This is a genomic window from Ideonella alba, from assembly GCF_018069875.1.
Classification (GTDB): Bacteria; Pseudomonadota; Gammaproteobacteria; order Burkholderiales; family Burkholderiaceae_C; genus Ideonella; species Ideonella alba.
Genome location: NZ_JAGQDF010000007.1, coordinates 56930 through 267150, shown reverse-complemented (window position 1 = coordinate 267150; position 210221 = coordinate 56930). Strand labels below are relative to the sequence as shown.

At 69.8% G+C, this 210221-nt stretch carries 203 protein-coding genes, 4 tRNA genes, 1 pseudogene and 1 riboswitch; of the genes and pseudogenes, 96 read left to right on the top strand and 112 right to left on the bottom strand.

The features are described from left to right. Positions 1-244 precede the first annotated feature (244 nt). Genes KAK07_RS14390 through KAK07_RS14380 form a run of 3 tightly spaced genes read right to left on the bottom strand, consistent with a single transcriptional unit; the run spans position 245 to position 1685 of the window. The gene (locus KAK07_RS14390; protein WP_210861477.1) at positions 245-934 is read right to left on the bottom strand and encodes a glutathione S-transferase family protein; all 690 of its coding nucleotides are present in this window, start codon (positions 932-934) and stop codon (positions 245-247) included. A 1-nt stretch (position 935) separates the two neighbouring features. Continuing rightward, positions 936-1238, bottom strand: a complete 303-nt coding sequence (locus tag KAK07_RS14385) for a Rieske (2Fe-2S) protein (RefSeq protein ID WP_210855914.1) — start codon at positions 1236-1238, stop codon at positions 936-938. 18 nt (positions 1239-1256) lie between these two features. Then, entirely contained in the window at positions 1257-1685 is a 429-nt protein-coding gene (locus tag KAK07_RS14380; RefSeq protein ID WP_210855912.1) for a DoxX family protein, read from the bottom strand. A 77-nt stretch (positions 1686-1762) separates the two neighbouring features. Between KAK07_RS14380 and KAK07_RS14375 the strand changes: the two genes are divergently transcribed. Next, positions 1763-2647: a LysR family transcriptional regulator gene (locus tag KAK07_RS14375; protein ID WP_210855911.1), complete on the top strand. Its 885-nt coding sequence runs from the start codon at positions 1763-1765 to the stop codon at positions 2645-2647. A 294-nt stretch (positions 2648-2941) separates the two neighbouring features. Here KAK07_RS14375 and KAK07_RS14370 read toward each other — a convergent pair whose 3' ends face one another. The 9 genes from KAK07_RS14370 to KAK07_RS14330 all read right to left on the bottom strand — a co-directional run bounded on the left by KAK07_RS14370 (position 2942) and on the right by KAK07_RS14330 (position 11539). Then, positions 2942-3292 (bottom strand): copper-binding protein, encoded by a 351-nt coding sequence (locus KAK07_RS14370; RefSeq protein WP_210861475.1) that lies wholly within the window; start codon positions 3290-3292, stop codon positions 2942-2944. 11 nt (positions 3293-3303) lie between these two features. Then, complete coding sequence (locus tag KAK07_RS14365) at positions 3304-3744, bottom strand: DUF411 domain-containing protein (protein ID WP_210861473.1); 441 nt, start codon at positions 3742-3744, stop codon at positions 3304-3306. A 14-nt stretch (positions 3745-3758) separates the two neighbouring features. Further along, the gene (locus KAK07_RS14360) at positions 3759-4253 is read right to left on the bottom strand and encodes a cupredoxin domain-containing protein (RefSeq protein WP_210861471.1); all 495 of its coding nucleotides are present in this window, start codon (positions 4251-4253) and stop codon (positions 3759-3761) included. A gap of 9 nt (positions 4254-4262) precedes the next feature. After that, positions 4263-5639 carry a multicopper oxidase family protein gene (locus KAK07_RS14355; RefSeq protein ID WP_210861469.1) on the bottom strand — a complete coding sequence of 459 codons (1377 nt, stop codon included), beginning with the start codon at positions 5637-5639 and terminating at the stop codon, positions 4263-4265. A gap of 14 nt (positions 5640-5653) precedes the next feature. After that, on the bottom strand, positions 5654-7054 hold the full coding sequence (locus tag KAK07_RS14350) for a TolC family protein (RefSeq protein ID WP_210861468.1): 1401 nt from the start codon (positions 7052-7054) through the stop codon (positions 5654-5656). Continuing rightward, positions 7051-7395, bottom strand: coding sequence for a hypothetical protein (locus KAK07_RS14345; protein WP_210861466.1), 345 nt, complete (start codon positions 7393-7395; stop codon positions 7051-7053). Before KAK07_RS14345 ends, KAK07_RS14350 begins: the two co-directional genes overlap by 4 nt. A gap of 101 nt (positions 7396-7496) precedes the next feature. Beyond that, the gene (locus KAK07_RS14340; protein ID WP_210861464.1) at positions 7497-7931 is read right to left on the bottom strand and encodes a hypothetical protein; all 435 of its coding nucleotides are present in this window, start codon (positions 7929-7931) and stop codon (positions 7497-7499) included. A 237-nt stretch (positions 7932-8168) separates the two neighbouring features. Next, positions 8169-9863 carry a methyl-accepting chemotaxis protein gene (locus KAK07_RS25795; protein WP_210861462.1) on the bottom strand — a complete coding sequence of 565 codons (1695 nt, stop codon included), beginning with the start codon at positions 9861-9863 and terminating at the stop codon, positions 8169-8171. A gap of 404 nt (positions 9864-10267) precedes the next feature. Next, entirely contained in the window at positions 10268-11539 is a 1272-nt protein-coding gene (locus tag KAK07_RS14330) for an esterase-like activity of phytase family protein (protein ID WP_210861460.1), read from the bottom strand. Between the two features lie 248 nt (positions 11540-11787). On the opposite strand from KAK07_RS14330, the gene KAK07_RS14325 reads away from it, so the two are divergent. After that, a complete protein-coding gene (locus tag KAK07_RS14325) occupies positions 11788-12900 on the top strand; it encodes a serine hydrolase domain-containing protein (RefSeq protein ID WP_210855891.1) in 1113 nt (370 codons plus the stop codon). Positions 12901-12928: 28 nt separating this feature from the next. Here the strand turns inward: KAK07_RS14325 and KAK07_RS14320 are convergent, their stop codons facing one another. The 3 genes from KAK07_RS14320 to KAK07_RS14310 are packed head-to-tail and all read right to left on the bottom strand — an operon-like array spanning position 12929 to position 16730. Beyond that, positions 12929-15331, bottom strand: coding sequence for a penicillin acylase family protein (locus tag KAK07_RS14320; RefSeq protein WP_210861458.1), 2403 nt, complete (start codon positions 15329-15331; stop codon positions 12929-12931). Beyond that, a complete protein-coding gene (locus KAK07_RS14315; protein ID WP_210855887.1) occupies positions 15328-15897 on the bottom strand; it encodes a DUF1415 domain-containing protein in 570 nt (189 codons plus the stop codon). The genes KAK07_RS14320 and KAK07_RS14315 overlap by 4 nt, the downstream gene beginning before the upstream one ends. Next, a complete protein-coding gene (locus tag KAK07_RS14310; protein WP_210855885.1) occupies positions 15897-16730 on the bottom strand; it encodes a Rossmann-like domain-containing protein in 834 nt (277 codons plus the stop codon). The genes KAK07_RS14315 and KAK07_RS14310 overlap by 1 nt, the downstream gene beginning before the upstream one ends. 103 nt (positions 16731-16833) lie before the next feature. Here KAK07_RS14310 and htpG point away from each other — a divergent pair, with 103 nt between their 5' ends. Then, positions 16834-18720, top strand: coding sequence for a molecular chaperone HtpG (gene htpG, locus KAK07_RS14305; protein WP_210855883.1), 1887 nt, complete (start codon positions 16834-16836; stop codon positions 18718-18720). A 48-nt stretch (positions 18721-18768) separates the two neighbouring features. On the opposite strand, the gene KAK07_RS14300 is transcribed toward htpG, so the two are convergent. The 3 genes from KAK07_RS14300 to KAK07_RS14290 all read right to left on the bottom strand — a co-directional run bounded on the left by KAK07_RS14300 (position 18769) and on the right by KAK07_RS14290 (position 21024). Further along, positions 18769-19167 (bottom strand): hypothetical protein, encoded by a 399-nt coding sequence (locus tag KAK07_RS14300; RefSeq protein WP_210861456.1) that lies wholly within the window; start codon positions 19165-19167, stop codon positions 18769-18771. A 99-nt stretch (positions 19168-19266) separates the two neighbouring features. Continuing rightward, positions 19267-20301, bottom strand: a complete 1035-nt coding sequence (locus KAK07_RS14295) for a serine/threonine protein kinase (protein WP_210855879.1) — start codon at positions 20299-20301, stop codon at positions 19267-19269. A gap of 30 nt (positions 20302-20331) precedes the next feature. Next, positions 20332-21024: a GNAT family N-acetyltransferase gene (locus tag KAK07_RS14290; protein ID WP_210855877.1), complete on the bottom strand. Its 693-nt coding sequence runs from the start codon at positions 21022-21024 to the stop codon at positions 20332-20334. A 303-nt stretch (positions 21025-21327) separates the two neighbouring features. Here KAK07_RS14290 and rplM point away from each other — a divergent pair, with 303 nt between their 5' ends. The 5 genes from rplM to erpA all read left to right on the top strand — a co-directional run bounded on the left by rplM (position 21328) and on the right by erpA (position 23794). Next, positions 21328-21756 carry a 50S ribosomal protein L13 gene (rplM, locus tag KAK07_RS14285; RefSeq protein ID WP_210800381.1) on the top strand — a complete coding sequence of 143 codons (429 nt, stop codon included), beginning with the start codon at positions 21328-21330 and terminating at the stop codon, positions 21754-21756. Positions 21757-21767: 11 nt separating this feature from the next. Beyond that, positions 21768-22160 carry a 30S ribosomal protein S9 gene (gene rpsI / locus KAK07_RS14280; protein WP_210855875.1) on the top strand — a complete coding sequence of 131 codons (393 nt, stop codon included), beginning with the start codon at positions 21768-21770 and terminating at the stop codon, positions 22158-22160. Positions 22161-22240: 80 nt separating this feature from the next. Next, entirely contained in the window at positions 22241-22957 is a 717-nt protein-coding gene (locus KAK07_RS14275; protein WP_210855873.1) for a DUF6776 family protein, read from the top strand. Positions 22958-22988: 31 nt separating this feature from the next. Next, positions 22989-23390, top strand: a complete 402-nt coding sequence (locus tag KAK07_RS14270; RefSeq protein WP_210855872.1) for a bactofilin family protein — start codon at positions 22989-22991, stop codon at positions 23388-23390. Positions 23391-23419: 29 nt separating this feature from the next. Further along, positions 23420-23794 (top strand): iron-sulfur cluster insertion protein ErpA, encoded by a 375-nt coding sequence (gene erpA / locus KAK07_RS14265; protein ID WP_210855869.1) that lies wholly within the window; start codon positions 23420-23422, stop codon positions 23792-23794. A 126-nt stretch (positions 23795-23920) separates the two neighbouring features. On the opposite strand, the gene KAK07_RS14260 is transcribed toward erpA, so the two are convergent. Further along, a complete protein-coding gene (locus KAK07_RS14260) occupies positions 23921-25024 on the bottom strand; it encodes an anhydro-N-acetylmuramic acid kinase (protein WP_210855867.1) in 1104 nt (367 codons plus the stop codon). Between the two features lie 12 nt (positions 25025-25036). Further along, positions 25037-26416, bottom strand: a complete 1380-nt coding sequence (locus KAK07_RS14255) for a M23 family metallopeptidase (RefSeq protein ID WP_210855865.1) — start codon at positions 26414-26416, stop codon at positions 25037-25039. A 201-nt stretch (positions 26417-26617) separates the two neighbouring features. On the opposite strand from KAK07_RS14255, the gene tyrS reads away from it, so the two are divergent. Together tyrS and KAK07_RS14245 are read left to right on the top strand one after the other, a co-directional pair. Beyond that, a complete protein-coding gene (gene tyrS, locus KAK07_RS14250; protein WP_210855863.1) occupies positions 26618-27844 on the top strand; it encodes a tyrosine--tRNA ligase in 1227 nt (408 codons plus the stop codon). A 23-nt stretch (positions 27845-27867) separates the two neighbouring features. Further along, the gene (locus tag KAK07_RS14245) at positions 27868-28308 is read left to right on the top strand and encodes an FKBP-type peptidyl-prolyl cis-trans isomerase (RefSeq protein WP_210855861.1); all 441 of its coding nucleotides are present in this window, start codon (positions 27868-27870) and stop codon (positions 28306-28308) included. Here the strand turns inward: KAK07_RS14245 and KAK07_RS14240 are convergent, their stop codons facing one another. Continuing rightward, positions 28309-29268: a PA2778 family cysteine peptidase gene (locus tag KAK07_RS14240; RefSeq protein WP_210855860.1), complete on the bottom strand. Its 960-nt coding sequence runs from the start codon at positions 29266-29268 to the stop codon at positions 28309-28311. It abuts the gene before it with no gap. Between the two features lie 13 nt (positions 29269-29281). Next, complete coding sequence (locus KAK07_RS14235) at positions 29282-29689, bottom strand: PA2779 family protein (RefSeq protein WP_210855858.1); 408 nt, start codon at positions 29687-29689, stop codon at positions 29282-29284. An 86-nt stretch (positions 29690-29775) separates the two neighbouring features. On the opposite strand from KAK07_RS14235, the gene KAK07_RS14230 reads away from it, so the two are divergent. Continuing rightward, complete coding sequence (locus tag KAK07_RS14230; protein WP_210855856.1) at positions 29776-30666, top strand: cation diffusion facilitator family transporter; 891 nt, start codon at positions 29776-29778, stop codon at positions 30664-30666. After that, entirely contained in the window at positions 30663-31121 is a 459-nt protein-coding gene (dtd, locus tag KAK07_RS14225) for a D-aminoacyl-tRNA deacylase (protein WP_210855854.1), read from the top strand. Before KAK07_RS14230 ends, dtd begins: the two co-directional genes overlap by 4 nt. A 72-nt stretch (positions 31122-31193) precedes the next feature. On the opposite strand, the gene KAK07_RS14220 is transcribed toward dtd, so the two are convergent. Then, on the bottom strand, positions 31194-32171 hold the full coding sequence (locus tag KAK07_RS14220) for a tripartite tricarboxylate transporter substrate-binding protein (protein WP_210855852.1): 978 nt from the start codon (positions 32169-32171) through the stop codon (positions 31194-31196). Between the two features lie 109 nt (positions 32172-32280). Here KAK07_RS14220 and KAK07_RS14215 point away from each other — a divergent pair, with 109 nt between their 5' ends. From KAK07_RS14215 to KAK07_RS14205, 3 genes are read left to right on the top strand one after another with little or no spacing between them, the layout of a single operon-like run. Then, a complete protein-coding gene (locus KAK07_RS14215; protein ID WP_210855850.1) occupies positions 32281-32643 on the top strand; it encodes a cupin domain-containing protein in 363 nt (120 codons plus the stop codon). Positions 32644-32695: 52 nt separating this feature from the next. Beyond that, entirely contained in the window at positions 32696-34438 is a 1743-nt protein-coding gene (locus tag KAK07_RS14210; protein WP_210855847.1) for a tetratricopeptide repeat protein, read from the top strand. Positions 34439-34472: 34 nt separating this feature from the next. After that, complete coding sequence (locus KAK07_RS14205) at positions 34473-36152, top strand: toll/interleukin-1 receptor domain-containing protein (protein WP_210855845.1); 1680 nt, start codon at positions 34473-34475, stop codon at positions 36150-36152. Positions 36153-36155: 3 nt separating this feature from the next. On the opposite strand, the gene KAK07_RS14200 is transcribed toward KAK07_RS14205, so the two are convergent. The 8 genes from KAK07_RS14200 to KAK07_RS14165 form a co-directional block, all read right to left on the bottom strand. Next, positions 36156-37430: a phenylacetate--CoA ligase family protein gene (locus tag KAK07_RS14200; protein WP_210855843.1), complete on the bottom strand. Its 1275-nt coding sequence runs from the start codon at positions 37428-37430 to the stop codon at positions 36156-36158. Further along, the gene (locus KAK07_RS14195; RefSeq protein WP_210855841.1) at positions 37423-37725 is read right to left on the bottom strand and encodes a hypothetical protein; all 303 of its coding nucleotides are present in this window, start codon (positions 37723-37725) and stop codon (positions 37423-37425) included. Before KAK07_RS14195 ends, KAK07_RS14200 begins: the two co-directional genes overlap by 8 nt. Positions 37726-37749: 24 nt before the next feature. Then, positions 37750-38556, bottom strand: coding sequence for an ABC transporter ATP-binding protein (locus KAK07_RS14190; protein ID WP_210855839.1), 807 nt, complete (start codon positions 38554-38556; stop codon positions 37750-37752). A 105-nt stretch (positions 38557-38661) separates the two neighbouring features. Then, positions 38662-39990 (bottom strand): ABC transporter substrate-binding protein, encoded by a 1329-nt coding sequence (locus tag KAK07_RS14185; protein WP_210855927.1) that lies wholly within the window; start codon positions 39988-39990, stop codon positions 38662-38664. Between the two features lie 96 nt (positions 39991-40086). Beyond that, the gene (locus KAK07_RS14180; protein ID WP_210855837.1) at positions 40087-41145 is read right to left on the bottom strand and encodes a branched-chain amino acid ABC transporter permease; all 1059 of its coding nucleotides are present in this window, start codon (positions 41143-41145) and stop codon (positions 40087-40089) included. Between the two features lie 25 nt (positions 41146-41170). Further along, a complete protein-coding gene (locus KAK07_RS14175) occupies positions 41171-42100 on the bottom strand; it encodes a branched-chain amino acid ABC transporter permease (RefSeq protein WP_210855835.1) in 930 nt (309 codons plus the stop codon). Between the two features lie 20 nt (positions 42101-42120). Continuing rightward, complete coding sequence (locus KAK07_RS14170) at positions 42121-42906, bottom strand: ABC transporter ATP-binding protein (RefSeq protein WP_210855833.1); 786 nt, start codon at positions 42904-42906, stop codon at positions 42121-42123. A 1-nt stretch (position 42907) separates the two neighbouring features. Next, the gene (locus KAK07_RS14165) at positions 42908-44857 is read right to left on the bottom strand and encodes an AMP-dependent synthetase/ligase (RefSeq protein WP_210855831.1); all 1950 of its coding nucleotides are present in this window, start codon (positions 44855-44857) and stop codon (positions 42908-42910) included. A 183-nt stretch (positions 44858-45040) separates the two neighbouring features. Here KAK07_RS14165 and KAK07_RS14160 point away from each other — a divergent pair, with 183 nt between their 5' ends. Further along, positions 45041-45760 carry a Crp/Fnr family transcriptional regulator gene (locus tag KAK07_RS14160; protein WP_310738651.1) on the top strand — a complete coding sequence of 240 codons (720 nt, stop codon included), beginning with the start codon at positions 45041-45043 and terminating at the stop codon, positions 45758-45760. A 61-nt stretch (positions 45761-45821) separates the two neighbouring features. Then, positions 45822-46580, top strand: a complete 759-nt coding sequence (locus KAK07_RS14155; RefSeq protein WP_210855827.1) for an MgtC/SapB family protein — start codon at positions 45822-45824, stop codon at positions 46578-46580. Positions 46581-46604: 24 nt separating this feature from the next. On the opposite strand, the gene msrQ is transcribed toward KAK07_RS14155, so the two are convergent. Together msrQ and msrP are read right to left on the bottom strand one after the other, a co-directional pair. Further along, positions 46605-47192, bottom strand: a complete 588-nt coding sequence (gene msrQ / locus KAK07_RS14150; RefSeq protein WP_210855824.1) for a protein-methionine-sulfoxide reductase heme-binding subunit MsrQ — start codon at positions 47190-47192, stop codon at positions 46605-46607. After that, entirely contained in the window at positions 47192-48166 is a 975-nt protein-coding gene (gene msrP / locus KAK07_RS14145) for a protein-methionine-sulfoxide reductase catalytic subunit MsrP (protein WP_210861454.1), read from the bottom strand. Before msrP ends, msrQ begins: the two co-directional genes overlap by 1 nt. 272 nt (positions 48167-48438) lie before the next feature. Here msrP and KAK07_RS14140 point away from each other — a divergent pair, with 272 nt between their 5' ends. Both KAK07_RS14140 and KAK07_RS14135 read left to right on the top strand, forming a co-directional pair. Beyond that, a complete protein-coding gene (locus KAK07_RS14140; protein WP_210855821.1) occupies positions 48439-50748 on the top strand; it encodes a S8 family serine peptidase in 2310 nt (769 codons plus the stop codon). A gap of 84 nt (positions 50749-50832) precedes the next feature. After that, positions 50833-53346 carry a putative bifunctional diguanylate cyclase/phosphodiesterase gene (locus KAK07_RS14135; RefSeq protein ID WP_210855820.1) on the top strand — a complete coding sequence of 838 codons (2514 nt, stop codon included), beginning with the start codon at positions 50833-50835 and terminating at the stop codon, positions 53344-53346. 6 nt (positions 53347-53352) lie between these two features. Here the strand turns inward: KAK07_RS14135 and KAK07_RS14130 are convergent, their stop codons facing one another. The 4 genes from KAK07_RS14130 to KAK07_RS14115 all read right to left on the bottom strand — a co-directional run bounded on the left by KAK07_RS14130 (position 53353) and on the right by KAK07_RS14115 (position 57903). Continuing rightward, the gene (locus KAK07_RS14130; RefSeq protein ID WP_247661242.1) at positions 53353-53673 is read right to left on the bottom strand and encodes a hypothetical protein; all 321 of its coding nucleotides are present in this window, start codon (positions 53671-53673) and stop codon (positions 53353-53355) included. A 45-nt stretch (positions 53674-53718) separates the two neighbouring features. Next, complete coding sequence (ccsB, locus tag KAK07_RS14125) at positions 53719-55059, bottom strand: c-type cytochrome biogenesis protein CcsB (RefSeq protein WP_210855818.1); 1341 nt, start codon at positions 55057-55059, stop codon at positions 53719-53721. After that, complete coding sequence (locus tag KAK07_RS14120; protein ID WP_210861452.1) at positions 55056-57176, bottom strand: cytochrome c biogenesis protein ResB; 2121 nt, start codon at positions 57174-57176, stop codon at positions 55056-55058. Before KAK07_RS14120 ends, ccsB begins: the two co-directional genes overlap by 4 nt. 100 nt (positions 57177-57276) lie before the next feature. Next, positions 57277-57903 (bottom strand): c-type cytochrome, encoded by a 627-nt coding sequence (locus tag KAK07_RS14115; protein WP_210855814.1) that lies wholly within the window; start codon positions 57901-57903, stop codon positions 57277-57279. Positions 57904-58049: 146 nt separating this feature from the next. Here KAK07_RS14115 and yihA point away from each other — a divergent pair, with 146 nt between their 5' ends. After that, positions 58050-58760 (top strand): ribosome biogenesis GTP-binding protein YihA/YsxC, encoded by a 711-nt coding sequence (gene yihA / locus KAK07_RS14110; RefSeq protein WP_210861450.1) that lies wholly within the window; start codon positions 58050-58052, stop codon positions 58758-58760. Next, positions 58753-59631 (top strand): alpha/beta fold hydrolase, encoded by an 879-nt coding sequence (locus KAK07_RS14105; protein WP_210855810.1) that lies wholly within the window; start codon positions 58753-58755, stop codon positions 59629-59631. Before yihA ends, KAK07_RS14105 begins: the two co-directional genes overlap by 8 nt. Before the next feature lie 157 nt (positions 59632-59788). Here KAK07_RS14105 and KAK07_RS14100 read toward each other — a convergent pair whose 3' ends face one another. The 12 genes from KAK07_RS14100 to ispB form a co-directional block, all read right to left on the bottom strand. Beyond that, positions 59789-62032, bottom strand: coding sequence for a patatin-like phospholipase family protein (locus tag KAK07_RS14100; protein WP_310738650.1), 2244 nt, complete (start codon positions 62030-62032; stop codon positions 59789-59791). Next, on the bottom strand, positions 62029-63405 hold the full coding sequence (locus tag KAK07_RS14095) for a cytochrome P450 (protein ID WP_210861448.1): 1377 nt from the start codon (positions 63403-63405) through the stop codon (positions 62029-62031). Before KAK07_RS14095 ends, KAK07_RS14100 begins: the two co-directional genes overlap by 4 nt. A 164-nt stretch (positions 63406-63569) precedes the next feature. Then, complete coding sequence (gene groL / locus KAK07_RS14090) at positions 63570-65213, bottom strand: chaperonin GroEL (protein WP_210861441.1); 1644 nt, start codon at positions 65211-65213, stop codon at positions 63570-63572. Between the two features lie 53 nt (positions 65214-65266). Beyond that, positions 65267-65557, bottom strand: coding sequence for a co-chaperone GroES (groES, locus tag KAK07_RS14085; RefSeq protein WP_210800418.1), 291 nt, complete (start codon positions 65555-65557; stop codon positions 65267-65269). A gap of 202 nt (positions 65558-65759) precedes the next feature. Then, positions 65760-65957: a DNA gyrase inhibitor YacG gene (locus KAK07_RS14080; protein WP_210855802.1), complete on the bottom strand. Its 198-nt coding sequence runs from the start codon at positions 65955-65957 to the stop codon at positions 65760-65762. A 7-nt stretch (positions 65958-65964) separates the two neighbouring features. Further along, complete coding sequence (zapD, locus tag KAK07_RS14075; RefSeq protein ID WP_210861439.1) at positions 65965-66720, bottom strand: cell division protein ZapD; 756 nt, start codon at positions 66718-66720, stop codon at positions 65965-65967. A gap of 40 nt (positions 66721-66760) precedes the next feature. Then, complete coding sequence (gene coaE / locus KAK07_RS14070) at positions 66761-67384, bottom strand: dephospho-CoA kinase (RefSeq protein WP_210861436.1); 624 nt, start codon at positions 67382-67384, stop codon at positions 66761-66763. Further along, entirely contained in the window at positions 67384-68310 is a 927-nt protein-coding gene (locus KAK07_RS14065; RefSeq protein ID WP_210861434.1) for a prepilin peptidase, read from the bottom strand. The genes coaE and KAK07_RS14065 overlap by 1 nt, the downstream gene beginning before the upstream one ends. Before the next feature lie 6 nt (positions 68311-68316). Next, positions 68317-69540 carry a type II secretion system F family protein gene (locus KAK07_RS14060; RefSeq protein WP_210855795.1) on the bottom strand — a complete coding sequence of 408 codons (1224 nt, stop codon included), beginning with the start codon at positions 69538-69540 and terminating at the stop codon, positions 68317-68319. 32 nt (positions 69541-69572) lie between these two features. Then, positions 69573-71291 (bottom strand): type IV-A pilus assembly ATPase PilB, encoded by a 1719-nt coding sequence (gene pilB / locus KAK07_RS14055; RefSeq protein WP_210861433.1) that lies wholly within the window; start codon positions 71289-71291, stop codon positions 69573-69575. Between the two features lie 228 nt (positions 71292-71519). Further along, a tRNA-Pro gene (locus tag KAK07_RS14050) sits at positions 71520-71596 on the bottom strand. A gap of 24 nt (positions 71597-71620) precedes the next feature. Beyond that, complete coding sequence (ispB, locus tag KAK07_RS14045; protein ID WP_210861497.1) at positions 71621-72562, bottom strand: octaprenyl diphosphate synthase; 942 nt, start codon at positions 72560-72562, stop codon at positions 71621-71623. A 337-nt stretch (positions 72563-72899) separates the two neighbouring features. Between ispB and rplU the strand changes: the two genes are divergently transcribed. The 4 genes from rplU to proB all read left to right on the top strand — a co-directional run bounded on the left by rplU (position 72900) and on the right by proB (position 76089). After that, positions 72900-73211, top strand: a complete 312-nt coding sequence (rplU, locus tag KAK07_RS14040; RefSeq protein WP_210800427.1) for a 50S ribosomal protein L21 — start codon at positions 72900-72902, stop codon at positions 73209-73211. A 26-nt stretch (positions 73212-73237) separates the two neighbouring features. Next, entirely contained in the window at positions 73238-73495 is a 258-nt protein-coding gene (rpmA, locus tag KAK07_RS14035; RefSeq protein WP_210800428.1) for a 50S ribosomal protein L27, read from the top strand. A 106-nt stretch (positions 73496-73601) separates the two neighbouring features. Further along, positions 73602-74960 carry an Obg family GTPase CgtA gene (gene cgtA / locus KAK07_RS25350; protein ID WP_247661241.1) on the top strand — a complete coding sequence of 453 codons (1359 nt, stop codon included), beginning with the start codon at positions 73602-73604 and terminating at the stop codon, positions 74958-74960. Between the two features lie 7 nt (positions 74961-74967). Further along, positions 74968-76089, top strand: coding sequence for a glutamate 5-kinase (proB, locus tag KAK07_RS14020; protein ID WP_210855789.1), 1122 nt, complete (start codon positions 74968-74970; stop codon positions 76087-76089). A 175-nt stretch (positions 76090-76264) separates the two neighbouring features. On the opposite strand, the gene KAK07_RS14015 is transcribed toward proB, so the two are convergent. After that, positions 76265-76861, bottom strand: coding sequence for an RNA pyrophosphohydrolase (locus tag KAK07_RS14015; RefSeq protein WP_210855787.1), 597 nt, complete (start codon positions 76859-76861; stop codon positions 76265-76267). Between the two features lie 100 nt (positions 76862-76961). On the opposite strand from KAK07_RS14015, the gene KAK07_RS14010 reads away from it, so the two are divergent. Together KAK07_RS14010 and KAK07_RS14005 are read left to right on the top strand one after the other, a co-directional pair. After that, positions 76962-78707 (top strand): proline--tRNA ligase, encoded by a 1746-nt coding sequence (locus KAK07_RS14010; RefSeq protein WP_210855785.1) that lies wholly within the window; start codon positions 76962-76964, stop codon positions 78705-78707. Further along, positions 78704-79333 (top strand): lytic transglycosylase domain-containing protein, encoded by a 630-nt coding sequence (locus KAK07_RS14005; RefSeq protein ID WP_210855783.1) that lies wholly within the window; start codon positions 78704-78706, stop codon positions 79331-79333. The genes KAK07_RS14010 and KAK07_RS14005 overlap by 4 nt, the downstream gene beginning before the upstream one ends. Here KAK07_RS14005 and KAK07_RS14000 read toward each other — a convergent pair whose 3' ends face one another. The 6 genes from KAK07_RS14000 to hemA form a co-directional block, all read right to left on the bottom strand. Continuing rightward, positions 79334-79915, bottom strand: a complete 582-nt coding sequence (locus tag KAK07_RS14000; RefSeq protein WP_210855781.1) for a UbiX family flavin prenyltransferase — start codon at positions 79913-79915, stop codon at positions 79334-79336. 4 nt (positions 79916-79919) lie between these two features. Next, complete coding sequence (gene grxD / locus KAK07_RS13995) at positions 79920-80231, bottom strand: Grx4 family monothiol glutaredoxin (protein WP_210855779.1); 312 nt, start codon at positions 80229-80231, stop codon at positions 79920-79922. Between the two features lie 137 nt (positions 80232-80368). Further along, a complete protein-coding gene (locus tag KAK07_RS13990) occupies positions 80369-80932 on the bottom strand; it encodes a hypothetical protein (RefSeq protein ID WP_210855777.1) in 564 nt (187 codons plus the stop codon). A 106-nt stretch (positions 80933-81038) separates the two neighbouring features. Beyond that, positions 81039-81872: a peptide chain release factor N(5)-glutamine methyltransferase gene (gene prmC, locus KAK07_RS13985; protein WP_210855775.1), complete on the bottom strand. Its 834-nt coding sequence runs from the start codon at positions 81870-81872 to the stop codon at positions 81039-81041. After that, a complete protein-coding gene (gene prfA / locus KAK07_RS13980) occupies positions 81869-82951 on the bottom strand; it encodes a peptide chain release factor 1 (RefSeq protein ID WP_210861431.1) in 1083 nt (360 codons plus the stop codon). The genes prmC and prfA overlap by 4 nt, the downstream gene beginning before the upstream one ends. A 66-nt stretch (positions 82952-83017) precedes the next feature. After that, positions 83018-84319: a glutamyl-tRNA reductase gene (hemA, locus tag KAK07_RS13975; RefSeq protein ID WP_210855772.1), complete on the bottom strand. Its 1302-nt coding sequence runs from the start codon at positions 84317-84319 to the stop codon at positions 83018-83020. Positions 84320-84442: 123 nt separating this feature from the next. On the opposite strand from hemA, the gene KAK07_RS13970 reads away from it, so the two are divergent. Continuing rightward, positions 84443-84721, top strand: a complete 279-nt coding sequence (locus KAK07_RS13970) for a hypothetical protein (RefSeq protein WP_210855770.1) — start codon at positions 84443-84445, stop codon at positions 84719-84721. Here the strand turns inward: KAK07_RS13970 and miaB are convergent. The 9 genes from miaB to KAK07_RS13925 form a co-directional block, all read right to left on the bottom strand. Further along, entirely contained in the window at positions 84711-86054 is a 1344-nt protein-coding gene (gene miaB / locus KAK07_RS13965; protein ID WP_210855768.1) for a tRNA (N6-isopentenyl adenosine(37)-C2)-methylthiotransferase MiaB, read from the bottom strand. The genes KAK07_RS13970 and miaB overlap by 11 nt on opposite strands. Further along, positions 86051-86434 (bottom strand): hypothetical protein, encoded by a 384-nt coding sequence (locus tag KAK07_RS13960; RefSeq protein ID WP_210855766.1) that lies wholly within the window; start codon positions 86432-86434, stop codon positions 86051-86053. Before KAK07_RS13960 ends, miaB begins: the two co-directional genes overlap by 4 nt. Before the next feature lie 66 nt (positions 86435-86500). Next, positions 86501-86577 (bottom strand) — tRNA-Met (locus KAK07_RS13955). 60 nt (positions 86578-86637) lie between these two features. After that, the gene (locus KAK07_RS13950) at positions 86638-87645 is read right to left on the bottom strand and encodes a transketolase family protein (protein ID WP_210855764.1); all 1008 of its coding nucleotides are present in this window, start codon (positions 87643-87645) and stop codon (positions 86638-86640) included. Then, the gene (locus tag KAK07_RS13945) at positions 87642-88493 is read right to left on the bottom strand and encodes a transketolase (RefSeq protein ID WP_210855762.1); all 852 of its coding nucleotides are present in this window, start codon (positions 88491-88493) and stop codon (positions 87642-87644) included. The genes KAK07_RS13950 and KAK07_RS13945 overlap by 4 nt, the downstream gene beginning before the upstream one ends. 20 nt (positions 88494-88513) lie before the next feature. Continuing rightward, positions 88514-89773, bottom strand: a complete 1260-nt coding sequence (locus KAK07_RS13940) for a TRAP transporter large permease (RefSeq protein WP_210855759.1) — start codon at positions 89771-89773, stop codon at positions 88514-88516. Between the two features lie 21 nt (positions 89774-89794). Continuing rightward, positions 89795-90322, bottom strand: a complete 528-nt coding sequence (locus KAK07_RS13935; protein WP_210855757.1) for a TRAP transporter small permease — start codon at positions 90320-90322, stop codon at positions 89795-89797. A 58-nt stretch (positions 90323-90380) separates the two neighbouring features. Continuing rightward, entirely contained in the window at positions 90381-91361 is a 981-nt protein-coding gene (locus tag KAK07_RS13930; RefSeq protein WP_210855756.1) for a TRAP transporter substrate-binding protein, read from the bottom strand. A gap of 36 nt (positions 91362-91397) precedes the next feature. After that, positions 91398-92147, bottom strand: coding sequence for an SDR family NAD(P)-dependent oxidoreductase (locus KAK07_RS13925; protein WP_210861429.1), 750 nt, complete (start codon positions 92145-92147; stop codon positions 91398-91400). Positions 92148-92268: 121 nt separating this feature from the next. Between KAK07_RS13925 and KAK07_RS13920 the strand changes: the two genes are divergently transcribed. After that, the gene (locus KAK07_RS13920; protein WP_210855752.1) at positions 92269-93153 is read left to right on the top strand and encodes a LysR substrate-binding domain-containing protein; all 885 of its coding nucleotides are present in this window, start codon (positions 92269-92271) and stop codon (positions 93151-93153) included. Between the two features lie 13 nt (positions 93154-93166). On the opposite strand, the gene KAK07_RS13915 is transcribed toward KAK07_RS13920, so the two are convergent. Further along, on the bottom strand, positions 93167-94414 hold the full coding sequence (locus tag KAK07_RS13915; protein WP_210855750.1) for a thiolase family protein: 1248 nt from the start codon (positions 94412-94414) through the stop codon (positions 93167-93169). A 12-nt stretch (positions 94415-94426) separates the two neighbouring features. Then, positions 94427-96238, bottom strand: coding sequence for a feruloyl-CoA synthase (locus tag KAK07_RS13910; RefSeq protein ID WP_210855748.1), 1812 nt, complete (start codon positions 96236-96238; stop codon positions 94427-94429). A gap of 176 nt (positions 96239-96414) precedes the next feature. Here KAK07_RS13910 and boxB (KAK07_RS13905) point away from each other — a divergent pair, with 176 nt between their 5' ends. Further along, positions 96415-97905, top strand: a complete 1491-nt coding sequence (gene boxB, locus KAK07_RS13905; protein ID WP_247661246.1) for a benzoyl-CoA 2,3-epoxidase subunit BoxB — start codon at positions 96415-96417, stop codon at positions 97903-97905. A gap of 63 nt (positions 97906-97968) precedes the next feature. Here boxB (KAK07_RS13905) and KAK07_RS13900 read toward each other — a convergent pair whose 3' ends face one another. From KAK07_RS13900 to KAK07_RS13890, 3 genes are read right to left on the bottom strand one after another with little or no spacing between them, the layout of a single operon-like run. Further along, positions 97969-98949: a Bug family tripartite tricarboxylate transporter substrate binding protein gene (locus KAK07_RS13900; RefSeq protein WP_210861427.1), complete on the bottom strand. Its 981-nt coding sequence runs from the start codon at positions 98947-98949 to the stop codon at positions 97969-97971. Between the two features lie 39 nt (positions 98950-98988). Then, positions 98989-99804: a beta-keto acid cleavage family enzyme gene (locus tag KAK07_RS13895; protein ID WP_210861426.1), complete on the bottom strand. Its 816-nt coding sequence runs from the start codon at positions 99802-99804 to the stop codon at positions 98989-98991. Beyond that, positions 99801-100751 carry a 3-hydroxyacyl-CoA dehydrogenase family protein gene (locus tag KAK07_RS13890; protein WP_210855742.1) on the bottom strand — a complete coding sequence of 317 codons (951 nt, stop codon included), beginning with the start codon at positions 100749-100751 and terminating at the stop codon, positions 99801-99803. Before KAK07_RS13890 ends, KAK07_RS13895 begins: the two co-directional genes overlap by 4 nt. A 64-nt stretch (positions 100752-100815) precedes the next feature. On the opposite strand from KAK07_RS13890, the gene KAK07_RS13885 reads away from it, so the two are divergent. Next, positions 100816-101754, top strand: a complete 939-nt coding sequence (locus KAK07_RS13885) for a LysR family transcriptional regulator (RefSeq protein WP_210855920.1) — start codon at positions 100816-100818, stop codon at positions 101752-101754. Positions 101755-101812: 58 nt separating this feature from the next. Here KAK07_RS13885 and KAK07_RS13880 read toward each other — a convergent pair whose 3' ends face one another. From KAK07_RS13880 to KAK07_RS13870, 3 genes are all read right to left on the bottom strand, one after another. Then, positions 101813-103096 (bottom strand): D-amino acid dehydrogenase, encoded by a 1284-nt coding sequence (locus KAK07_RS13880; protein ID WP_210855740.1) that lies wholly within the window; start codon positions 103094-103096, stop codon positions 101813-101815. Between the two features lie 61 nt (positions 103097-103157). Next, positions 103158-103278, bottom strand: a riboswitch (glycine riboswitch). 94 nt (positions 103279-103372) lie between these two features. Next, positions 103373-104542 carry a M20 aminoacylase family protein gene (locus tag KAK07_RS13875; RefSeq protein ID WP_210855738.1) on the bottom strand — a complete coding sequence of 390 codons (1170 nt, stop codon included), beginning with the start codon at positions 104540-104542 and terminating at the stop codon, positions 103373-103375. Next, positions 104539-105543, bottom strand: coding sequence for a tripartite tricarboxylate transporter substrate binding protein (locus KAK07_RS13870; RefSeq protein ID WP_210861418.1), 1005 nt, complete (start codon positions 105541-105543; stop codon positions 104539-104541). Before KAK07_RS13870 ends, KAK07_RS13875 begins: the two co-directional genes overlap by 4 nt. Positions 105544-105651: 108 nt before the next feature. Between KAK07_RS13870 and KAK07_RS13865 the strand changes: the two genes are divergently transcribed. After that, positions 105652-106533, top strand: coding sequence for a LysR family transcriptional regulator (locus tag KAK07_RS13865; RefSeq protein ID WP_210855918.1), 882 nt, complete (start codon positions 105652-105654; stop codon positions 106531-106533). Here KAK07_RS13865 and mnmH read toward each other — a convergent pair whose 3' ends face one another. Continuing rightward, positions 106534-107580, bottom strand: a complete 1047-nt coding sequence (mnmH, locus tag KAK07_RS13860) for a tRNA 2-selenouridine(34) synthase MnmH (RefSeq protein ID WP_210861416.1) — start codon at positions 107578-107580, stop codon at positions 106534-106536. Between the two features lie 111 nt (positions 107581-107691). On the opposite strand from mnmH, the gene KAK07_RS13855 reads away from it, so the two are divergent. Both KAK07_RS13855 and KAK07_RS13850 read left to right on the top strand, forming a co-directional pair. After that, positions 107692-108594: a hypothetical protein gene (locus KAK07_RS13855; protein WP_210861414.1), complete on the top strand. Its 903-nt coding sequence runs from the start codon at positions 107692-107694 to the stop codon at positions 108592-108594. Between the two features lie 130 nt (positions 108595-108724). Next, on the top strand, positions 108725-109486 hold the full coding sequence (locus KAK07_RS13850; RefSeq protein ID WP_210861412.1) for a hypothetical protein: 762 nt from the start codon (positions 108725-108727) through the stop codon (positions 109484-109486). A 6-nt stretch (positions 109487-109492) separates the two neighbouring features. Here KAK07_RS13850 and KAK07_RS13845 read toward each other — a convergent pair whose 3' ends face one another. The 7 genes from KAK07_RS13845 to KAK07_RS13815 form a co-directional block, all read right to left on the bottom strand. Continuing rightward, positions 109493-109927 (bottom strand): MaoC family dehydratase, encoded by a 435-nt coding sequence (locus tag KAK07_RS13845; RefSeq protein WP_210861410.1) that lies wholly within the window; start codon positions 109925-109927, stop codon positions 109493-109495. Between the two features lie 10 nt (positions 109928-109937). Then, complete coding sequence (locus KAK07_RS13840) at positions 109938-111449, bottom strand: 3-hydroxyacyl-CoA dehydrogenase (protein ID WP_210861409.1); 1512 nt, start codon at positions 111447-111449, stop codon at positions 109938-109940. Beyond that, entirely contained in the window at positions 111442-112236 is a 795-nt protein-coding gene (locus tag KAK07_RS13835) for an enoyl-CoA hydratase-related protein (protein WP_210861407.1), read from the bottom strand. The genes KAK07_RS13840 and KAK07_RS13835 overlap by 8 nt, the downstream gene beginning before the upstream one ends. 5 nt (positions 112237-112241) lie before the next feature. Then, positions 112242-113528: a benzoyl-CoA 2,3-epoxidase subunit BoxA gene (gene boxA, locus KAK07_RS13830; protein WP_210861405.1), complete on the bottom strand. Its 1287-nt coding sequence runs from the start codon at positions 113526-113528 to the stop codon at positions 112242-112244. Positions 113529-113652: 124 nt separating this feature from the next. Further along, positions 113653-115080, bottom strand: coding sequence for a benzoyl-CoA 2,3-epoxidase subunit BoxB (boxB, locus tag KAK07_RS13825; RefSeq protein WP_210861403.1), 1428 nt, complete (start codon positions 115078-115080; stop codon positions 113653-113655). Between the two features lie 97 nt (positions 115081-115177). After that, positions 115178-116848: a 2,3-epoxybenzoyl-CoA dihydrolase gene (gene boxC / locus KAK07_RS13820; protein ID WP_210861401.1), complete on the bottom strand. Its 1671-nt coding sequence runs from the start codon at positions 116846-116848 to the stop codon at positions 115178-115180. 109 nt (positions 116849-116957) lie between these two features. Next, the gene (locus KAK07_RS13815) at positions 116958-117890 is read right to left on the bottom strand and encodes a helix-turn-helix transcriptional regulator (protein ID WP_210861399.1); all 933 of its coding nucleotides are present in this window, start codon (positions 117888-117890) and stop codon (positions 116958-116960) included. Positions 117891-118021: 131 nt separating this feature from the next. Here KAK07_RS13815 and KAK07_RS13810 point away from each other — a divergent pair, with 131 nt between their 5' ends. The 10 genes from KAK07_RS13810 (at position 118022) to pcaF (ending at position 128381) form a co-directional block, all read left to right on the top strand. Then, positions 118022-118492 carry a 4-hydroxylaminobenzoate lyase gene (locus KAK07_RS13810; protein WP_210861397.1) on the top strand — a complete coding sequence of 157 codons (471 nt, stop codon included), beginning with the start codon at positions 118022-118024 and terminating at the stop codon, positions 118490-118492. Between the two features lies 1 nt (position 118493). After that, positions 118494-120047, top strand: coding sequence for a 3,4-dehydroadipyl-CoA semialdehyde dehydrogenase (locus KAK07_RS13805; protein ID WP_210861395.1), 1554 nt, complete (start codon positions 118494-118496; stop codon positions 120045-120047). 35 nt (positions 120048-120082) lie between these two features. Then, the gene (locus tag KAK07_RS13800; RefSeq protein WP_210861393.1) at positions 120083-121687 is read left to right on the top strand and encodes a benzoate-CoA ligase family protein; all 1605 of its coding nucleotides are present in this window, start codon (positions 120083-120085) and stop codon (positions 121685-121687) included. Beyond that, positions 121684-122487, top strand: coding sequence for an alpha/beta fold hydrolase (locus KAK07_RS13795; RefSeq protein ID WP_210861391.1), 804 nt, complete (start codon positions 121684-121686; stop codon positions 122485-122487). The genes KAK07_RS13800 and KAK07_RS13795 overlap by 4 nt, the downstream gene beginning before the upstream one ends. Then, the gene (locus KAK07_RS13790) at positions 122484-123650 is read left to right on the top strand and encodes an ABC transporter substrate-binding protein (RefSeq protein WP_210861389.1); all 1167 of its coding nucleotides are present in this window, start codon (positions 122484-122486) and stop codon (positions 123648-123650) included. Before KAK07_RS13795 ends, KAK07_RS13790 begins: the two co-directional genes overlap by 4 nt. A gap of 146 nt (positions 123651-123796) precedes the next feature. Then, positions 123797-124678: a branched-chain amino acid ABC transporter permease gene (locus KAK07_RS13785; RefSeq protein WP_210855705.1), complete on the top strand. Its 882-nt coding sequence runs from the start codon at positions 123797-123799 to the stop codon at positions 124676-124678. Then, positions 124678-125649: a branched-chain amino acid ABC transporter permease gene (locus KAK07_RS13780; RefSeq protein WP_210855703.1), complete on the top strand. Its 972-nt coding sequence runs from the start codon at positions 124678-124680 to the stop codon at positions 125647-125649. Before KAK07_RS13785 ends, KAK07_RS13780 begins: the two co-directional genes overlap by 1 nt. After that, positions 125646-126401 carry an ABC transporter ATP-binding protein gene (locus tag KAK07_RS13775; RefSeq protein ID WP_210861387.1) on the top strand — a complete coding sequence of 252 codons (756 nt, stop codon included), beginning with the start codon at positions 125646-125648 and terminating at the stop codon, positions 126399-126401. Before KAK07_RS13780 ends, KAK07_RS13775 begins: the two co-directional genes overlap by 4 nt. Next, a complete protein-coding gene (locus tag KAK07_RS13770; RefSeq protein ID WP_210861385.1) occupies positions 126401-127117 on the top strand; it encodes an ABC transporter ATP-binding protein in 717 nt (238 codons plus the stop codon). The genes KAK07_RS13775 and KAK07_RS13770 overlap by 1 nt, the downstream gene beginning before the upstream one ends. 55 nt (positions 127118-127172) lie before the next feature. Continuing rightward, entirely contained in the window at positions 127173-128381 is a 1209-nt protein-coding gene (gene pcaF, locus KAK07_RS13765; protein ID WP_210855697.1) for a 3-oxoadipyl-CoA thiolase, read from the top strand. A gap of 668 nt (positions 128382-129049) precedes the next feature. On the opposite strand, the gene KAK07_RS13760 is transcribed toward pcaF, so the two are convergent. After that, the gene (locus KAK07_RS13760; RefSeq protein WP_210861382.1) at positions 129050-130081 is read right to left on the bottom strand and encodes a zinc-binding dehydrogenase; all 1032 of its coding nucleotides are present in this window, start codon (positions 130079-130081) and stop codon (positions 129050-129052) included. A gap of 88 nt (positions 130082-130169) precedes the next feature. On the opposite strand from KAK07_RS13760, the gene ftsY reads away from it, so the two are divergent. Further along, complete coding sequence (gene ftsY, locus KAK07_RS13755; RefSeq protein ID WP_210854224.1) at positions 130170-131207, top strand: signal recognition particle-docking protein FtsY; 1038 nt, start codon at positions 130170-130172, stop codon at positions 131205-131207. Between the two features lie 50 nt (positions 131208-131257). Here ftsY and KAK07_RS13750 read toward each other — a convergent pair whose 3' ends face one another. Both KAK07_RS13750 and ilvA read right to left on the bottom strand, forming a co-directional pair. Beyond that, a complete protein-coding gene (locus KAK07_RS13750) occupies positions 131258-131653 on the bottom strand; it encodes a carboxymuconolactone decarboxylase family protein (RefSeq protein WP_210854223.1) in 396 nt (131 codons plus the stop codon). Then, entirely contained in the window at positions 131650-133221 is a 1572-nt protein-coding gene (gene ilvA / locus KAK07_RS13745; RefSeq protein ID WP_210854222.1) for a threonine ammonia-lyase, biosynthetic, read from the bottom strand. The genes KAK07_RS13750 and ilvA overlap by 4 nt, the downstream gene beginning before the upstream one ends. A gap of 316 nt (positions 133222-133537) precedes the next feature. Between ilvA and KAK07_RS13740 the strand changes: the two genes are divergently transcribed. Together KAK07_RS13740 and KAK07_RS13735 are read left to right on the top strand one after the other, a co-directional pair. Next, a complete protein-coding gene (locus tag KAK07_RS13740; RefSeq protein ID WP_210854221.1) occupies positions 133538-133960 on the top strand; it encodes an OsmC family protein in 423 nt (140 codons plus the stop codon). A 238-nt stretch (positions 133961-134198) separates the two neighbouring features. Then, positions 134199-135152, top strand: a complete 954-nt coding sequence (locus tag KAK07_RS13735; RefSeq protein WP_210861380.1) for a porin — start codon at positions 134199-134201, stop codon at positions 135150-135152. Positions 135153-135235: 83 nt separating this feature from the next. Here KAK07_RS13735 and lptM read toward each other — a convergent pair whose 3' ends face one another. Further along, entirely contained in the window at positions 135236-135370 is a 135-nt protein-coding gene (lptM, locus tag KAK07_RS13730; protein WP_210854219.1) for an LPS translocon maturation chaperone LptM, read from the bottom strand. Between the two features lie 96 nt (positions 135371-135466). Between lptM and cyaY the strand changes: the two genes are divergently transcribed. Further along, on the top strand, positions 135467-135823 hold the full coding sequence (cyaY, locus tag KAK07_RS13725; RefSeq protein WP_210861377.1) for an iron donor protein CyaY: 357 nt from the start codon (positions 135467-135469) through the stop codon (positions 135821-135823). Between the two features lie 35 nt (positions 135824-135858). Here cyaY and KAK07_RS13720 read toward each other — a convergent pair whose 3' ends face one another. Further along, on the bottom strand, positions 135859-138225 hold the full coding sequence (locus tag KAK07_RS13720; RefSeq protein WP_210861375.1) for a penicillin-binding protein 1A: 2367 nt from the start codon (positions 138223-138225) through the stop codon (positions 135859-135861). A 251-nt stretch (positions 138226-138476) separates the two neighbouring features. On the opposite strand from KAK07_RS13720, the gene KAK07_RS13715 reads away from it, so the two are divergent. From KAK07_RS13715 to KAK07_RS13630, 18 genes are all read left to right on the top strand, one after another. Then, on the top strand, positions 138477-139556 hold the full coding sequence (locus KAK07_RS13715) for a pilus assembly protein PilM (protein ID WP_375140980.1): 1080 nt from the start codon (positions 138477-138479) through the stop codon (positions 139554-139556). Further along, positions 139553-140164 carry a PilN domain-containing protein gene (locus KAK07_RS13710; RefSeq protein ID WP_210854216.1) on the top strand — a complete coding sequence of 204 codons (612 nt, stop codon included), beginning with the start codon at positions 139553-139555 and terminating at the stop codon, positions 140162-140164. Before KAK07_RS13715 ends, KAK07_RS13710 begins: the two co-directional genes overlap by 4 nt. Beyond that, the gene (locus KAK07_RS13705; RefSeq protein ID WP_210854215.1) at positions 140164-140862 is read left to right on the top strand and encodes a type IV pilus inner membrane component PilO; all 699 of its coding nucleotides are present in this window, start codon (positions 140164-140166) and stop codon (positions 140860-140862) included. Before KAK07_RS13710 ends, KAK07_RS13705 begins: the two co-directional genes overlap by 1 nt. Beyond that, positions 140859-141392 carry a pilus assembly protein PilP gene (locus tag KAK07_RS13700; RefSeq protein ID WP_210861374.1) on the top strand — a complete coding sequence of 178 codons (534 nt, stop codon included), beginning with the start codon at positions 140859-140861 and terminating at the stop codon, positions 141390-141392. The genes KAK07_RS13705 and KAK07_RS13700 overlap by 4 nt, the downstream gene beginning before the upstream one ends. Positions 141393-141415: 23 nt before the next feature. After that, entirely contained in the window at positions 141416-143584 is a 2169-nt protein-coding gene (locus tag KAK07_RS13695) for a type IV pilus secretin PilQ (RefSeq protein WP_247664363.1), read from the top strand. A 95-nt stretch (positions 143585-143679) separates the two neighbouring features. Then, positions 143680-145569 carry an autotransporter outer membrane beta-barrel domain-containing protein gene (locus tag KAK07_RS13690; protein ID WP_210861369.1) on the top strand — a complete coding sequence of 630 codons (1890 nt, stop codon included), beginning with the start codon at positions 143680-143682 and terminating at the stop codon, positions 145567-145569. A gap of 67 nt (positions 145570-145636) precedes the next feature. Continuing rightward, on the top strand, positions 145637-146185 hold the full coding sequence (locus KAK07_RS13685) for a shikimate kinase (RefSeq protein ID WP_210854211.1): 549 nt from the start codon (positions 145637-145639) through the stop codon (positions 146183-146185). Positions 146186-146253: 68 nt separating this feature from the next. Further along, on the top strand, positions 146254-147333 hold the full coding sequence (gene aroB / locus KAK07_RS13680) for a 3-dehydroquinate synthase (RefSeq protein WP_247664362.1): 1080 nt from the start codon (positions 146254-146256) through the stop codon (positions 147331-147333). Next, positions 147308-148486 carry a deoxyguanosinetriphosphate triphosphohydrolase gene (locus tag KAK07_RS13675; protein WP_210861367.1) on the top strand — a complete coding sequence of 393 codons (1179 nt, stop codon included), beginning with the start codon at positions 147308-147310 and terminating at the stop codon, positions 148484-148486. Before aroB ends, KAK07_RS13675 begins: the two co-directional genes overlap by 26 nt. 1 nt (position 148487) lies before the next feature. Beyond that, positions 148488-149186, top strand: coding sequence for a transposase (locus KAK07_RS13670; protein WP_210861365.1), 699 nt, complete (start codon positions 148488-148490; stop codon positions 149184-149186). A 159-nt stretch (positions 149187-149345) separates the two neighbouring features. Beyond that, on the top strand, positions 149346-154097 hold the full coding sequence (locus tag KAK07_RS13665) for a glutamate synthase-related protein (RefSeq protein WP_210861362.1): 4752 nt from the start codon (positions 149346-149348) through the stop codon (positions 154095-154097). Between the two features lie 27 nt (positions 154098-154124). After that, positions 154125-155591 carry a glutamate synthase subunit beta gene (locus KAK07_RS13660; protein WP_210854207.1) on the top strand — a complete coding sequence of 489 codons (1467 nt, stop codon included), beginning with the start codon at positions 154125-154127 and terminating at the stop codon, positions 155589-155591. Positions 155592-155741: 150 nt separating this feature from the next. Next, on the top strand, positions 155742-156557 hold the full coding sequence (locus KAK07_RS13655) for an ABC transporter ATP-binding protein (RefSeq protein WP_210861361.1): 816 nt from the start codon (positions 155742-155744) through the stop codon (positions 156555-156557). Then, entirely contained in the window at positions 156554-157333 is a 780-nt protein-coding gene (gene mlaE / locus KAK07_RS13650) for a lipid asymmetry maintenance ABC transporter permease subunit MlaE (protein ID WP_210800557.1), read from the top strand. Before KAK07_RS13655 ends, mlaE begins: the two co-directional genes overlap by 4 nt. Before the next feature lie 21 nt (positions 157334-157354). Then, positions 157355-157834, top strand: coding sequence for an outer membrane lipid asymmetry maintenance protein MlaD (gene mlaD, locus KAK07_RS13645; RefSeq protein ID WP_210854205.1), 480 nt, complete (start codon positions 157355-157357; stop codon positions 157832-157834). Beyond that, on the top strand, positions 157831-158586 hold the full coding sequence (locus tag KAK07_RS13640) for an MlaA family lipoprotein (RefSeq protein ID WP_210861359.1): 756 nt from the start codon (positions 157831-157833) through the stop codon (positions 158584-158586). Before mlaD ends, KAK07_RS13640 begins: the two co-directional genes overlap by 4 nt. Positions 158587-158689: 103 nt before the next feature. Then, positions 158690-159328: an MlaC/ttg2D family ABC transporter substrate-binding protein gene (locus KAK07_RS13635; protein ID WP_210800562.1), complete on the top strand. Its 639-nt coding sequence runs from the start codon at positions 158690-158692 to the stop codon at positions 159326-159328. Then, positions 159328-159594, top strand: a complete 267-nt coding sequence (locus tag KAK07_RS13630) for an STAS domain-containing protein (protein WP_210854202.1) — start codon at positions 159328-159330, stop codon at positions 159592-159594. Before KAK07_RS13635 ends, KAK07_RS13630 begins: the two co-directional genes overlap by 1 nt. 2 nt (positions 159595-159596) lie before the next feature. Here KAK07_RS13630 and KAK07_RS13625 read toward each other — a convergent pair whose 3' ends face one another. Next, positions 159597-160463, bottom strand: a complete 867-nt coding sequence (locus KAK07_RS13625; protein ID WP_210861494.1) for a MurR/RpiR family transcriptional regulator — start codon at positions 160461-160463, stop codon at positions 159597-159599. 178 nt (positions 160464-160641) lie between these two features. Continuing rightward, positions 160642-162087 (bottom strand): glucose-6-phosphate dehydrogenase, encoded by a 1446-nt coding sequence (gene zwf, locus KAK07_RS13620; RefSeq protein WP_210854201.1) that lies wholly within the window; start codon positions 162085-162087, stop codon positions 160642-160644. Positions 162088-162259: 172 nt separating this feature from the next. Between zwf and tal the strand changes: the two genes are divergently transcribed. The 3 genes from tal to KAK07_RS13605 are packed head-to-tail and all read left to right on the top strand — an operon-like array spanning position 162260 to position 165449. Then, the gene (gene tal, locus KAK07_RS13615; protein ID WP_210854200.1) at positions 162260-163207 is read left to right on the top strand and encodes a transaldolase; all 948 of its coding nucleotides are present in this window, start codon (positions 162260-162262) and stop codon (positions 163205-163207) included. A gap of 1 nt (position 163208) precedes the next feature. Beyond that, entirely contained in the window at positions 163209-164804 is a 1596-nt protein-coding gene (gene pgi / locus KAK07_RS13610) for a glucose-6-phosphate isomerase (protein WP_210861358.1), read from the top strand. 18 nt (positions 164805-164822) lie between these two features. Then, complete coding sequence (locus KAK07_RS13605; protein ID WP_210861356.1) at positions 164823-165449, top strand: HAD family hydrolase; 627 nt, start codon at positions 164823-164825, stop codon at positions 165447-165449. On the opposite strand, the gene KAK07_RS13600 is transcribed toward KAK07_RS13605, so the two are convergent. The 5 genes from KAK07_RS13600 to KAK07_RS13580 form a co-directional block, all read right to left on the bottom strand. Next, positions 165429-166436 (bottom strand): GlxA family transcriptional regulator, encoded by a 1008-nt coding sequence (locus KAK07_RS13600; RefSeq protein WP_210854197.1) that lies wholly within the window; start codon positions 166434-166436, stop codon positions 165429-165431. The genes KAK07_RS13605 and KAK07_RS13600 overlap by 21 nt on opposite strands. Next, a complete protein-coding gene (locus tag KAK07_RS13595) occupies positions 166418-167029 on the bottom strand; it encodes a DJ-1/PfpI family protein (protein WP_210861355.1) in 612 nt (203 codons plus the stop codon). The genes KAK07_RS13600 and KAK07_RS13595 overlap by 19 nt, the downstream gene beginning before the upstream one ends. Next, on the bottom strand, positions 167026-167586 hold the full coding sequence (locus KAK07_RS13590; protein ID WP_210861353.1) for a cysteine hydrolase family protein: 561 nt from the start codon (positions 167584-167586) through the stop codon (positions 167026-167028). Before KAK07_RS13590 ends, KAK07_RS13595 begins: the two co-directional genes overlap by 4 nt. 114 nt (positions 167587-167700) lie before the next feature. Beyond that, on the bottom strand, positions 167701-168903 hold the full coding sequence (locus KAK07_RS13585) for a M20 aminoacylase family protein (protein WP_210861351.1): 1203 nt from the start codon (positions 168901-168903) through the stop codon (positions 167701-167703). 45 nt (positions 168904-168948) lie between these two features. Further along, positions 168949-170079, bottom strand: coding sequence for an ABC transporter substrate-binding protein (locus KAK07_RS13580; RefSeq protein ID WP_210861349.1), 1131 nt, complete (start codon positions 170077-170079; stop codon positions 168949-168951). Positions 170080-170198: 119 nt separating this feature from the next. On the opposite strand from KAK07_RS13580, the pseudogene KAK07_RS25945 reads away from it, so the two are divergent. The 4 genes and pseudogenes from KAK07_RS25945 to KAK07_RS13565 form a co-directional block, all read left to right on the top strand. Next, positions 170199-170312: pseudogene (locus KAK07_RS25945) on the top strand (hypothetical protein); the annotation flags it as partial. Between the two features lie 36 nt (positions 170313-170348). Next, positions 170349-172226, top strand: coding sequence for a molybdopterin-containing oxidoreductase family protein (locus tag KAK07_RS13575; RefSeq protein ID WP_445663769.1), 1878 nt, complete (start codon positions 170349-170351; stop codon positions 172224-172226). 13 nt (positions 172227-172239) lie between these two features. Further along, positions 172240-173334, top strand: coding sequence for an aminopeptidase (locus tag KAK07_RS13570; RefSeq protein ID WP_210861345.1), 1095 nt, complete (start codon positions 172240-172242; stop codon positions 173332-173334). 14 nt (positions 173335-173348) lie between these two features. Continuing rightward, on the top strand, positions 173349-173654 hold the full coding sequence (locus KAK07_RS13565) for a polyhydroxyalkanoic acid system family protein (protein ID WP_210854191.1): 306 nt from the start codon (positions 173349-173351) through the stop codon (positions 173652-173654). A gap of 27 nt (positions 173655-173681) precedes the next feature. Here KAK07_RS13565 and KAK07_RS13560 read toward each other — a convergent pair whose 3' ends face one another. Continuing rightward, a complete protein-coding gene (locus KAK07_RS13560; RefSeq protein WP_210854190.1) occupies positions 173682-173936 on the bottom strand; it encodes an acyl-CoA-binding protein in 255 nt (84 codons plus the stop codon). Between the two features lie 106 nt (positions 173937-174042). Here KAK07_RS13560 and KAK07_RS13555 point away from each other — a divergent pair, with 106 nt between their 5' ends. After that, positions 174043-175488, top strand: a complete 1446-nt coding sequence (locus KAK07_RS13555) for a wax ester/triacylglycerol synthase family O-acyltransferase (protein ID WP_210861343.1) — start codon at positions 174043-174045, stop codon at positions 175486-175488. A 22-nt stretch (positions 175489-175510) separates the two neighbouring features. Here the strand turns inward: KAK07_RS13555 and KAK07_RS13550 are convergent, their stop codons facing one another. Further along, complete coding sequence (locus KAK07_RS13550; protein WP_210861341.1) at positions 175511-176284, bottom strand: tetratricopeptide repeat protein; 774 nt, start codon at positions 176282-176284, stop codon at positions 175511-175513. Between the two features lie 35 nt (positions 176285-176319). Then, on the bottom strand, positions 176320-176988 hold the full coding sequence (locus tag KAK07_RS13545; RefSeq protein WP_210854187.1) for a TetR/AcrR family transcriptional regulator: 669 nt from the start codon (positions 176986-176988) through the stop codon (positions 176320-176322). 75 nt (positions 176989-177063) lie between these two features. Between KAK07_RS13545 and KAK07_RS13540 the strand changes: the two genes are divergently transcribed. The 6 genes from KAK07_RS13540 (at position 177064) to hisD (ending at position 182443) form a co-directional block, all read left to right on the top strand. After that, on the top strand, positions 177064-177972 hold the full coding sequence (locus KAK07_RS13540; protein ID WP_210861339.1) for an ABC transporter ATP-binding protein: 909 nt from the start codon (positions 177064-177066) through the stop codon (positions 177970-177972). Between the two features lie 101 nt (positions 177973-178073). Beyond that, positions 178074-178832 carry an ABC transporter permease gene (locus KAK07_RS13535; RefSeq protein ID WP_247661105.1) on the top strand — a complete coding sequence of 253 codons (759 nt, stop codon included), beginning with the start codon at positions 178074-178076 and terminating at the stop codon, positions 178830-178832. A 48-nt stretch (positions 178833-178880) separates the two neighbouring features. After that, positions 178881-179159, top strand: a complete 279-nt coding sequence (locus tag KAK07_RS13530; RefSeq protein ID WP_210800604.1) for a BolA family protein — start codon at positions 178881-178883, stop codon at positions 179157-179159. Positions 179160-179217: 58 nt separating this feature from the next. Then, the gene (gene murA / locus KAK07_RS13525) at positions 179218-180483 is read left to right on the top strand and encodes a UDP-N-acetylglucosamine 1-carboxyvinyltransferase (protein WP_210854184.1); all 1266 of its coding nucleotides are present in this window, start codon (positions 179218-179220) and stop codon (positions 180481-180483) included. Further along, the gene (gene hisG / locus KAK07_RS13520; RefSeq protein WP_210800608.1) at positions 180483-181121 is read left to right on the top strand and encodes an ATP phosphoribosyltransferase; all 639 of its coding nucleotides are present in this window, start codon (positions 180483-180485) and stop codon (positions 181119-181121) included. The genes murA and hisG overlap by 1 nt, the downstream gene beginning before the upstream one ends. A gap of 5 nt (positions 181122-181126) precedes the next feature. Next, positions 181127-182443 carry a histidinol dehydrogenase gene (gene hisD, locus KAK07_RS13515; RefSeq protein WP_210861337.1) on the top strand — a complete coding sequence of 439 codons (1317 nt, stop codon included), beginning with the start codon at positions 181127-181129 and terminating at the stop codon, positions 182441-182443. On the opposite strand, the gene KAK07_RS13510 is transcribed toward hisD, so the two are convergent. Next, positions 182433-183296: a hypothetical protein gene (locus tag KAK07_RS13510; protein WP_210854181.1), complete on the bottom strand. Its 864-nt coding sequence runs from the start codon at positions 183294-183296 to the stop codon at positions 182433-182435. The genes hisD and KAK07_RS13510 overlap by 11 nt on opposite strands. 149 nt (positions 183297-183445) lie before the next feature. Between KAK07_RS13510 and KAK07_RS13505 the strand changes: the two genes are divergently transcribed. The 10 genes from KAK07_RS13505 (at position 183446) to KAK07_RS13460 (ending at position 189623) form a co-directional block, all read left to right on the top strand. Beyond that, positions 183446-183679, top strand: a complete 234-nt coding sequence (locus tag KAK07_RS13505) for a CopG family transcriptional regulator (protein WP_210854180.1) — start codon at positions 183446-183448, stop codon at positions 183677-183679. Then, on the top strand, positions 183676-184134 hold the full coding sequence (locus KAK07_RS13500) for a PIN domain-containing protein (protein WP_310738577.1): 459 nt from the start codon (positions 183676-183678) through the stop codon (positions 184132-184134). Before KAK07_RS13505 ends, KAK07_RS13500 begins: the two co-directional genes overlap by 4 nt. 4 nt (positions 184135-184138) lie before the next feature. Continuing rightward, positions 184139-185233 (top strand): histidinol-phosphate transaminase, encoded by a 1095-nt coding sequence (gene hisC, locus KAK07_RS13495; protein ID WP_247664361.1) that lies wholly within the window; start codon positions 184139-184141, stop codon positions 185231-185233. Next, positions 185230-185826 carry an imidazoleglycerol-phosphate dehydratase HisB gene (gene hisB, locus KAK07_RS13490; protein ID WP_210861335.1) on the top strand — a complete coding sequence of 199 codons (597 nt, stop codon included), beginning with the start codon at positions 185230-185232 and terminating at the stop codon, positions 185824-185826. Before hisC ends, hisB begins: the two co-directional genes overlap by 4 nt. 91 nt (positions 185827-185917) lie before the next feature. Next, positions 185918-186568 carry an imidazole glycerol phosphate synthase subunit HisH gene (gene hisH, locus KAK07_RS13485; RefSeq protein ID WP_210861333.1) on the top strand — a complete coding sequence of 217 codons (651 nt, stop codon included), beginning with the start codon at positions 185918-185920 and terminating at the stop codon, positions 186566-186568. Between the two features lie 93 nt (positions 186569-186661). Then, the gene (hisA, locus tag KAK07_RS13480; protein WP_210854177.1) at positions 186662-187402 is read left to right on the top strand and encodes a 1-(5-phosphoribosyl)-5-[(5-phosphoribosylamino)methylideneamino]imidazole-4-carboxamide isomerase; all 741 of its coding nucleotides are present in this window, start codon (positions 186662-186664) and stop codon (positions 187400-187402) included. Positions 187403-187463: 61 nt separating this feature from the next. Beyond that, the gene (gene hisF / locus KAK07_RS13475) at positions 187464-188243 is read left to right on the top strand and encodes an imidazole glycerol phosphate synthase subunit HisF (protein ID WP_210854176.1); all 780 of its coding nucleotides are present in this window, start codon (positions 187464-187466) and stop codon (positions 188241-188243) included. Beyond that, the gene (rsmD, locus tag KAK07_RS13470) at positions 188240-188851 is read left to right on the top strand and encodes a 16S rRNA (guanine(966)-N(2))-methyltransferase RsmD (RefSeq protein WP_310740735.1); all 612 of its coding nucleotides are present in this window, start codon (positions 188240-188242) and stop codon (positions 188849-188851) included. Before hisF ends, rsmD begins: the two co-directional genes overlap by 4 nt. After that, positions 188848-189354 (top strand): pantetheine-phosphate adenylyltransferase, encoded by a 507-nt coding sequence (coaD, locus tag KAK07_RS13465; RefSeq protein WP_210854175.1) that lies wholly within the window; start codon positions 188848-188850, stop codon positions 189352-189354. The genes rsmD and coaD overlap by 4 nt, the downstream gene beginning before the upstream one ends. Next, positions 189354-189623, top strand: coding sequence for a YfhL family 4Fe-4S dicluster ferredoxin (locus KAK07_RS13460; RefSeq protein ID WP_210854174.1), 270 nt, complete (start codon positions 189354-189356; stop codon positions 189621-189623). Before coaD ends, KAK07_RS13460 begins: the two co-directional genes overlap by 1 nt. Before the next feature lie 12 nt (positions 189624-189635). On the opposite strand, the gene KAK07_RS13455 is transcribed toward KAK07_RS13460, so the two are convergent. From KAK07_RS13455 to KAK07_RS13445, 3 genes are read right to left on the bottom strand one after another with little or no spacing between them, the layout of a single operon-like run. Then, complete coding sequence (locus KAK07_RS13455) at positions 189636-190094, bottom strand: hypothetical protein (protein WP_210861331.1); 459 nt, start codon at positions 190092-190094, stop codon at positions 189636-189638. A 2-nt stretch (positions 190095-190096) separates the two neighbouring features. Further along, on the bottom strand, positions 190097-190762 hold the full coding sequence (pth, locus tag KAK07_RS13450; RefSeq protein ID WP_210861329.1) for an aminoacyl-tRNA hydrolase: 666 nt from the start codon (positions 190760-190762) through the stop codon (positions 190097-190099). A 7-nt stretch (positions 190763-190769) separates the two neighbouring features. After that, the gene (locus KAK07_RS13445) at positions 190770-191756 is read right to left on the bottom strand and encodes a LysR family transcriptional regulator ArgP (protein ID WP_210854171.1); all 987 of its coding nucleotides are present in this window, start codon (positions 191754-191756) and stop codon (positions 190770-190772) included. A gap of 129 nt (positions 191757-191885) precedes the next feature. Here KAK07_RS13445 and ald point away from each other — a divergent pair, with 129 nt between their 5' ends. Beyond that, entirely contained in the window at positions 191886-192998 is a 1113-nt protein-coding gene (gene ald / locus KAK07_RS13440; RefSeq protein WP_210854170.1) for an alanine dehydrogenase, read from the top strand. Positions 192999-193064: 66 nt separating this feature from the next. Here the strand turns inward: ald and KAK07_RS13435 are convergent, their stop codons facing one another. From KAK07_RS13435 to KAK07_RS13410, 6 genes are all read right to left on the bottom strand, one after another. Beyond that, positions 193065-193691, bottom strand: coding sequence for a 50S ribosomal protein L25/general stress protein Ctc (locus KAK07_RS13435; protein ID WP_210861327.1), 627 nt, complete (start codon positions 193689-193691; stop codon positions 193065-193067). Between the two features lie 92 nt (positions 193692-193783). Then, positions 193784-194746: a ribose-phosphate pyrophosphokinase gene (locus KAK07_RS13430; protein WP_310740734.1), complete on the bottom strand. Its 963-nt coding sequence runs from the start codon at positions 194744-194746 to the stop codon at positions 193784-193786. Between the two features lie 101 nt (positions 194747-194847). Next, a tRNA-Gln gene (locus KAK07_RS13425) sits at positions 194848-194924 on the bottom strand. Between the two features lie 45 nt (positions 194925-194969). Continuing rightward, complete coding sequence (ispE, locus tag KAK07_RS13420; protein WP_210861325.1) at positions 194970-195881, bottom strand: 4-(cytidine 5'-diphospho)-2-C-methyl-D-erythritol kinase; 912 nt, start codon at positions 195879-195881, stop codon at positions 194970-194972. 6 nt (positions 195882-195887) lie between these two features. Then, a complete protein-coding gene (locus KAK07_RS25790) occupies positions 195888-196424 on the bottom strand; it encodes a lipoprotein insertase outer membrane protein LolB (RefSeq protein ID WP_210861323.1) in 537 nt (178 codons plus the stop codon). After that, the gene (locus KAK07_RS13410) at positions 196421-198238 is read right to left on the bottom strand and encodes a tetratricopeptide repeat protein (protein WP_210854166.1); all 1818 of its coding nucleotides are present in this window, start codon (positions 198236-198238) and stop codon (positions 196421-196423) included. Before KAK07_RS13410 ends, KAK07_RS25790 begins: the two co-directional genes overlap by 4 nt. A gap of 69 nt (positions 198239-198307) precedes the next feature. On the opposite strand from KAK07_RS13410, the gene mutM reads away from it, so the two are divergent. The 3 genes from mutM to mutY are packed head-to-tail and all read left to right on the top strand — an operon-like array spanning position 198308 to position 202260. Then, entirely contained in the window at positions 198308-199147 is an 840-nt protein-coding gene (gene mutM, locus KAK07_RS13405) for a bifunctional DNA-formamidopyrimidine glycosylase/DNA-(apurinic or apyrimidinic site) lyase (RefSeq protein WP_210861321.1), read from the top strand. 18 nt (positions 199148-199165) lie between these two features. Beyond that, entirely contained in the window at positions 199166-201211 is a 2046-nt protein-coding gene (locus tag KAK07_RS13400) for a dynamin family protein (protein ID WP_310740733.1), read from the top strand. Continuing rightward, the gene (gene mutY / locus KAK07_RS13395; protein ID WP_310740732.1) at positions 201208-202260 is read left to right on the top strand and encodes an A/G-specific adenine glycosylase; all 1053 of its coding nucleotides are present in this window, start codon (positions 201208-201210) and stop codon (positions 202258-202260) included. Before KAK07_RS13400 ends, mutY begins: the two co-directional genes overlap by 4 nt. Here the strand turns inward: mutY and KAK07_RS13390 are convergent, their stop codons facing one another. Genes KAK07_RS13390 through KAK07_RS13375 form a run of 4 tightly spaced genes read right to left on the bottom strand, consistent with a single transcriptional unit; the run spans position 202261 to position 206353 of the window. After that, complete coding sequence (locus KAK07_RS13390) at positions 202261-202887, bottom strand: LON peptidase substrate-binding domain-containing protein (protein ID WP_310740731.1); 627 nt, start codon at positions 202885-202887, stop codon at positions 202261-202263. After that, positions 202884-203795, bottom strand: a complete 912-nt coding sequence (rapZ, locus tag KAK07_RS13385; protein WP_310740730.1) for an RNase adapter RapZ — start codon at positions 203793-203795, stop codon at positions 202884-202886. Before rapZ ends, KAK07_RS13390 begins: the two co-directional genes overlap by 4 nt. Continuing rightward, positions 203792-205456 carry a DNA repair protein RecN gene (gene recN, locus KAK07_RS13380; RefSeq protein ID WP_210861319.1) on the bottom strand — a complete coding sequence of 555 codons (1665 nt, stop codon included), beginning with the start codon at positions 205454-205456 and terminating at the stop codon, positions 203792-203794. Before recN ends, rapZ begins: the two co-directional genes overlap by 4 nt. Before the next feature lie 21 nt (positions 205457-205477). Beyond that, entirely contained in the window at positions 205478-206353 is an 876-nt protein-coding gene (locus KAK07_RS13375) for an NAD kinase (protein WP_210861317.1), read from the bottom strand. A 72-nt stretch (positions 206354-206425) separates the two neighbouring features. Here KAK07_RS13375 and hrcA point away from each other — a divergent pair, with 72 nt between their 5' ends. Continuing rightward, a complete protein-coding gene (gene hrcA / locus KAK07_RS13370) occupies positions 206426-207457 on the top strand; it encodes a heat-inducible transcriptional repressor HrcA (protein WP_210861315.1) in 1032 nt (343 codons plus the stop codon). A 45-nt stretch (positions 207458-207502) separates the two neighbouring features. Further along, positions 207503-207579 (top strand) — tRNA-Ile (locus KAK07_RS13365). A gap of 160 nt (positions 207580-207739) precedes the next feature. Here the strand turns inward: KAK07_RS13365 and KAK07_RS13360 are convergent. Continuing rightward, positions 207740-208738 carry a hypothetical protein gene (locus tag KAK07_RS13360; RefSeq protein ID WP_210861313.1) on the bottom strand — a complete coding sequence of 333 codons (999 nt, stop codon included), beginning with the start codon at positions 208736-208738 and terminating at the stop codon, positions 207740-207742. Next, positions 208738-210141 (bottom strand): YgdI/YgdR family lipoprotein, encoded by a 1404-nt coding sequence (locus KAK07_RS13355; protein ID WP_210861311.1) that lies wholly within the window; start codon positions 210139-210141, stop codon positions 208738-208740. The genes KAK07_RS13360 and KAK07_RS13355 overlap by 1 nt, the downstream gene beginning before the upstream one ends. Positions 210142-210221 lie beyond the last annotated feature (80 nt).

The following is a 210221-nucleotide window of genomic DNA, read 5'->3' as shown; positions in this document are numbered from 1 at the left end:
AAGAACGGCGCGCTGACGCTGTACACCTACAAGGGTGGCAACCGCGACCAGATCGCCGTGGTGCGCTGATCCTTCGGATCACCATAACGACACGAGGGGCGCCGTGGGGCGCCCCTTTTTTGCTTGGTGGCGCGGCGGCGGTCAAGCAGCGGTGGCGGTCGATCGATGCTGCGGCGCTCATCGCCTGCTATCGGCCAGGAGCGGTCTTGGTTCTATCGGCCCGGCAGTAGTCGCACGCGAGAGTTCAAGTTGACGAGGTCGCGGCCCCTTCGCGACACATTGCGCTGAGAGCCGAGCCTCGCTTGACCACGAACGCCATGAGCAAGGCTGGATATTGCGGACTCGCGGCCTTCTGAATCGATGGCCGTCGTGCAAGCGCTTCACGCCACCGACGCACCTTTGGCAGGTCGTCCCAGAACCCGAAGTCGGCGATGGTGTCGAACACGTCGAAGTACCGGAACACCGGCCCGAAGACCGCGTCGACGATGCTGAACGATGCGCCCGCGAAGAACGGCCCCGAGCCGAGCGCGGCCTCCAGTTGCTGAAGCCTCTCCCGGATGTCCGCTGCCCGTACCTGCAGCGTCTGCTCGTCGGGGGCGTTGTAGAAGGCCCCGATGAGGTTCAGCACGTTGGAGCCGAACTCCATCCACGAGCGGTGACGGGCTCGCTCGAGCGCATTGGCAGGGTGCAGCCGAGGCAGCGTCGTGTCGTCCAGGAATTCGCAGATGACGGCCGACTCGAAGATGGCCTCGTCGCCGACGAGCAGCACGGGCGTCTTGCCCAGCGGCGACACACGCAGGAACCAGTCGGGCTTGCGGGCCAGGTCGATATCCCGCCGCTCGAATGGCACCTCCTTCTCGGCCAGCACGATGGCCGCGCGCTGCACGTACGGACACAGCGCGTGGCTGACCAAGGTCAGTCCGGCGACGCTCATTTCATTCGCCCCAGACATAGTGCAAGACGCCGTCTTCGACGCGTGTGGGAAGCCGCATGGCCTGCTGCCCAGGAGCCGGACCACGCAGGCAGGCACCTGTGGATGCGTCGTGGCGCTGACCGTGCCAGCCGCAGACGAGTTCACCGTCCTTCCACTCCAGCGGACCACCCAGGTGAGGGCAGATTGCCAGGGTGGCACAGACTTGTCCCTCCGCCCGGTACGCAAGTGCCGGGCGGCCGAAGAAGTCCACTGTGACTGCTCCGGACTCCGGAATCTGCTCGATGGCGATCAATGCTTGCTTCATCAAAGTCTCCGATGTGGGTCAGGCAAAGCGAGGGGTGAACTTTGACGAACGCTTTAGAGCAACAGCCCCGTCACCCAGCAGCCACAGCGCAATGGAGGCGACGATCAGGAACACCGGGTATTCCCAGCCGCCGCCGGCACTGGTGTGAACCCAGCCGTTGGGCACATGCACCCAGGCAGCCACTGCCATGACGGGGACGAGGGCCAGCGCGGCCTGGCGCGCATAGATTCCCAGCAGGAGTGCGAGGCCGCCAACCAGTTCGACTGCAAAGACGGGGTACGCCAGGAAGCCGGGGAACCCGATGCTGGTGAAGAACTGTGCGGTGCCCGGCAGGGTGAAGACGAACAGCTTCAGCAGCGCGTGGGCGATCCACATGACACCGAGGCTCACGCGCAGCAGCGCGATGCCCCAGGCAGCGGAGGAGGAGGTGGCGGGAACGGAATTCATGGGACAGGGATGGAAGTGAATGACGAAGCCAATGTAGGATTGCCCCAAGGCAAACGCCATAGGCCGAAAGGAAATTGATGATTGCTCGAACGCAATACAGAATTGGGCCAGGCGACCTGGAGATGACCTTGGCCATGACGCGCACAGGGACCTTGGCGGCCGCGGGAGAGCGGCTGGGGGTCGACGCCTCGACGGTGTTTCGGGCCTTGCAGCGCATCGAACGCGGCCTGGGTCGACCGCTGTTCGAGCGAACGCGTACGGGCTACGTGCCGACTGAACTCGCCCAGGAGCTGGCCGTTCAGGCGGAATCCATCGAGAGTGCGCTTGAGGCGGCGCGCGCCACGGTGGAGTCGGCGCCGTCCCACATCTCGGGCACAGTTCGTATTACGACAACCGACACCGTCCTGCATGGTCTGGTCGCGCCAGCGCTGGCTTCCTTGCGAGAGGAGCACCCCCACCTGGCCTTCGAGCTGCACACTGGCAATGAACTGGCGAGCCTCACGCGGCGCGATGCGGACATCGCGGTTCGGGCGACAAAGCGCCCACCCGCTCACCTCGTCGGCAAGCAGATCGGGCCGATCCGCGTGGCGCTGTATGCGGCGCGCCGGGCTCGGCTTCGGAGCTTCGAGCCGGCCCAGGCGGGGAGCCTGGACTGGGTGGCGCCCGACGAAGCCCTACCCGAGCATCCTTCGGTCGTGTGGCGCAAGCGCCACTTTCCAAAGGTGGCTCCTCGATATCAGGTCGGCAGCATCCTGTCCGTGTTGGAGCTCGTAGCCTTGGGCCTGGGTGTCGGCGTGGTTCCCTTGTTCCTTGCGGAAGGTCGAAAAGATCTCGTGCGCTTGACCGACCCGCTGCCGGAGTGCGAGACGGAGCTGTGGCTGCTTACGCATCCGGATGCACGACATCTGCGCAGAGTGGGCGCCGTTTACGCGCACCTCTCCAAGGCCATTCAGCTTCCCTGATTGCTAGCTGAGCCGCAATGGTGAGGTGAGCGACCGGTCTCGATGGCCGTCTTGGATCGCTGAGGGTCGAGAACAGGCGGCCAGAGGCGCAAGGCAACCGTCTGAGTTCAGTCTCGAGTCGCCGTCCACGTCCTGGGAGCCTGCCCGGTCGAGGCGACACACGGTCGCCGCCAGCGGGTCACGATGCGTCGTTAGACGAGCCTTCGCTCATGCGAACTTGGCGACAGGGCCGCGCCACGGCCTGGCCAGATGGAGCCAGCACGGGCTTCAACGCCAGACGGCCGCCGGCTCGCGCTACTTGAGCACCTGCACGGCGGTCACCGTCATCGCACCGTTCAGGTTGTCGGCCGCGAACCTGATCTTGTCGCCCGGGTTCAGGCCCTCGAGCAGCTGGGGGTCACTGACCTTGAAGACCATGGTCATCGGGGGCATGTCCAGGTTCTTGATCGGGCCGTGCTTGAGCGTGAGCTTGCCCTGGGCCTTGTCCACCTTGCGGACTTCGCCGTCACTGGTGGGCTCCGGGGCTGCCGAGACCGCTGGCGCGGGGCGGGTTGAGGGGTCGGTGGGCGTCTGGGCCTGGGCCGGTGCCGCGGTGACAGCCAGCGTGGCGAACAGCGTGGCAGCGAGGGTGGGAACGAATGTCATGGGGATCTCCTTCAGGCCTTGGGGTAGGCCGCGAACACGGTGTCGCGCCCGCGCTTGTCGATGAGCAGCACCTGGTAGGGATCCTTCCGGGTTCCCACCTCCATGCCGGGTGAGCCCGCGGGCATGCCGGGAACGGCCAGGCCGATGGCGTCCGGCCGCTGGGCGAGCAGGCGCTTGACCTCGTTGGCCGGCACATGGCCCTCCAGCACATAGCCACCGACCAGCGCCGTGTGGCAGCTCCCGAACCGATCGGGCAGGCCGACACGGCGGCGCATGACGGCGGTGTCGTCCACCAGGGTCACCTTCACGGGAAACCCGGCGGCCTGCATGTGGTCGACCCAGGCGCCGCAGCAGCCACAGTTGGGGTTCTTGTAGACCTCGACCCGGGGCAGTGCCTGGAGCGCGCTTGCGGGCCGGGTCCAGGTTGCCGCCGCGCCGATGGCCAGCGCCATGAATGAACGTCGTTTCACTGGACCACCACCTTTCCGACCATGCCGGCCTCGAAATGACCCGGGATGAGGCAGGCAAACTGGTACTCGCCCGCCTGGGTGAACTGCCAGACGATGCCGCCGCTGGCGCCGGGTTTCACATGCGCCATGTTCGCGTCGGCGTGCTCCATGGTCGGGAACTTCTTCATCAGCTCGGCGTGCTCCTTCAATTCCTGCGGCGTGCCCAGCACCATTTCGTGCAGCTGCCGGCCCTTGTTGGTGACGATGAACTTCACCGTCTGTCCGCGCTGGACGACGACCTCCGAGGGCGTGAAGCGCATCGCATCGCTCATCTCAAGCCGGACCGTGCGCGACACCTTGCCCGGGTCGCCTTCCCTGCCGAAGGCGCGCTCCTCGACCTGGCGGGGGTCATAGCGGTGCGTCTTCATCGGGTGGGTCTCGTCGCCGTGCGCCTGCGCACCCAGGCAGGCCAGCACCAGGCTGGCCGTGGTCAGTGTGTGGAGGGTCTTCATCGCTGTCCTTCAATGGTGGTCATGGCCGCTGGGCTTGCGGACCTGCAAGGTGCTCGCGTCTGACGGTGGCGCCGAGGCCCGCGGCGCGGCGGGCAGGGCGGGGGCCTCGCTGGTGTATTCGGAGGCGAGGGTTCCCGCGGGGTGCCGGTACCAGCCCGGGTCCTTGTAGTCGCCGCGCGCCACGTCGTCGCGCACCTTCACCACGCTGAACATGCCGCCCATGCCCACCGGGCCGAACGGCCCGGTGCCGGTCATCATCGGCAGGGTGTTGTCGGGAATCGGCATCTCCATCTCGGCCATGTCGTGCATGCCGCGCTCGCCCATCACCATGTAGTCGGGCACCAGGCTGGAGATCTTTCTGGCGATGTCGCGATGGTCCACGCCGATCATGGTGGGCACGCCGTGGCCCATCGCGTTCATCGTGTGGTGGCTCTTGTGGCAGTGGATGGCCCAGTCGCCGGCCAGCGCGTTGAACTCGATGGCGCGCATCTGGCCGACGGCAATGTCGGTCGTCACCTCGGGCCAGCGGGCCGACTTGGGCACCCAGCCGCCATCGGTGCCGGTGACCTCGAAATGCGGGCCATGCATGTGGATGGGGTGGTTGGTCATCGTCAGGTTGCCCACGCGGATGCGCACACGGTCGCCGGTGCGGGCCACGAACGGATCGATGCCGGGGAAGGCGCGGCTGTTCCAGGTCCAGAGGTTGAAGTCGAGCATCGTGTTGACCTGGGGGGTCGCACTGCCGGGCGCGATGTCGTAGGCGTTCAGGATGAAGCCGAAATCACGGTCGACCTTGAACTGGCGCGGGTCCTTGGGGTGCACGATGAACAGGCCCATCATGCCCATGGCCATCTGCACCATCTCGTCAGCGTGGGGGTGGTACATGAAGGTGCCGGCGCGCTGCAGCACGAACTCGTACACGAAGGTCTTGCCGACCTGGATGGGCGGCTGGGTCAGGCCGGACACCCCGTCCATGCCCGAGGGCAGCAGGATGCCGTGCCAGTGCACCGAGGTGACCTCCGGCAGCTTGTTGGTGACGAAGATGCGGATGCGGTCGCCCTCCACGGCTTCGATGGTCGGACCGGGGCTGGAGCCGTTGTAGCCCCAGAGATTGGCCGTCATGCCGGGGGCGATCTCGCGCACCACCGGCTCGGCCACCAGGTGGAACTCCTTGACGCCGTCCTTTACGCGCCACGGCAGCGACCAGCCGTTGAGCGTGACGATGGGCTGGTAGGGACGACCGTTGGGCGGCGGCGGCGGCAATTGGGTGGCGGCCGAGGTCTGGACGACCGCCTCGGGCAGCAACGCCGCCCCGGCGCGGCTGACGGCGGCGGCACCCAGGAAGGTGGCACCAGCGGCCTTGAAGAAGGTTCTGCGGTTGCTCATGGTGGTTTCGGGGGTCAGTGGCCGCCAGCCGGGCTGGCTGCGGCTGTGCGGGCGGCGCCCGGCGCGCTGGGCGTGCCGGGCGAGCCGCTGGTCAGGGCGGTCTGCAGGTGGGTCTGGGCCACCCAGAAGTCGCGCAGCGACTCCACGGCGCCCACCACGCCGGCGATCTGATCCTTGGCGTCGGCCAGCAGATCGAAGACGCTGGTCAGCATGCCGTTGTAGCGCAGCAGGTTCTCCTCGGAGATGCGCTTGCGCAGGGGCACCACCTCGTCCCGGTAGTGCCTGGCCAGGTCGTAGGCCGTGCGGTAGGCCGAATAGGACTCGCGCACTTCGGACTGGGCCTGCACCGCGATGGCCGCCGTGCGGTTCAGCGCCTGCAGGTAGATCGCCTCGGCGCGGGCCACGCGGGCCGAACCGAAGTCGAACAGCGGCAGCGCCAGCTCGATCTCGTAGCCGTTGGTGCGCCGCTCACCCGTGGCGCTGGCGTTGGCGTAGCCGGCATGCAGCACATTGACGAAGCGCGTGGCCTGAGACAGGCCCAGCGAACGGGCGGTGGCCTCGGCCGAGCGTTTGGCCAGCCGCACGTCGAGCCGCTGGTCCATCGCCGTCTGCTCGGCGTCTCGCGGCTCGAGCGGCACCGCCGGCAGGTCCGGCAGGCGCTCCGGCAACTGGATGCCCAGCTGGTCGCGGGTCAGGCCCAGGGCGCGGACCAGGCGTTCCTTCGCGGCCACGGCCTGGTGCTGCGTGCGTGCCAGGTTGGCGGTGGCGTCGGCGTAGAACGACTGTTCGCGCATCTGGGCCAGCCGGCTGAAGTTGCCCGCGGCCACCATGCGACGGGCCAGTTCGTTCGAGGTCTCCGCGGCCTCCTTGACCTGGCCGAAGTAGCCCACCAGCTGCTGCGCCGCGACGGCTTCGAAGTAGGCCTGGCGAGCCGCCTGGGCCACGGCCACGGTGTCGAGCGCCGCCTGTATCTGGGCCTGCTCGAAGCGCCGCTGTTCGACCTGGCGTGCCACGGGCATCGTGAAGAGTCCCAGCACATCGAACAGCACCGCCCGGTCGATGTCGACCGACCCACGGCCGCTCTGGCGCCCGAAGCTGAACGAGGGATTGGCCCATCGGCCTGCCCGGACCAGGTCGGCCTCGGCCACGCCCAGCTCCGCATAGCTGGCCTGCAGCGCGGCGTTGTTCAGCAGTGCCAGCTCGACGGCGCTGTCGGCTGTCAGCGGCTGCTTGACCAACTGGGCCACGCGTGCCGCGGCGGCCGATTGCGCGTCGGCGCTGCGTTGCAGCGACGGCGACTGCCCGATGCGCTCCCTGGTCAGTGCGTCGACCTCGTTGAACCCACCGTCCGGCGAGAACGATGCGCAGCCGGCCAGCAGCAGGCTGGCGGCAGCCACCGCGGTGAGGCGCATCATGGCCGGCCTCCGTGCATCTGGTCGTGACCGCCGCGGTGCATGTGGTGCGGCATGGCCTTGGAGGCCGCAGAGGGCATGGGCATCGCCGGTCTGGCTGGCGAGGCCATGCTGGAAGCGGGCGCGGCGGCCGGCGGGGCGGCGGACTTCAGGGCGGCCGTGCCCACGGTCTCGTTCAGGCGGCGCCAGTCACCCGGCTCGATGTCGCGGTAGGCCTGGTAGTTCGTGAACGCGGTGGGGGTGGGCAGGGTGCCCGGTTCGGTGCGCTGGAGCGCCTGCCCGATGGCCAGCATCGGCATGCTGGCGAGCAGGGGCGCCACCCAGCGGGTGACGGATGTCTTCATGGCGTGAACGCATCTGGCGGCCGGGGCATGGCGCCCGGCCAGACAACCCGTCCGGCAGGCGGACGAGTCCCGACGGGCCTGCTGGCGCAGGCCGGGTGGGGTCAGAGGGTTCGGGGTGGCCGGTCCTGGCCGTCAAGCTGGAAATCCAGCGCGGGCAAGGACAGGCTGGGGAACAGGGTCCGCGCCACCGGCGTGGCGACCCAGGGGGACGGGAAGGCCGTCAGCAGCGCCGCCACGCCACAGCCACTGGCGCAGATGTGGCAGGTGTCGCTCGTGGTGCTGTCAGTTGCATCGGTCGCTGCGTGCTCCGGTGCACCGTGGGCGTGATGGTCGGCATGGGCCTGCGCATCGCCGTGGTGATGACCGACCACGGTGTCTGCGTCATCCAGGTGAAGGGCCTGATGCACGTGCGCGGTCGAGGCAGGCCGTTGGCCCGCCCCGCCCATCTCCGCGCACACCATGGTGACCGCCACCGCACCCCGGATGGGGAGCAGCAAGGCCACCAGCAGCAGCACGAGGACGCGAATCGACTTCACAAGGACACGGGCCAGAGCAAAACAGGGGAACGGCGCAGAACCTCAAGCATAAACCCTCCTGCATTGGGACGGTCAAGTCGACCCGATGGGGTACCGATGGCCGCCATGGTCAAGGCCGGCGCGCTGCCGCTGTACACCGACAGCGCTGGCAAGCGCGACAAGATCGCGGTGGTGCGCTGATCCTTCGCGTCATCACATTGACACCAGGGGCGCCGCGAGGCGCCCCTTCTTGGGTGGTCAGAACGTGGCCCAGTCCTTGTCCGCCGAGGCGACCGCGGCCGGTTCGGCCGGCTTGGCCGGCGGGATCCGGGCGGCTGTGGCGCGAAGCGCAGCCGGGCGAGTCACCGGCGCGCGCGTGGCGCTCGAGTTGACCGCGGGCGGCGCCACGTCGTGCGCCAGCTTGAACACCGACACCGTCTCCACGAGCTGCTGCGCCTGCGTCTTCAGGCTCTCCGCGGCGGCGGCGCTTTCCTCGACCAGCGCGGCGTTCTGCTGCGTGGCCTGGTCCATCTGGCCCACGGCATTGCCCACCTGGGCGATGCCCGAGCTCTGCTCCACGCTGGCCGACGAGATCTCGGCCACGATGTCGCTGACACGGCGGATCGAGCCGACGATCTCGTCCATCGTCTTGCCGGCCCGGTCCACCAGCACCGTGCCCTGCTCGACCTGCTCGACGCTGCGGCCGATCAGGCTCTTGATCTCCTTGGCCGCCTCGGCGCTGCGCTGGGCCAGCGAGCGCACCTCGCTGGCCACCACCGCGAAGCCGCGGCCCTCCTCGCCGGCGCGGGCGGCTTCCACCGCGGCGTTCAGCGCCAGGATATTGGTCTGGAAGGCGATGCCGTCGATCACACCGATGATGTCGCCGATCTTGCGGCTGCTGTCGCTGATGCCCTGCATCGTGGTGACCACCCGGCCGACCACCTCGCCCCCCTGGGCGGCGATGCCGGAGGCGCCCTGCGCCAGCTGGTTGGCCTGCCTGGCGCTCTCGGCGTTGTTGCGCACCGTGGAGCTGAGCTCTTCCATCGTGGCCGCGGTCTGCTGCAGCGCGCTGGCCTGCTCCTCGGTGCGCTGGCTCAGGTCGGCATTGCCCTGGGCGATCTGCGCGCTGGCGGTGGCCACGCTCTCGGCGTTGGCGCGCACGCCGGACACCACCGTCGACAGGTTGCCCTGCATGCGCGCCAGGGCTTTCAGCACCTGCGCAGCCTCGTCATGGCCGTCAGCCTGGATCGGCTGGCTGAAGTCGCCTGCCGCCACGCGATCGGCCGCCTGGACGGCATGCGCCAGCGGAGCGGCGATCGAACGCACCAGCCACAGGCCGGACACCGCCGCCGCGCCCAACGCCATCAGCACCCCCAGCGCCAGCGACAAGCGGGCCTCGGCATAGGCCTTCTCAGCCCTGGCGCTTTCGTCGGCAGCGCCCTGGTTGTTCAGTTCGACCAGCTTCATCAGCGTGTCGCCGGAACGGTCAAAGATCTGTTGACTGTCGGTCTCGAGCATCCGGCGGGCGGCGTCGGTCTCGTTCCGGCGTGAGGTGGCGATCAGCGTCTCGTGCATCGCCTGGTAGGCCTTCCAGTCGGCAGCGAAGCTGTCGTAGAGCTTCTGCTCCTCGGCGCTGCTGATCAGTGGCACATAGGCGTCGCGGTTCTTGTCGAAGTCGGCCTTGATGGCGGCGATCTCCTTCTCGATGCGGGCCATCTCGGCGTCGTCGGTGCTCAGCACATGCCGGACCTCGGCCAGGCGGAAGTCCGAGGTGAGGGTGTTCATCGCATTCACCCGCTTGACACTGGGCAGCCAGTTGTCGGTGATCTCGTGGGTGGAGGCGCGCATCGCGCTCATCTGCCACAGCGCCAGGCCCGACAGTGCCATGACGAGGACCACCAGCAGCGCAAAGGCCGCGGTCAGGCGCGTCGTGATCTTCAGCTTGTTCAACATTCGTGTCTCCAGCGCCTGGCGTTGCCCACGGCGAATCACCCCGCCCGCGGCAAAACGGGCGAGGAGGGGCTTTGTCCGATGATCCCGGTCTTATCGGCCGCCGGAGGCCGGAGTTGAGGCCCTGGTACCGGGCCTTCTTCACGGTTCGCCGCGCCGATGCTTTGGGTGCCAGCGGTGGCGCCGCTGATCGCGCCCCGCAGCTGCTCCAGCGCCTGCACCACGCGCGCCGCGGCATCGTGGTGCAGGTCGTGGCCGGCGCGCGGCAGCGTCTCAGTCGGCACGGCCAAAGGGGTCCGGCCCATCCCTGCGCAGGCGTGACAACACCCGCCGATGGTCGGCCGACTCCACCGTGTTGAAACGGCCGGAGAACAGCAGCCGAGCCGACAGCCCGGCCGTCGGTGCGCTCAGTGCCCGGTCAGCGACACCGGCAACCGGATCCGCAGGAACTCGGTGTCGTCGGCCGTCAGCGCGCGGCCACCGCCGTAGGGGAAGTTGTTGTCGTTGGCCACCAGCAGCGTGCGCTCGTCGATCACCGTGACGTTCTCGATCGTCACGTAGGGCAGCGTGAAGACCTGGCTGCCGTCGCCGTTCAGGTCATGCGGGTCGGCCAGGTTCATCAGGTCGACCAGCTCGGTCTTCTGGACAACACCGCCCGGCGCCACGCCCGCCAGGTCCACCAGGAAGAGCTTCTTGAACGGCGTGCCGCCGCTGGTGGCGGTGGCGCCGTTGCGCTCGATGACGATGAAGCGCTGGTCATCGATGGCCACCATGTCGCCGATGTTGGTGCCCGCGGCTTCCAGCACGTAGTGGTAGCGCACGCCGGTGTAGGCCTCGGTGGCCAGATCGAACTGGTCGATGCGCAGCGTCTTGGCCGCATCGCCCGCCACGGTCTTCTCCAGCAGCGTGTACAGCTGCGTGCCGCTGGCGTTCAGCGCCAGGCCCTCAAAGCCGCCGCTGGCCGGCAGGTTGGCGCTGGCGTGGCCGCTGAGCACGTCGTTGTTCTCAGGTGCGTAAACACCCGGCAGCGGAATGGGCGCGCGCAGCAGCGTGCCCTGCGCGTCGGTCTTCAGCAGGTAGGGGCCGAACTCGTCGCCCAGCCAGTAGTTGCCGTGGCTGTCGCGGCGGATCGACTCAATGTCAAAGTCGGCACCGGTCAGCAGCCGACGCTCGCGCACCGTGGCATCCACCGCTGGCTTGGCCGGGTCGTTGTAGTAGTGCTCGAAGTCGGCCTGGATGGCCCAGGGCACCTGGTGCTGGGCGTCATTGAATGACAGGCGGGTGCTGGCATCAAAGGCATCGCGCGGGCGGCCCGACGCCAGGTCGGCTGGGCTGACGCTGCCGCTGCCGCCGCGCGCCGTCTTCCAGTCGATCTTCAGCGTGTAGGCCCGCAGCACCGCATCGGCCGAGTTGGCCCTGGCGCCAAAGCCGTTGTCCACCAGGAACAGGAAGCTGTTGCGGCGCGGTCCCGGCAACACGCCCGAGAAGCCCTGCACCGGCTGCTGCCCCAGATAGGGCGGCAGGTACGTGCCATAGGGGTTGGGCGCCGCAAACTGGCCCGACGTGGGGCCATCGGCAAAGGTGGCGGCGGGCATCAGCGCCCAGCCCGTCAAGGTCTGCGCCTGCGCGCCGCAGGCCAGCAGCATCGCGGCGGCCCATGCACATGTCCTGATCTTCATGTCCTGCTCCTCAAGGCGTTGGTGACGACGCTGGGCATCGTCGCGGGGGAGCGTGTCGGGGGCGTGACGGCCGGGGTCAGCCGCTGGGTGGGCTGTTGGCGCCGGGATCCGCCGAGCGCGCAGGCTGTGTCCACCCTGGTCGTGCGGACGCCTGCACGCGCTGCCCGTGCGCTGCGTACACTCGGTCCGCTTGCTGTCCTGCAAGCGCCTTGAAACAGGAACCGCTGATGACCCCAGGTGGCCGTGTCATGTTGTTGTCGGCATGCATCACCGCCTGGGCGGGGGCGGTGCAGGCGCAGGCTTCGTCCACGGCGCCGCCGATCACCCGGGCCCGCCTGTGGCAGGTGGTGAACACGGCCCAGGCCCAAGGCTTCGCGGGCGAGGTGCTGGTGGCCGATGCCGACAGCGTGTGGTTCGAGCAGGCTGTGGGACTGGCCCGGCGCCAACCCGACGTGGCGCACCAGCCTGGCGCGGTGTGGCGCTGGGGGTCGGTGAGCAAGCAGGTGACGGTGACCCTGGCCATGCAACAGGTGGATGCCGGTCGGCTGGCGCTGGACGACACGCTCGCCAGGCGCTGGCCGGCGTTCCAGGCGCCGGGGGCCGCGCAGATCACCGTGCGGCACCTGATGCAGCACACCTCCGGCCTGGCGCACACCGACGACAGCCCCCGGGACGCCGATGGCGTCTGGTCCTTCTACCGCCGCAAGGGCCCACCCTGGCAGCCCGAAGCGCTGCGCTTCTGCGCCGGGCCGGCGAAGGCCGTGCCGGGCGAGCGCTTCCTCTACGGCGACTGCGACACGCTGGTGTTGGCCGGTCTGCTCGAACAGGTCACCGGGCAGCCCCTGCGTCAGCTCCTCCAGCAGCGCCTGGCCAAGCCCCTGGGCCTGGCCAGCCTTCGGCTGAACGAGGGCCGGACGCGGGCGATGGCGGTGGCCATGGATGCCAAGGGCCAACCAGTACCGCAACCGGTGATGGCCACCTACGGCGCCGCCGGCGCAATGGAAGGCACGGCGCGCGACCTGCTGACCTTCAACCGCGCCCTGTTGGCCGGGCGCCTGGTCAGCGCGTCATCGCGCCAGGCGATGTGGACCGGTGAGCCGAAGTGGGGCTATGCCGGCCTGGGGGTGTGGGCCTTCGCCGCGCCGATCGCCGGCTGTGCCGAGCCGCTGGACCTGGTGGAGCGCCGCGGCTATGTCGGGGGCATCCAGGCGCGCAACATCATCGTGCCGGCGCGCGGCATCTCGGTCGTGGTGTTCAGCAACCAGGCCGACTTCGACTTCGGCGAGATCTGGCAGGGCAAGGGCCTGTCGCATGACGTGCTGGCCGCGGCGCTGTGTGCGTCCGCGCAGGGCGCCGGGTGACGCGCCAGGCCCCAGCCCCCTGATCAGGCTAGGGCGTCAGCCTGAGCGCCTGCTTCACATGTGCCGCGACATCCTCTTCGCTGAGGTACTCCGTTCGCACATCCCCCCGCAACCACATCTCCGCCTGATCGCGGTAATGCGGGTCGCCCCACACGCCGCTCTGGCCCACGGGGTTGCTGCCCTGGGCCTGGTCGGGGTGGGCGAAGTCGATGACGCGGCGGGTGCTGGGGCCGTAGGTCACGGCCCAGGGGGCCGGGCCGAAGGGCTGGGCCAGGTTGTTGGGGACCTCGCGGCTGCCGGGGGCGGGCCAGGGGCCGATGTTGAAAACCTTGTCCAGCGGGGCCTGGCGGCCCAACGGGTGCACATGCGTGATGGTGTGGGCGCGGCCCCAGGTCCAGGTGGCGGGGTCGGCGCCGTACAGGCCGCGCAGGTGCTGCAGCGCGGCCTGCCAGGCGGCGGCCACGATGGTGGCGCGGGTCTCTTTCTTGTCGGCGGTGTCGCGCCGGTCCCACCAGGGTGAGGCGGGGTCGGCCAGCAGGCGGGGCAGGGCCTGTTCGATGGCGCGGGTGCGGCGCAAGGCCTCCACGCCGCTGCTGCCCGGTTCATCGCCCAGCTCGTCGCCCATCGCCTGGCGGGTCAGCTCGTTGAGCCATTGCCAGAACAGCGTGGGCTCGATCTGGTCGATGCGGTGGTCGCCCTTCCAGGCGGCGAGTTGGTCGATCAGGCGGCGTTCCTCATCGTTGGTGGCAGCGGCGCGCAGCTCGGCCAGCACCGGCGCCAGGGTGCGCGGGCCGAAGTTCGTCTGCACGTCCAGCTGCAGCGCACGGGCGCGCTCCACGGTCCAGCCGCTGGGGGTGGCCTGCAGCTGCTGCTGCAGGCGCAGTGCGCGGTCCCAGGGGTTGTAGTAGCCGGGCACGGGCTCGGCGCTGGCGGGCTGGTGGTTGGCCGACATGATCCAGCCGCGTGCGGGGTTCTCCTCCTGCGGGTTGCGCTCGAAGGGCAGCCAGCCGGGCTTGTCGGCCTCCGCCGTGCGGCCGTCCAGCAGGAAGCTGGGGTGTACGCCGGCGGGGCGCTGCGGCAGGCGGGCGGCGGCCCACCAGGCGATGTCGCCGCTGGCGTTGGCCCACAGCACGTTCAGGCCGGGGGCGTGGATGCCCTTCACCGCGTTGCGCGCGGCGGCCAGGGTGTCGGCGCGGTTCAGTTGGTAGAAGGCTTCCAGCACCGGGTTGTCGCTGTCCATCAGCGTCCACCACATCGCGATGGGGGTGGGACCGGCGTCGGGGCCCAGCACGGTGTTGATGATGGCGCCGTGGGGCGAGCGCTGCAGCACGATGCGCTCGGCCGGCGCGCCCTTCACGGCGATGGCTTCTTCGCGCTGGGTCAGCGGCACCCACTGGCCCTTGATCAGCACCTGGCCGGGGTGGTCGGCGTCGGTGTGCTCGGCCACCAGGTCGATGTCGTCGTTCTGGAACATCGTCAGGCTCCAGCCGAAGCGCTGGTTGTGGCCCAGCAGCGCGGCGGGGCTGAGCGCCTGGAAGTGGCCGTAGAGCTCGAAGCCCGGCGCCTTCAGGTGCGCCTCGTACCAGACGGCCGGCGCGGCGAAGCTGATGTGCGGATCACCGGCCAGCAGCGGCTTGCCGCTGGCGGTGCGTGCGCCCGACAGCACCCAGGCGTTGCTGCCTTCCAGCAGCGGCAGCGCGGCCTGCTGCACGGCGTCCTGGCTCAGCAGGGCCAGCTTGGTCAGGCCCTGCCAGTCGGCCTGGGTGAGGCGCGCGCCGTGGTCGGCCGCGCCTTCGGGGTGCCAGTCCAGATCAAAGATCTTCAGGTAGTCGGGGCCCAGCTGGTCGCGGATGCGGCTGAGGATGGGCTCGGTGCGGAACGCGGCGGCAAAGCTGTAGGCCATGTAGCCGGCCACCGCGTAGGTGTCGGCGGGGGTGAAGTCGCGCCGCGGGATGCCCAGCAGCACGAACTCCAGCGGCAGCGGCCGCGTGGCCTGGTACTGGTTGATGCCGTCCAGGTAGGCGCGCAGCGCCTGGTTGGCGGGGCGGCTCATGTCCAGCGCGGCGGTCTGCTCGTCGGCGCGCTGGCGCAGGCCCAGGGTGCGGAACAGGCGGTCGGTGGGCAGCAGCTTGGGGCCCAGGATCTCGGCCAGCTCGCCACGCGCCAGGCGGCGCATCATCTCCATCTGGAACAGCCGGTCCTGGGCGTGCACCCAGCCCAGCGCGCGGTACAGGTCGGCCTCGTTGGCGGCCTGGAGGTGGGGCACGCCCCACTCGTCGTAGCGCACCGTGACCTCGGCGCTCAGGCCGCTCAGCGGCAGCGTGCCCTCGCGCTGCGGCAGGCGCTGCAGCATGAACCACACGGCAAACGCCACGGCCAGCACGATCAGGAACAGCAGGCCCAGCAGGCCGCGCCACAGCAACTTCTTCATGGCTTGTCGGGGGTGGGGAAGTCGGGGAAGAGCTGACGCCAGCCGTCCAGGCCCAGGCGCTCCAGCGTCTCGATGTTGCGCTCGTAGATGGCCTCGGCCTCGGGGAAGGCGGCCACGGCGCGGTCGATGCTGCTCTCGCGGATCAGGTGCAGCATCGGCCAGGGCGAGCGGTTGGTGTAGTTGGTGATGTCGTCGGCGTCGGTGCCGGCGAACTGGAACCGCGGGTGGAAGCTGGCGATCTGCAGCGTGCCCTCCAGGCCCAGCTGGCGCAGCGCCATGTCGGCCACATCCAGGAAGTCGTTGAAGTCCAGGAAATCGCTCAGCACGCGCGGATGCACCAGCAGCGTGGTGTCGGTCTGCTCGGGGTCCACCGTGGCCAGGTGCTGCAGCTCGGCCAGCAGCTCGGTCAGCAGGGTGTCGGTGTCTGTCGCGTCGGAGATCACGGTGCGCACCTGGCCCTTGACGCGCACGCTCTTGGCGAAGGGGCACAGGTTCAGGCCGATCACGGCCTGGTCCAGCCAGTCCAGGGTCTGGGTACGCACCAGTTCAGGGTCAGGCGGGGTCATCAGGCGGATGGTACGTTCGTCCAGCGGGCCCAGGTGGTGGCGTCCAGCAGCGTCTTGCGGGCGTGGCTGCCCCAGGGCTCGCCACGGCGCAGTGCAGCGGCGAATCCCGGGCCATCAACGATCCAGCTGCCGCCCAGTGCGGTCACGCCGGCGGCGAACAGCGGCGCCGGCCACAGGCCCGCGCCGGGGCCGATCAGCGCCACCTGCTGCGCGCCGTGGCAGGCGGCCAGCACGCCCTCCAGGCTGTGGTTGAGCAGCGTGGTGCTGGTGGCCAGCACCTTGGTGCAGCCGGCCAGCTCGGCGGGGTCCAGCGTCACGCGCACGCCGTCGGCCTCGCCCACCAGGTCGGCGCGCAGCTCCAGCACGGTCAGCCGCGCGCCGCGGGCGGTCACCTGTTTCAGCAGCGGCGGGAAGTAACCCACCATGCCGATGGACTCGCCGGGCTGCGGGTCCAGGCCGGCGATGGAGTCGGGGGCCTCGGGTGGCACCCAGCCGTGGCGGTCGAACAGGTGGCGGGTGAGGGCGTTGACGGCGGCAAAGCCCAGCGTGCGGGCGGCGCCGCCGCGTTCCACCCACCAGTGGGCGATGGTGAGCGGATCGGCCCCGGCCAGGCCCTCGCCGGCCTCACCGCCGGCCAGCCGGGCCAGCGCATCGTCCAGCAGCAGGTAGGCCAGGCCCAGCGAGCCGTCGACCAGCTCCAGCGCGCCGAATTCGCCATCCTTGCTGCCGCTCCAGGGGGTGGGCGGCAGGTGCAGGGCGCGCACCGGCGGACGGGGGCCGGGGCCCAGGGCCTGCGCCAGGGCGTCGACAATGCGGTGGGCCAGGGTGTTCATGGCGGCACATCGTAGTCCCTCTTGAAACCCGGCCAGGCGGCCCCACATGCGCCCCGCACGGCGCGTCAGGCGCCCGCCCCACCTTCTCTCCACAGCAAGAACCATGAGCAAGCAGACCCATTCGTTCCAGGCCGAAGTCAAGCAGATCCTGCACCTCGTCACCCACTCGCTGTACTCCAACAAGGAGATCTTCCTGCGCGAGCTGGTCTCCAACGCGTCGGACGCCTGCGACAAGCTGCGCTTCGAGGCGCTGGACAACGCCGCGCTGTACGAGGACGCGCCCACGCTGGAAGTGCGCGTGTTCTTCGACAAGGAGGCCAAGACCCTGACCATCCGCGACAACGGCATCGGCCTGTCGGCGGAAGAGGCCGCCTCGCACCTGGGCACGATCGCCCGCAGCGGCACGCGCGAGTTCATGGCCAAGCTCGAAGGCGAGCAGAAGAAGGACGCCAACCTGATCGGCCAGTTCGGCGTGGGCTTCTACTCGGGCTTCATCGTCGCCGACCGCATCACCGTGGAAAGCCGCCGCGCGGGCCTCCCGGCCGACCAGGCGGTGCGCTGGAGCAGCGAGGGCACCGGCGAGTTCGAGCTGGAAACCATCGAGCGCGCCGCGCGCGGCACCGACGTGATCCTGCACCTGCGCGACGAGGACGCCGCCGAGTTCCTGTCGGTCTGGAAGCTCAAGTCGATCATCGGCAAGTACAGCGACCACATCTCGCTGCCCATCCTGATGAAGAAGGAAACCTGGGACGCCGAGAAGGGCGAGCAGGTGGTCAGCGACGACTGGGAAACGGTCAACAAGGCCGCTGCGCTGTGGACCCGCGCCAAGAGCGACATCACCGACGCCGAGTACCAGGACTTCTACAAGCAGATCAGCTACGACAGCGAAGCGCCGCTGGCCTACACCCACAACCGCGTGGAGGGCCGCAGCGAGTACACCCAGCTGCTGTACGTGCCGAAGAAGGCGCCGTTCGACCTGTGGAACCGCGACAAGCGCGGCGGCGTCAAGCTCTACGTCAAGCGCGTCTTCATCATGGACGACGCCGAGGCGCTGATGCCCACCTACCTGCGTTTCGTCAAGGGCGTGATCGACTCGGCCGACCTGCCGCTGAACGTCAGCCGCGAGCTGCTGCAGGAAAGCCGCGATGTGAAGGCCATCCGCGAGGGCAGCACCAAGCGCGTGCTGGGCATGCTGGAGTCGCTGGCCGACAGCGACAGCGCCGACGACAAGGCCCGCTACGCCGACTTCTGGAAGGAATTCGGCGCGGTGCTGAAGGAGGGCGTGGGCGAGGACTTCGCCAACCAGGAGCGCTTGGCCAAGCTGCTGCGCTTCGCCTCCACCCACGCCGATGAAGGCGTGTCGTTTGCCGACTACGTGGGCCGCATGAAGGAGGGCCAGAAGGCGATCTACGTGATCACCGCCGACAGCCTGGCCGCGGCCAAGAGCAGCCCGCAGCTGGAGGTCTTCCGCAAGAAGGGCATCGAGGTGCTGCTGCTGACCGACCGCGTGGACGAGTGGCTGCTGAGCCACCTCTACGAGTTCGACGGCCACCCGATCCAGAGCGTGGCCAAGGGCGCGGTGGACCTGGGCGAACTGCAGGACGAGGAAGAAAAGAAGCAGGTCGAGGCCGCCACCGAAGCCTTCAAGCCCACGCTGGAGCGCCTGCAGGCCGCGCTGAAGGACCGGGCCAAGGAGGTGCGTGTCAGCTCGCGCCTGGTGGATTCACCGGCCTGCGTGGTGGCCGACGAGGGCGGCATGAGCGCCCACCTGGCGCGCATGCTCAAGCAGGCGGGCCAGGCGGCGCCGGCCTCGCTGCCCATCCTTGAGGTCAACCCCGAGCATGCGCTGGTCAAGCAGCTGGCCACCGATCCGCGCTTTGACGACCTGGCGCAGATCCTGTTCGACCAGGCGGTGCTGGCCGATGGCGGCCAGCTGGACGATCCTGCGGCCTATGTGAAGCGCGTGACGGCGCTGCTGGCCGCGGCGTGACCGGGCGGCCCGGCGCCCGCGTCCAGGGTGCCGGGCCTCAGGCCAGGATCACAGGTTCGCCGGACAGGCGCCCGGCTGAGTGCTGAAGGTGACCATGTAGAGCAGATCCAACTGCTTGCCATAACCCTTGATCGTCTTGCCATTCTTGCCAGCCAGGCCGTACAGGCTCATTGGCTCGACGCCGAACAATGGGAACCGCACATCGGTCATGCCGGCGCCGTAGCAGGTATAGCGGCCACCGGTCGTGTCCGAGCCATCGGCCAGCGTGAAGGCGCCATTGGGACCGAAGGTGGCGGTGTAGCTGACACTGCTCCAGCCATTGCTGAAATTCAAGGTCAGGCACTGGGTCCGGCCGGCCAGGGCTTGGCAGGTGTCGGTTTGTGCCTGGACGGCGATGGTCGTCAGCGCGAAGAACGCCGTGGCGAAGAGTCGGGTGCAGCTGTGCATGTTCTGGATCCCTGAGTGATCGTGGTGTGACAGACGCCGCGCAGTACGGGCGCCGCTGTTCAATATACCGAAACAAGCGGGCCCGCCCGTGCCAGTTGCTCAGCCACCCTGCATGCGCTCGATCTGCTCGTCCAGCTCGGTGGCCTGCTGGGCCCAGTAGCTGGGCGAGGCGAACCAGGGGAAGGCGGCCGGGAAGGCCGGGTCGTTCCAGCGCTCGGCGATCCAGGCGCTGTGGTGGACCATGCGCAGCGTGCGCAGCGGCTCGATCAGCCGCAGCTCGCGGTCGTCGAAGTCAGCGAAGTCGGCGTAGGCGTCCAGCAGCGCCCACTGGGCCGCCTGCACCGCGTCGCGCTCGCCGGGCAGCAGCATCCACAGGTCCTGGATCGCCGGGCCGGTGCAGCAGTCGTCGAAGTCGACGAAGTTGGGGCCGGCGAACGCGCCCTCGTCGCGCCACAGCACGTTGCCCGGGTGGCAGTCGCCATGCAGGCGCAGCGTGGCCAGCGGGCCGTGGCGCGCGAAGGCGGCGTCCACCAGGGCCAGCGCGCGCTCGCTGCTGTGGATCCAGCGGCCGGCGGTCTCGGGGCTGACCAGGCCGCTGTCGATCAGGCGCTGGCGCGGCGCGTGGCCGAAGGTCTGCACATCCAGCCGGCGCCGGTGCTCGAAGTGCCCGCGCCGGCCCACGGTGTGCAGCCGGCCCATCAGCCGGCCCAGCCAGGCCAGGGTGTCGGGGTGTTCCAGCTCGGGGGCGCGGCCCACGCGGCGCTCGGTCACGGCCAGGCGGAACTCGCCGCCCTCGGGGCAGCGCCAGTGGGCCAGCGTGGGGGTCAGGGCGGACAGGCGCAGCTCGTCGGCCACGCCGTCGCGCGGCTGCAAGGGCAGCGGCGCCACCACCGGCAGGTCGGCCTCGGCCAGTTCGGCACAGAAGGCATGCTCCTCGGCGATCTGGGCATCGCTCCAGCGGCCGGGGCGGTAGAACTTGGCGACCACGACGCGGCCGTCGTCCAGATGGGCCTGGACGACGCGGTTTTCGTAGGAATTGAGCTGCAGCAGCCGGCCGTCGGGCTCCAGGCCGGCCAGGAACAGGGCCTGCAGGATCCCTGCGGGATCGAGCGTCGCATAGGGGGCGTCGGTCATCGGGGCATGGTACGCCCCGTGTCCGCAGCGCTACTCGATCGTGCTGCGGCGCACGCGGGCGATGCCGTCCTTGACGTCCTGGATCAGGCCCAGCAGCGCATCCACCGTGCGAGCACCCTGCTTCAGGCCGTAGTTCAGCTCGGCCGCCTGCTCCTCGATCAGTTCCTCGAAGTGCGAACCCACGGTCTCGGAGGGCAGCTTCAGGCGCGCCTCGGCCTCGCCGCCCTCGCGCTCCAGCGTGGCGCCGGCATTGCGGGCGATGCGCAGCATGGCGGTGTTCTCGCTCAGCGCGTGGATGATCAGGGTGTCGATGTGGCGGTTGCGGGCGTGCAGCACCGCGTGGTCAAAGAGGCGCGCGCCGAAGCCGCGGCCGCGGGCCTGGGGCGAGACCGAGACGCCGAACTCCGCCATCGGCCGCTCGCCCGGCACGTCGGGCAGGTAGGCCAGGTGGGCCATCGCGATCAACTCGAGGCGGCGGTTGAAGACGCCGAAGACCTCGTCGCGGCGGAAATCCAGCAGGTCGACATAGCGGCCGATCTGGGCGTCGTTGGCGGCGTAGCCGAAGCGCAGGTAGCGGTCGTGTCCCTCCAGGCCCAGCAGGTGGGTCAGCACGCGCGGCCGCTGCCGCTCGGACAGCGAGCGGATCGGCACCCAGCGGAAGGCCGGGGCGTGGGCCTCGGGCCGGGTGGCCGGCTCGGGCGGGGGAAACACGGGGTCGCTCATGGAGGGGCGCTCCGGTGACTAAGGGATAACCCGCACTGTACACAGATCCATCCCGTCACGGTGAGGAGGAGACCCTGTATTTCCGGTCAGATGACCGCCTGGTGTGGTTCCGGTGCCTGTGTTATGATCCGCGGCTTCGCCCGTTTTCGGCTGGGGTGAGGTTCACAACTGCGGTGCCTTTTTGGGCGGTTGCAGGCGTGAATGCCGGTGCCACACCGGGGGGCCTGAGAGGCTGCAGCAAGCAGCACCGATGGTGCCCGGAGCCCGGTTCACAGCCGTTTCTTCTCACTCAAGAGATCCCTCATGAAGACCTTCAGCGCCAAGCCGGCCGAGGTGACGCACGAGTGGTTTGTGATTGACGCCACCGATAAGGTGCTCGGACGTGTCGCCAGCGAAGTGGCACTCCGTCTGCGCGGCAAGCACAAGGCCATCTACACGCCTCACGTCGATACCGGTGACTTCATCGTCATCGTCAACGCCGACAAGCTCCGTGTCACCGGCAACAAGGCCAACGACAAGATCTACTACCGTCACTCGGGCTTCCCCGGCGGCATCTACGCCACGAAGTTCAAGGACATGCAAGCCAAGCACCCCGGCCGCGCGCTGGAGAAGGCCGTCAAGGGCATGCTGCCCAAGGGTCCGCTTGGCTACGCCATGATCAAGAAGCTGAAGGTGTACGCCGGTGCCGAGCACCCGCACGCCGCCCAGGCCCCCAAGGCCCTGGAAATCTGAGGAGCGGTTGAATGATCGGTAACTGGAACTATGGCACCGGCCGTCGCAAGTCGTCGGTCGCCCGGGTCTTCCTGAAGAAGGGCACCGGCCAGATCGTCGTCAACGGCAAGCCCGTCGACAAGTACTTCGGCCGCCAGACCTCCATCATGGTGGTCCGTCAGCCCCTGGTGCTGACCGAGAACAACGAAGCCTTCGACGTGCAGGTCAACGTGCACGGCGGCGGCGAGTCCGGCCAGGCCGGTGCGGTCCGCCACGGCATCACCCGCGCCCTGATCGACTACGACGCGGCCCTCAAGCCCGCCCTGAGCAGCGCCGGCTACGTCACCCGTGACGCCCGCGAAGTCGAGCGCAAGAAGGTCGGTCTGCACGGCGCCCGTCGTCGGAAGCAGTTCAGCAAGCGCTGATCGATCACCCGGTTTTTGCGGGTATCCACGGAAGGCCGCCGCAAGCGGCCTTTCGCGTCTTCGGGCCACACTGCCGCACCATGCGCTGGAAGCTCCTTCGCCGCCGCTTCTCGATCTCCGCCCCGCGGATGATCGTGCGCAGCCACCTGCCCTGGCCGCTGCGCTGGGCGGTGGCGGCGCTGGCGCTGGGCTTCTCGGCGGCGATCGCGCTGTGGGCCTTCGAATTCGGCAAGGACCTGGCGGGCCTGGACAAGGACGCCAAGGTCGAGCTCGAGCAGCTGCGCGCCGAGGTGCGCACGCTGCGTGACGACAAGGACAAGGCGCAGTCCATCGCCAACACGGCCGAGAGCCTGCTCAAGGCCGAGAAGGTCGCGCAGGAGCGGCTGGCGGTGCAGTTGCGCCAGGTCGAGGCCGACAACCTGCAGCTCAAGGCCGACCTGGGCTTCTTCGAGCGCCTGCTCCCAGCCGCCGGCCAGAATGGCGACGCGCCCCAGGTGCGCGCCTTCCAGGTCGAGGCCGACGGCCCGGGCAAGCTGCACTACCAGGTGCTGGTGATGAGTCCGGCGCGCGTGGCCGCGCCCAGCGAGGGGCGCTACGAGCTGACGCTGTCGGGCACGCAGGACGGCAAGCCCTGGACGCAGCCCATGCCCGGCGGGCCGCAGCCCTTCCAGCTGCGCCAGTACCTGCGCCTGGAGGGCCATCTGGACCATCCGCCTGCGGCGGTGGTAAAACTCGTGCAGTTGCGGGTGCTGGACGCCCGCGGCGCCGTGCTGGCCAGCCAGACGGCTCGCCTGTGACAACAACGTTGGGAACCTGGAGACGATCACCATGTGGTTCAGCCGCAAGAAGCAACCCCCGATCCGCAGCCTGATCGGCGAGGGCACCGCCGTGCATGGCGAGCTGCGTTTCAGCGAAGGCCTGCGCGTGGATGGCGAGGTCATCGGCGACGTCATCGCCGCCGGTGACGGCGCCAGCCTGGTGGTGATCTCCGAGAATGCCCGCATCATGGGCAAGGTGATCGCCGGCCATGTGATCATCAACGGCGAAGTGCACGGCCCGGTGGCCTCGAGCGAGCTGCTGGAGCTGCAGCCCAAGGCGCGCATCGTCGGCGACGTGCACTACCACGCCCTGGAAATGCACCAGGGCGCCAAGATCGACGGCGAACTGCGCCACGCCAGCGCCACTGACGACAAGCCGACGCTCAAGCTGGCGGCGTCGAACGACCACTGACCCCTTCCATTGCCTCAAAGGACCGATCCATGAACGCCGTGACCGAGAACCTGGCCCCCGCCGCCGGCGAGATGCCCGCACCGCTGGTCTTCACAGACAGCGCCGCCGCCAAGGTGGCCGATCTGGTCGCCGAGGAGGGCAATCCCGAGCTGAAGCTGCGCGTCTTCGTGCAGGGCGGCGGCTGCTCGGGCTTCCAGTACGGCTTCACCTTCGACGAAGTCGTCAACGAAGACGACACGCAGATGAGCAAGAACGGCGTGACGCTGCTGATCGACGCGATGAGCCTGCAGTACCTGGTCGGCGCCGAGATCGACTACAAGGAAGACCTGCAGGGCGCGCAGTTCGTGATCCGCAACCCGAACGCCACCACCACCTGCGGCTGCGGCTCGAGCTTCTCGGTGTAAGTGTCTGCACCCGGCTGCGGGCTCCGCAGCCACCCTTCAGGAGAGGGTGCGCCGGCCGCTGCGGAGCGGCCGACACCGACCAGCCGCCCACGGGCGGCTTTTTCACGCCTGCAGCGACCGGACCGATCAGGCCGGGTAGAGCGCGCCCAGCACGCGCGGTCCGCGCGCCCCGGTGACCGCCGGCAGGTTGGCGGGCTGGCGCATCAGGTGCGCCCCGGCCAGCCAGGCAAAGGCGGTGGCTTCGACCTGCATCGGCGGCAGGCCCTCGGCCGCGGTGCTGCGCACGCGCACGCCAGGCAGCAGCCGCGTCAGGCGCTGCATCAGGTCGGCGTTGAGCGCGCCACCACCGCAGACCAGCAGATCGGTGGTCTGCGGGGCGTGGCGATGCAGCGCCTCGGTGGCGGCCCGGGCGGTGAACTCGGCCAGCGTGGCCTGCACATCCTGGGGCGACACGCCCGCGCAGCGCTGCAACTGCGCTACCAGCCAATCGGCGTGGAACAGGTCGCGCCCAGTGCTCTTGGGCGGCGCCTCGGCCAGATAGGGCTCGGCCATCAGCCCGCCCAGCAGCGCCCCGTGCACCTGACCACTCGCGGCCCACTGGCCATCGGCATCGAAATCCTGGCCGAGGTGCTGCTGCACCCACAGGTCCAGCAGGGCATTGCCCGGGCCGCAATCGAATCCCGAGACCGGCGCCCCACCCGCCGGCAGCAGCGTCAGGTTGCCGATGCCGCCGAGGTTCAGCACCGCGCGGGCCTGGTCCGTCCGCCCGAAGACCTGGGCATGGAAGGCGGGCACCAGCGGCGCCCCCTGGCCGCCGGCGGCCACGTCGCGGCTGCGGAAGTCCGCCACCACGTCAATGCCGCAGCGCTCGGCCAGCAGCGCGGGCTGGTTGAGCTGCCAGGTGTAGCCGGTGCCGTCGACCGCGCCGGGCCGGTGGCGCACGGTCTGGCCATGCGAGCCCACCGCGCGCACGTCGGCGGCGCTCAGACCGCTGTGCGCCAGCAGGGCCTGCACCACCTCGGCCTGCGCCTCGGCCAGGGCATTGGCCGCCAGGGCGGCGCGGTGCAGTTCGTCGGGGCCGGACGTGTTCAACGCCAGCAGCTCGGCCCGCAATGCGGGCGGCATCGGCCGGTGCACATGGGCCTCGACCTGCAGCTGCGGTGACAGCCGGGCCAGCACACCATCGATGCCGTCGAGCGAGGTGCCCGACATCAAGCCGATGCAGCGCATCGGTTCAGCCGATCACTCGAACTGGCCAGGGTGGCCGTCGATGCGGGTGGCCAGCGCCAGCTGGCTGGACACGGTCTGCGCTAGGCTGGCGAAACGGCCGCGCTGCGCAGGGTCGAGCTCGATCACCTCGGAGGCCTTGGCGATGACCTGCGGGTCCTGGTGCTGACCGCCCACCAGGAACTCGAAGTGCAGGTGCGGGCCGGTGGCCCAGCCGGTGGCGCCCACGGCACCCAGGCGATCACCCTGGCCGACCCGCTGGCCCTTGCGCACATCGATGCGGCTGAGGTGGGCGTAGACCGTTTCGCGGCCGCCGCTGTGCTGGATGCGCACCACGTTGCCATAGCCGTTCTGCCAGCCGCTGAAGACCACGCTGCCGTCGCCGACGCTGCGCACTGGCGTGCCGGTCGGGGCGCCATAGTCGGTGCCCAGGTGGGCGCGCCAGGTCTTGTGGATCGGGTGGAAGCGCATCGCGAAGCCCGAGGTCACGCGCGAGAACGCCAGCGGGCTGGACAGGAAGGCGCGCCGCTTGCTCTGGCCTTTGAGGTCGTAGTAGCCACCGCGGCCTTCGCCGAACCAGGCGGCCTGGTAGGTCTTGCCGTTGTTGACGAACTCGGCGGCCAGCAGCCGGCCATTGCCCCAGGGCACGGGCTCGCCGTCGGCGCTGAGCGATTCGTAGATCAGGCTGAAGCGGTCGCCCTTGCGCAGCTCGCGGCGGAAGTCGATGTCGGTGGAGAAGACCTCGGCCAGCTGCACCGCGACGCCGTCGGGGATGTTGGCCTCGTCGGTGGCGGCGAACAGCGAGCTGTCGATGCGGCCGCTGGCCAGGCGCGGCAGGCGTTCCAGCGGGCGCTGCTCGGCGCGGCTGCTGAAGTGCTCGCCCTGGCGGGTGATCTCGAAGCGGTGAAAGAACTGCGGCACCGGCGAATCGGCCTCGTCCACCGGGAAGCGCGCGACCAGGGACAGCAGGCGGCCCTGGGCATCGACCTGGGCCTGCACCAGCTTGCCGGGGCGGCCTTCGATGAGGCGGCGGGCCAGCGCGTCGCTGCGCATCCACTGCGCCGCGGCGGCGTCTTCCACGCCCAGGCGGCGCAGCAGGCTGTCGGCGGTGTCGCTGGCGCGGGTGACGTCGCCGCGCGTGAGCTGCAAGCGCAGGCCGGCCAGGGCCTCGAGCTGACCGTCCAGGCTGGGCGGCACGATGGGTTCGAGCAGCAGGCGCTGCGGCAGCTGCGCGGCGTCAGGGGCCAGCGGCGCGATGCCGAAGGCGGTGACACCGAAACCGGCCAGGCCCAGCAGGGTGCTCAGGGCCAGGCCGCGGTGGTGGGCGCGCGTCCAGCGGCCCACGCGGGCCAGCAGGTCTGCGGCGAATTCAGGCAAAGCGGTTCCCAGCGGCATCGATCAGGTCGTTGTGTGAGGTGCCGCCGGGGCGGCAGGGTCGGCGCAGGCCGGCCCTTAGAATCACGGCGCTGCTCGGGAAGCAGCAGCCTGCGCGGTGGCAGGTGCTTGCCACGGGTCTGACCCGCTGGCCCGGCAGAGTTCCCCGATTCTACCGACCCCCACGATCGTGGGGATTGTCGTGATCCCTTGGTGCCCCCGATGTCCCAGCCCGATTCCCAGAACCCCAGCGAGCGCGTGCTCGAAGCGCTGGCCGTCAGCCGCCGCGGCTGCGCCGAACTGCTGCCCGAGGCCGACTGGCTGAAGAAGCTGCAACGGTCGGAGGCCAGCGGCCAGCCGCTGCGCATCAAGCTGGGCCTGGACCCCACCGCGCCCGACATCCACCTGGGCCACACGGTGGTGCTCAACAAGATGCGCCAGCTGCAGGACCTGGGTCACCAGGTGATCTTCCTGATCGGCGACTTCACCTCGATGATCGGCGATCCGTCGGGCCGCAACGCCACCCGCCCGCCGCTGACGCGCGAGCAGATCGAGGCCAACGCCCAGACCTACTACGCCCAGGCCAGCCTGGTGCTGGACCCGGCCAGGACCGAGATCCGCTACAACAGCGAATGGAGCGACCCGCTGGGCGCGCGCGGCATGATCGAGCTGGCCGCCAAGTACACCGTGGCGCGCATGCTCGAGCGCGACGACTTCACCAAGCGCTTCCAGAGCAACACGCCGATCTCGGTGCACGAGCTGCTCTACCCGCTGATGCAGGGCTACGACTCGGTGGCGCTCAAGAGCGACCTGGAGCTGGGCGGCACCGACCAGAAGTTCAACCTGCTGGTGGGCCGTGCGCTGCAGAGCGAGTACGGCCAGGAGCCGCAGTGCATCCTGACGATGCCGCTGCTCGAAGGCCTGGACGGCATCGAGAAGATGTCCAAGTCCAAGAACAACTACGTGGGCATCACCGAGCCGGCGAACACCATGTTCGCCAAGATCCTGTCGATCAGCGACGAGCAGATGTGGAAGTGGTTCACGCTGCTGTCCTTCCGCCTCGAGCGCGAGATCGAGGCGCTGAAGGCCGAGGTCGCCGCGGGCCGCAACCCCAAGGACGCCAAGGTGATGCTGGCCAAGGAGATCACCGCGCGCTTCCACAGCGCCGCGGCGGCCGACGCGGCCGAGCAGGACTTCAACAACCGCGCCAAGGGCGGCATTCCCGACGAGATCCCCGAGCTGGCGCTCAGCGGCGCCCCGATGGCGATCGGCGCGCTGCTCAAGGCCGCCAACCTGGTGCCCAGCACCAGCGAGGGCCTGCGCATGGTCGAGCAGGGCGGTGTGCGCATCGACGGCGCGGTTGTCTCGGACAAGGGCCTGAAGCTCGACGCCGGCACCATGGTGCTGCAGGTCGGCAAGCGCAAGTTCGCCCGTGTGACACTGTCGTGATCCGTTTGACCAGGAGCCCCTTGATGAAGTCCCTTGCCGCCGCCCTGCTGGCCCTCACCCTGTTCGGCGCCGCCCAGGCCCAGGACGCCAACCCGGCGCTGGCCGCGGCGGCCAAGGAACCCGGCGCCAAGACCACCGCCAGTGGCCTGGTGTTCCGCAGCCTGAAGGACGGCACCGGCGGCAGCCCGGTGGCGGCCGACACCGTGCGCGTGCACTACCGCGGCACGCTGACCGACGGCAAGGAGTTCGACAGCTCCTACAGCCGCGGCCAGCCCGCCGAGTTCCCGCTGGGCCGCGTGATCCCCTGCTGGACCGAAGGCCTGCAGCTGATGAAGACCGGCGGCAAGGCCAAGCTGACCTGCCCCTCGGCGATCGCCTATGGCGGCCGGGCGATTGGCGACCTGATCCCGCCGAACTCGACCCTGGTCTTCGACGTCGAGCTGCTGGGCATCGTCAAGCGCTGATCACGGGTCGGGCGTGGCGGCGCGCAGCGTCGCCTGTGCCTGGGCCAGCCATTGCGGCTCGGCCGCCCGGGCGCGCGCCACGGCGCGCTCAGCCGCGTCATGCGCCGCACCCATGTCGCCGCGCATCAGCCGCAACTGGGCCAGGTTGTTCCAGGCCACCGCGCTGTCGCCCTGGGCCAGCCAGGCCTGCAGCACGGCCTCGGCCTCGGGGCCGCGGCCGGCATCGGCCAGGGCCTGCGCCCAACCCACGCTGATCGACAGCCGCTGCGGCCAGCGCGCCGCGGCCGAGGCCCAGGCGCGAGCCCGCTCCCGGGCCGGGGCCTGGGCGCGGTCCAGGCCCAGCAGCGCGGCCACGGCCGGCGCCTCGTCCACCTGCGGGGGCCAATGGCCCGGTGGCAGCACCGCCAGGGCCCAGTGGCCGCTGCGCGCCCAGGTGGCCTCCAGCGGCGACAGGTCCCACAGCGCCTGCGCCCGGGTGCCGGTGTGCAGGCGCACGGTGCCGGCGTCCAGGTCGTAGCCGGTCAGCAGCACATAGTGCCAGCGCGGCCAGATCGGCAGCGACAGGTTCAGCAGCAGCGCGGCCGGGTGGCCCTGGGCCACCAGCGCCAGCAGCGCGTCCAGCCGCGGCGGCAACTCGACCGACAGCATGGCGTGGCGGCGGGGTGCGGCCAGCATCTCGGCCTGCAGCGTGCCGCCGCGGCCAGGCAGGTAGACCTGCGCGCGCAGGGTCTCGAGCGGCACCGGCCGACCGGCAGCCGCCAGCGCGGCCGACAGCACGGCGGGCCCGCACAGCTCGTCGTCGTCGGCCACGAAGGGGGCGTCCGCCAGCCAGTGGCGGCGCGGCAGGCCCGGCGGCGACTGCGCCCGCAGCGCCGCGCCCATCGGCGCAGGCGCCAGCGTCGCGCAGCCGCTCAGCGCCGGCGCCAGCAGGCCAGCGGCCAGCGCGTCACGCCGGCGCATCGGGCCTGGCGACTCAGCGCACCGAGCGGGTGAACGGGAAGACCTTGGTCAGGCCCAGGATGTCAGTGACCAGCAGCAGCACGAAGATGAAGACCAGCACGCCGACCAGGTCGCTGGCGCCGGCCGGGGCGCTGTCGATCGTGCGGGCCAGTTGCTGGGCCTCGGCGTCGCTCAGCGCGGCCACGCGGGCGCGGGCCTGGTCGAGGTCGACGCCGCGGGCCTGCAGGCCGGCCTGCACATCGGCGCGGGCCAGCGAGGCGTCGATCAGCGCGCGGGCGTCGGCGGCCGGGCGCAGCGCCAGGCCTTCGTCGACGGCCACGGCCTCGGCCGCAATGCCAGCCGCCTGGGCGGGTTGCATGAAACCGGCGAAGCTGAGGCTGGAGGCCAGCAGCAGGGTGAAGGTGCGGTGAGCGAGGCGCATGGTGTGTATCAGAGTCAGTGGACCGCTCAATGTTACGAATTTCGCCAAGCCCCTTGTGACGACCTGTTGCGGGCGACAATCGCGGCATGCAAGTGAGTTCTTACCTGCGCCTGTCGGTCGTGGCGGCGCTGGCCACCATTGCGCTGAAGGCCGGCGCCTGGTGGCTGACCGGCTCGGTCAGCCTGTTGTCGGATGCGCTGGAGTCGCTGGTCAACCTGGCCGGCGCCACCTTTGCGCTGGCCATGGTGACGATCGCCGCGCAGCCGGCCGATGAAGACCACCCCTATGGCCACCACAAGGCCGAGTACTTCTCCAGTGGCTTCGAGGGCGTGCTGATCCTGGGCGCCGCGGCCGGCATCATGCTGGCCGCGCTGGACCGCTGGCTGCACCCGCAGCCGCTGGAGCGGCTGGACTGGGGCCTGGCGCTGTCGGTGGCCAGCTCGGCCATCAATGGTGCGCTGGCCTGGAGCATGCTGCGCGCCGCCCGCGAACACCACTCGATCGCGCTGGAAGGCGATGCGCGGCACCTGATCACCGACGTCTGGACCTCCGTGGGCGTGGTGATCGGCCTGATCGCGGTGCAACTGACCGGCTGGCTGTGGCTGGACCCGCTGGCCGCGATGCTGGTGGCGCTGAACATCATCCGCGAGGGCGTCTCGCTGGTGCACCGCTCGGCCGATGGCCTGATGGACCGCGCGCTGGAGCCCGAGCACCAGGCCGCCATTCACGCGGTGCTGAAGGACTTCGACCACGCCACCATCCGCTTCGACCACCTGACCACGCGCCGCGCCGGCGCGCGCCGCTTTGCCGACATGCACATGCACATGCCGGCCAGCTGGACGCTGCAGCGCGCGGCGGCGCTGCGCGCATCGGTGGAGCAGGCGCTGATGAGCGCGGTGCCGGGCCTGCGGGCCACGATCCAGCTGCTGCCGATGGACGTCGAAGCCCACTTCGACGACCCCAAGGACCTGCTGTGATCGCCGTGCTGCAGCGCGTGCGCGAAGCGCGCGTGGAGGTGGCCGCCCAGGTGGTGGGCGCGATCGGGCCGGGCCTGCTGGCCCTGGTCTGCGCCGAGCCGGCCGACACGCCGGCCACCGCCGCGAAGATGCTGGACAAGTGGCTCAAGCTGCGCATCTTCAGCGACGAGGCCGGCAAGATGAACCGCAGCCTGCAGGACCTGGATGGCGCGGGCACGCCGGGTGGCCTGCTGATCGTCTCGCAGTTCACGCTGGCCGCCGACACGGCGGGCGGCAACCGCCCCAGCTTCAGCGCCGCCGCGCCCGCCGCGCAGGGGCGCGCGCTCTACGACGCGCTGCTGGCCCTGGCCCGCGAACGCCATGCCGGCCCGGTGGCCTGTGGCGAGTTCGGTGCCGACATGCAGGTGCACCTGGTCAACGACGGCCCGGTGACGATCCCGATGCGCCTGCCCTGAAACGCAACGGGCGCCCGAAGGCGCCCGTGTGGGGTGTCCGTGGCCGGCGATCAGCCGGCGGTCAGGCGCCCATCAGTCCGCATACTGACCGGCCGCCTTGATCGCGGTGCCGAGCTTGTTGATCTCGGACTCGACGAACTTCTTGTGCTCGGCGGGGTTGACGCGCGCATCGGTCACGACCACCGCGCCCAGCGCCTCTTCACGCTTGAGGAACTCGGGGTCCTTCAGTGCGGCCTTCAGCGCCGCATTGAGCTTGTCCAGCACCGGCTTGGGCGTGCCCTTGGGGGCGTACATGCCGTGCCAGATCGTGACGTTGAAGCCCTTCAGGCCCGACTCGTCCAGCGTCGGCAGCTTGGCCAGCGCCGGTGCGGTCAGGTGCTTGAGCGTGCTGACCGCGAAGGCCTTGACCTTGCCGCTCTCGATCTGGCCGGTGGTGTTGGTGGTCTGGTCGCACATCAGGTCGACCTGGCCGCCCAGCAGGTCGGTCATCGCCGGGGCGGTGCCCTTGTAGGGCACGGTCGTCATGTCCACCTTGATGGCCTGCTGGAACATCAGGCCGCACAGGTGCGAGGCCGAGCCCAGGCCGGCGTTGGCCAGGTTGATCTTGCCCTTGTTGGCCTCGATCCACTTGGCCAGCTCGGCGTAGTTGGCGGCCGGCAGCGTGGGGCGGCCGATCAGGGTCATCGGCACCTCGTTGATCATGCCCAGGTACTCGAAGTCGTCCAGGGTCTTGTACTGCAGCTGGCGGTACAGCGAGGGCGAGGTGGCCATGCCCACGTGGTGCAGCAGCAGGGTGTAGCCGTCCGGGGCGGCCTTGGCCACCTTGGTGGCGCCCAGCGTGCCGCCGGCACCGCCGACGTTCTCGATCACGATGGTGCCGCCCAGCGGCTTGCGCAGCGCTTCGGCCAGGTCGCGCGCCACCTTGTCGGTCGGGCCGCCGGCCGCGAAGGGTACGACGATGGTGACCGGCTTCTCGGGGTACTCGGCCAGGGCCGGCAGGGCCAGCGCGGTCAGCGCGATGGCGGCAAGGGTCTTCAGGCGCAGTTGCATGCGATGTCTCCTGGGTACATGACAAGGGGTGGCCGGATGGTAGGGGTGCGGCAGGGACCCGCCATGTGGGGAACTACGTAATCCCTGCCGCTGGCATCACAATCGGCGCATGAGCCGCATCATCCGATTCGACCTGCCCGCCACCGCCCCGGAGCTTGACCACCCGCGCGAGGAGCGCCGGGAACAGGGCAACCCCGAACGCCACACCTGGACGCTGTATGAGCCGCCCGGCCAGGGTCTGGCCGCCGGCATCTGGGACTGCGAGCCCGGGCGCTGGCGCATCGTCTTCGGCCCGAACGAGCATGAGTACTTCGTGGTCCTCAGCGGCCGGGTGCGGGTGCATGATGCGCAGGGCGGCTTCACCGAGGCCGGCCCGGGCGAGGCCATCGTCATTCCACCGGGTTTCGAGGGCAGTTTCGAGGTGCTGGAGAAGGTCCGCAAGCACTTCGTGATCGTCGACCGCTTGTCCTGATCGCTTGACTTTGCCGGCGGCCGGTCGCAGCCTGCGGGTGGGAGGATTGCAGATGATGCGCCATGCGTTCGCGTGCGTTGCGCTGGCCGGCACGGCGGGTCTGGCGCTGGCTCAGGACTGGAGCGTGACCCGGCTGCGTCTGGGCCGCACGGCACCGGCGGAGGTCGAGGTCGGGCTGGCACTGGCTGGGCAGGCCGAGCCGGCCGCCAGCCGCCTGCGCCGTGGCCAGGTGCTGCGCGAGGGCACGCGGCTGGTGGCCCCGGCCGAGGTCGAGATCAGCGTGGCCGACGAGGTCGGCACCGAGGAACTGGTCAAGCGCCAGGGCAAGCCGGGCGAGTTGCTGCTGCGCCGGCGCAATGGCGCCGCCGACTACCAGGTCGTGCGTGGCGGCTTCAGCCTCAAGTCCGCGGTGCGCCAGTTCGAAGGTGCGTTGGCACCCACCGCCAGCGCCGGTCCGGTGCGCTTCAGCCCGATGGGCACGCAGTTCGAGATCGAGGTCTCCGACGCCGGCGATTCGGTCAGCCTGACGGTGCAGACCGGCGCCGTGCAGGTCGACCGCCGCCAGCAGGTGCAGGTGGCCGGCGCCGCGCGGACGGGCGTGGTGGATGCGCCGCGCCAGGTGGTCAAGGCCGGCGAGCCCACCGCGCGCTGGAGCCTGGTGCCCGAGGCGCACCTGCTGCGCTACGGCAGCTTCGACGAGGCTGAGAGCGCCTTCCAGGCCCAGGTGCGCCGGGCCGAGGCGCAGGGCGAACCCGGCCCGTTGTTCGACAGCCTGCTCGCGCTGGGCGACGTCTACCAGCTGATCGGCCGGCCCGCCGAGGCGCTGGCGTCCTACGAGCGCGCGGCCGGCCTGCTGAAGCTGCCCGCCGACACCTATTGGCAGGCGGTGCTGCTGGGCCGGCGCGGCGATGCGCTGCTGGATGCCCGGCGCCTGGGCGAGGCGCTGCAGGCCTACCAGGGCAGCATTGCACTGCACCGCCGCCTGCCGCCGCGCGAAGGCGAGGCGCCGGTGCTGGAGCAGACGGTCAACGTGGTGCGCGCGCTGGAGCAGCAGGGCGTGCTGACCTGCGCCGACCGCTGGGCCGCACGCCTGCTGGGCGAGCTCGACGCCGGCGGGCGCCGCTGGCGTTTCATGAACCATGTGCGCGTGCCATTGCTGCTGACCCGTGCGCATGTGCTGCAGGCCGCCGGCCAGGGCGCCGCCGCGCTGGGCCTGGGCGAGCAGGCACTGGACCTGCAGCGGCAGGTCAGCGACATCTACCCGCACGGCAACGAAGACCGCCTGCAGGTCTTGCTGACGCTGGCCCAGGCGCAGTTCGATACCCAGCAGGCGGACCTGGCGAGCACCACGCTGTCACAGGCCGAACGCGATGCCCAGGCGCTGTTCCCGATGCGCCATCCGGTCAAGGCGGAGCTGGCGCTGGCGCGGGCCTGGCAGGCCCAGGTGCGGGGCCAGTCCGACGCCTCCCTGGCGTCGATCGCACAGGCCCTGGCGCAGCTCGACCCGCAGCAGCCCGACCGCCTGCTGCGCGGCCAGGCCCTGCTGCAGCGGGCTACGCTGGCGCAGGCGCGCGGCGATGCGGCCAGTGCGCTGGCGGACTTCCGCGCCGCGCGCGAGGACTGGCTGGCGCTGGACCCCTCCGAAGCCGCGCCGCGCCACCAGCAGGTGCTGGACGGCCTGGCCTGGGCACTGGGCGCCACCGGCGCGCCGGCCGACGAACTGGCGGCCGTGCGCGAGGCCGGCCGCCGCCGCGCGCAGGCCTTGCAGGCACTGGAGCAGGCCTGTCCGGCCTGAATGACCTGGCTTGGCCGGCGCGCGGGAACCGTCGATGAGCCTGGCACCGCCTGTCGGCTCCGGCGCTGCGGCCTGGCGCGGCCTGCGAAGCTGGCTGCGCCGCGGCCTGCAGGTGCTGCTGTTCTGCGCGCTGATGGTGGTGCTGGCCTTCTTCATCCAGCCGCTCAAGCGCTTCGACTGGTGGGTGGCCGAGCGCCTGGCGCCGCCGCCACGGGCCTGGCCCGCCCAGGTCGAGCTGATCGACCTGAACGGCACGCTCGATCCGCTGTTCGCGGTGCGGGAGCGCACGGCGCTGCGCACGCTGCTGTGCCAGGTCGCGGCGCTGCCCGACCGGCCGGCGGCGGTGCTGCTGAGCTTCGCGCTGCCGCCCTGGCCGGGTGAGGCGCAATCGGCGCTGACCGGACCCTGCGACGGCCGCCCGGGCGAGTCGGCATTCCAGGCCCTGGCCGCTCGTGGCGTGGCATTGATGGTGCCTCCCGACGAGGCCCAGCGCGGCTGGGTTCTCGGGGCCGACGACTGGCGCGAACGCAGCGGCGATGCCGAGGTCTTCGGCGGCGTCGCGCAGTTCGGCCATGGCGCGCTGACGCTGCAAGGCCGCTACTACTGGTACAGCCACTGCGGCTGCCTGGGCGCGAGCTGCGACTTCCCGGCCCTGGCAGTGCTGGCGCGGCGCGCACTGCTGGGCCTGGAGCCGCCGGCCGCCGGCACCTGCGACGACCCGTCGCAGACCACGGCACTGAGCGGCGACCGCCAGAGCGTGGCCGCGCACCGCTGGCGCTTTGATGGCCGCACGCTGCAGCCCGAGCAGGCCGGTCGCAGCCCCGCCGAATGGTCCGGCCGGGTGCTGGTGCTGGGCCACCTGAAACGCGACCGCATCGGCACGCTGCCGCGGGCCGAGCTGCTCGGCTGGGCGATCGGCGACGGTCTGCCCGCCAACGCCGTGGGCGAGGGCCACCTGCGGCCGCTGGACAACGCCTGGTGGGCCGTGGCCTTCGCGCTGGCCTTCAGTGCGCTGGCCGCTGCCAGCTTCGAGCTGCTCTCGGCGCGCCTGCATCCGCTGCACCGCTGGCTCCACGTCGCGGCCGTCGGTGCCGCACTGACCGCGGTGGGCGCGCTGGCACTGACGATCCTGCTGCTCGACCAGTTGCTGCACCTGCTGTACTTCCAGGTCATCTACGTGCTGATCGGCATTGCGCTGGCCACCTGGCTGAGCTGGCGCCAGATGGCCAGCCGGCTGCGCGACCAGGCGCTCTACACCGACGTCAGCCGGCTCGCGCCCGGCGACGGCCACGACTACGACGTGTTCGTCAGCTACTCACACACCCCGCGCGCCAACATCGACTGGGTGCGCGAGCAGGTGGTGGCGCCGCTGCAGGCGCAGGGCCTGCGCGTGTTCTTCGACGAGCGCTCGATCCGGGTGGGCACCGCCTGGTACTTCGAGCTGGCCTCGGGCATCCAGCGCAGCCGCTGCATGGTGGCGATCTGCAGCGACGACTACTTCGCCAAGGGCTTCTGCCGCTTCGAGCTGAGCAAGGCGATGGTGCGCGAGATCGGTGGTGCCAGCAGCGGCTTCAAGGTGCTGCCCTACCTGAGCCACCCGGGGGTGAACTTCCCGGTGGAGTTCAACCACGTGCAGTACGCCAGCTGGGTGGACAGCCGGGCCATGCTGGTGCGCGTGCTGGAGGTGCTGGACGCCGCGCGCGCCCAGCCCTGAGGCTCAGCGGTAGCTGCGCGCGTCCTCGATGACCTTGCCGTCGTTGGGCAGGCTGCCGGGCGCCAGCAGCTGCACCTCGCTGCGCAGCTTGGTGATGTCGCGCACCGTGTCGGCGATCGCGGCGGCCAGGCCCTCGGGCGTGCCGGCCACCTCGACCTTCAGCGTCATGCGGTCGCTGGCCATTTCGCCCTCGACCACCAGGCGGGCGCGCAGCACCTCGGGGTGGCGGCGCAGCACCTGCGCCACCTGGCTGGGGTGGACGAACATGCCACGTACCTTGGCGGTCTGGTCGGCCCGGCCCATCCAGCCCTTGATGCGGCCGTTGGTGCGGCCGCTGGGGCAGGGGCCCGGCAGCATGGCCGACAGATCGCCAGTGCCGAAGCGCACCAGCGGGTAGTCGGGGTTCAGCGTGGTCACCACCAGCTCGCCCACCTCGCCCTCGGGCACCGGGTCGCCGGTGCCGGGGCGCACGATCTCGACGATCACGCCCTCGTCGATCACCAGGCCTTCGCGGGCCGGGGTTTCATAGGCGATCAGGCCCAGGTCGGCGGTGGCGTAGCACTGGTAACCGGTGATGCCGCGCTCGGCCAGCCAGTCGCGCAGCGAGGGCGGGAAGGCCTCGCCCGAGACCATGGCCTTGGTGATCGACGAGATGTCCACGCCGCTCTCGGCCGCCTTCTCGACCAGGATCTTCAGGAAGCTGGGCGTGCCGATGTAGCCATGGGGTTTCAACTCGGCCACCGCCTGCAGCTGCAGCTCGGTGTTGCCCACGCCGCCGGCGAAGGTGGTGCAGCCGATCGCGTGGGCGCCGGTCTCCATCATCGAGCCCGCGGGCGTCAGGTGGTAGCTGAAGCTGCAGTGCGCCAGATCGCCGGCCCGAAACCCGGCGGCCCAGATCGCGCGGGCCATGCGCCAGTAGTCGGCAGCCGTGCCCTCGGGTTCATAGATGGGGCCGGGCGACTGGAACACCCGGCGTGCGCCCTGGGCGGCGCGCAGGCCGCGCCAGCCGATCGCCGAGAAGCCGCCGAACGGGTCCCACTGCGCCGCGTCGGCGCGACGGGCCTGCTGCTTCTCAAGCAGCTCGTGCTTGCGTGTCACGGGCAGCGCGGCCAGGGCGGCGCGGCTGTTCACCGCCGTGGCGTCCACGCCGGCCAGCAGCTCACCCATGGTCTGGCTGCCCTCGCGGGCGCGGGTCACCACGCGCGGCAGCGCGGCCATCAGCGCGGCCTCGCGCTCGGCCGGGTCGCGTGCCTCCAGGGCATCGTAGAAATCACTCATCGCTGTCGCTCCAGCCGGCAAGGTTCTTCTTCACCAGCGCGACGAAGTCGCGCACCTGGGCGCTCTCCTTCAGCGCCTTGGTCATCCATTCGGGGCTGGTGCGCGATGGCCGCTTGACAATCGCCACCGTCAGCACCGCGCCGTCCACCGCCGCCCGGGCGATCGCGCTGCCGCGTCGCTCGAAGCGGCCCTCGCGCTCGGTCAGCCCCAGCGCGCGCAGGTCGCGGCGCAGCCGCTGCAGCGCGTCCTCCGGCTTGAAGGCCGGCAGCGCAAAGCCCCAGTCCTCGTCACTCACGGTCCGCTCCTGCGTGGCCCGCTGTCAGGCCAACCAGCGCTTGCGGCGCTTGTAGCTCTTGACGTCCTTGAAGCTCTTGCGGTCGCCGCCGCCCATGCCCAGGTAGAACTCCTTGACGTCCTCGTTCTCGCGCAGGGCCTTGGCCTCGCCATCCATCACCACGCGGCCGTTCTCCAGGATGTAGCCGTAGTCGGCGTAACGCAGCGCGATGTTGGTGTTCTGCTCGGCCAGCAGGAAGGTGACCTTCTCCTTGGTGTTCAGGTCCTTGACGATCTCGAACACCTCTTCGACGATCTGCGGCGCCAGGCCCATGCTGGGCTCGTCCAGCAGCACCATCTTCGGGTTGGCCATCAGCGCGCGGCCGATCGCGCACATCTGCTGCTCGCCGCCCGAGGTGTAGGCGGCCTGGCTGGTGCGGCGCGTCTTCAGGCGCGGGAAATAGGCGTAGACCTTCTCCAGCGTCTGCGCCACGGCGGCCTTGCCGTCCTGGCGGGTGTAGGCGCCGGTCATCAGGTTCTCTTCGATGGTCAGGTGGGCGAAGCAGTGCCGGCCCTCCATCACCTGGATCACGCCGCGGTCGACCATCTGGGCGGGCGAGAGCTTCTCGATGCGCTCGCCGCGCAGCTCGATGCTGCCCTTGGTGACCTCGCCTCGCTCGCCCGCCAGCAGGTTGCTGACCGCCCGCAGCGTGGTGGTCTTGCCGGCGCCATTGCCGCCCAGCAGGGCCACCACCTGCCCCTCGGGCACCTGCAGGCTCACGCCCTTGAGCACCAGGATCACATGGTTGTAGATGACCTCGATGCCGTTGACGTTCAGAAGGATGTTGCTCATCGCGGTGTCCTTGTTGACTCATTCAAGCGCCGCGCGCGGCGCTTGAATCAGGCCCCCGGCCGAAGTCGGGGGGAGGGAGGCGGCGCCAGCCGCCTCGGGGGTGGGTCAGGACTGGCAGTCCGCGGCGTCGCGGCGCGAGATCTTCTTCTCGGCGGCGTACTTGTCGGCGGCCTGCTTGACCATGGGCTTGAGCACCTGCTCGTCGGCCTGCAGCCAGTCGGAGCTGAACTTCCAGGCCTTGCCGTCCCAGGTGTGCATGCGCGCCCAGTTGGCGCCCATGTGGTCGGCGCAGGAGGTGGAGATCGGGCGCAGCACGCCAGCGAAGCCCAGCGCGTCGAGCTTCTTCTGGTCCAGCGCCAGGTTCTCCAGACCCCAACGGGTCTGGTCGCCGCTCATGACCTTGCCCTTGCCGAAGCGCTCCTGGGCGCGACGCACGCCCTCGACCGCCAGCATCGCGTGGACCATGCCGCGCATGTACAGCACCTGGCCGACTTCTTCCTTCGGGCCCGTGCCCTGGCCCTTGCCGTGCACTTCCTTCAGGATGTCCTGCACGATCTTGGACTGCGGCTCGGCGCCGTGCTGCATGGTCACGGCGTTGTAGCCCTTGGCGCCCTCACCGACGTCCTTGACATCGGGTTCGGCACCGGCCCACCACACGCCGTACATCTTCTCGCGCGGGTAGCCGGTGGCCACGGCTTCCTTCAGCGCGGCCGAGTTCATCACGCCCCAGCCCCACAGCAGCACGTAGTCGGGACGGCTCTGGCGCACCTGCAGCCAGGTGGCCTTCTGCTCCACGCCCGGCGCGGTCACCGGCAGCAGCTGCAGCTCGTAGCCCAGCATCTTGGCGCGCTCCTGCAGCAGCGGGATCGGCTCCTTGCCGTAGGGGCTGTCGTGGTAGACCAGGGCGATCTTCTTGCCCTTGAGCTTGTCCAGGCCGCCGTTGGCCTTGCCGATGTGCTGCAGGATGGCGTCAGCCGCCACCCAGTAGGTGCCCAGCAGCGGGAAGTTCCACTTGAACACGTTGCCGTCGGCCGATTCGCTGCGGCCATAGCCGGCGGTGATCAGCGGGATCTTGTCGGCCGGGGCCTTCTCGGTCAGCGCGAAGGTGATGCCGGTGGACAGCGGCTGGAACACCGTGGCGCCCTTGCCCTTGAGGCGCTCGTAGCACTCCACGCCCTTGTCGGTGGCGTAGCCGGTTTCGCATTCCTCGTAGGTGATCTTGACGCCGTTGATGCCACCCTTGGCATTGGTGTACTTCAGGTAGTCGACGTAGCCGTTGGCCCAGGGCACGCCATTGGGCGCATAGGCACCGGTGCGGTAGACCAGCACCGGGAAGAACTGCTCCTTGGCCTGGGCGAACGCCGGCGAGGTGGCGATGGCGGCGAATCCGGCCGACGCGATCAGCGCGGCCTGGGCCAGGGTCTTGAACTTCAACATGTTGTCTGCCTCCAGAGGAAGGTGAGGAAACGCACTCGTCAGTGCAAGGTCAGCCGGTCCGGGTTCATCGCCCGGGCCATGCGGATTCGGGGGTCAATGCGGGAAGGGCCACAGCCGCAGCTTTTCCTTGGCGGTGGACCACAGGCGCGCCAGGCCGTGCGGCTCGACGATCAGGAAGAACACGATCAGCGCGCCGAAGATCATGTAGGTCAGGTGCGAGGCGGTGGCGGTGGACAGACCCACCATCACCGTCAGGTTGTCCAGCACGATCGGCAGCACGACGATGAAGGCGGCGCCGAAGAAGCTGCCCATGATCGAGCCCAGGCCGCCGATGATCACCATGAACAGCAGGTCGAAGGAGCGGTTGATGTTGAAGGCCGCCGGCTCCCAGGAACCCAGGTAGACGAAGCCCCACAGCGCACCGGCCATGCCGACGAAGAAGGAGCTGACCGCGAAGGCGGTGAGCTTGGCGTAGACCGGACGGATGCCGATCACCGCCGCGGCCACATCCATGTCGCGCATCGCCATCCATTCGCGGCCGATGTGGCTGCGCACCAGGTTCTTGGCCAGCCACGCGCAGACCACCACGAAGCCCAGGCAGAACAGGTACTTCTCGGTGGGCGAGTCGATCACCCAGCCCAGCAGGTTGAGTTCCGCCACGCTGACCGAGCCCGAGGCCGAGTCGTTGGTGAACCACTTGATGCGCAGGAAGGCCCAGTCGGTGAAGAACTGCGCGGCCAGCGTGGCCACCGCCAGGTACAGGCCGCGGATGCGCAGTGACGGGATGCCGAACAGCACACCCACCACCGTGGCGCACAGGCCGCCCATGATGATCGCCAGCAGCATCGGCATGCCGTCGATGCGGATCATGAAGTTGTAGGCCGCATAGGCGCCCACCGCCATGAAGCCGCCGGTGCCCAACGAGATCTGGCCGCAGTAGCCCACCAGGATGTTCAGGCCGATGGCCGCCAGCGACAGGATCAGGAAGGGGATCAGGATCGCGCGGAACAGGTACTCGCTGGCCAGGAAGGGCACGGCGAGGAAGGCGAAGGCCACCAGCGCGCCGATGACCGCCTTGTCCTGCGCGATCGGAAAGATCTGCTGGTCGGCCCGGTAGCTGGTCTTGAACTGGCCATTCTCACGGTAGAGCATGTTGTTCTCCTTGTGCGCTCAGGCGTTAGACGCGGTCAATGATCTTCTCGCCGAACAGGCCTTGCGGCCGCACCAGCAGGAAGCCCAGCGCCATCACGTACGCAAACCAGATCTCGATGCCGCCGCCCAGCATCGGGCCGATGTAGACCTCGGAGAGCTTTTCGCCCACGCCGATCAGCAGGCCGCCGATGATGGCGCCCGGCACGCTGGTCAGGCCGCCCAGGATCACCACCGGCAGCGCCTTCAGCGCGACCTGCGACAGCGAGAACTGCACCCCCAGCTTGGAGCCCCAGATCATCCCGGCCACCAGGGCCGAGAAGCCGGCCACCGACCAGACGATGACCCAGATGCGGTTGAGCGGAATGCCGATCGACTGCGCCGCCTGGTGGTCGTCGGCCACCGCGCGCAGCGCGCGGCCGGTGGAGGTGTACTGGAAGAACGCTGCCAGCACGGCCACCAGTGCGGCGGCGATCACCGCGGCGAACAGGTCCTCCTGGCTGACCAGCACGCCGCCCTGGAAGGTGCTCTCGAACAGGAACATCGGGTCCTTGGGCATGCCCACGTCGATCTTGTAGATGTCCGAGCCGAACACCGTCTGGCCGAAGCCGTCGAGGAAGTAGGTGATGCCCAGCGTGGCCATCAGCAGCGTGATGCCCTCCTGGTTGACCAGCTTGCCCAGCACGAAGCGCTCGATCACCCAGGCCAGCGCCACCATGCAGGCCATGGCCAGCACGAAGCCGATGATGTTGGCCAGCAGCTTGGAGTCGGAGCCGGTCCAGCCCGGCGCCCATTCCGAGAAGCGCGCCATCGCCAGCGCGGCGAACAGCACCATCGCGCCCTGCGCGAAGTTGAAGACGCCGGAGGCCTTGAAAATCAGCACGAAGCCCAGCGCGATCAGCGAATACAGCATGCCGGCCATCAGGCCGCCGATGAAGGTCTCGAGGAAGAATCCCATGGTCTGTGGTCTCCGGGCGCTCAGTGGGAAGTGCCGAGGTACGCGCGGATCACGTCCTCGTTGCTGCGCACCTCGCTGGGGGTGCCGTCGCCGATCTTCTTGCCGTAGTCGAGCACGACCACGCGGTCGGAGATGTCCATCACCACGCCCATGTCGTGCTCGATCAGCACGATGGTGGTGCCGAACTCGTCGTTGACGTCCAGGATGAAGCGGCTCATGTCCTGCTTCTCCTCGACGTTCATGCCGGCCATTGGCTCGTCCAGCAGCAGCACCTGCGGCTCCATCGCCAGCGCGCGGCCCAGATCGACCCGCTTTTGCAGGCCGTAGGGCAGGCGGCCCACCGGGGTCTTGCGCCAGGCCTGGATTTCGAGGAAGTCGATGATGCGCTCGACGAAGGCGCGGTGCTCGCTCTCCTCGCGCTCGGCCGCCCCCCAGCGGATGGCCTGCTGGAAGAGGTTGGTCTTCATCTTCAGGTTGCGCCCCGACATGATGTTGTCGATGACGCTCATGCCCTTGAACAGCGCCAGGTTCTGGAAGGTGCGCGCCACCCCCATCTCGGCCACCTGGCGGCTGTTCATGTGGCTGAAGGTCTGGCCGCGGAAGGTGATCTTGCCCTCCTGCGGCGTGTAGACGCCGTTGATGCAGTTGAGCATCGAGCTCTTGCCGGCGCCGTTGGGGCCGATGATGGCGCGGATCTCGTGCTCGCGCACATTGAAGCTGATGTCGGTCAGCGCCTTCACGCCGCCGAAGCGCAGGCTGATGTTCTGGACGTCGAGGATGACGTCACCGATCTTTCTTTCGGCCATCTCAAGCCACCTTCCTGGTTTGCGCCGGGAACGTCTTCACGTCCGTGATCTTCAGCGTGGCCGACACGCTGCCGCTGCGACCGTCCTCGAACTTCACCACCGTCTCGATGAACTGCTCGGACTTGCCGGCGTACATCGCGTCGACCAGCACCTGGTACTTGTCGTTGATGAAGCCGCGCTTGACCTTGCGGGTGCGGGTCATCTCGCCGTCGTCGGCGTCGAGTTCCTTGTGCAGCACGATGAAGCGGGCGATCTGGCTGCCCGCCAGCAGTTCGTCGCGCGCCAGGTCGGCGTTGACCTTCTCGACGTTCTCGCGGATGAGCTCCAGCACCTCGGGCTTGGCCGCCAGGTCGGTGTAGCCGGCATAGGGCAGGTTGCGCCGCTCGGCCCAGTTGCCCACCGCCTCGAAGTCGATGTTGACGAAGGCGCAGACCTTCTCGCGCTGGTTGCCGAAGGCCACCGCCTCCTTGATGTGCGGGAAGAACTTCAGCTTGTTCTCGACGTACTTGGGCGCGAACATCGCGCCGTCGTTGGCACCGCCCTTGATGCGGCCGACGTCCTTGACGCGGTCGATGATCTTCAGGTGACCGTTGGCGTCGATGAAGCCGGCGTCGCTGGTGTGGTACCAGCCGTCGGGGGTCAGCACCTCGGCGGTGGCCTCGGGGTTCTTGTAGTACTCCTTGAGCAGGCCGGCGGACTTGACCAGCACCTCGCCGCTGTCGCTGAGCTTGATCTCCACGCCATCGCAGGGCACGCCCACGGTGTCGGCGCGCACCTCGTGGTCGGGCTGCAGGCAGACGAACACCGCGGTCTCGGTGGAGCCGTAGAGCTGCTTGAGGTTGATGCCGATCGCGCGGTAGAAGGTGAACAGGTCGGGGCCGATCGCCTCGCCGGCGGTGTAGGCCACGCGCACCCGGCTCATGCCCAGCGTGTTGCGCAGCGGGCCGTAGACCATCAGGTTGCCCAGAGCGTAGTGCAGCTTGTCGAGCAGGCCCACCGGCTTGCCGTCCATCAGGGCGGGGCCGACGCGGCGTGCCACGTTCATGAAGTGGTGGAACATCCCGCGCTTGATCGTGCTGGCGTCCTCCATGCGGATCATCACCGTGGTCAGCAGGCCTTCGAAGATCCGCGGCGGCGCGAAGTAGTAGCTCGGGCCGATCTCCTTCATGTCGATCGACACGGTGGCGCCCGACTCCGGGCAGTTGACCACGTAGCCGCAGGCCAGCCACTGCGCGTAGCTGAAGATGTTCTGGCCGATCCAGGCCGGCGGCAGGTAGGCCAGCACCTCTTCCCGGTCGGTCAGGCGGTCGAACTTCTGGCCGGCGGCGGCGCGGTCGAGCAGCGACAGGTGGGTGTGGACCACGCCCTTGGGGTTGCCGGTGGTGCCTGAGGTGAAGAACATCGCCGCCACGTCGGTGGGCTTGGCCTGGGCGACCTCGGCCTCGAAGAAGCCGGGGTGGGCGGCCAGCCAGGCGTCGCCGGCCTCGGCCAGCGCGTCCAGCGAGGCCAGGCCCGGCTCGTCGTAGTTGCGCAGGCCGCGCGGGTCGTCGTACCAGACATGGGCCAGCGCGGGGCACTGCTCGCGCACCTCCATCATCTTGTCGACCTGCTCCTGGTCCTCGACCACGGCGAAGGCCACCTCGGCATTGCTGACCGGGAAGACGAACTCGGCCGCCACCGCGTCCTGGTACAGCGGCACCGGCACCGCACCCAGCGCCTGCGCGGCCAGCATGCTGGCGTTCAGGCGCGGGCGGTTGTCGCCCACCACGATCAGGTGCTGGCCCCGGCGCAGGCCGGCCGCGGCCAGGCCGCCGGCCAGGCGCTTGACCAGCGTGGCCAGGTCGGCCCAGGTGGTGGTCTGCCAGATGCCGTATTCCTTCTCGCGCAGCGCCGGGGCCTGGGGCCGGCGGCTGGCGTGTTCAAGCAGGAGCTGGACGAAGGTGGTCTGCACGCGTTTCTCCAAGAAGGCGGCGTGGCCGGACAGGCCGGCCCCGGAATGGACGCGATCCTAGGGCGACCTTTGACGTCATGTTGTCCGTTGGACGACAATCTACGGGTGAGCCCTGAGCGGACTTTCCCGGGTCCGTGCGGGGCCAGCACCGGTGTCGCCGATTGCCGGAGAAGGAGCCTTGCGGTGAGTCAACGTTCCCATGCCTTGCGCGAACGCGCCCGCGCACTGACCGAGGCCGAGCTGGCCAACGTGCCCTGGCTGCGGGTGCTGGATGCCGAAGACCAGCGCCGCGCGCGGGCCGCCATCGTCATTGCCGAGGCCGAGCCCGGCGACCTGATCTGTCGCATCGGCCGCCCCGCCACCTACTGGTTCGGCGTGGTCGATGGCCTGCTGAAGATGAGCAACGATCCCAGCCAGGGCCCGGCGATCACCTTCACCGGCGTGCCGCCCGGCGCCTGGTTCGGCGAGGGCACGCTGCTCAAGCGCGAGCCCTACCGCTACAACATCGAGGTGCTGCGGCGCAGCGCCGTGGCGGGCCTGCCGGTGGACAGCTTCCATGAGCTGCTGGACCGCAGCATCCCCTTCAACCGCTTCGTGCTGAACCAGCTCAACGAGCGCCTGGGCCAGTTCATCGCCGCCCGCGAAACCGACCGCCAGGGTGACCCCGACACCCGTGTGGCGCGCAACCTGGCCTCGTTGTTTCACCCGGTGCTTTACCCGGGCGTGGGCCAGTTGCTGCGCATCACCCAGCAGGAGCTGGGCTACCTGGTCGGCCTGTCGCGCCAGCGCGTGAACGAGGCGCTGCGCACGCTGCAGCAGCGCCAGCTGATCCGCATCGAGTACGGCGGCGTGCGGGTGCTGGACCTGCAGGGCCTGCGCAGCTACCGCCACCGCGACGAGTAGGGCGGGCTTCGCCGCGCTTATCGGCGCTTGGCCGTGCGCAGGCGCGAGGGATGCTCGCGCGATGAGTTCGGACGCCTTTGTCCGTCAGCTCGCCGCCTACTGGAGCGGCGATGCGCTGGCGGTGAACCTGCTGATCTTCCTGAACCTGGCCGGTGCGCTGCTGCTGGGTTCGCTGGTGGGCTATGAGCGCGCCTACCGCGGCCGCGCCGCGGGCATGCGCACCTACGGCCTGGTGTGCATGGCCTCGACCGCGCTGACGGTGTTCGCCGGCTACCCGGCGCTGTGGTACGGCGGCCAGGCCAGCTTCACCGCCGCGCTGGCGCACGACCCGACGCGGGTGATCCAGGGCATCGTCACCGGCATCGGTTTCCTGGGCGCCGGCGTGATCATGAAGGACGGGCTGAACATCAGCGGCCTGACCACCGCCGCATCGATCTGGTCGGCCTCGGCGATCGGCGTGCTGATCGGCGTGGGTTTCTATGGCGCCGCCATCCTGCTGGCCGCACTGTCGGCCTCGGCGATGATGTGGGGCAGCCGCATTGAGGCTTGGCTGCCCTCGCACCAGGCGGTGGGCATCGAGCTGCGCCTGCGCCCGGGCGTGTCCAGCGACGCCGCGACGATCGACCGCTTCCTGCGCCAGCAGGGCTTCATGCTGGCCACCGGCTCGCTGGCGATCTGCCACGACGACGGCCAGTCCACCTGGAAGTTCGTCGCGGTGGTGCAGGACCGCCGCCAGGCCACGCCGCTGGACCGCCTGGCGGCGGCGCTGCAGGGTTGGAGCGACGTGGTGAAGTTCAGCCTGGCCCACGCCAGGAACTGAACGGCCCCGCCGGCGCTGCGCCGCTCAGGCGCGCCAGCGCCGCGCCGCCAGCAGCCCACCGATCACCAGCGCATAGATCGCCGGCTCCAGCAGGTTGTTCTTGCCCGCGCGCATCCACCAGAAATGCAGCAGCGCCACCGGGCCGATCACATAGGTCAGCTTGTGCAGGTCGCGCCAGGCCCGGCCACCCATCCAGCGCACCGCGGCGTTGAACGAGGTGGCGGCCAGCGGCAGCAGGGCCAGCCAGGCGGCGGTGCCCACCAGGATGAAGGGGCGCTTGCCGATGTCCTTGAGCAGTGCGTCGAGTGCCCATTCCATGTCCAGCCAGGCGTAGGCCGACCAGTGCAGCGTGGCATAGACGAAGGTGGCCACGCCCACATTGCGCCGAAAGCGCGCCAGGCCGCTCCAGCCGGTCAGCTGGCGCAGCGGCGTGATCGCCAGCGTCAGGCACAGGCCGCGCAGCGTCCAGTCGCCCAGGCTGCGGATCAGCGCCTCGGCGGGGTTGGGGCCCAGGCCGCCGTACAGCGCGGCCCAGACCAGCGAGGCCGCCGGCAGGCCGAGCAGCAGCCAGACCACCGGCTTGGCCAGTGGGTGAAGCAGCCAGCGGTTCATCAGTAGTGCTTGCGCAGGTCCAGGCCGGCGTAGAGCTGGCCCACCTGGGCCTCGTAGCCGTTGAACATCAGCGTCGGGCGCTTCTTGGCGAACAGGCCCTGGGCCTCGCCGATGCGGCGCTCGCTGGCCTGGCTCCAGCGCGGGTGGTCAACCTGCGGGTTGACGTTGCTGTAGAAGCCGTATTCCTGCGGCGCCGCCTGCTCCCAGCTGCTCAGCGGCTGCTTCTCGACCAGCCGGATGCGCACGATGGACTTGGCGCTCTTGAAGCCGTACTTCCAGGGCACGACCAGGCGCAGCGGCGCGCCATTCTGGTTGGGCAGCACCTCGCCATACAGGCCGAAGGCCAGCAGCGTCAGCGGGTGCATGGCCTCATCCAGGCGCAGGCCCTCGCGGTAGGGCCAGTCCAGCACGCCCGAGCGCAGGCCCGGCATCTGGGCGCGGTCGGCCAGCGTGGTGAACTCGACGAACTTGGCGTTGCCGGTGGGCTCGACCTTCTTCAGCAGCTCGGCCAGCGACCAGCCCACCCAGGGGATGACCATCGACCAGCCCTCGACGCAGCGCAGGCGGTAGACACGCTCCTCCATCGGCGCGAGCTTGAGCAGCTCGTCCAGGTCGAAGCGCCGGGGCTGGCGCACCTCGCCATCGACCATCACCGTCCAGGGGCGGGGCTTGAGCGAGCCGGCGGTGCGGGCGGGGTCGGACTTGTCGGTGCCGAACTCGTAGAAGTTGTTGTAGCTGGTGACGTCGGCGTAGGCGGTGGCCTGCTCCATCAGCATGGCGCCGGCCAGGTTGGAGCGCGCGCCCGGCAGCGGCGCCAGGCGGCCCGGGCCGCGGGTCTGGGCCTGGGCGCCGTGCACGCCGGCACCGGCCAGCGCGGCGGCGGCCAGCCAGTCGCGTCGGCGCAGCCAGGTCTCGCGCGGGGTGATCTCGGAGGGGCGGGGCTGGTCGAAGCCGGGGCGGGGCAGTAGGGGCATGGTCGGCCTGAAGGTCGTGGAGGATGAACCTGAGTCGTGCAACGCAGGCCAGACCTTACGCGCAAGCCGGAGGTCCGGTCGGGCGCAGGGGCTCAGCGGTGTACGACCGCGGCCCGCCAGGGCTTCCCTGGGGCCGGCACAGCCCCGATTGTCGTGACGGTCGTCACGGGGGCGGCGGACCCGATGCCGCCCAGGCTCAACCCCTGGCCGGGCCGGCCGACACCCCGTACGACGAACCGGGGAACCCGGTCCGCCTTGATGGAGTGCCTGCCTTGATCCTGACCGCCCTGTTCCGCCGCCTGTGCGCCGCCACCCTGCTGGCCTGTCTGCTGGCTGCGCCAGCTGCCGCCCAAACCACCAAGCTGGCCGCCGAGCTGCAGCCCTACGCCGCTGGCCGCGCGTCGGGCCTGCCGGCCGTCACCTGGGCCCAGGCGAAATCCAATGGCCCGCTGGTCAAGGTCCTGATCGTGGCGAGCAGCACCGACAGCAGCCTGGCCGCCCTGCGTGCCGAGGTGCTGGCGCGCGGCGGCTCGGTCCACCACAATTTCCTGTCCACCCGCGCACTGGCGGCCATGGTGCCGGCCGCGGCCCTGTCGCGTCTGGCTGCGCGGTCCGACGTGGTGAGCATCGTGCCCAACCGTGCCGTGTCGCGCCAGGCCAGCCTGCTGGAGACCGCCGCCGGTGACGGCGCGGCCCTGGCCGCCCTGCCCAACGGCACCGGCTATGACGGACGCGGTGTCGGCATCGCGGTGCTCGACTCGGGCATCGACTTCCGCCACCGCCACTTCAGCGACGGCGCCGGCGGCTCGCGGGTCAAGCTGGCGGTCGATATCGTCGCCACCTCTCGGCGGCTGCTGGGCGAAGGCTGGAGCGCCGGCCTCGACTACTCGGCGGTGTCGCGCGCCGGCATCGACGGCACCAAGTACCGCCAGCTGTTCGCCAAGCTGGCGCCGGTGGCCCCGGACCCCGATCCCTACGGCCACGGCACGATCGTCGCCGCCGCGGCGGCTGGCCAGGGCCGCTACCAGTCGCCCGATGCCAGCGGCGTGGCCACCGGCGCCACGCTGGTCGATGTGCGCGTCCTGGATGCGCAGGGCAACGGCAACCTGGCCGACGTGCTGCTGGGCATGGACTGGGTGCTGCAGAACGCCCGGCTGGCCGGCATCCGGGTGGTCAACCTGAGCCTGGGCGGCTCGTCGGCCGACAGCTTTCTCAATGACCCGCTGGCGCGGGCGGCGCGCAGCGCGTCGGCGGCCGGTCTGGTGGTGGTGGCCTCGGCGGGCAATGCGGGTCGCAACAACTCGGGGCAGGAGGTCTTCGGCGCGATCTCGTCGCCGGGCAGCGACCCGTCGGTGATCACCGTCGGCGCGTCCAACCCCTTTGGCACCGGACCGCGAAGCGACGACGCGGTCACCGGATTCAGCTCTCGCGGCCCCACCCGGGGCAGTGTGCTGTACGCCAGCGGCCGGCGCTGGAGCGACCACCTGCCCAAACCCGACCTGGTGGCGCCGGGCAACCGCATCCTGGGCGCGCTGGGCGCCGACCGCGACGGCCGCTGGAACCTGCTGGCGCGCAGCCACCCCGAGCTGACGCAGGTCAGCGGCGCCTCCCAGGCCAAGGGGCAGGCGCTGATGTCGCTCTCGGGCACCTCGCTGGCCGCGCCGGTGGTGGCCGGTGCGGCAGCGGTGGTGCTGCAGGCCAACCCCGGCCTGACGCCGCCGCTGGTCAAGGCCATCCTGCAATACACCGCCACCCCCTTGGCGCAGGGCAACCTGCTGCAGCAGGGGGCCGGCCAGATCAACGTGGCCGGCGCGGTACGGCTGGCAACCGCCCTGCGCACCGACATCAGCGCTGCCGCCGACGCCGGTCAGCTGCTGCCCGGTGCCAGCCTGCTGGCCGTGGGCCGCACGATGCCGATGCCGTTGACCGTCCTGGACGGCGTGGCACGTCCCTGGAGCCAGATCCTCACCGTCGGCGGCACCCATCTGGCCACCGGCGCCGAGGCCATCGCGCGCTGGCAGCCGATTTTTGATGGCCGGCTGACCTGGGCGCGGCAATGGGTGCTGCGGCGCGATGTGAGCTGGCAACCCATGTCACTCAAGGACGGCGTGCCGCCGCTGACCGTGCCGCGCGCCATCGTCGAGCGCAATGCCGGTGCACAAGGCTTGCTGAGCGCGGGCGTGCGTCTGCTCGATGCGCTGGCCCCGTCTGCCGCAGACGGCACCGCGGCGCTGCTGACGCCGGTGGCCCGCCTCTCTGCGCTGGCGGCCAGCGGCCAGGGCCTGAGACTGCGCCGGGGCTTTGGCTTTGACAGCCTGGGCCTGCGCGGCGAGGGTTTCCTGCTCAGCCAGGGCTTCCTGTTGTCCGAAGGCTTCCTGCTCAGCGAAGGCTTCCTGCTGTCCGAGGGTTTCCTGCTCAGCGAAGGCTTCCTGCTGAGCGAGGGCTTTCTGCTCAGCGAAGGCTTCCTGCTGTCCGAAGGCTTTCTGCTCAGCGAGGGTTTCCTGCTGAGCGAGGGCTTCCTGCTGTCCGAGTCGGTCGGCGACGTGGCTGGCGGCCAGGACCGGAGCTGGGCCGGCGATTGAACCCCGGCGCCGCCCGGCGTCCGGCCGGGTTCAAGTTGGCGCCCGACCTGGCCGATGTTGGAAGGACATCCCGGGCCCGCCGCCATGACCACCTCCTCCCCCGCCCCACGCCCGCCGGCCGACCCCGGCGGCTGGCTGGCGCGGTTCCACGCGCAGCACCTGCCCGACTACAGCCCGGCTTCCACCCGGCTGTGGTGGGCGATTGCACTGTCCGGCGCGCTGGCGCTGGGCATCGCGCTGGACGCCTTCCTGGGTTGGCCGGCCGAGCGGCAGATGCAGGTGGTGGGCGCACTGGCCCTGGTGGTCACGGCCGCGCTGCTCTCGCTGCAACTGCCGCGAACCAGCTTCTCGTTCAGCATTGCTGACGCCTTCAATTTCACGCTGCTGGTGATGTACGGCCCGGCCGCCGCGGTGCTGGGTGCCGGCGCCGAGGGCCTAGTGGGCACGATGCGGACCTCGCGCCGGCTCTCCAGCCGTGTCGCCAGCCCGGCCGCGGCGATGGCCAGCTGGTCACTGGCCGGCGCTGCCCATGCGGGCCTGGCGGCCCTGCTGGTGGTCTCGAACCTGCCGCCGGCGGTGGCCGAGGTGCTGGCGCTGCTGCTGGCCTCGCTCGTGACCTACGTCGGCACCACGCTGCCGCTGATGGCCATGATGACGCTCAAGCGCCAACAGTGGCCCGCGCCCAGGAGCTGGCTCAACGGCACGGCCTGGGTCGGCGGGGTCTACATCGGCTCGGCGCTGCTGGCGGCGATGGCCTGGCTGCTGGCACGTCAGCACGGTGCCGGCCTGATGGCTCTGCTGGGTGTGGCGGTGCTGGGCGTGCTGGCACTGGTGCGCGTCACGCTGGCCCATCAGGAGGCCGAGCATGCCCGCCAGGAGCAGTGCATCGACGAGGCGCGCCGCGAGGCCGAGCTGAACCAGCAGCGCTTCAGCGCCGCCTTCACCCATGCCGCAGTGGGCATGGCCATCGCCGATGCACAGGGGCGCCTGCTGCGCGTCAACCAGGCCCTGGCGACGCTGGTGCAGGCGCCGGAGGGCACCCTGCCTGGCCGCACGATGCTCGACCTGCTGCACCCCGCCGACCACGCGGTCTTCGAGCGCAAGACCCTGGAGATGAAGGCCCATGCACGCAACGATTTCGCGCTGGAGCTGCGCTGCCGCACGCCGACGGGTGGCGACACCTGGGTGATGATGCATTGCGGCCGCTTCGCCGACCCCGGCGGCGAGGGCAACGCGCTGATCTACCAGCTGCACGATGTCAGCGCGCGGCGCGCCGCCGAGGCACGGCTGCAGCACATCGCCTACCACGACAACCTCACCGGCCTGGCCAACCGCGCGCGCTTTCACGAACAGCTCGAGGGCGCCGTGGAGCGCAGCCTGGTCGACCCGCAGGTCTACTTCGCGGTGATGTTCCTGGACCTGGACCGCTTCAAGATCGTCAACGACAGCCTGGGCCACGAGGCCGGCAACCTGATGCTGCGCGAAGTGGCCAGACGCCTGCAGTCCTGCGTGCGGCCCAGCGACCTGGTGGCGCGCCTGGGCGGCGACGAATTCGCGGTGATGCTGCTGGGCCTGCAGGACAGCGCGGACGGACTGCGTCTGGCGCGGCGCATGCTGGCCGAGCTGATGCAGCCGATGCCGGTGTGCGGCACCGAGCTGGTTCCGGGCGCCAGTCTGGGCATCACCTTCAGCGACCTGGGCTACCGCACCGTCGACGAGTTGCTGCGCGACGCCGACGTGGCGATGTACGAGGCCAAGGCCGGCGGCCGCGGCCGGGTGGCGATCTTTGACCGGACGATGCACGAGCGCATCGCCTACCGGCTGGCCCTGGAGGCCGACCTGCGCCGCGCACTGGCCGAGCAGCAGCTGTCGCTGGTCTACCAGCCCCTCTACGAGATCGAGGGCGGTCGCCTCACGGGCTTCGAGGCGCTGGCGCGCTGGCACCACCCGGTGCGTGGCGCGGTCAGCCCGGCCGAGTTCATCGCGCTGGCCGAGGAGTCAGGCCACATCGAGACGCTGACCACCTGGCTGATCGGCCAGGCGGTGGCGCAGATGGCCCAGTGGCACCGGCTGGCGCCGCACCTGGCGCAGGCGTCGATGCACCTGAACCTCTCGGGACGCGACCTGGTGCGCAGCGACATCGTCGACACCGTGCGCGATGCCCTCCAGCGGCATGGGCTGCCGCCGGCCCGGCTCACGCTGGAGATCACCGAAACCGTGCTGATGGAGCGCCTGGACCTGGCGCTGGAGACGGTCCGCCGCCTGCGCGAGCTGGGCGTGCGCCTGTCGATCGACGACTTCGGCACCGGCTACTCGTCCCTGAGCTACCTGGGCACGCTGCCCATCGACAGCCTGAAGATCGACCGCTCCTTCGTGATGCGCATGGAGCAGCAGCCCGAGAGCATCGAGATCGTGCGCGCTGTCGTCACGCTGGGCCACGCGCTGGGCAAGCGCGTGATCGCCGAGGGGGTGGAAACCGCGGCTCAACTCGAGCAGTTGCGTCAGCTGGGCGCCGATGAGGCGCAGGGTTATCTGCTGTCGCGGCCGGTGACGGCGGCCGAGGTGCCCCGCCTGCTGTACGCGCCGGCGCTGGCCTGAGGCCGCTCAGGCCGGGAAATCGCCGTCGCCGAACAGCGTCAGGGCCTGCGTGCCGCGGCGCTCGCGGTAGGACTTGCGCGAGAACAGCTTGGTCTGCGCCTCGGGCGGCAGGTCGGTGATGGTGATCACGTGGCGGGCGATCAGGGCGTCGATCACGTCTTCCAGCACGCGCACGAAATCGGCGTCCAGGCGCTGGAAATCGCCGCCGGCGCCGACGAAGGCCTGCACCTCGGGGTGGTCGTCGGGCAGGAGTTCGGCGCCCTCGGTGGGCGCGTCCCGGTGCAGGCTGGCCAGGCGGCCGTGGTCGTCGCGGATGACGTAGGGCATGGGCCGACTATAGCGACGCCCTGCCGGGGCGAGAAGCGACCTTCGTCACAGCGTGCCGTAGCTGTGCAGGCCGCTGAGGAACATGTTGACACCCAGGAAGGCGAAGGTGGTGACCACCAGGCCGCCGAGCGACCACCAGGCCGCGGCGTGACCGCGCAGGCCCTTCATCAGGCGCATGTGCAGCCAGGCGGCGTAGTTCAGCCAGACGATCAGCGCCCAGGTCTCCTTCGGGTCCCAGCTCCAGTAGCCGCCCCAGGCCTCGGCGGCCCAGAAGGCGCCCAGCACGGTGGCGATCGTGAAGAAGGCGAAGCCCACGGCGATCGCCTTGTACATCACGTCGTCCATCAGCTCCAGCGAGGGCGTGCGCGCGTTGACCGTGCCGCGCACCGCCACCATCAGGCCGAAGAGCGCCATCAGGCCGCCCAGCAGCGTGGCGCTCTTCTTCAGCGCCGGGGCCAGCTCGGCCGGGCCCAGTGCCAGGCCCGCCAGCACCGCCAGCAGCACGCCGCCGGGCACCCAGACCAGGCCGGTCCACAGCGCGCGCGGCGTGGCGGTCTTCAGCAGATAGGCCAGCGACACCATGGCCGCCAGCGCGAAGGTGCCGTAGCCGATGAAATTGGCCGGCACATGCAGCTTCATCCACCAGCTCTGCAGCGCCGGCACCAGCGGCTGGATCTCGTGCGCCTCGCGCGCCACCGTGTACCAGAGCAGGAAGGCCACCGAGGCGCTGATCACCAGCATCACGAAGCCGCCCAGCGTGCGCACCTGGTAGTGCGCCTCGTAGTACAGGTAGAACAGCGCGGTCAGCCAGGCGAACAGCACGAAGACCTCGTAGAGGTTGCTGACCGGGATGTGGCCGATGTCCGGGGCGATCTGGTGGCTCTCGAACCAGCGCACGAAGGTGCCCACCAGGGCCATGAACACCGCGGCCCAGGTCAGGCGCGAGCCGATGCGCAGCGCGGCGTTGTCGTCGCCCCGGGCGAAGAAGCCGATCCAGTAGAACAGCGTGGCCATGAAGAACAGCGTGCTCATCCACAGGATCGCGCTCTGGCTGGACAGCAGGTACTTCAGCCAGAAGACCTGCTCGGCGGCGGCCAGGTCGGCGCCGAAGGCGTCGGTCTGGCGCAGGTACAGCGAGATCGCCAGCAGCACCGTGGCGCCCACCGCCAGGCTGAGCCCGCGCAGCGGCCGCCAGAACCAGCCCAGCGCCACCAGCGCCGGCACGCTGCCGACCAGGATGCCGCGCTCATAGCCGTCCATCGACGCGCCATAGCGCTGCCAGGCGTAACCGGCGCCCAGCAGCAGCAGCGCGGCAAACAGCCAGTCGAAGGCGCTGCGGCCGGACAGCAGGCCGGGCTTGCCGAGGTCGAGGGTGGTGGTGGTCATGCGGTGGTGCCTCCGGGGCCGGCGAGCAGGCTGCTGCGCAGGCGGTCGAAATCCTGGTCAATGTCGAGGGTGCGACGCGGCGTGGACATGGCCAGCTGCACCCGCGTGGCGCCTGGGCGCTCGGGGTCGTCGGACAGCCAGATCCACAGCCGACGCTCACGGATGTAGAGCATGGCGAAGACGCCGACGATCAGCAACACGGCCCCCAGGTAGACCAGGGTCTTGCCAGGGGCACGCGCCACCTGGAACACGCTGGCCTGCACCTGCTCGAAGCTGTCAAGCTGCAGCATCACCGGCGCCGGGTAGAACGAGGCGTCGGACATCGACAGCACGGCCTGGGTCAGGAAGCGTTCGGTTTCGGGGCCGGGCGGCAGCGGCGGCTGGGCGGCGCGGCCACGCGAGATCTGCGCCAGCTCGTAGAAGGCGCCGTTGAGGATGCGCAGCAGCACCTCGGCCACCTTCTGGCGCTCGGCCTCGGGCACGCTGTGCTCGACAAAGCGGCTGAAGGCGTCCAGGCCGCCGGTCACCGGCTGGCCGTCGCCGGGGCTTTCGGCGCCGGCAAACAGCGCCAGCGCGCGCTCGGCGGTGATGCGCAGCTGCTCGGCCATCTCGGGGCGGCCGTCGGGCGTGGCGGCCTTGGCGTACAGGCGGGCGGCGCTGCTGCGCGCGGCGGGATCACGCAGGGCGTCACGCAGGCGCAGCCAGCCGCCCATCGAGCCCTCGCTGTCGGCCGGGATGCGCAGGTAGCGGAAGTTCTCGGACAGCGCCTCGCGCATGCCGACCAGGAAGACGCGCTGGCCCTCCAGCTCGACCGGCACCATGTAGTTGTGGAACTCGCGCCGCTGGCCGCTGGCGTCGACCAGCTTGTAGGTGATGGCTGGGCCGATGTTGTGCAGCGTCTTGGCGCGGCCGTCGGGCTTGGCGCCGCTGCCCAGGTGCTTGGACAGCGTGGCGCCCAGGTCGACGCGGCGCACGTCGGTGCCGGCCTCGCCCTCGCGGTCGCTGCCCAGGTTCTCGACATTGATGACCTTCAGGCCGGTCAGCTCCACCGTGAGCTTGTCGTTGCCATTGGTCAGTTGCAGCGTGTCGCCCACGCGGCCCTGCACGTCGAAGGCGGGGCCGCTGCGGGCCATCGGCACGGCCTTGAGCTTGAGCAGCGAGCCGCCGTCCTCGAAGCTGCTCTGGTAGATCGCCACGCCCTGGTGGATCGCCGGCTCGTTGACCTTGACAGTGGCTTCGGTGGCCTGCCCGGTGGCGTTGTCGTGGATGACGATCTGGCTGGCGAACAGCTTGGGCATGCCGGTGTCGTAGTACTCGACGATGAACTTCTTGAGCTCGACGTCGAAGGGCAGGTCCTGCAGCACGATGCCGTCGGGCATGCTCAGCACCGCCACGCCGGCGCGGGTGCCCTCGGTGACCAGCAGGTTGCCGCGGAAGGTGGGGTTGGTGGCCGGCAGGCGGTGCTCGGGCGGCACGTCCTTGATCAGGCCGCCGCCTTCAAACGTGCTCTTGCCGCCCAGGGCCATCTGCAGGCGCACCACCAGGTCGCCGTCGGACAGGCCGCCCAGACAGATCAGCACCACAGCCGAGTGGGCCGCCAGGTAGCCCAGCTTGTTGGCGCGACCGGCGCGGGCGGCCACCATCGTGCCGCCCTCGCGCAACTGGGCGCGGGCCTGCCAGCCGCGGCCGGCCAGCACCGCCGAGGCATGCTGCATCGCCGCCTCGCGCGACAGCGCCAGCGTGCCTTCGCCCTTGTGGTGGAAGGCCTTGAGCGCGCCTTCGCGGATGTCTTCCTTGAAGCTGCGCAGGTCGGCGACGATCTTCGGCGCGTTGCGGGCGATGCACAGGCTGGTGGACAGCACCAGAAAGCCCAGGATCGCCAGGAACCAGCCGGCGCTGTACACCGTGAACAGGCTGAAGCGGCCCAGCACCTCGGTCCAGAAGGGCCCGAACTGGTTGATGTAGTTGTTCAGCGGCTCGTTCTGCTTGACGACCGTGCCGATCACCGAGGCGATGCAGATCACCGCCAGCAGCGTGATCGCGAAGCGCATCGACGACAGCAGCTCGTAGGCGGTGCGCAGCGGCGAGGGTCGGCGCAGGAGAGCGGAATCGGACATGGGGCGCGATTATCCGGGTGGCGAAAGCCCCCAAAAAAAAGGGCCGGTCAAGGACCGGCCCGGGTTTGCGTGCGAGCGGCTGTGCCAGCGGCAGTGCGGCTCAGCGCAGGCCGGTGGCGTAGTCGGTGACGGCCTTGATTTCCTTGTCGCTCATCTTGGCGGCGATGGCCGTCATCTGGGCGCTGTTGGCGCGCTCGCCCGAGCGGAAGGCGTTCATCTGGGCTTCCAGGTACTCGGTGTGCTGGCCGCCCAGGCGCGGGTACTGCGCCGGGATGCCGGCACCGGCCGGGCCGTGGCAGCCGGCGCAGGCGGGCACCTGCTTGTCGGCGATGCCACCGCGCCAGATCTTCTCGCCCAGGGCCAGCGTGTCCTTGTTCTTGGCAGCGCCAGGCACCGGCTTCTTGCTGCCGTAGAAGGCGGCGACGTTCTTCATGTCGGCCTCGGTCAGCGGGGCGGCCATGCCGTTCATCACCGCGTTCTTGCGCTTGCCGGCCTTGAATTCGGTCAGCTGCTTGACGATGTAGTCGGGGTGCTGGCCCTGCAGGATCGGGTTGGCGGTGATGCCACGCGAGCCGTCGGCGGTGTGGCAGGCGCTGCAGATCGCAGCGGTCTGCTCGCCCTTGGCCAGGTCGGCCTTGGCCGGCGCCGGGGCGGCCTCGTTGGCGAAGGCGGGCGCCGCCACAAGGGCGGCAAGCACGGTGGCGGTGAGCGCGACGAAAGGCTTCATGGAGAAGGGCCTGCTGTGGTTCGAAGTGGGTGCAAGGGGGGAATTCACCACGGTATCCCGCGGGCCTGACGGCATGCCGACAAGGCGACAAACCAGCTCGCGCACGGTTTGCTGGGAAACCAAACCGGCGGATTTTACAATGCTCCATGCCCCCGCCCTTGCGACCCGTCACACCGCCGCCATCCGACGCCGAGCGCGCCGCCCTGGCCTGGGCCCACAGCGCCCGCTTCCTCACCACCGCCAGCCAGCTCGACCAGCTGCCGCCGGGCGACCTGCCGGAGATCGCCTTTGTCGGCCGCAGCAATGCCGGCAAGTCCACCGCCATCAACACCCTGGCGCAGCGCCGGCAACTGGCCTTCGCCTCGAAGACGCCCGGCCGCACCCAGCACATCAACCTCTTCGCGCTGGGCCCCAAGGACCAGCCCGACGCCTACCTGGCCGACCTTCCCGGCTACGGCTATGCCACGGTGGCGCGCACCGCCAAGCTGCGCTGGCAGAAGGTGATGGCCGACTACCTGGAGGTGCGCCGCAACCTGCATGGCGTGGTGCTGCTGGTCGACAGCCGCCACGGCCTGACGCCGCTGGACCAGCGGCTGCTGGAGTTCATCGCGCCGCGCGTGGTCAATGGTGAGGTGCGGCTGCTGGTGCTGCTGACCAAGGCCGACAAGCTCAGCCGCAAGGAACAGGACGCCGCGCTGCGCGCCGGCCAGGACGCGCTGGCCGAGCTGGCCACCGAGGAGGCCGATGTCGGCCTGCTGCTGTTTTCTGGCCTGAACCGCACCGGCCTGGCCGATCTGGCCAGCACCGTTCACGACTGGACCCACAGCGGCCGGCCTGTCCCGGGCCCCGATGCGTGAAGCCATGGTCGCGCTGGCCGCCACCGGCCAGCGCCTGCACACCTGGCGGGCCGGCGAGCAGGGTCCGCGGGTGCTGCTGCTGCACGGCTTTCCCGAGGCCGGCTTCATCTGGCAGCCGGTGATGCAGCGGCTGCAGGGCCAGGCCCGGCTGCTGGCCCCCACCCAGCGCGGCTATGCGCCCTCCAGCTGTCCGGCCGGCGATGCGGCCTACCGGCCGCGGGCGCTGGTGGCCGACCTGGTGGCGCTGATCGAGCAGGAGGGCGCGCCTGTCGATCTGGTCGTGGCCCACGACTGGGGCGGTGCGCTGGCCTGGAACCTGGCCGCCCAGCGGCCGGACCTGCTGCGCCGGCTGCTGATCGTCAACGCCACCCACCCGGTGCCCTTTCTGCGCGCGCTGCGCGAGGACCCGGCGCAGCAGGCCGCCAGCGCCTACATGAACACGCTGTGCGCGCCAGGCGCCGCCGAGCGGCTGGCGGCCGATGATTTCCGGGCGCTGTGGCCCTTCTTCGAGCACTTCGGCCCGGGCAGCGCCCAGTGGCTGGATGTGCCGCTGCGCGCGCGCTACCGCGCGCTGTGGGGCGCCTCGCTGGACAGCATGCTGGCCTGGTACCGGATGTCGCCGCTGCGCCCGCCGCTGAGCCCCCAGGACCCGGTGATGACCCTGCAGCTGCCGGCCGAGGCGGTGACGGTGCGCGTGCCCACCCGCGTGCTGTGGGGCGAGGCCGATCGCGCGCTGCCGCCCGCGCTGCTCGACGGCCTGGAGGCCTTCGTGCCCGACCTGACGGTGGAGCGGGTGCCTGGCGCCAGCCACTGGATCATCCACGAGCAGCCCGAGCGCGTGGCGCAGGCGATCATCGACGCCCTGACCTGAGCCTGCAGGCCAGCGCACGGCCGCGCCACGGGCTCGCAGCGCTCGCCCGGCTCCTCAGGCGAGGCGACGTCCTCAGGACCTCGCCTCGTCCGGACTCGCCCAACGCGGCCTGCGCATCCTCTCGGAGGGTGGCTGCGGTACCCCGCAGCCGGGTGCACTACGGCCTGCCAATGAAGAAAGCCAGCCCGGCCTCGCCGCGCGGCGCCCAGGTCAGGCCCAGGTACATCGGGCCCAGGCCGGTGTCGGCGCCCAGGTAGAGGCTGGCGCCACCGCGCAGGCCGCCCAGCGCGATCGCGTGGCGGTCGGCCCAGGTGTTGCCCAGCTCCAGCGAGGCGCCGACGAACAGCGCCCGTGCGAACACCGGCGGCTCGGCCAGGCGACGGTACCAGCCGCCGCGCAGCAGCAGCAGCGCGTTGCCGCTGAGCTGGCCGGCGCGGTAGCCCGACAGGTTCTGGAAGCCGCCCAGGGTGTACTGGCCGGCCAGCGCGCCCTGGCGCGAGTCGGCCGCCTTCAGCACCGCATACAGGTTCAGGGTGTCGCTGCCGTCGGTCCAGGCGCCGCTGGCGTCGGCCTCCACGCGCACCAGGTTCTGGCCCTCCTGGCCCTGCTGCGAGCGGCGGCCGAACTGCAGCTCGCCGGTGAGCCGGTAGCCCGAGAGCGGGAAGTTGGCGTAGTCCAGCTGGTCGATCACCATGCGCGTGCGGGCGGCGGTCTCGCGCCAGATCTGCGGCGCAGCGATCAGGCCGTCGGCCAGCAGCAGCGGCTCGTCGCGGCCCAGCACATGGCGCAGGCCCAGGCGCAGCTCGCCCAGGCGGCCCCAGGGCTGGCCCAGGTCCAGGCCCACCGCGGCCAGGTTCTGCCGCACCTGGGCACGCTCCAGCCCGCTGCCGCTGTCGTAGACCGAGACGATGCGCCGCTGCACACCGCCCCAGGCGGCGACGAACCAGTCGTCCCACAGACCCAGGCGCCATCCCAGCGGGTGGTAGAGCTCGCTGAACAGCGAGGGCACCTCGCCCAGCTGCAGCCGGTTGCGCCATTCGGTGCCCGAGGGCGTCAGCCAGTGGCGGTTGTGGCTGATCTTGATGTTGAAGGCGCTGCGGCCGCTGAAATCGGTCCACAGGTCTAGGCCGACGTGCAGGTAGTTGGGCCCCCAGGGCTTGTCCTCGACCTCGAAGACCAGCAGCGCGTCGCGGCCGGGCTCGCCGTCGACCAGGTGGTAGTCGGTGCGCACGTAGTCGCCGCTGGCGGCCAGGAAGCGGGCGTCGGCGGCGGCGCGTTCGGGGTCGAAGGCCTGGCCGGGGCGGGACTGCAGCTGCGGCAGCAGGCGCTGCGGGTTGGTGACGCTGCTGCCCTCGAAGGCCACCGCGCCGACCACCGGGCTGGGCGGGGCGTCGGCGCGGCGCGCGGCGCGCCACTGGCGGTAGCCGTCCTCGTCCAGCGCCAGCGCGCGCAGCTGCGGCAGCGCGGCGCGGGCGGCGGCCTCGCCCAGCGCGATCAGCTCCTGGGCCTTGTCGAAATCGCCCGAGCTGAGCCGGCCCAGGTCGGGCGCGATCAGCAGGTCCTGCGGCCCCAGCGTGGCCAGGCTGCGGCGCACGTTCTGCTCGGTCAGGATGTTGATCATCTGCGCCGTCAGGCCGATCGCCGAGTTCAGCGTCTCGCGCGGCGCCAGCGGGGTGCCGATGTTGACCACCAGCAGGCGCTGGGCGCCCATGGCGCGGGCGATGTCGACGGGCACGTTGTTGACCAGGCCGCCGTCGCCCAGCACCCGGCCGTCGATCTCGGTGGACGGGAAGACACCCGGCACGCTCATGCTGGAGCGCAGCGCCATCGCCAGGTCGCCGCTGTCCATCACCACCATGTCGCCGGTTTCCATGTCGGTGGCGACGGCGCGGAAGGGAATGGGCAGCTCGTCGAAGTGGCTGATGCGGCGCACCGGCAGCGTGTAGCGGCGCAGCAGGGTCTCCAGGCCGCGGCTGGAGACGGCGCCCTGCGGCGCGTGGAAGCTTCCTTCGCGCCAGCCCAGCTCGATCGCCGCCGGGATCTCGAAGTCCTCTTCCTTGCGCCGCTGCGACAGCATCTGCCGGCTCACCCGCGTGGCGAAGAGCTTGTTCCAGTCGACCTGCAGCAGGTCGGCCTCCAGCGCCGCGGCACTCATGCCGCTGGCATAGAGGCCACCGATGATCGCGCCCATCGAGGTGCCGGCGACCAGGTCCACGGGAATCCGCTCCTGCTCCAGCACCTTCAGCACACCGACATGGGTCAGGCCGCGTGCGCCACCGCCGGACAGCACCAGGCCCAGCCGCGGTCGCGCCGTGGCGCTGCTGGCGGGCGGCTCCTCGGCCGCGGCGGGGCGCGGTGCCAGGGCCAGGGCGAGCAGGCAGGCGCCCAGCAGGGCCCTCACGTCCGGCGCTCCAGGCGCACCCATACGCCGTGCTGCGAGCGCAGGCTCAGCCGCGCGATCGGCTCCGGCGGCGGCTTGTCGGCCGGCAGCACGCGGTAGGCGCGCAGCACCAGGGCCAGCACCAGTACCGCCTCCTGCATCGCGAAGTTGGCGCCGACGCAGACGCGCGGCCCCATGCTGAAGGGCAGGTAGGCCTGGGCCATGGCCTGGCGGCCGGCGGGTTCCAGGAAGCGATCGGGGTCGAACTCGTCCGGGCGCTCCCAGAAGCGCTGGTGGCGGTGGATCAGCCAGGGCGAGACGATGACGGTCTCACCCGGCTCGGTGGGCACCTCGCGCAGGCAGCCCGGGGCCGCGGCCTCACGCACCAGGAAGCCCAGCGGCGGGTACAGGCGCATGGTCTCGCGGAAGATGCGGCGCAGCAGGTCCAGCTCGCGCAGCTGCTCCAGCCGGGGGGGCCCGTCGCCGATGACGCGCTGGATCTCGTCCACCGCGCGCTGCTGCACGTCCAGGTCCAGCGTCAGCAGGTACAGCGCCCAGGCCAGTGCGCTGGCCGAGGTCTCGTGGCCGGCCAGGAAGAGCACGGCGATCTCGTTGACCAGTTCCTCCACGCCCATCGCGGCGCCGGTCTCGGCGTCGCGGGCTTCCAGCAGCGCGCCCAGGATGTCCTGCGGGGCGCCGGTCTGTCCGGCGTGGAAGGCGGCATGGCGGGGCGCGATGTGCCGGCGCAGCAGCGCGCGGATGTCCTGGCCCGCCTGCTGCGCGCGCGTGGCCGAACCGCGGCGCGGCCACCAGGCGCGGCGGTAGCGCGGCATGGTGGCATCAGGCGCCTCGCGCTGGTAGTGCGCGAAGGCCTCGAAGATGGCCTGCGAGTCCCCACGCTCCAGCGGCAGGCTGAGGATGGTGCGCAGGATCACGTCGGCGGTGACGTGGGTGGTCTCGTGTTCGATGTTCAGCGGGCGGCCATCGGCCAGCGGCGCCAGGCGCTCCACCAGGGCCTGCACCGCGGCCGTCATCGGCGCGAACGCGTGCGTCATGCGGGTGCGCTCGAAGGCCGGCTCCAGCAGGCGGCGCTGGCGCGCCCAGGTCTCGCCGTTGGAGGTGAAGATGCTGACGCCCAGCAGCGGCTCCAGCAGGTCGTGCATGAAGCGGTGCTTGGGGTAGTTCGGCGCCTCGTCGACCAGCACCTGGCGCACCGCCGCGGGGTCGTTGACGATGCGCACCGCATGGCCGGCCACGCGGCGGCGGCCCATCAGCATGCGGTAGGAGCCCTCGGTCAGTTGCGACAGCAGGTTGCTGCGCTGGGTCAGCCAGCGCCACCAGCGCGTCCAGGGGTGGCGCACCGGGGCCGGGTAGTGGGGGCAGGGGTGGGGCACGGGGAGGACTTCTGGCGGCGCCGGGTGCCCGGCGACCGGGCGGGCGCATGGGCGTGCGCGATTCTGCCAGCCCGCCCCATGAAAAACGGCGCACGGCCGTGAGGCTCGTGCGCCGTGGGGGATGCGACGCAGGCGGCCAGCCGCCTGCGGGCATGGCCCGGGACTTACATGCCCATGTCCATGCCGCCCATGCCGCCCATGCCACCGCCGGCGGGCATCGGGGCCTCGTCCTTCGGGGCTTCGGCGACCATGCACTCGGTGGTCAGCATCAGCGAGGCAACCGAGGCGGCGTTCTGCAGCGCGGTGCGGGTGACCTTGGTCGGGTCCAGGATGCCCATCTCGATCATGTCGCCGTAGGTGTCGTTGGCGGCATTGAAGCCATGGTTGCCGGTGCCGGCCAGCACGGCATTGACCACCACGCTCGGCTCGCCACCGGCGTTGGCGACGATCTCGCGCAGCGGGGCTTCGATGGCCTTCAGGACCAGCTTGATGCCGGCGTCCTGGTCGGCGTTGTCGCCGTGGATCGCACCGGCGGCCTGACGGGCACGCAGCAGGGCCACGCCGCCACCGGCGACGATGCCTTCCTCGACGGCGGCACGGGTGGCGTGCAGCGCGTCTTCCACGCGGGCCTTCTTCTCCTTCATCTCGACTTCGGTGGCGGCACCAACCTTGATGACGGCCACACCGCCGGCCAGCTTGGCCACGCGCTCTTGCAGCTTCTCGCGGTCGTAGTCGGAGGTGGCTTCCTCGATCTGGATGCGGATCTGCTTGACGCGGGCTTCGATGTCGCCAGCGGCACCGGCGCCGTCGATGATGGTGGTGTTTTCCTTGGCCACTTCGACGCGCTTGGCCTGACCCAGGTCGGTCAGCTGCACCTTCTCGAGCGACAGGCCCACTTCCTCGGCGATCACCTTGCCGCCGGTCAGGATGGCGATGTCTTCCAGCATGGCCTTGCGGCGGTCGCCGAAGCCCGGGGCCTTGACGGCGACGACCTTCAGGATGCCGCGGATGGTGTTGACCACCAGGGTGGCCAGCGCTTCGCCATCGACTTCTTCAGCGATGATCAGCAGCGGACGGCCGGCCTTGGCGACGGCTTCCAGCGTCGGCAGCAGGTCACGGATGTTGCTGATCTTCTTGTCGTACAGCAGCACGAACGGGTTGTCGAGGATCGCGGCCTGCTTCTCGGGGTTGTTGATGAAGTAGGGCGACAGGTAGCCGCGGTCGAACTGCATGCCTTCGACGACGTCCAGCTCGTTGTTCAGCGACTTGCCGTCTTCGACGGTGATCACGCCTTCCTTGCCGACCTTGTCCATCGCCTCGGCGATGATGCCGCCGACGTCAGCGTCGGAGTTCGCCGAGATCGTGCCGACCTGGGCGATTTCCTTCGAGGTGGTGGTGGCCTTCGAGGCCTTCTTCAGCTCGGCGACCAGGGCGGTGACCGCCTTGTCGATGCCGCGCTTCAGGTCCATCGGGTTCATGCCGGCGGCCACGTACTTCATGCCTTCGCGCACGATGGCCTGGGCCAGCACGGTGGCGGTGGTGGTGCCGTCACCGGCGTTGTCAGAGGTCTTGGAAGCGACCTCCTTGACCATCTGGGCGCCCATGTTCATGAGCTTGTCCTTGAGCTCGATCTCCTTGGCGACCGAGACACCGTCCTTGGTGACGGTGGGGGCGCCGAACGAGCGCTCGAGCACCACGTTGCGGCCCTTGGGGCCCAGCGTGACCTTGACGGCGTTGGCGAGGATGTTCACGCCCTCGACCATGCGATGACGGGCGTCAGCGCCGAAGACAACGTCTTTTGCAGCCATGTGTGTAACTCCGGAAATTCAGTGTTCTGTGGGGGGATGACCAGGCGGGTGGATTACTTTTCCACCACGGCGAACAGGTCGTCTTCCTTCATGACCAGCAGCTCTTCGCCATCGACCTTGACGGTCTGGCCCGAGTACTTGCCGAACAGCACGCGGTCACCGACCTTGACGTTCAGGGCGACGAAATCACCCTTGTCGTTGCGCTTGCCCATACCGACGGCCAGCACCTCGCCCTGGTCGGGCTTCTCGGCGGCGCTGTCGGGGATGACGATGCCCGAGGCGGTCTTGGTTTCGTTCTCCAGGCGCTTGACGATCACGCGATCGTGCAACGGACGAAGCTTCATTGCATCTCCTAAATGCGTTGGCAATGTGGACAATTGGAGTGCTCAGTAAAAGTGAGCACTCAATCACTTCAGGCGGTCCGGCGAGGCGCAAGGCCTGTCTGCCGGTGCTAGCACTCGGCTTGCCTGAGTGCTAACAGCCATTATAGGGTGGGGGACCGGGCTTTCAAGAGGGTCGGGATGACCCCGAGCCGGCGCCGGTTACTCAGCGCTCGGCCTCGTCCTGGTCTTCGGTGGTGGGCGGGGCCTCGACGCGGTAGGCCTCGTTGGCCCAGGCGCCGAAGTCCTGACCCTGGCAGCGGGCGCTGCAGAAGGGGCGGAAGGGGTTGCTGGCGGCGTAGAGCGTGGTCTCGCCGCAGGTGGGGCAGGCGACCTCGATCGGCCGCGGGGCGGGCGTGGTCATCGCGGGCTCAGGTGCACAGCGCCAGGTCGAAATCGACATCCTGCGCCAGCGGGCGCAGCCGGCCGTCGGCGTCGGCGCGCATCAGGCGCACCGAGACCATCAGCCGGTGACCGGTGATCTCGGGGACGACGTCCACCTCGGTGTCCAGGCGCAGGCGCAGCAGCTGGTAGGTGCGGCCCTGCGGCAGGCTTTGCTGGTACTGGCCGGCCTGGGCCGCCACGCGGTGCGGCACGCCGCTGTCGCGCAGCAGGCCCAGCAGCAGGCGCAGCGCATCGGCCAGCGGTTGCAGGGTGTCCAGCCAGCGGCCCAGGTCGGCCTGGCGGCGCGCGGCCGGGTGCTGCTGCCAGGCGTAATAGCCGGGCAGGTCGAAGCTGCAGGTGCCGCCGGGGATGCTGATGCGGCTGCGCACGCTGGTCAGCCAATCGTTGCCCGACAGGGCCTGGCCGGCCTTGCCGGCCACCGCATTGAGCGCCTGGAAGGCCTGGTCGATGCGGCCCACCACCTCGTCCAGCGCGGCTTCGGAGACATGGGGGTTGCCGCGGTAGCTCTGGAACTGTGCCTTGTGGCGCTCGAGCTCCTTGAGCAGGTCGGACTTCAGGTCGGCGCGCGCGGCGACGTCCATGATCTCGAACATCGTCGCCAGCGCGAAGTGGTGGTCGATCGCCTCGGTGCGTGCGGCGAGCACGTCGAGCCGCCCGAACAGCTGTTCGAGCCGCAACATGGTGCGGATGCCTTCGTTGAACGGGTATTCGTACAGGACCAAGATGGCAGTTCCGGTGCGGCAAGGCAATCGCCGGATTGTTTCACACCTGCGCCGAGGGCCAGGCCCACAGCCGCCACAGCGCGGCCACCTCGGCCTGCAGCGCCTCCAGGCTCAGGTCCTGGTTGACGATCACCGCGTCGGCGATCGCGCGGCGCTGTTCGCGGCGCGCCTGCTGGGCGATGACGGCGCGCACCTGCGCCTCGGGCCAGCCGTTGCGGGCCTGCACGCGCTGCACCTGGGTGGCTTCGTCGCAGTCCACCACCAGCACACGGTCGACCTGGCGGCGCCAGTGCGCGCCCCGTTCGGTCAGCAGCGGGACATCGAAGACCACCGGCTGGGCGGCGGCCGCTGCCGCCGCCTCAGCCCAGGTGCGCTCGCCGATCATCGGATGCAGGATGGCTTCCAGGCGCTCGCGCTGGGCCGGATCGGCAAACACGCGCTCGCGCATCCAGGCGCGGTCCAGCGCGCCGTCGGCCCCGATGGCCGACGCGCCGAAGGCCTGGGCGATCGCCGGCAGCGCAGCACCGCCGGGAGCGGTGAGGGCCCGCGCGATCGCGTCGGTGTCGACGATGCAGGCGCCGTGCGCCGCCAGCGCGCGCGCCACCGTGCTCTTGCCGCTACCGATGCCGCCGGTCAGGCCGAGCGTCGGTCCGGCGCGGTGCATCACTGGCCGATCCAGCCGAGCACGCGCTGCGTGCCGAGCAGGATGACGGCGATGCCACCGCCGGCCAGGAAGGGCCCGAAGGGCATCGGCCGGCCGCTGCCCAGCCGGCCGCTGAGCTTCAGCGCGATGCCCACCGTGGCGCCGATCACCGAGGACATCAGCACGATCGGCAGGATGGCCTGCCAACCCAGCCAGGCGCCCAACGCGGCCAGCAGCTTGAAGTCGCCATGCCCCATGCCTTCCTTGCCGGTGACCAGCTTGAACAGCCAGTAGACCGACCACAGCGACAGGTAGCCCACCACCGCGCCCACCACCGCGGTGGGCAGCGGCAGGGTCCAGCCTGCCAGTGCGGCCAGCAGGCCGGCCCACAGCAGCGGCAGGGTCAGGCTGTCGGGCAGCAGCATGGTGTCCAGGTCGATCGCGGTCAGCGCCACCAGCGTGGCCAGCACCGCGCACCAGGCCAGGCTGACCGGCGCCGGTCCGAAGCGCCAGGCGGCCAGCGCGAACAGCACGGCGGTCAGCAGCTCGACCAACGGGTAGCGCACCGGGATGCCGGTGCCGCAGGCCGAGCAGCGGCCGCGCAGCGCCAGCCAGGACAGCAGCGGCAGGTTCTCGTACCAGCGGATGCGGTGGCCGCAGGCCGGACAGGCCGAGGCCGGGCGCGCCAGGCTGTAGGGCGGCAGCGCCTCCAGCGTGCGCGCCATCTGCGTGGCCAGCGGCGCCGCGGCCGGGGGCAGGGCCTGGCCGGCCGTGCGCTGCCAGGACTCGGCATCACCCAGCTGGGCGACGCCGTCGTGCCACCACTGCCGCTCCATCATGCGCGGCAGGCGGTGGATCACGACGTTGAGGAAGCTGCCGATGCACAGACCGAGCAGACCCAGCACCCATGGCGACAGCCAGAGTGCGTCAATGGCCGGGAACCCCATCGGTGATCAGACCACCTGGCCGAGCTTGAAGATCGGCAGGTACATCGCCACGACGATGCCGCCGATCAGCGTGCCCAGGAAGACGATGATGATCGGCTCGAGCAGCGTGGACAGGCCCTTGACCATCTCGTCGACCTCTTCCTCATAGAAGTCGGCGGCCTTGGACAGCATGGCATCGAGCGAGCCGGATTCCTCGCCGATGGCAGCCATCTGCAGCACCAGGCTCGGGAACACGCCGGTGGTGGACATCGAGGTGGTCAGGCCCGAGCCGGCGGCCACATCGCGCTGGATCTGCTCGGTGGCGCGGGCGTAGATGATGTTGCCGGCGGTGCCGCCCACCGAATCGAGCGCCTCCACCAGCGGCACGCCGGCGGCGAACATCGTGGCCAGCGTGCGGGTCCAGCGGGCCAGCACCGACTTGCGGACCAGCTCGCCAAAGACAGGCAGGCGCAGCAGCAGCCGGTCCATGATGAACTGCAGGTTCTCGGAGCGCTTCCAGGTGCGGTAGAACATGTAGCCGCCACCGAAGATCACGCCGAAGATCACCCACCAGTAGCTCACGAAGAACTTGCTCATCGCGATCACCAGCATCGTCGGCGCCGGCAGTTCGGCCCCGAAGGACTTGAACACCGACTCGAAGGACGGGATCACGAAAATCATGATGATGGTGACCACGATGAAGGCCACCACCAGCACCGCGATCGGGTACATCAGCGCGGACTTGACCTTCTGCTTGATCGCCAGGATCTTTTCCTGGTACTGCGCCAGGCGCGACAGCAGCTCTTCCAGGATACCGCCCGCCTCGCCCGCCTCGACCAGGTTGCAGTAGAGGGCATCGAAGTACTTGGGGTGGCGGCGGAAGGCCGAGGACAGGCTGGTGCCGGTCTCGACATCGGCGCGGATGTCCAGCAGCAGGCGCGTCAGCCGCGGGTTCGGGCTGCCTCGGCCGACGATGTCGAAGGCCTGCAGCAGTGGCACGCCGGCCTTCATCATCGTCGCCAGCTGACGCGTGAAGGTGGCGATGTCGCGCTGGCCGATCGAGCGGCCGCCGCTGGCGCGCCGCTTCTTGATCTTGGTGACCAGGATGCCCTGGCGCCGCAGGCTGGCGCTGACCGCGGCTTCACCGGCCGAGCGCAGCTCGCCCCGCACGACCTTGCCGGCGCGGTCCTTGCCTTCCCACTCGAAGATGAACTCCTGAACCCTGGCTGTCGCTGCTGCTGCTGTGGCCATTGCGCCTCCGGCGGTCTCGTATGTCGGTCGGATTATTCGTTGGTCGAGGCGATCACTTCCTCGAGGGTCGTGACGCCCAGCTTCACCTTGACCAGGCCTGATTGGCGCAGGTCGCGCACGCCCTCGCGGCGGGCCTGGTTGGCCAGGTCGGTGGACGAGCCCTGGTTCAGGATCAGCTGCTGGATCTCATCGGAGATCGGCATCGCCTGGTAGATGCCCACCCGGCCGCGGTAGCCGTTGTTGCAGCTGCTGCAGCCCACCGCGCGGTAGGGGCGCCAGCCGCCTTCCAGGTCGGCGTCGGTGAAGCCGGCGTCGAGCATGGCGTCGCGTGGATATTCGGCCGGCACCTTGCAGTTCTCGCACAGGCGGCGCACCAGGCGCTGCGCGGTGATCAGCAGCACGCTGGCGGCGATGTTGAACGGCGCGACGCCCATGTTGAGCAGTCGGGTCAGCGTGGACGGGGCGTCGTTGGTGTGCAGCGTGGACAGCACCAGGTGGCCGGTCTGGGCGGCCTTGATCGCGATGTCGGCGGTCTCCAGGTCGCGGATTTCGCCAACCATGATGATGTCCGGATCCTGGCGCAGGAAGGCCTTCAGCGCGGTGGCGAAGTTCAGCCCGGCCTTGTCGTTGACGTTGACCTGGTTGATGCCCGGCAGGTTGATTTCGGCCGGGTCTTCCACGGTGGAGATGTTGACGCCCGGCTGGTTCAGCAGGTTCAGGCAGGTGTAGAGCGACACCGTCTTGCCCGAGTCGGTGGGGCCGGTGACCAGCACCATGCCGTAGGGGCGCTTGATCGCCTCGAGCAGCCGGCTTTTCTCGTCGGGCTCATAGCCCAGCGCCTCGATGCCCAGCTTGGCGCTGGACGAGTCGAGGATACGGATCACGATCTTCTCGCCGAACAGCGTGGGCAGGGTGCTGACGCGGAAATCGATCGAGCGGTTGCCGAAGCGCAGCTTCATGCGACCGTCCTGCGGCACCCGCTTCTCGGCGATGTCCAGCCGCGAGATGACCTTGATGCGCGAGGCCAGCTTGTCCTTGATCGCGATCGGCGGCTGGGTGATCTCGCGCAGCTCGCCATCGATGCGGAAGCGCACCCGGTAGTTGTACTCGTAGGGCTCGAAGTGCAGGTCGGAGGCGCGCATGTTGATCGCGTCGATCAGCATCTTCTGCAGGAAGCGCACGACCGGCGCGTCCTCGACCTCGGCCACCACCTCCTGGTTGCTGGCCTGCTGCGGCTCTTCGTCGTTGACCTCGAAATCGAAGTCGCCGCCGGCCATGCTCTCGATGACCTGGGACGCACTGGCCGACTGCGCATCGACGATGCGCGCCAGCTTGTCATGCTCGACCAGCACCCACTCGGGCGTCAGCTGGGTGGCGAACTTGATGCGCTCGCCGGCCTCCTGGTCGGTGGGGTCGGAGCAGGCCAGGAACAGCCGGCTGGCGCGGCGCCCCAGCGGCAGCACCTTGTACTGGGTGACCAGCTTGGCGTCGATCAGGTTGGCCGGCAGGCGCTGGATGTCCACCGCGTCCAGATCGAGCAGCGGCACCGACAGCGCCGACGACAGCGAATGGGCCAGGGCCTGGGCCGACATCGCGCCCGAGCTGACCAGGGCCTCGACGAAACTCTGCCGCTTCTCCCGCGCCGCGAGCACCAGGTCCTCGGCCGCCTTGGCCGACAGCTTGCCGCCGTGCACCAGCACGCGGGCAACGCCCGAAAGGGCTGGGGACGGGGCTTCGGCGATGGTGTCCACGGACGCTGGGCTGCTGGAAAGAGGTGCCGGGCCGCGCCATGGGATACACGGCAAGGCCCAGCCGGGCTTGCAAACGCTTGATCGTACCGCGGTCCGTGACCGCTGCCGCCACAGGCGGCGCCCCGGCATGCCTTTTGCCCGCCGCCCCGGGGTCCAGGGTGGGGCAGAAACGACGAAGCCCCGAAAACGACGAAGCCCCGGCGGGGGCCGAGGCTTCGAAGAAGATCCTGGTCGGGGTGAGAGGATTCGAACCTCCGGCCTCTACGTCCCGAACGTAGCGCTCTACCAGGCTAAGCTACACCCCGATGTCGAACTGGTCTTGGTGCGGCTCAGGAAGAGCGCTCAACCGATCGAGCCGCTAATTCTAGCAGAAAAATTTTCGCTTCTGACGCCGGCAGGGCCGACAAGCAGGCGCGGGCCCGTTCGGCCTCGTCGCGGGCGGCCTGGCGGGTGGCCTCGATCGCGCCGGTGGCGCGCACGATGGCGATGATCTCCGGCAGGCGCTCGACCTCGCCGTGCTCGATGGCGTGGCGGATCAGCTGGCGCTGCTCGTCGGTGCCGTGGTCCATCGCGAACAGCAGCGGCAGCGTGGGCTTGCCCTCGCGCAGATCGTCGCCGACGTTCTTGCCCAGCGCCTCGCGGTCGCCCTCGTAATCAAGCAGGTCGTCGACCAGCTGGAAGGCGGTGCCCAGCGCGCGGCCGTAATCGGCGCAGGCTTCCTCGATGGTCGGATCGGCGTCGGCCACCACCGCGCCCAAGCGGGCGCTGGCCTCGAAGAGCTTGGCGGTCTTGAAGCGGATGACGCGCAGGTAGTCCTCGACCGTGGTGTCGGGGTCGTGCATGTTCATCAGCTGCAGCACCTCGCCCTCGGCGATCACGTTGGTGGCGTCGGCCAGCACCTCCAGCACCCGCATGCGGTTGACCGAGACCATCATCTGGAAGGCGCGCGAGTACAGGAAGTCGCCCACCAGCACGCTGGCGGCGTTGCCGAACATCGCGTTGGCGGTCTGGCGGCCGCGGCGCAGCGAGGACTCGTCGACCACGTCATCGTGCAGCAGCGTGGCGGTGTGGATGAACTCCACCGTCGCCGCCAGCTCGTCGGCCTGCGGCCCTTCGTAACCCAGGCCCTGGGCGAACAGCAGCACCAGGCGCGGCCGGATGCGCTTGCCGCCGGCGCCGATGATGTAGTGCGAGATCTGCTCGATCAGCGCCACGTCCGACGACAGGCGCTGGCGGATCACCTCGTCCACGCGCGCCATGGCCGCGGCCATCGGGTCGGCCGGGGCGGACGCCGAGGCGTTGGCCGCGCGGGCGTCGGTGTCGGGCAACGGGGGGCTGGCGGTCACGGTACGGCGTCGGCGAGACAAAAGTCGCAGATTATAGGAACGCGCGGAGGCAGCCGCAGGGCGTGGCGCAGCCGCCGCCCGGCGGATCCCCGCAGGGGCTCTGGCACGCGATGGCCTGACGTGCTAGAATGCCCGGCTTCGCCCGAATGGTTCGGGTGAATCCGCAAGAACGTTGGAAACTGCTTGTGGCGCAGGGCGCGGTTTGTGCTGGCGCGGTGAGCGGTGCGCAAAGGTTTCAGCGGGCATTTTGCAAAGGGTCCTTATGTACGCGGTCGTAAAAACCGGTGGCAAGCAATACAAAGTTGCCGTCGGCGAGAAGATCAAGGTAGAACAGATTGCTGCGGACGTTGGCCAGGAAGTGGTGATCGATCAGGTGCTGGCCGTGGGCAACGGCGCGGATCTGACGGTCGGTGCTCCTCTGGTGAGCGGTGCCAGCGTGAAGGCCACCGTCGTGGCGCACGGTCGTCATGACAAGGTCCGCATCTTCAAGATGCGTCGCCGCAAGCACTACCAGAAGCACGGCGGTCACCGCCAGAACTTCACCGAGCTGTCGATCACCGGCATCACCGCCTGATCGGCATCATCCAGGAGCACTGAACCATGGCACAGAAAAAAGGCGGCGGTTCCACCCGGAACGGCCGTGACTCCCAGCCGAAGATGCTCGGCGTGAAGGCCTACGGTGGCCAGGCCATCTCGGCCGGTTCCATCATCGTGCGCCAGCGCGGCACCAAGTTCCACGCCGGCACCAATGTCGGCATGGGCCGTGACCACACGCTGTTCGCGCTGGTCGATGGCACCGTGTCGTTCGCCGTCAAGGGCGAGCGCAACCGCCACACCGTCAGCGTCACCCCGCTGTAAGCAGCCCCCCGCCGCCTTCGGGCGGCCGCTGCCAAGCCCCGGCTCGCCGGGGCTTCGTCGTTTTCGGGCCCGCCCCAGGCGCCGCCCGGTACCATCTGCATCCACCATGAAATTCGTCGACGAAGCCACCATCGATATCGCCGCCGGCAACGGCGGCGCCGGCTGCGTGAGCTTCCGGCGCGAGAAGTTCATTCCCTTCGGCGGCCCGGACGGCGGCGACGGCGGCAAGGGCGGCAGCGTCTATGCCGTGGCCGACCGCAACCTCAATACGCTGATCGACTACCGCTACGCCCGCCGCCATGAGGCGAAGAACGGCGAATCCGGCCGCGGCGCCGACTGCTTCGGCGCCGCCGCCCAGGACGTGGTGCTGCGCATGCCGGTGGGCACGATCATCACCGACACCGCCACCGGCCAGGTGCTGGCCGAGCTGATCGAGCCCGACGTGCCGGTGCTGCTGGCCAAGGGCGGCGACGGCGGCTTCGGCAACCTGCACTACAAGAGCAGCACCAACCGCGCGCCGCGCCAGTCCACGCCGGGCTGGCCGGGCGAGCGCTTCAACCTGAAGCTCGAGCTGCGTGTGCTGGCCGACGTGGGCCTGCTGGGCATGCCCAACGCCGGCAAGTCCACGCTGATCGCCGGCGTGTCCAACGCCCGCCCGAAGATCGCCGACTACCCCTTCACCACGCTGCACCCCAACCTGGGTGTGGTGCGGGTGGGGCCCGAGAAGAGCTTCGTCATCGCCGACATCCCCGGCCTGATCGAGGGCGCTTCGGAAGGCGCCGGCCTGGGCCACCTGTTCCTGCGCCACCTGCAGCGCACCCGGCTGCTGCTGCACGTGGTGGACATGGCGCCCTTCGACGATGCGGTGGATCCGGTGGCCCAGGCCAAGGCCATCGTCGAGGAACTGCGCAAGTACGACGAGGAAGGTCCGAAGCGCCCGCGCCGCCGCGCCCAGGCGCCGATGCCTGATCCGGACGACGAGGACTGGGACGAGGCTGACGAGGCGCTGCCCGAGGACGCCGTCGAGGCCGACGAGCCCGCCCCGCTGCCGCACCATGGCGTGCCGCTGATGTCCAAGCCGCGCTGGCTGGTGCTCAACAAGCTCGACATGGTCCCCGAGGCCGAGCGCGCCGCCAAGGTCAAGGACTTCGTCAAGCGCTTCAAGTGGAAGGGGCCGGTGTTCCAGATCTCGGCACTGACCCGCGACGGCCTGCAGCCGCTGATCCACGCGATCTGGGACGAGGTGGCCAAGGACCAGCAGAAGATCGTCGAGGCGCCGGACCCGCGCTTTGCCACGCGCGATGACGACGCGCCCAGCCCCGCCCAGCGCACCCGCAAGGTCACTGCCGGCGTGCGCACGGGTGGCAGCCTGACCAAGCCCGGTCCCAAGGGCCGTGGCAAGACCGAGAAGGTCATTCCCGCGCCCGAGCGCGATCCCCGCTTCGATCCTCCGACCGACGAGTGATGCGCCGATGAGCGAAGGTCCCCTGAAGAACGCCCGGCGCATCGTCGTCAAGGTCGGCTCCAGCCTGGTCACCAACGAGGGCAAGGGCGTCGATGCCGAGGCCATCGGCAACTGGTGCCGCCAGCTCGCCGCGCTGGCCCACCAGGGCCGTGAGGTGGTGATGGTCTCCTCCGGCGCGATCGCCGAGGGCATGAAGCGCCTGGGCTGGCGCACCCGGCCCAAGGAACTGCATGAGCTGCAGGCCGCGGCCGCAGTGGGCCAGATGGGCCTGGTGCAGATGTACGAGCGCCTGCTCAGCGAGCATGGCATGGGCAGCGCCCAGGTGCTGCTCACCCACGCCGACCTGGCCGACCGTGAGCGCTACCTGAACGCCCGCTCGACGCTGCTGACGCTGCTGGGCCTGAAGGTCATCCCGGTCATCAACGAGAACGACACCGTCGTCAACGACGAGATCAAGTTCGGCGACAACGACACCCTCGGCGCGCTGGTGGCCAACCTGGTCGAGGCCGACGCGCTGGTGATCCTGACCGACCAGCGCGGCCTGTACACCGCCGACCCGCGCAGCAACCCCGACGCCCGCTTTGTCGACGTCGCCCAGGCCGGCGACCCGGCGCTCGAGCAGATGGCCGGCGGCGCCGGCTCGCGCGTGGGCACCGGCGGGATGATCACCAAGATCCTGGCCGCCAAGCGCGCCGCCGGCAGCGGCGCCAGCACCGTGATCGCCTGGGGCCGCGAGCCCGACGCGCTGCTGCGCCTGGCTGCTGGCGAGCCGATCGGCACCGCGCTGCTGGCCGGCACACCCAAGCTGGCGGCGCGCAAGCAGTGGATGGCCGATCACCTGCAGTTGCGCGGCGCGGTGCGGGTGGACGATGGCGCCGTCATCAAGCTGCGCGAGGAAGGCAAGAGCCTGCTGCCGATCGGCGTGGTCGAGGTGGAGGGCGAATTCCACCGCGGCGACGTCATCGCCGTGCGCAACGCCGCCGGCGCCGAGATCGCCCGCGGGCTGTCGAACTACGCCAGCACCGAGGCCCGCCTCATCGCCCGCAAACCTTCCTCACAGATCGAGGGACTGCTGGGCTTTGCCAACGAACCGGAACTGATCCACCGGGACAACCTGGTCCTGGCCTGAGGCCAGGACCAGGTTGCGGCGCAGGCTCATGTCCGCGCAGCGGACGTGAAGGCCCGCAGGGCCGGGCCGCAGCCACAACCCAGCGCGGCGCGGCCAGGGTTGCGGCGCAGGCTCATGTCTGCGGAGCAGACGTGAAGGCCCGCAGGGCCGGGCCGCAGCCACAACCGAGCGCGGCTCAGGCCGCCTGCTCCGGCGGCGGCTCCAGCGTGGCGCCCGGCGGCAGCTCGGGCTCGTTCTCGGCGCGGGGGCGCTGGCCCTGGTGGCGCATGCCGCCGCGCAGGTAGCGGTTGTGGTGGTTCACGCGTGGCAGGTAGCGGGCCAGTTCGGTCAGCGCCATCTGGTAGACGTCGCGCTTGAACTCGATCACCACGTCCAGCGGCACCCAGTACTCGTTCCAGCGCCAGGCGTCGAACTCGGGGTGGTCGGTGGCGCGCAGGTTCATGTCGCTGTCGCGGCCCATCAGGCGCAGCAGGAACCAGATCTGCTTCTGGCCCTTGTAGTGGCCGCGTGCATCCTTGCGGATGAAGTGGTCGGGCACGTTGTAGCGCAGCCAGTCGCGGGTGCGCGCCAGGATCTGCACGTGCTCAGGCAGCAAGCCCACTTCCTCGTGCAGCTCGCGGAACATCGCCTGCTCAGGCGACTCGCCATACTTGATGCCCCCTTGCGGGAACTGCCAGGAGTGGGTGCGCAGGCGCTTGCCCCAGAACACCTGGTTGCGGGCGTTGAGCAGGATGATGCCGACGTTGGGCCTGTAGCCTTCCCGGTCGAGCATAATCGAACCCCAATTCTTGAATTGAAATCAATATAGCACTGGCGGCCGCGCGGGCACAGGTTCTCGCTTTCCCGAGGGGCCGGTCATTGCGCCGACGCCCATGAAAGCCTCCCAGTTCTTCATCTCCACGCTCAAGGAAGCCCCCGCCGACGCCGAGGTCGTCAGCCACCAGCTGATGATGCGTGCCGGCATGATCAAGCGCCTGGGCGCCGGCATCTACAACTACATGCCGATGGGCCTGCGGGTGATCCGCAAGGTCGAGGCCATCATCCGCGACGAGATGAACCGCGCCGGCGCGGTGGAACTGCTGATGCCGGTGGTGCAGCCGGCCGAGCTGTGGCAGGAGACCGGCCGCTTCGACAAGATGGGCCCCGAGCTGATGCGGGTGAAGGACCGGCACGACCGCGACTTCATCATCCAGCCCACCAGCGAAGAGGTGGTGACCGACATCGCCCGCCAGGAGCTGCGCAGCTACAAGCAGCTGCCGAAAAATTTCTACCACATCCAGACCAAGTTCCGTGACGAGCGCCGGCCGCGCTTCGGCATCATGCGCGGCCGCGAGTTCACGATGAAGGACGCCTACTCCTTCGACCGCGACGCGGCCGGCGCCGCGAAGAGCTACGAGCAGATGTTCGCCGCCTACAAGCGCATCTTCGATCGCTTCGGCCTGACCTACCGCGCGGTGGCCGCCGACACTGGCGCGATCGGTGGCGACCTCAGCCACGAGTTCCAGGTCATCGCCCAGACCGGCGAGGACGCGATCATCTACTGCCCCACCAGCGACTACGCGGCCAACATCGAGCTGGCCGAGGCGGTGGCGCCCGCCACGCCGCGCGGCCCCGCCACCCAGGCGCTGGTGAAGACGCCCACGCCCGGCAAGAGCACCTGCGCCGACGTGGCCGCGCTGCTGGGTCTGGACCTGAAGCAGACCGTCAAGAGCCTGGTGCTGGCCACCGATGAGCTGGATGAGCGCGGCGTGGTGGTCAAGACCACTGTCTGGCTGCTGCTGGTGCGTGGCGACCACGACATGAACGAGGTCAAGGTCGGCAAGCTCGATGGTCTGAAGAACGGCTTCCGCTTCGCCACCGTGCCCGAGATCGAGGCGCATTTCGGCTGCAAGCCGGGCTACCTGGGTCCGATCGGCCTGCTCCAGCCGGTGAAGATCGTGGCCGACCGCACGGTCGCGCAGATGAGCGACTTCGTCTGTGGCGCCAACGCCTGGGACCACCACTACACCGGTGCCAACTGGGGCCGCGACCTGCCCGAGCCCGACCTGGTGGCCGACATCCGCAACGTCGTCGAGGGCGACCCCTCGCCCGACGGGAAGGGCGTGCTGGCGATCGAACGCGGCATCGAGGTCGGCCATGTGTTCTACCTGGGCACCAAGTACTCCAAGGCGATGAACGCCACCTTCCTGGACGAGACCGGCAAGCCGGCGCTGATGGAAATGGGCTGCTATGGCATTGGCGTCACGCGCATCCTGGGCGCCGCCATCGAGCAGAACCACGACGCCCGCGGCATCATCTGGCCGGCCAGCATCGCCCCTTTCCAGGTGGCGATCTGCCCGATCGGCTACGACCGCTCGGCCGAGGTCAAGGCGGCGGCCGATGCGCTGCATGCCGAGCTGCTGGCGCTGGGCGTGGACGCCATCCTGGACGACCGCGGCGAGCGCCCCGGCGCGATGTTCGCCGACTGGGAACTGATCGGCGTGCCGCAGCGCGTGGTGCTGTCTGACCGTGGCCTGAAGGAGGGCCTGGTCGAGGTGCAGGGCCGGCGCGAGGCCGAGGCCAGCAAGCTGGCGCTGGCCGAGGTGGCGGCGGCGGTGAAGGCGCGGCTGGGCGCATGACGGGCCCGCACGCGGCCGGGCTCACGCGCCGCGCGCTGCTGGCCGCTCCGGCGCTGCTGGCGGGCTGGAGCAGCCCGGCCCGCGCCGGCCGACAGGCCGAGGAGCCGCTGGCCGATTCGGTGCGCACCGCGCTGTCGGCCGCGATCGCCAACCCGGCGCCGCCCTCGCCGCAGTTCAGCCGCATCGAGGACCGGCTGGCCTACCTGCGCTGGAAGGGCCAGGCCGCCGACCGCCTGAAGCGCCGCATCGCCGAGTTCCAGACACGCTCCGATTTCCTGGACACCCTCTGGTACGAGAGCAAGCGCGCGGCGCTGGAGCCGGCGCTGATGCTGGGCCTGGTGCAGGTGGAGAGCGGTTTTCGCAAGTACGCGGTCAGCGTCGCGGGCGCGCGCGGCTACACCCAGGTGATGCCCTTCTGGGCGCGGCTGATCGGCGACGGCGACGTGGCCAAGCTCTTCCATATGCAGGTCAACCTGCGCTTTGGCTGCGTGATCCTGCGCCACTACCTGGAGCGCGAGCAGGGCGACCTGTTCTTCGCGCTGGGCCGCTACAACGGCAGCCGCGGCCGCGCCGAGTACCCGGACATGGTGATGGCGGCACGCCGCCAGTGGCTGCTGCCGGCCTGATCAGAGCCCGGCCCAGCGCCTGGGCGCGGCCAGGTCCAGCGCCAGCAGCTCGATCGCCCGCTCCACCGTGTCGTCCACCAGCTCATCGATGCTGGCGGGCCGGTGGTAGAAGGCCGGCAGCGGCGGGAAGATGATGCCGCCCATCTCGGTGACGGCGGTCATGTTGCGCAGGTGGGCCAGGTTGAAGGGCGTTTCGCGCACCATCAGCACCAGTCGGCGGCGCTCCTTCAACGTGACATCGGCGGCGCGGGTCAGCAGGTTGTCGCCGAAGCCATGCGCCACCGCGGCCAGCGTCTTCATCGTGCAGGGCGCGATGACCATGGCATCAACGGCGAAGCTGCCGCTGGCGATGCAGGCCCCCACCTCGCCGATGCCATGGCTCTGGTGCGCCAGCGCCGACAGCGCCTCGCGGTCCAGACCCAGCTCATGGTGGACATTGAGCAGACCGGCCGGCGTGCACACCAGATGGGTCTGCGCCCCCAGGGCCTTCAGGCGTTGCAGCAGCCGCACGCCATAGACGGCCCCGGATGCGCCGGTCAGGCCGACGATCACCCGGGCCGGGCGGCCGGCGCGCTCACTCATGGGATCAGGCGGCCAGGGCCTGCTGCAACTCGCCCGCCTGGTACATCTCCATCATGATGTCCGAGCCGCCGACGAACTCGCCGTTGATGTAGAGCTGCGGGATGGTCGGCCAGTTGGCGTATTCCTTGATGCCCTGGCGGATCTCCTCGTCCTCGAGGACGTTGACGGTGTGGAGCTGGTTCACGCCACAGGCCTTCAGCACCTGGACCGCACGGCCCGAGAAGCCGCACATCGGGAACTGGGCCGTGCCCTTCATGAACAGGACCACCTTGTGGCCCTTGACGATCTGGTCGATGCGCTGCTGGACGTCGCTCATGCGGGAGCCTTTCGGGGGAGTTGGAGCAATCCCTGGATTGTCCGACATCCGCCGAGCCCGCGGCGGTGGCAAGGCTTCACGCGGCTGCGCCCGGACGGTCTGAGACCCGCCGCTGTGCGCGCCTGCGCTTGAGGGGCTCAGAAGGCGTAGGACAGGTTCAGTTGGAACACCGGCGAGAGCTGCATGGCCCGCACCGTGTTGTCCAGGCCGGAGCCGCCGGTCAGTGCGCGCAGGCCCTGGCCGGGGCGCTGCGCCATCAGGCCCAGGTCGGCGCTCAGGCCCACGCCAGCGCGCGTCCACCAGGCGCTGTAGCCCACGCCGACATAGGGCGTGGCGGCCGAGTCCGCCGGGTTGTCCGGCAGGCCCACGCTGCGCCACAACGTGGTGGTGCTGGCGGCGCCCAGGGCCAGGCTGCGCGAACCCAGCAGCAGTGCGCCGGTGGCGCGCAGACCGCCCCCGTCGCCCAGGCGGCCCAGGTCGAAGAACAGGTCGGAGGAGACACGCGCCGCGCCCAGCACCGGCGTGTTGACCAGGCTGGCCGGCACCGGCGGCGACACCGTGACGATGGACAGGTGGGTTTGCCAGGAGGTCCAGCTGCTGGGCTCGGTCAGTTGCAGACCGTCACCCACAGGCGCCGCCTGGGCCGACGACAGCGCGGCCAGGGCCGCCAGACAGACCGTGATGGAGCGGTTCGCACGCATGGGACACCTCCTTGGTCTGACCCATGCTACTCCGATGAGTTCAGCGCGTGCGCGGAAAAACGCACAGGAGACATTGCTGTTGCGTGCATCGACGTGAGCGTCGGTGTCAGTCTGTAGCCGGCCAGCGGCCGCCGCTGCAGCGCGCATGACCGGCGAGGTCCTGCCGCGACTGCACCTCGGTGAACCCGTGGTGGGACAGCAACGCGCGCACCGTCGGCGCCTGGTCCCAGCCGTGCTCCAGCAGCAGCCAGGCGCCCGGCGCCAGATGGTCCGGGGCGCCGGCCAGCAGACACCGGATGTCGTCCAGCCCGTCGGCGCCCGAGGCCAGCGCCGACAGCGGTTCGTGCGCCAGCGCCTGCAGGTGCGGGTCGTCCTGGGCGATATAGGGCGGGTTGGACAGCACCAGGTCGAAGCGCTGGCCCGCCAGGCCCTGCCACCAGTCACCCAGGCGCCAGTCCACGTCCAGGCCGAGCTGATCGCCGTTGGCCCGGGCCTGGGTCAGCGCGGCGGCGCTGGCATCGACCGCGGTGAGCCGCACCGCCGGATGCCGGTGCTTCACGGCCAGTGCGATCGCGCCGCTGCCGGTGCCCAGGTCCAGCACCCGCGGCGCGGGCAGCGCTGTGGCGGCCAGGCGCTCCAGCGCCCAGTCGACCAGGACCTCGGTGTCGGGCCGCGGGATGAGCACCGCCGGTGACACCGCCAGCCGCAGGCCGTGGAACTCGCGCTCGCCCAACAGGTAGGCCACCGGCTCGCCGGCGGCGCGGCGGCGGCACCAGTCGGCCCAGCGCGCGGCCTGGGCGGTGTCGAGCCGCGCCTCGTCGTGGGCGATCAGCCAGCCGCGCTTGCGTTGCAGCAGCGCGCCCAGCAGCACGAAGGCGTCCACCCGGTCCAGACCGGCCGTGCGCGCGTCCTGCAGCGCCTGGGCCACGGTGGTGCTCACTGGCCGGTCTCCAGCGCTGCCAGCTGCTGCTGCGCGCGGGCGGCCTGCAGCGCGCCGATCAGCTCGCCCAGGTCGCCGTCGATCACCGCGCCCAGCTTGTACAGCGTCAGGTTGATGCGGTGGTCGGTCACCCGACCCTGGGGGAAGTTGTAGGTGCGGATGCGGTCACTGCGGTCGCCCGAGCCGACCAGCGCCTTGCGCGTGGCGGCCTCGGCGGCGGCGCGCTCCTGCGCCTCCTTGTCGCGCAGCCGGGCCTGCAGCACGGCCAGGGCCTTGGCCTTGTTGCGGTGCTGGCTGCGGTCGTCCTGGCACTCGGCCACCAAGCCGGTGGGCAGGTGGGTGACGCGGATCGCCGAGTCGGTCTTGTTGATGTGCTGTCCGCCGGCGCCGCTGGCGCGGAAGGTGTCGATGCGCAGCTCGGCCGGGTTGAGCGTGACCTCGGCGGCCTCGTCGGGTTCGGGCATCACCGCCACGGTGCAGGCGCTGGTGTGGATGCGGCCCTGGGCCTCGGTGGCGGGCACCCGCTGCACGCGGTGGCCGCCGGACTCGAAGCGCAGCCGGCCGTAGACGCCGTCGCCCTCGACGCGGATGACGATTTCCTTGTAGCCGCCCAGGTCAGAGGCGTTCTCGCTCATCACCTCGCAGCGCCAGCCCTGGGTCTCGGCGTGGCGCAGGTACATGCGGGCCAGGTCGGCGGCGAACAGCGCGGATTCCTCGCCGCCGGTGCCGGCGCGGATCTCGACGAAGGCGTTGCGCGCATCGTCCGGGTCGCGCGGCAGCAGCGCGGTCTGCAGCTGGGCGTCCAGCCGCGCCAGGTCGGCTTGGGCGCTGGCGATCTCGTCGGCGGCCATCTCGGCGAACTCGGGCTCGACCTGCATCTCGCGGGCGGCGGCCAGGTCACGCTCGCGCTGCTGGAAGGCGCGCCACAGGCCGGTGACCTCGGCCGCCTCGGCCTGCTCGCGGGCGAGCTGGCGGTAGCGGCCCATGTCGGCCACCACGGCGGGGTCGGCCAGGTTGGCGTCCAGCTCGGCCAGGCGCATCGCGAGGCGGTCAAGCTGCTGGCGCAGCGGGTCTTTCATGGGTGTATCCGGTGGGACAGGGGCGGGCGGCGGCAGGCCACCCGGGCGGCGCTCAGGGGCGCGCCGCTAACGGCCGGATTCGTCGGCCGGGTTGCGCGTGGTGGTGCGCAGGAACAGGCGCGAGAGCACCTCGGCCGTCTGGTGGCGCTGCTCGCCCTCGGACGCGTGCAGTTCGGCCAGCGCGCCGTGCAGCATCTTCTGGGTCAGGCCGCGGCTGAGCGCTTCCAGCACGGTGTCCAGGTCATTGCCCTTGGCCAGCAGCTTGCGGGCGCGGGCGATCTCGGTGGCGCGCCAGTCGTCGGCCTGGCGGTTCAGGGCCTGGATCAGGGGCACGCTGGCGCGCTGGTCCAGCCAGTGGGCGAAGCTCTGCACGCCGGCGTCGATGATGGCCTCGGCCTGCTCCACCGCGGCCTGGCGCTTCTCGCCGGCGGTCTTGACCACCTCGGTGAGGTCGTCCACGGTGTAGAGGTAGATGTCCGAGAGGCGCGAGACTTCAGGTTCGATGTCGCGCGGCACCGCCAGGTCGACCATGAACATCGGGCGGCGGCGGCGCGCCTTCAGCGCCCGCTCGACCGCACCCAGGCCGATGATCGGCAGCGTGGAGGCGGTGCAGGAAACGACGATGTCGAACTCGTGCAGCCGGGTGGTCAGGTCGGCCAGGCGCAGCGCCTGCGCGCCGAAGCGGCTGGCCAGCTTCTCGCCGCGCTCCAGCGTGCGGTTGGCCACGGCCATGGCCTTGGGCTCGCGGGCGGCGAAGTGGGTGGCGACCAGCTCGATCATCTCGCCGGCGCCGACGAACAGCACCTGGCTCTCGCGCAGGTCCTCGAAGAGCTGGGCGGCCAGGCGCACCGTGGCGGCGGCCATGCTGATGGAGTGGGCGCCGATCTCGGTGCTGGTGCGTACCTCCTTGGCCACCGAGAAGCTGCGCTGGAACAGCTGGTGCAGCGTGGTGCCCAGCGTGCCGGCCTCGTCGGCGCCGCGCACCGCCTGCTTCATCTGGCCCAGGATCTGCGGCTCGCCCAGCACCATTGAATCCAGACCCGAGGCGACGCGGAAGGCGTGGCGCGCCGCGTCCCTGTTCTCGAGCACATAGGTGTGGTCGACCAGCTGGCTGCCGCTGATGCCGCCCTGCGAGGCCAGCCACTCGATGGTGGGGCGCACGATCTCGGCGGCCCGGCCCTGGCCGGCCGCCACGTACAGCTCGGTGCGGTTGCAGGTGGACAGGATGGCCGCTTCAGGCACCGCGCGCAGCAACTGGTGACGCAGCGCCTGCAGCGCGGGGGTCAGCTGCTCAGGCGCGAACGCGAACCGGCCGCGGATATCCAGCGGGGCGGTGTGATGGTTCAGGCCGAGCGCAAAGACACTCATGGTCCCGGATTATAAAATCCCCAGCTGAAGCTCGAATGACATCAGGTGTGTCAATGTGGTCTGACTTGATGGGAATCAAGATTTGAACCGCATGGACAGCACCTTCACCACCTCGTATTCACCATGGGACCGCTGGACGCGCTCTGGCATTTGCTGAATTTTGCCGCCCCGGCGCTGGGCGTGGGCCTGCTGACCACCGTGCTGGCCAAGGGACTGTTTCGCCGCGAACTGGCCGGCGCCGCATGGCGCGCGCTGCTGGCCTGGAGCGTCGGCGCCGGGCTGGTGGTGCTTTTGGCCGGGCTGGTGGTCTTCGGCCGCGACGGCCGCATGGCCACCTATGGCCTGCTGGTGGCGGCCACCGCGCTGGCGCTGTGGTGGCGGGGCTTTGTGATCAGGCGCTGACCGACTCGCCCACCACCACCGCACCGCGCAGCGAGTGCGGCAGCGCGCTGGTGATGCTGACGTCGATCATCTGGCCCACCAGCCGCGCCGGGCCGGCGAAGTTGACGATCCGGTTGCACTCGGTGCGCCCCATCAGCTCGTTCGGGTCCTTGCGCGACGGACCTTCGACCAGGATGCGCTGCACCGTGCCCACCCGGGCGGCGCTGATCGCCCGCACGTTGTCTTCCAGCCGCGCCTGCAGGGTCTGCAGCCGCGCCAGCTTCACCGCATGCGGCGTGTCGTCGGCCAGCGCGGCCGCCGGCGTGCCGGGACGCGGGCTGTAGATGAAGCTGAAGGACGCATCGAAGCCGACGTCGTCGACCAGCTTCATCAGCTTGGCGAAGTCCTCGTCGGTCTCGCCCGGGAAGCCGACGATGAAGTCGGTGGACAGGCTGATGTCGGGGCGGATGGCCTTGAGTTTGCGGATCGTGCTCTTGTATTCGAGCGCGGTGTAGCCGCGCTTCATCGCCATCAGGATGCGGTCGCTGCCGTGCTGCACCGGCAGGTGCAGGTGGTTCACCAGCTGCGGCACGCGGGCATAGACGTCGATCAGGCGCTGGCTGAACTCGTTGGGGTGGCTGGTGGTGTAGCGGATGCGGGCGATGCCGGGGATCTCGGCCACGTATTCCAGCAGCAGCGCGAAGTCGGCCAGCTCGGCGGTGTCGCCCATCCGGCCGCGGTAGGCATTGACGTTCTGACCCAGCAGCGTCACCTCCTTGACGCCCTGGGCGGCCAGGCCGGCGATCTCGGTGAGCACGTCGTCAAAGGGGCGCGAGACCTCGTCGCCGCGGGTGTAGGGCACGACGCAGTAGGTGCAGTACTTCGAGCAGCCTTCCATGATCGAGACGAAGGCGCTGGCGCCGTCCACCTTGGCCGGGGGCAGGTGGTCGAACTTCTCGATCTCGGGGAAGCTGATGTCCACCTGCGGGCGCTTCGCACGCTGGCGCTCGGCGATCATCTGCGGCAGGCGGTGCAGGGTCTGCGGACCGAAGACGATGTCCACGTAGGGGGCGCGCTCGACGATGGCCGCGCCCTCCTGGCTGGCCACGCAACCGCCCACGCCGATCAGCACGCCCTTGCTCTTGAGGTGCTTGACGCGGCCCAGGTCGGAGAAGACCTTTTCGGCGGCCTTCTCGCGCACCGAGCAGGTGTTGAACAGCACCAGGTCGGCTTCCTCGACGTTGTCGGTGGGCTCGTAGCCTTCGGCGGCGCGCAGCACGTCGGACATCTTGTCCGAGTCGTACTCGTTCATCTGGCACCCGAAGGTGCGGATGTAGACCTTCTTGCCGCTCATGGCCGGGTCCAGGTCTGGGCCACGTAGTCGAACTGCCAGGCCTGGCGTTCGGCGTCGGTGCGGGGCCAGGGCTTGCGCGCGGCCTCGTCGGCGGTCAGCACCCAGATCTCCTTGGGCTGACCCAGCTGGTCGACGGTGTAGTTCACCACGGCCTTGGTGCCTTCCAGCGCGCCGAAGACGATGCCCATGTTCTGTGCGTCGCGGATGTGCGCGCCGGGCGCCAGCTGGGTGGTCTGGCCGTTCAGGCGCACCGTAGGCGGCGCGTCGAACGCGATCTCGCCACGCAGGGCCTGGTAGGGAAAGAGGCGCTGCACCTGGGCCAGGGCCGGTGCAGCAGCGACCAGCGTGGCCGCAAGAAGAACAGAGACCGAGCGGAGCATGGTGTGGATCCAGAGGCTGGGTCAAAACAAAACGGCCCGAAGTGTGAACACTTCGGGCCGGGATTCTGGTGGCGCTTCAGGGACTCGAACCCCGGACCTGCGGATTATGATTCCGTCGCTCTAACCGACTGAGCTAAAGCGCCAAGAGCCCATCAGTATAGCGCATGTTTTTCTGGGTTGCCAAGCCGCCCGCGCGCGCGTGTTCAGCCCAGCCAGCCCTTGATGCGCCGCCCCAAGGCCTCGCGGCTGATGCCGTAGCGGTCGTGCAGCGTGGGCAGGGCGCCGGCGTCCAGGAAGGCATCGGGCAAACCGGCCAGGCGGAAGCGGGCCGGCGTCACGCCGTGGCGCAGCAGCGCGCTGGCCACCGCCTCGCCCAGGCCGCCGATCACCGAGTGGTTCTCGGCAACCACCACCAGGCGGGGTGCCTGGCCCACGGCCTGGACAATGGTGGCCTCATCCAGCGGCTTGATCGTCGGGCAGTGCAGCACCGCCACGCCCAACCGGTCCTGGGCCAGGTCGGCGGCCACCTCCAGCGCGCGCATGGTCATGATGCCGCTGGAAATCACCAGCACGTCGGCCCCCTCGCGCAGCATCTTGGCCTGGCCCAACTCGAAGCGGTAGCCCTCGATCTCGTCCAGCACCAGGGGCACCTGACCACGCAGCAGACGCATGTAGACCGGTCCGGGGTGGGCGGCAATCTGCGGCACGGCCTGGGTGATGTCCAGGGCATCGCAGGGATCGACAATGGTCAGGCCCGGCACGCCGCGCATCATCGCCAGGTCCTCGGTGGCCTGGTGGCTGGGGCCGTAGCCGGTGGTCAGACCGGGCAGGGCGCAGCAGATCTTGACGTTGAGGTGCTCCTCGGCAATCACCTGGTGGATGAAGTCATAGGCGCGCCGGGTCCCGAACACCGCATAGGTGGTGGCAAAGGGCACCAGGCCCTCCTTGGCCATGCCGCCGGCGGCGCCCAGCAGCAACTGCTCGGCCATGCCCATCTGGTGGAATCGCTCGGGGTAGGCCTGGGCGAACAGGTGCAGGTCGGTGTACTTGGCCAGGTCGGCGGTCAGGCCCACCACCTCGGCGTGGGTGGCGGCGTACTCGACCAGCGCCTTGCCGAAAGGCGCGGCCTGCACGCGCTGCCCCTCGGAGGCGATCGAGGCGATCATCGCCGAGGTGGTCAGGCGCTTCTTCTCTGCGACGGGGGCGTTCATGCCAGGGCTCCTTGCGGGTTCTGAAGCGATTGATCGAGGATCTGCAGCGCCTGCTGCCATTCGGGCGGGTCCACGCGGATGAAGTGGTTCTTCTCGCGCTGCTCCAGTAAGGGCACACCCTTGCCCATCAGCGTGTTGAACAGGATCACGCGCGGCTGGGCGGCGGTCAGTGCGCGGGCGGTGTCAAAGGCATCGCGCACCGCCGCCAGGTCATTGCCCTGCACGCGCTGCACATGCCAGCCAAAGGCGGCCCACTTGTCGGCCAGCGGCTCGAAGCCCAGCACCTGGCTCGAGGGGCCATCGGCCTGCTGGTTGTTGATGTCGACCAGGCAGATCAGGTTGTCCAGGCGGTGGTGGGCGGCCGACATCGCGGCTTCCCAGGTTGAGCCTTCGTCCAGTTCACCGTCGCTCATGCTGTTGTAGACGAAGGCCGGGTTCTTCTTCTGTTTCAGGCCCAGCGCCATGCCCACGCCGATCACCAGGCCCTGGCCCAGCGAGCCGCCCGAGATTTCCATGCCCGGCGTGTAGGTGGCCATGCCCGACATGGGCAGGCGGCTGTCGTCGCTGCCGTAGGTCTCGAGCTCGCTCTCGGGGATCACACCGGCCTCGATCAGCGCCGCGTAGTGGGCGATCGCGTAATGGCCGTGCGACAGCAGGAAGCGATCGCGGCCCTCCCAGGTGGGCTCATCGGGACGCAGGTTCAGCGCGTGGCGGTAGGCCACCGCCAGCACGTCGGCCCAGCCCAGCGCCTGGCCGATGTAGCCCTGGCCTTGCACCTCGCCCATGCGCAGCGCGTAGCGGCGGATGCGCCAGGCGGCCTGAGCCAGGTCTTTCAGATCGTGGTCCATGGGGAAGTCCTTTCGGGGAGTCACTTGATGATGCTGGCCGGAACGTACGACACCAGGGCCAGCACGCCGAAGGCCACCAGGTAGAACGGACCCAGCTCGCGCACGGTCTGGCCGACCTTGACCTTGGCCAGCGCGCTGGTGATGAAGAGGGTGGTGCCGACCGGCGGCGTGTACAGGCCGATCGCCAGGTTCACGACCATCATGATTCCCAGCTGGGCCATGTCCATGCCAATGCCATTGGCCAGCGGGACGAAGACCGGTGTCAGCAGCAGCACTGCGGCGGGCAGGTCGATGAACATGCCCAGGAACAGCATCAGCAGGTTCATCAGCAGGATCACCAGCCACTGGGTGTGGACGTTGTCCTGCACCCAGCGGGCGATGTTCTGCGGCATCTGGTCGAAGGTGAGCAGCCAGCCGATGGCGGCCGACGCCATGATCACCAGCAACACCACGCCGGTCGCCAGGCCGGCATGGATGACCGAGTCGTGCAGCCGCTTCCAGCCGAGGTCGCGGTACACCGCCATCGACACCACCGCCGCATACAGCGTGGACAGCACCGCCACTTCGGTGGGCGTGGCGATGCCGAAGCGCAGGAAGATGATGATCAGCACTGGCAGCACCAGCGCGGGCGAGGCATAGGCCAGGTGGCGCCGAAAAGCCGGGCCATCAAAGGGTGCGGTTTCCCGCGGGAAGTTGCGCCGCCGACCCACCCACCAGCAGGCGGCCATGAAGCCGCCGCACATCAGCAGGCCCGGCAGCACGCCGGCCACGAACAGCTCGGCGATCGAGGCGTTGGACGACAGCGCGAACAGGATCATCGGGATCGACGGCGGGATCAGGATGTCGATCGTGGCTGCCGCCGCCAGCGTGGCTGCCGAGAAGGCCGCCGGGTAACCCAGGCGTTTGTGCCAAGGAATGAGCAGCGAGCCGATCGCCGAGGCATCGGCCACGGCAGAGCCCGACACGCCGCCGAACAGCGTCGAGGACAGCACGCCCACTTGCGCCGGCCCGCCATGGAAGCGCCCCAGCAGCGTGGACAGCACGCCCACCAGCGCCTCGCCCAGCTTGCCGCCCATCATCAGTGAGCCGGTCAGCATGAAGAACGGAATCGCGATCAGCGGGAAGCTCTGGACCTGCGCCACCATCTGCTGCACCAGCAGGTCCAGCGGCACCCGATCGGAGGTGGCTGCGGCGGCCATCGCGGCCACCAGCAGCGCGTGGGCAATGGGCATGGCGGCGACGGCCGCGACCATGAACACCCCCAGGATCAATGCAGTCATGTCAACTCCTTGGACGATGGCTCACCAGTGCGCGGCGGGCACGGGGGGCTCGGCATCGGCGACGGCGGCCGGTGGTGCACGCCAGGCGTGCCAGGCCGACTGCAGCGCCAGCAGGCCCAGCAGCGCCATGCCGGCCATGACACAGCCGTAGGTGATCGAGCCGGGCAGCTGCAGGATCGGCGACTTCTCGTCGTGGACGATGTCCAGCATGCGCCAGGTGGCGCCGGCCAGCGTGCCGTACAGCACCGCCACCACCAGCCACGCTGCGGTGGCCACGACGCGTCGGCCGGTGGCTGGCAGCGCCTCCATCAGAAAGGTGGTGGCAATGTGGGCGCCCTGTTGGGCGGCAATCACCACGCCGGCCATGACCAGCCAGGGGAACAGCAGCTCGGGCACTTCGTTGGCCCATTGCAGGCTGCTGCCGGTGAGGTAGCGCAGCACGGTGTTGGCCACCAGGATCACGAAGATCATGCTGGTCGACAGCCACAGCACCAGCTGGCACAGCGTGCCGATGGCGCGATCGATCAGTCCGCGGGGTTCAGTGGACATGCTTGTCTCCTGCAGGGTGGGCGGGCGCCGCCATACGCTGACGGGCGCCCGCGGCGCGTCATTGGCCGGCGGCCACGACCTTCTTCACATAGGCACCGATCGGTCCGGCTTCCCACTTGGCGGTGACCTCGGCGGTGGCCTTGGCGAAGGCTGCCTTGTCCGGCGTGCTGACCTGCACGCCCTTGGCCTTCAGGTCGGCCAGCAGCTTCTCGTCGGCCTCGGCCGAAAGTTTGCGCTGCAGCGCCGTGGCCTCGGCGGCGGCCTCCTGCACCGCCTTCCTGTCGGCCTCAGAGAGACGGTCCCAACTGCGCTTGCTCATCAGGAAGGGCGTCATCTGGAACTGGTGGTTGGTCAGCGCCAGGTACTTCTGCACTTCATAGAGCTTGCTGGCGTGGATGTTGACCAGCGGGTTCTCCTGGCCGTCCACCACGCCCTGCTGCAGCGCCACGTACAGCTCGGCGAACTTGATCTGCTGCGATTCGGCGCCCAGGGCCTTCATGATGTCGACCAGCGTGGCGTCTGGTGGCACGCGCATCTTCAGGCCCTTCATGTCCTCGACCTTGGTGATCGGGCGCTTGCTGTTGGTCATCTGGCGGATGCCGTTGTCCCAGGTGCCCAGCAGGACCAGGCCCTTCTCGGCCGACTTGTCCGCCAGCTCCTTGCCCAGCGCGCCGTCCAGCACCTTGAAGGCGGCGGCCGGGCTGGAGAACAGGAAGGGCATGCCGAAGGCAGCGTACTCGGGCACCGCATTCGCCACCGCACCCTGCGAGTTGGCGCTCAGGTCCAGCGCGCCGGTGCGCAGCGCGGTGACCATCGCGGCGTCATCGCCCAGTTGGGCGGCCGGTGCCACCTGCACCTCGATGCGGCCGGCGGTCTTGGCCTTGAGCACCTCGGCAAACTTGACGGCGGCCTCGTGGCGCGGGTTGCCGATCGCGGCGCCGTGGCCCAGCGTCAGCTTGACGGCCTGGGCCTGCGCGCCGACGGCGCGCATCAGCGCGGCCGTGGCCAGCAAGGAGCGAAGGAAAGTGCTGCGGTTCATGGTGGCTTGTCTCCTGTGTGTGGTGGTGTGTGGACGTCAATGGATCAGCATGCCGCCGTTGACGTCGAGGGTGATGCCGGTGCAGTAGGCCGACAGGCCGCTGGCCAGGAAGACGCAGGCGCCGGCCACGTCGTCGGCGCGGCCCAGGCGGTTCAGCGGGATGGTCGCGTTGATCTCGGCCTTCTTCTCGTCGGACAGCTTGCCTGCGGTGATGTCGGTCTCGATCAGGCCCGGCGTGATGCAGTTGATACGCACGCCCTCGGGACCGAACTCGCGCGCCATCGCGCGGGCCAGGCCCAGCACACCGGCCTTGGCGGCCGAATAGTGCGGACCGCCGAAGATGCCGCCGCCGCGCTGCGCCGACACCGACGAGATGCAGACGATCGAGCCTGCACGCTGCTGGCGCATGGCCGGCAGCACCGCCTGCGACATGTACAGCGTGCCGCGCAGGCTGACATCCAGGATGCGGTCGTAGTCGGCGCCGGTGATCTCCAGCGTCTTCACCGGCTGGGTGATGCCGGCGTTGTTCACCAGCACGTCGATGCGACCAAAGCGCTGCAGTACCGCGGCGGCGGCGGCCTCGCAGGCCGCCTTGTCGGTGACATCGGCCACCAGGCCCAGGTGCTGTTCGCCCAGGCGGGCGGCAGCAGCGGCCGGCTCAGCGCGGGCCAGGTCGAGGATCACCACGGTGGCGCCCTGCGCCGCCATCTGGCGGGCGGTGGCAAAGCCCAGGCCGTTGAGCCCGGCGCCGCCGGTGATCACGGCCACTTGGTTCGTCAGCAGCATCAGCGAGTCTCCTGAAGGGGGTTGCGTTGGGTTCGCATCTTCGGGACCGGCTCAGATGATGACAAGCGAAGTGTTCTCAGCCTAAGATGACATTCCGTCATCTAACGACAGGGTTCACCCGATGTCCAGCCTGCCCCCGGTGGCCAACCTTCAGGCCTTTGAAGCGGTGGCCCGTCGGCGCAGCTTTGCGCTGGCAGCGGCCGAGTTGCACCTCACCGCCTCGGCGATCAGCCACCAGGTGGCACGGCTGGAATCGCAGCTGGGGGTACGCCTGTTCGAGCGCAGTGCGCACGGCGTGCGGCTGAGCGCCGCCGGCGACCGCTACCTGGTGCGGGTGGGCGGCGCCCTGCGGGCGATCTCATCGGCCACCGAGGACCTGCGTCAGGGTGTCAGCAACAGCCTGTACGTGCACTCGGCACCCAGCATCGCCAGCCTGTGGCTGATGTCGCGGTTGCAGGGCTTTGCACAGGCCTGCCCGGACATCTCGCTGAACCTGTCGGCGGCGCACACGCCCAGCGATTTCGAGCTGGGCCAGGCCGACATCGACATCCGCTACGGCGTGCCCAACTGGCCCGACCTGGTGGTGGAGCCGCTGTTCGAGGAGCGCATCCTGCCGCTGGCCAGTCCGGCCTTCATCCGGCAGCACCGGCTGCGGCGGCCCGAGCAGTTGCTGGACGTGCGCCTGATCCAGAGCAACGTCAGCGTGGTGCAGTGGTCAGACTGGTTCGGCCGCTTCACCGCGCTGCGTGCGCCGGAGCGTTTCCCGGTGCGCTTCGACCGCGCGCAGATGTCGCTGGACGCCGCCACCCAGGGCCTGGGCGTGGCGCTGGAAAGCGCCACGATCGCCGGCCACCACATCGCCGAGCGCAAGCTCCGGCCCGTGTTTGATCCGTCGATGGCGGTGCTGGTCAAGGCGCACTTCGTCGTCTATCCGCCGCGCCACGCCAAGCGGCCAGCGGTGGAGGCTTTCCTGGCCTGGATCCATGGTGAGGCCGCGCGCGGCTGAGCCGCTCGGTGTCTCAGGCCGGGTTCTCCAGCAGCACCGCAATGCCCTGGCCGCCGCCAATGCAGGCCGAGGCCACGGCCCAGCGGCCGGCGCGGCGCTGCAGCTCGCGCGCGGCGGTGATGGTGAGGCGCACGCCGCTGGCGGCCAGCGGGTGGCCCAGCGCGATCGCGCCGCCGTTGACGTTGAGCTTGGCGCCGTCCAGTTCCAGCGCGCGCTGCACGGCCAGCGTCTGCGCGCCCTGGGCCTCATTGACCTCGACGAGCGTGATGTCGTCCAGCGTCAGGCCGGCGCGCTGCAGAAGCAACTGGATCGCCGGCGCCGGGCCGATGCCCATGGTCTCGGGCGGCACGCCGACCACGGCCACGGCGGCCACGCGGGCCAGTGCCGGGCGCCCCCAGGCGGCCTTGACGGCACCATTGGCCACCAGCGCCGCGGCGGCGCCATCGGTCAGACCGGAGCTGTTGCCGCCGGTCTGCACGCCGCCCTCGTAGACCGCGCGCAGCTTGGCCAGCACCTCGGGCGGTGACAGGCGCGGGTGGGTGTCCTTGTCGGCCACCGGCGCCTTGCCGGCCAGACGGATGCCGCGGGTCTTGTAGCCACTCAGCTCGAACTTCTCGCTGCTGACGGGCACGATCTCGCCGGCCAGGAAGCCGCTCTCCTGCGCCGCCACCGCCTTGGCGAACGAGGCCGAGGCGAAGGCGTCCACCTCTTCGCGGGTGATGCCGTACTGCCTGGCCAGGTTCTCGGCGGTCTGGATCATCGTGATGCCGGCGGCCGGGTCCTTCAGCATCTCCCACAGGTTGTCGCGGAAGTTGACCGGCGCGCCCAGCTTGAAGCCCTGGCGGTGGTCGAAGGCCATCACCGGGTTGCGCGACATCGATTCGGTGCCCACCACCAGCGCCAGGCTGGCGAGGCCGCTGCCCAGCTGCTCGCCGGCCTGGCGGAACAGCTCGAAGCCGGTGCCGCAGATGCGCTGCACCATCAGCGCCGGCACGTGCTGGGGCACACCGGCGTACAGGCCGATGTGGCGCGGCACATAGAACTGGTCGAAGTCGCCCGGCGCCATGTTGCCGGCCAGCACCGAGTCCACCTGCTCGGCGCTCAGGCCGCTGCGGGCGATCACCTCGCGTGCCACCTTGATGCCCAGGTCGATCGGGTTCACATCGGCCAGCGCGCCGCAGTAGTCGACAAAGGGCGTGCGGAGGCCGTCGAGCATCCAGACATCGTTGAAGGCCTGGAACTGGCCGCGGGCGGTGCTCATCGGGGCGTCCTCTCAGTGACCCAGCGCGACGACGCGCGCGTCGATCGTCTCGGCGTACAGCGTGGCCACCTCCACCGCGCGGCGGCTGAGCACGGCGCGCTGGTTGATGTAGCCCTTGTCGGTGATCTCGCCGGCGTCGGCATTGGGCGGCTCGGTCATCAGCAGCACGCGTGCCGGGCACTGCGATGAGCCGCCGCCGCGCTTCAATTCCTGCAGCGCCGCCTGCACCTTGGCGTGCAGCGCCTCGCGCTCCATCGCCTGGCCGGCGGGGCTGAGGAAGAGCAGCGCGCCGATCTCGTCGCGATCATGGCCGGTGATCACCGCATCGGTGGCCAGCGGCGCCAGCGCCGACACCAGCTTCACCCGCAGCGTGCCCACCGAGACCCAGGTGCCGGTGGTCAGCTTGAAGTCCTCGGCCACGCGGCCATTGAACATCACGCCTTTCTCGGGGTGGGCCGGATCGACCAGGAAGCCGGCGTCGCCGATCCGGTAGTAGCCCTCTTCGTCAAAGGCCTCGGCGCTGAGCTGCGGCTGGCCGCGGTAGCCGGGGAAGATGTTGACGCCGCGCACGCGCAGCTCCAGCTTCTCGCCGTTGGGGATGAACTTCAGCTCGGTGCCGGGCAGCGGCAGGCCGATGCAGCCGGCGCCCTCCAGCATGAAGTGGGCGCTGGTGACGGCCGGCGCGGTCTCGGTGGAGCCCCAGGAGGTGGTGAGCCACAGCGGTTCCTCGCGCACCTTGGCGGCGATCGCCTGCAGCCGCTGCCAGCTGGCCTGCGGCAGCGCGGCGCCGGCGTAGAACACGGCGCGCAGCGGTGACAGCACCTTCTTGGCGAAGGCCAGGTCGTCCTCGAAGAAGCCCATCAGCATGTCCAGGCCGCGGGGCACGTTGAAGTGGATGTTGGGCTGGCAGTCCTTGAGGTTGCGCACCGTCTTCTCGATCGCGCCAGGCACCGGGCGGCCGTCGTCGATGTAGAGCGTGCCGCCGTGGCACAGCACCATGTTCAGGTTGTGGTTGCCGCCGAAGGTGTGGCTCCAGGGCAGCCAGTCCAGCAGCACCGGCTTCTCGCGCCGCAGGAAGCGCCAGGTCTGGGCCATCATCTGCTGGTTGGCGCACAGCATGCGGTGGGTGTTGATGGCCACCTTGGGGTGGCCGGTGGAGCCGCTGGTCAGCAGGTACTTGGCCACGGTGTCGGGCAGCAGGCGGCCGAAGGCCTGCATCACGCCCGGGCCCTCGGGGCGGCTGGCCAGGGTGTCCCAGGGGAAGGCACCGGGCACCTCGTCGGCGCCGGTGCCCAGCACCACCACGCCCTTGAGCGCGCCGCCGTCCAGGCAGGCGCGGATGGCGGGGCCGTAGGTGGCAGCGTCGCTGGCGTAGACCAGCGCCGGATCGAGCATCTGCACGATCTCGCGGATCTTCACGTAGTCCTTGCTCAGGCGGCAGTAGGCGCTGCTGACGGTGCACACCGGACGGCCGATGTGCATGCCCGCCAGCATCAGCACCAGGTGGTCGACCGAGTTGTCGGACAGCACCACCACCGGCTTGTCGGCCGGCAGGTGCAGACCCAGCAGGCCCTGCGCCACCCGGCCCACACCGGCGCGCAGCTGCGCCCAGGTCAGCTGGCGCCAGTCGCCACTGGGCGCGCGCTCGGCCACGGCCAGCGCATCGGGCGTGTCCTTCGCCCACTTCTCCAGCCAGTCGCCGATGCAGCGGGCGTAGGGGCCCAGCGCTTGCGGCGAGCGCAGCACGAAGCTGCCGTCGGTCAGCGTGAGCAGTTCGGCGCGGGGCGGCGCGACGTTGTCGGTGTCGTCGACGAAGGTGGCCATGGGTGTCTCCTGCAGCGGTGGGCGGCCGCGGCGCGATGCACTGTTTTTCTGATCTAGCGCAAAGTGCCGACCGAACGACAGGCATGATACTGCATACGCCGTGAGGGTTAACGCATCAAAGTGCATGGAAAACCCTCAGTCCACCGACACCCCCCGAGGAGACAGCCGTGAGCACCCTGAACACCGACTCGCTGGTCGAGGACCGTGAATCGATCGAGAGCGACAAGTTCGTCGAGGTCAACTACGACGACCGCATCCCCAACAACGTCGACCTGTCCAGCGACCGCCAACTGCAGCGCGCCCTGGAGAGCTGGCAGCCCAACTACGTCGACTGGTGGAAGGAAATGGGCCCCGAAGGCTTCCAGAACGCCGACGTCTACCTGCGCACCGCAGTGGGCGTGGACCCGGCCGGCTGGGCCAAGTTCGGCTATGTGAAGATGCCCGAGTACCGCTGGGGCATCCTGCTGGCGCCCAAGGTGGAAGGCCGCACCATCCCGCACGGCAAGCACAAGGGCGAGCCGGCCTGGCAGGAAGTGCCGGGCGAGTACCGCTCGCTGCTTAAGCGCCTGATCGTGGTGCAGGGCGACACCGAGCCGGCCAGCGTCGAGCAGCAGCGCTGGCTGGGCGCCACGGCCCCTAGCCTGTACGACATGCGCAACCTGTTCCAGGTGAACGTGGAAGAGGGCCGCCACCTGTGGGCGATGGTCTACCTGCTGGTCAAGTACTTCGGCAAGGACGGCCGCGAAGAGGCCCAGGCCCTGCTGGAGCGCCGCAGCGGCCACCAGGACAACCCGCGCATCCTGGGCGCCTTCAACGAGAAGACGCCCGACTGGCTGAGCTTCTTCATGTTCACCTACTTCACCGACCGCGACGGCAAGATGCAGCTGGCCGCGCTGGCAGAGAGTGGCTTCGACCCACTGAGCCGCAGCTGCCGCTTCATGCTCACCGAAGAGGCGCACCACCTGTTCGTCGGCGAGACCGGCGTCGGCCGCACGATCGAAGCCACCTGCGCGGCCATGGTCAAGGCCGGCATCACCGACCCGTACGACACCGACGCCATCCGCAAACTCGGCGTGGTCGACCTGCCGCTGCTGCAGCGCAAGGCCAACTTCCACATGAGCGTGACGCGCGACCTGTTCGGCAGCGAGATCAGCTCCAACGGCGCCGACGCCTTCAACACCGGCCTGAAGGGCCGCTTCAACGAGGCCAAGCTCGAGGGCGACGACCACCAGCTGCAGGACGCCACCTACCCCGTGCAGCGCGTGGTGGGCGGCGAGCTGGTGTGGGAAGACGTGCCGGCGCTGCGCGCTATCAACTCCCGCCTGCTCGACGACTACATCGCCGACTGCCAGGGCGGCATCGACCGCTGGAACAAGATCATCGAGAAGGCCGGCATCAGCTTCAAGATCACCCAGCCGCACAAGGGCTTCAACCGCCGCATCGGCGAGTTCGCCGGCCACAAGATCAGCCCCAGCGGCGAGGTCATGAGCGCCGAGGTCTGGGAGGCCAGCAAGCACGAGTGGCTGCCCAATGCCGAGGACCTGGACTTCATCAACTCGCTGATGAAGCCCCACCACGAGGCCGGCCAGTACGCCAGCTGGATCGCCCCGCCGCGGATGGGCATCAACCAGCAGCCGGTGGACTACGAGTACGTGAAGATCGACTGAGCGCCTCGCGGCGTTGAGCGAACAAGGGGCGTCCCGGGCGAGCGCCCCTTTGTCCGTGGGCGGTCAGTCGGCGGTGACGCCGGTGTCACGCACCAGGCGGCCCAGGCGGACCGATTCGGTGCGCACCAGCTGTCCGAAGGCCTCGGGCGTGCCGGCCACCACTGGCGTGCCGATCGCCTCCCACTTCTGGCGGAAGGCCGGGTCCTTGAAGATGTCGAGGAAGGTGGCGTTGAGCCGGGCGATGATCGGCGCCGGCGTGCCGGCGCGCACCGCCACGCCGTGCCAGGCGGTGGTCTCGAAATTCGCCAGGCCCGCCTCGGCCATGGTGGGCACCTTGGGCAGCGCCGGGCTGCGCTGGGCCGAGGTCACCGCGATCGGCTGGAGCTTGCCGGCCTGGATGTGCGGCAGCGAGCTGCCCAGGATGTCGAACATCACCTTGACCTGGCCACCCAGCACGTCGTTGAGCGCCGGGCCGGCGCCCCGGTAGGGCACATGCACCAGCGGCACGCCCGCGGCGCGCGAGAACAGCTCGCCCGCCAGGTGCTGGGGCGTGCCATTGCCCGCGGAAGCGAAGGTGAACGGCTCCTTCTGCGCCTTGGCCACCGCCAGGAACTCCTTGAGCGTCTTCACGTTCAGCGACGGATGCACCTCCAGCACCAGCGGGAAGGCTGACAGCTGCACCACCGGCGCGAGGTCGTTGATCGCATTGAAGGGCATGTTGCGGAACAGCGTGCCGTTGACCGCCATCGGGCCGCTGGCGGCCAGCAGCAGGGTCTGGCCGTCGGCCGGCGCCTGCTTGGCAACTTCCGCGCTGCCTAGGTTGCCGCCGGCGCCGCCCTTGTTCTCCACCAGCACCGGCACGCCCAGGCGCTTTTGCAGCTCCGGTTGCAGCATGCGGGCCATCAGGTCGGTGGGGCCGCCGGGCGGGTAGGGCACCAGGAAACGGATCGGCCCGTTGGGGTAGGGCGCCTGCGCGTGGGCCAGCGTGCCAAGGCCCAGGCCCAGGGCCAGGGCGGATACAGCGGTGCGGCGCGACAGCGTCATGGGAAGTCTCCTGTGAGTGGTTGTGGGTCGACCGTGGGTTCAGGCGCCGAAGCGCGCACGGATCTGCGCGGCCGTGGCCAGTGGGCGGCCCAGTGCATGGGCCACTTCGGCGGCCTGGCGCACCAGGGCCGCGTTGTCGGGCGCCAGACGGCCATCGCGCAGGCGCAGGTTGTTCTCGAAGCCCACGCGGGCATGGCCGCCCAGTGCCGCTGCCGCGGCCACGCAGGCGTTCTCGCTGGGTCCGAAGGCGCACATCGCCCAGGGCTCGGTGCCGGTGTGCGCCTGCACGAAGGGAAGCAGCTCGCGCGGGTCGGAGGTCTGGGTGGCGCTGTAGCGGCCCAGCACGAAGAGCAGAAACCACGGCGCGTCGGGCACCGTGCCCGCGCGGCGCAAGGCCTGCCAGCGCTGCAGGTCGGCCAGGTCGTACAGGATCACCTGGGTCATCGTGCGTTGCGCGACCAGCTCGGCCAGGAAGGCGGCCAGTCCGGCCTCGCCGATCTCGGGCTGGTCAATCTCACGCAGGCCCACCGACACCGCTTCGGGACGCAGTGCGCGCACCATGGCGATCTGCTGCTCGGCGCGGTAGACCTTGGCGGCTTCGCTGGTGATCTGCAGCACCATCGCCTCGCCGACAGCGGCGCGCACCACGCGCAGCGCTTCGCGGTAGCCCTCGATGTCCAGGCTGTGGCGACCCTGCGCATCGCGGATGTGCAGGTGGAGCATGGCGGCGCCCGCGTCCAGGCAGCGCTTGGCCGTGTCTGCGAGGGCCGCCGGGGTGAGCGGCACGGCCGGGTGGTCGGCCGACTGCTTGTAGGCGCCATTGGGCGCGACGGTGAGGATCAGCGGGTCGGTCATGGCGGCGAAGCGGGGGACGAGGGCAGCGGCGGCAGCTCATCCCGCAGCAGGTCCAGGCCAGCGCGCAGCAGGCGGTCGTAGCGGGCACGCTCGGCGTCGCGGCGCTCGTCCGGCCAGTCGGTGAAGCCGGCGCCGGCCTTCATGCCCACGCGGCCCGCGGCCACCTGCTCGCGCAGCACGCGGGCGGGCTGGCTGTCGTTGCACAGACTGGGGTAGATCGTGGCGGCGGCGGCGCAGTGGATGTCCAGGCCCGCGTGCTCGCGCTGCAGCACCGGCCCGGCGGCCAGGAAGCGAAAGCCGAAGCCGAATCGCACGGCCGCGTCGATGTCCTCGGCGCTGGCCACGCCGTCGTCCAGCAGCGCAAAGGCCTCGCGCGCCAGCGCGTGCTGCAGCCGGTTGGCCAGAAAGCCCGGGCGGTCCTTGCGCACCAGCACCGGCACGCTGGCGCAGCGGCGCATCGTGGCCATCAAGCGCTGGGCGCCGGCCTCGTCGCTGGCCGGCCCCATCACCACCTCGACCAGCGGCACCAGGTGCGCCGGCATGAAGAAGTGCAGACCGAACATGCGTGCCTGGGTGGGCAGGCCCTGGGCGATCTGGCTGATCGGCAGGCCCGAGCTGTTGCTGGTGAGCAGCGCGTCGGGCGGCGCGCGGCGCACCAGTTCGGCGAAGAGCTGCTGCTTGGCGTCGAGCTGCTCGACAATGCACTCCACGACCAGGCCGACACCGGACCACTCGACCTGTTCAAGGCTGGCGACCAGGCGCGGCGAATGCGGACGGCCGAGTGCGGCGAGCTCGCGGCCGATGCGCTGCGCGGCGCGTTCGGACTGGGCGGCAGCGCGCTCGACGACGGTCACATGCAGGCCACCACGCGCCAGCACGACGGCCACATCGGCGCCCATCGTGCCGCCACCGATGACCACCGCATGGGCGGGCAGGGCTGGGTTCATGCGGCGCAGTCTAGGAAGCCGCGCTGATCCGGTCCAGTCGCATTTGGCGATGGATTGATAATCCATCATGATCAATTGGACGATCCGCGAAATCGAGGTCTTTCTCTCGCTGGCCGACACGCTCAGCTTTCGGCGCACCGCCGAGCGCATGCACCTGTCGCAGCCCGCGGTGTCCGGCGTGGTGGCGCGCCTGGAGGCCGGATTCGGCGCCGCGCTGTTTGAGCGCAGCACCCGTGCGGTGCGCCTGACCGACGCCGGCCAGGCCCTGCTGGTGCATGCGCGCGGCCTGCAGGCACAGGCCGGCGCGGCCGCGGCGGCGGTGCGCGATGTGGCCGAGCTGCGCCAGGGCCGGGTGCGCGTGGCGGCGCTGCCGTCCCTGGCCGCCACCGTGGTGCCCGCGGTGTTCGCGCGCTTCGCCGCCGAACATCCGGGCGTGCGCCTTGACCTGCTCGACACGCTGTCGGTGGCCTCCTTCGAGCTGGTCCGCTCGGGCGAGGTGGATTTCGCGCTGACGGCCGAGAATCCGGCCTACGCCGACCTGTCCTATGTTGCGCTGGCCAGCGACCCCTTCGTGCTGCTGCTGAGCGCCCGGCACCCGCTGGCGCGCAGCCGTGCGCCGCTGACCTGGCGGCGCGTGGCCGAGCTGCCGCACATCTCGATGCCCGCGCCCACCAGCGTGCGCCAGTACGCCGACGCGGCGCTGCTGCAACTGGGCCAGCGCTTCGAGCCGCGCTACGAGGTGGAGCACCTGGCGTCGATCAATGCGATGGTGGCGGCGGGCCTGGGCGTGTCGGCGCTGCCCGAGCTGGCGGCGCGGGTGGCGCGCGGCGCCGACGTGGTGCAGCGCCGCCTGATCGAGCCGGAGGTGCAGCGCCCGATCGGCCTGGTGACGCTGCAGGGCCGGCGTCTGTCCACCGCGGCGCAGGCCCTGGCCGGTCTGCTGCGTGACGAGGTGCTGCGCACCTTGCGGCAGTCGGGCCGGGGCCGCGGTGCGGCTGTGTAGCCGGATCAGCGCCGGCGGTGGTGGCCGTCGGTCCGCCACCGACCGATCGGCCGCGCCATCACTGGAAGGCGAAATCCAGTTCCGGCTTCATGCCGCTGACGATGCGCGCAATGCTCTTGCCCGAGCCGCAGGCATGCGTCCAGCCCAGCGTGCCGTGGCCGGTGTTGAGGAACAGCTTGCCCACCCGGCTGCGGCCGATCAGCGGCACGTTGGACGGCGTGGCCGGGCGCAGGCCGGTCCAGAACTGGGCCTGCTCGGTGTCGCCGGCGCCGGGGAACAGTTCCTCGGTGCGGCGCACGATGGCTTCGCAGCGCACGCGGTTGAGGTCGCGGTCGTAGCCGTTGAGCTCGGCGGTGCCGGCGATGCGCAGGCGGTCGCCCCCCGGTGTGCCGTCAGGCAGCGCCGGCGAGGTGAGTCTCGAGAAGACCAGCTTGAATTCGTCGTCGGTCAGCGAGACCTGGTGCGCCTTGCTGGCGTCCTTGACCGGCATCGTCACCGAGTAGCCCTTGGCCGGGTAGATCGGCAGCGAGATGCCCAGTGTCTGCGCATAGACCGGGCTCAGCGAGCCCATCGCCAGCACGTAGGCGTCGGCGCGCAGGCGCTGGAAGCGGCCTTCGGCGTCGGTGGCTTCCACGTGGTCGATCTCGCCGCCGGCGGTGCGCAGCGCGGTGACGGTGTGGCTCATCAGGAAGCGCACGCCGTCTTCCTCGCAGCGCCTGACCAGTTCGCGGGCGAAGCGGTTGGCGTCGCCGGACTCGTCCTCGGCGGTGTAGGTGGCGCCGGCGAGCTGCGGGCGGATGTGGGCCAGCGCGGGCTCCAGCTTCACCGCTTCATCGGCGCTGATGACGCGGCGGTCGCAGCCCAGATCGCGCATCTGCTGCGCGGGCGCTTCGGCGGCGTCGAATTCCTTCTGGCTGGTGTAGAAGTGCAGGATGCCCTGGGTGCGCTGGTCGTACTCGATGCCGCGCTCGGCGCGCAGCGCCTGCAGCTCGCTGCGGCTGTAGGTGCCCAGGCGGACGATCTGCTCGATGTTGTGGCGGGTGCGGCCCGGCGTGCACTCGCGCAGGAACTGCAGGCCCCACAGCCACTGGCGCATGTCGGCGCGCAGGCGGAACAGCAGCGGGGCGTCTTCCTGGCCCAGCCACTTCAGCAGCTTGGCGGGGGCACCGGGGTTGGCCCAGGGCTCGGCGTGGCTGACCGAGATCTGGCCGCCGTTGGCGAAGCTGGTTTCAGCGGCCGGCGTGGCCTGGCGGTCGACGACCGTGACCTCGTGGCCGAGCTGGCGCAGGTAGTAGGCGGACGTGGTGCCGAGCAGGCCGGCACCCAACACGATGACGTGCATGGGAGAGTCTCCATTCAAGGATGGGCAGCAATGGCATCCGCAGCGGTGAGGCTGCCGATGTGCCGCTCCCCCTGTCCTTGGTACCTGAGAGATTCGGCGCCAGCCTTGCGGGCCGGGCCTTGCTCCTTCGGTGCGTCAGCCCTGGTGTGAACAGGCGCTGACGGCTCTCCAGACGGCGTGTGTGAGGTGGCAGTACGGGACCTGAGCGTGCATGGGAGTTTGCGCCTTCGGTGGCTGCGGCGCAGGGCCGCAGCACTCTCCTGCCAGGGATCAAGTTTACGCGGGAATCAGGAACCTCCGCGCCAGCAGCGTCCAGTAGGCGGCGCCGACGGCGATGTTGTCGTCGTTGAAGTCGTAGCCGGGGTGGTGGACCATGCAGGCATGGGCCGGCACGCTGGACTCCGGGCCGCCGTTGCCGATCAGCAGGTAGCTGCCGGGCACGCGCTCGAGCATGAAGGCGAAGTCCTCGCTGCCGGTCAGCGGCGGGCCCTGGCGGGTGATGCCGGCTTCGCCGCGCAGCTCGGCGCCCACGGCGCGGGCGAAGGCGGTGGGCTCGGCATGGTTGACCAGCACGGTGTAGCCGGGCCGCCAGTCGACCTCGGCGCGCAGGCCGTAGCCCTCGGCCTGGGCCGCGGCCAGCGCGCGGATGCGCTGCTGCAGCGTGGCGCGCACGCCCGGGTCCAGCGCACGCACGCTCAGCTCCAGCCGGGCGCTGGCCGGAATCACGTTGTTGGCCTGGCCGGCCTGCAGCGCGCCCACCGTGACCACCGCCGCCTGCAGTGGGTCCACATTGCGCGAGACCACGGTCTGCAGCGCCATCACCAGGCTGGCTGCGGCCACCACCGGGTCGGCGGTGTGCTGGGGCATGGCGCCGTGGCCGCCCACGCCGTGCAGGGTGATCGTGGCGTAGTCGCTGGAGGCCATGGCCGGGCCGTCGCGGAACACCAGGTGGCCCTGCGGCGTGCCGGGCATGTTGTGCATGGCGAAGACGGCGTCACAGGGGAAGCGCTCGAACAGGCCGTCGGCCATCATGCGCAACGCGCCGCCGCCGCCTTCCTCGGCCGGCTGGAAGATCAGGTGCAGCGTGCCGTCGAAGCCGCCTTCATCGGCCAGGCGACGCGCGGCCGCCAGCAGCATCGCGGTGTGGCCGTCGTGGCCGCAGGCGTGCATCAGGCCCGGCTTGCAGCTGGCCCAGGGGCGGCCGGACTGCTCGCTGATCGGCAGCGCATCCATGTCGGCGCGCAGGCCCAGGCGGCGCGGGCCGCTGCCGCGGCGCAGCGTGCCCACCAGGCCGGTGCCGCCCAGGCCGGTGACCACCTCGTAGCCCCATTCGCGCAGGCATTCGGCCACCAGGCCGGCGCTGCGGTGCTCCTCGAAGGCCAGTTCCGGATGCTGGTGCAGATCGCGCCGCAGCGCGACGAAGTCGTCCAGCGTGGCGGCACTCATTGCGCTTCCAGCTTGATGGCCTTGGCGATGGCGCGAAAGCGCGCGGTCTGGGCGGCGTATTCGCTTGAGGCATCGGCCAGGCTCAGCGGCTTGGCGGGCATCACCGCCTGCTGCTCCAGCTGGGTGTGCACGGCGGGGTCGGCCAGCACGGTGGAGAGCGCCTTGTGCAGGGCCTGCACCACCGGCTCGGGCGTGTCCTTCTTGACGAAGTAGCCGGTCCAGATGTTGAACGCGAAGTCCTTGACCGACTTGCTGTCGTTGACGCTGGGGTACTGCTTCAGGAACGGGGCTTCCACCTTGCCGGCCGGGGCCAGCGTGCCGACGATCTTCAGGCGGCCACTGTCCACCAGGCCGCCCACCTGCGCACCGCTGACGATGATGGAGATGTCCACCATCTCGCCACCCAGGTCCTGGAAGATCGGCGCGATGCCCTTGTAGGGGATGTGCGTCATCTTCGCGCCGATGGTCTGCGAGAAGTGCTCGCCCAGCACGTGGTAGAACGAGCCGATGCCCACGCTGGCGTAGGTCAGCGGCTTGTTGTCGGCGGCGGCCTTGCGGGCCAGCGCCACCAGCTCATCCACGTTCTTCGCCGGCAGGCCCGGGCGGGCCAGGATGGCGATCGGCGAGACGCCGATCATCTGCACCAGGCGGAAGTCCTCGCTCTTGAACTTGACCGCGTTGCTGGCCAGCGGAGCCAGGATCAGCTCGTTGGGCGAACCCTGGAACAGGTACTGGCCGTCCGAGGGGGCGCCCAGCACCTTCATCGCGCCCAGCGCGCCGCTGACGCCGCCCAGGTTCTCGACGATCACCTGCTGGCCCAGCGCCTTGCCCAGCGGCTGGTTGACGATGCGGGCGATCACGTCCGACAGGCCGCCGGCGGGGTAGGGCACCATCAGGTTCATCGGCTTGGCGGCCGACTGGGCCAGGGCACCAGTGGCCAGACACAGGCTGGCCATCAGCGTGGCGACCAGGGTGGGAATGCGACGCAGCAGGGAAGTCATGGGTCAGGCTCCGGCAGGGGGGGGTGGGTGTCGGGCAGATACTAGGCAGCGCACTCGCGGCAGTCCAATGCATTGCAATGCTCTGTTCAATGAGTTCTACTCATGATCATGACCCTGGTCCAGCTGCGTCACCTGATCAGCCTGGCCGACACCGGCTCGTTCAGCCGGGCGGCCGAGCGCCAGCACCTCACCCAGCCCGCGCTCAGCCGCAGCATCGCGGCGCTGGAGGACGAGGTTGGCGGCCGCCTGTTCGACCGCATCGGCCGCCGCGCCGAACCCACGCCGCTGGGCCGCGAGCTGCTGACCCGCGCGCGCCAGCTGGTGGCCGATGCCGACGAGCTGGTGGCGCAGGGCCAGGCGGTGCGCGGCGCACGGGCTGGCACGCTGCGCGTGGGCCTGGGCTCGGGCCCGGGGGCGCTGCTGACCGTGCCGCTGCTGCAGCGTGTGGCCGCCCAGGGCCAGGGGCTGCGGCTGGAGCTGCGCCGCGGCGGCACCGCGCTGCTGGTGGACGCGCTGCGCGCACGTGCGCTGGACGCGCTGGTGGTGGACGCCTATTCGCTGCCGCCGGCACCGGACCTGCGCTGCGAGATCATCGGCGAACTGCCCGGCGGCTTTCTCTGCCGCCGCGGCCACCCGCTGCTGCGCAAGCGTCGACCGCTGCGCTTTGCCGAGCTGCAGGCCTGGCCCATCGCCGCCACGCCGCTGAGCGACGCGGTGGCCGCGGTGCTGATGGACCGCTACGGTCCCGAGGCCCACCCCGAGCGCTGCGTCACGCTGCGCGGCGACGATCTGGCGGGCCTGGTCGAGGCCACCGCCGCCAGCGATGCGGTGCTGATCGCGGTGCGCGCCGCGGCGCCCGGGCTGGCCGAGCTGAGGGTGGAGCCGCCCCTGCAGGCCGTGGCACGCTTCGGCCTGGTGACGCTGGCCGGGCGCAGCCCGCCGCCAGCGCTGGCGCTGCTGCGCACGCTGGCGCGCGAGCGCTGCGCCTGATCAGCGCGCAGCCAGCTGCCGCGCCAGCGCGCGCAGCGAGGCCTCGTCCAGCGCCGCCAGCGTGTGCCGCTCGGCCTGCGCCAGGCGCAGGAAATCGCCGCGCTGCGAGCGGGCGTAGGCGGGGTCGTAGTGCTGCACCATCAGCGCCTCGAACAGCGGCGCCAGCTCGCCCGCCAGCGCCCAGGCCTGCCACTGGTCGATCGTGGCGTGGGCATGCAGGCCGCGCAGCAGACCGATCTGCCGGGCCAGCGCGGCCGGGTCATCGCCCAGGTAGGCATAGTCCTGCAGCAGGTAGTCCAGGCGCGCCGGCACCGGAGCCAGCAGCTCCACGCAGGGGCTGGCGCGCATGCGCTCGAGCACCGGTGTGGGCAGCTGCACCTGGCCGATGCGCCGGCTTTCGGCCTCGACAAACACCGGCCGCGCCGTGTCCAGCGCCTCGATCGCCTGCCACAGCCGGGTCTCGAAGCCCTTTTGCGTGGGCTGCCGCGCACCGGGCACCTGGCCCAGCACCGAGCCCTTGTGCACCGCCAGCGCCTCCAGATCCAGCACCTGCGCGCCTTCCTCGGCCAGCAGCCGCAGCAGCCGGCTCTTGGCGCTGCCGGTGGGGCCGCAGACCACACGCAGGTCCAGGCCGGGCGCCATGTCGTTGATGCGCGCGATCACATGGCGCCGGAAGCTCTTGTAGCCGCCCGCCAGCTGCTGGGCGTCCCAGCCCACCATGCGCATCCAGGTGACCATCGAGCCGCTGCGCATGCCGCCGCGCCAGCAGTAGACCAGCGGCCGCCAACGCTCGGGCATGCCGCTGAAGTGCGTGCGCAGGTGGTGCGACAGGTTGGCCGCCACCATCGCGCCGCCGATGCGCCGCGCGACGAAGGCGCCCTGGGTGGCGTAGAGCGTGCCGACGATGCGGCGCTCCTCGTCATCCAGCACCGGGCAGTTGATGGCGCCGGGCAGGTGGTCTTCGGCAAATTCGGCGGGCGAGCGGGCGTCGATGATCGCGTCGAAGCGGCCGAGCTGGTCGACGCCGACGGGGCGGTGGGCACTCATGGCCGCTATTGTCGGCGCCATTCGTGGGGGAGGTCGGGCGCGCCGCCTGGACAAGGTGGGCCGGGCGTGCCAAGGTGCCGCGCTTCACCACCATCCCCGGAGGAGTCACCCATGTCCGATCCCAAGATCCCGTCACGTCGCCTGCCGGGCCTGCTGCTGGCCGCTGGCCTGCTGGCGGCCGGCGCGGCGCAGGCCGAGCGCGTTGGCGCCTACCACGCCTACCTCACGCCCGAGGGCTGGGCCCAGCGCGGCCGCGTGGCGCCCACCGAGGCCGCCGCCGGCTCGGTGCTGTACTACGGCGGCTCGGTGATTGGCAACGTCAAGCTGGTCTCGGTGATGTGGGGCGCCAACGTGCGCAGCACCACGGTCAGCGGCATCCCGGGCTTCAGTGCGGCCCTGGTCAACAGCAGCTATGTGGACCAGATGGCCGAATACGACACCTTCCTGCGCGCCGTGGATGGCCGCCGCGGCACCAAGCAGCACATCCAGCGCGGCAGCTACCTGGGCCAGGTGCAGATCACGCCCGCCAACCCGTCCAAGTCGCTGAGCAACGCGGACGTGGTGGCCGAGCTGACCGGGCAGATCGCCGCCGGCGTGCTGCCACCACAGGACCCGGACACGCTGTACATGGTGTACTTCCCGGCCGACACCACGATCACGATCGATGGTCTGCGGTCCTGCACCCACTTCGGCGCCTACCACTTCGCATCGAAGACCAAGCGGATGCGACCGGACAACATCCTCTTCTCGGTCGAGCCCGATTGCGGCTACAGCTTCAACACCATCACCTTCATCGCCGCCCACGAATTCGTGGAGGCCGTGACCGACGCCATCCCCACGCCCGGCAGCAACCCCGCCTACCCGCAGGCCTGGAACACCAGCAATGGCTACGAAGTGGCCGACCTGTGCAGCAACAGCGGCAGCCTGGTGACGGCCACCGCCACCTACAGCGTCAGCCAGTTCTACCGCAACACCACGGCGGCCTGCAGCACCGGCAACTACACCAGCCCCTGAGCGTCATCAACACCGATGACGTGAACGCGACCTCTCCTCTGAACAGGGGAGGTTGAGCGGGAACGAGGGCCGCAAGCTGCGGCCCTCGCATGGCCAGTCGGGCCGTGCCGTTCAACCCCAGGAGGTCCCCATGATCCGACGTCACCTGCTGGCAGCCGCCTGCGCGCTGCTGCCCCTGTCCCTGCTGTCGACCGGCGCACACGCGTCCGGCGACTGGTCCACCACGCTGGAAGGCATCGATCTGGATCCCGGCAAGCCGGGCTTCGAGGCCTACTACGACACCCGCCTGGGCATCACCTGGCTGACCGACACCGGTGCGGTGCAGCGCAGCGCCTATGCCTGGCGGGACGACCGCGCCAACTATGCGAAGGCACCGCTGACCCAGTTCGACAGCGCCAACGCCTGGCTCGCCGAGGCCACCTTCGGTGGCGTGGGCGGCTGGCGGCTGCCCTCGCGCGCCGAGTTCAGCTCGATGTTCTTCCAGACCTTGGGCCACACCAGCAACGTGCTGAGCGAGCGCGGACCGTTCCAGAACCTGGGCGCCTACCGTCCCTACGGCGACTGGATCGGCGCCTATGTCTGGACCAGCGAGACCTGGGGCAGCGTCATCACCACCTTTGGTCTGGACGGCACCGGTTGGAACACCGCGCTGTCAGACAACCCGAACATCGCCTGGCCCGTGCATGACGGCCGCGTCGTGCCCACCACCGGCGTGGCGGGCAAGGCCGACTGGGCCGCCACGCCCTACCAGGTGAGCTGCACCAACGGCCGCACCGGTCAGACGGTGACCCTGAAGAAGGTGAAGAAGCCCGCCTTCGACTGCCGCGACAGCGGCTTCAGCGCGGCCAGCGGTGACGCGGTGACGGTGACGATCACCGGTACCGTGCGCTGAGCGGGCTCAGGCGGCCAGTTGGAACAGGCTGGTCGCCTCCAGGTCCAGCACCTCGGCGCCGTCCTGGTTGTAGAGCTGCCAGCGCCAGCGCAGGATGCCCATCGGCTTGGCCGAGGCGCGGCGGGTCTCAATCACGGTGGCGACCACGCGCAGCGTGTCGTTCGGGCGCACCGGCTTGAGCCATTTCACGTACTGCAGGCCGGGGGAGGCGAAGCTCTCGCTGCCGGCCAGGGCCTTCTCGGCCAGCAGGCGCATCGCGATGCCGCAGGTCTGCCAGCCGCTGGCGATCAGGCCGCCGTGCGGGCCCAGGGCGGCAGCCTCGGGATCGGTATGGAACCACTGCGGGTCCCAGGCGGTCGCGAAGTCGAGGATTTGCTGCTCGGTGATCGTGAAGGGGCCGGCCTCGATCACCTGGCCGGCGTGGAACTCGGCGAACTTCATGCGGTGTTCTTCAAGCAGTGGCCCACACGCGCTGGCGCAGCCAAGGGCTGACGCGGTAGCGCTCGCCGCGGTAGTGGGTGTCCAGGCGGTCGAGCAGGCCCACCACGGCGGGGGCGCCCACGCGGGCCAACCATTCAAAGGGACCGGCAGGGTAGTTGACGCCCAGCTTCATCGCGGCATCGGCACCCTCGGGGCTGCAGACACCTTGCTGCACGGCGTCGGCCGCTTCGTTGACGAGCATGGCGATGGTGCGCGCCACCACCAGGCCGGCGGCATCGGCCACGCGCAGCGGTTGCCAGCCGGCCGCGGCCAGCACGCCGGCGGCGCGGGCGGAAAAAGCGTCGCTGGCGCCGCTGGCCACCGCGAAGGCGATGGGCGTGCCGGGCGCCACGGTCTCGGTGACGCTCCAGTCGAACACGGCCACGTCGCGCGCGCCGCCTTCAAACGCGAGCTGGGACGCAGGCCGGCCATCGGTGGGGCGCAGTTCGCCGCCCTCGGCCAGCGAGATCGCCACAGCGGCGGCCGTGGTGTCACGGGTGACGCTGAGGCCGGCCGCACTGAGCGCGTCGGCGATGCGTGCTGCCCAGGCGCACTGGCCGTGCACGGTGAGCGCGCCCGGCGCGGCCTGCGGCGCGGCGGGCAGGGCCTTGTCGGCGTCGGTCTGGGGGTAGGTGTAGAAGCCGCGGCCGTTCTTGCGGCCCAGCCAACCCGCGTCGACCAGGTCGCGCTGCACGCCCGAGGGGCCGAAGCGCTTGTCCTGGAAGTAGGCGCCGTAGACCGAGTTCGTCACCGCGAAATTGGTGTCGTGGCCGATCAGGTCCATCAGCTCGCACGGGCCCATGCGGAAAGCGGCGCCGCGCAGGCAGGCGTCCAGCACCGCGGGCGTGGCGGCCTGCTCCTGCAGCAGCGCCAGGGTCTCGGCGTAGTAGGGCCGGGCGATGCGGTTGACGATGAAGCCCGGTGAGCTCTTGGCATGCACCGGCACCTTGCCCCAGGCCTTGGACAGCGTGAAGATGGCCTCGGCCACCGGCGGCTCGGTGTGCAGGCCCGAGACCACCTCGACCAGCTTCATCAGCGGCACGGGGTTGAAGAAATGCATGCCCACCAGCCGGCCGGGCCGGCGCAGGCCGTTGGCGATGGCGGTGACCGAGATAGACGAGGTGTTGGTGGCCAGGATCGCGTCGTCGGCCAGCAGCGCTTCCAGGTCGCGGAACAGACCACGCTTGACCTCGAGGTTCTCGACGATGGCTTCCACCACCACGCGGGCGGCAGCCGCTTCGGCCAGCGCGCTGATCGGCGTGATGCGGGCCAGTGCGCCCTCGGCAGCGTCGGCCCCCAGCTTGCCCTTGTCCACCAGGCCCTGCAGCGTCTTGGCCAGGGCGGTCTTGGCGCTGGCGGCGGCGCCTTCGCGGGTGTCGTGGAGCCACACGCGGTGGCCGGCCTGGGCGGCCACCTGGGCGATGCCGGCGCCCATGATGCCGGCGCCCACCACGAGCACCGGGGCGTTGGTCAGATCAGTCATTCGTCTTGGGAACCCAGGGGGCAGGTTGTTTCGCGAGGAAGGCGGCGAAGCCGGCGCGGGCTTCCTCGGTGCCGCGCACGCGGGCGATGGTACGCGCGGTCAGTTCGCGCACGTCCGGGCTGATTGGGCCCACCGCGAACTGGGCGAACAGGGCCTTGATCTCGGCCAGCGCATTCGGGCCGCCGTTGAGCAGTTCGGCCACGGTGGCGTCCACCGTGGCGTCCAGCGCATCGGCCGCCACCACCTGCTGGACCAGGCCAATGGCCAGGGCTTCCGCAGCACCGATGCGCTGCGTGGTCAGCGCCAGGCGCAGCGCCTGGCGCTTGCCGACCGCGTTGGTCAGGTAGGGTCCGATGACCGAGGGCAGGATGCCGAACTTGGCTTCGCTGACCGAGAACTTGGCGTCCTCGCTGGCGATGGCGATGTCGCAGGCGCAGGTCAGGCCTACACCGCCGCCCAGCGCCACGCCGTGCACCCGCGCGATCGTCGGCTTGGGGCAGCGGTGGATCGTGTGCAGCATGCCGGCGAAACGGCGCGCATCGGCCTCGTTCCACTCGATGCTGGCGGTGCTGGCGCGCTGCATCCACTGCAGGTCGGCGCCGGCGCTGAAGGCCTTGCCGGCGCCCTCCAGCACGATCACCCGCACCGACGGGTCGGCGGTGAGGGCGCTGAAGGCCTGGTCCAACTCGCCGATCATCGCCTCGTCAAAGGCGTTGAAGACCTGGGGGCGGTTCATCCGCACCCGGGCAACGGGGGCGACGGTGACATCCAGCGTGCTGTAGCTCATCGGGGTCAGTATGTTTCGAGGTGCAGGCGGCCTTCGGTCTTGAGGGCAGCGCCGATCGTGTCCCAGCTCAGGCCGGCCTGCTGAGCCACGTCGCGCAGCGCCAGCACCACGCCTTCTTCCATCGACTTCAGGCCGCAGACATAGATGCAGGTGTTCGGGTCCTGCAGCAGCGCCGCCAGGTCGGCGGCGCGCTCGCGCATTGCGTCCTGCACGTAGCGCTTGGGGGCGCCGGCCGTGCGCGAGAACGCGAAGTTGATGTCGATGAAGTCCTTGGGCAGGTTCTGCAGCGGACCGAAGTAGGGCAGCTCTTCCTGGGTGCGGGCACCGAAGAACAGCATCAGCTTGCCACTCTCGAATTTTCCGCTGGCGCGCAGGCGTCGGCGCCACTCGGTCATCGCCCGCATCGGCGCGCTGCCGGTGCCGGTGCAGATCATCACGATGTTCGAGCGCGGGTGGTTGGGCATCAGGAAGCTGGTGCCGAAGGGGCCGATCACCTGCACCGTGTCGCCCACCTGGAGGTCGCACATGTAGTTGCTGGCCACACCCCGCACCGGCTTGCCGGCGTGGTCTTCCAGCACCCGCTTGATGGTCAGCGAGAGGTTGTTGTAGCCCGGGCGCTCGCCGTTGCGCGGGCTGGCGATCGAGTACTGGCGCGCATGGTGGGGCTTGCCGCTGGCGTCAGTGCCGGGCGGGATGATGCCGATCGACTGGCCTTCCAGCACCGGGAAGGGCATGGCGCCGAAGTCGAGCACGATGTGGTGGGTGTCGTAGTCCTTGCCGACCTCGGTGACGCGGACGTTGCCGGTGACCGTGGCGGTGACCGTCTTCTGCGCGGCCTTCGGACCGTACAGGTTGGTGTAGGCGTGCGCGGCCGACCAGGGCGGCAGCGTGGCGCCCCAGTCGGCGCTCCGGAAGGCGGTCTCGCCGCTCGGATCTGCCGCGGGGGCCGCGGCAGGCTCGGCGGCCAGGGCGCTGACGTCACCGCCGGACTCGGCCACCGCGGCCTGCAACTGGTCGGGGCTCAGTTCGGCCGGCAACTCGTCCCAGCTGAACTGTTCCTCCAGCGTGTAGGGCCGACCGGCCGGCACACTGCGGTAGTTATCGATCGAGCCGGTGGGGCAGGGCGAGATGCAGGCGTTGCACCAGTTGCAGGTCGCCACGTCGATCACGTAGTTGCGCGAGTCGTGCGTGATCGCGCCGACCGGGCAGGTGGCTTCGCAGGTGTTGCAGCGGATGCAGATCTCGGGATCGATGACGTGCTGCTTGAGCACCGTGGGCAGCGGAGCGTTCATGGCATGTGCCTCGGAGTGAGGGACGAAGTATCGAAGCAAGTCGGCGGGTTGAGGCGCGGGTGAAACCCGTCGTCTCGAACCCGCCGAGGCCGGGGACGGCGCCCGGCGGGCGTCCGGCCTGGCGTCAGTTGAATCTGACGTAGTCGAAGTCGACCGGTTGGCGGTTGATGCCCATCACCGGCGGCGCGATCCAGTTGGCGAACTTGCCCGGCTCAACCACGCGGCCCATCAGGCTGGCCACAAACGCGCGGTCCTCGGCGCTGGGCAGCCAGTCCTTCTCGCGGGCCGCGAATTCGGCCGCGCTGACGGCCTGGCCGTCCGGCGTGATGTGCGCGCCCGAGAGCGTGCCGATCTTGCGGTTGAAGGCCTTGTGCGGCGTGGTCAAGCGGAAGGGAATGCCAGCCTTCTCGATCACCTTGTTCCAGCGGCTGACGCCACCGATCGAGTCCTTGATGTAGTCGTCGCGCAGCACTTCGTTCAGCGCATTGAGCATCGGCACCTCGCGCTCGATCAGCTGGCCATCCTTCAGGCCCAGCACGGCGTAGTGCTGGCCCTGCAGGCGGTGGTCGTCGCCGCGCTTGGTCTCTTCGTAGCGGCCCTTGAGGCCGGAGTTGTAGAAGATCGCGGCGTTGCTGGACTCGTCGGCGCCGAACAGGTCGATCGTCACCGAGAAGTGGAAGTTCAGGTAGCGCTGGATGGTGGGCAGGTCGATCACGCCGGCGGCGCGGATCTTGGCCGGGTCGTCGGTCTTCAGCTCGTTCATCACCTGGCAGGTGCGGGCGATCACGCGGCTCACGCCCGACTCGCCCACGAACATGTGGTGGGCTTCCTCGGTCAGCATGAACTTCGTGGTGCGGGCCAGCGGGTCGAAGCCCGACTCCGCCAGCGCGCACAGCTGGAACTTGCCGTCGCGGTCGGTGAAGTAGGTGAACATGTAGAACGACAGCCAGTCCGGGGTCTTCTCGTTGAAGGCCTGCAGGATGCGCGGGTTGTCGGCGTCGCCCGAGTTGCGCTGCAGCAGCGCATCGGCTTCCTCGCGGCCGTCACGGCCGAAGTACTTGTGCAGCAGGTAGACCATGGCCCACAGATGGCGGCCTTCCTCGACGTTCACCTGGAACAGGTTGCGCAGGTCGTACTGGCTGGGGCAGGTCAGGCCCAGGTGGCGCTGCTGCTCCACCGAGGCCGGCTCGGTGTCGCCCTGGGTGACGATGATGCGGCGCAGGTTGGCGCGGTGTTCGCCAGGCACGTCCTGCCAGGCGGCTTCACCCTTGTGCTCGCCGAAGTTGACCTGGCGGCCTTCTTCCTTGGGGTTCAGGAAGATGCCCCAGCGGTAGTCGGGCATCTTGACGTGGCCGAACTGGGCCCAGCCGTCGGGGTCGACGCTGACGGCGGTGCGCAGGTAGACGTCGAAGTTGGTCGAGCCGTCCGGGCCCATGTCCTGCCACCACTGCAGGTAGTTGGGCTGCCAGTGCTCCAGCGCACGCTGCAGGGTCTTGTCTTCCGAGAGGTTGACGTTGTTGGGGATCTTTTCCGAGTAGTTGATCGAGGACATGGTGTCTCCGTGTGCCGGGATCGGGGGAGTGGTGTTTCGGTGGCGGCGCGCTCCACCCGGAACCGCGCCGCCCAACGTCGAAAGTGGGCTGTGGGGCTCAGACGCGGTTCATGTCGAACTGCGACTTCTCGCCCTTGCCATAGACCTTCAGCGCGCCCTTCTCGCCGACGGCGTTGGGGCGCTGGAAGATCCAGTTCTGCCAGGCGGTCAGGCGGCCGAAGACGCGGGTGACCATGTTCTCCGGGCCATTGAAGCGCAGGTTGGCCTCCATGCCGGTGAGCGCGTCGGGCGACATCGCGGCGCGCTCTTCCAGCGCCAGGCGCACCTCGTCGTCCCAGTCGATGTCGTCGGGGTTGGAGGTGACCAGGCCCAGCGCGAAGGCGGCGTCAGCGTCCAGCGCCTGGCCGATCGTGGCACGCACCGCGGCCATCGGCGCGGCTTCCTCGTAGAAGCGGCGCGCCAGGCGGCTCTGGCCGGTGGCCATGGGGAACAGGCCGAAGTTGATCTCGCCCACACCGATCTTCGGCGCCTTGGCTGCGTCGTCGGGCAGGGCCAGGTGGTAGATGCGGTCGCAGGCCAGGGCCAGCTCCAGCAGGGTGCCGGTGAAGCACGAGCCCGGCTCGATCAGCGCGAACAGCGAGCGCGAGGACACGTCCAGGCGGCTGAGGGTGCGGCGCAGCAGGCCGGTGGTCTCGCGCACCAGCCAGTGGTTCTGGTTCGCCAGCAGCAGGGCATCGAGCGCCTTCACGGCTTCGGCGTCGCCGCTGGTCTTCAGCACCCAGGTGCCGATCTCCAGCTCGTTGGTGCGCAGGTGCAGGATGGCGTCATCCAGTTGGCGGGCCATGGCCAGCGCGTACCAGTCGGCACCGGCGGCGACGATCTGCTCGAGGCTGGTCGGCTGCGCGCCCTCGGGCGCCTTGACGGTGATGACGGCCTGGCGCTTGGCGCGGTCGATCTCGACGCCCACGTGCTGCCATTGCAGGCTGTCGCCGTTGAAGCTGCGCTGGATCGGAGTCAGGGCCACGCCCTGGGCGCCCGCCGGGCGGTCGCTCTGCTCGGCCAGCTGCAGTGCACGCTCCTGGACGCGGGCGGCGAACTGGGCGGGCTTGGCGATCTCGTCGACCAGGCGCCAGGCCACGGCCTTCTGGCCGCGCACGCCTTCGGTGGTGGTGCAGAAGATGTCGGCCAGGTCATGGCGCACCTTGCGCTTGTCGGTGACGCGGGTCAGGCCACCGGTGCCAGGCAGCACGCCCAGCAGCGGCACTTCGGGCAGGCTCACCGCCGAGCTGCGGTCATCGACCAGCAGGATCTCGTCGCAGGCCAGGGCCAGCTCATAGCCGCCGCCGGCGCAGGCGCCGTTGACCGCGGCCAGGAACTTCAGGCCGGAGTGCCTGGACGAATCCTCGAAGCCGTTGCGGGTCTCGTTGGTGAACTTGCAGAAGTTCACCTTCCAGGCGTGGCTGGAGACGCCCAGCATGAAGATGTTGGCGCCCGAGCAGAACACGCGCTCACGGCTGGAGGTCAGCACCACGGTGCGCACCTCGGGGTGCTCGAAGCGGATGCGGTTGATGGCGTCGTGCAGCTCGACGTCCACGCCCAGGTCGTAGCTGTTGAGCTTGAGCTTGTAGCCGGGGCGCAGGCCGGCGTTCTCGTCCACGCCCATGGCCAGCGTGGCGACCGGGCCTTCGAACTTCAGGGTCCAGTGGCGGTACTTGCCGGGCTCGGTGCGGTAGTCGACCAGGGCGGCGGTGTCGGGGGTGGTGCTCATGGTGTCTCCGGGTCAGGGGCGGTGGGTGAGGGGTTGATGCAAGATCGTGCAGCAACCATGGATAGGCATCATAGTGCAGAAAATCCGCTTGTCAAGCGAAAACTGCAGTTTAGTGCATACCCTGAGCCGCCCGGTGCATCGGCTCGACCAGCCGGCGCAGTTCGGCAAAAGCCTGCTCCAGCGGCTTGCCGCCGGTTTCCAGTTGCAGATCGGCCTGGCTGTAGAAGGGGGTGCGCTCAGCCAGGATGTGCTTGAGGTCGTCCATCGCCTCGCGGTTGCCGGCCATCGGGCGCAGGTCGCCCTGGGCCATCACGCGGGCCATGTGTTCCTCGGGCGTGGCCTTGAGCCAGACGGTGACGCAGTGGCCCAGCAGCAGGTTGAAATTGGCCGGGTCAGAGACCACGCCGCCAGGGGTGGCGATCACCGCGTCCGGGTAGAGCTGGATGGTTTCTTCCAGGGCCCGGCGCTCGTAGCGGCGGTAGGCGGCCGAGCCCAGCAGGTTGTGGATCTCCGGCAGGCTGCAGCCGCCGACGCGCTCGATCTCGGTGTTCAGCTCGACGAAGGGCGCGTCCAGCGACTCGGCCAGCAGGCGGCCCAGCGTGGACTTGCCCGCACCGCGCAGGCCGATGAGCGCGATGCGCTGGGCACGTGCATCGGGTGCGCCGGACTGGCCATACAGATCGGTCAGCGCCATGCGGCCGCGGCGCAGCTCGTCCTCGCTGCGGCCACGCAGCAGGTCGCGGATCAGCGCCCATTCGGGTGAACTGCTGGTCTCGTCGCCCAGCAGTTCGGGCAGCGGGCAGTCCAGCGCGCGGCAGACCTGGCGCAGCACCAGCACCGAGGCATTGCCCACGCCCAGCTCCAGGTTGGCCAGGTGGCGCTCGGACACCTGAGAGTGTTGGGACAAGGCCTTGCGGGTCAGGCCGCGGCGCGCCCGCAAGGAGCGCACGCGCTCGCCCAGCGCGGTCAGGAAGGGGTCGCGCGGGTCGCTGGGGCGCTCGGTGGCGGGGGGGTCGGCCAGAGTCGGATCAAAGTCGTCCATGGATTCAGTGATTACCCGAAGCATGCAATATAGTGCTTGACGCGGCCGCTCCGGCCGGGTAAGTTTCGTACATGCACTAAATTTCCACAAGCCTCGCAACCCCCGGGGAAGCGAGGCCCAGGAGACACCGAATGAGCACTGTCGACACCTTCCAGGACCTGATCGCCCCGCTGACCGCCTCGCTGGCCGGCCGCCCGCTGGATGAGGCGCTGGCCGCCGAACTGAACCGCACCCACCCGGCCGGCAGCCCGCTGTTCGAAGCCATCGTCGCGGCCTGCCGGGCCGGTGACGCCGCCGGCTGGATCTGCCCGCACGAGCACGGCGGCATCCGCTACGGCCGGGTGATCAAACCGACACCGGCGCTGAATGGCTTTTCGGTCGATGTGGTCGACATGCGCGATGTGGTGGGCCCGCACCACGTGCACCCGAATGGCGAGATCGACCTGGTGATGCCGCTGGACGGCGACGCCCGCTTTGACGGCCAGGCCGCCGGTTGGAAGGTCTACCCGCCCGGCAGTGCCCACCGCCCCACCGTGACCGGTGGCCGCGCCTACGTGCTGTACCTGCTGCCCGAGGGCGCGATCCAATTCACCAAGGCCTGAGATGGAATCCCTGAAGAACTTCGTGGCCGGCCAATGGGTGGCGGGCCAGGGCGCCGGCACCACGCTGCACGACCCGGTCACCGGCGAGGCGCTGGTGACGGTGTCCAGCGCCGGGCTGGACCTGGGCGCGGCCTTTGCCTTCGCCCGCCAGCAGGGCGGTGCCGCGCTGCGGGCGCTCAGCTACGGTGAGCGCGCCGCGCTGTTGTCGCGCATCGGCGAGGTGCTGGTCGCGAACCGTGATGCCTACGACGAGATCGCCACCCGCAACTCGGGCACCGTGAAGAGTGACTCGGCGGTGGACATCGACGGCGCGATCTACACCCTGGGCCAGTACGCCCGCTGGGGCGCCAAACTCGGTGAGGCCCGGCTGCTGCTGGACGGCGAGCCGGTGGCGCTGGCCAAGGACAACGCCTTCGCGTCGCAGCATGTGATGACCCCCACCCGCGGCGTGGCGCTGTTCATCAACGCCTTCAACTTCCCGGCCTGGGGCCTGTGGGAGAAGGCGGCGCCGGCGCTGCTGTCGGGGGTGCCGGTGATCGTCAAGCCCGCCACCGCCACCGCCTGGCTGACCCAGCGCATGGTGGCTGATGTGGTGGCCGCGGGCATCCTGCCGCTGGGCGCGCTCAGTGTGGTCTGCGGCAGCTCGGCCGGCCTGCTCGATCAGCTGCAGGGCGAGGATGTGCTGAGCTTCACCGGCTCGGCCGAGACGGCCGCCGTCATTCGCTCGCACCCGGCCGTGGTGCGCCACTCGGTGCGCGTCAACATCGAGGCCGACAGCCTGAACTCGGCGCTGCTGCTGCCGGTGGCCGAGGGCTCCGAGGCGTTGTCGCTGTTCGCCCGCGAGGTGGCGCGCGAGATGACCGTGAAGTCGGGCCAGAAGTGCACCGCGATCCGCCGCGCCTTCGTGCCGCGTGCGCTGTACACCGCGGCGGCCGAACTGATCGCCGCCCAGCTGCGCAAGACCGTGGTGGGCAACCCGCGTGACGCGACGGTGCGCATGGGCGCGCTGGTCAGCCAGGAACAGAAGCGCCATGTGGAAGAGGGCCTGGTCACGCTGCTGAGCGAAGCCACGGTGCTGCACGATGGCCGCGCCACGCCGCTGGTTGGCGCCGGGCCGGAGTCGGCCTGCGTGGCACCGGTGCTGCTGGGCTGCGAGCAGCCCGTCACCGCCACACGGGTGCACGACACCGAGGTCTTCGGCCCGGTGGCCACGCTGATGCCCTACGACGACCTGGCCCAGGCCCAGGCCCTGGTGCGCCGCGGTGCCGGCTCGCTGGCCTGCTCGCTCTATGGCGACGACCCGGCGGCGCTGGCCGCCTGCGCCACCGAGCTGGCCGACCTGCACGGCCGTGTGCACATCGTCACCCCTGCGGTGGCGCGGCTGCACACCGGCCACGGCAATGTGATGCCGCAATCGCTGCACGGCGGCCCCGGCCGCGCCGGTGGCGGCGAGGAACTGGGCGGCCTGCGGGCCCTGAACTTCTACCACCGCCGCAGCGCGCTGCAGGCGGCCCCCGAGGTGCTGGCGGCCCTGGGTCCGGCCACCCGGCTCTGACCGGCACCCGAACGATCGGCGACAGGAGACACGCCATGAATGCACAGACCACCGAGCTCGCCGGCGTCCCCGGCCTGGCCGAGCACTTCAACTTCGCGGCGCACCTGCTGTCGCTCAACACCGGCCGTGCCGCCAAGGCGGCCTTTGTCGACGAGACCGGCAGCACCAGCTACGGCGAGCTCGACCAGCGCGTGCGCCAGCTGGCCGCCGCGCTGCGCGCCCAGGGCGTCAAGCGCGAGGAACGCGTGCTGCTGCTGATGCACGACTGCCGCGACTGGCCCGTCGCCTTCCTGGGCGCGATGTACGCCGGCGTGGTGCCGGTGGCCGTCAACACCCTGCTGACGGCCGACGACTACGCCTACATGCTGGAGCACTCGCGCGCCCAGGCCGTGCTGTGCTCGGGCGCGCTGCTGCCGGCCGTGACCGCGGCGATGGTCAAGTCCGACCATGAGGTGCAGAAGGTGGTGGTGTCGCGCCCGATCGCGCCGCTGCACCCCAGCGAGGTCGAGTTCGAGGCCTTCCTGGCGCCGCACGCGCCGCTGGGCAAGCCCGCCGCCACCGGGCCGGACGCGCCGGGCTTCTGGCTGTATTCCAGCGGCTCCACCGGCCGCCCCAAGGGCACGGTGCACTCGCACGGCAACCCCTACTGGACGGCCGAGCTGTATGGCAAGGGCGTGCTGAAGCTGCGCGAGGACGACGTGTGCTTCTCGGCCGCCAAGCTGTTCTTCGCCTACGGCCTGGGCAATGCGCTGAGCTTTCCGCTCAGCGTGGGCGCCACGGTGCTGCTGATGGGCGAGCGGCCCACGCCGGACGCCACCTTCAAGCGCTGGTTGGGCGGCATCGGCGGCGTCCAGCCCACGGTGTTCTATGGGGCGCCCACCGGCTTCGCCGGCATGCTGGCGCATCCGGCGCTGCCGGCGCGCAGCGACGTGAAGCTGCGCCTGGTGTCCTCGGCCGGCGAGGCGCTGCCGGCTGAGCTGGGCCAGCGCTTCAAGGCGCACTTCGGGGTGGACATCGTTGACGGCATCGGCTCGACCGAGATGCTGCACATCTTCCTGTCCAACACGCCCGAGAAGGTGGCCTATGGCACCACCGGCTGGCCGGTGCCGGGCTACACGATCGAGTTGCGCGGCGACGAGGGCCAGCCGGTGCCCGACGGCGAGCCGGGTGACCTCTACATCCAGGGCCCCTCGGCGGCGATGATGTACTGGGGCAACCGGCAGAAGACCCAGGAGACCTTCCAGGGCGGTTGGACCAAGAGCGGCGACAAGTACGTGCGCAACGCTGACGGCAGCTACACCTACGGCGGCCGCAGCGACGACATGCTCAAGGTCAGCGGCATCTATGTCAGCCCCTTCGAGGTGGAAGCCACGCTGGTCCAGCACCCGGCGGTGCTGGAGGCGGCGGTGATCGGCGTCGAGGATGCCGAGGGCTTGACCAAGACCAAGGCCTTCGTGGTGCTCAAGCCCGGCCAGCAGACCGACGAGCCGGCGCTCAAGGCCTTCGTCAAGGACCACCTGGCGCCCTACAAGTACCCGCGCCAGATCGAGTTCGTCGAGGACCTGCCCAAGACGGCCACTGGCAAGATCCAGCGCTTCAAGCTGCGCGACCAGGAACGCGCCAAGGGCCCGGCGGCATGACCCAGCGGGTGCGCATCGACTGGGCCGGACGGCCGGTCGACATCGAACACACCTGGGTCGGGGTGGACGACCCCGCGGCGCCGCTGCTGGTGGTGCTGCACGAGGGCCTGGGCTCGGTGTCGATGTGGCGCGACTTCCCGGACCGGCTGGCGCGCGCCTGCGGCGTGCGGGCGCTGGTGTACTCGCGCCCCGGCTATGGTCGTTCCACGCCGCGCGCGGCCGATGAGCACTGGGGCCTGGACTTCATGCACCGCCAGGCGCAGCAGGTCTTGCCGGCGCTGCTGGACGCGCTGGGTGTGCGCGGCCCTTATGCGCTGCTGGGCCACAGCGATGGCGGCTCGATCGCGCTGTTGCATGCGGCCCACGCACCCCAGCGGGTGAATGCCTGCATCGTGATGGCGCCGCACATCCTGGTCGAGGAATTCGGTCTGAAGAGCATCCGCGAGGCCCGCGTGCAATACGAGCAGGGCGGGCTGCGTGCACCGCTGTCCCGCTACCACGACGACGTCGATTCCGCCTTCTACGGCTGGAACGACATCTGGCTGGCCCCGGACTTTCCCCAGTGGCAAATTACTTCAGAACTAAAGAATATCACGGCACCCGTGCTGGCCATCCAGGGGGAGGACGACCCCTACGGCACGATGGCCCAGATCGATGGAATCGCCAATGGACTGCCGGCCACGCAACTGGTCAAGTTGCCCGGTTGCGGGCATTCGCCGCACCGTGACCAGCCTGAGCCGGTGATCCGCGCCTGCCAGGCCTTTCTTGCCCCCTTGCTTCACCAGGAGACACACGCATGAACGCTCGCACCTCGCTGACCGCCCTGGCCGCTGCCGCGGCCCTGCTGGCCTCGGCTTCGGCCATGGCCCAGGGGGCCAAGCTCAAGGTCGGCCTGATGCTGCCCTACACCGGCACCTACGCCGCGCTGGGCGTGGCCATCGAGAACGGCTTCCGGCTGTACCTGGCCGAGCAGGGCGGCAAGATCGGCGGCCGCGAGGTCGAGTTCAGCAAGGTCGATGATGAATCGGATCCCGCCAAGGCCACCGAGAACGTCAACAAGCTGATCAAGCGCGATGGCGTGGACGTGCTGATCGGCACCGTGCACTCGGGTGTGGCCATGGCCATGGCCAAGGCCGCCAAGGACAACAACGTGCTGCTGATCGTGCCCAATGCCGGCGCCGACGCGGTGACCGGCCCGATGTGCGGCAACAACATCTACCGTTCCTCGTTCAGCAACTGGCAGCCGGGCTACGCCACCGGCGAGGTGATGGCCAAGAAGGGCATCAAGAAGGCCGTGACCATCACCTGGAAGTACGCGGCCGGCGATGAATCGGTCAAGGGCTTCAAGGAGGCCTTCGAGAAGGGCGGCGGCTCGGTGGTGAAGGAGCTGACGCTGCCCTTCCCGAACGTCGAGTTCCAGGCCCTGCTGACCGAGATCGCCGCCATCAAGCCCGACGCGGTCTACACCTTCTTCGCCGGCGGCGGCGCGGTCAAGTTCGTCAAGGACTACGACGCGGCGGGCCTGAAGAAGAGCATCCCGCTGTACGGCTCGGGCTTCCTGACCGATGGCACGCTGGAGGCCCAGGGCGCCTCGGCCGATGGCCTGTTCACCGCGCTGCACTACGGCGACAGCCTGGACAACGCCAAGGACAAGAGCTTCCGCCTGGCCTACGCCAAGACCTACAAGCTGCAGCCGGACGTGTACGCGGTGCAGGGCTATGACGCGGCGCAGATCCTGGGCATCGGCCTGAATGCGGTGAAGGGCGACGTCAGCAAGAAGGCCGAGTTCGCCGCTGCGGTGGAAAAGGCCAAGATCGACAGCCCGCGCGGCGCCTTCACGCTGAGCAAGGCGCACAACCCGGTGCAGGACATGTACCTGCGCCAGGTGGTGGGCAAGGAAAACAAGGTGGTGGGCATTGCCTCCAAGTCGCTGGCCGATCCGGCCCGTGGCTGTAAGGGCTGAGCCCCCAGGCTCGCTGGCGCTCGCCACCCCCCGCGGGGGCTCCACCAGCGGACCGGCATAGCCGGATCCGCGGTGGTGACTTGAGGGGGCGTCGGCCTTCCGGCCTCCTTTTCTTCTGCGGCGTTGCGGCGCCTTGATGGACTGTTGTGGATCTCGCCACTTTTCTCATCCAGTGCCTGAATGCGGTGCAGTACGGGCTGCTGCTGTTCCTGGTGGCCTCGGGGCTGACGCTGATCTTCGGGATCATGGGCGTCATCAACCTGGCGCATGGCAGCTTCTACATGATCGGCGCCTACATGGCCTATGCGCTGGCGCCGGCGGTGGAGCAGTGGCTGGGCGGCGGTTTCTTCACGGTGATGGCGGTGGGCATCGTGCTGTCGGTGCTGCTGGGTTACGTGCTGGAGTGGGTGTTCATCAGCTACCTGTACGAGCGCGAGCACCTGCAGCAGGTGCTGATGACCTACGGCCTGATCCTGGTGTTCGAGGAACTGCGCTCGATCATCGTGGGCGATGACGTGCACGGCGTGCAGCCGCCGGCCTGGCTGTCGGGCAGCATTCCGCTGGGCGAGGTGATGACCTACCCGGTCTATCGCCTGTTCATCTCGGCGGTGTGCGTGGCGGTGGCGCTGGCGATGTGGGCGGTGCTGGCGCGCACGCGGCTGGGCATGCGCATCCGCGCCGGTGCCAGCAACCGCGACATGGTGCGGGCCATGGGTGTGGACATCCGGCTGCTGTACCGCGTGGTGTTTGCGGTGGGCGTGGCGCTGGCGGCGCTGGCCGGGATGATCGCGGCGCCGGTGTCCTCGGTCTACCCGGGCATGGGCTCGAGCGTGCTGATCATCTGCTTCGTGGTGGTGGTGATCGGCGGTATCGGCTCGATCAAGGGCGCGCTGATCGCGGCGCTGCTGGTGGGCTTTGTCGACACCTTCGGCAAGGTGCTGGTGCCGGGCATTGCCGGTGTCTCGGTGTACCTGCTGATGGCGGTGATGTTGTTGTGGAAGCCGGAAGGGCTGTTCAAGGCAGGCTGATGTTCGAGACCGGTTTCCTTCGCAAGGCGGTGCCCGTGGCACTGGCCTTCATCCTGCTGGCCCTGTGGCCGCTGTGGGCACCGCCCTTCTATGCCGAGCTGGCGATGAAGATCATGATCCTGGCGATCTTCGCGCTGAGCCTGGAACTGCTGGTCGGCCAGACCGGCCTGGTCTGCTTCGGTCAGGCGGCGTTCTTCGGCATCGGCGCCTATGCGGCTGCGGTACTGACGCCGCAGAGCGAGGCGGCCTCGCTGTGGCTGACCGCGGCGGCGGCGGTGGCGGCGGCCGGCGGCTATGCGCTGCTGGTGGGCGCGCTGTCGCTGCGCACCAAGGGCGTGTACTTCATCATGATCACACTGGCCTTTGCGCAGATGGCCTTCTTCGTGGCGCACGACACCAATTGGGTGGGCGGCAGCGACGGCATCTACCTCTACTTCAAGCCCGATGCGTCGATCTTCGGCTGGAAGCCCTTCGACCTGGACCAGGGCCACACGCTGTACTGGCTGGTCTGGGCCTGCCTGCTGGGCGTGGCGGCGTTCTGGTCGGTGATGCTGCGCAGCCGCTTCGGCCGCGCGCTGGCCGGCATCAAGGTCAACGAACAGCGCATGCGGGCGGCGGGCTTCGCCACCTACCCGTACAAGCTGGCGGTGTTCGTCTTCTCGGCCATGCTGGCGGGGCTGGCGGGCTATCTGTTCGCGGTGAAGGATGGTGTGGTGAACCCCGAGCTGATGTCCTGGCACCAGAGCGGCGCGGTGCTGATCATGATCATCCTGGGCGGCCTGGGCCATCTGCGCGGCGCGTTGATCGGCGCGCTGGCCTTCACGCTGCTGCAGGAGCTGTTCCAGTCGCAGGCGGTGTTCGGCCCGTTTGCCAAGCACTGGCAGCTGATGCTGGGCCTGGCCATCATCGCCTTCGTGGCGCTGCTGCCGCGCGGCCTGATTGGCCTGGTCACGCCGAAGGAGGGCGCATGAGCGGTGATGCCCTTCTGCTGCGCGCACAGGGCCTGTCGCGCTTCTTCGGTGGCCTCAAGGCGGTCGAAGGCGTGACGCTGGACCTGCGCCAGGGCGAACTGCACGCGGTCATCGGCACCAATGGCGCCGGCAAGTCCACGCTGATCAATCTGCTCTCGGGCGAACTGCCCGCCTCGGCGGGCACGGTGGAACTGCTGGGCCAGGACGTGACCGGCTGGACCCAGCCGCGCCGCGCCCGCGCGGGTCTGGGCCGCAGCTACCAGCGCAACACCATCTTCCTGCCCTTCAGCGTGCGCGAGAACTGCCGCCTGGCGGCCCAGGCACGGTGGCAGAAGCCCTGGAACTGGCTCACCCCCGCCACCGCCTGCCGCGACGCCATGCAGGCCGCCGACGAGGCCTTGGCGCGCACCGGCCTTGCCGAGGTGGCCGAGCGGACCGCCGGCGTGTTGTCGCACGGCCAGAAACGCCAGCTGGAGATTGCGATGTGCCTGGCGTCCAACCCCAAGGTCCTGCTGCTCGACGAGCCGCTGGCCGGCATGGGCGCCGAGGAGACCGAACGCATGCTGACCCTGCTGGGCGAGCTCAAGGCCGGCCACGCGATCCTGCTGGTGGAACACGACATGGATGCGGTGTTCCGCGTCGCCGACCGCATCACCGTGATGGTCAACGGCCGTGTCATCGCCAGTGGCGCACCGACCGAGGTGCGCGCCAACCGTGACGTCCAACTGGCCTACCTCGGGGATTCCCATTGATGAGCGCCGCCCCGTTTCTTCAGGCGCGTGACCTGCACGCGCACTATGGCCAGAGCCACATCCTGCACGGCATCAGCCTGGCCATTGCGCCGGGCGAGGCGGTGGGTCTGCTGGGCCGCAACGGCATGGGCAAGACCACGCTGATCCGCACGCTGATCGGCCAACTGCGCGCCAGCGCGGGACAGGTGCAGGTCGCCGGTCGGGACATGAGCGGCCAGCCGCCCGAGAAGATCGTCCGGCTGGGCATCGGCTATGTGCCCGAGGGCCGCGGCGTCTTCCCCAACCTCAGCGTGCGCGAGAACCTGGTGATGGCGGCGCGCGCCGGCACCCGAGGCCAGGTCGACTGGACCTTCGAGCGCGTGCTGGAGACCTTCCCCCGCCTGGCCGAGCGCCTGACCAACGGCGGCGGCCAGCTCAGCGGCGGCGAGCAGCAGATGCTGGCCATCGGCCGCGCGCTGATGACCAACCCGGATCTGCTGATCCTCGACGAAGCCACCGAGGGCCTGGCGCCGCTGGTGGTGGCCGAGATCTGGCGCGTCATCAGCCTGGTGCGCCGCACCGGCATCGCCTCGCTGGTGGTCGACCGCGACTTCCGCAAGGTGCTGGCGAACACCGACCGCGCGCTGGTGCTGGAAAAGGGTCGCCTGGTGCTGGAAGGCGCTTCGGAGACACTGTCTGCTGACGAAGCCGCGCTGCACCGCTACCTGGGCGTCTGAGCCCGCGCCACCCCACGCCATTCGAGTCTGACTCCTTTTTCAGGAACCTGCTGCCATGAGCACCCGCCACGCCTTCATCTGCGATGCCCAACGCACGCCCTTCGGCCGCTACGGCGGCGCCTTGTCGTCGGTCCGCACCGACGACCTGGGCGCCGTGCCGCTGCAGGCGCTGATGGCACGCAACCCGAAGGTCGATTGGGCCGCGGTGACCGATGTGATCTTCGGCTGCGCCAACCAGGCCGGCGAGGACAACCGCAACGTGGCGCACATGGCCAGCCTGCTGGCCGGCCTGCCGCTGGAGGTGCCGGGCACCACGGTGAACCGGCTGTGTGGCTCGGGCATGGACGCGGTGGGCATCGCCGCGCGCGCCATCAAGGCGGGCGAGGCCGGTCTGATGATCGCCGGCGGTGTCGAGAGCATGAGCCGCGCGCCCTTCGTCATGCCCAAGGCCGAGAGCGCCTTCAGCCGTGCCAATGCGGTGTACGACACCACCATCGGCTGGCGCTTCATCAACCCGAAGATGAAGGCCGCCTACGGTGTGGACGCGATGCCCGAGACCGCCGAGAACGTGGCCACCGATTTCAGGATCGAGCGCGAGGCCCAGGACCGCATGGCCCTGGCCAGCCAGAAGAAGGCCGTGGCTGCGCAGTTGGCTGGCTACTTTGACGCCGAGATCTGCCCGGTGACGATCCCGCAGAAGAAGGGCGAGGCCATCGTCGTCGCCAAGGACGAGCACCCCCGCGACACCAGCCTGGAAGCGCTGGCCAAGCTCAAGGGCGTGGTGCGCCCCGACGGCACGGTGACCGCCGGCAACGCCAGCGGCGTCAACGACGGCGCCTGCGCGCTGCTGCTGGCCGACGAGGCCAGCGCCGCCCGCCACGGCCTGACGCCGCGCGCCCGCGTGGTGGGCATGGCCACCGCTGGCGTGCCGCCGCGCATCATGGGCATCGGCCCGGCGCCGGCCAGCCGCAAGGTGCTGGAACTGACCGGCCTGAGTCTGGCGCAAATGGACGTGATCGAACTCAACGAGGCCTTCGCCGCTCAGGGCCTGGCCGTGCTGCGCGACCTGGGCCTGCAAGACGACGACCCGCGCGTCAACCCGAACGGCGGCGCCATCGCCCTGGGCCACCCGCTGGGCGCCAGCGGCGCGCGCCTGGTGACCACCGCCGTCAACCAGTTGCACCGCAGCGGCGGCCGCTACGCGCTGTGCACGATGTGCATCGGCGTGGGGCAGGGCATTGCGTTGATCGTCGAGCGGGTCTGACGACGGGCTGCTGGCTGCCCACAGCGGCCGTAGGCCGCGATGGGCCATGCCTGCTGCAGTACGCCAACGGTGGATTCAGCCAAGGCCTGAGCGGCCTGGGGATGGTGGCGCTGTCGGGGGCGCCGAGGAGCGCAGACGCCCCGGGGCGCGCGCCGCAGGCGCGCCTCGTGCACTGACTTGGTCGACACTGTTTGACCGGAGCGAGCCGCAGGCGAGCGCAGGGAGTTTGTCGACCACCCCGGGGCGTTGAGCACCACAGGGAAGTCGGCGCAGCCGACCGCCACCGTCTGCGACGACAGCACCAGGTCGCTCAGGCCTTGGCTGCGCGCCAACCTCTGCAGGAAGACCACTTGCAACGGTCGGAGCGAGCCAAGGGCTGGGCAGGCAGGCAGAGCCGGCCAGCGAGGGCGGTCGGCTGCGCCGACTACCCTGTGGTGCTCGGCCTGCAGGGCGGCCCCCAAACTCGCTACGCTCACCTGCGGTTCGCTGCGCTCAGACAGTGTGGGCCAAGTCAGAGAGATTTGCCCTGCAGTCCTGCGCTCCTCGGCGCCCTCTGATGGCCGGCTCTGCCTGCCTGCCCAGCCCTTGGCGGCACGGTTGGCGTAGCGCGTTGGCCCACAGCGGCCTACGGCCGCTGTGGGCAGGAAGCGGTCCTTCTCGTCCTCCGCTCAGCCGATCTCCACCGCCACCTTGCCAAACTGCTGGCCACTCTCCAGGCGATCCAGCCCAGCGTGCACCTGGTCCAGCGTGAAGCGCGAGTCGATCACGGGGCGCAGGCCGTGGCGTTCGACCCAGCTGACCAGGTCGCGCATCTCGCTCAGCGTGCCCAGCGTCGAGCCCAGCACCTGCAGTTGACGGATGAACATGCGGCGCAGATCGGCCCCGGGCTGATCGCCGGTGGTGGCGCCGCAGGTCACCAGCCGACCGCCGCGGGCCAGTGATTTCAGGGCCGAGGACCAGACCGCGGCGCCCACGTTCTCGAACACCACGTCCACGCCGTGGCCCTGGGTCAGGCGGGCCACCTCCTTGGCCACGTCCTGGCGTGACGAGTCGATCACCTCGTCGGCGCCCAGGGCTCGGGCGCGCTCGAGCTTGGCGGCATCGCGCGAGGTGGCGATCACCCGCGCGCCGATGCCCTTGGCCAGTTGCAGCCCGGCCAGCGACACGCCGCCGCCAATGCCGAAGACCAGCACGGTCTCCCAGGGCTGCAGGCGGGCGCGCGTGAACAGCATGCGCCAGGCGGTGAGGTGGTTCACGCCCAGCGCAGCGGCCTCGGACGCATCCAGGTGCGCGGGCCAGGCGAACAGATTGCGCGCCGGCAGGCTGACGTACTCGGCCAGCGTGCCGTCGCGGTGCTCGCCCAGGTAGCGGATGCCGGCGCACAGCACATCGTCACCGCGCAGGCAGTGGGCGCACTGGCCACAGGCCACGCCCGGATGCACGATCACGCGTTGCCCTGCGCCCCAATGACGCACGCCGGGGCCGACGGCATCGACCGTGCCTGCGCCGTCCAGGCCCATGATCTGCGGCAGGCTGTGCGTGATGCCGGCGCCGCTGTCACGCATGTACAGGTCCACGCGGTTCAGCGTGGCGGCCTGCAGCCGCACGCGCACCTCGCCCTCGCCCACGGCGGGCAACGGACGCTCGCCCACCTGCACCACCTCGTTGCCACCGTGACCGGTGATGAATGCTGCCCTCACGTCGTTGCTCCTCCTGGCGTGGATTGTCCCGTCGCGCGTGTCAGCCGGTCGACAGGGGCTTGCCCGCGGGCCGGGCGACAATCGGGGGATGTTCAGTTTCTTTCGCAAGAAGTCGCCGCCGCCCGCACCGCCCGAGGCGCCTGTGTCCGCACCTGCCGTGGCGGCGCCCGAACCGGCGGTCGAGACCGCCCTGCCCGCGGTCGTCGAGACCACGCCCAAGCCCGAAGCCCGCACCGGCTGGCTGGGCCGGCTGCGACAGGGCCTGGCGCGCACCGGCAGCAGCATCGCCCAGGTCTTCACCGGCACGAAGATCGACGACGCGCTCTACGAGGAGCTCGAAGCCGCGCTGCTGATGGCCGACGCTGGCGTCAAGGCCACCGAGTTCCTGCTCGAGGACCTCAAGCGCCGCGTCAAGGACGCCAAGGCCACCGAGCCCTCCGCCGTGAAGGGCCTGCTGGCCGACGCGGTGACCGACCTGCTGCGGCCGCTGCAGCGCTCGCTGGAGGTCGGCCGACACCACCCGACGGTGGTGATGGTGGTGGGCGTCAACGGCGCCGGCAAGACCACCAGCATCGGCAAGCTCACCCGTCACCTGGCCGAGCATGACGCCAAGGTGCTGCTGGCCGCCGCCGACACCTTCCGCGCCGCAGCGCGCGAACAGCTGCAGGTCTGGGCCGGCCGCAACCAGGTCGAGATCATCAGCCAGGAGGGCGGCGACCCGGCTGCGGTCAGCTTTGATGCGGTGACCGCCGGCAAGGCGCGCGGCGCCGACGTGGTGATCGCCGACACCGCCGGCCGTCTGCCCACGCAGTTGCACCTGATGGAGGAGCTGAAGAAGATCAAGCGCGTGATCGCCAAGGCCGACGAGACCGCGCCGCACGAGGTGCTGCTGGTCGTCGACGGCAACACCGGCCAGAACGCGCTGGCCCAGGTCAAGGCCTTCGACGACGCGCTGGGCCTGACCGGCCTGATCGTCACCAAGCTGGATGGCACCGCCAAGGGCGGCGTGCTGGCCGCCATCGCGCGCGAGCGGCCGATCCCGGTCTACTTCATTGGCGTGGGCGAGAAGCTCGAGGACCTGCAGACCTTCGACGCGCGCGAGTTCGCGCAAGCCGTGATCGGTTGACCCCCAGGCTTGCCGCTGCGCGGCTTCGCCACTTCCCAAAGGCCGCTTGATCAGGCAGCCGTAGGGCCTTCCGCGTCGATCGCGGCGAACACCTCGCGCGCGGTGCGGAATGCGTCCATCGCCGCTGGCGCGCCGCAGTAGACGGCCGATTGCAGGAAGGCCTCGCGGATCTCCTCTCGCGTGACGCCGTTGTTCAGTGCGCCCCGCAGGTGCAGCTTCAGCTCATGCGGGCGGTTCAGCGCCACCAGCATCGCCAGCACCAGCAGGCTGCGGTCGCGCCGCGGCAGGCCGGGGCGGTTCCAGATGTCGCCCCAGGCGACCTGGGTGACAAATTCCTGCAGCGGCAGGCTGAACGGGTCGGCGTTGCGGATGGCGTTGTCCACGTAGTCGGCGCCCAGCACCTCGCGGCGCGTGGCCAGACCCTTGGCAAAGAGCTCGTCGTTCATTTCAGGAACAGCTGGTAGACCGGGTTGTCGGTCTCGTCGACACAAGGGTAGGCCAGCGTCGCGAGGAAGTCCTTGAAGGCCTTCTTGTCGGCCTTGGGCACCTGCATGCCCACCAGGATGCGGCCGTAATCGGCGCCCTGGTTGCGGTAGTGGAACAGGCTGATGTTCCAGTCGGGGTGCATGGCCGACAGGAAGCGCATCAGCGCCCCCGGCCGCTCGGGGAACTCGAAGCGGTACAGGCGCTCGTCGCGTGCCAGCTCGCTGCGGCCGCCCACCATGTGGCGCACATGCTCCTTGGCCAGTTCGTCGTCGGTGAGGTTGACGGTGGCAAAGCCGTGCTTGACGAAGTTGCGCTCGATCTTGTCGGCCTCGTCGCGCTTGCTGATGCTGACGCCCACGAAGACGTGGGCCACACGGGCGTCGGAGATGCGGTAGTTGAACTCGGTCACGCTGCGCGTGCCCACCAGCTCGCAGAAGCGTCGGAAGCTGCCGCGCTCCTCGGGGATGGTGACGGCGAACAGGGCTTCGCGTTGCTCGCCGAACTCGGCCCGCTCGGCGACGAAGCGCAGGCGGTCGAAGTTCATGTTGGCGCCGCAGTTCACCGCCACGAAGGTCTTGCCCTTGAGCTGGTGCTTGTGCACGTACTGCTTCATGCCGGCCACGCCCAGCGCGCCCGAGGGCTCGACCACGTTGCGGGTGTCCTGGAAGATGTCCTTCATCGCGGCGCAGAGCTCGTCGGTGGTGACGCGCACGTAGTCGTCCACCAGTTCGCGCGCCAGGCGGAAGGTCTCCTCGCCCACCAGCTTCACCGCGGTGCCGTCGGCGAACAGACCCACATCGGCCAGCTGCACGCGCTTGCCGGCCTGGACCGAGCGGATCATGGCGTCGGAGTCCACCGTCTGCACGCCGATCACCTTGATCTCCGGGCGCACCGCCTTGATGTACGAGGCCACGCCCGAGATCAGACCGCCGCCGCCAATCGCCACGAACACCGCCTCGATCGGGCCCTGGTGCTGGCGCAGGATCTCCATCGCGATCGTGCCCTGGCCGGCGATCACGTCGGGGTCGTCGAAGGGGTGGACGAAGGTCAGGCCCTGGGCCTTCTCCAGCTCGACCGCGTGGCCGTAGGCGTCGGAGTAGCTCTCGCCGTGCAGCACCACCTCGCCGCCGAGCGCACCGACGGCATCGACCTTGACCTTGGGTGTGGTCACCGGCATCACGATCACCGCGCGGCAGCCCAGCTTGCGCGCGCCCAGCGCCACGCCCTGGGCGTGGTTGCCGGCCGAGGCACAGATGACGCCGCGCTGCAGTTGCTCGGGCGTCAGGTGGGCCATCTTGTTGTACGCGCCGCGCAGCTTGAAGCTGAACACCGGCTGCAGGTCCTCGCGCTTGAGCAGCACGTGGTTGCCGGTGCGCCGGCTCAGCGCACGGGCCGGCTCCAGCGGGGACTCGATCGCCACGTCATAGACCTTGGCCGTCAGGATGCGGCGCAGGTAGTCGGCGGGGGCGGGGCGTTGCGGGGTGGCCGCTCGCGTGCGCGCACGCGGCTGGCGGGGGGCGCCGGCCATGGGCGTCTCTCCTGTGGGGGGTGGGTGGGCGCACGACCCCGGCCGGGAGGCCCGACGTCGCTGCTGCAGCGCGTCATGATACCGGGGGCCCCAAGAAAAAAGCCCGGAGCCGTGAGGCTCCGGGCCAATCCACCAATGGAGGAGGTGGAGGAGACAACCGGTGCATCGGAAAACGTTTCCGGATGCCATGACCGCAGTCTAGCGGTAGTCATGGTGCACTGCAATATCCCTGTCTAGAGGGGGTCCACTAGCCCCGCATAATTCACGCTTCGCGCGCCCGGGGGTGGTGCGTCGAACGCCAACACAGGAGAAGTCGATGGAATGCACGGTGCGTTGGGTGGCCGATGCGGGCATGGTGATGCTGGCCGAGACCGGCAGCGGCCACACGCTGGCGATGGACGGCGCGCCGGAGGGCGGCGGCCGCAACCTGGCGCCGCGGCCGATGGAGACGCTGCTGGTGGGCGCTGGCGGCTGCACCGCCTACGACGTCGTGCTGATCCTGCAGCGCGGCCGCCACGCCGTGACCGGCTGCGAGGTCAAGCTGCAGGCCGAGCGGGCCACGACCGATCCCAAGGTCTTCACCGCGCTGAACCTGCACTTCATCGTCAGCGGCCGCGATCTGCCGCTGCCGGCGGTGGAGCGCGCGGTGGCGCTGTCGCATGAAAAGTACTGCTCGGCCACCGCCATGCTGGGCCGCACGGCGACCATCACCACCACGGTTGAGGTGCGCGCGGCCTGAAACCGCCCGCGCCTGGGGATGCCTTGGGACGAGCATTCCGTGGTAGGCGCTTCGTTTCACGTTGTTGCCAGACAACAGGGTTTTTCTATTTACCTGCCAAAGCTTGGCAGTCCGGAGCTCCCTCTGGTGCAATATCGGCAACTTCCGATGAGGAGGTTGGCCTGATCAGCCCCACCTGCCAGGTGATCCGGGTTCTCTCCCGATCGGGACCTCTTGTTCAACCTAGGAGATAGTTGAAATGAAAAAATCTCTGCTCGCTCTGGCCGTGCTCGGCGCTTTCGCCGGTGCCGCCTCGGCCCAATCGTCGGTCACCATCTACGGCAAGCTGAACGTTGAAGCTGGCAAGGCCATCGGCACCACCGACAAGACCCTGCTGGACGTCGCTGGCAGCCGCCTGGGCTTCCGCGGTGTTGAAGACATGGGCGGCGGCCTGAAGGCCACGTTCGGCATCGAGCACCGCTTCAACCCGGCCACCGGCGACAGCGCCGCTGCCAAGTTCTGGAACGGCTACAGCACCGTCGGCCTGATGGGCGACTGGGGCCACATCCGTCTGGGCCGCGACTACGTCGTCGGCTTCCTGATGGTGCAGAACCAGATCGACCCGTTCGGTGGCGACACCCAGGGCGCCCTGCGCAACATCGGCATGATCAGCGGCTCCACCGGCCCTGCCGGCGCCGGCAAGGTCCGCTACGACTCGCAGATCGAGTACCACTTCAGCGCTTCGGGCTTCAACATCGCTGCCCAGGTTGCTGACGCCGGTGCCGTCAACGGTGGCCGCGCCAAGCGTCCGTTCGCCCTGGCTACCAACTACGCTGGTGGCCCGCTGTTCGTCGGCCTGGCCTACGAAAACGGCGGCGATGCCGATGACAAGCACCTGTCGCTGGGCGGCCGCTACAACTTCGGCTTCGCCACCCTGTCGGCTGGCTACTCGCGCGGCACCAACGTCGCTGGCGTGGACGTCAAGGGCTACCTGCTGGGCGCCAACGTGCCGTTCGGCGCTGGCGACTTCAAGCTGGGCTACGCTGTGAGCGACAACGACGCCGTCGCTGGCAAGCTGAAGAAGGTCGGTATCGGCTACCACTACAACCTGTCCAAGCGCACCAAGGTGTTCGCTGACTACGGCAAGGTTGGCGGTGGCGAACCGGTCGGCCCGAAGACCGGCTACGACTTCGGTATCCAGCACAACTTCTGATCATGCTGCAGGCCTGCTCCGGCAGGCCCGCTGCACAGAAGACCAGGCCACCTTCGGGTGGCCTTTTTCATGGGGTCCTGGCGTCAGCGGCTGGGCGTGCTGGCCCCGGGCGAGGCCGGCGTGGCCGTCGCCGCCGCCGGGCGGGCCTCGACCCGCTGCAGCGGCCCGCGTTGGCCGCAACCCGCCAGCAGGGCCAGCGCGGCCAGCAGGGCGGCCATGCACCACCGCGAGGCGTCACGCCACCGCGCCGCACGAAGGGGAATCGAAGGCTCTACACTCGAAGCAATTGCAGTCATGACCGCGATCTTATCGAGATGTCCGCCCCCGCCGATTCCCTGCTCAACGACGCCGATTACCGCCGTCTGACCCATGCCCTGCTGTCCCTGGTGGAAAGCCAGGTGGACGCCTGGCTCGACGAGGATGTGATCGACATCGACACCCACCGCAGCGGTGGCTTGCTCGAACTGTCCTTCCCCAATGGCAGCAAGATCATCCTCAACACCCAGCCGCCGCTGCACGAGGTGTGGATGGCGGCGCGCGGCGGTGGCTACCACTTCCGCTGGGATGGCCAGGTCTGGCGCGACACGCGTGACGGCGTGGAATTCCTGCAGCGGCTGTCGCAGGAATCCAGTGCGCAGGCCGGGCAGGCGCTGAGCTACGCCGCCCACTGAATCGACAGGCGCCGCGCGGCGCGCGGCCCAGGCGGTCAGCGTTTGAACAGGTCCAGGATGCTGCGGCGCTCGTCGTCGCTGGGCGCCTGGGGCACGACGCGCTGGTCCTCATCCTCGGTGCGCAGCGTGCCGACGCCGGCGCCCGGACCGAACTCCTCGAAGTACCACTCGTTGCCGATGTTGACGATGCCGGCCGGCGGCTGCATCTCGGCCACCGCCACGCCCTGCAGGGCCGTGGCCATGTACTCGATCCACACCGGCAGCGACAGGCCGCCGCCGGTCTCGCGGTCGCCCAGCTTGCGCGGCGTGTCATAGCCGATCCAGACGACGGCGGCCAGCGTGGGGTGGTAGCCGGCGAACCAGGCGTCCATCGAGTCGTTCGTGGTGCCGGTCTTGCCGTAAATGTCGCTGCGCTTGAGGGTGGCCTGGGCACGGGCGGCGGTGCCGGAGCGGGTGACTTCCTGCAGCAGGCTGCTCATCAGGAAGGCGTTGCGCGCATCAATGGCCCGCGAGGCCTCGGTCAGTTCGCGCGCCGGGGCCTGGAACAGCAGCTTGCCGCGGTCGTCGGTGACCTTGGACACCAGCAGGGGCGTCATCCGGTGGCCGCCGTTGGCGAACACGCCGTAGGCGGTGACCATCTGCAGCGGCGTCACCGAGCCGGCGCCCAGCGCCATCGTCAGGTAGGGCTCGTGGCGCTCGCGGTCGAAGCCGAAGCGGGTCACCCAGTCGCGTGCGTAGCCCACGCCGATCGACTGCAGCACCCGGATCGACACCATGTTCTTCGACTTGGCCAGCGCGCGGCGCAGCGGGATCGGGCCATCGAAGGTGCCGTCGTAGTTCTTCGGCTCCCAGGGCTGGCTGCCGGTGCTGCCGGCGTCAAAGAACAGCGGACCGTCGTTGACGATGGTGCTGGGGGTGAAGCCTTTTTCCAGCGCGGCCGAGTAGATGAAGGGCTTGAAGCTCGAGCCCGGCTGACGCCAGGCCTGGGTGACGTGGTTGAACTTGTTCTTGCCCCAGTCGAAGCCGCCCACCAGGGCCACCAGCGCGCCGGTGCGCGGGTCCATCGAGACGAAGGCGCCCTCAACCTCGGGCAACTGGGTCATCGTCCAGTCGCCCTTGGCGCCCTTGATGACGCGCACCACCGCGCCGCGCCGGATCTGCACCTTGGGCTCGGCCTTGGACGACAGGCCCGAGGTGACCGGGCGCAGGCCGTCGCCGGTCACCGTGACCAGGTCGCCGGACTGCAGCGCGGCAACCACCTTCTTCGGCGAGGCTTCGAGCACCACCGCGGCGCGCAGCTCGTCGTTGTCGGGGCGATCGCTCAGCGCCTCGGCCACCCGGGCGTCCACCGCCTTGGGGTCGGCGGGCAGGTCGACGAAGGCTTCGGGGCCGCGGTAGACCTGGCGGCGCTCGTAGTCCATCAGGCCCTTGCGCAGCGCGCGGTAGGCCACGGCCTGGTCGGCGGCGCGGATCGTGGTGTAGACGTGCAGGCCACGGGTGTAGGCGTCGGGCCCGTACTGGCTGTAGATCAGCTGGCGTGCGGTTTCGGCCACGTACTCGGCGTGCACCGGCATGTCGGTGGGCCGGCGCAGCTTGAGCACCTGTGCCTTGGCCAGGGCATGCTGCTCGGCGTTGATGAAGCCGTTCTCCAGCATGCGGTCGATGATGTACTGCTGGCGGGTGGCGGCGCGACGCGGATTGGCGATCGGGTTGTAGGCCGACGGCGCCTTGGGCAGGCCGGCCAGCATCGCCGCCTCGGCGATGGTCAGGTCCTTCAGCGGCTTGCCGAAGTAGATCTCGCTGGCGGCCGCAAAGCCGTAGGCACGCTGCCCCAGGTAGATCTGGTTCATGTAGACCTCGAGGATCTGCTCCTTGCTCATGTGGCGCTCGATGTCCAGCGCCAGCAGCACCTCGTAGAGCTTGCGGGTCAGCGTCTTCTCGGTCGACAGGTAGAAGTTGCGCGCCACCTGCATGGTGATGGTCGAGGCGCCCTGGCTGTGGGCATCGCGCAGGTTCTCGACGGCGGCGCGCAGCACGCCGCGGTAGTCCACGCCGCCGTGCTCGTAGAAGCGGGCGTCCTCGATCGCCAGCACCGCGTCCTTCATCACCCGCGGAATGTCGCCAAAGGCCACGAACTGCCGGCGTTCGTCGCCGAACTCGCCCAGCAAGGTCCCTTCGGCCGAGAACACCCGCATCGGCAGCTTCGGTCGGTAATCGGTCAGTGCACTGAGGTCGGGCAGGTTGCGGTAGGCCAGCGCCAATGCAATGCCGCCACAGGCCAGGCCGGCCAGCCCCAGTGCCAGCAGCAGCAGCAGCAGGCGCCCCAGCGCGCCGATCAGCGGGAGGCGGGTCCGGGTGGAACCCGGGCTGGCGGCGGGCGTGGCACTGTCTGGTTCGCTCATGGGGTGTCCGTTGGCGGCGGGATTATAGGAAGCGCCCCCTGCCGAACCCGCGCAGCGAGCAGCGGGCGCCCCGCCAGCCCCTGCAACCAGAGGTAAGGAGCCGCCAACATTTGACGAAGCTTTGCGCGAATCGCAACGCCCCCCCCACCGTGGCGCCTGCAAAACCTTGGTTTCACAACAATCTTGCTGATAGGATTGAAGTGCTTTGTTAACTTTGCGGCTGCAAGCTGTGGTCGCTGGAGCCTCTTTTCGTGGGTTTTCTTGATCGCCTGCTGGGCCGCAAGCACCCTCCGATGGTGGGCCTGGATATCAGTACCTCCAGTGTCAAGCTGGTGGAATTGGGACAGACCGCCTCTGGAGAGCCCATTCTTGAGCGGCTTGCCAGCGAGCCCTTCGAGAAGGGCTGGATCGTTGACGGCCAGGTCGAGAAGTTCGAGGAGGTCGCCGACGCGGTGCGCCGTGTCGTCAACCGCAGTGGCACCAAGACGCGGCAGGTCGTGATGGCCATGCCGCAGTCGGCCGTGATCACCAAGCGCATCGTGCTGCCCGCCGGGCTGCGCGAGGACGAGATGGAGATCCAGGTCGAGTCCGAAGCGCACCAGTACATCCCCTTCTCGCTGGACGAGGTCAGCCTGGATTTCTGCGTCATCGGCCCGAACACCAACTCGCCTGGCGATGTCGATGTGCTGATTGCGGCCTCGCGCAAGGACCGCGTGCAGGACCGCCAGGGTCTGGCCGAGGCGGCCGGACTGACGCCGGTGGTGCTGGACATCGAGTCGCACGCCTCGCGCATGGCCATGCAGCGGGTGCTGGCCGGCATGCCTGACACCGGCAAGGACGCACTCGTGGCCCTGTTCGAGATCGGCGCCGACACCACCAGCCTCAAGGTGCTGCGCGACGGCGAACTGCTCTATGACCGTGACCAGTCCTTCGGCGGCTCGCAGCTGACCCAGCTGATCTCTCGCCAGTACGGCTTCTCCTACGAGGAAGCCGAGCAGAAGAAGATCTCCGGCGATCTGCCCGAGGACTACGAGCCCACGCTGCTGACCCCCTTCGTCGACAGCCTGGCCCACGAAGTCGGCCGCGCCCTGCAGTACTTCTTCACCAGCACGCCGCACCACAAGGTGCACCAGGTGATGCTGGCCGGTGGCACGGCGTCGATGCCCGGACTGCGCGAGCGCGTCAAGGACGTGACCGGCTTCCCGTCGCGCGTCGTCAATCCCTTCGAGAACATGAAACTGGGCCCGTCGGTGCGCGAGTCGCGACTGCGGCGTGAGGCGCCGGCCTACCTGACGGCCTGCGGCCTGGCGATGCGGAGGTTCGTGCAGTGATCCTGATCAACCTGCTGCCTCACCGCGAGGCCCGCCGGCAGGAGCGCAAGCGCGCGTTCTATTCCGCATTGGGCCTGGCGGCGCTGATCGGTGTCGGCATCGTCATCCTGTGGTACGGCGTGCTGCAGCAGATGACCTCTGCCCAACAGGACCGCAATGCCTTCCTGCAGTCCGAGATCGCCAAGCTCGACGAGCAGATCAAGGACATCGCCACGCTGCGCGCCGAGATCGACGCCCTGAAGGCCCGCCAGCAGGCCGTCGAGAACCTGCAGACCGACCGCAACGTGCCGGTCTACCTGCTCGACGAACTGGCCAAGCAGACCCCCGAGGGCGTTTACCTGACGGCGGTGCGTCAGACCGGCACCACGGTTGCCATCAACGGTCTGTCCCTGACCAATGAGCGCGTCTCCGAACTGCTGCGCAACACCGCCTACAACTCCACCTGGCTGGAACGCCCTGAACTGGTCGAGATCAAGGCCGTGGATGTGCTGATCGGCCGTGACCAGCGCAAGCTGTTCGACTTCAATCTGCGCGTCACGATCAAGCGTCCGCAGTCGCCGGTCAAGCCCGGTGCTGCCGCTGCCTCCGACGCCGCGAAGGGCAAGTGATGGCCACCAAGCAAGCTGTTTCGCGCGTGGACATCGCCGCCAGCCTGAACGGGCTGAGCCGGCAGTTCCGCGAGCTCGATCCCAAGCAGCCCGGCCAGTGGCCGCTGATTCCCAAGCTCACCGTCTGGCTGCTGGTCGTTCTGGGTGTGGTGCTGCTGGGCTGGCCGGCCTTGCTGAGCGGCGCTTCCGACGAACTGGAAGCCGCCCGCGAGCGCGAGCCCAAGCTCAAGGATGAATTCCGCAACAAGCTGGGTCAGGCCGTGAACCTGGCCGAGTTGCGCAAGCAGAAGGAGCAGGTCCAGGAGTACGTGACCCAGCTCGAGAAGCAGCTGCCCGGCAAGGCCGAGATGGATGCGCTGCTGTCCGACATCAACCAGGCCGGCATTGGCCGCGGCCTGCAGTTCGAGCTGTTCCGTCCGGGCCAGGTGGTGGTCAAGGACTACTACGCCGAGCTGCCGATCTCGCTGCGCGTCATGGGCCGATACCACGACGTGGGCGCCTTCGCCGCCGACGTGGCCAACCTGTCGCGCATCGTCACACTGCACAACCTGAGCCTGGTGCCGGTCACCAAGGACACCAGCGGCAACCTCGTGATGGAAGCCACCGCGCGCACCTACCGCTACCTGGATGCTGCCGAGGTGGCCGAGGTCAAGCGTGCCGCTGCCGCGGACAAACAGAGGAAGGGAGGCTCGTCATGAGCCCGCGCTGGACCGCCCTGCCGCTGGGCATCGGCCTGCTGGCGCTGCTGTCGGCCTGTTCCGACGGCAACAATGAACTGAGCGCCTGGATGGACCAGCAGCGCAAGGAGATCCGGCCGCGCGTCGAGCCGATCACGCCGCCCACCAAGTTCGTGCCGCAGCCCTACCTGTCGGCCAAGGCGCTGGAGCCGTTCAATCCGCGCAAGATGGCGGCCACCTCGCAGATCACCCGCCAACCCAACGCGGTGCTGGCCTCCGAGATGCGCCGTCGCAAGGAACCTCTGGAAGCCTTTTCGCTGGACAGCATGGCGATGGTCGGCAGCGTGACCCGCGGCGGCAAGCCGTTCGCGCTGATCCGGGTCGACAACCTGCTGCATTACGTGAAGGCGGGCGAATACATGGGCCAGAACTTCGGCCGCATCACCCGCATCACCGAGAAAGACGTGACGCTGCGTGAGATCGTGCAGGACGCAGCGGGTGAATGGATCGAGCGCACCAGCACCCTCCAGCTACAGGAGAAGGCGCAATGAACAACGGGTTGGAGTCACGCAAGATGAGGAGTCGATTCAGCGCTGCGCTGGTCCTGGTGGCAGGGATGCTCTGGTCGGGTCTGGCCAGTGCCGAGAACCTGGTCCGCTCGATCACCGCCTCCCAGCAGGGCGGCAGCGACGTCGTCCGCATCGAGCTCACCGAACCCCTGGCAGGCAACCCGGGTGGCTTCGTCATCCAGTCGCCGCCGCGGGTGGCCATCGACCTGCCCGGCGTCGGCAATGGCCTGGGCCGCTCCAGTGTGGATGTGGCGCAGGGCAATGTGCGCAGTGTCAGCGTGGCCAGCGCCGGTGAGCGCACCCGGCTGGTGCTGCACCTCAAGCAGTCCGCCAACTACCGCACCCAGGTCCAGGGCAACACGCTGCTGGTGCTGCTTGACGGCGCGGCCATGTCGTCGGCCGAGACCACCACCGGCACGCCGGCCCAGCCGTCCTTCGCTGCCAGCCAGAACCAGGAGCAACTGGCGATCCGCGACATCGACTTCCGCCGCGGCCCCGATGGCGCGGGTCGGGTGGTGGTGTCGCTGGCCAACACCCAGGTGGGCGTCGACCTGCGCCAGCAGGGCCAGAACCTGGTGGTCGAGTTCCTGCGCTCCACGCTGCCCGAGCGCCTGCGTCGCAAGCTTGATGTGTCCGATTTCGGCTCGCCGGTGCAGTCGGTGTCGACCACGCAGTCGGGCGACCGCGTGCGCATGCTGGTCGAGCCCCGGGGTGCCTGGGAACACAGCGCCTACCAGACCGATACCCAGTTCGTGCTGGAGGTGCGCCCGCTCAAGCAGGACCCGAACAAGCTCTCGCAGGGCCCTGGCTACCGTGGCGACAAGCTCTCGCTGAACTTCCAGAACATCGAGATCCGCTCGCTGCTGCAGGTCATCGCCGATTTCTCCAGCTTCAACGTCGTCACCAGCGACACCGTCAGCGGCAACGTCACGCTGCGCCTGAAAGACGTGCCCTGGGACCAGGCGCTGGACATCATCCTGCAGGCCAAGGGTCTGGGCATGCGCAAGTCCGGCAATGTGCTGTGGATCGCGCCCAAGGATGAACTGGCGGCCAAGGAGCAGGTCGAACTCGAGGCGAAGAAGAAGATCGCCGAACTCGAGCCCCTGCGTACCCAGGCCTTCCAGCTGAACTACACCAAGTCCGAGGACGTGGCCAAGGCGCTGATCGGCACCAGCACCGGCGGTGGCGGTGGCGCGGGCTCGGGCAGCAGCGGGGGCAACAACGCCACGCGCATCCTGTCGCCGCGCGGCTCGGTGCTCTTCGAGCAGCGCACCAACCAGCTCTTCGTCTCCGACATCCCCTCCAAGCTGGAGGAGGTGCAGCAGATGATCGCCAAGATCGACATCCCGGTGCGCCAGGTGCTGATCGAGGCGCGGATCGTCGAGGCCGACGACAAGTTCGGCCGTGCGCTGGGCGCCAAGCTCGGCGTGGCCGATCTGCGCGGCCTGCGCGGTGGCGTGCCCGGCTACAGCGTGGGCGGTGGCAACTACGTCAGCATCGGCGGCAACTACGTCAACACCGGCATCCAGACCGGCCAGACGCCCAACACCGCCACCAGCTACAACAACACCCAGGTGGTGAACCTGCCGGCCAACACCGGCTCGATCAGCACCGAGGCGGCTGCCAACATCGCGCTGACGCTGTTCAGCGCCACCGCCAACCGCTTCCTGAACCTGGAACTGTCGGCCCTCGAGGCCGAGGGCAAGGGCAAGATCGTCTCCAGCCCGCGCGTCATCACCGCGGACCAGATCAAGGCCGAGATCGAGCAGGGCGAAGAGATTCCCTACCTGGTCGCCTCCACCGCGGGCAACACCTCGGTGCAGTTCCGCAAGGCCAGCCTGCGTCTGGAAGTGACGCCGCAGATCACGCCGGAAGGCAGCGTGCTGCTCGACGTGGCTGTCTACAAGGACAGCCGTGGCGTGACCACCACCGCGGGCCCGGTGATCAACACCAAGCGTGCGAAGACCCAGGTTCTGGTCGAGAACGGCGGCACCGTGGTGCTGGGTGGCATCTTCACCCAGAACGACAGCGACGAAGTGAACAAGGTGCCATTCCTGGGCGACATCCCCTTCGTGGGCAACCTGTTCAAGAACCGGGTGCGCTTCAGCAACCGCACCGAACTGCTGATCTTCATCACCCCGAAGGTGGTGACCGATCGCACCGGCGCGCGTTGAGTGCACCAGGCACCTTGAGGCTCTGAGAGATGGACATGATGGGAGAGAAGGCGATGCGAGGACTGCGAGCCTGGGGAACCGCTCTGGCGGTGAGCATGGGTCTCGCCGCGTGCGGCGGGGGAGGCGGCGATCCCGGCACCTGCTCACTGGGTTGCACCGGTGACGGCACGGTGGCCGAGGTGCGTGTGGCCGTGACCAGCGCCGCCACCAGCATCGACCTCAGCGCGCCGGTGGCGGTCACCGTCACCGTCACGGCAGTGGATTCGTCCAACCAGGTGGTGTCGGGCGCCACGGTCAGCGTCACCGCAGACAACGGCGGCAAGGTCACCACCGCCAGCAGCACCACCGGCTCCGACGGGACCGTCACTGCCACGGTCGAGTCCTCCAGCACCACGGCGGTCGGCGCCATCAAGGTCAGCGCCTCCAGCGGCGGCCGCAGCGCCAGCACCTCGATCAGCGTGACCGACAGCCAGGTGGCTGTGGGCGACCTGGTCATGGCCCTGTCGTCCAGCGCCATCGACAACTCTGGCGGCGACGAGGTCACGCTGACCGTCACCGCGGTCGATGCCAAGCGCAACACCGTGGCCGAAGCGCCGGTGACGATCACTGTTGACGACCCCGCCGCCATCATCACCCCGGCCGGCACGGTCACGGGCAGCGATGGCACGCTGACGGCCAAGGTGACGATCGGCAGCGACAAGGCCAACCGCGCCTTCACGCTGTCGGCCACCAGTGGCGCCATCACCAAGACCGCCGCAGTGCAGGTCACCGGTGCCAACCTCAGCGCCACCTTTGCCAGCGCGGTCTCGACCGGCTCGTCGGGCAACATCATCCGCTACCAGTTGTCCGACGCCAACTCTCTGCCCATGGTCGGCCAGAGCATCTCGATCTCGGCGCCCGGCTTTGCCACGGTGGTGGGTACCACCGACACGATCGGCTCGTTCATCTACACCTACACGGCGCCGTCGACCAACACCTCGGTGGTGTTCACCGCGACGGCGGGTGGCACCACGGCGGTGTCGACCGTCCAGGTGCAGACCACGGGCACCGTGCCCCCTGCGATCGGCACGGTGGACGCGGCACGGGTCACGATGGAGCCCCGCACCGTGGCGGTCAATGAGGCCGGCAAGACGACCAACCAGGCGCAGGTGCGGGTGCTGTTCCTCGATGCCAGCAACAAGGGCATCGCCAACATGCGGGTTCGTCTGGACCTGAGCGGTGATGTGAACAACGTCGGCGGCACATTCGCCAATGGCACGTCGATGCTCTACACCGGCAGCGACGGTGCGGTGAAGACCTCCTACATCCCCGGGACCAAGTCCAGCCCCACGGATGGCCTCACCATCCGGGCGTGCTACAGCGCGCAGGACTTCGCACTGGGTACCTGCCCGAACTCGGTCGTCACCACGGCGACTGTCACGAGCACCCCGATCTCGATCAGCCTGGGCACCAACGAAACCATCGAGGTCGGCGATACCAACCTCACCTACATCAAGCGCTTCGGCGTGCTGGTGTCCGACTCCGCTGGGGCGCCGATGCCGGGCGTGTCAATCAGCGCATCGGTGGATCTGACCGACTATCGCAAGGGCAATTACGTGGTCTCGGGCGGCAAGTGGGTACAGGTCGTGACGGCTCAGTGCACCAACGAGGACACCGACCGCGATGGCGCGCTGGACACCGGCGAGGACATCAACAACAGCAAGTCGCTGGAGCCGCGCAAGGCCGATGTGGTCGTGTCCGTGGTCAGCGGGACGACCGACACCAGCGGTCGTGCGGTGGTGAAGGTGGAGTACCAGCAGGAAGCGGCCTCGTGGGTCAACATGGTCCTGTCGGTCACCGCCACCGGTGTGAGCGGCACGGAAGGCACGGTCGCCAAGTCGGCCTGGCTGTGGACACCGGCTGATGTGATCAACAACACCTCGGCCTCGCCGCCCTTCCAGCTGAGCCCCTATGGCCAGGCTGCGGTCTGTACCAACAAGAACTGACCGTTACTGCGCACTCTCTGACCCTGCGGCGGCTCCGAAAGGTGCCGCCGCAGTTCCATCCAGACCGATGATTTCCTTGGTGGGCATGCCCGGCAGCGGCAAGTCGACGATCGGGCGCCAACTGGCGCGCGAACTCGGCTGGCGTTTTGTCGACACCGATATCGAGATCGAGCATCGCCTCGGCGAGTCCATCCGCGCCCATTTCGAGCGCATGGGCGAGGGCAGCTTCCGGGCGATCGAGTCGTCCACCCTGGCCGAACTGGCGCAGTCGGCTGGCGCCAGCCCCCTGGTGATGGCCACCGGCGGTGGGGCCGTGCTGCGCGAGGCCAACCGCGCCGTGCTGCGTGCGGCGGGTCCGGTGGTGTACCTGCGCTCGTCGCCGGAAGACCTGGCGCGCCGGCTGCGCCATGATCAGCAGCGCCCGCTGCTGCAAGGCGGCGACCCGCTGACCCGGCTGCGCAACCTCTACCGTGAACGCGACCCGCTGTACCGCGACGTCGCCAGCTACACGCTGGACACCGGCCGCTCCAGCGTGCCCACCCTGGTGCGGCTGCTGCTGTCCCAGCTGGAGTTGGCCGGCGTGGTCCCGGCCGACCGGCCGCCGCATCGCCGCTGAGGCGCCCCAGGCAGCCGCGTACACTGCGGGTCCGGCCGATCCGGCCACATGCCATCGAGGGGGTTGAGTTGAGGCGCGTTGCGATTGACCTGGGGGACCGCAGCTACCACGTCTGCATTGGCGCCGGTCTGCTGGACCATGCCGAGAGCTTCGAGGGCCTGCCGAGTTCGTCCACCGCGGTCATCGTCAGCAACGAGACCGTGGCGCCGCTCTATGCCGAACGCCTGCAGCGCGCGCTGGCCCCCCGCCACGCCCAGGTGCTGGCCATCGTGCTGCCCGACGGCGAAGCCCACAAGGAATGGACGACGCTGAACCGGATCTTCGACGTTCTGCTGGCCCAGGGCTGCGACCGCAAGACAGTGCTCTATGCACTGGGCGGCGGCGTGATTGGCGACATGACCGGCTTCGCCGCGGCCAGCTACATGCGCGGCGTGCCCTTCGTGCAGGTGCCCACCACGCTGTTGTCGCAGGTCGATTCCTCGGTGGGCGGCAAGACGGCGATCAACCATCCGCTGGGCAAGAACATGATCGGGGCCTTCTACCAGCCCCTGCGCGTGCTGTGCGACCTGTCGACCCTGGCCACGCTGCCGCCGCGCGAGCTCTCGGCCGGTCTGGCCGAGGTCATCAAGTACGGCCCGATCCATGACCCCGGCTTCCTGGCCTGGCTGGAGTCGAACATCGAGGCCCTGCGCGCCGGTGACCAGTCCGCACTGGCCCACGCCGTCGCCCGCAGCTGCGAGATCAAGGCCGAGGTGGTCGGTGCTGACGAGCGTGAAGCCGGGCTGCGCGCCATCCTCAATTTCGGCCACACCTTTGGCCACGCGATCGAGGCCGGCCTGGGCTTTGGTGTCTGGCTGCATGGCGAGGCCGTGGCCGCCGGCATGGTGATGGCGGCCGAACTGTCGGCGCGTCTGGGCCTGTGCGCGCCGGACCTGCGCCCCCGACTGGAGGCCCTGCTGCAGCGCGCCGGCCTGCCGATCCGCGGGCCACGGCTGGGCGCGGCGGAGTACCTGCAGCACATGCGCGTCGACAAGAAGGCCAGTGCCGGTGAAATCCGCTTCGTGCTGATCGACGGTCTGGGCCGGGCCGTGGTGCGGCCCGCCCCCGATGCGCTGGTGGCCGATGTCATCGAGTCCCTGTGTGCCTGAGACCGCTGGCCTGGCACCCTGGGCCAGCCAGGCCGCACTGAGCCGCGGCCGGCGCCGTCCGGAGCCGCCGGCCCCCACGCGCAACGACTTCCAGCGCGACCGCGACCGAATCATCCACAGCAGCGCCTTCCGGCGTCTGGTCTACAAGACCCAGGTCTTCATCAACCATGAAGGCGACCTGTTCCGCACCCGGCTGACGCACTCGCTGGAGGTGGCGCAGCTGGGCCGCTCGATCGCGCGCAGCCTGCGCCTGGATGAAGACCTGGTCGAGACCATCGCCCTTGCCCACGACCTGGGCCACACGCCTTTCGGCCACGCCGGCCAGGACGCGCTGGACGAATGCATGGTCCCCTGGGGCGGCTTTGAGCACAACCTGCAAAGCCTGCGTGTGGTCGACCGGCTGGAGCAGCGCTACCCCGAATGGGATGGCCTGAACCTGTGTTTCGAGACCCGCGAAGGCATCCTCAAGCGCTGCCCCTTGCCGCTGGCCACGGCGATGGAGCAGCAGGAGCCTGGCGGCGTCGGGCGCCGTTTTCTGGACGGCACCCAGCCCAGCCTGGAGGCGCAGCTGACCAACCTCGCCGACGAGATCGCCTACAACGCCCATGACCTGGACGATGGCGTGCGCTCCGGCCTGATCACCCTGGAGCAGGCCCGCGCGGTGCCGCTGGTCGACCGCCACTGCCAGGAGGCGCTGGAGGCACACCCCGGGCTGGCGGCCATGCCGCCGCGGCGCCTGCTGGCCGAAACGATCCGCCGCATGCTGTCGGCCCAGGTCTATGACGTGATCGGGGCGAGCCAGGCGGCGCTGGGCGCGGCCCAGCCGGCCGATGCCTGGGCCGCACGCCAGTGCCGGGGGCTGATCGGCTTCAGCGATGCCATGCGCCACGACAGCGCTGCGCTCAAGCGCTTCCTGTTCGCGGCGCTGTACCGCCATCCGCAGGTCAATGACAGCACGGCTCGGGCCCGCCGCATCGTCGCTGATCTCTTTGCGGCCTACATGGCGGATCCCGCGCTGCTGCCCCCGGAGTTCCGCCGCGAGGCCGACGTGGCGCGTGGCGTGGCGGATTACATCGCCGGCATGACCGACCGCTACGCCCGCCGCGAGCACCAGCGGCTGACCGGCCAGCAACTGTTCCTGGAGGGCGCCTGAGGTGGGCCGCCCGCTGCGGCTGGTCGCGCCCGGCCTGCCCCATCATCTGATCCAGCGCGGCCACAACAGCCAGCCCGTCTTCCTGGACGACCTGGACCGCGAGCGTTTCCTGGAGGACTTGCAGGTCGCCATGCGCGAATACCGCCTGGCCCTGCATGCCTACGTGCTGATGGGCAACCACATCCATCTGCTGCTCACGCCGCCCGACGAGGCCTCGCTGAGCCGGGCGATGCAATCCCTGGGGCGGCGCTACGTGGGCTGGTTCAACCACCGTCACCAGCGCCGCGGCACGCTGTGGGAGGGGCGCTTCAAGACCAGCGTGGTCGACACCGAGGGCTACTTCCTGGCCTGCCAGCGCTATGTGGAACTGAACCCGCAGCGTGCCGGCCTGGCATCTGACTTGCTCAGCTACCGCTGGTCCAGTCTGGCGCACCATCTTGGCGCGCATCAGGACCCGCTGATCACCGACCATCCCGCCTTCTGGCTGCTGGGCAACACCCCCTTCGAGCGGGAGGCCGCCTACCGGCGCTGGCTGGAGGAGGGGCTCGACGCCGCACGCGAGCGCTTTCTCCAGGACACACTGGCCAAGGGCGGAGTGCTGGGCGGCGAGCGCTTCGTCGCTGCACTCGCCCAGCAGACCCAGCGTCGACTGACACCCGGTCGCCGCGGGCGTCCTCCCAAACCCGCCAGCGGCGCATGAGCCGCTTGCAGAAGCCATTAATCGAGTCTGACACCAATAAATAACTGGAAGGCAACCTGTTTGCCAGTTAATAGAGTCTGACACCATTTAAATCTGCTTGAGTCCGGGGGAGAAGGCCCGTATCCTCGCGTTATCCCTGATCACGTGTAGGAGTGCGCCATGACCAAGGCCGCTGCCGGGGTGGCTTCGCCCCAGGAAATCCAATCGCTGGCCTCGCAAGGTCTGTACAACCCGGCGAACGAGAAGGACGCTTGCGGCGTCGGCTTCGTGGCGCACATCAAGGGCCAGAAGGACCACTCGATCGTCGAGCAGGGCCTGAAGATCCTGGAGAACCTGGACCACCGGGGTGCGGTGGGCGCCGACGCGCTGATGGGCGATGGCGCCGGCATCCTGATCCAGATCCCGGACGATTTCTTCCGCGCCGAGATGGCCGCGCAGGGCGTGGTGCTGCCGCCCCCGGGCGAGTACGGCGTGGGCATGATCTTCCTGCCCAAGGAGCACGCCAGCCGCCTGGCCTGCGAGCAGGAGATGGAGCGCGCGATCAAGGCCGAAGGCCAGGTGCTGCTGGGCTGGCGCGACGTGCCGGTGGACACCGACATGCCAATGTCGCCCACGGTGCGCACCACCGAGCCGATCATCCGCCAGGTCTTCATCGGCCGCGGCGCCGATGTCATCGTGCCCGATGCGCTGGAGCGCAAGCTCTACGTGATCCGCAAGACCGCCTCGGCCGCGATCCAGAAGCTCAAGCTCACCCACAGCCGCGAGTACTACGTGCCCAGCATGAGCTGCCGCACCATCATCTACAAGGGCCTGCTGCTGGCCGACCAGGTCGGCAAGTACTACAAGGACCTGCAGGATCCGCGCACCGTCTCGGCCCTGGCCCTGGTGCACCAGCGCTTCTCCACCAACACCTTCCCCGAGTGGCCGCTGGCCCACCCGTACCGGATGGTGGCCCACAACGGCGAGATCAACACCGTCAAGGGCAACTTCAACTGGATGCGCGCCCGCGAAGGCGTGATGAAGTCGCCGGTGCTGGGCGAGGACCTGCCCAAGCTCTACCCGATCAGCTTCGAGGGCCAGTCGGACACCGCCACCTTCGACAACACGCTCGAACTGCTGACCATGGCCGGCTACCCGCTGGCGCAGGCCGCGATGATGATGATCCCCGAGGCCTGGGAACAGCACGAGATGATGGACGCGCGCCGCCGCGCGTTCTACGAGTACCACGCCTCGATGATGGAGCCCTGGGACGGCCCCGCCGCAATGGTCTTCACCGACGGCAAGCAGATCGGCGCCACGCTGGACCGCAACGGCCTGCGCCCGGCACGCTACCTGGTCACCGACGACGACCTGGTCGTCATGGCCTCCGAATCGGGCGTGCTGCCCATCCCCGAGAACAAGGTCGTCCAGAAGTGGCGCCTGCAGCCGGGCAAGATGTTCCTGATCGATTTCGAGCAGGGCCGCATCGTCGACGACGAGGAACTCAAGGCGCAGTACGCCAGCGCCCGCCCGTACCGCCAGTGGATCGACAACGTCCGCGTCAAGCTCGATGACCTGACCCCGGCCGCTGAAGCGGCGCCGGCCTCGGCCGTGCCGCTGCTCGACCGCCAGCAGGCCTTCGGCTACACCCAGGAAGACATCAAGTTCCTGATGGCGCCGATGGCGATCAACGGCGAGGAGGGCATCGGCTCGATGGGCAACGACAGCCCGCTGGCCGTGCTGTCCGACAAGAACAAGCCGCTGTACAACTACTTCAAGCAGCTGTTCGCCCAGGTCACGAACCCGCCGATCGACCCGATCCGCGAGGCCATCGTGATGTCGCTCAACAGCTTCATCGGCCCCAAGCCCAACCTGCTGGACATCAACGCGGTGAACCCGCCGATGCGCCTGGAGGTGTCGCAGCCCATCCTCGACTTCCAGGGCATGGCGCGCTTGCGCAACATCGAGTCGGCCACCGGCGGCAAGTTCAAGGTCGCCGAGATCGACATCACCTACCCGCTGGCCTGGGGCCACCAGGGTGTGGAAGCCAAGCTGGCCTCGCTGTGCGCCGAAGCGGTCGATGCGCTGCGCAGCGGCCGCAACATCCTGATCATCACCGACCGCGGTGTCAGCCCCACCCAGGTGGCGATCCCGGCGCTGCTGGCGCTGTCGGCCATCCACCACCACCTGGTGCGCGAGGGCCTGCGCACCACCGCCGGTCTGGTCGTCGAGACCGGCTCGGCGCGCGAGGTGCACCACTTCGCGGTGCTGGCCGGCTACGGCGCCGAAGCCGTGCACCCCTACCTGGCGATGGAAACGCTGGCGGCCATGCACGACGAGCTGCCGGGCGACCTGTCCACCGACAAGGCGATCTACAACTACGTCAAGGCGATCGGCAAGGGTCTCTCGAAGATCATGTCGAAGATGGGCGTGTCGACCTACATGTCCTACTGCGGCGCGCAGCTGTTCGAGGCCATCGGCCTGAACAAGGACATGGTCGCCAAGTACTTCCGTGGCACCGCCACGCAGGTCGAAGGCATCGGCGTGTTTGAGGTGGCCGAAGAGGCCCTGCGCAACCACCGCGCTGCCTTCGGCGCCGACCCGGTTCTGGCCGAGATGCTGGACGCCGGCGGCGAGTACGCCTGGCGCACCCGCGGCGAAGAGCACATGTGGACGCCCGACGCGATCGCCAAGCTGCAGCACAGCACGCGCTCGGGCAAGTTCGACACCTACAAGGAATACGCGCAGATCATCAACGACCAGAGCAAGCGCCACCTGACGCTGCGCGGTCTGTTCGAGTTCAAGATCGACCCCGCCAAGGCCATCCCGCTCGACGAGGTGGAGCCGGCCGCCGAGATCGTCAAGCGCTTCGCCACCGGCGCGATGTCGCTGGGCTCGATCTCCACCGAGGCGCACAGCACGCTGGCCCTGGCGATGAACCGCATCGGCGGCAAGAGCAACACCGGTGAAGGCGGCGAGGACCCGGCGCGCTACCGCAACGAGCTCAAGGGCATCGCCATCACCGATGGCACCAAGGTGTCGCAGGTCGTGGGCGACAAGCAGATCGAGGCCGACTACGCGATGAAGGCCGGCGACAGCCTGCGCTCGAAGATCAAGCAGGTAGCTTCGGGCCGTTTCGGCGTGACCACCGAGTACCTGGTCTCGGCCGACCAGATCCAGATCAAGATGGCCCAGGGCGCCAAGCCGGGCGAGGGCGGTCAGCTGCCGGGCGGCAAGGTCTCCGAGTACATCGGCAAGCTGCGTCACTCGGTGCCGGGCGTGGGCCTGATCAGCCCGCCGCCGCACCACGACATCTACTCGATCGAGGACCTGGCCCAGCTGATCCACGACCTGAAGAACGTGAACCCGAAGGCTGACATCAGCGTCAAGCTGGTGTCCGAGGTCGGTGTGGGCACGATCGCCGCGGGCGTGGCCAAGTGCAAGGCCGACCACATTGTCATCGCTGGCCACGACGGCGGCACGGGCGCCTCGCCGTGGTCGTCGATCAAGCATGCCGGCACCCCCTGGGAGCTGGGCCTGGCCGAGACCCAGCAGACCCTGGTGCTCAACCGCCTGCGCGGCCGCGTTCGGGTGCAGACCGACGGCCAGATCAAGACCGGCCGCGACGTCGTCATCGGCGCACTGCTGGGCGCCGATGAGTTCGGCTTCGCCACCGCGCCGCTGGTGGTCGAGGGCTGCATCATGATGCGCAAGTGCCACCTGAACACCTGCCCGGTGGGCGTGGCCACGCAGGACCCGGTGCTGCGCAAGAAGTTCTCGGGCAAGCCCGAGCACGTGGTGAACTACTTCTTCTTCGTCGCCGAAGAAGCGCGCCAGATCATGGCGCAGCTGGGCATCCGCCGCTTCGACGAGCTGATCGGCCGCGCCGACCTGCTGGATACCCGCAAGGCCGTCAGCCACTGGAAGGCCAAGGGCCTGGACTTCTCCAAGGTCTTCCACGTGCCGCAGGTGCCGGCCGGCGTGGCGCGCTTCCATGTCGACACCCAGGACCATGGCCTGGGCAAGGCGCTGGACGTCAAGCTGATCGAGAAGAGCCGCGCCGCCATCGAGAAGGGCGAGAAGGTCCAGTTCATGGAGGACGCGCGCAACGTCAACCGCTCGGTCGGCGCGATGCTGTCGGGCGAGCTGATCAAGCACCGCCCCGAAGGCCTGCCCGACCACACGCTGTTCATCCAGATGGAGGGCACCGGTGGCCAGAGCTTCGGCGCCTTCCTGGCCTCGGGCATCACGCTGTACCTGATCGGCGAGGCCAACGACTACACCGGCAAGGGCCTGTCGGGCGGCCGCATCGCGGTGCGTCCCTCGATCGAGTTCCGCGGCGACGCCACCAAGAACATCATCGTCGGCAACACGGCGCTGTTCGGTGCCACCAGCGGCGAGGCCTTCTTCCGTGGCGTGGGCGGCGAGCGCTTCGCGGTGCGCATGTCCGGCGCCTCGGCGGTGGTCGAAGGCACGGGCGACCACGGTTGCGAGTACATGACCGGCGGCACCGTGGTGGTGCTGGGCAAGACCGGCCGCAACTTCGCGGCGGGCATGTCGGGCGGCGTGGCCTATGTCTACGACGAGGACGGCCTGTTCGCCAAGCGTTGCAACACCGCCCAGGTCGCGCTGGACAAGGTGCTGCCGGCGGCCGAGCAGGAGGCCAGCATCCCGCGCGCCATCTGGCACCGCGAACAGGCTGACGAGACGCTGCTGAAGAAGCTGATCGAGGACCACCACAAGTGGACCGGCTCGCTGCGTGCGCGCGAGATCCTCGACAGCTGGGCCGAGGCCCGCGGCCGGTTCGTCAAGGTCTTCCCGCACGAGTACAAGCGCGCGCTGGGCGAGATCAACGCCGCCAAGGAAGCCGACGAGGCCGTCGGCAAGGCCAAGGGCAGCAAGGCGGCCGCCAAGGCCCCGGCCGCCAAGTAAACCGCCCCGAACACGAGGAATCACATCATGGGAAAGGTCACCGGCTTCCTGGAGTACGAGCGCATCGAGGAGGGCTACCTGCCCGTCGAGAAGCGCGTCAAGAACTACAAGGAATTCGTCATCGGCCTGACGGCCGAGCAGGCCAAGGTGCAGGGCGCACGCTGCATGGATTGCGGCACGCCCTTCTGCAACAACGGCTGCCCGATCAACAACATCATTCCTGACTTCAACGACCTGGTCTACAAGAACCAGTGGAAGCAGGCCTTCGCGGTGCTTTCCAGCACCAACAACTTCCCCGAGTTCACCGGCCGCGTCTGCCCGGCGCCCTGTGAGGCCGCCTGCGTGGTCAACGTCAACGGCGACCCGATCGGCATCAAGTCGCTCGAACACGCCATCATCGACCGTGCCTGGGAAGAGGGTTGGGTCAAGCCGCAGCCTGCGGCGGTGAAGACCGGCAAGACCGTGGCCGTGGTCGGCGCCGGCCCGGCCGGCCTGGCCGCGGCCCAGCAGCTGGCGCGCGCCGGCCATGCGGTCACCGTGTTCGAGAAGAACGACCGCATCGGCGGCCTGCTGCGCTACGGCATCCCCGACTTCAAGTTCGAGAAGACGCACATCGACCGCCGGGTGGCGCAGATGGAAGCCGAAGGCGTGGTCTTCCGCACCGGCACCATCGTCGGCGAGCTGCCCAAGGACTCCAAGGTCACCAACTGGGCCAAGACCACGGTCAGCCCCGAGCAGCTCAAGGCCGAGTTCGACGCCGTGCTGATCACCGGTGGCGCCGAGCAAAGCCGCGACCTGCCGGTGCCGGGCCGCGACCTGGACGGCGTGCACTTCGCGATGGAGTTCCTGCCGCAGCAGAACAAGGTCAATGCCGGCGACAAGCTCAAGGGCCAGATCCGCGCCGACGGCAAGCACGTCATCGTGATCGGTGGCGGCGACACCGGCAGCGACTGCGTGGGCACCTCCAACCGCCATGGCGCCGCCAGCGTCACCCAGTTCGAGGTGATGCCGATGCCGCCCGAGCAGGAGAACAAGCCGCTGGTCTGGCCCTACTGGCCGATCAAGCTGCGCACTTCCTCCAGCCACGAAGAAGGCTGCCAGCGCGAGTTCGCCATCTCCACCAAGGCCTTCACCGGCGAAAAGGGCAAGATCACCGGCCTGACCACCGTCCATGTCGAGTTCAAGGACGGCAAGCTGGTCGAGATCCCCGGCACCGAGAAGTCCTGGAAGGCCGACCTGGTGCTGCTGGCGATGGGCTTCACCAACCCGGTGGCCACGCTGCTGGAGGGCTTCGGCGTCGACAAGGACGCCCGCGGCAACGCCAAGGCCCACACCGAGGCCGTCGGCGGCTACGCCACCAACGTGCCCAAGGTCTTCGCCGCCGGCGACGTGCGCCGCGGCCAGTCGCTGGTCGTCTGGGCGATCCGCGAAGGCCGCCAGGCCGCGCGCGCGGTCGACGAGTTCCTGATGGGCAGCAGCGCCCTGCCGCGCTGAGGCCTTGCCGAACGCGCACCACGGCCGGGCATCTGCCCGGCCGTTGTCGTTGGTGGGTCCTGTGCGCGTGACGCCCGTGTGAAGCCAGGCAAAGCGGCCATGGGGTCTTCAACCCCCATGCGACAATCTTCGGGTCATCCCTGAGACCGCATGGACCGCGACCCTTTCATCGAGATCGACCACGTCACCTTCGGGTACGACAGCCAGCGCACCATCCTCAACGACGTGTCGCTGGTCTTTGGCCGCGGCCAGGTCACCTCGGTGCTGGGCAACTCGGGCTGCGGCAAGACCACGCTGCTGCGGCTGATCGGCGGCGTGCACGCGGCCAGCAGCGGCCGCGTCGTCTTCGACGGCGAGGTCATCGACACCCGCAACAAGGAGCAGCTCTACCGCCTGCGTCGGCGCCTGGGCATGCTGTTCCAGTTCGGTGCGCTGTTCACCGACCTGACCGTCTTCGACAACGTGGCCTTCCCGCTGCGCGAGATGACCGATCTGCCCGAGGCGCTGATCCGCGACATCGTGCTGATGAAGCTCGATGCGGTGGGCCTGCGCGGCGCAGCGCCGCTGAAGATCAGCGAGGTGTCGGGCGGCATGGCCCGGCGCATCGCGCTGGCCCGGGCGATCGCGCTGGACCCCGAGCTGATCATGTACGACGAGCCCTTCGCCGGCCTCGACCTGATCTCGATGGGGGTGGCTGCCAAGCTGATCCGCACGCTGACCGATGTCACCGGTGCCACCACGCTGCTGATCTCGCACGACGTGCCTGAGTGCATGGCGATCAGCGACTGGGTGGTGCTGATGGCGCCGGGCGGCCGCATCGTGGCGCAGGGCACGCCCAAGGAACTGATGGATTCGACCGACCCCGAGGTGCGCCAGTTCGTGCGCGGCGAGCCCGACGGCCCGATCAAGTTCCACTACCCGGCGCCGCCGGTGGCCGACGATTTCGGCCTGGGGGGGCGCGCATGACGTGGCTGCAGACGCTGGGGCGGCGCACGCTGGACCAACTGGCCGGCTATGGCCACGCCGCCATCTTCTCCTTCGAACTGCTCAAGGCGCTGCCCGCCGCCCTGCGCCGCTTCGGCCTGGTGGTGCAGCAGATCCACGCGATCGGCAACCGCTCGTTGGTGATCATCCTGGCCTCGGGCCTGGCGGTGGGCTTCGTGCTGGCGCTGCAGATGTACTACGCGCTGGTCACCTACGGCGCGGCCGAGTCGCTGGGCCTGATCGTCAACCTGGCGCTGGTGCGTGAACTCGGGCCGGTGGTCACCGCGCTGCTGTTCGCCGGCCGCGCCGGCACCTCGCTGACCGCCGAGATCGGCCTGATGAAGGCGGGCGAGCAGATCGCCGCGATGGAGCTGATGGCGATCGACCCGCGCCAGCGCGTGCTGGCACCGCGCTTCATCGGCGGCATCGTCGCCATGCCCCTGCTGGCTGCGCTGTTCTCGGCGATCGGCATCCTGGGCGCCTATGTGGTGGCCGTGCTGCTGATCGGCGTGGACGCCGGCAACTTCTGGTCGATCATGCAGGACCGGGTGGATGTCTGGCGCGATGTCGGCAACGGCATCGTCAAGTCCTTCGTCTTCGGCGTGATCTGCACCACCGTCGCGCTCTACCAGGGCTACGAGACCGAAGCCACGCCCGAAGGCGTGGCCTACGCCACCACCCGCACCGTGGTGAACGCCTCGCTGGGGGTGCTGGCGATGGACTTCATCCTCACCGCGCTGATGTTCTCCACCCCCTGAACGGACCCGGGAGATCTCCTCATGAACAAGAAAAGCATCGAAATCCTCGTCGGCCTGTTCGTCGCCCTCGGCGCGCTGGCCCTGGTCTTCCTGGCGCTGAAGGCCGCCAACCTGGGCAGCTTCGCCAGCGGGGGCGACACCTACCGACTGCAGGCCCGCTTCGACAACATCGGCGGCCTGAAGGTGCGCGCGCCGGTGCGCTCGGCGGGTGTCAACGTCGGTCGCGTCACCGCCATCGTGCTCGACCCCAAGACCTACCAGGGCGTGGTCACGCTGGACGTGAACCGCGGGGTTGAATTCCCCAAGGACTCCTCGGCCAAGATCCTCACCGCCGGCCTGCTGGGCGACCAGTACATCGGCATCGAACCCGGCGCCGACGAGAAGAACCTCGCCGCGGGCGACGTCATCCGCCAGACCCAGTCGGCCGTTGTGCTGGAGAACCTGATCGGTCAGTTCCTGTTCAACAAGGCCGCCGAAGCCGGCGACGGAGACAAGAAATGAAGACCGCCGCGCTGCTGCTGGCCCTGGGGCTGTCCGCCACGCCGCTGTGGGCGCAGACCGCTGCCGCCGAGTCGGCCAGTGCGGCTGCGGACACGGCCGCTGCGCCCGCCCCGCTGGCGTCTCCGAAGGACCCCTTCGAGCGCGGCAACCGCGCCGTCTACCGCTTCAACGACGGCCTGGACAAGGCCGTGCTCAAGCCGGTGGCCGAGGCCTATGTGGCCGCGGTGCCTGAGCTGGTGCGCTCGGGCGTGGGCAATTTCTTCGGCAACATCGGCGACGTCTGGTCGGCGGTCAACAAGCTGCTGCAGGGCAAGGTGGTGCAGGGTGCGCAGATGACGCTGCGCGTGGCCACCAACACCGTGTTCGGCCTGGGCGGCGTGCTGGACCCCGCCACCGAGATGGGCCTGGAGCGCCAGAGCGAGGACTTCGGCCAGACCCTGGGCTACTGGGGCATGCCCTCCGGGCCTTACCTGGTGCTGCCGCTGTTCGGTCCCAGCACGCTACGCGATGCCGCCGCGCTGCCGCTGGACAAGGCAGCCACCTCGGTCAGCCATGTGATTCAGGGCGACAGTGGCGTGATCGCCGCCAACGGCCTGCAGCTCACCCAGACCCGCGCTGAACTGCTGGGCGCCTCGAAACTGCTGGGCGATGTGTCGCTGGACCCCTATGCCTTCCTGCGCGACGCCTACCTGGCGCGTCGGCGCAACCTGGTCTGGGACGGTGACCCGCCCGACGAGGACGCCGCGCAGTGAACGCACGATTTGTCACGCCCGGGCGGTGAACCGCTGCCGCCCCGGTGCGTTGAGGGAGTACCGCGCGGCCTTCATGCCGCGCTCATCCGAGAAGGAAAAGCCGATGTTTGAATCCGCTCTGATCGCCCGCTGGACCGCGCCCGCCGTGCTGGCGGTGGCCGCCCTGGTGGCACCGGCCGCCCAGGCCCAGGCCGTGACGGCCGATGCCAAGATCCAGGCGCTGTCCACCGAAGTGCTCGACACGCTGAAGGCCGACAAGGCCATCCAGGCCGGTGACGTGGGCAAGATCAACGCCCTGGTCGATGCCAAGGTGATGCCGCATGTCAACTTTCAGCGCATGACCGCCTCGGCGGTGGGCCGTGCCTGGCGCACCGCCACGCCCGAGCAGCAGCAGCGCCTGCAGGCCGAGTTCAAGACCCTGCTGGTGCGCACCTACGCGGGCGCGCTCAGCCAGGTCAAGGACCAGACCATCAAGCTCAAGCCCCAGCGCGGCGGTGCCGACGACACCGAGGTCGTGGTGCGCACCGAGATCAAGGGCAAGGGCGAACCCATCCAGCTGGACTACCGCCTCGAGAAGGCCGGCACCGACTGGAAGATCTACGACGTCAATGTGCTGGGCGTGTGGCTGGTCGACCAGTACCGCAACAGCTTCGCCACCGAGATCAACGCCAACGGCATCGACGGCCTGATCAAGTCGCTGGCCGACAAGAACGCCAAGGCGGCGACGGGCGGCAAGGCCTGATGCTGGCGCTGCCCGCCCAACTGACGCTGCGCGAGGCGCGCCAGACGCTGGCCGCGCTGTCCGGCGCACTGGCTTCTGCCCAGGGCGAGGCGGTGGTCGATGCGTCGCCACTGACCCAGATCGACTCGTCGGCGCTGGCCGTGCTGCTCGAGCTCAAGCGCCAGGCCGCGTCGCGCGGCCTGCGCTTCGAAGTGCGGGGCGCGCCGCCCCGGCTGCAGGACCTGGCGCGCCTGTACGGCGTGCAGGGGCTGCTGGCGCTGACCTGAGCCTATTCGGGCTGCAGGTAGCGCCGCTGGCGCAGGTTGCGCTTGATCTCCTGCAGCACCGGCCGGCGTGCCGGGCCCAGGCGCAGCGCCACGCCGGTGGTCAGGATGTCGATGATCATCAGGTGCAGCAGGCGCGAGACCATCGGCACGTAGCGCTCGAAATCCTCGGGGTGGTCGGCCGGCAGCAGGATCTGCCCGGCCGACTGCACCAGCTGCGCCAGCGGTGAGCCGCTGGCGGTGATCGCCACCAGCGTGGCACCCTTCTTCTGGGCGATCTCGGCGGCGTCGATCAGGTCCTTGCTGCGGCCCGAGTTGGAGATCACGATCGCGCAGTCGCCCGGCTGCAGCATCGTGGCGCTCATCACCTGCACATGGCCGTCGCCCAGTGCCGCCGAGTTGATGCCCAGGCGGAAGAACTTGTGCTGCGCGTCCTGCGCCACGATGCCCGAGTTGCCCACGCCGTAGAACTCGATGCGCCGGCCCTGCTGGGCGGCCTCGGTGAGCGCGGCCATCGCGCGGTCGAAGGCGTGGTTGGTGGCGTCGTTGCGGTACTTGAGCAGGGCGCTGACCGCGTTGTCGATCACCTTGACGATGATGTCGCCGGGCTTGTCGTCCTCGTCCACCGCGCGGTGCACGAAGGGCACGCCTTCATTGACAGTGCCGGCCAGCTTGAGCTTGAAGTCGGCCAGGCCGTCATAGCCCACGCTGCGGCAGAAACGCACCACCGTGGGCTTGCTGACATGCGAGCGTTCGGCCAGTTCGCCCACCGGCATCGACGCGAAGCTGCGCGGGTCGGCCAGCACCAGCTTGGCAACGCGCTGCTCGGCGGGCGGCAGGGCGGGGATGGAGGCGCGGATACGGTCGAGCATGTCGGGCGATACCAGTTGACCGTGGATTGTCGCGCCAGAGCGACCATGCGCCCAGCGCACGCCCACCGGCGAGGCGCTGGGCGTGCCGCCCAGCAGGGCGCTGGTCCAGTCGCGGCTCATGGGGCGATCCTCCGTGCCGCGCACGGCAGGATTCGCGCTTGGGCGCGGCTTCGCGCGCTCATTGCTCTTCCGCCCAGGCGCAGCCGTCACGCGCCACCAGCGCGCTGGCGGCGGCCGGGCCCCAGCTGCCGGCGGCGTAGGTCTTCAGGCTGCTGCCGTCGCGCTGCCAGGCGTCCAGGATGGGTTCGACCCAACGCCAGGCCTGCTCCTGCTCGTCGCTGCGCACGAACAGGTTCAGGCGGCCGGCGATGGCGTCGAGCAGCAGGCGCTCGTAGGCGCCCACGCGGTCGCTGGGGAAGGCCTTGTCGAAGTCCAGGTCCAGCGACACCGGCGCCAGCGCATCACTGGTGCCCGAGCCCTTGGCGGCCAGCATGTGCAGCTCCAGGCCATCCTCGGGCTGCAGCTTGATGACCAGCTTGTTGGCCAGCGTCGGGCCGGGGAAGATCGGGTGCGGGACCGGGCGGAAGTTGACTACGATCTGCGCATCGCGCGCCGCCAGGCGCTTGCCGGTGCGCAGGTAGAAGGGCACGCCGGCCCAGCGCCAGTTCTGCACCTCGGTGCGCAGGGCGACAAAGGTCTCGCAGTGGCTGCCGGCGGGCACCTTGACCTCCTCCAGGTAGCCCGGCACCTTCTTGCCGTCAGCGGTGCCGGCGCGGTACTGGCCACGCACCACATCGCGCGCCACGCTCTCGGCGGTGAAGGGCTTGAGCGAGCGCAGCACCTTGAGCTTCTCGTCGCGGATGGCGTCGGCGTCGTTGGTGGAGGGCGGCTCCATCGCGATCATCGTCAGCAGCTGCAGCGCATGGTTCTGGATCATGTCGCGCAGCGCGCCGGTGCGGTCGTAGAAGTCGCCGCGTGTGCCCACGCCCAATGATTCGGCCAGCGTGATCTGGATGTTGGCGATACTCTCGCGGCGCCACAGCGGCTCGAACAGCGCATTGCCAAAGCGCAGCGCCATCAGGTTCTGCACGCTGGGCTTGCCCAGGTAGTGGTCGATACGGAAGGCCTGGGTCTCGGTGAACACCGAGCGCACCACGCGGTTGATCTCCTGCGCACTGGCCAGGTCGTGACCCAGCGGCTTTTCCAGCACCACGCGCACCTTGGGGCCGTTCAGGCCGGCGGCGCCGAGCTGTTCGCAGATCACCGGAAACAGGTGCGGGCTGGTGGCCAGGTAGAGCACCGCGGTGTCGGCACCGCGCTCGTCCAGCCAGGCTTTCAGGCCGGCGTAGTCGGCCGGCTGCGACAGGTCCATGCGGCGGTAGTGCAGCAGCTCGGCGAAGCGGGCGAACTCCTCGTCGCTGGGGCGCTTGGACGGCTCGACCTCGGAGAAGCGCTCCTTGATGAAGGCGCGGTAGTCGCCGTCGCTGCGGTCGTCACGGGCCACCGCCAGGATGCGGCCGCCACCGGGCAGCTTGCCGTGGCGGAAGGCCTGGAACAGCGCGGGCATCAGCTTGCGCCATGTGAGGTCGCCAGTGCCGCCGAAGAACACGAGGTCAAAGGACATGGTGATGTAATTAAGTTACGGATATCATGATGCATGAGTTTCTTGTGTCGGTCAATCAGGGCAGGGACTTGGCCCTGGCGCGATGTAACCGACTCGAACCCCGGTGGCCGCGCCCTCGGGTTCTAATTCCCTCTGGAACGCGCCTTGCTGGCGCCACAGCACACACCACGCCATGAACCAGCTCGACCAACTCAAGGCCTACACCACGGTGGTGGCCGACACCGGCAACTTCCACCAGATGGCGCAGTACGCGCCGCGGGATGCCACGACCAACCCCTCGCTGATCCTGAAGGCGGTGCAGCAGCCGGAATACGCACCGCTGTTGAAGGACACCGTGGCGGCCCACCGCGACCAACCGCTTGATGTGATCGTCGACCAGGTGCTGGTGCGCTTCGGGCTGGAGATCCTGAAGGTGGTGCCGGGCCGCGTCTCCACCGAGGTCGATGCCCGCCTGTCCTTCGACCGCGCCGCCACCGTGGCCCGTGCCCGCCGGCTGATCGCGCTGTACGAGGCCGCCGGCATCCCGCGCGAGCGGGTGCTGATCAAGATCGCCGCCACCTGGGAGGGCATCCAGGCCGCGCGCGAACTGGAGGCCGAAGGCACGCACTGCAACCTGACGCTGCTGTTCTCCTTCGCCCAGGCGGTGGCCTGCGGCGACGCCGGCGTGCAGCTGATCAGCCCCTTCGTCGGCCGCATCTACGACTGGGCCAAGAAGCAGGCCGGCGCCGCCTGGGACGAGGCCGCGCAGTCCGGCGCCAACGACCCCGGCGTGCGCTCGGTGGCGCGCATCTTCAACCACTACAAGAAGCACGGCATCGCCACCGAGGTGATGGGGGCGAGCTTTCGCAACATCGGCCAGATCACCGCGCTGGCCGGCTGCGACCTGCTGACGATCAGCCCCGATCTGCTGGCCCAGCTGCAGGCGGCCGAGGCGCCGTTGACGCCGGCGCTGGACGCCGCCGCCGCGCGCGATCTGGACCTGCCGGCGGTGCATCACGACGAGGCCTCGTTTCGCTATGCGCTGAACGAGGACGCCATGGCCACCGAGAAGCTGGCCGAGGGCATCCGCCTGTTCGCCGCCGACTCGGCCAAGCTGGACACCCTGATCCTGGGAGCCTGAGATGAGCCACCCGCGCTGCGACGAGACCATCGCCTGGACCGCCCTGGGCGGCCACTACGAAGCCCACGGCCGCGAGCTGGACCTGCGCGAGGCCTTCGCGCGTGATGCCGGCCGTGCCGCGGCCTTCTCGCTGCAGGCGCCCGAGATCTTCGCCGACCTGTCGAAGAACCTGTGGGACGACAGCACGCGGCGCCTGCTGGTGGAGCTGGCCGAGGGCGTGCACCTGGCCGAACGCCGTGACGCCATGTTCGCCGGCGAGCCGATCAACACCACCGAAGGCCGCGCCGTGCTGCACACCGCGCTGCGCGCGCCGCGCGGCGCCGGGCCGTTCAGCGACGAGGTGCACGAGGTGCTCGACCGCCTGCTGGCCTTTGCCGAGCGGGTGCGCGACACCGCCACCAGCGGCATCACCGACATCGTCAACATCGGCATCGGCGGTTCCGACCTGGGCCCGCAGATGGCGGTGCCGGCGCTGGACGCCTTCGCCCACCCGGGCCTGCGGCTGCACTTCGTCTCGAACGTCGACGGCCACGACATCGCGCCGGTGCTGCGCCGCCTGAACCCGGCCACCACGCTGTTCATCATCGCCAGCAAGACCTTCACCACCCAGGAGACGATGGCCAATGCCGGCGTCGCCCGGGCCTGGTTCCTGGCCAACGGCGGCACCGACACGCGCAAGCACTTTGTTGGCGTCACCACGAACCTGAAGGCGGCGGCCGAGTTCGGCATCACCGAGACCTTCGGGTTCTGGGACTGGGTGGGCGGCCGCTACTCGCTGTGGAGCGCGATCGGCCTGCCGCTGGCCATCGCCATCGGCGCTGACCACTTCCGCGCCTTCCTGGCCGGCGCGCACGCGATGGACCAGCATTTCGCCCAGGCGCCGCTGCGCGAGAACCTGCCGGTGCAGCTGGGCCTGCTGGACGTCTGGTACCGCAACTTCCACCACTTCAGCAGCCGCTCGGTGGCGCCCTACCACCAGGGCCTGAAGCGCTTTCCGGCCTATCTGCAGCAGCTGGAGATGGAGTCCAACGGCAAGCGGGTGGACAGCGAGGGCCGCGCACTGCGCCTGGGCACCAGCCCGGTGGTCTGGGGCGAGCCTGGCACCAATGGCCAGCACGCCTATTTCCAGATGCTGCACCAGGGCACCGACGTGATCCCGGTGGAGTTCATCGCGGTGAAGACCCCCACCCACGAGCACGCCGACCTGCACACCAAGGCACTGGCCAACTGCCTGGCGCAGAGCCAGGCGCTGATGCTGGGCAAGACGGCGGCCGAGGCCGCCACCGAGAGCGCCCCCACCGCATCGGCCACGCTGGACCGCACCGTGCTGTCGCGCCACCGCAGCTTCCCCGGCAACCGCCCCAGCACGACGCTGGTGCTGGACGCGCTGACGCCGCGCGCGCTGGGTGCCTTGATCGCGCTGTACGAGCACCGCGTCTTCACCAGCGCCGCGGTCTGGGGCATCAACGCCTTCGACCAGTGGGGCGTGGAGCTGGGCAAGGCGCTGTGCAACCAGCTGCTGCCGCGCTTCGCCTCCGGGGACTTGTCCGGGCTGGACGGCTCCACCGCCGCGCTGCTACAACGTCTGCGTGCCTGACCACCTCAAGGACACCCGATGAAGCCCACCCACCTGATCTTCGATTTCGGCGGTGTGGTCTTCCAGTGGAACCCGGTGCGCCTGATCGCCCGCGTGCTGCCCGAGCGGGCCAATACGCCGGAGGCGGCCGACCAGTGGAAGGACCGCTTCTTCCAGGGCTACACCGGCGACTGGGGCGCCTTCGATGGCGGCCATGCGACGGCCGAAGAAACCGCTAAGCGCATCGCCACCCGCACGGGCCTGACGCTGGCCGAGGTGCAGGCGGTGCTGGATGCGGTGCCCGACGCACTGGCCCCGGTGCCCGAGATGGTGGCCCTGCTGCGCCGCCTGCGCGCCGCTGGCCACCGCCTGTATTTCCTGTCCAACATGCCGGCCCCCTACGCCGATCACCTGCGCCGCACGCACGACTTTCTGCTGGGCTTCGAGGACGGCATCTTCTCGTCCGAGGTGCGGCTACAGAAGCCCGACCCGGCGATCTACGAACTGGCGCTGAAGCGCTTCGAGATCACGCCGCGCGACAGCCTGTTCATCGACGACCACCTGGCCAACATCGAGGCCTCCAACCGCTTCGGCCTGCCGGCGCTGCTGTTCACCGACCCGGCGCGCCTGGAGCGCGACCTGGCCTCACGCGGCATCCGCTGCTGAACCCCGCGCCCGGGCCCGCCGCCACTGGCGGTCGCTGCTGAAACCGGCCAGCGCCAGCGCACGGGCCATGGGCCATCCCGCGGCCAGGGCCTCGCGCATGAAGGCACTGCGCACCCGCTCCACGTAGTCGCGCGGCGTGCAGCCCACATGCTCGGCGAACAGCCGGCCCAGGTGGCGCGGCGTCACATGGGCGACCTCGGCCAGGCGCTCCAGCGTCCAGTCCTCGGCCGGGCGCTCGCCCACCGCGTTTTGCACCCGGTGCAGCGCGGGATGCAGGTGGCTGCGTCCGGCCAGCAGCGGCGAGCGCTCGGGGTCACCGGCGCCGCGGCGGTGGAACACCACCAGCACCTGCGCCACCTCGGCCGCCAGCGCCTCGCCGGCATGCTGCGCGATGCAGTGCAGCGCCAGGTCGATGCCGGCGGTCACGCCGGCCGAGCACAGCAGGTTGCCGTCGTCGACGAACACCCGGTCGGCCAGCACCCGGGCACCGGGGGCCAGGCGCGCCAGGTCGTCCAGCAACTCGTGGTGGGTGGTGGTGCAGCGGCCGGACAGCAGGCCGGCATCGGCCGCCAGCAGCGCGCCCGAGCAGACGGTGAGCAGCCGGTGCGGAGAGCTCGGGTCGGCCAGGGCCGGTCCCAGCACGCGGGACAGCCAGTCGCGTGCCGCCAGCCACGGGGCCTGGGCGCGCACCACCGCCTCGGCCTCGCCCGGGCGGCCCAGCAGCACCACCCAGGTCGGGCGCTCGAGGGATGCCGGCAGCGGCTCGATGCCCGCCAGCTGCACGCCCACCGAGGAGCGCACCTGGGCCTGCGGCCCGACATGGCGCAGCCGCCACAGCGGCGCGCGGCCCTGCCGCGCCAGCGCCTGGTTGGCCAGCCGGAAGGCCTCGGCGGGGCCCGCCAGGTCCAGCAACAGCGACTCCGGCAGGACGACGAAGCACACGTCCACCGGCGCCGCGGCCGCCGGCCTCAGGGCGACGGCGACCATGGGTAGTCCATCTGCCGGGCGGTGGCCTGCGCCAGCTCGGGTCCGGCCGCGCGCGCCACCAGGTGCAGCGCCATGTCGATGCCGGCAGCGATGCCAGCCGAGGTGGCGCTGCGGCCGTTGTCGATCCAGCGCCGCTCGGGCCGCACCTGCAGCGCCGGAAAACGCTGCGCCAGGTCCTCGGCATCCTCCCAGTGGGTGGTGACCGCCTGGTCGGTGACGATGCCCGCCGCGGCCAGCACGAAGGCGCCGGTGCACACCGAGGCGGTGATCGCCGCGTCGCCGGCGCGCCGCGCCAGCTCGGCCAGCGTGGCCGGCTGGGCCAGCACCCCGTCGACCACACCGCCGGGCACCAGCAGCCAGTCGGTCGCCGGTGCCTGGGCCAGCGCGTGGTCGACGCTGATCGCCAGCCCGGCGCGGGCCCGCACCGGCCAGCCGTCGGCCGAGGCGGTGATCAGCTGGAAGCGCGGCCCGGCGCCACCCTGGCGCCGGGCATGGACCCGCGCCGCGGTGGTGAAGACCTCGTAGGGGCCGGCGAAGTCGAGCAGCTCCATCTCGTTGAAGGCCAGCAGCAGGACCGTGGTGCGCGTACTCACCGGGCACGCTCCAGCGCCTGCGCCACCGTGACCAGCGTGGCGAAGCGGCCGGCCAGCACGGTCTCGGTGCGCTCGGTGACCGCCTCGGCGCTCAGCACGCTGCCGGTGGGCGTGCGCATGTCGAAGGTCAGCGTGGCCTCGGTGCAGTAGTCCACCGTCCAGCCCTCGTCGCTGGCGTGGCGGGTGGTGGTCTCGCAGCATTGCTCGGTGCGGATGCCGGCCACGATCAGGCGGCGGATGCCCTGCTGGTGCAGCCAGACCGGCAGCCCGGTGCCGACCAGCGCGCTGTGGCGGTGCTTCTCCACCGTCAGCGCGGCATCGAAGGCGCACAGGCCCTGCAGCGGCCGCACCAGGCCGCTGGCGTGGGCGAAGGGGTTGTCGGCCGTGTCGGGGCCGTCGGTGTGGAAGATGCGCACCACCGGCACGCCGGCGGCCACGCAGCCCTGGACCAGGGCGTTGCAGCGCGCCAGGAAGGCGGCGGCACGGTCGGCCTGCCAGTAGGGGCGGGCGGTGAAGCTGTCCTGGACGTCAATCAGCAGCAGGGCGGTGGTGGACATGGCGGGTGGGCGATGGCTGTGGATGAGGATGCCATCGTCGCCCACCGCGCGTCCAGCGCCCAGGCCGCGCGCGGACCGCTTGCGGTCAAAAAAGGACGTGTGAGCGCAGCGTGCTCAGCGCGGCGCCAGCCAGCGCTCGGCGATGCGCACCCAGAGCGCGGCGCCGGTGGGGATCACCGCGTCGTTGAAGTCGTAGTGCGGGTTGTGCAGCGTGCAGGGGCCCAGGCCGTGGGTGGCGTCGGCATAGGCGCCGCGGTGGTCGCCCTCGCCGTTGCCGATCACGAAGTAGGCGCCCGGGCGCTCCAGCAGGAAGTAGCTGAAGTCCTCGGCGCCCATCGTCGGGTCGAACTCGTGGGTGCGCTCCGCACCGACCACCTCCTGCATCACCGAGCGGACGAAATCGGCCTCGGCGTCGTGGTTGATGGTGGGCGGGTAGTTGCGCACGAACTCGAAATCGACCGTGGCGCCGAAGGCCGCGGCGGTGTGGCGCGCGATCTCGCCCATGCGCTGCTCGATCATGTCGAGCACGGGCAGGGTGAAGGTGCGCACCGTGCCCTCGATCACGCACTGGTCGGGGACCACGTTGGTGGCCTCGCCGGTGTGGATCATCGTGACCGAGATCACCGCCGCGTCGGTGGGCTTCTTGTTGCGCGTGACGATGGTCTGGAAGGCCTGCACCATCTGGCAGGCCACCGGCACCGGATCGATGCCGTTGTGCGGCAGTGCGGCGTGCGAGCCCTTGCCGCGGATCGTGATCTTGAACTCGTTGCTCGAGGCCATCGCCGGGCCGCGGCACACCGCCAGGTCGCCCGCGGGCAGGCCGGGCCAGTTGTGCATGCCGAACACCGCGTCCATCGGGAAGCGCTGCAGCAGGCCGTCCTTGATCATCTCGCGGGCGCCGCCGCCGCCTTCCTCGGCCGGCTGGAAGATCAGGTAGACCGTGCCGTCGAAGTTGCGGTGCGTGGCCAGGTGCTTCGCCGCCGCCAGCAGCATGGCGGTGTGGCCATCGTGGCCGCAGGCGTGCATGCGGCCGGGGTGGCGGCTGGCATGCTCGAAGGTGTTGAACTCGGTCATCGGCAGCGCGTCCATGTCGGCGCGCAGGCCCACGGCGCGCGGGCTGTCGCCGCCGCGGATGATGCCCACCAGGCCGGTCGTGCCCAGGCCGCGCTCGATCGGGATGCCCCACTCGGTCAGGCGCTGCGCGACCACCTCGGCGGTGCGCACCTCGTGGAAGCACAGCTCCGGGTGGGCGTGCAGGTCACGACGGATGCGGGTGATCTCGTCGTGGTGGGGGCGGAGGTCGTCGATCAGGGCCATGGGGGCGATCTTAGCGGTCGGGGCCCGACCCCGGTGGGCCGGGGGTCAGCGACGCACGCCGCCGTTCTCGGTCAGCATCGACAGCTCGACGAAGCGCGAGGCCACATGGTTGCCGGCCGAGAAGTTGACGCTGAAGCCGCCCAGCGAGTGGTTCTGCAGCGCCTCCAGACCGCCCACCAGGCCGTCCGGGCTGATGCTGCGGGCCCGCTTGAGCCCCTCGATCAGCACGCGCGCGCCGATGTAGCCCTCGATGCCCGAGTAGTTGGGTCGCAGGCCACCACCGGCCTTGCGCACCAGCTCCAGGTACTCGCGCACGATCGGGATCGACTGCGTGTAGGGGTAGGGCATGACCTGGCTGACCATCACGCCGTGCGCCTCCTTGCCCAGCTCGTCCGCCAGCGCCTGCGTGCCGACGAAGGACACGTTGTAGAAGGTGCCGCCATAGCCGGCCCGGCGCGCCTGGCGCACGAAGGCGGCGCAGCTCTTGTAGGCGCTGATCTGCACCACCGCATCCGGCCGGCCGGCGACGATGGCCTTCACGGCCGCCGCCACGTCCACGGTGTTGCGCTCCACCGTGCCCACCGCCACCGGCTCCAGCTGCTGCGCCTTCAGGGCCTTGACCACGCCGTCCAGACCGGCCTGGCCGTAGCTGTCGTTCTGGCGGAACACGGCGATGCGCTTGAGCCCCAGGCCGGTCAGCTGGCGCACGATCAGCGCGGTCTCGTCGTCGTACGAGGCGCGCACATGGAAGACCTGGCGCAGCGCCGGCTCGCGCAGCGACATCGCGCCGGTGAACGGCGCGATGAAGGGCGTGCGGCCCTCCTTGACCAGCGGCAGTGCCGCCAGCGAGGTGGGCGTGCCCACATAGCCAAACAGCGCGAAGACCTCGTCCGACAGGAAGCGCGCGGTGTTGGCCTTGCAGCGCTCGGGGTCGTAGCCGTCGTCGAGCGACTGGATCTCGATCGTGGTGCCGTTCAGGCCCCCGGCGGCATTGAAGGCGTCAAAGCACAGCTTGGCGCCGCGGTTGAGCTCGATGCCCAGCTGCGCGGCCGGGCCGCTGAAGGCGGCCGACTGGCCCAGCACCAGGCGGTTGCTGCGCTGCGCGCGGCCGGCCAGCGGCCAGCCGAGCGCGGCCGCCCCCAGCGCGCCCAGCGCCTGGCGACGATGGCGGTTCATGGTCAGGACTCCCAACGAGGTCGATGTTGTGGGCAGGATTCTGGCAGCGGTTTCGGTCATTTCCGCGACCGAGACCCTGACCTCGATCGTGGGAGGCGGCTGTGCCATCATCGCCGCCCATGAGCGAGTCCCTGCGCACCGTCCACGCCGCCTGTCCGCACGACTGCCCCGACACCTGTGCCATGAAGGTGACGGTGGACGGCGAGCGCATCGTGCGCATCCAGGGCGATCCCGACCACCTGACCACCCACGGCGCGCTGTGCACCAAGGTGTCGCGCTATGCCGAGCGCACCGACCACCCCGAGCGCGTGCTGACACCGCTGCGCCGCGTTGGCGCCAAGGGCGAGGGCCGCTTCGAGCCGGTGAGCTGGGACGAGGCGCTGGACGACATCGCCGCCCGCCTGGCCGCGATCGCCGCGCGCCAGCCTGAGGCCATCGTGCCCTACAGCTACGCCGGCACGATGGGCCTGGTGCAGGGTGAGAGCATGGCGGCGCGCTTCTGGCACCGGCTGGGTGCCTCGCGCCTGCACCGCAGCATCTGCGCCGAGGCCGGCGGCGAGGGCCTGGCCGCCACCTACGGCGGCAAGCTGGGCATGCATGTGCAGCACTTTGCCGAGAGCCGGCTGATCCTGGTCTGGGGCAGCCACTCGATCGCCTCCAACCTGCACTTCTGGACCTACGCCCAGGCCGCCAAGCGGGCCGGTGCCAAGCTGATCGCGATCGACCCGCGCCGCACCGAAACCGCCGAGAAATGCCACCAGCACCTGGCGCTGCGCCCCGGCACCGACGGCGCACTGGCGCTGGGCCTGATGCACGAGCTGATCACCCAGGGCTGGCTCGATCAGGACTACATCGACCGCCATGTCGAGGGCTGGCCGGCGCTGCGCGAGCTGGCGCTGCAGTGGCCGCCCGAGCGCAGCGCGGCTGCCTGCGGCCTGACGGCCGACGAGGTGCGCGGCCTGGCGCGCGACTACGCCACCACCGCGCCGGCAGCGATCCGCCTGAACTACGGCATGCAGCGCGTGCGTGGCGGCGGCAACGCGGTGCGCCTGATCGCGCTGCTGCCCTGCCTCACCGGCGCCTGGCGCCACCGCGCCGGTGGTCTGCTGCTGTCGGCCTCGGGCTGGGCCGCGCCGGCCAAGCGCAGCGCCTGGCTGCAGCGGCCCGACCTGCTGGCTGGCCGCCAGCCGCGCACCGTCAACATGAGCACCATCGGCGACGCGCTGCTGCACCCTGGCGGCGCCGGCTTCGGCCCGAAGATCGAGGCCCTGGTGGTCTACAACAGCAACCCGGTGGCGGTGGCGCCCGAATCGGGCAAGGTGGTGGCGGGCTTCCGCCGCGAGGACCTGTTCACCGTGGTGCTGGAGCACTTCCTGACCGACACCGCCGACCACGCCGACTACGTGCTGCCGGCCACCACCCAGCTGGAGCACTGGGACGCCCACACCAGCTATGGCCACACCTGGGTGCTGATCAACCAGCCGGCGATTCCGCCGCGCGGCCAGTCGCGCTCGAATGCCGAGATCTTCCGCCAGCTGGCGACCCGGATGGGCTTCACCGAGCCCTGCTTCCAGGACAGCGACGAGGCCCTGGCGCGCGGCGCCTTCAACGACAGCATCGACCACGCCGCGCTGTGGCGCGACGGCTGGACCCGCCTGCCGGTGCCCGACGCGCCCTTCGCCGACGGCGGCTTCGCCACGCCCAGCGGCAAGGCCCTGGCCACGCCGCTGCCCGAGGTGGTCCTGAACCACGAGTGCCAGGAAGCCACGCCCGAGCTGGCCGCGCGCTACCCGCTGGCGATGATCTCGCCGCCGGCGCGCCATTTCCTGAACTCCACCTTCGTCAACGTCAAGAGCCTGCGTGCCATCGAGGGCGAGCCCTGCCTGGAGATGCATGCCGACGACGCCGCCGCCCGCGGCCTGGCCGACGGCCAGCCGGTGCGTGTCTTCAACGACCGCGGCGAGCACCATTGCGTGCTGCGCGTCAACGGCCGCGCGCGGCCGGGCGTGGTCAACGGCCTGGGCGTGTGGTGGCGCAAGTTCGGCCGCAACGGCACCAATGTCAACGAGCTGACCCACCAGCAGCTCACCGACCTGGGCCAGGCGCCGTCCTTCTACGACTGCCTGGTCGAGGTGACCGCGCTGTGATGGGGCGGCGGGCATGCGCTGGGGTCGCGCGCTGATGTGGGCCGGTGCCGGCTCGCTGCTGCTGGCGCTGGCTGCGGCCGGCACGCTGTGCCTCACCAGCGGCTGCACCTCGATCGGCTACCTGGCGCAGTCGGCCGGCGGCCACCTGGGCCTGCTGGCCTCGGCGCGGCCGGTGAGCGAGGTGATCGCCGACCCCGCCACGCCCGAGACCCTGAAGCAGCGCCTCGCGCTGACCCAGCGCATGCGCGACTACGCGGTGAGCGAGCTGGGCCTGCCCGACAACCGCAGCTACCGCGCCTACGCCGACATCCACCGCGCCGCCGCGGTGTGGAACGTGGTGGCTGCGCCTGAGCTGTCGCTGCAGCTCAAGACCTGGTGCTTCCCGGTCGTCGGTTGCGTCAGCTACCGCGGCTACTTCGACCAGGCGGCGGCCGAGGCCTACGCCGCCACGCTGGCGCCCGAGGGCTGGGAGACCAGCGTCTACGCGGTGCCGGCCTACTCCACGCTGGGCTTTTCGGACTGGCTGGGCGGCGATCCGCTGCTCTCCAGCTTCATCCAGTGGCCCGAGGGCGAGCTGGCGCGCCTGATCTTCCACGAGCTGAGCCACCAGGTGGCCTATGCCGAGGGCGACACCGTGTTCAATGAGAGCTACGCCACCGCGGTGGAGCGCCTGGGCGGCGCGCGCTGGCTGGCCGAGCGCGCCAGCGCCGAGGCGCGCGAGCAGTACCAGCGCTTCGACCAGCGCCGCCGCGAGCTGCGCGCGCTGACCCAGGCCACGCGCGACCGGCTGGACGCGCTGTACCGCGGCCCCGGCAGCGAGGCCGACAAGCGCGCCGGCAAGGCCGCCGAGATGGCCCGGCTGCGCGACGAGCATGAACGTCTCAAGCGCGAGCGCTGGGACGGCTACAACGGCTTCGATGCCTACATCGCCCGCAGCAACAATGCCTCGCTGGGCGTGCAGGCGGCCTACCATGCCTGGGTGCCGGCCTTCGAGGCGCTGTTCGCGCGCGAGGGCCGCGATTTCCGGCGCTTCCACGCGGCCGTGCAGCAGCTGGCTGGCCAGCCCCGAGACCAACGCGAGGCCGCCTTGCGTGCCCTGCAACCCTGACGGAGACCCCACCGATGTCCGAGATCCGCATCCGCCGTGAGCACACGCTGGGCCTGAAGAAGGCGCGCGAGATGGCCCTGAAGTTCGCCGAGGATGTCGAACAGAAGTTCGACATGGAATGCACGATCTACGAGGGCGAGAACAGCGACATGGTCGAGTTCACGCGCTCGGGCGTGCGCGGCCAGCTCGAGGTCAGCGGCGAGCACGTGGACCTGTACGCCAAGCTGGGCCTGCTGCTGGGTGCCTTTGCCGGCCAGATCGAGGCCGAGATCACCAAGAACCTCGACGCTGCGCTGGCCAAGGCCGGCAAGAAGAAGTGAGGCGCGGGGCCGCGTGCCCCGCCGCGATCACTTGAGCGACTCGATCAGGTCGATGTACTGCTGCATCGCGTCGTCGCTGCCGGTGCCCTTGAGCTCGGCCCAGGCGTCGAACTTGGCGCGGCCGACCATGTCGGTGAAACCCGGGCGCTTGCCTTCCACGTCGCCCTGCGTGGCCTGCTTGTACAGCGCGTAGATCTTCAGCAGGGTCATGTTGTCCGGCTTCTCGGGCAGCTGCTTGCTCTCGGTCACGGCTTGCTCGAAGGCGGCTTTCAGATCGGCCATGGTCGGTCTCCTGCGGTGGCGGGTGTGGGAAAGTCTGGCTTGACGCTGGCGATGTTACCCAGCATCGTCACCGGCTGGCCCGCCCATTCTCTAGAGGAAGCTCCCCATGTCCGCTCCCCGCGCCGAGCGCATGTCACGCGTCGACTACGCCTGGCTGCGCATGGATTCCGACGCCAACCTGATGATGATCGTCGGCGTCTGGCTGCTCGAGCCGGCGCTGGGCCTGGCCGAGCTGCGCGAGCGCGTCGGTGGCGCGCTGCTGAAGTACGGCCGCTTCCGGCAGAAGGTGGTGCACGATGCGCTGGGCGCCAGCTGGGTCGAGGACGAGGCCTTCGATCTGGACCACCACGTCACCGCCGAGACCCTGGACGTGCCGCCGGGCACCGCGCCGCTGGAGGCGCTGAAGACCCGCGTGGCCGAACTCACTGGCGACCCGCTCGATAGCGACCGGCCGCTGTGGCAGTTCCACCTGGTCGAATGGCTGGACGAGGGTGACGGCCAGGGCCGCAGCGCCCTGATCGCCCGCGTGCACCACTGCGTGGGCGACGGCATCGCGCTGATCTCGGTGCTGCTGTCCATCACCGACGGCGGCACGCCGCCGCCGGTGCGCGAGCACGATGTCGAGCCGCCCGCCGACTCGGCCGAGTGGCTGGCCGATGTCTTCATCAAGCCGGTGGCCGACGTCACGATCAAGGCCATCGGCCTGACCGGCGACGGCATGGCCAAGTCGATCGAGCTGATGGCCCACCCGACACAGCCGCTGGCCGGCGGGCTGGAGATCGCGCGCATCGGTGCGCAGGCGGTGTCCGACCTGGCCTCGCTGGCGCTGATGCCCGACGACTCGCCCACGCGGCTGAAAGGCAAGGCCACGCCCGGCAAGCGGGTGGCGTGGGGCGAGCCGCTGCCGCTGACCGAGGTCAAGGCGGTGGGGCAGGCGCTGGATGCGTCGATCAACGACGTGCTGCTGAGCTGCGTGGCCGGCGCCATCGGCAGCTACCTGCGCGAGCAGGGCGAGGACACGGCGGGCAAGGAGATCCGCGCGATGATCCCCTTCAACCTGCGCCCGCTGGACCAGGCCTGGAAGCTGGGCAACCGCTTCGGCCTGGTGCCGCTGGTGCTGCCGATCGGCATCGAGCACCCGGTCGAGCGCCTGGCCGCGGTGCGTGCGCGCATGAACGCGCTCAAGGGCGGCTACCAGCCGGTGCTGGTGTTCGCGCTGCTGGCACTGGCCGGTTTGCTGGTCAAGCCGGCGCAGGACGCGATGCTCAACCTCTTCGCCAAGAAGACCACCGCGGTGATGACCAACGTGCCCGGCCCGCGCGAGGCGCTGCGCATGTGCGGCCGCACGATCCGCCAGGTGATGTTCTGGGTGCCGCAAAGCGGCGACATCGGCCTGGGTGTGAGCATCCTCAGCTACGCCGGCGGCGTGCAGTTCGGCCTGATCACCGACGACGCGATGTGCCCGGACCCGGAAGCGATCATCGAGCGCTTCCAGCCCGAGTTCGAACAGCTGCTGTACCTGGCGCTGATGCTGCCCTGGGGCGAGGACTGATCGCCGCCGGGACGGCTTTGGCTCAGTCGTCCAGCTCGGCCTTGGCCATTTCCACGTCCAGCCGCTCCATCGCATCCATCGGCGTGCAGCCGGCGGCCTCCTGGTACAGCGCCTCGGCCTCGGCCATGCGCTTGTCGCCTTCCAGCATCACCAGACCGTTGGCGTACTCCACGCGGGCGATGGCGCTGGCCGGGTTCAGCTTGAGCGCTTCCTTGTAGAGCTTCAGGCCGGTGGCGGCGTCGGCACCCTGGGTCTTGCCCAGCAGCTTGCCGACCTTGTCGATCACCTCGGCATGGAAGGCGGCCAGCGCGATGTGGGCGTCGGCGTGCTTGGGGCTCAGCTTGATCGCGGTTTCCAGCGCGGTCTTGACCTTGCCGCCCAGGCCCTGGGCCAGTGCCTTGGTCACGCTGATGCCCTGGCTGTAGCGGCCCAGCGCATAGGCCTGCAGGTAGTGGGCATTGGCGTTCTTGGGCTCGGCCTCGGCCAGCGCGGCGGCGCGCTCGGCCACTTCGGTGAACAGGGCCAGCTTGACCTTCTCGCTCTTCTCCAGGTAGTTGGCGTAGATCGCCTGCGCCTTGTTGGCGGCGTTCAGGCCCGAGCCGCCGGCCTTCAGCCCGGCCTCGACCGCCTTCTGGAACTGGCCGGCGTGGTAGAGCGCCCAGGCGGCCTGGGAGGCCTCGTCCTTGGGCCAGGGCTCGGCGTCGCCCGCGTGCAGACGCGCCCAGTGCTTCTTCAGCGCCGCGGCGTCATAGGTGTAGTCGGCGGCGTCGTAGGGGAAGGCGGTCCACTTGGCCATCGTGTGTCTCCTGTGGGTGTTGTGGCGGACGGGGGTCAGGGCTGGCGGTAGTCGGCCGCCAGGCGGTGCAGGTGTTCGCGCTGCGAGGGTTCCAGGTAGGGTTCGAGCAGGCTCAGCACATGCCAGGCGCCACGCGCCAGCGTGGTGGCGGCATGCTCGGCTTCCAGCGCCTTGCGCGGCTCGCGCACGAATTCGTAGCTCAGCCAGTAGGTCAGCACCACCACCATGGCATTGGCCGTGGCGGGGCCGGCCGGCTGGTCGGGCCGGATCGCGCCGCCCCGCAGCAGCCCGCGCAGCACGGCCTCGACCGCCTGCGTGGTGTGCTTCAGGACGAACTGGAAATGGGTCTCCAGCCGACGGTTCTTGCTGAGCAGGTCGTTGAGGTCGCGGTAGAGGAAGCGGTGGTCCCAGATCAGCTCGAAGAGCATGTGGAAGAACAGCCAGGCGTCCTCCACGTGGCGCACGTCGTCGGCGGCGCTCAGCAGCGGGTTCAGCGCTTTCTCGTAGCGGTCGAACAGCGCGTTGACCAACTCATCCTTGGCCGGGTAGTGGTAGTACAGGTTGCCCGGGCTGATGCCCATCTCGGCCGAGATCAGCGTGGTCGAGACGTTCGGTTCGCCGAAGCGGTTGAACAGGTCCAGCGTGACCTCGAGGATGCGCTCGGCGGTGCGGCGGGGTTTCTTGGTGGCGGACGGGCTGGCCATGGTGCGGGATGTCAGCCGACCAATCTAGCACCAAGGTGCCCCATGGGGTTTGGTGGTCCTCCCTACAATGGCCCCATGCCTGCCGTTTCCTTTCAAGAGGTCACCAAGACCTACAACGGCGCGCGGGGACAGGTGCGGGCGCTCGACGGCGTCAGCTTCGACATCGAGCCAGGCGAGTTCTTCGGCCTGCTCGGCCCCAACGGCGCCGGCAAGACCACCCTGATCAGCATCCTCGCCGGCCTGGCCCGGGCCACCGCCGGCCGCGTCACCGTGATGGGCCACGACGTGGTGGCCGACTACGCCGCCGCGCGACGGGCGCTGGGCATCGTGCCGCAGGAGCTGGTCTTCGACCCGTTCTTCAATGTGCGCGAGGCGCTGCGCATCCAGAGCGGCTACTTCGGTGTGCGCAACAACGACGACTGGATCGACGAGTTGCTCGCCGGCCTGGGTCTGGCCGACAAGGCCAGCGCCAACATGCGCCAGCTCTCGGGCGGCATGAAGCGGCGGGTGCTGGTGGCGCAGGCGCTGGTGCACAAGCCGCCGGTGATCGTGCTGGACGAACCCACCGCCGGCGTGGATGTGGAACTGCGCCAGACGCTGTGGCAGTTCATTGCCCGCTTCAACAAGCAGGGCCACACCGTGCTGCTGACCACCCACTACCTGGAAGAGGCCGAAGCGCTGTGCGGCCGCATCGCGATGCTCAAGCAGGGCCGCATCGTCGCGCTGGACCGCACCGCCAACCTGCTGGCCGACGCCAAGGGCAGCGTGCTGCGCTTCAAGACCGACGACACGCTGCCGCCCGACCTGGCGTCGCGCGCCCGCGTGACCGGCCGCATCGCCCAGGTGGCGGCCAAGGATGCGGCGGGGGTCGAGGCCGTGCTGGCCCGCCTGCGCGAGGCCGGCGTGCGCATCGAGGACCTGGAGATCGGCCGCGCCGACCTGGAGGATGTGTTCCTCGCCATCATGCAGGGAGGCAAGGCATGAACGCCCCCGAGAATGTTCCGGGCCGAGCGCCGGGCCGCTCCCAAGCCGGCCCGGATCCCCTTGGGGGATCGGCGACCGTACCCGGTCGACGAGGGGTTGGCATGCTGCAAGGCGCGCGCACGCTGTTCTACAAGGAGGTGCTGCGCTTCTGGAAGGTCAGCTTCCAGACGCTGGGCGCGCCCATCCTGACCGCGGTGCTCTACCTGATGATCTTCGGCCATGTGCTGGAGGACCATGTCACCGTCTACGGCCGCGTGCCCTACACGGCGTTCCTGATCCCCGGCCTGGTGATGATGAGCCTGCTGCAGAACGCCTTTGCCAACACCTCGTCCAGCCTGATCCAGAGCAAGATCACCGGCAACCTGGTGTTCCTGCTGGTGACGCCGCTGTCGCCCTGGGCCTGGTACCTGGCCTATGTGGGTGCGTCGGTGGTGCGCGGCGTGGTGGTGGGCCTGGGCGTGCTGGTGGTGACGATGTGGTTCTCGCCGCCGGGGCTGGACAACATCGCCTGGGTGCTGGTGTTCGCGGTGCTGGGCGCCACGCTGATGGGCTCGCTGGGACTGGTGGCCGGGCTGTGGGCCGAGAAGTTCGACCAGATGGCGGCCTTCCAGAACTTCATCGTCATGCCCATGACCATGTTGGCGGGGGTCTTCTACTCGATCCATTCGCTGCCCGGTTTCTGGCAGGCGGCCAGCCACTTCAACCCCTTCTTCTACATGATCGATGGCTTCCGCCACGGCTTCTTCGGCGTGTCGGACGTGTCGCCCTGGCTGAGTCTGGCGGTGGTGGGCGGGGCCACGCTGGTGGTGGCCGCGTGGACGCTGCGGCTGCTGCACAGCGGCTACAAGCTGCGCGCCTGACACCCCGGCCGGCCCGGCCCGGGGGCCATCGGCGATAATCGGGGGATCATGGCCGATCCCACCCCTGCCCAAGTCAAGAGCTTCATCGCCGCCGGTCTGGCCTGCGAGCATCTGGAGGTGGACGGCGACGGCCGCCACTTCTACGCCACCATCGTCTCGCCGGCCTTCCAGGGCCTGCCGCGGGTGCGCCGCCACCAGCTGGTCTACGGTGCGCTCGGCGAGCGCATGCGCGAGGAGATCCACGCGCTGTCGATGAAGACGCTGACGCCGGCCGAATGGGCGGCCGATGGCGCCCAGGGCGGCCTGCAGCCGCTGGCGCCGCACTGATTTCCACGATTCCGGTCGGTGCCGCTGGGTGCGGGACCGGCCTTTGCCACATCTCCAGATGGACAAACTCCTGATCCGCGGCGGACGCCGCCTCCATGGCGAGGTCCGCGTCTCCGGCGCCAAGAACGCCGCGCTGCCCGAGCTGTGCGCCGCACTGCTGACCGCCGAGCCGGTGGTGCTGCACAACGTGCCGCGCCTGCAGGACGTGTCCACGATGCTCAAGCTGGTGCGCCACATGGGCGTGACGGCCGAGCGCGATGACAACGGCACGGTGCAGCTGAACGCCGCCGACCTGTCCAACCCCGAAGCGCCCTACGAACTGGTCAAGACCATGCGTGCCTCGGTGCTGGCGCTGGGTCCGCTGGTGGCCCGCTTCGGCCACGCCAAGGTCTCGCTGCCGGGCGGCTGCGGCATCGGCTCGCGGCCGGTGGACCAGCACATCAAGGGCCTGCGCGCCATGGGCGCCGAGATCGACGTCGAGCACGGCTACATGATGGCCCGGCTGCAGCCCGGCCTCACCCGGTTGCGCGGCGCGCGCATCACCACCGACATGGTCACCGTCACCGGCACCGAGAACCTGATGATGGCCGCCGCGCTGGCCGAGGGCGAGACCGTGCTGGAGAACGCCGCCCAGGAGCCCGAGATCCCCGACCTGGCCGAGATGCTGATCCGCATGGGCGCGAAGATCGAAGGCCACGGCACCAGCCGCATCCGCATCCAGGGTGTCGAGCGCCTGCACGGCTGCGAGCACAGCGTGGTGGCCGACCGCATCGAGGCAGGCACCTTCCTGTGCGCTGTGGCCGCTGCCGGTGGCGACGTGCTGCTGCGCGAGGCCCGCGCCGACCACCTGGACGCGGTGATCGAGAAGCTGCGCGATGCCGGCGCCACCGTGCTGGAAGAGCCCGGCGGCGTGCGCGTGCGCGCCGAGGGCCGGCTGAAGGCGCAGAGCTTTCGCACCACCGAGTACCCGGGCTTCCCCACCGACATGCAGGCGCAGTTCATGGCGCTGAACATCGTGTCGGAAGGCGCCTCCACGGTGACCGAGACGATCTTCGAGAACCGCATGATGCACGTCAACGAGCTGCTGCGCCTGGGCGCACGCATCCAGACCGACGGCCGCACCGCGATGATCGAGGGCGTGCCGCGCCTCTCAGGCGCCACCGTGATGGCCACCGACCTGCGCGCCTCGGCCTGTCTGGTCATCGCCGGCCTGGTGGCCGAAGGCGAGACCGTGGTCGACCGCATCTACCACCTCGACCGCGGCTATGACCGCATCGAGCGCAAGCTCGGCGCGCTGGGTGCCGACATCGAACGGATCTCGTGATGATCACCCTTGCCCTGTCCAAAGGCCGCATCTTCGAGGAGACGCTGCCGCTGCTGGCGGCGGCCGGCATCGAGGTGCTGGAAGACCCTGAGAAGACCCGCAAGCTGATCCTGCCCACCAACCAGCCCGATGTGCGCGTGGTGCTGGTGCGCGCCACCGACGTGCCCACCTACGTGCAGCACGGCGGCGCCGACCTGGGTGTGGCCGGCAAGGACGTGCTGCTGGAACACGGCGGCGAGGGCCTGTACCAGCCGCTGGACCTGAACATCGCCAAGTGCCGCATGAGCGTGGCGGTGCGCGAGGGCTTCGACTACGCCGCCGAGGTGCGCCAGGGCACGCGGCTGCGCGTGGCCACCAAGTACACCGAGGTGGCGCGCCAGCACTTTGCCGACAAGGGCGTGCACGTCGACCTGATCAAGCTGTACGGCTCGATGGAGCTGGCGCCGCTGACCGGCCTGGCCGATGCCATCGTCGACCTGGTCTCCACCGGCAAGACGCTGGTGGCCAACAAGCTGGTCGAGGTCGAGCACATCATGGAGATCTCCTCGCGCCTGGTGGTCAACCAGGCCGCGCTGAAACTCAAGCGCGACCGCCTGCGGCCGCTGATCGACGCCTTCGCCTCCGCCATCCCGGCCTGACCCCCATGTCCGCCCTGAACCTGCGCCAGCTCGACACCCGATCAATCGACTTCGACGCCGAGTTCGCCCGCCTGCGCCACTGGTCGGCCGACACCGACGCGGCCATCGAGCAGCGCGTGGCCGACATCCTGGCCGACGTGCAGGCCCGCGGCGACGCCGCGGTGCTCGAGTACACCGCCCGCTTCGACGGCCTGGCCGCCGACAGCGTGGCCGCGCTGGAGCTGACCCGGGACGAACTGAAGGCGGCCTTCGAGGCCATCACCCCTGCGCAGCGCAGCGCGCTGCAGGCCGCTGCGGCCCGGGTGCGCAGCTACCACGAGCGCCAGCTGGCCGCCAGCGGCCAGAGCTGGAGCTACCGCGACGAGGACGGCACCCTGCTGGGCCAGAAGGTCACGCCGCTGGACCGCGTGGGCATCTATGTGCCCGGCGGCAAGGCGGCCTACCCGTCCAGCGTGCTGATGAACGCCATCCCCGCCCATGTGGCCGGTGTGGGCGAGATCATCATGGTCGTGCCCACGCCCAAGGGCGAGAAGAACGCGCTGGTGCTGGCCGCCGCCTATGTGGCCGGCGTGACCCGCGCCTTCACGATTGGCGGCGCCCAGGCCGTGGCGGCGCTGGCCTACGGCACCGCCACCGTGCCGCCGGTGGACAAGGTCACCGGCCCCGGCAACGCCTACGTGGCCAGCGCCAAGCGCCGGGTCTTCGGCCAGGTGGGCATCGACATGATCGCCGGCCCCAGCGAGATCCTGGTGCTGGCCGACGGCAGCACGCCCGCCGACTGGGTGGCGATGGACCTGTTCAGCCAGGCCGAGCATGACGAGCTGGCGCAAAGCATCCTGCTGTGCCCCGACGCCGGCTACATCGCCCAGGTGCGCGCCGCGATCGACCGCCTGCTGCCCACCATGCCGCGCGAGGCCGTGATCCGCGCCAGCCTGGAAGGCCGCGGCGCGCTGATCGTCACGCGCGACATGGACGAGGCCTGCGCGATCAGCAACCGCATCGCGCCCGAGCACCTGGAGGTCTCGAGTGCCGAGCCGCATCGCTGGGAGCCACTGCTCAAGCACGCCGGCGCGATCTTCCTGGGTGCCTACACCAGCGAGAGCCTGGGCGACTACTGCGCCGGCCCCAACCACGTGCTGCCCACCTCGGGCACCGCGCGCTTTTCCTCGCCGCTGGGCACCTACGATTTCCAGAAACGCTCCAGCCTGATCGAGGTCAGCGAGGCCGGCGCGCAGGTGCTGGGCGTGATCGCCGCCGAACTGGCCTACGGCGAGGGGCTGCAGGGCCACGCGCTGGCGGCTGAGTACCGGCTCAAGCGCTGAAATCCTTCAGGGCGCTGCGCCAGCGCTGGCCGGCAAAGCTCGGCTCGCCGGCCAGCATCTTCAGCGCCTTGCGCAGCGTCTTGATGCGCTCCGGGTACTGGTTGGCACCGACGTTCAGCAACGCCTCCACCGGCTGATTCGCCTGCAGCGCCAGGCGGATCTCGCTGCTGCTGCCCCGCCCCTGGTGGCGGATGTCGGCCACCAGCAGGCACTGCTCGATCGGCCGGCCATCCAGGCCGTAGGCAGCGTCGTAGCGGCGCATCGCGGCCTGCATGTGCTCCACGCCCGAGCGCACCTGCAGCGCGCGGTGGGCCGGGTCGTTCTGCACCCAGTGGATGAAGCGGGCGGCCTGGATCACCTCGGTGTCCTCCACCTGGGCCGTGCTGGGGTTGAGCCAGGCCATCAGCGGCGCGGTGCTGGCCGCCGATTCCAGCGGACGCAGACCGTCATCGGCATGGCGGTGCACGCGGCCATCCAGCAGCACCAGGTCCGGGAAGTAGTCGGCCGCGCCCGGCAACGCCAGCAGGGCGCGCAGGTAGACCACGAAGTCGCCGTCGGGCACGTGCGCCGCGTACTGCAGGAAGCCGAAGGTGAAGGCGGCCCGGTCGTAGGTATTGAGGGTGTGGAACAGGCCGCCCTCGGCCGCAGCCGTGGGTGCCAGGAAGTACAGCCAGACGGCCGAGTGGTCGGCCAGGTGCCGGCGCGGATCGTAGCGCTGAGCGGGCGTCCCCTTCAGGTTGCTCAGGCCCTTGCGGCCCTGGTAGGAGACCCGCTGGCCCACCAGGAACTCCGGGCCGCCATCGACCTGTGCCCAGTAGCTCACGCCGTCGAATCGCAGGCTCACCATCTTCATCGCCCATCCTCCGTCTCGGACCACCCGGGAGCGCCCACAGCGTGGCACGTGACGGGCATGGCGCGCATCCCTCATCCAATGGAACACGAAGTTCGTGTTGCACGAACTTCGTGTTATCCTGCGACCATCCCGCACGGGAGACCCCGCAGATGAAGAACGTCACCATCACCATGGAAGACAGCGTCGCCGAATGGGCGAGGCTGGAGGCGGCGCGCCGCAACACCAGCGTCTCGCGCCTGGTGGGTGAGCTGCTGGCCGAGAAGATGCGGCATGACGATGCCTATGAGCGCGCGATGCGCGAGGCGCTGGAGTTCAAGAGCTTCGGCAGCTCTGACGGCCGCTACCCCACGCGCGACGAGATCTACACGCGGGGCCGCCGGTGAGCACGCTGCTGATGCTGGACACGAATGTCCTGCTCTACTGCTTCGACGACCGCGACCCGGCCAAGCGCGACGCCGCCCGCGGCTGGGTGGGCGCCTGCTGGACGCGCCGCTGCGGGCGCATCAGCGGTCAGGTGCTCAACGAGTTCTACAACAACGCCCGCCGCAAGTTCACCACCGCCATCTCGGCCGGTGATGCGCGCGCCGAGGTCCGCCGCTACCAGCACTGGAAGCCCTGGCAGACCGACCACCCGACGGTGGAAACCGCCTGGGCGATCGAGAGCCGCTTCGGCCTGAACTACTGGGACGCACTGGTGGTGGCGGCCGCCCAGCACCAGGGCTGCCGCTACCTGCTGACCGAAGACCTGCAGCACGGCCAGCAGATCGACAGCGTGCAGATCCTCAACCCCTTCCTGGTCGGGCCTGCCGTGCTCGACGAACCCGCCCCGAAAGCCTGATGCCATGAGCGCCTCCCTGGCCGACCGCATGAAACGTGTCCTGCGTGCCGACGTGCAGGGCCTGCATGGCTATGCCGTGCAGCCCAGCGCCGGCATGGTCAAGGTCGACACGATGGAGAACCCCTTCCAGCTGCCGCCCGCGCTGCGCCAGCAGCTGGGCGCGCGCCTGGCCGAGGTGGCGCTGAACCGCTACCCGGCCGAGCGCGGCGACGTGCTGCGCGCCGAACTGGCACAGCACGCGCAGATGCCCGCCGGCTGCGACATCATGCTGGGCAACGGCTCGGACGAGCTGATCAGCCTGCTGACCCTGGCTGCCGACGTGCCCGGCAACGTGATCCTGGCGCCGCTGCCCGGCTTCGTGATGTACGAGCTGAGCGCCAGACTGCAGGGCCTGCGCTTCGTGGGCGTGCCCACCACGCCTGACTTCCAGCTCGATGCGCCGGCCATGCTGGCCGCGATCCGCGAGCACCAGCCCGCCGTGGTCTGGCTGGCCTACCCGAACAATCCCACCGCCAACCTGTGGGACGACGGCGCCATCGACGCCATCATCGAGGCCGCCCCCGGCCTGGTGGTGATGGACGAGGCCTACCAGCCCTTCGCCTCGCGCGACTCGCTGGCGCGGCTGCAGCGCCATGAGCATGTGCTGCTGATGCGCACGATGAGCAAGTTCGGCCTGGCCGGGGTGCGCATCGGCTACCTGATCGGCCGCGCGCCACTGATCGCCGAACTGGACAAGCTGCGCCCGCCGTTCAACATCAGCGTGCTCAACTGCGAGGCCGCGCTGTTCGCGCTGGAACATGTGGACGAGTACGCCCGCCAGGCGGCCATCATCCGCAGCGAGCGCGCGCGCATCTTTGCCGCACTGCAGGCGCTGCCGGGCGTGCAGCCCTTCCCCAGCGAGGCCAACATGGTCCTGGTGCGCGTGCCCGACCCGGCCGCGGTCTTTGCCGGCATGAAGGCCCGCAAGGTGCTGATCAAGAACGTCAGCGGCCTGCACCCGCTGCTGGCCGGCTGCCTGCGCATCACCGTGGGCACGCCGGAGGAAAATACGCAGATGCTGGCGGCCTTCGAGGCCGCGCTGAAGGACACCACCGCATGAGCACCGAGCGCATCGCCGAGATCCGGCGCGACACCAACGAGACGAAGATCCGCGTCAAGGTCAACCTGGACGGCAGCGGCCGCGCCAGCCTGGCCACCGGCATCGGCTTCTTCGACCACATGCTCGACCAGATCGCCCGCCACGGCCTGATCGACCTGGAGATCGAGGCCCAGGGCGACCTGCACATCGACGGCCACCACACGGTGGAGGACGTCGGCATCACGCTGGGCCAGGCGGTGGCCGCCGCGGTGGGCGACAAGAAGGGCATCACCCGCTACGGCCACAGCTATGTGCCGCTGGACGAGGCGCTGTCGCGCGTGGTGGTGGACTTCTCCGGCCGCCCGGGCCTGGCGATGGACGTGAAGTTCACCAGCGGCATGATCGGCGGCTTCGACACCCAGTTGGCCTACGAGTTCTTCCAGGGCTTCGTCAACCACGCCGGTGTCAGCCTGCACATCGACAACCTCAAGGGCCACAACGCGCACCACCAGTGCGAGACCATCTTCAAGGCCTTCGGCCGCGCGATCCGCATGGCGCTGACGCCTGATCCGCGCTCGGCCGGCGTGGTTCCTTCGACCAAAGGAAGCCTCTGATGAACGTGAGCCCCCAAGCTTGTCGCTTCGCGCCATCGCTACCCCCCGAGGGGGCTGACCTCCCTTGGGACGGCCCGGCGGGAGGTCGGCCATGACGCGAACCGTGGCCGTCGTCGACTACGGCATGGGCAACCTGCGCTCGGTGTCGCAGGCGGTGATGCATGTCGCCGCCGGCGAGGGGGTGGACGTCATCGTCACCCAGCGCCCCGAGGAGGTGCGTGCCGCCGAGCGCATCGTGCTGCCCGGCCAGGGCGCGATGCGCGACTGCATGCGCGAGTTCGCCGACTCCGGCCTGAAGGAGGCGGTGCTGGCCTCGGTGGCCGCCGGCAAGCCCCTGATGGGTGTGTGCGTGGGCATGCAGATGCTGCTGGACCACTCCGAGGAGCAGGACACGCCGGGCCTGGGCCTGATCCCCGGCCGCGTGAAGCGCTTCCGCCTGGAGGGCCGCACGCAGCCCGACGGCAGCCGCTACAAGGTGCCGCAGATGGGCTGGAACCAGGTGCGCCAGGTGGGCAGCCACCCGGTGTGGGCCGGCGTGCCCGACGAGTCCTGGTTCTATTTCGTGCACAGCTTCTACACCGCGCCGTCGGACCCGCACCACAGCGCCGGCACGACCGAGTATGGGGATCGCTTTACCTGCGCGGTGGCGCGGGATAATATTTTCGCCACCCAGTTCCACCCCGAGAAGAGCGCCGAGCACGGCCTGGCGCTGTACCGCAACTTCCTCCACTGGAACCCGTGACCCGCTGCCGGCCACGTCCTCAATCTTCGCGTCGCCGCGCGTGATGTCCACGCGCGCGCGCCCATCCCACTTCCCACCCGCGCTCGACGAGCCATGCTGCTGATCCCTGCGATCGACCTCAAAGACGGTCAATGCGTCCGCCTTGAACAGGGCGACATGAACGCCTCCACCACCTTCGGGCTGGACCCGGCCGCGATGGCCCGGCGCTGGCTCGATGCCGGCGCGCGCCGCCTGCACCTGGTCGACCTGAACGGCGCCTTCGCGGGCAAGCCGATCAACGAGGGCGCGATCAAGGCCATCCTGAAGGAAGTGGGCGACGAGATCCCGGTGCAGCTCGGTGGCGGCATCCGTGACCTCGACACGATCGAGCGCTACCTGGATGACGGCATCAGCTACGTGATCATCGGCACCGCCGCGGTCAAGAACCCCGGCTTCCTGCGCGATGCCTGCACGGCCTTCGGCGGCCACATCATCGTCGGCCTCGACGCCAAGGACGGCAAGGTCGCCACCGACGGCTGGAGCAAGCTCACCGGCCACGAGGTGGTCGACCTGGCCCGCAAGTTCGAGGACTACGGCATCGAGGGCGTGATCTACACCGACATCGGCCGCGACGGCATGCTCACCGGCATCAACATCGAGGCCACCGTCAAGCTGGCGCAGGCGCTGAGCATCCCGGTCATTGCCTCGGGTGGCCTGTCCAACATCGCCGACATCGAGGCCCTGTGCGCCGTGGAAAGCGACGGCGTCGAGGGCGTGATCTGCGGCCGCTCGATCTACACCGGCGCCCTGGACTTTGCCGCGGGCCAGGCGCGCGCGGACGAGCTCAACGGCTGATTCCTTTCCGGCGCGGGCGGCTGCCCGCGTCCCACTGCTGCGGCCACCGGCCGAACCCGCCATGCTGGCCAAACGCATCATTCCCTGCCTGGACGTCACCGGTGGACGGGTCGTCAAGGGCGTCAATTTCGTCGAACTGCGCGACGCCGGTGACCCGGTCGAGATTGCCGCGCGCTACAACGAGCAGGGCGCCGACGAGCTGACCTTCCTGGACATCACCGCCACCAGCGACGAGCGCGACCTGATCCTGCACATCATCGAGGCGGTGGCCTCGCAGGTCTTCATTCCGCTGACCGTGGGCGGCGGCGTGCGCACGGTGGACGATGTGCGGCGGCTGCTCAACGCCGGCGCCGACAAGGTCAGCTTCAACTCGGCCGCGGTGGCCAACCCGCAGCTGATCCGCGACGCCTCGGACAAGTACGGCTCGCAGGCCATCGTGGTGGCCATCGACGCCAAGAAGCGCGTGGGCGACGACCTGGCTGCCAAGGGCCCGGGCTGGGACGTCTACACCCGCGGCGGGCGCAAGAACGAGCACATCGACGCCGTCGCCTGGGCCCGGCAGATGGCCGAGCATGGCGCGGGCGAGATCCTGCTGACCAGCATGGACCGCGACGGCACCAAGGTCGGCTTCGACCTGGCGCTCACGCGCGCGGTCAGCGACGCGGTGCCGGTGCCGGTGATCGCCTCGGGCGGCGTGGGCGCGCTGGAGCACCTGGTCGAGGGCATCCAGGTCGGCGGGGCCGACGCGGTGCTGGCAGCCAGCATCTTTCACTACGGCGAGTTCACCGTGGGTCAGGCCAAGGACATGCTGGCGCGCGCCGGCGTGCCGGTGCGCCGGTGAGCACGGCGCGCGCCCGGCCGGGGGCGCCCCGGGCCGCGGCGCACCAGGTGCGCATCATCGGCGGCGCCTGGAAGCGCAGCCTGCTGCCGGTGGCCGACAAGCCCGGCCTGCGCCCCACACCTGACCGCCTGCGCGAAACCCTGTTCAACTGGCTGGGCCAGGACCTGTCGGGCTGGCGCGTGCTGGACGCCTTCGCCGGCTCGGGCGCGCTGGGCTTCGAGGCCGCCTCGCGCGGCGCCGCCGAGGTGACGCTGCTGGAGCAGGACGCCGACCTGGTTCGCTCGCTCCACACCTCGCGCGAACGCCTGAAGGCCACCACACTGCGCGTGCAGCGCGCCGATGCGCTGGCCTGGATGGCCTCGGCACCGCCGGCCGCGTTCGAGCTGGTGCTGCTGGATCCGCCCTTTGCCGCCGGCCTGGGCGAGCGCGCGCTGGCCGCCGCCGCGCGCCTGCTGGTGCCCGGCGGCCTGGTCTACCTGGAGGCCGGCGAGCCTTACGCCGGCACCGTGCCCGCCGCGCTGCAGCCCTGGCGCAGCGGGCGTGCCGGCGCGGTGCACGCCGCGCTGTGGCAGCATCACCTCCCCACCGAGCCGAGCCTCAGCCCATGAGCATCCAGCGCCCCGTGATCGCCGTCTACCCCGGCACCTTCGACCCGATCACCCTGGGCCACCAGGACCTGATCCGGCGCGCCAGCGCGCTGTTCGACAAGCTGATCCTGGCGGTGGCCGCCGGCCACCACAAACGCACGATGTTCACGCTGGACGAGCGCCTGGGCATGGCCACCGAGGTGTCGGCCGAGTACGGCAACATCGAGGTGGTCGAATTCCGCGGCCTGCTGCGCGACTTCGTGCTGGCGCGCGGCGGCAAGGTGGTGGTGCGCGGCCTGCGCGCGGTCAGCGACTTCGAGTACGAGTTCCAGATGGCCGGCATGAACCGCCAGCTGATGCCCGACGTCGAAACCATCTTCCTGACGCCGGGCGACCAGTACCAGTTCGTCAGCAGCACCTTCATCCGCGAGATTGCCACCTTGGGCGGTGATGTCTCGAAGTTCGTGGCACCCTCGGTACTGTCGCGCCTGCGTGAGCGCGTGTCCCAGCCCAAGGAGTCCTGATGGCGCTGATGATCACGTCGGAGTGCATCAACTGCGACGTCTGCGAGCCCGAATGCCCGAACCAGGCGATCAGCATGGGCGACGAGTTCTATGTGATCGACCCGGCCCGCTGCACCGAGTGCGTGGGCCATTTCAACGAGCCGCAGTGCGTGCAGGTCTGCCCGGTCGAGTGCATCCCGATCAACCCCTGGCACACCGAAACCCGCGAGCAGCTGCAGGCCAAGTACGAGCAGCTGCAGGCCGCCGCGGCGGCCGCCAGGCCCGCCTGAGCGCGGGGTCGGTCAGCGGCCGCGCTGGGTGGCCTGCGCCTTGTAGACCGGCAAACCGTTGAGACACTGGATGCGCGCCCGGGCCTTGCCCGGGTGGCGGCCTTCTGCGCTGGCGCAGGGATGCTCGGAGGGCAGGGCGTCCAGGTCGTCGGGCTGGCGCACCGCGATGCCGGCCGGCGCCGTGGCGGGGCGCCGGTGGCCCTCCTGGGCATGGCGCTCGGCGGCCAGGGCGTTGGCCCGCTCGCGCTCCTGTCGTTGCCTTTCGCGGGCCTCGGCGCGCTGCTCGGGGCTGCGGACATCGTCCACGTTCACCGTGCGACCGCCGGGGCAGGGGCTGTCCTGGTAGCTGCTGCCGCAGCGGTAGACCTCGGCCCGGGCGGCGCTCAGGCCGAGGCACAGACACAGCGCCAGGCTCAGGGGCCCGCCGCACAGTACGCGGGGGCGCCGGGTACTGCAGGGCGGCGGGGGCATGGTCAGGGCTCCGAGGAGGGGGCGGGTTCGGCGGGTGTGGCCGGTGTGGCGGCGGGCGCTGCCGCCTTGACCGGATCGCGCGGCGGCTTGGGCCGCGGCGGCCGGGCGTGGATCTTCAGCTGGGCCTGGGCCATCTCGCCGGCCAGCAGGGCGTCCAGCGTGGGCAGGGAGTCGTCGATGTTTTTCTCGATGGCCTCGCGCTCGGCCGCCGGCGGCTTGCGCAGCACGTAAGCAGCCACTTCGGATTTGACGCCCGGGTGGCCGATGCCCAGGCGCAGGCGCCAGAAATCGCCGCTGCCCAGCTGGGTTTGGATGTCCTTCAGGCCGTTGTGGCCGCCATTGCCGCCGCCCTGCTTGAGCTTCATCTGGCCGGGCGGCAGGTCGAGCTCGTCGTGCACGACCAGGATCTCGGCCGGGGCGATCTTGAAGAAGCGCGCCAGCGGCGCCACCGCCTTGCCCGAGAGGTTCATGTAGGTCATGGGCTCCAGCAGCCAGACCGGTCCTGCCGGACGGTTCACCCGCGCCACCAGGCCGTGGTAAGCGCGGTCATGCACCAGCGAGCCGCCCAGCCGCCGCGCGGCCTGTTCCACCCACCAGAAGCCGGCGTTGTGGCGCGTGTCCTCGTACTCGGGCCCGGGGTTGCCCAGGCCGACGATCAATCGAATCATGTGGCGATTATCGGCGCCGGGCAGCGCCCGGCTGGCCCTCTGATGGGGGAGGCCCGCCCGCCGGCGCCAGCGCCTGGCGGGCCCCGGCGATCACCGCCTGGCCGATCTGCTCCATCAGCCCCGGCGGGCCGCCGCGCGAGGCCTCGCCCTCATCGCCGCCCAGGCGCCACTGGTGCCAGTGCAGGGCGACGTCGATCGTCACATCGGGCCGCAGCTGCACCAGCGTGCCCGCCTGGATCATCGGCCGCGCCAGCAGCTCGGGCAGCACCGCGATGCCCCAGCCCATGGCCGCGGCATGCGCGCCGGCTTCGGAGCTGGGCACGAAGCGCTCCTTCAGCCGTGGCTCGCGCAGCATGAAGGCCTGGGCCACCCACTGCGCCTGCATGTCGTCCTTGCGGTTGAAGACGATGAAGGGCAGCTGGGCGAAGTTGGCCGGTGTCAGCCCCTGCGGCAGCCAGCGCGCAATGAAGGCCGGCGAGGCCACCGCGATGTAGCGCATCAGCCCCAGCGGCTGTACGGTGCAGCCGCGCAGTGCCGTGGCCACGGTGCTGACGCAGCCCAGCACCTCGCCCTGGCGCAGCCAGTCGTGGGTGAAGTCCTGGTCGTCGACGATCAGCTCCAGCCCGTAGCCCTGGCGCTGGCCGGCCTGCACCAGCGGGTCCAGCGCCGGCAGCACCCAGGTGGCCAGGCTGTCGGCGTTGACGGCAATCGGCAGCCGCTCGTCGCGCGCCAGGGTGGCGCCCAGTTCGCGCGCCGCATCGGCACGCAGCGCCTGCATCTGCCGCGCATAGCGCAGCAGCACCTTGCCGGGCTCGGTCAGCCGCAGGGGGCGGGCCCGCACCACCAGCAGGTGGCCGACATGGGTTTCCAGCGCGCGCAGGCGCTGGGACACCGCCGACTGGGTGATCGACAGCAGCTGCGCGGCACGCTCGAAACTGCCGGCCTCGGCCAGGGCGGCCAGGCAGTCCAGGCCGGCGGTATCGAGGGCGTGCACGGCAGGGGGCTCCTGTATCAGAGACGCTAATGTAATCCCTGATTTGGCGATAGATGTTCACCCGCCGCCCGGCGCTCCCAACAATGCGCTTCCACGGGCCCACGAGGCCCGGGCCACAGGAGACAGACCATGCGCATCGGTTGCCCCAAGGAAATCAAGAACCACGAGTACCGCGTCGGCCTCACGCCGGCCAGCGTGCGCGAGTTCACCACCCGCGGCCATGAGGTGCTGGTGCAGTCCGGCGCCGGTGCGGCCATCGGCCTGCACGACGAGCACTACGCCGCCGCCGGTGCCACGCTGGTGCGCGACGCGGCCGAGGTCTTCGCCCGCGCCGACATGGTGGTCAAGGTCAAGGAGCCGCAGCCGCAGGAATGCGCGATGCTGCGCGAGGGCCAGATCCTCTACACCTACCTGCACCTGGCCCCGGACCCCGAGCAGACCGCGGCGCTGGTGAAGTCCGGCGCCATCTGCGTGGCCTACGAGACCATCACCGGCCCGAACGGCGGCCTGCCGCTGCTGGCGCCGATGAGCGAGGTGGCCGGCCGCATGAGCGTGCAGGCCGGCGCGGCGCATCTGGAGCTGTCCAAGGGCGGCATGGGCGTGCTGCTGGGCGGCGTGCCCGGCGTGGAGCCGGCGCATGTGCTGATCATCGGCGCCGGCGTGGTGGGCACGCATGCGCTGCAGATGGCCATTGGCCTGGGCGCGCGCGTCACCGTGATGGACAAGAACGTCGACCGCCTGCGCCAGCTGGACCTGGTCTTCGGCAACCGCATCAAGACCCTGTACTCCAGCGCCCAGGCGCTGGAAGAGAAGGTGCTGGAGAGTGATCTGGTGATCGGCGGCGTGCTGGTGCCCGGTGCCGCCGCGCCCAAGCTGGTGACGCGGCCGATGGTGCGCTGCATGAAGAAGGGCGCGGTGCTGGTGGACGTGGCGATCGACCAGGGCGGCTGCTTCGAGACCTCGAAGGCCACCACCCACGCCGAGCCCACCTATGTGGTCGACGGCGTGGTGCACTACTGCGTGGCCAACATGCCCGGCGCGGTGGCGCGCACCAGCACCTTCGCGCTGAACAACGCCACCATCGGCCATGGCCTGGCGTTGGCCACCAAGGGCTGGAAGCAGGCCATGAAGGAGGATCCGCACCTCAAGGCCGGCCTGAACGTGGCCGCCGGCAAGGTCACCTACCAGGCCGTGGCGCGCGACCTGGGCTACGACTACGTGGCCGCCGACTCGCTGCTCTGACCCCGCCATCAACGACAAAGCCCCGCCGAGGCGGGGCTTTGGTCTTCCGGGCGGAAGGGCGGCGAATTACTTCTTGCCCTTCTTGCCCTTCTTGTCGTCGGCGGCCGGCGCGGCGGCGGCGACGATGACTTCCTCTTCCTTGGGCTCGGCGACCGACACGATCACCGGGTCCTTGGTGCCGTGCTTGACCAGCTTGGCGCCGGCCGGCAGGGTGATTTCGGAGGCGTGCAGGCTCTTGCCCTTGACCAGGCCCGACAGGTCCACGGCGATGAACTCGGGCAGCTCAACCGCCAGGCACTCGATCTCGACCTCGGTGGCGTTGTGGTTGACGATGCACTTGTCGGTCTTGACGGCGACCGAGTTCTCCTCGCCGGAGAAGTGCAGCGGCACCTTCTTGCGCAGCTTGGTGGTGTTGTCCACGCGCTGGAAGTCGATGTGCAGGACCTGGGCCTTCCAGGGGTGCATCTGGAAGTCGCGCAGCAGCACCTTCTGGGTGGCGCCGTTCAGTTCCATGTCCAGGATGGACGAGTGGAAGGCTTCCTTCTTCAGCGCGAAGAAGAGGGCGTTGTGGTCCAGCTCGATCATGGTCGGTTCACCCGCGCCAAACACGATGCCGGGCACCTTGCCCGTGTTGCGCAGGCGGCGGCTCGCTCCGGTCCCCTGCAGCTTGCGCTCGAAAGCGACGAATTGCATGACAGCTCCTTGTTGGGAGTCGGGGCCTCCCGCGACCAGGCCGGCCCCAGTTGAAAAGACGCCCCGGACATCGGGGCGCCAGCGGATGCGGGTCAGAAGTTGTTGTTCTGCTCCGCAAAGAGGGAGGTGACCGATTCGCCGTCAGAGATGCGGCGGATGGTCTCGGCGAACAGGAAGGCCACCGACAGCTGGCGGATCTTCTTGCAGGCCTTGCCCGCGTCGGACAGCGGGATGGTGTTGGTGATGACCACCTCGTCGAGGTGCGACTTGTCGATGCGCTCGATCGCCGGGCCCGAGAACACCGCGTGCGTGCAGTAGGCGTAGACGTGCTTGGCGCCGCGGTCCTTCAGCACCTCGGCCGCCTTCACCAGCGTGCCGGCGGTGTCGATCATGTCGTCCATGATCACGCAGTTGCGGCCGTCGATCTCGCCGATGACATGCATCACCTCCGAGACGTTGGCCTTGGGGCGGCGCTTGTCGATGATGGCCAGGTCGCAGCCCAGCTGCTTGGCCAGCGCGCGGGCGCGCACCACGCCGCCAACGTCCGGCGAGACCACCACCAGGTCGGGGTAGTTCTTGGCCTTCAGGTCGGTCAGCAGCACCGGGCTGGCGTAGATGTTGTCGACCGGGATGTCGAAGAAGCCCTGGATCTGGTCGGCGTGCAGGTCCATGGTGAGCACGCGCTCGACGCCCACGGTTTCCAGCAGGTTGGCCACCACCTTGGCGCTGATGGGCACGCGGGTGGAGCGCGGACGGCGGTCCTGGCGGGCGTAGCCGAAGTAGGGGACCACGGCCGTGATGCGGCGCGCGCTGGCGCGCTTGAGCGCATCGACCATGATCATGAGTTCCATCAGGTTCTCATTGGTCGGGGCGCAGGTGGGCTGCACCACGAAGACGTCGCGGGCGCGGACGTTCTGCTGGATCTCGACGGTGACTTCGCCGTCGGAGAAGCGGCCGACGCTGGCCTTGCCCAGCTCGACGCCCAGGTGCGAGGCGATCTCGCGGGCCAGCACCGGGTTGGCATTGCCCGTGAACAGGACGGTGTTGAACAGCACGTCGGATTCTCCGGTGATGGCAGGCCTGGACAAGGTGACTCTGGAAACGACAACCGCGCCCCAACATGACTTGCAGGCGCGGTCAGGACTCTGAAGAGATTTGGCAGGGGAGGAAGGACTCGAACCCTCGCATGTCGGAATCAAAATCCGATGCCTTGACCAACTTGGCGACTCCCCTACACAGGACCGCGCCCCGAAAGGCCCGACCCGACAACCATGGCTTTCAGCCGGCGAGGTCCTCCAGGGGATGACGCTCGAGGCTGCGGCACAGGCGCCCCACCCAGCCTTCGGGCAGCTCCGCGAACGGGTCTGGTCCCTCGGGCATGGTCGCCAGAGATGGCGCGCCAGTACCGTTGTCGATACCTGCAAATGCCGCGCTGCCTGAACCCGTCATCCGGCCGTGACCGAAATGCCGCGTCAGCCAGCTGATCGCTTCCGACACCTCCGGGCAGATCGCTTCGGCGGCGGGTTGCAAATCGTTCTTCCAGGCCCCTCCGGTGGCTTGCGCCGCCATCAGTTTTGAAAGATCTGCTGCATCAGCAAGTAAGCCCGCTACTGTAGCAGGTCTGGTGTCTCTTGTCAGCAGTGGGCTGGAAAAAATCTGCGCCGTGGGCAGTGCGACCGGCGGTTTCACCACCGCAAAGCGCTGCGACGGCCAGGCCACCGGCGTGAGCTGCTCGCCGATGCCCTCCACCCAGGCCGGGCCGGCGCCCAGGAAGAAGGGCACATCGGCGCCCAGGGTGGCGCCCAGCGCCAGCAGGCGCTCGCGCGGCCAGTGCAGCTGCCACAGGACGTTCAGGCCGCGCAGCACGGTGGCGGCGTCCGAGCTGCCGCCGCCCATGCCCGCGCCCCAGGGCACCTGCTTGTCGATCGAGATGTCCACGCCCCAGGCGGTGCCGCTGGCCTGCTGCAAGGCGCGGGCGGCGCGCAGGCACAGGTCGTCGGCCGGCAGGGCCGGGCCCAGGTCGTGGCGCTGCAGGCGGCCATCGGCGCGGCGCTCCAGGTGCAGGGTGTCGGCCCAGTCGATCGGCAGGAACAGCGACTGCAGCAGGTGGTAGCCGTCGGCGCGGCGGCCCAGCACATGCAGGAAAAGGTTGAGCTTGGCCGGGGCGGGCAGGTCGGTCAGGGTGTTCACGGCAGATCAGCGGTCCAGGACGATGCGCAGCAGCAGCGCTGGCGCCGGCGTGTCGCGCGTGGCCAGCAGCAGGCCCTGGTCGGCCAGCGCATGGGTGTCGACCTGCCAGCCGGCCTGCAGGAAGCCGACGGCGGTGGGCTCGGCCGGCGCCTCGGGCCAGGGCTGGCCCAGCAGCCAGTCGCCCAGCGCCTGCAGCGGCAGCGGCTCGCCCAGCAGTTCGGCGGCCAGCGCGCTCAGGCTGTCGTAGCGGCGATCGCCCGAGGCATCGGTCAGGACCACGCCGGTGTCGCCCCAGCGCGCTTCGGCCAGGCGGGCGCCCAGCGGGCCGTCCAGCGCCAGCCGGCCGGCGTGGGCGTTGCCCTGGTATTCGAAGCCGGCCGCCACGCTGCGCAGCGGCGGCGCATCGGCCGGGCCCACGCGCAGCAGCAGGCGGCCGCTGCGGCTGGGCGCGCTGAGCGCCGCCGCGGGGTGGGCGCAGCCACTGAGCAGGGCAGGGGGCAGCAGCGCCAGCACCAGCGCGCGGCCCGCGGCACGGCGCTTCACTGCGCGGGCGCCTTCAGCCGCGCCATCGTGGCGCGCACGCTGTCGGCACTGCGGCCGCCTGCCAGGCCTTCGCGGAACACGGCCAGGGCCTCATCGCGCCGGCCCTGCACCCACAGCACCTCGCCCAGGTGGGCGGCCACATCGGGGTGGGGGCGGGTGGTCCAGGCCTGGCGCAGCAGGCGCTCGGCCTCGTCCAGGCGGCCCGAGCGGTACTCGTACCAGCCCAGGCTGTCGACGATGTACGGGTCGCCCGGCGCCAGCTTCAAGGCCTTGCGCAGCAGCTCGCCGGCCTCTTCCAGGCGGAGGTTGCGTTCGGCCAGCGAATAGCCCAGCGCGTTGTAGGCCTGGGCATCGTCGGGCTTGAGCGCGGCCAGGCGGCGCAGCAGCGCCTCCATCTCGTCGAAACGGTTCAGCCGCTCGGCCGACATTGCCTGCTCGTACATCAGCGTGGTGTCGTCCGGGTCGGCCTGGCGGGCCAGCTGCAGCAGCGCATGGGCCTCGGTCCAGCGCTGGGCGGCGCGCAGCACCTGCAGCTCGGCCAGCAGGCGAGCGCGGGTGTCGGCCTCGTCGCTGACCGGGGCCTCGCGCACGCGGCGGCGGGCTTCGTCCACCCGGCCCTGCTGGGCGACGATCTCGGCCTGGCGCGTCAGCGCGCTGAGCGTGAGCCGCTCCGGCGGGATGCGCGAGAGCCAGTCCAGCGCCACCGGGAACTCGCCCCGCATGGCCGCCGCCTGGGCCAGCAGCTGCGCGGTCATGTCGCGCAGGCGCTCGGTGGCCTCGCCATGCGGCACGGCCTCGGCGGGGGGCGAGGTGTCGAGCTCGCGCAACGCGCGCTGCAGCGCCTGATCGGCCTCGGCCGGGCGGTGCAGGTCCAGCAGCATCGCGCCCAGGCTGAGCCAGCCCTGCGGCAGCTCGCCCTGCTCGGCCAGGGCCTGGCGGGTGTGCTGCACGGCTTCCACCAGGCGCTGGCGCTGCTCCAGCGAGCGGGCATAGGCCAGGCGCACCGCCGGCGGCTGGCCGGGCTGGGCCAGGCCGGCCTGCACCAGGGTCTCGGCGGCGGGCACGGTGGGCATCAGCTCCACGGCCAGCAGCAGCGGGCCCATCGCGGCAGGATCATCGGCCTGGGCCTTGCGGGCCAGCGCGAACGCACGCTCACCCTGGCCGGCGGTCATTGCCACCCGGCCCAGCGCCACGCGGGCGGCGGTGCGGGTGTCGCTGGCCTCCATGAAGGGGGCCAGCGCCTGCTCGGCGGTCTGCAGCATCTGCGCCCGGTCCTTGGTGCCTTCCAGGAAGCGCGGCAGGCTGCTGATCGTGGCGGCGCGCTGTGCCGGCTCGGTCAGCTGCAGCAGGGTGCGCAGGGGTTCGCCCAGCTCGCCCACGCGGTCGGTGGCGGCCAGCATCTGCACCTGGGCACGCACCGCGGCCACCGAGCGCGGCTGCGCCTGGCGCCAGGCGCGCGCGGCCAGCAGCGCCTGGTCGCCCGAGCGGGCCTGCACGGCCAGCTCGATCGCGCGCTCGAAGACCTCGGGGTCGTTGACGCGCCGGGCCGCATCCAGCATCACCTCGAAGGCATTGCCCAGCCGGCCCGAGTTGGCCTCGAATTCGGCCACCATCAGCTGGTAGAACATCGGCGCGTCCAGCGCCGAGGGCGCGGGCGGCGGCTCGGCGGCGGTGCTGGCCGGCGCGGGGTCGGCCGGCGCGGTCTGCGCCGACACGGCCAGCGGCGCCAGGCCCAGCAGGGCCAGCAGCAACGCCGGCGTCCAGGGGGTGCGGGCGCCGAGGGCGGTCGAACGGGGGGCGGACTGTCGCGGCATCGGGGCTCCTGCTGTGGCTGATTCTAGTGGGGCCCCCCGCCAGACCGGCCCGGCCGGGATAATCCATCCATGCCAGAGTTGCCGGAAGTCGAGGTCACGCGACGAAGCATTGCCGCAGTCGAAGGGGCGCAGGTGCAGGCGCTGCGCCTGGGCAAGCCGCTGCGCTGGCCGCTGGGCTGTGCGCCTGAAGCCCTGACGGGCTGCCGCATCGGCCCGCTGGGCCGGCGCGGCAAGTACCTGCTGATGCCGCTGGCGCGGCCCGGCGGTGCCAGCGCGGGGGTGCTGCTGTGGCACCTGGGCATGTCGGGCTCGCTGGCCTGGCTGACCGGGGCGCACGCCGCCAACTCGGCCGGGGTGCATGACCACGTGGACCTGCACACCGACCTGGGCCTGCTGCGGATGACCGATCCGCGGCGCTTCGGCGCCGTGGTCTGGTCGCCGTCGCTGCAGCAGGACCCGGCCGCCAAGCTGCTGGCCGGCCTGGGTCCCGAGCCCTTCGACGAGCGCCTCACCGACGCCGGCTTCCTGGCCGCGCTCAAGGCCCGCCGCACCCCGGTCAAGCCGGCGCTGCTGTCGGGGGAGCTGGTGGTGGGCGCGGGCAACATCTACGCCAGCGACGCGCTGTTCGAGGCCGGCATCGATCCCCGCACGCCCTGCCACCGCATCGGCCCGCTGCGGGCCTCGCGCCTGCTGGCGGCGGTGCGCCAGGTGCTGGCCGAGGCGATCGAGGCCGGCGGCTCCACGCTGAAGGATTTCCGCGATGCGCACGGCAGCGTCGGCCAGTACCAGCAGGCCGTGCGCGTCTATGGCCGCGAGGGCGAGGCCTGCCGGCGTTGCGGCCACGCGATACGCCGGCTGCTGCAAGGCCAGCGCGCCACCTATTACTGCCCCGGTTGCCAGCGCCGCTGATACGATCCACGCCTGACCGTGAAGACCCGCGACCCCGCCCTGGACACCGACCCGACCGCCCTGCAGCCGATGCTGGTGCCGGGTCTGGATGCCCTGACCGACTGGCGCCTCGCGCTGGAGCGCGACCTGGACGCGCTGACCCGCTTCCTGGTCGAGGGCGAATTGCTGTCCAGCGCCGCGCTGCAAAGCGCCCAGTCGCTGCGCCAGCGCCTGGCCACCGACAAGCTGGTGGTGGCCTTCGTCGCCGAGTTCTCGCGCGGCAAAAGCGAGCTGATCAACGCCATCTTCTTCGCCGACGCCGGCCAGCGCGTGCTGCCGGCCACGCCGGGTCGCACCACGATGTGCCCGGTCGAGCTCAGCTGGGACGAGCAGGAGCTGCCCACGCTGGACCTGCTGCCGATCGACACCCGCCGCGAGGGCAGCTCGCTGGCCGAATGGCGCCGGCAGCGCGAGCGCTGGCACCGCGTGCAGCTGGACCCGTCTGACATGGCCGCGCTCTCGCGCGCCGTGGTCGAGGTCACCGCCACCCGCCAGGTCAGCATCGACCAGGCCCGCGCGCTGGGCCTGTGGTCCGACGAGATCGGCGCCGACAACCCGCCGGTGGCCGCCAACGGCCAGGTCGAGGTGCCCGCCTGGCGCCACGCGATCATCAACTTCCCGCACCCGCTGCTGCAGCGCGGCCTGGTGGTGGTGGACACCCCGGGCCTGAACGCCATCGGTGCCGAACCCGAACTGACCCTGGGCCTGCTGCCCAGCGCCCATGCGGCGCTGTTCGTGCTGGGCGCCGACACCGGCGTGACCCGCTCCGACCTGGATGTCTGGACCCAGCACCTGGGCGGCCAGGGCCTGAGTTGCTTCGTCGTGCTCAACAAGGTCGACACCCTGGCCGACCCGCTGGCCACCGAGGAAGACCGCGAGGCGGCCATTGAGCGCCAGTGCGTCACCACCGCCGAGACCCTGCACATCGAGCGAGACCGCGTGTTCCCGGTCTCGGCGCGCATGGCCCTGACCGCCCGCCTGGAGGGCGACGCCGAGCGCCTGGCCGCCAGCCGCCTGCCGGCGCTGGAAGCCGCGCTCACCCAGAGCCTGCTGCCGCAGCGCCAGCAGTTGCTGGGCAAGACCGTGATCGGCGGCGTGCAGTCGCTGCTGGAACACGCCACGCGCCGCCTGCGCGACCAGCGCCGCCACAACGCCGAGCAGATGCTGGAGCTGCGCGGCCTGCGCGGCAAGAGCCAGGGCCGCGTCAACCAGATGCTCACCCGGGTGCGCGCCGACACCGCCGAGTTCGAACGCTGCACCGCCCGCCTGTCGGCGCTGCGCGCGGTGCATGCCCGCATGCTGCGCGGCACGCTGCGCTCGCTCTCCTCCGAGCGCGTGCGCGAGGCGGTCCATGCGCTGCAGCAGACCCTGGGCAGCAGCTGGTTCAACCTGCGCGCGCGCGCCGCCTTCGGCGAGCTGTGCCAGCGCCTGGTGGCCCACATCGACAAGGCCGCCCACGACTGCACCGAGATCGGCCAGATGCTCGAGGCCTCGTTCCACCAGCTCAACGCCGAGTTCGGCTTCTCGCTGGCGCTGGAGCCCGCGCCCGACCTGGCCGCCTTCCGCGAGGAGTTGCAGCTGATCGAGCGCGGCTATGCGCGCTACTTCGGCGTCACCCGCATCGTGCGCATGACGCAGGACGGCTTCAATGAGCAGCTGCAGCGCATGCTGGTGTCCAAGCTGCGCACCGTCTTCGAGACCGCGCAGGGCGAGGTCGAGGCTTGGAACCAGGCCGCATCCTCGATGATCGACAGCCAGTACCGCGAACGCCGGCGCAGCTTCAAGCGCCGCGCCGAGGCGCTGGAGCGCATCCTGCAGGCCACCGGTGAGCTGGAACGCCGCCTGGCCGAGGTCGAGGCCCAGGACCAGCGTTTGCTGGCCCAGGTCGACCAGGCCTATGACCTGGGCACCGCGGTGCGCCAGCGCGCCGAGCGCGGCCCGGCCGCGCTGCCCTCGGCCACCGGCCGCAGCCCGCTGACGCTGGTGCGCAGCGACGGCGCGATGGCCCCCTCGCGCCGCGCGTGAGCGCCCGGCTGCCCGACATCGCCACCCCGCTGGTGGCCTGGCAACGCCAGCACGGCCGCCATGCGCTGCCCTGGCAGGGCACGCGCGACCCGTACCGCGTGTGGCTCTCGGAAATCATGCTGCAGCAGACCCAGGTGAGCACCGTGCTGGGCTACTACGAGCGCTTCCTGCAGCGCTTCCCCGACGTGGCCGCGCTGGCCGCCGCGCCGCAAGATGACGTGCTGACGCTGTGGGCCGGCCTGGGCTACTACAGCCGCGCCCGTAACCTGCACCGCTGCGCGCAGCAGGTGGTGGCGCAGCACGGCGGCGCCTTTCCGCGCAGCGCCCAGGCGCTGCAGGACCTGCCCGGCATCGGCCGCAGCACCGCCGCCGCGATCGCCGCCTTCTGCTGGGACGAGCGGGTGCCCATCCTGGACGGCAACGTGAAGCGCGTGCTGACCCGTGTACTGGCCTTCGAGGGCGACCTGGCCGAGACCCGCGTGGAGCGCGCGCTGTGGGCCCAGGCCCAGGACCTGCTGCCCGCTCAAGGCCAGGACATGCCGGCCTACACCCAGGGCCTGATGGACCTGGGCGCCACGCTGTGCAGCCAGCGCCAGCCGCGCTGCGCCGATTGCCCGCTGCAGGCCCATTGCCGCGCCCGGGCCGAGGACCGCACCGCCGAGTTCCCGCGCAAGACCCGCAAGCTCAAGCGCAGCCGGGTGGCGCTGACCTGGCTGTGGCTGCGCCGCGCCGACGGCGCCCACTGGCTGCTGCCGCGGCCGGCGCGCGGCGTCTGGGCCGGGCTGTGGAGCCTGCCCGAATGCGCCGATGCCGCCGACGCGCAGGCCGCGGTGCAGGGCTGGACCGGCACCGCCACGCCGGGTGAGACCTTCACCCATGTGCTCACCCACCGTGACATGGTCATCACGCCCTGGCAGTTCCGCTTCAGCGGTGAGGCGCCGTCGGCCGAGCAGCTGCAGCACCGCTGGCCCGGGGGGCGCTGGGTGGCATCGGCCGAGCTGGATGCGGTGGGCTTGCCCGCGCCGTTGACGCGCCTCCTGCGGCGCTGATCAGGCGCTGATCAGCCCCTGCTGCAGCAGGAAGGCGTGCACCACCTGCAGCCGCGCCAGCGGGTCGTCCAGCGCCAGCAGGCGCTGGCGGGCCTGCAAGGAGATGGGCAGCAGCTCGCACCAGCGGTGCGCCACCCAGCCGGCGTCATCGGGGCGCGCGGCGCCGGCCAGCCAGTGCGGGTCGCGCGCGGTGATCGCGGGCAGCGCGCGCGTCAGCGCATCGGCCGCGCCTTGCATGGCCGGGCCGGGCGGCTGCGGCGGGTCCTCGGGCAGCCACTGCAGGTCTTCGGCCTGCCACAGGCCCAGCGCCTGCGCGCTGACGCGGCCGAAGCGAAAGCGCCGCCCGCCCTCGCAGCGGATGCGCAGCAGCCCGGGGCGCTCGGCGTCCACGTCGCGCAGCAGCGCCAGCGTGCCCAGCGATTCAAAGCGCACGGCCTCGTCCTGGCCCGGCAGGCGCGCCTCGGTGCCCTGGGTCAGACAGACCACGCCGAAGGGGCTGTTCTCGCGCAGGCAGCGGCCGATCAGGTCCAGGTAACGCGCCTCGAACACCTTCAGCGCCAGCGCGCCGCCGGGGAACAGCACCGCCTGCAGCGGGAACAGCGGCAGGGACTGCGGCAGATCGTTCACGCGGCGGGCGCCAGCTCGCGGTGGCGGCGCAGCGTGGCCACGCGGCCGGCAAAGCGCCGCGCCAGCTGCTCGACGATGTAGACCGAGCGGTGCTGGCCGCCGGTGCAGCCGATGGCCACCGTCAGGTAGCTGCGCTGGTCGTGCTCGAACGAGGGCAGCCAGTGCCGCACGAAGCCGTCGATCATGTCCAGCATCTGCCCCACCTCGGGTTGGGCCTGCAGGTAGTCGGCCACCGGCGCGTCCAGGCCGGTCTGCACGCGCAGCTCGCGGATGTAGAAGGGGTTGGGCAGCACGCGCACGTCGTACACCAGGTCGGCGTCCAGCGGCACGCCGCGCTTGAAGGCGAAGGACTCGAAGACCAGCGTCAGCCGGCTGCCCTCGGCGCCCACCAGGTCACGCACCCAGCTGCGCAGCTGGGCCGGACGCAGCTTGGAGGTGTCCAGCACGGTGGAGCGCTCGCGCAGCTCGGCCAGCAGCGTACGCTCCAGCTCGATGGCCTCGAACAGCGCGCGGTGGGCGTCGCCGTCGATCACCGGCTTGCTCAAGGGGTGCGGGCGGCGGGTTTCGGAAAAGCGCGTCACCAGCTGGGTGGTGGTGGCGTCCAGGAACAGGCTGCGCACCGTCACGCCCTCGGCGCGCAGCTGGTCGAGCACCGGCCCCAGGTGCGGCAGCGATCCGGCGGTGCGCACATCCACCGCGATCGCCATGCGGCGTACGCCGTGTTCGGACTCCACGCGGATGAAGTCGCGCAGCAGCTCGGGCGGCAGGTTGTCGACGCAGAAAAAGCCCGCGTCTTCCAGCGCATGCAGCGCCACCGACTTGCCCGAGCCGGCGGTGCCGGTGACCAGCACCACCTCCCGCTGGGCGGTGACCTCGCGTTCGTCGGCGTCGGAGAGTTCCTGGCTCACCGCGCTTCTCCGGCGCCCTGGCGGATCAGCTCCTGCGCGTGCGCCAGGCTGGTGCCGGCGGCGCGCTCGCCGCCCAGCATGCGGGCCACCTCGGCCACCCGGGCCTCGCCGGCCACCGGGGTGACGCGGCTGAGCGTGCGGCCCGCCTGCTCGGCCTTGGCCACCACATAGTGGCGGTCGGCGCAGGCGGCCACCTGCGGCAGGTGGGTCACGGCCAGCACCTGGGCGCGCTGGCCCAGGCGCTTCATCAGCCGGCCCACGGTGTCGGCCACGGTGCCGCCGACGCCCGAATCGATCTCGTCGAAGATCAGCGTGGCCGGGCCACTGGCCTGGGCCTGCACGGTGGTGACGGCAATCGCCAGCGCCAGGCGCGAGAGCTCGCCGCCCGAGGCCACCTTGGCCAGCGCGCGCGGGGCGCTGCCGGCGTGGCCAGCCACGCGCAGCTCCACGCTTTCCAGGCCGAAGGCCTGCGGCTCGTCCTGGGGCAGCAGCGCGACTTCAAAGCGGCCACCGGCCATGCCCAGCTGCTGCATCGCCTCGGTCACCCGCTCGGCCAGCGGACCGGCGGCCTTCTGGCGGGCGCGGCTGATCTTCCTGGCCTCGGTGCGCCAGGCGGCTTCGGCAGCGTCGGTGCGGGCCTGCAGGCCGTCCAGGTCGGTGGCGTCGTCCAGCGCGCGCAGCGCGGCCTGCCACTCGGCCAGCAGGGCGGGCAGTTCCTCGGGCGGGCGGCGGTAGCGGCGCGCCAGGCTCATCCAGGCCGACAGGCGGGCGTCCAGTTCACCCAGGCGGGCCGGGTCGAGTTCGGCGCGCGACAGGTAGGCGCGCAGCGTGTGCGCGGCGTCGTCGATCTGCGCCTGCGCGTCGCGCAGCGCGACCAGCGCGGGCGACAACCGGGCGTCGAACTCGGCCACGTCGTCCAGCGCGTCGATCGCCCGGGTGGTCAGGCTGCTGGCGCTGGCCTCGTCGTCGTCCAGGTGGGCGGCGGCGCGGCCCACCGCGTCGATCAGCGCCTGGCCATGGGCCAGGCGCTGGTGCTCGGCGTTCAGCTCGGGCCATTCGTCGGCGCCGGGCGCCAGGCGCTCCAGCTCGCCGATCTGCCACTGCAGGCGCTCGCGCTCGCTGGCCAGCTCGCCCTGGCGGGTGCGGGCCTCGGCCAGCGCCTGCGCAGCGCTGCGCCAGTCGGCAAAGGCCTGGGCCATGGCGCGGGTGTCCACGCCGGCCTGTTCGTCCAGCAGGGCGCGCACCGCGGCCGGCCGGGTCAGGCCCTGCCAGGCATGCTGGCCGTGAATGTCCACCAGGTGGTCGGCCGCCTCGCGCAGCTGGGCCACGGTGGCCGGGCTGCCGTTGATGAAGGCGCGGCTCTTGCCCTGGGCATCGACGATGCGGCGCAGCAGCAGCTCGTCGCCACCTTCGAAGCCGGCCTCGTCCAGCCAGCCGGCCAGCGACGCCGGGCTGTCAAAGGTGGCGGTGATCTCGGCGCGGGCGGCGCCTTCACGCACCACCAGCGCCTCGGCGCGCGCGCCCAGCGCCAGCTGCAGCGCGTCGATCAGGATGGACTTGCCGGCACCGGTTTCGCCGGTCAGCACACCAAAGCCCGCGCCGAAATCCAGATCCAGCGCGTCAACGATGACGAAGTCCTTGAGTGTCAGATGCTTGAGCATGTGGCCCTCTGGGCGGGGTGGTTACACCACCCCCTCGTACCAGCGCAGCTTGCGGCGCAGCGTGGCGTAGTAGCTCCAGCCGCGCGGATGCAGAAAGCGCACCGACTGCGCCGAGCGCCGCACCCGCACCTGGTCGCCGTGCAGCAGGCTGGCCAGGCGCTGGGTGTCGAAGCTGGCGCTGGTGTCGCGGCCGTTGACGATGGTGATTTCCACCTCTTGCGAATCGGGCAGCACGATCGGCCGGTTCGACAGTGTGTGCGAGGCAATCGGCACCAGCACCCAGCCGCCGATCGCCGGGTGCAGGATCGGCCCGCCGGCCGACAGCGCATAGGCGGTGGAGCCGGTGGGCGAGGCCAGGATCAGGCCATCGGCGCGCATGTTGGCGACGAATTCGCCGCCAATGTCCACCCGCAGCTCCACCATGCTGGCAAAGGCGCCGCGGCCCACCACCACGTCGTTCAGGGCCAGGCCCTGGAAGATCTGCTCGTCGTCGCGCCAGATGCCGCCTTCGATCATCGAGCGGCGCTCTTCCTCGTAGTCGCCTTCCACGATCGGGCCCAGGGCCTCTTCCCAGTCGGTGGCGCGCACGTCGGTGATGAAGCCTAGCCGGCCCTGGTTGATGCCCACCAGCGGCAGGTTGTAGGCCGCCAGCTCGCGGGCGATGCCCAGCATCGTGCCGTCGCCGCCCACCACCACCGCCAGGTCACAGGCGGCGCCGATCTGCTCGGGCGTGAGCGCGCCGTAGTCGTTCCAGCTGGTGTTGAAGGCGGTGTCCCGGTCGACCGAGACTTCCAGCCCGCGGCGCGACAGGAATTCGGCGATGCGTTCCAGCATCGGCCGGATGCCCTGGGCCTGGTACTTGCCGATCAGCGCGGCATGGCGGAAACGCACGGTCATGGTGTGGGGAATTACACCACAGGGCCCTTGGCGCAACGGGGCCCCGGTGCCCATGTCCGTACAATGAAAAGCATGCTCGACGAGCGCGCCCGTTCCCTGCTGAAAACCCTGGTCGAACGCTACATTGCGGACGGCCAGCCGGTGGGTTCGCGCACGCTGTCCAAGGCCTCGGGGCTGGAGCTGTCGCCCGCCACCATCCGCAACGTGATGGCCGACCTAGAGGACATGGGCCTGATCGTCAGCCCCCACACCTCCGCCGGCCGCGTGCCCACCGCCCGCGGCTACCGGCTGTTCGTCGACACTATGCTGACGGTCCAGCCGCTGCAACTGGACCAGGCCTCCCCCGACATGGCCGCCGCGCGTGACCAGCTGCACCCCGACCAGCCCCAGCGCGTGATCGCCCAGGCGGCGCACCTGCTGTCCAGCCTGTCCAGCTTCGTGGGCGTGGTGACCGCGCCCAAGAAGAGCAGCGTCTTCCACCACATCGAGTTCCTGCGCCTGGGCGAGCGGCGCGTGCTGGTCATCATGGTGGCGCCCGACGGCGACGTGCAGAACCGCGTCATCTTCACCGCCCACGACCACACGCAAAGCGAATTGGTCGAGGCCACCAACTACCTGAACGCCCACTACGCCGGTCTGGCGATCGACGAAGTGCGCGCCCGCCTGAAGAGCGAGATCGACCAGCTGCGCGGCGAGATCGCCACGCTGATGCAGGCCGCGGTGCAGGCCGGCACCGACGCCATTGCCGAGACCCAGGAGCAGGTGGTGGTCAGCGGCGAGCGCAACCTGCTGGGCGTGCAGGACTTCGGCAACGACATGGGCAGCATCCGCAAGATGTTCGACCTGTTCGAGCAGAAGACCCAGCTGATGCGCCTGCTCGACACCTCCAGCCGCGCCGAGGGCGTGCGCATCTTCATCGGCGGCGAAAGCCGCATCGTGCCCTTCGAGGAACTCTCGGTCGTCTCGGCCCCCTACGAAGTGGACGGCCGCATCGTCGGCACCCTGGGCGTCATCGGCCCCACCCGCATGGCCTACGACCGCATGATCCAGATCGTGGACATCACGTCCAAGCTGGTCAGCAACGCCTTGTCGGCGCCGCGCTGAGCCGCGCCGGAGCGGCGGGTTCCCCTGCCTACAATCGCCCCCTTCGGGCCGCTAGCTCAGTCGGTTAGAGCAGAGGACTCATAATCCTTTGGTCCGGGGTTCGAGCCCCCGGCGGCCTACCACCTCATTCGGCGCGGGATGCGACGGGATGAATGTCGGATTTCGCCGAGCCTCATTCGATGCGTGCTGGCCGACCTCGGCATCATGCTTCAAATTCCGACCCAGCTTGGACGGCCTGCGGTCCAGAACTGTGCCCGATCTGCCGCAGGCTTCACTTGCCTTCTACAGCCGGATGTTGACCGGGAAGCGACCGGGCTGGAACAGCATGAAAGCTGGAATAGCCATCGCAAGGCTCTGACTGGGATCACCCCAGAAGTGCATTCCGAAGAGCGTACCGTCCGGTGTCATCACTGGCGATCCGCTGTGGCCGCCCACAGTCGCAGCCTGGAACTGGTAGGCACCGGCGATGATGACTGTGCCGCATCCTGCATACCGCAAGGGGACATTCGCCCACTCCTTGACAAAGATTGCCTGCAAAGGACCGTCGGGTGTGAAGACGAAGCAGTTTTGAGGTTGTCGCGCGCCGGGCTCGACAACGGTAGGCCTGATGCCTTGGGCCGAAAGCCAGTCAACGGGGGTACTTGGGTCCACGAGGGAAATCGCAGCATCAAGACAGGGTTGTCCGTTTGGTGCCATCGGCAGTGGGAAGAACAACTGACCGACCCGCGTGTTCATGCCTCTATCAGCCACATCGGTGGCATTGAAAGCAGCGCACCCCGTCGTCAGAAGTGAAAGCGCGAGGACGTGACGGCATCCGAGGATGTATCGATTCGGTGGTTGATTCGTATCCACGACGGCACAGCAGGCCGCACCAGGAACCCCCTGTTTGGGGTTGTTCCGGTTGAACGCGCGGATCCCATGAGCGAGGTTGACAGCGTGCGGCTTTCCCTTGCCGAGTTCCTCGACGTCAGTTGGGATGGATAGCCGCACTAGTTTTCCATCGCGAATGACCGTGAAGAGCAGGCGGTCGGGAACCGGGCGGGCGATGTTCTTGGTTCGCTTCTTCTTGACAAGCATACCCAGACAAATCGCCTCGGATACGGCGTTAGCGGATTTCTTATACCCCGCGCCAACGGCTATCACGCCGTCAAATCGCTTCAGCAGCGCTGCGCCCTTGGTGCCGCAGACCTCTCTGACCGTAGCGAGTTGCTGTTCCGGCGGGAGTTCGTTCCAGCGCCGGACCGCCGCTGGTGGCGACGCAGGTTTTGGCTTCGTGGCCATCACTTCGCCTCGGTGAGTTTCACGTTCCCAGGCAAGACCTTGGAGCCGGTTTGGTTGGCAACGAACGTGCCGAGGTCAGCCATGGTCACGATGCCGGTGGGCTTGGCGGTCCCTCCGGAGAGCGTAGCGGTTCCTATCAGGTTCGAGTTGTCCTGCTTCAGGCCGGACACCTTCCAAACAGCGCCATCGCTCCCCTTGCGATTTGCCAGCAATTCGTTGACCTTTTTCTCCAAGTCGGCAACGTTGAGCGTTGCGCCGCTACCGCCTCCGGTGAGGTTGTTCGCAGGAGCAGGCGGGACCAACGCTCCATCCGCACCTGATGGGTCGAAGTAGCGCTGCAAGTTCATCGGGGTGTCGCCGGTTGGCTTGGCAACTTCCACGACAACAACCTCGTAGGTGTTGAACGCAATGTTGGTGTACGGGCGCAGGGGGATGTGACGTGTCACCAAGTCGCGTGCGCCGCTGGAGGCCTCGGTCGCGCCGGACACTTCCTTCGGCTTCAGGATCGGATACAGACCAGGAGCTACCACCTGGACTCTGGTGACCTTGACCGTAACCCTCGCGCCAGGCGGGAGTTCAGCGGTTTCAATCGCGCCCTGGGCGCCTCCTCCGGTGAGTTCCCCAGCCGGGAAAATCTTACTCTTGGCGAGCTTGCCCAGCGCGTCGAAGCCAGTCGAGTAGAAATCCAGGAGTGGCTTCACTATGGCACTGTTGTCAACGCGAGCGTCAAGACCATAGAGGCCCCAGCCCTGTGTCATCGTCACGCCAATGTTCGTATTTCCCAGTCCAGGCTTGCCTTGGACAACATACTTCTCTTCGAAGTCAGGCATCCAAACGACGTCGAAGAAGCGCCGGCCTAGCGTCGGCGGAAACAGGGAGGTCGTGTTCGTTACGGAGACGTTGAAGTTGCCGCTGGGTTGAGTACCTGTCGGAGCTGACCCGGCAGAGTCTGGTGCCGATGCCGCGCTGGCGGCGGAAGCCGCGGGGATTGCGGATGCCGGCGCTGCAGCGGTGGCGGAGGTTTCGGTTCCGCCCTGTGCGCTGCCTGTCAGGCCAGGACTGTCTGTCGCCACACCGCGCTTGCGTATGACATTGACGGGAACCCGCGGAGCCTGCTCTTTGCTTAGGTCGGAGCGGAACAGCCCGTCCAGTGCACCCTGGTCGCTGACGTTGTCGACTAGGAGATACTTTCCGTCAGGGGAGAGCTTTCCGGAGACCAGGTAGGGTTTGGAGCCGATGACGAATGGCTCATACACCTGAACGTATGGGCGCGGCAAGTAGAACGGAAGACCTTCAGGCTGCTGTGACCCCTCTGTCACTCTCACAACGCTGACACTGGCACAGCCGGCCAGGGCAAGGACGGACACTGCCAACAGGGCTGGCGTAATGAAGTGGCGGGACATCGATGGCCTCCTAGATTGCTGCATTAGTTTCGATTGGCACCTTCGCCCAGCTCGCAAAGGCAACTGGCGAGCATTTAGAA

Coding starts and splice junctions, on each gene's coding strand:
- KAK07_RS13695 (WP_247664363.1), top strand. CDS start 141,416: ATGAGGAGTCGATTCAGCGCTGCGCTGGTCCTGGTGGCAGGGATGCTC.
- KAK07_RS13540 (WP_210861339.1), top strand. CDS start 177,064: ATGCCTGCCGTTTCCTTTCAAGAGGTCACCAAGACCTACAACGGCGCG.
- KAK07_RS14175 (WP_210855835.1), bottom strand. CDS start 42,100: ATGGGATTCTTCCTCGAGACCTTCATCGGCGGCCTGATGGCCGGCATG.
- KAK07_RS14330 (WP_210861460.1), bottom strand. CDS start 11,539: ATGAAGATCAGGACATGTGCATGGGCCGCCGCGATGCTGCTGGCCTGC.
- KAK07_RS13375 (WP_210861317.1), bottom strand. CDS start 206,353: ATGACCGTGCGTTTCCGCCATGCCGCGCTGATCGGCAAGTACCAGGCC.
- KAK07_RS14365 (WP_210861473.1), bottom strand. CDS start 3,744: ATGGCGCTGGCCATCGGCGCGGCGGCAACCTGGACCCGGCCCGCAAGC.
- KAK07_RS14120 (WP_210861452.1), bottom strand. CDS start 57,176: ATGTCCGATTCCGCTCTCCTGCGCCGACCCTCGCCGCTGCGCACCGCC.
- KAK07_RS13780 (WP_210855703.1), top strand. CDS start 124,678: ATGTTCGAGACCGGTTTCCTTCGCAAGGCGGTGCCCGTGGCACTGGCC.
- KAK07_RS13775 (WP_210861387.1), top strand. CDS start 125,646: ATGAGCGGTGATGCCCTTCTGCTGCGCGCACAGGGCCTGTCGCGCTTC.
- KAK07_RS13915 (WP_210855750.1), bottom strand. CDS start 94,414: ATGAGCACCGCCCGCGGCCAGTTCCAGGCCTTCAACGATGTCTGGATG.
- KAK07_RS13435 (WP_210861327.1), bottom strand. CDS start 193,691: ATGCAATTCGTCGCTTTCGAGCGCAAGCTGCAGGGGACCGGAGCGAGC.
- KAK07_RS25795 (WP_210861462.1), bottom strand. CDS start 9,863: ATGTTGAACAAGCTGAAGATCACGACGCGCCTGACCGCGGCCTTTGCG.
- KAK07_RS13840 (WP_210861409.1), bottom strand. CDS start 111,449: ATGACTGATCTGACCAACGCCCCGGTGCTCGTGGTGGGCGCCGGCATC.
- htpG (WP_210855883.1), top strand. CDS start 16,834: ATGAGCAAGCAGACCCATTCGTTCCAGGCCGAAGTCAAGCAGATCCTG.
- KAK07_RS14380 (WP_210855912.1), bottom strand. CDS start 1,685: ATGAATTCCGTTCCCGCCACCTCCTCCTCCGCTGCCTGGGGCATCGCG.
- KAK07_RS13410 (WP_210854166.1), bottom strand. CDS start 198,238: ATGCCGCGACAGTCCGCCCCCCGTTCGACCGCCCTCGGCGCCCGCACC.
- KAK07_RS14385 (WP_210855914.1), bottom strand. CDS start 1,238: ATGAAGCAAGCATTGATCGCCATCGAGCAGATTCCGGAGTCCGGAGCA.
- mutM (WP_210861321.1), top strand. CDS start 198,308: ATGCCAGAGTTGCCGGAAGTCGAGGTCACGCGACGAAGCATTGCCGCA.
- KAK07_RS13585 (WP_210861351.1), bottom strand. CDS start 168,903: ATGGCCCTGATCGACGACCTCCGCCCCCACCACGACGAGATCACCCGC.
- KAK07_RS13660 (WP_210854207.1), top strand. CDS start 154,125: ATGGGAAAGGTCACCGGCTTCCTGGAGTACGAGCGCATCGAGGAGGGC.
- ftsY (WP_210854224.1), top strand. CDS start 130,170: ATGTTCAGTTTCTTTCGCAAGAAGTCGCCGCCGCCCGCACCGCCCGAG.
- coaE (WP_210861436.1), bottom strand. CDS start 67,384: ATGCACCGCGCCGGACCGACGCTCGGCCTGACCGGCGGCATCGGTAGC.
- KAK07_RS13960 (WP_210855766.1), bottom strand. CDS start 86,434: ATGCTCCGCTCGGTCTCTGTTCTTCTTGCGGCCACGCTGGTCGCTGCT.
- KAK07_RS13925 (WP_210861429.1), bottom strand. CDS start 92,147: ATGCTGCTGACGAACCAAGTGGCCGTGATCACCGGCGGCGCCGGGCTC.
- KAK07_RS14290 (WP_210855877.1), bottom strand. CDS start 21,024: ATGAGCGACCCCGTGTTTCCCCCGCCCGAGCCGGCCACCCGGCCCGAG.
- KAK07_RS14235 (WP_210855858.1), bottom strand. CDS start 29,689: ATGCGCCTCGCTCACCGCACCTTCACCCTGCTGCTGGCCTCCAGCCTC.
- KAK07_RS13360 (WP_210861313.1), bottom strand. CDS start 208,738: ATGGCCACGAAGCCAAAACCTGCGTCGCCACCAGCGGCGGTCCGGCGC.
- KAK07_RS13740 (WP_210854221.1), top strand. CDS start 133,538: ATGGAATGCACGGTGCGTTGGGTGGCCGATGCGGGCATGGTGATGCTG.
- KAK07_RS13950 (WP_210855764.1), bottom strand. CDS start 87,645: ATGAACGCCCCCGTCGCAGAGAAGAAGCGCCTGACCACCTCGGCGATG.
- KAK07_RS14130 (WP_247661242.1), bottom strand. CDS start 53,673: ATGCCCTACGTCATCCGCGACGACCACGGCCGCCTGGCCAGCCTGCAC.
- KAK07_RS13700 (WP_210861374.1), top strand. CDS start 140,859: ATGAGCCCGCGCTGGACCGCCCTGCCGCTGGGCATCGGCCTGCTGGCG.
- KAK07_RS14295 (WP_210855879.1), bottom strand. CDS start 20,301: ATGACCGACGCCCCCTATGCGACGCTCGATCCCGCAGGGATCCTGCAG.
- boxA (WP_210861405.1), bottom strand. CDS start 113,528: ATGAACGCTCCGCTGCCCACGGTGCTCAAGCAGCACGTCATCGATCCC.
- KAK07_RS13910 (WP_210855748.1), bottom strand. CDS start 96,238: ATGGCCACCTTCGTCGACGACACCGACAACGTCGCGCCGCCCCGCGCC.
- KAK07_RS14310 (WP_210855885.1), bottom strand. CDS start 16,730: ATGAACACCCTGGCCCACCGCATTGTCGACGCCCTGGCGCAGGCCCTG.
- KAK07_RS13550 (WP_210861341.1), bottom strand. CDS start 176,284: ATGGCCAAGTGGACCGCCTTCCCCTACGACGCCGCCGACTACACCTAT.
- hisG (WP_210800608.1), top strand. CDS start 180,483: ATGATCACCCTTGCCCTGTCCAAAGGCCGCATCTTCGAGGAGACGCTG.
- KAK07_RS14080 (WP_210855802.1), bottom strand. CDS start 65,957: ATGACCACGCCCGCCCCGCGGCCGATCGAGGTCGCCTGCCCCACCTGC.
- KAK07_RS13940 (WP_210855759.1), bottom strand. CDS start 89,773: ATGACTGCATTGATCCTGGGGGTGTTCATGGTCGCGGCCGTCGCCGCC.
- KAK07_RS13930 (WP_210855756.1), bottom strand. CDS start 91,361: ATGAACCGCAGCACTTTCCTTCGCTCCTTGCTGGCCACGGCCGCGCTG.
- lptM (WP_210854219.1), bottom strand. CDS start 135,370: ATGGCCGCCCTGCTGGCCGCGCTGGCCCTGCTGGCGGGTTGCGGCCAA.
- KAK07_RS14355 (WP_210861469.1), bottom strand. CDS start 5,639: ATGAGCAACCGCAGAACCTTCTTCAAGGCCGCTGGTGCCACCTTCCTG.
- KAK07_RS13530 (WP_210800604.1), top strand. CDS start 178,881: ATGGCCGATCCCACCCCTGCCCAAGTCAAGAGCTTCATCGCCGCCGGT.
- KAK07_RS13560 (WP_210854190.1), bottom strand. CDS start 173,936: ATGGCCGATCTGAAAGCCGCCTTCGAGCAAGCCGTGACCGAGAGCAAG.
- KAK07_RS13590 (WP_210861353.1), bottom strand. CDS start 167,586: ATGTCCACCACCGCCCTGCTGCTGATTGACGTCCAGGACAGCTTCACC.
- KAK07_RS13990 (WP_210855777.1), bottom strand. CDS start 80,932: ATGCGTGCGAACCGCTCCATCACGGTCTGTCTGGCGGCCCTGGCCGCG.
- KAK07_RS14390 (WP_210861477.1), bottom strand. CDS start 934: ATGAGCGTCGCCGGACTGACCTTGGTCAGCCACGCGCTGTGTCCGTAC.
- rpmA (WP_210800428.1), top strand. CDS start 73,238: ATGGCACAGAAAAAAGGCGGCGGTTCCACCCGGAACGGCCGTGACTCC.
- ccsB (WP_210855818.1), bottom strand. CDS start 55,059: ATGACCACCACCACCCTCGACCTCGGCAAGCCCGGCCTGCTGTCCGGC.
- groES (WP_210800418.1), bottom strand. CDS start 65,557: ATGAAGCTTCGTCCGTTGCACGATCGCGTGATCGTCAAGCGCCTGGAG.
- hisF (WP_210854176.1), top strand. CDS start 187,464: ATGCTGGCCAAACGCATCATTCCCTGCCTGGACGTCACCGGTGGACGG.
- KAK07_RS14205 (WP_210855845.1), top strand. CDS start 34,473: ATGAGCCTGGCACCGCCTGTCGGCTCCGGCGCTGCGGCCTGGCGCGGC.
- KAK07_RS13900 (WP_210861427.1), bottom strand. CDS start 98,949: ATGACGCTGTCGCGCCGCACCGCTGTATCCGCCCTGGCCCTGGGCCTG.
- KAK07_RS14065 (WP_210861434.1), bottom strand. CDS start 68,310: ATGGGGTTCCCGGCCATTGACGCACTCTGGCTGTCGCCATGGGTGCTG.
- KAK07_RS13570 (WP_210861345.1), top strand. CDS start 172,240: ATGCGCTGGGGTCGCGCGCTGATGTGGGCCGGTGCCGGCTCGCTGCTG.
- KAK07_RS13510 (WP_210854181.1), bottom strand. CDS start 183,296: ATGAAGATGGTGAGCCTGCGATTCGACGGCGTGAGCTACTGGGCACAG.
- KAK07_RS14325 (WP_210855891.1), top strand. CDS start 11,788: ATGTTGTTGTCGGCATGCATCACCGCCTGGGCGGGGGCGGTGCAGGCG.
- KAK07_RS14370 (WP_210861475.1), bottom strand. CDS start 3,292: ATGACATTCGTTCCCACCCTCGCTGCCACGCTGTTCGCCACGCTGGCT.
- hemA (WP_210855772.1), bottom strand. CDS start 84,319: ATGAGTGTCTTTGCGCTCGGCCTGAACCATCACACCGCCCCGCTGGAT.
- KAK07_RS14060 (WP_210855795.1), bottom strand. CDS start 69,540: ATGGCCACAGCAGCAGCAGCGACAGCCAGGGTTCAGGAGTTCATCTTC.
- KAK07_RS13690 (WP_210861369.1), top strand. CDS start 143,680: ATGGGTCTCGCCGCGTGCGGCGGGGGAGGCGGCGATCCCGGCACCTGC.
- KAK07_RS14000 (WP_210855781.1), bottom strand. CDS start 79,915: ATGAGTGAGCGCGCCGGCCGCCCGGCCCGGGTGATCGTCGGCCTGACC.
- KAK07_RS14275 (WP_210855873.1), top strand. CDS start 22,241: ATGCGCTGGAAGCTCCTTCGCCGCCGCTTCTCGATCTCCGCCCCGCGG.
- erpA (WP_210855869.1), top strand. CDS start 23,420: ATGAACGCCGTGACCGAGAACCTGGCCCCCGCCGCCGGCGAGATGCCC.
- KAK07_RS13635 (WP_210800562.1), top strand. CDS start 158,690: ATGTTTGAATCCGCTCTGATCGCCCGCTGGACCGCGCCCGCCGTGCTG.
- KAK07_RS14215 (WP_210855850.1), top strand. CDS start 32,281: ATGAGCCGCATCATCCGATTCGACCTGCCCGCCACCGCCCCGGAGCTT.
- ald (WP_210854170.1), top strand. CDS start 191,886: ATGCGCATCGGTTGCCCCAAGGAAATCAAGAACCACGAGTACCGCGTC.
- KAK07_RS13855 (WP_210861414.1), top strand. CDS start 107,692: ATGTCCGATCCCAAGATCCCGTCACGTCGCCTGCCGGGCCTGCTGCTG.
- grxD (WP_210855779.1), bottom strand. CDS start 80,231: ATGAGCGACGTCCAGCAGCGCATCGACCAGATCGTCAAGGGCCACAAG.
- KAK07_RS13800 (WP_210861393.1), top strand. CDS start 120,083: ATGAATGCACAGACCACCGAGCTCGCCGGCGTCCCCGGCCTGGCCGAG.
- KAK07_RS13790 (WP_210861389.1), top strand. CDS start 122,484: ATGAACGCTCGCACCTCGCTGACCGCCCTGGCCGCTGCCGCGGCCCTG.
- KAK07_RS14260 (WP_210855867.1), bottom strand. CDS start 25,024: ATGCGCTGCATCGGCTTGATGTCGGGCACCTCGCTCGACGGCATCGAT.
- hrcA (WP_210861315.1), top strand. CDS start 206,426: ATGCTCGACGAGCGCGCCCGTTCCCTGCTGAAAACCCTGGTCGAACGC.
- KAK07_RS13735 (WP_210861380.1), top strand. CDS start 134,199: ATGAAAAAATCTCTGCTCGCTCTGGCCGTGCTCGGCGCTTTCGCCGGT.
- zwf (WP_210854201.1), bottom strand. CDS start 162,087: ATGTCCTTTGACCTCGTGTTCTTCGGCGGCACTGGCGACCTCACATGG.
- KAK07_RS13880 (WP_210855740.1), bottom strand. CDS start 103,096: ATGCACGTCATCGTGTTGGGTGCCGGCCTGCTCGGCACCACGTCCGCC.
- KAK07_RS13675 (WP_210861367.1), top strand. CDS start 147,308: ATGTCATCGAGTCCCTGTGTGCCTGAGACCGCTGGCCTGGCACCCTGG.
- hisB (WP_210861335.1), top strand. CDS start 185,230: ATGAGCACCGAGCGCATCGCCGAGATCCGGCGCGACACCAACGAGACG.
- mnmH (WP_210861416.1), bottom strand. CDS start 107,580: ATGAGTGCCCACCGCCCCGTCGGCGTCGACCAGCTCGGCCGCTTCGAC.
- rpsI (WP_210855875.1), top strand. CDS start 21,768: ATGATCGGTAACTGGAACTATGGCACCGGCCGTCGCAAGTCGTCGGTC.
- KAK07_RS13600 (WP_210854197.1), bottom strand. CDS start 166,436: ATGGTCGCCGTCGCCCTGAGGCCGGCGGCCGCGGCGCCGGTGGACGTG.
- yihA (WP_210861450.1), top strand. CDS start 58,050: ATGCCCCCGCCCTTGCGACCCGTCACACCGCCGCCATCCGACGCCGAG.
- KAK07_RS13685 (WP_210854211.1), top strand. CDS start 145,637: ATGATTTCCTTGGTGGGCATGCCCGGCAGCGGCAAGTCGACGATCGGG.
- KAK07_RS13805 (WP_210861395.1), top strand. CDS start 118,494: ATGGAATCCCTGAAGAACTTCGTGGCCGGCCAATGGGTGGCGGGCCAG.
- KAK07_RS13865 (WP_210855918.1), top strand. CDS start 105,652: ATGACCCTGGTCCAGCTGCGTCACCTGATCAGCCTGGCCGACACCGGC.
- KAK07_RS14170 (WP_210855833.1), bottom strand. CDS start 42,906: ATGGCCGAAAGAAAGATCGGTGACGTCATCCTCGACGTCCAGAACATC.
- KAK07_RS14230 (WP_210855856.1), top strand. CDS start 29,776: ATGCAAGTGAGTTCTTACCTGCGCCTGTCGGTCGTGGCGGCGCTGGCC.
- KAK07_RS14375 (WP_210855911.1), top strand. CDS start 1,763: ATGATTGCTCGAACGCAATACAGAATTGGGCCAGGCGACCTGGAGATG.
- KAK07_RS13890 (WP_210855742.1), bottom strand. CDS start 100,751: ATGAACCCAGCCCTGCCCGCCCATGCGGTGGTCATCGGTGGCGGCACG.
- KAK07_RS13770 (WP_210861385.1), top strand. CDS start 126,401: ATGAGCGCCGCCCCGTTTCTTCAGGCGCGTGACCTGCACGCGCACTAT.
- KAK07_RS14270 (WP_210855872.1), top strand. CDS start 22,989: ATGTGGTTCAGCCGCAAGAAGCAACCCCCGATCCGCAGCCTGATCGGC.
- KAK07_RS13460 (WP_210854174.1), top strand. CDS start 189,354: ATGGCGCTGATGATCACGTCGGAGTGCATCAACTGCGACGTCTGCGAG.
- KAK07_RS13605 (WP_210861356.1), top strand. CDS start 164,823: ATGAAGCCCACCCACCTGATCTTCGATTTCGGCGGTGTGGTCTTCCAG.
- hisH (WP_210861333.1), top strand. CDS start 185,918: ATGACGCGAACCGTGGCCGTCGTCGACTACGGCATGGGCAACCTGCGC.
- KAK07_RS14315 (WP_210855887.1), bottom strand. CDS start 15,897: ATGACCCCGCCTGACCCTGAACTGGTGCGTACCCAGACCCTGGACTGG.
- KAK07_RS13665 (WP_210861362.1), top strand. CDS start 149,346: ATGACCAAGGCCGCTGCCGGGGTGGCTTCGCCCCAGGAAATCCAATCG.
- KAK07_RS13555 (WP_210861343.1), top strand. CDS start 174,043: ATGTCCGCTCCCCGCGCCGAGCGCATGTCACGCGTCGACTACGCCTGG.
- murA (WP_210854184.1), top strand. CDS start 179,218: ATGGACAAACTCCTGATCCGCGGCGGACGCCGCCTCCATGGCGAGGTC.
- KAK07_RS13580 (WP_210861349.1), bottom strand. CDS start 170,079: ATGAACCGCCATCGTCGCCAGGCGCTGGGCGCGCTGGGGGCGGCCGCG.
- KAK07_RS13505 (WP_210854180.1), top strand. CDS start 183,446: ATGAAGAACGTCACCATCACCATGGAAGACAGCGTCGCCGAATGGGCG.
- KAK07_RS13705 (WP_210854215.1), top strand. CDS start 140,164: ATGGCCACCAAGCAAGCTGTTTCGCGCGTGGACATCGCCGCCAGCCTG.
- rplM (WP_210800381.1), top strand. CDS start 21,328: ATGAAGACCTTCAGCGCCAAGCCGGCCGAGGTGACGCACGAGTGGTTT.
- KAK07_RS13870 (WP_210861418.1), bottom strand. CDS start 105,543: ATGACTTCCCTGCTGCGTCGCATTCCCACCCTGGTCGCCACGCTGATG.
- cyaY (WP_210861377.1), top strand. CDS start 135,467: ATGTCCGCCCCCGCCGATTCCCTGCTCAACGACGCCGATTACCGCCGT.
- KAK07_RS14135 (WP_210855820.1), top strand. CDS start 50,833: ATGACCACCTCCTCCCCCGCCCCACGCCCGCCGGCCGACCCCGGCGGC.
- pgi (WP_210861358.1), top strand. CDS start 163,209: ATGAGCCACCCGCGCTGCGACGAGACCATCGCCTGGACCGCCCTGGGC.
- pth (WP_210861329.1), bottom strand. CDS start 190,762: ATGATTCGATTGATCGTCGGCCTGGGCAACCCCGGGCCCGAGTACGAG.
- KAK07_RS14115 (WP_210855814.1), bottom strand. CDS start 57,903: ATGAAGCCTTTCGTCGCGCTCACCGCCACCGTGCTTGCCGCCCTTGTG.
- KAK07_RS14015 (WP_210855787.1), bottom strand. CDS start 76,861: ATGCTCGACCGGGAAGGCTACAGGCCCAACGTCGGCATCATCCTGCTC.
- KAK07_RS14360 (WP_210861471.1), bottom strand. CDS start 4,253: ATGAAGACCCTCCACACACTGACCACGGCCAGCCTGGTGCTGGCCTGC.
- KAK07_RS13935 (WP_210855757.1), bottom strand. CDS start 90,322: ATGTCCACTGAACCCCGCGGACTGATCGATCGCGCCATCGGCACGCTG.
- hisC (WP_247664361.1), top strand. CDS start 184,139: ATGAGCGCCTCCCTGGCCGACCGCATGAAACGTGTCCTGCGTGCCGAC.
- KAK07_RS13720 (WP_210861375.1), bottom strand. CDS start 138,225: ATGAGCGAACCAGACAGTGCCACGCCCGCCGCCAGCCCGGGTTCCACC.
- KAK07_RS13845 (WP_210861410.1), bottom strand. CDS start 109,927: ATGAAGTTCGCCGAGTTCCACGCCGGCCAGGTGATCGAGGCCGGCCCC.
- coaD (WP_210854175.1), top strand. CDS start 188,848: ATGAGCATCCAGCGCCCCGTGATCGCCGTCTACCCCGGCACCTTCGAC.
- boxB (WP_210861403.1), bottom strand. CDS start 115,080: ATGTCCTCGATCAACTACTCGGAAAAGATCCCCAACAACGTCAACCTC.
- proB (WP_210855789.1), top strand. CDS start 74,968: ATGAGCGAAGGTCCCCTGAAGAACGCCCGGCGCATCGTCGTCAAGGTC.
- rplU (WP_210800427.1), top strand. CDS start 72,900: ATGTACGCGGTCGTAAAAACCGGTGGCAAGCAATACAAAGTTGCCGTC.
- KAK07_RS14105 (WP_210855810.1), top strand. CDS start 58,753: ATGCGTGAAGCCATGGTCGCGCTGGCCGCCACCGGCCAGCGCCTGCAC.
- msrP (WP_210861454.1), bottom strand. CDS start 48,166: ATGCCCCTACTGCCCCGCCCCGGCTTCGACCAGCCCCGCCCCTCCGAG.
- KAK07_RS14300 (WP_210861456.1), bottom strand. CDS start 19,167: ATGCACAGCTGCACCCGACTCTTCGCCACGGCGTTCTTCGCGCTGACG.
- pcaF (WP_210855697.1), top strand. CDS start 127,173: ATGAGCACCCGCCACGCCTTCATCTGCGATGCCCAACGCACGCCCTTC.
- KAK07_RS14180 (WP_210855837.1), bottom strand. CDS start 41,145: ATGCTCTACCGTGAGAATGGCCAGTTCAAGACCAGCTACCGGGCCGAC.
- groL (WP_210861441.1), bottom strand. CDS start 65,213: ATGGCTGCAAAAGACGTTGTCTTCGGCGCTGACGCCCGTCATCGCATG.
- KAK07_RS13920 (WP_210855752.1), top strand. CDS start 92,269: ATGTCCAGCCTGCCCCCGGTGGCCAACCTTCAGGCCTTTGAAGCGGTG.
- KAK07_RS14240 (WP_210855860.1), bottom strand. CDS start 29,268: ATGCGCCGGCGTGACGCGCTGGCCGCTGGCCTGCTGGCGCCGGCGCTG.
- KAK07_RS14155 (WP_210855827.1), top strand. CDS start 45,822: ATGAGTTCGGACGCCTTTGTCCGTCAGCTCGCCGCCTACTGGAGCGGC.
- KAK07_RS13795 (WP_210861391.1), top strand. CDS start 121,684: ATGACCCAGCGGGTGCGCATCGACTGGGCCGGACGGCCGGTCGACATC.
- KAK07_RS13750 (WP_210854223.1), bottom strand. CDS start 131,653: ATGAACGACGAGCTCTTTGCCAAGGGTCTGGCCACGCGCCGCGAGGTG.
- KAK07_RS13545 (WP_210854187.1), bottom strand. CDS start 176,988: ATGGCCAGCCCGTCCGCCACCAAGAAACCCCGCCGCACCGCCGAGCGC.
- KAK07_RS13875 (WP_210855738.1), bottom strand. CDS start 104,542: ATGAGTGCCGCCACGCTGGACGACTTCGTCGCGCTGCGGCGCGATCTG.
- KAK07_RS14220 (WP_210855852.1), bottom strand. CDS start 32,171: ATGCAACTGCGCCTGAAGACCCTTGCCGCCATCGCGCTGACCGCGCTG.
- prfA (WP_210861431.1), bottom strand. CDS start 82,951: ATGAAAGACCCGCTGCGCCAGCAGCTTGACCGCCTCGCGATGCGCCTG.
- KAK07_RS13625 (WP_210861494.1), bottom strand. CDS start 160,463: ATGCTCGACCGTATCCGCGCCTCCATCCCCGCCCTGCCGCCCGCCGAG.
- cgtA (WP_247661241.1), top strand. CDS start 73,602: ATGAAATTCGTCGACGAAGCCACCATCGATATCGCCGCCGGCAACGGC.
- KAK07_RS13850 (WP_210861412.1), top strand. CDS start 108,725: ATGATCCGACGTCACCTGCTGGCAGCCGCCTGCGCGCTGCTGCCCCTG.
- tyrS (WP_210855863.1), top strand. CDS start 26,618: ATGTCCCAGCCCGATTCCCAGAACCCCAGCGAGCGCGTGCTCGAAGCG.
- hisA (WP_210854177.1), top strand. CDS start 186,662: ATGCTGCTGATCCCTGCGATCGACCTCAAAGACGGTCAATGCGTCCGC.
- KAK07_RS13640 (WP_210861359.1), top strand. CDS start 157,831: ATGAAGACCGCCGCGCTGCTGCTGGCCCTGGGGCTGTCCGCCACGCCG.
- ilvA (WP_210854222.1), bottom strand. CDS start 133,221: ATGGCCGGCGCCCCCCGCCAGCCGCGTGCGCGCACGCGAGCGGCCACC.
- KAK07_RS13455 (WP_210861331.1), bottom strand. CDS start 190,094: ATGCCCCCGCCGCCCTGCAGTACCCGGCGCCCCCGCGTACTGTGCGGC.
- KAK07_RS14200 (WP_210855843.1), bottom strand. CDS start 37,430: ATGAGTGATTTCTACGATGCCCTGGAGGCACGCGACCCGGCCGAGCGC.
- KAK07_RS14255 (WP_210855865.1), bottom strand. CDS start 26,416: ATGCCGCTGGGAACCGCTTTGCCTGAATTCGCCGCAGACCTGCTGGCC.
- msrQ (WP_210855824.1), bottom strand. CDS start 47,192: ATGAACCGCTGGCTGCTTCACCCACTGGCCAAGCCGGTGGTCTGGCTG.
- KAK07_RS13835 (WP_210861407.1), bottom strand. CDS start 112,236: ATGAGCTACAGCACGCTGGATGTCACCGTCGCCCCCGTTGCCCGGGTG.
- tal (WP_210854200.1), top strand. CDS start 162,260: ATGAACCAGCTCGACCAACTCAAGGCCTACACCACGGTGGTGGCCGAC.
- KAK07_RS13810 (WP_210861397.1), top strand. CDS start 118,022: ATGAGCACTGTCGACACCTTCCAGGACCTGATCGCCCCGCTGACCGCC.
- KAK07_RS13630 (WP_210854202.1), top strand. CDS start 159,328: ATGCTGGCGCTGCCCGCCCAACTGACGCTGCGCGAGGCGCGCCAGACG.
- KAK07_RS13355 (WP_210861311.1), bottom strand. CDS start 210,141: ATGTCCCGCCACTTCATTACGCCAGCCCTGTTGGCAGTGTCCGTCCTT.
- miaB (WP_210855768.1), bottom strand. CDS start 86,054: ATGAGCGGCAAGAAGGTCTACATCCGCACCTTCGGGTGCCAGATGAAC.
- KAK07_RS13895 (WP_210861426.1), bottom strand. CDS start 99,804: ATGACCGACCCGCTGATCCTCACCGTCGCGCCCAATGGCGCCTACAAG.
- KAK07_RS13535 (WP_247661105.1), top strand. CDS start 178,074: ATGCTGCAAGGCGCGCGCACGCTGTTCTACAAGGAGGTGCTGCGCTTC.
- mlaE (WP_210800557.1), top strand. CDS start 156,554: ATGACGTGGCTGCAGACGCTGGGGCGGCGCACGCTGGACCAACTGGCC.
- ispB (WP_210861497.1), bottom strand. CDS start 72,562: ATGGCCGCGGCCATGGCGCGCGTGGACGAGGTGATCCGCCAGCGCCTG.
- KAK07_RS13970 (WP_210855770.1), top strand. CDS start 84,443: ATGGGACCGCTGGACGCGCTCTGGCATTTGCTGAATTTTGCCGCCCCG.
- KAK07_RS13945 (WP_210855762.1), bottom strand. CDS start 88,493: ATGGACCACGATCTGAAAGACCTGGCTCAGGCCGCCTGGCGCATCCGC.
- KAK07_RS14350 (WP_210861468.1), bottom strand. CDS start 7,054: ATGATGCGCCTCACCGCGGTGGCTGCCGCCAGCCTGCTGCTGGCCGGC.
- KAK07_RS13565 (WP_210854191.1), top strand. CDS start 173,349: ATGTCCGAGATCCGCATCCGCCGTGAGCACACGCTGGGCCTGAAGAAG.
- KAK07_RS13815 (WP_210861399.1), bottom strand. CDS start 117,890: ATGGACGACTTTGATCCGACTCTGGCCGACCCCCCCGCCACCGAGCGC.
- mlaD (WP_210854205.1), top strand. CDS start 157,355: ATGAACAAGAAAAGCATCGAAATCCTCGTCGGCCTGTTCGTCGCCCTC.
- KAK07_RS14210 (WP_210855847.1), top strand. CDS start 32,696: ATGATGCGCCATGCGTTCGCGTGCGTTGCGCTGGCCGGCACGGCGGGT.
- KAK07_RS14245 (WP_210855861.1), top strand. CDS start 27,868: ATGAAGTCCCTTGCCGCCGCCCTGCTGGCCCTCACCCTGTTCGGCGCC.
- KAK07_RS14320 (WP_210861458.1), bottom strand. CDS start 15,331: ATGAAGAAGTTGCTGTGGCGCGGCCTGCTGGGCCTGCTGTTCCTGATC.
- KAK07_RS14345 (WP_210861466.1), bottom strand. CDS start 7,395: ATGAAGACATCCGTCACCCGCTGGGTGGCGCCCCTGCTCGCCAGCATG.
- boxC (WP_210861401.1), bottom strand. CDS start 116,848: ATGAGCACCACCCCCGACACCGCCGCCCTGGTCGACTACCGCACCGAG.
- recN (WP_210861319.1), bottom strand. CDS start 205,456: ATGCTCAAGCATCTGACACTCAAGGACTTCGTCATCGTTGACGCGCTG.
- KAK07_RS14005 (WP_210855783.1), top strand. CDS start 78,704: ATGACGGGCCCGCACGCGGCCGGGCTCACGCGCCGCGCGCTGCTGGCC.
- hisD (WP_210861337.1), top strand. CDS start 181,127: ATGTCCGCCCTGAACCTGCGCCAGCTCGACACCCGATCAATCGACTTC.
- KAK07_RS13655 (WP_210861361.1), top strand. CDS start 155,742: ATGGACCGCGACCCTTTCATCGAGATCGACCACGTCACCTTCGGGTAC.
- KAK07_RS14190 (WP_210855839.1), bottom strand. CDS start 38,556: ATGAGCAACATCCTTCTGAACGTCAACGGCATCGAGGTCATCTACAAC.
- KAK07_RS14010 (WP_210855785.1), top strand. CDS start 76,962: ATGAAAGCCTCCCAGTTCTTCATCTCCACGCTCAAGGAAGCCCCCGCC.